This is a genomic window from Microbacterium sp. NPDC058345, from assembly GCF_042723855.1.
Lineage (GTDB): Bacteria > Actinomycetota > Actinomycetes > Actinomycetales > Microbacteriaceae > Microbacterium.
The window spans coordinates 257,668-483,071 of record NZ_JBHXIG010000002.1; the positions used below are offsets into that span (position 1 = coordinate 257,668).

The 225,404-nt window shown below is 69.7% G+C and carries 212 protein-coding genes, 9 tRNA genes, 1 other RNA gene and 1 pseudogene (2 of these 223 only partly in view); 92 read left to right on the forward strand and 131 right to left on the reverse strand.

All coding sequences use genetic code 11. The annotated features are described in order from the left end of the window. The 3 genes in view from mnmA to ACFWH5_RS08860 are tightly spaced (at most 47 nt apart) and all read left to right on the forward strand, a layout consistent with a single transcriptional unit that may run on beyond the window. On the forward strand, window positions 1–242 hold the end of the coding sequence (mnmA, locus tag ACFWH5_RS08850) for a tRNA 2-thiouridine(34) synthase MnmA (protein ID WP_378834065.1). It extends 856 nt beyond the left edge of the window; 242 of the gene's 1,098 nt are visible here — the last part of the coding sequence; its start codon lies beyond the left edge, outside the window; the stop codon is at window positions 240–242. Window positions 243–289: 47 nt separating this feature from the next. Beyond that, complete coding sequence (gene ligA / locus ACFWH5_RS08855) at window positions 290–2,605, forward strand: NAD-dependent DNA ligase LigA (RefSeq protein WP_378834066.1); 2,316 nt, start codon at window positions 290–292, stop codon at window positions 2,603–2,605. Beyond that, entirely contained in the window at window positions 2,602–3,078 is a 477-nt protein-coding gene (locus ACFWH5_RS08860) for a hypothetical protein (protein WP_378834067.1), read from the forward strand. The genes ligA and ACFWH5_RS08860 overlap by 4 nt, the downstream gene beginning before the upstream one ends. 231 nt (window positions 3,079–3,309) lie before the next feature. Here ACFWH5_RS08860 and ACFWH5_RS08865 read toward each other — a convergent pair whose 3' ends face one another. Continuing rightward, window positions 3,310–5,109, reverse strand: a complete 1,800-nt coding sequence (locus tag ACFWH5_RS08865; RefSeq protein WP_378834794.1) for a DEAD/DEAH box helicase — start codon at window positions 5,107–5,109, stop codon at window positions 3,310–3,312. 88 nt (window positions 5,110–5,197) lie between these two features. Beyond that, complete coding sequence (locus ACFWH5_RS08870) at window positions 5,198–6,898, reverse strand: long-chain-fatty-acid--CoA ligase (protein ID WP_378834068.1); 1,701 nt, start codon at window positions 6,896–6,898, stop codon at window positions 5,198–5,200. A gap of 90 nt (window positions 6,899–6,988) precedes the next feature. Here ACFWH5_RS08870 and gatC point away from each other — a divergent pair, with 90 nt between their 5' ends. From gatC to ACFWH5_RS08900, 6 genes are all read left to right on the forward strand, one after another. Then, on the forward strand, window positions 6,989–7,288 hold the full coding sequence (gene gatC / locus ACFWH5_RS08875) for an Asp-tRNA(Asn)/Glu-tRNA(Gln) amidotransferase subunit GatC (RefSeq protein ID WP_378834070.1): 300 nt from the start codon (window positions 6,989–6,991) through the stop codon (window positions 7,286–7,288). Then, complete coding sequence (gatA, locus tag ACFWH5_RS08880) at window positions 7,285–8,820, forward strand: Asp-tRNA(Asn)/Glu-tRNA(Gln) amidotransferase subunit GatA (protein ID WP_378834071.1); 1,536 nt, start codon at window positions 7,285–7,287, stop codon at window positions 8,818–8,820. Before gatC ends, gatA begins: the two co-directional genes overlap by 4 nt. Continuing rightward, window positions 8,820–10,337 carry an Asp-tRNA(Asn)/Glu-tRNA(Gln) amidotransferase subunit GatB gene (gene gatB, locus ACFWH5_RS08885; protein WP_378834072.1) on the forward strand — a complete coding sequence of 506 codons (1,518 nt, stop codon included), beginning with the start codon at window positions 8,820–8,822 and terminating at the stop codon, window positions 10,335–10,337. The genes gatA and gatB overlap by 1 nt, the downstream gene beginning before the upstream one ends. A 75-nt stretch (window positions 10,338–10,412) precedes the next feature. Next, on the forward strand, window positions 10,413–11,690 hold the full coding sequence (dinB, locus tag ACFWH5_RS08890; RefSeq protein ID WP_378834074.1) for a DNA polymerase IV: 1,278 nt from the start codon (window positions 10,413–10,415) through the stop codon (window positions 11,688–11,690). A 9-nt stretch (window positions 11,691–11,699) separates the two neighbouring features. Next, window positions 11,700–12,017: a hypothetical protein gene (locus ACFWH5_RS08895; RefSeq protein ID WP_378834075.1), complete on the forward strand. Its 318-nt coding sequence runs from the start codon at window positions 11,700–11,702 to the stop codon at window positions 12,015–12,017. After that, window positions 12,001–12,582 carry a hypothetical protein gene (locus ACFWH5_RS08900; protein WP_378834076.1) on the forward strand — a complete coding sequence of 194 codons (582 nt, stop codon included), beginning with the start codon at window positions 12,001–12,003 and terminating at the stop codon, window positions 12,580–12,582. Before ACFWH5_RS08895 ends, ACFWH5_RS08900 begins: the two co-directional genes overlap by 17 nt. On the opposite strand, the gene ACFWH5_RS08905 is transcribed toward ACFWH5_RS08900, so the two are convergent. The 6 genes and pseudogenes from ACFWH5_RS08905 to orn all read right to left on the reverse strand — a co-directional run bounded on the left by ACFWH5_RS08905 (window position 12,579) and on the right by orn (window position 15,069). Next, window positions 12,579–13,076, reverse strand: a complete 498-nt coding sequence (locus ACFWH5_RS08905; protein ID WP_378834077.1) for a DUF2017 family protein — start codon at window positions 13,074–13,076, stop codon at window positions 12,579–12,581. The genes ACFWH5_RS08900 and ACFWH5_RS08905 overlap by 4 nt on opposite strands. Next, entirely contained in the window at window positions 13,076–13,363 is a 288-nt protein-coding gene (gene clpS, locus ACFWH5_RS08910) for an ATP-dependent Clp protease adapter ClpS (RefSeq protein ID WP_378834078.1), read from the reverse strand. Before clpS ends, ACFWH5_RS08905 begins: the two co-directional genes overlap by 1 nt. Beyond that, window positions 13,360–13,704 carry a metallopeptidase family protein gene (locus ACFWH5_RS08915; RefSeq protein ID WP_378834795.1) on the reverse strand — a complete coding sequence of 115 codons (345 nt, stop codon included), beginning with the start codon at window positions 13,702–13,704 and terminating at the stop codon, window positions 13,360–13,362. Before ACFWH5_RS08915 ends, clpS begins: the two co-directional genes overlap by 4 nt. Window positions 13,705–13,818: 114 nt before the next feature. After that, window positions 13,819–14,217, reverse strand: a pseudogene (locus ACFWH5_RS08920) (GNAT family N-acetyltransferase); the annotation flags it as partial. A 113-nt stretch (window positions 14,218–14,330) separates the two neighbouring features. Beyond that, a tRNA-His gene (locus ACFWH5_RS08925) sits at window positions 14,331–14,406 on the reverse strand. 36 nt (window positions 14,407–14,442) lie between these two features. Continuing rightward, window positions 14,443–15,069 (reverse strand): oligoribonuclease, encoded by a 627-nt coding sequence (gene orn, locus ACFWH5_RS08930; RefSeq protein WP_378834080.1) that lies wholly within the window; start codon window positions 15,067–15,069, stop codon window positions 14,443–14,445. Window positions 15,070–15,116: 47 nt separating this feature from the next. Between orn and ACFWH5_RS08935 the strand changes: the two genes are divergently transcribed. Continuing rightward, window positions 15,117–15,191 (forward strand) — tRNA-Arg (locus tag ACFWH5_RS08935). 6 nt (window positions 15,192–15,197) lie between these two features. Here ACFWH5_RS08935 and ACFWH5_RS08940 read toward each other — a convergent pair. Next, window positions 15,198–15,461 (reverse strand): hypothetical protein, encoded by a 264-nt coding sequence (locus ACFWH5_RS08940; protein WP_378834081.1) that lies wholly within the window; start codon window positions 15,459–15,461, stop codon window positions 15,198–15,200. Window positions 15,462–15,537: 76 nt separating this feature from the next. On the opposite strand from ACFWH5_RS08940, the gene ACFWH5_RS08945 reads away from it, so the two are divergent. Then, window positions 15,538–16,440 carry an alpha/beta fold hydrolase gene (locus ACFWH5_RS08945; RefSeq protein ID WP_378834082.1) on the forward strand — a complete coding sequence of 301 codons (903 nt, stop codon included), beginning with the start codon at window positions 15,538–15,540 and terminating at the stop codon, window positions 16,438–16,440. On the opposite strand, the gene ACFWH5_RS08950 is transcribed toward ACFWH5_RS08945, so the two are convergent. Beyond that, a complete protein-coding gene (locus tag ACFWH5_RS08950; RefSeq protein ID WP_309129182.1) occupies window positions 16,412–16,885 on the reverse strand; it encodes an Lrp/AsnC family transcriptional regulator in 474 nt (157 codons plus the stop codon). The genes ACFWH5_RS08945 and ACFWH5_RS08950 overlap by 29 nt on opposite strands. A gap of 166 nt (window positions 16,886–17,051) precedes the next feature. Here ACFWH5_RS08950 and ACFWH5_RS08955 point away from each other — a divergent pair, with 166 nt between their 5' ends. From ACFWH5_RS08955 to ACFWH5_RS08965, 3 genes are read left to right on the forward strand one after another with little or no spacing between them, the layout of a single operon-like run. After that, complete coding sequence (locus ACFWH5_RS08955) at window positions 17,052–18,158, forward strand: thiamine pyrophosphate-dependent enzyme (protein WP_378834084.1); 1,107 nt, start codon at window positions 17,052–17,054, stop codon at window positions 18,156–18,158. Window position 18,159: 1 nt separating this feature from the next. Further along, on the forward strand, window positions 18,160–19,188 hold the full coding sequence (locus ACFWH5_RS08960; RefSeq protein ID WP_378834085.1) for an alpha-ketoacid dehydrogenase subunit beta: 1,029 nt from the start codon (window positions 18,160–18,162) through the stop codon (window positions 19,186–19,188). Then, a complete protein-coding gene (locus ACFWH5_RS08965; RefSeq protein ID WP_378834087.1) occupies window positions 19,185–20,561 on the forward strand; it encodes a dihydrolipoamide acetyltransferase family protein in 1,377 nt (458 codons plus the stop codon). The genes ACFWH5_RS08960 and ACFWH5_RS08965 overlap by 4 nt, the downstream gene beginning before the upstream one ends. A 59-nt stretch (window positions 20,562–20,620) precedes the next feature. Here ACFWH5_RS08965 and ACFWH5_RS08970 read toward each other — a convergent pair whose 3' ends face one another. Beyond that, entirely contained in the window at window positions 20,621–21,214 is a 594-nt protein-coding gene (locus tag ACFWH5_RS08970) for a TetR/AcrR family transcriptional regulator (RefSeq protein WP_378834088.1), read from the reverse strand. A 98-nt stretch (window positions 21,215–21,312) separates the two neighbouring features. Here ACFWH5_RS08970 and ACFWH5_RS08975 point away from each other — a divergent pair, with 98 nt between their 5' ends. From ACFWH5_RS08975 to ACFWH5_RS08995, 5 genes are read left to right on the forward strand one after another with little or no spacing between them, the layout of a single operon-like run. Continuing rightward, window positions 21,313–22,866, forward strand: a complete 1,554-nt coding sequence (locus ACFWH5_RS08975) for a carboxyl transferase domain-containing protein (RefSeq protein ID WP_378834090.1) — start codon at window positions 21,313–21,315, stop codon at window positions 22,864–22,866. Between the two features lie 3 nt (window positions 22,867–22,869). Continuing rightward, window positions 22,870–24,786, forward strand: a complete 1,917-nt coding sequence (locus tag ACFWH5_RS08980) for an acetyl/propionyl/methylcrotonyl-CoA carboxylase subunit alpha (protein ID WP_378834091.1) — start codon at window positions 22,870–22,872, stop codon at window positions 24,784–24,786. Then, window positions 24,783–25,934, forward strand: a complete 1,152-nt coding sequence (locus ACFWH5_RS08985; protein WP_378834093.1) for an acyl-CoA dehydrogenase family protein — start codon at window positions 24,783–24,785, stop codon at window positions 25,932–25,934. Before ACFWH5_RS08980 ends, ACFWH5_RS08985 begins: the two co-directional genes overlap by 4 nt. A gap of 9 nt (window positions 25,935–25,943) precedes the next feature. Further along, on the forward strand, window positions 25,944–26,420 hold the full coding sequence (locus tag ACFWH5_RS08990) for a MaoC family dehydratase (protein WP_378834094.1): 477 nt from the start codon (window positions 25,944–25,946) through the stop codon (window positions 26,418–26,420). Further along, complete coding sequence (locus ACFWH5_RS08995) at window positions 26,417–27,223, forward strand: HpcH/HpaI aldolase/citrate lyase family protein (protein WP_378834096.1); 807 nt, start codon at window positions 26,417–26,419, stop codon at window positions 27,221–27,223. Before ACFWH5_RS08990 ends, ACFWH5_RS08995 begins: the two co-directional genes overlap by 4 nt. Before the next feature lie 32 nt (window positions 27,224–27,255). Here ACFWH5_RS08995 and ACFWH5_RS09000 read toward each other — a convergent pair whose 3' ends face one another. Together ACFWH5_RS09000 and ACFWH5_RS09005 are read right to left on the reverse strand one after the other, a co-directional pair. Beyond that, a complete protein-coding gene (locus ACFWH5_RS09000; RefSeq protein ID WP_378834098.1) occupies window positions 27,256–27,903 on the reverse strand; it encodes a histidine phosphatase family protein in 648 nt (215 codons plus the stop codon). A gap of 16 nt (window positions 27,904–27,919) precedes the next feature. Then, window positions 27,920–28,786: a Sir2 family NAD-dependent protein deacetylase gene (locus ACFWH5_RS09005; protein ID WP_378834100.1), complete on the reverse strand. Its 867-nt coding sequence runs from the start codon at window positions 28,784–28,786 to the stop codon at window positions 27,920–27,922. A gap of 58 nt (window positions 28,787–28,844) precedes the next feature. Between ACFWH5_RS09005 and ACFWH5_RS09010 the strand changes: the two genes are divergently transcribed. Beyond that, window positions 28,845–29,648, forward strand: coding sequence for a TrmH family RNA methyltransferase (locus ACFWH5_RS09010; protein ID WP_378834101.1), 804 nt, complete (start codon window positions 28,845–28,847; stop codon window positions 29,646–29,648). A gap of 9 nt (window positions 29,649–29,657) precedes the next feature. Here the strand turns inward: ACFWH5_RS09010 and ACFWH5_RS09015 are convergent, their stop codons facing one another. Continuing rightward, window positions 29,658–30,488: an SGNH/GDSL hydrolase family protein gene (locus tag ACFWH5_RS09015; RefSeq protein ID WP_378834103.1), complete on the reverse strand. Its 831-nt coding sequence runs from the start codon at window positions 30,486–30,488 to the stop codon at window positions 29,658–29,660. Between the two features lie 115 nt (window positions 30,489–30,603). Here ACFWH5_RS09015 and ACFWH5_RS09020 point away from each other — a divergent pair, with 115 nt between their 5' ends. From ACFWH5_RS09020 to ACFWH5_RS09035, 4 genes are all read left to right on the forward strand, one after another. Next, entirely contained in the window at window positions 30,604–32,346 is a 1,743-nt protein-coding gene (locus ACFWH5_RS09020) for a DEAD/DEAH box helicase (RefSeq protein WP_378834104.1), read from the forward strand. A gap of 149 nt (window positions 32,347–32,495) precedes the next feature. Next, window positions 32,496–33,590, forward strand: a complete 1,095-nt coding sequence (locus ACFWH5_RS09025) for a VIT1/CCC1 family protein (RefSeq protein ID WP_378834105.1) — start codon at window positions 32,496–32,498, stop codon at window positions 33,588–33,590. A gap of 122 nt (window positions 33,591–33,712) precedes the next feature. After that, a complete protein-coding gene (locus tag ACFWH5_RS09030; protein WP_378834106.1) occupies window positions 33,713–34,165 on the forward strand; it encodes an SRPBCC family protein in 453 nt (150 codons plus the stop codon). Window positions 34,166–34,169: 4 nt separating this feature from the next. Next, entirely contained in the window at window positions 34,170–34,961 is a 792-nt protein-coding gene (locus tag ACFWH5_RS09035; RefSeq protein WP_378834108.1) for a glycosyltransferase family 2 protein, read from the forward strand. Between the two features lie 62 nt (window positions 34,962–35,023). Here ACFWH5_RS09035 and ACFWH5_RS09040 read toward each other — a convergent pair. Further along, window positions 35,024–35,108: transfer RNA gene (locus ACFWH5_RS09040), tRNA-Leu, on the reverse strand. Window positions 35,109–35,220: 112 nt separating this feature from the next. Here ACFWH5_RS09040 and ACFWH5_RS09045 point away from each other — a divergent pair. Both ACFWH5_RS09045 and ACFWH5_RS09050 read left to right on the forward strand, forming a co-directional pair. Next, the gene (locus ACFWH5_RS09045) at window positions 35,221–36,516 is read left to right on the forward strand and encodes a M20/M25/M40 family metallo-hydrolase (RefSeq protein WP_378834109.1); all 1,296 of its coding nucleotides are present in this window, start codon (window positions 35,221–35,223) and stop codon (window positions 36,514–36,516) included. Window positions 36,517–36,577: 61 nt separating this feature from the next. Then, window positions 36,578–37,408: an undecaprenyl-diphosphate phosphatase gene (locus ACFWH5_RS09050; protein WP_378834110.1), complete on the forward strand. Its 831-nt coding sequence runs from the start codon at window positions 36,578–36,580 to the stop codon at window positions 37,406–37,408. Window positions 37,409–37,433: 25 nt separating this feature from the next. Here ACFWH5_RS09050 and ACFWH5_RS09055 read toward each other — a convergent pair whose 3' ends face one another. Further along, on the reverse strand, window positions 37,434–38,276 hold the full coding sequence (locus tag ACFWH5_RS09055) for a PAC2 family protein (protein ID WP_378834111.1): 843 nt from the start codon (window positions 38,274–38,276) through the stop codon (window positions 37,434–37,436). 81 nt (window positions 38,277–38,357) lie between these two features. On the opposite strand from ACFWH5_RS09055, the gene ACFWH5_RS09060 reads away from it, so the two are divergent. From ACFWH5_RS09060 to lnt, 9 genes are read left to right on the forward strand one after another with little or no spacing between them, the layout of a single operon-like run. Beyond that, window positions 38,358–39,041: an HAD family hydrolase gene (locus ACFWH5_RS09060; protein WP_378834113.1), complete on the forward strand. Its 684-nt coding sequence runs from the start codon at window positions 38,358–38,360 to the stop codon at window positions 39,039–39,041. Then, the gene (locus tag ACFWH5_RS09065) at window positions 39,038–40,048 is read left to right on the forward strand and encodes a tRNA (adenine-N1)-methyltransferase (RefSeq protein WP_378834114.1); all 1,011 of its coding nucleotides are present in this window, start codon (window positions 39,038–39,040) and stop codon (window positions 40,046–40,048) included. Before ACFWH5_RS09060 ends, ACFWH5_RS09065 begins: the two co-directional genes overlap by 4 nt. Before the next feature lie 10 nt (window positions 40,049–40,058). Then, window positions 40,059–40,970, forward strand: a complete 912-nt coding sequence (locus tag ACFWH5_RS09070) for a hypothetical protein (protein WP_378834116.1) — start codon at window positions 40,059–40,061, stop codon at window positions 40,968–40,970. After that, entirely contained in the window at window positions 40,967–41,962 is a 996-nt protein-coding gene (locus tag ACFWH5_RS09075) for a helix-turn-helix transcriptional regulator (RefSeq protein ID WP_378834117.1), read from the forward strand. The genes ACFWH5_RS09070 and ACFWH5_RS09075 overlap by 4 nt, the downstream gene beginning before the upstream one ends. Next, window positions 41,959–42,942, forward strand: a complete 984-nt coding sequence (locus ACFWH5_RS09080; RefSeq protein WP_378834119.1) for a helix-turn-helix transcriptional regulator — start codon at window positions 41,959–41,961, stop codon at window positions 42,940–42,942. The genes ACFWH5_RS09075 and ACFWH5_RS09080 overlap by 4 nt, the downstream gene beginning before the upstream one ends. Window positions 42,943–42,982: 40 nt before the next feature. Then, window positions 42,983–43,258 carry a twin-arginine translocase TatA/TatE family subunit gene (locus tag ACFWH5_RS09085; RefSeq protein ID WP_378834120.1) on the forward strand — a complete coding sequence of 92 codons (276 nt, stop codon included), beginning with the start codon at window positions 42,983–42,985 and terminating at the stop codon, window positions 43,256–43,258. A gap of 54 nt (window positions 43,259–43,312) precedes the next feature. Continuing rightward, window positions 43,313–44,077: a twin-arginine translocase subunit TatC gene (gene tatC, locus ACFWH5_RS09090; protein WP_378834122.1), complete on the forward strand. Its 765-nt coding sequence runs from the start codon at window positions 43,313–43,315 to the stop codon at window positions 44,075–44,077. Beyond that, window positions 44,074–46,542 (forward strand): DEAD/DEAH box helicase, encoded by a 2,469-nt coding sequence (locus ACFWH5_RS09095; RefSeq protein ID WP_378834123.1) that lies wholly within the window; start codon window positions 44,074–44,076, stop codon window positions 46,540–46,542. The genes tatC and ACFWH5_RS09095 overlap by 4 nt, the downstream gene beginning before the upstream one ends. A gap of 3 nt (window positions 46,543–46,545) precedes the next feature. Next, window positions 46,546–48,102: an apolipoprotein N-acyltransferase gene (lnt, locus tag ACFWH5_RS09100; RefSeq protein ID WP_378834124.1), complete on the forward strand. Its 1,557-nt coding sequence runs from the start codon at window positions 46,546–46,548 to the stop codon at window positions 48,100–48,102. A 1-nt stretch (window position 48,103) separates the two neighbouring features. Here lnt and ACFWH5_RS09105 read toward each other — a convergent pair whose 3' ends face one another. The 4 genes from ACFWH5_RS09105 to ACFWH5_RS09120 form a co-directional block, all read right to left on the reverse strand. Beyond that, window positions 48,104–48,487, reverse strand: a complete 384-nt coding sequence (locus ACFWH5_RS09105) for an RNA polymerase-binding protein RbpA (protein WP_378834126.1) — start codon at window positions 48,485–48,487, stop codon at window positions 48,104–48,106. Between the two features lie 124 nt (window positions 48,488–48,611). Then, window positions 48,612–49,382, reverse strand: coding sequence for a glycerophosphodiester phosphodiesterase family protein (locus ACFWH5_RS09110; RefSeq protein ID WP_378834127.1), 771 nt, complete (start codon window positions 49,380–49,382; stop codon window positions 48,612–48,614). Then, entirely contained in the window at window positions 49,379–50,302 is a 924-nt protein-coding gene (locus ACFWH5_RS09115) for an SPFH domain-containing protein (RefSeq protein WP_378834128.1), read from the reverse strand. The genes ACFWH5_RS09110 and ACFWH5_RS09115 overlap by 4 nt, the downstream gene beginning before the upstream one ends. 9 nt (window positions 50,303–50,311) lie before the next feature. Next, on the reverse strand, window positions 50,312–50,785 hold the full coding sequence (locus tag ACFWH5_RS09120; RefSeq protein ID WP_378834129.1) for an NfeD family protein: 474 nt from the start codon (window positions 50,783–50,785) through the stop codon (window positions 50,312–50,314). A gap of 114 nt (window positions 50,786–50,899) precedes the next feature. On the opposite strand from ACFWH5_RS09120, the gene ACFWH5_RS09125 reads away from it, so the two are divergent. Then, window positions 50,900–51,664, forward strand: a complete 765-nt coding sequence (locus tag ACFWH5_RS09125) for an SDR family oxidoreductase (RefSeq protein WP_378834131.1) — start codon at window positions 50,900–50,902, stop codon at window positions 51,662–51,664. Window positions 51,665–51,722: 58 nt separating this feature from the next. Here ACFWH5_RS09125 and ACFWH5_RS09130 read toward each other — a convergent pair whose 3' ends face one another. Continuing rightward, entirely contained in the window at window positions 51,723–52,313 is a 591-nt protein-coding gene (locus tag ACFWH5_RS09130) for an HdeD family acid-resistance protein (protein ID WP_378834133.1), read from the reverse strand. A gap of 166 nt (window positions 52,314–52,479) precedes the next feature. Between ACFWH5_RS09130 and ACFWH5_RS09135 the strand changes: the two genes are divergently transcribed. From ACFWH5_RS09135 to ACFWH5_RS09150, 4 genes are all read left to right on the forward strand, one after another. Further along, window positions 52,480–54,834 carry an ATP-binding cassette domain-containing protein gene (locus ACFWH5_RS09135; protein ID WP_378834134.1) on the forward strand — a complete coding sequence of 785 codons (2,355 nt, stop codon included), beginning with the start codon at window positions 52,480–52,482 and terminating at the stop codon, window positions 54,832–54,834. Between the two features lie 169 nt (window positions 54,835–55,003). Further along, entirely contained in the window at window positions 55,004–55,297 is a 294-nt protein-coding gene (locus tag ACFWH5_RS09140) for a methyltransferase domain-containing protein (protein ID WP_378834135.1), read from the forward strand. A 42-nt stretch (window positions 55,298–55,339) separates the two neighbouring features. Further along, the gene (locus ACFWH5_RS09145; RefSeq protein WP_378834136.1) at window positions 55,340–55,642 is read left to right on the forward strand and encodes a hypothetical protein; all 303 of its coding nucleotides are present in this window, start codon (window positions 55,340–55,342) and stop codon (window positions 55,640–55,642) included. Window positions 55,643–55,723: 81 nt separating this feature from the next. Then, window positions 55,724–55,915, forward strand: a complete 192-nt coding sequence (locus tag ACFWH5_RS09150; protein WP_378834138.1) for a hypothetical protein — start codon at window positions 55,724–55,726, stop codon at window positions 55,913–55,915. Between the two features lie 246 nt (window positions 55,916–56,161). Here the strand turns inward: ACFWH5_RS09150 and ACFWH5_RS09155 are convergent, their stop codons facing one another. Next, a complete protein-coding gene (locus ACFWH5_RS09155; protein ID WP_378834139.1) occupies window positions 56,162–56,671 on the reverse strand; it encodes a hypothetical protein in 510 nt (169 codons plus the stop codon). Between the two features lie 465 nt (window positions 56,672–57,136). Between ACFWH5_RS09155 and ACFWH5_RS09160 the strand changes: the two genes are divergently transcribed. After that, a complete protein-coding gene (locus ACFWH5_RS09160; protein ID WP_378834140.1) occupies window positions 57,137–57,637 on the forward strand; it encodes an HIT family protein in 501 nt (166 codons plus the stop codon). A gap of 138 nt (window positions 57,638–57,775) precedes the next feature. After that, window positions 57,776–58,222, forward strand: coding sequence for a GNAT family N-acetyltransferase (locus ACFWH5_RS09165; RefSeq protein WP_378834141.1), 447 nt, complete (start codon window positions 57,776–57,778; stop codon window positions 58,220–58,222). A 9-nt stretch (window positions 58,223–58,231) separates the two neighbouring features. Here the strand turns inward: ACFWH5_RS09165 and ACFWH5_RS09170 are convergent, their stop codons facing one another. Beyond that, window positions 58,232–59,821: a bifunctional phosphatase PAP2/diacylglycerol kinase family protein gene (locus tag ACFWH5_RS09170; RefSeq protein ID WP_378834143.1), complete on the reverse strand. Its 1,590-nt coding sequence runs from the start codon at window positions 59,819–59,821 to the stop codon at window positions 58,232–58,234. A 97-nt stretch (window positions 59,822–59,918) separates the two neighbouring features. On the opposite strand from ACFWH5_RS09170, the gene ACFWH5_RS09175 reads away from it, so the two are divergent. After that, window positions 59,919–60,476, forward strand: a complete 558-nt coding sequence (locus tag ACFWH5_RS09175) for a GNAT family N-acetyltransferase (RefSeq protein ID WP_378834144.1) — start codon at window positions 59,919–59,921, stop codon at window positions 60,474–60,476. 9 nt (window positions 60,477–60,485) lie between these two features. On the opposite strand, the gene ACFWH5_RS09180 is transcribed toward ACFWH5_RS09175, so the two are convergent. Beyond that, complete coding sequence (locus tag ACFWH5_RS09180) at window positions 60,486–61,568, reverse strand: DNA polymerase IV (protein ID WP_378834146.1); 1,083 nt, start codon at window positions 61,566–61,568, stop codon at window positions 60,486–60,488. A gap of 96 nt (window positions 61,569–61,664) precedes the next feature. On the opposite strand from ACFWH5_RS09180, the gene ACFWH5_RS09185 reads away from it, so the two are divergent. Next, window positions 61,665–62,990: a nitrate/nitrite transporter gene (locus ACFWH5_RS09185; RefSeq protein WP_378834148.1), complete on the forward strand. Its 1,326-nt coding sequence runs from the start codon at window positions 61,665–61,667 to the stop codon at window positions 62,988–62,990. A 54-nt stretch (window positions 62,991–63,044) separates the two neighbouring features. Here ACFWH5_RS09185 and zapE (ACFWH5_RS09190) read toward each other — a convergent pair whose 3' ends face one another. Beyond that, window positions 63,045–64,040 (reverse strand): cell division protein ZapE, encoded by a 996-nt coding sequence (zapE, locus tag ACFWH5_RS09190; RefSeq protein ID WP_378834149.1) that lies wholly within the window; start codon window positions 64,038–64,040, stop codon window positions 63,045–63,047. 71 nt (window positions 64,041–64,111) lie between these two features. On the opposite strand from zapE (ACFWH5_RS09190), the gene ACFWH5_RS09195 reads away from it, so the two are divergent. Next, window positions 64,112–64,672: a TetR/AcrR family transcriptional regulator gene (locus ACFWH5_RS09195; protein ID WP_378834150.1), complete on the forward strand. Its 561-nt coding sequence runs from the start codon at window positions 64,112–64,114 to the stop codon at window positions 64,670–64,672. A gap of 42 nt (window positions 64,673–64,714) precedes the next feature. Here ACFWH5_RS09195 and ACFWH5_RS09200 read toward each other — a convergent pair whose 3' ends face one another. The 7 genes from ACFWH5_RS09200 to polA are packed head-to-tail and all read right to left on the reverse strand — an operon-like array spanning window position 64,715 to window position 73,495. Beyond that, on the reverse strand, window positions 64,715–65,545 hold the full coding sequence (locus ACFWH5_RS09200; protein ID WP_378834151.1) for an arginase family protein: 831 nt from the start codon (window positions 65,543–65,545) through the stop codon (window positions 64,715–64,717). A gap of 5 nt (window positions 65,546–65,550) precedes the next feature. After that, a complete protein-coding gene (locus tag ACFWH5_RS09205; protein WP_378834153.1) occupies window positions 65,551–66,294 on the reverse strand; it encodes a formylglycine-generating enzyme family protein in 744 nt (247 codons plus the stop codon). A gap of 4 nt (window positions 66,295–66,298) precedes the next feature. After that, window positions 66,299–66,949, reverse strand: a complete 651-nt coding sequence (locus ACFWH5_RS09210; protein ID WP_378834154.1) for a YitT family protein — start codon at window positions 66,947–66,949, stop codon at window positions 66,299–66,301. Continuing rightward, window positions 66,946–67,701: an SGNH/GDSL hydrolase family protein gene (locus ACFWH5_RS09215; RefSeq protein ID WP_378834155.1), complete on the reverse strand. Its 756-nt coding sequence runs from the start codon at window positions 67,699–67,701 to the stop codon at window positions 66,946–66,948. The genes ACFWH5_RS09210 and ACFWH5_RS09215 overlap by 4 nt, the downstream gene beginning before the upstream one ends. A 39-nt stretch (window positions 67,702–67,740) precedes the next feature. Continuing rightward, the gene (locus ACFWH5_RS09220; protein WP_378834157.1) at window positions 67,741–69,093 is read right to left on the reverse strand and encodes an MFS transporter; all 1,353 of its coding nucleotides are present in this window, start codon (window positions 69,091–69,093) and stop codon (window positions 67,741–67,743) included. Window positions 69,094–69,132: 39 nt separating this feature from the next. After that, window positions 69,133–70,806, reverse strand: a complete 1,674-nt coding sequence (locus tag ACFWH5_RS09225; RefSeq protein ID WP_378834158.1) for a DUF885 domain-containing protein — start codon at window positions 70,804–70,806, stop codon at window positions 69,133–69,135. Between the two features lie 55 nt (window positions 70,807–70,861). Next, window positions 70,862–73,495: a DNA polymerase I gene (gene polA, locus ACFWH5_RS09230; RefSeq protein WP_378834160.1), complete on the reverse strand. Its 2,634-nt coding sequence runs from the start codon at window positions 73,493–73,495 to the stop codon at window positions 70,862–70,864. 96 nt (window positions 73,496–73,591) lie between these two features. On the opposite strand from polA, the gene ACFWH5_RS09235 reads away from it, so the two are divergent. Continuing rightward, entirely contained in the window at window positions 73,592–73,969 is a 378-nt protein-coding gene (locus tag ACFWH5_RS09235; RefSeq protein WP_378834797.1) for a hotdog fold thioesterase, read from the forward strand. A 42-nt stretch (window positions 73,970–74,011) separates the two neighbouring features. Here the strand turns inward: ACFWH5_RS09235 and ACFWH5_RS09240 are convergent, their stop codons facing one another. Further along, window positions 74,012–74,629 carry a response regulator gene (locus ACFWH5_RS09240; RefSeq protein ID WP_309129233.1) on the reverse strand — a complete coding sequence of 206 codons (618 nt, stop codon included), beginning with the start codon at window positions 74,627–74,629 and terminating at the stop codon, window positions 74,012–74,014. Between the two features lie 101 nt (window positions 74,630–74,730). Here ACFWH5_RS09240 and ACFWH5_RS09245 point away from each other — a divergent pair. Then, a tRNA-Leu gene (locus tag ACFWH5_RS09245) sits at window positions 74,731–74,813 on the forward strand. A 34-nt stretch (window positions 74,814–74,847) separates the two neighbouring features. Here the strand turns inward: ACFWH5_RS09245 and ACFWH5_RS09250 are convergent. The 28 genes from ACFWH5_RS09250 to pyrR all read right to left on the reverse strand — a co-directional run bounded on the left by ACFWH5_RS09250 (window position 74,848) and on the right by pyrR (window position 108,068). Next, window positions 74,848–77,211 carry a glycoside hydrolase family 65 protein gene (locus ACFWH5_RS09250; protein ID WP_378834162.1) on the reverse strand — a complete coding sequence of 788 codons (2,364 nt, stop codon included), beginning with the start codon at window positions 77,209–77,211 and terminating at the stop codon, window positions 74,848–74,850. A gap of 71 nt (window positions 77,212–77,282) precedes the next feature. After that, window positions 77,283–78,731 (reverse strand): pyruvate kinase, encoded by a 1,449-nt coding sequence (pyk, locus tag ACFWH5_RS09255; RefSeq protein WP_378834163.1) that lies wholly within the window; start codon window positions 78,729–78,731, stop codon window positions 77,283–77,285. A gap of 56 nt (window positions 78,732–78,787) precedes the next feature. Continuing rightward, the gene (locus ACFWH5_RS09260) at window positions 78,788–80,254 is read right to left on the reverse strand and encodes a glutamate synthase subunit beta (protein WP_378834164.1); all 1,467 of its coding nucleotides are present in this window, start codon (window positions 80,252–80,254) and stop codon (window positions 78,788–78,790) included. After that, on the reverse strand, window positions 80,247–84,767 hold the full coding sequence (gene gltB / locus ACFWH5_RS09265) for a glutamate synthase large subunit (RefSeq protein ID WP_378834798.1): 4,521 nt from the start codon (window positions 84,765–84,767) through the stop codon (window positions 80,247–80,249). The genes ACFWH5_RS09260 and gltB overlap by 8 nt, the downstream gene beginning before the upstream one ends. A 141-nt stretch (window positions 84,768–84,908) precedes the next feature. Continuing rightward, entirely contained in the window at window positions 84,909–85,940 is a 1,032-nt protein-coding gene (gene lgt, locus ACFWH5_RS09270) for a prolipoprotein diacylglyceryl transferase (RefSeq protein WP_378834166.1), read from the reverse strand. A gap of 10 nt (window positions 85,941–85,950) precedes the next feature. Further along, entirely contained in the window at window positions 85,951–86,754 is an 804-nt protein-coding gene (trpA, locus tag ACFWH5_RS09275) for a tryptophan synthase subunit alpha (RefSeq protein ID WP_378834167.1), read from the reverse strand. After that, the gene (gene trpB / locus ACFWH5_RS09280; RefSeq protein WP_378834168.1) at window positions 86,751–87,959 is read right to left on the reverse strand and encodes a tryptophan synthase subunit beta; all 1,209 of its coding nucleotides are present in this window, start codon (window positions 87,957–87,959) and stop codon (window positions 86,751–86,753) included. Before trpB ends, trpA begins: the two co-directional genes overlap by 4 nt. Further along, window positions 87,956–88,765 carry an indole-3-glycerol phosphate synthase TrpC gene (gene trpC, locus ACFWH5_RS09285; RefSeq protein ID WP_378834169.1) on the reverse strand — a complete coding sequence of 270 codons (810 nt, stop codon included), beginning with the start codon at window positions 88,763–88,765 and terminating at the stop codon, window positions 87,956–87,958. Before trpC ends, trpB begins: the two co-directional genes overlap by 4 nt. Further along, window positions 88,765–88,995 (reverse strand): HGxxPAAW family protein, encoded by a 231-nt coding sequence (locus ACFWH5_RS09290; protein ID WP_378834799.1) that lies wholly within the window; start codon window positions 88,993–88,995, stop codon window positions 88,765–88,767. Before ACFWH5_RS09290 ends, trpC begins: the two co-directional genes overlap by 1 nt. Window positions 88,996–89,029: 34 nt before the next feature. Further along, complete coding sequence (locus ACFWH5_RS09295; RefSeq protein WP_378834170.1) at window positions 89,030–89,629, reverse strand: Trp biosynthesis-associated membrane protein; 600 nt, start codon at window positions 89,627–89,629, stop codon at window positions 89,030–89,032. Further along, window positions 89,626–89,982, reverse strand: a complete 357-nt coding sequence (gene hisI / locus ACFWH5_RS09300; RefSeq protein WP_378834172.1) for a phosphoribosyl-AMP cyclohydrolase — start codon at window positions 89,980–89,982, stop codon at window positions 89,626–89,628. The genes ACFWH5_RS09295 and hisI overlap by 4 nt, the downstream gene beginning before the upstream one ends. Beyond that, window positions 89,979–90,740 (reverse strand): imidazole glycerol phosphate synthase subunit HisF, encoded by a 762-nt coding sequence (gene hisF / locus ACFWH5_RS09305; RefSeq protein ID WP_378834173.1) that lies wholly within the window; start codon window positions 90,738–90,740, stop codon window positions 89,979–89,981. Before hisF ends, hisI begins: the two co-directional genes overlap by 4 nt. Further along, entirely contained in the window at window positions 90,740–91,582 is an 843-nt protein-coding gene (hisG, locus tag ACFWH5_RS09310; RefSeq protein WP_378834174.1) for an ATP phosphoribosyltransferase, read from the reverse strand. Before hisG ends, hisF begins: the two co-directional genes overlap by 1 nt. A gap of 38 nt (window positions 91,583–91,620) precedes the next feature. Beyond that, entirely contained in the window at window positions 91,621–91,884 is a 264-nt protein-coding gene (locus tag ACFWH5_RS09315) for a phosphoribosyl-ATP diphosphatase (RefSeq protein ID WP_378834175.1), read from the reverse strand. Continuing rightward, entirely contained in the window at window positions 91,881–92,585 is a 705-nt protein-coding gene (gene rpe, locus ACFWH5_RS09320) for a ribulose-phosphate 3-epimerase (protein WP_378834176.1), read from the reverse strand. Before rpe ends, ACFWH5_RS09315 begins: the two co-directional genes overlap by 4 nt. Window positions 92,586–92,589: 4 nt before the next feature. Continuing rightward, entirely contained in the window at window positions 92,590–94,011 is a 1,422-nt protein-coding gene (locus ACFWH5_RS09325) for an RsmB/NOP family class I SAM-dependent RNA methyltransferase (RefSeq protein WP_378834178.1), read from the reverse strand. Further along, on the reverse strand, window positions 94,008–94,940 hold the full coding sequence (gene fmt, locus ACFWH5_RS09330; RefSeq protein WP_378834180.1) for a methionyl-tRNA formyltransferase: 933 nt from the start codon (window positions 94,938–94,940) through the stop codon (window positions 94,008–94,010). The genes ACFWH5_RS09325 and fmt overlap by 4 nt, the downstream gene beginning before the upstream one ends. Window positions 94,941–94,964: 24 nt before the next feature. Next, window positions 94,965–96,908, reverse strand: a complete 1,944-nt coding sequence (locus tag ACFWH5_RS09335) for a primosomal protein N' (RefSeq protein WP_378834181.1) — start codon at window positions 96,906–96,908, stop codon at window positions 94,965–94,967. Between the two features lie 7 nt (window positions 96,909–96,915). Continuing rightward, the gene (gene metK, locus ACFWH5_RS09340; RefSeq protein WP_378834182.1) at window positions 96,916–98,112 is read right to left on the reverse strand and encodes a methionine adenosyltransferase; all 1,197 of its coding nucleotides are present in this window, start codon (window positions 98,110–98,112) and stop codon (window positions 96,916–96,918) included. Window positions 98,113–98,217: 105 nt separating this feature from the next. Next, entirely contained in the window at window positions 98,218–98,472 is a 255-nt protein-coding gene (rpoZ, locus tag ACFWH5_RS09345; protein WP_309129253.1) for a DNA-directed RNA polymerase subunit omega, read from the reverse strand. Window positions 98,473–98,536: 64 nt separating this feature from the next. Further along, entirely contained in the window at window positions 98,537–99,445 is a 909-nt protein-coding gene (gmk, locus tag ACFWH5_RS09350; protein WP_378834184.1) for a guanylate kinase, read from the reverse strand. Further along, a complete protein-coding gene (gene pyrF / locus ACFWH5_RS09355) occupies window positions 99,438–100,301 on the reverse strand; it encodes an orotidine-5'-phosphate decarboxylase (RefSeq protein WP_378834185.1) in 864 nt (287 codons plus the stop codon). The genes gmk and pyrF overlap by 8 nt, the downstream gene beginning before the upstream one ends. Continuing rightward, the gene (gene carB, locus ACFWH5_RS09360; RefSeq protein ID WP_378834186.1) at window positions 100,298–103,585 is read right to left on the reverse strand and encodes a carbamoyl-phosphate synthase large subunit; all 3,288 of its coding nucleotides are present in this window, start codon (window positions 103,583–103,585) and stop codon (window positions 100,298–100,300) included. The genes pyrF and carB overlap by 4 nt, the downstream gene beginning before the upstream one ends. Further along, complete coding sequence (gene carA / locus ACFWH5_RS09365; protein ID WP_378834188.1) at window positions 103,585–104,757, reverse strand: glutamine-hydrolyzing carbamoyl-phosphate synthase small subunit; 1,173 nt, start codon at window positions 104,755–104,757, stop codon at window positions 103,585–103,587. The genes carB and carA overlap by 1 nt, the downstream gene beginning before the upstream one ends. Next, the gene (locus tag ACFWH5_RS09370) at window positions 104,754–105,260 is read right to left on the reverse strand and encodes a hypothetical protein (RefSeq protein WP_378834189.1); all 507 of its coding nucleotides are present in this window, start codon (window positions 105,258–105,260) and stop codon (window positions 104,754–104,756) included. The genes carA and ACFWH5_RS09370 overlap by 4 nt, the downstream gene beginning before the upstream one ends. Beyond that, the gene (locus tag ACFWH5_RS09375) at window positions 105,257–106,579 is read right to left on the reverse strand and encodes a dihydroorotase (RefSeq protein WP_378834191.1); all 1,323 of its coding nucleotides are present in this window, start codon (window positions 106,577–106,579) and stop codon (window positions 105,257–105,259) included. Before ACFWH5_RS09375 ends, ACFWH5_RS09370 begins: the two co-directional genes overlap by 4 nt. Next, on the reverse strand, window positions 106,576–107,541 hold the full coding sequence (locus tag ACFWH5_RS09380; protein ID WP_378834192.1) for an aspartate carbamoyltransferase catalytic subunit: 966 nt from the start codon (window positions 107,539–107,541) through the stop codon (window positions 106,576–106,578). The genes ACFWH5_RS09375 and ACFWH5_RS09380 overlap by 4 nt, the downstream gene beginning before the upstream one ends. Then, the gene (gene pyrR / locus ACFWH5_RS09385; protein WP_378834194.1) at window positions 107,538–108,068 is read right to left on the reverse strand and encodes a bifunctional pyr operon transcriptional regulator/uracil phosphoribosyltransferase PyrR; all 531 of its coding nucleotides are present in this window, start codon (window positions 108,066–108,068) and stop codon (window positions 107,538–107,540) included. Before pyrR ends, ACFWH5_RS09380 begins: the two co-directional genes overlap by 4 nt. 126 nt (window positions 108,069–108,194) lie before the next feature. Between pyrR and ACFWH5_RS09390 the strand changes: the two genes are divergently transcribed. Next, window positions 108,195–108,788 carry a histidine phosphatase family protein gene (locus ACFWH5_RS09390; protein ID WP_378834196.1) on the forward strand — a complete coding sequence of 198 codons (594 nt, stop codon included), beginning with the start codon at window positions 108,195–108,197 and terminating at the stop codon, window positions 108,786–108,788. Between the two features lie 29 nt (window positions 108,789–108,817). Here ACFWH5_RS09390 and ACFWH5_RS09395 read toward each other — a convergent pair whose 3' ends face one another. The 15 genes from ACFWH5_RS09395 to ACFWH5_RS09465 form a co-directional block, all read right to left on the reverse strand. Beyond that, a complete protein-coding gene (locus tag ACFWH5_RS09395) occupies window positions 108,818–110,392 on the reverse strand; it encodes a Rieske 2Fe-2S domain-containing protein (RefSeq protein ID WP_378834197.1) in 1,575 nt (524 codons plus the stop codon). 92 nt (window positions 110,393–110,484) lie between these two features. Further along, complete coding sequence (locus tag ACFWH5_RS09400; protein ID WP_378834199.1) at window positions 110,485–113,748, reverse strand: SNF2-related protein; 3,264 nt, start codon at window positions 113,746–113,748, stop codon at window positions 110,485–110,487. Window positions 113,749–113,791: 43 nt separating this feature from the next. Next, window positions 113,792–114,202: a transcription antitermination factor NusB gene (gene nusB / locus ACFWH5_RS09405; protein WP_378834201.1), complete on the reverse strand. Its 411-nt coding sequence runs from the start codon at window positions 114,200–114,202 to the stop codon at window positions 113,792–113,794. A 2-nt stretch (window positions 114,203–114,204) separates the two neighbouring features. After that, window positions 114,205–114,768 carry an elongation factor P gene (efp, locus tag ACFWH5_RS09410; RefSeq protein ID WP_378834202.1) on the reverse strand — a complete coding sequence of 188 codons (564 nt, stop codon included), beginning with the start codon at window positions 114,766–114,768 and terminating at the stop codon, window positions 114,205–114,207. A gap of 101 nt (window positions 114,769–114,869) precedes the next feature. Further along, window positions 114,870–115,310, reverse strand: coding sequence for a type II 3-dehydroquinate dehydratase (locus tag ACFWH5_RS09415; protein ID WP_378834203.1), 441 nt, complete (start codon window positions 115,308–115,310; stop codon window positions 114,870–114,872). Continuing rightward, window positions 115,307–116,386, reverse strand: coding sequence for a 3-dehydroquinate synthase (gene aroB / locus ACFWH5_RS09420; protein WP_378834204.1), 1,080 nt, complete (start codon window positions 116,384–116,386; stop codon window positions 115,307–115,309). The genes ACFWH5_RS09415 and aroB overlap by 4 nt, the downstream gene beginning before the upstream one ends. Then, complete coding sequence (locus tag ACFWH5_RS09425) at window positions 116,383–116,910, reverse strand: shikimate kinase (RefSeq protein ID WP_378834206.1); 528 nt, start codon at window positions 116,908–116,910, stop codon at window positions 116,383–116,385. Before ACFWH5_RS09425 ends, aroB begins: the two co-directional genes overlap by 4 nt. After that, entirely contained in the window at window positions 116,897–118,126 is a 1,230-nt protein-coding gene (gene aroC / locus ACFWH5_RS09430; RefSeq protein ID WP_378834208.1) for a chorismate synthase, read from the reverse strand. Before aroC ends, ACFWH5_RS09425 begins: the two co-directional genes overlap by 14 nt. Window positions 118,127–118,130: 4 nt before the next feature. Beyond that, window positions 118,131–118,955 (reverse strand): shikimate dehydrogenase family protein, encoded by an 825-nt coding sequence (locus tag ACFWH5_RS09435; RefSeq protein WP_378834209.1) that lies wholly within the window; start codon window positions 118,953–118,955, stop codon window positions 118,131–118,133. Further along, entirely contained in the window at window positions 118,956–120,479 is a 1,524-nt protein-coding gene (mltG, locus tag ACFWH5_RS09440) for an endolytic transglycosylase MltG (RefSeq protein ID WP_378834211.1), read from the reverse strand. It lies immediately after the preceding gene. After that, complete coding sequence (ruvX, locus tag ACFWH5_RS09445; RefSeq protein ID WP_378834212.1) at window positions 120,472–120,954, reverse strand: Holliday junction resolvase RuvX; 483 nt, start codon at window positions 120,952–120,954, stop codon at window positions 120,472–120,474. The genes mltG and ruvX overlap by 8 nt, the downstream gene beginning before the upstream one ends. After that, window positions 120,951–123,611 (reverse strand): alanine--tRNA ligase, encoded by a 2,661-nt coding sequence (gene alaS / locus ACFWH5_RS09450; protein WP_378834213.1) that lies wholly within the window; start codon window positions 123,609–123,611, stop codon window positions 120,951–120,953. The genes ruvX and alaS overlap by 4 nt, the downstream gene beginning before the upstream one ends. A 67-nt stretch (window positions 123,612–123,678) precedes the next feature. Beyond that, window positions 123,679–123,867, reverse strand: a complete 189-nt coding sequence (locus tag ACFWH5_RS09455) for a hypothetical protein (protein WP_378834215.1) — start codon at window positions 123,865–123,867, stop codon at window positions 123,679–123,681. Window positions 123,868–123,999: 132 nt separating this feature from the next. Continuing rightward, entirely contained in the window at window positions 124,000–124,629 is a 630-nt protein-coding gene (gene rpsD / locus ACFWH5_RS09460; protein WP_378834217.1) for a 30S ribosomal protein S4, read from the reverse strand. 170 nt (window positions 124,630–124,799) lie between these two features. After that, window positions 124,800–126,122, reverse strand: a complete 1,323-nt coding sequence (locus tag ACFWH5_RS09465) for a replication-associated recombination protein A (RefSeq protein ID WP_378834218.1) — start codon at window positions 126,120–126,122, stop codon at window positions 124,800–124,802. A 120-nt stretch (window positions 126,123–126,242) separates the two neighbouring features. Here ACFWH5_RS09465 and ACFWH5_RS09470 point away from each other — a divergent pair, with 120 nt between their 5' ends. From ACFWH5_RS09470 to ACFWH5_RS09480, 3 genes are all read left to right on the forward strand, one after another. After that, entirely contained in the window at window positions 126,243–126,569 is a 327-nt protein-coding gene (locus ACFWH5_RS09470) for a hypothetical protein (protein WP_378834220.1), read from the forward strand. A gap of 156 nt (window positions 126,570–126,725) precedes the next feature. Then, window positions 126,726–128,018 carry a DUF349 domain-containing protein gene (locus tag ACFWH5_RS09475; RefSeq protein WP_378834801.1) on the forward strand — a complete coding sequence of 431 codons (1,293 nt, stop codon included), beginning with the start codon at window positions 126,726–126,728 and terminating at the stop codon, window positions 128,016–128,018. Window positions 128,019–128,083: 65 nt separating this feature from the next. Then, complete coding sequence (locus ACFWH5_RS09480; RefSeq protein WP_378834221.1) at window positions 128,084–128,656, forward strand: hypothetical protein; 573 nt, start codon at window positions 128,084–128,086, stop codon at window positions 128,654–128,656. Here the strand turns inward: ACFWH5_RS09480 and ACFWH5_RS09485 are convergent. The 8 genes from ACFWH5_RS09485 to ACFWH5_RS09520 form a co-directional block, all read right to left on the reverse strand. After that, the gene (locus ACFWH5_RS09485; RefSeq protein WP_378834222.1) at window positions 128,626–130,881 is read right to left on the reverse strand and encodes a RelA/SpoT family protein; all 2,256 of its coding nucleotides are present in this window, start codon (window positions 130,879–130,881) and stop codon (window positions 128,626–128,628) included. The two genes, ACFWH5_RS09480 and ACFWH5_RS09485, sit on opposite strands and share 31 nt — an antisense overlap. Before the next feature lie 62 nt (window positions 130,882–130,943). After that, a complete protein-coding gene (secF, locus tag ACFWH5_RS09490) occupies window positions 130,944–131,933 on the reverse strand; it encodes a protein translocase subunit SecF (RefSeq protein ID WP_378834223.1) in 990 nt (329 codons plus the stop codon). Beyond that, on the reverse strand, window positions 131,933–133,657 hold the full coding sequence (gene secD, locus ACFWH5_RS09495; RefSeq protein ID WP_378834224.1) for a protein translocase subunit SecD: 1,725 nt from the start codon (window positions 133,655–133,657) through the stop codon (window positions 131,933–131,935). The genes secF and secD overlap by 1 nt, the downstream gene beginning before the upstream one ends. Before the next feature lie 36 nt (window positions 133,658–133,693). Beyond that, window positions 133,694–134,131: a preprotein translocase subunit YajC gene (gene yajC / locus ACFWH5_RS09500; protein WP_378834226.1), complete on the reverse strand. Its 438-nt coding sequence runs from the start codon at window positions 134,129–134,131 to the stop codon at window positions 133,694–133,696. 76 nt (window positions 134,132–134,207) lie between these two features. Beyond that, a complete protein-coding gene (gene ruvB, locus ACFWH5_RS09505; protein WP_378834227.1) occupies window positions 134,208–135,239 on the reverse strand; it encodes a Holliday junction branch migration DNA helicase RuvB in 1,032 nt (343 codons plus the stop codon). After that, window positions 135,232–135,840 carry a Holliday junction branch migration protein RuvA gene (gene ruvA, locus ACFWH5_RS09510; protein ID WP_378834228.1) on the reverse strand — a complete coding sequence of 203 codons (609 nt, stop codon included), beginning with the start codon at window positions 135,838–135,840 and terminating at the stop codon, window positions 135,232–135,234. The genes ruvB and ruvA overlap by 8 nt, the downstream gene beginning before the upstream one ends. A 9-nt stretch (window positions 135,841–135,849) precedes the next feature. Next, a complete protein-coding gene (gene ruvC / locus ACFWH5_RS09515; protein WP_378834230.1) occupies window positions 135,850–136,431 on the reverse strand; it encodes a crossover junction endodeoxyribonuclease RuvC in 582 nt (193 codons plus the stop codon). Between the two features lie 208 nt (window positions 136,432–136,639). Continuing rightward, the gene (locus ACFWH5_RS09520; RefSeq protein WP_378834231.1) at window positions 136,640–137,401 is read right to left on the reverse strand and encodes a YebC/PmpR family DNA-binding transcriptional regulator; all 762 of its coding nucleotides are present in this window, start codon (window positions 137,399–137,401) and stop codon (window positions 136,640–136,642) included. 130 nt (window positions 137,402–137,531) lie between these two features. Here ACFWH5_RS09520 and ACFWH5_RS09525 point away from each other — a divergent pair, with 130 nt between their 5' ends. Both ACFWH5_RS09525 and ACFWH5_RS09530 read left to right on the forward strand, forming a co-directional pair. Continuing rightward, window positions 137,532–138,455, forward strand: a complete 924-nt coding sequence (locus ACFWH5_RS09525) for a phosphotransferase family protein (protein WP_378834233.1) — start codon at window positions 137,532–137,534, stop codon at window positions 138,453–138,455. Between the two features lie 63 nt (window positions 138,456–138,518). Next, entirely contained in the window at window positions 138,519–139,886 is a 1,368-nt protein-coding gene (locus ACFWH5_RS09530; RefSeq protein ID WP_378834234.1) for a pyridoxal phosphate-dependent decarboxylase family protein, read from the forward strand. On the opposite strand, the gene pdxT is transcribed toward ACFWH5_RS09530, so the two are convergent. Both pdxT and pdxS read right to left on the reverse strand, forming a co-directional pair. Beyond that, window positions 139,883–140,485 (reverse strand): pyridoxal 5'-phosphate synthase glutaminase subunit PdxT, encoded by a 603-nt coding sequence (pdxT, locus tag ACFWH5_RS09535; protein WP_378834235.1) that lies wholly within the window; start codon window positions 140,483–140,485, stop codon window positions 139,883–139,885. The two genes, ACFWH5_RS09530 and pdxT, sit on opposite strands and share 4 nt — an antisense overlap. After that, a complete protein-coding gene (gene pdxS, locus ACFWH5_RS09540) occupies window positions 140,475–141,374 on the reverse strand; it encodes a pyridoxal 5'-phosphate synthase lyase subunit PdxS (RefSeq protein ID WP_378834237.1) in 900 nt (299 codons plus the stop codon). The genes pdxT and pdxS overlap by 11 nt, the downstream gene beginning before the upstream one ends. Before the next feature lie 68 nt (window positions 141,375–141,442). On the opposite strand from pdxS, the gene ACFWH5_RS09545 reads away from it, so the two are divergent. Both ACFWH5_RS09545 and pdxY read left to right on the forward strand, forming a co-directional pair. Beyond that, on the forward strand, window positions 141,443–142,750 hold the full coding sequence (locus tag ACFWH5_RS09545; protein WP_378834238.1) for an aminotransferase class I/II-fold pyridoxal phosphate-dependent enzyme: 1,308 nt from the start codon (window positions 141,443–141,445) through the stop codon (window positions 142,748–142,750). Window positions 142,751–142,775: 25 nt separating this feature from the next. After that, on the forward strand, window positions 142,776–143,627 hold the full coding sequence (gene pdxY / locus ACFWH5_RS09550; protein WP_378834239.1) for a pyridoxal kinase PdxY: 852 nt from the start codon (window positions 142,776–142,778) through the stop codon (window positions 143,625–143,627). 43 nt (window positions 143,628–143,670) lie between these two features. Here pdxY and ACFWH5_RS09555 read toward each other — a convergent pair whose 3' ends face one another. The 6 genes from ACFWH5_RS09555 to ACFWH5_RS09580 form a co-directional block, all read right to left on the reverse strand. Beyond that, the gene (locus tag ACFWH5_RS09555; protein WP_378834241.1) at window positions 143,671–144,228 is read right to left on the reverse strand and encodes an HIT family protein; all 558 of its coding nucleotides are present in this window, start codon (window positions 144,226–144,228) and stop codon (window positions 143,671–143,673) included. Continuing rightward, window positions 144,225–146,228 carry a threonine--tRNA ligase gene (thrS, locus tag ACFWH5_RS09560; protein ID WP_378834242.1) on the reverse strand — a complete coding sequence of 668 codons (2,004 nt, stop codon included), beginning with the start codon at window positions 146,226–146,228 and terminating at the stop codon, window positions 144,225–144,227. The genes ACFWH5_RS09555 and thrS overlap by 4 nt, the downstream gene beginning before the upstream one ends. A 260-nt stretch (window positions 146,229–146,488) precedes the next feature. After that, on the reverse strand, window positions 146,489–146,656 hold the full coding sequence (locus tag ACFWH5_RS09565; RefSeq protein WP_378834244.1) for a hypothetical protein: 168 nt from the start codon (window positions 146,654–146,656) through the stop codon (window positions 146,489–146,491). Between the two features lie 154 nt (window positions 146,657–146,810). After that, window positions 146,811–146,885, reverse strand: a tRNA-Val gene (locus ACFWH5_RS09570). 26 nt (window positions 146,886–146,911) lie between these two features. Beyond that, window positions 146,912–146,982: transfer RNA gene (locus ACFWH5_RS09575), tRNA-Cys, on the reverse strand. A 56-nt stretch (window positions 146,983–147,038) separates the two neighbouring features. Next, window positions 147,039–147,111, reverse strand: a tRNA-Gly gene (locus tag ACFWH5_RS09580). Between the two features lie 203 nt (window positions 147,112–147,314). Between ACFWH5_RS09580 and ACFWH5_RS09585 the strand changes: the two genes are divergently transcribed. Continuing rightward, window positions 147,315–147,387, forward strand: a tRNA-Val gene (locus tag ACFWH5_RS09585). Window positions 147,388–147,416: 29 nt separating this feature from the next. Here ACFWH5_RS09585 and ACFWH5_RS09590 read toward each other — a convergent pair. The 4 genes from ACFWH5_RS09590 to ACFWH5_RS09605 form a co-directional block, all read right to left on the reverse strand. Next, window positions 147,417–147,590, reverse strand: a complete 174-nt coding sequence (locus ACFWH5_RS09590; protein WP_378834245.1) for a hypothetical protein — start codon at window positions 147,588–147,590, stop codon at window positions 147,417–147,419. 130 nt (window positions 147,591–147,720) lie between these two features. After that, window positions 147,721–148,449 carry a hypothetical protein gene (locus ACFWH5_RS09595; RefSeq protein WP_378834246.1) on the reverse strand — a complete coding sequence of 243 codons (729 nt, stop codon included), beginning with the start codon at window positions 148,447–148,449 and terminating at the stop codon, window positions 147,721–147,723. A gap of 9 nt (window positions 148,450–148,458) precedes the next feature. Further along, a complete protein-coding gene (locus ACFWH5_RS09600; protein WP_378834248.1) occupies window positions 148,459–149,271 on the reverse strand; it encodes a TrmH family RNA methyltransferase in 813 nt (270 codons plus the stop codon). Window positions 149,272–149,275: 4 nt separating this feature from the next. Beyond that, window positions 149,276–149,752 carry a GyrI-like domain-containing protein gene (locus ACFWH5_RS09605; RefSeq protein ID WP_378834249.1) on the reverse strand — a complete coding sequence of 159 codons (477 nt, stop codon included), beginning with the start codon at window positions 149,750–149,752 and terminating at the stop codon, window positions 149,276–149,278. Window positions 149,753–150,147: 395 nt separating this feature from the next. Here ACFWH5_RS09605 and ACFWH5_RS09610 point away from each other — a divergent pair, with 395 nt between their 5' ends. From ACFWH5_RS09610 to ACFWH5_RS09625, 4 genes are all read left to right on the forward strand, one after another. Beyond that, window positions 150,148–150,309, forward strand: a complete 162-nt coding sequence (locus ACFWH5_RS09610; protein ID WP_378834250.1) for a hypothetical protein — start codon at window positions 150,148–150,150, stop codon at window positions 150,307–150,309. 189 nt (window positions 150,310–150,498) lie between these two features. Further along, window positions 150,499–150,840 (forward strand): hypothetical protein, encoded by a 342-nt coding sequence (locus tag ACFWH5_RS09615; RefSeq protein WP_378834252.1) that lies wholly within the window; start codon window positions 150,499–150,501, stop codon window positions 150,838–150,840. Window positions 150,841–151,064: 224 nt separating this feature from the next. Then, the gene (locus tag ACFWH5_RS09620; protein WP_378834253.1) at window positions 151,065–152,381 is read left to right on the forward strand and encodes a cytochrome P450; all 1,317 of its coding nucleotides are present in this window, start codon (window positions 151,065–151,067) and stop codon (window positions 152,379–152,381) included. Next, window positions 152,378–153,577, forward strand: coding sequence for a zinc-dependent alcohol dehydrogenase (locus ACFWH5_RS09625; protein WP_378834255.1), 1,200 nt, complete (start codon window positions 152,378–152,380; stop codon window positions 153,575–153,577). The genes ACFWH5_RS09620 and ACFWH5_RS09625 overlap by 4 nt, the downstream gene beginning before the upstream one ends. A 25-nt stretch (window positions 153,578–153,602) precedes the next feature. On the opposite strand, the gene ACFWH5_RS09630 is transcribed toward ACFWH5_RS09625, so the two are convergent. From ACFWH5_RS09630 to zapE (ACFWH5_RS09650), 5 genes are all read right to left on the reverse strand, one after another. Next, window positions 153,603–153,986 (reverse strand): SPW repeat protein, encoded by a 384-nt coding sequence (locus ACFWH5_RS09630; RefSeq protein WP_378834256.1) that lies wholly within the window; start codon window positions 153,984–153,986, stop codon window positions 153,603–153,605. A 79-nt stretch (window positions 153,987–154,065) separates the two neighbouring features. Then, window positions 154,066–154,821: an MBL fold metallo-hydrolase gene (locus ACFWH5_RS09635; protein WP_378834257.1), complete on the reverse strand. Its 756-nt coding sequence runs from the start codon at window positions 154,819–154,821 to the stop codon at window positions 154,066–154,068. Between the two features lie 76 nt (window positions 154,822–154,897). Beyond that, window positions 154,898–155,461 carry a type II toxin-antitoxin system PemK/MazF family toxin gene (locus ACFWH5_RS09640; RefSeq protein WP_378834258.1) on the reverse strand — a complete coding sequence of 188 codons (564 nt, stop codon included), beginning with the start codon at window positions 155,459–155,461 and terminating at the stop codon, window positions 154,898–154,900. A 31-nt stretch (window positions 155,462–155,492) separates the two neighbouring features. After that, window positions 155,493–156,728 (reverse strand): ammonium transporter, encoded by a 1,236-nt coding sequence (locus ACFWH5_RS09645; RefSeq protein ID WP_378834259.1) that lies wholly within the window; start codon window positions 156,726–156,728, stop codon window positions 155,493–155,495. A 109-nt stretch (window positions 156,729–156,837) separates the two neighbouring features. Next, complete coding sequence (gene zapE / locus ACFWH5_RS09650) at window positions 156,838–157,884, reverse strand: cell division protein ZapE (RefSeq protein ID WP_378834261.1); 1,047 nt, start codon at window positions 157,882–157,884, stop codon at window positions 156,838–156,840. Window positions 157,885–158,025: 141 nt separating this feature from the next. Between zapE (ACFWH5_RS09650) and ACFWH5_RS09655 the strand changes: the two genes are divergently transcribed. Continuing rightward, on the forward strand, window positions 158,026–158,922 hold the full coding sequence (locus ACFWH5_RS09655; RefSeq protein WP_378834263.1) for a sulfurtransferase: 897 nt from the start codon (window positions 158,026–158,028) through the stop codon (window positions 158,920–158,922). 19 nt (window positions 158,923–158,941) lie between these two features. After that, entirely contained in the window at window positions 158,942–159,373 is a 432-nt protein-coding gene (locus ACFWH5_RS09660; RefSeq protein WP_378834264.1) for a SufE family protein, read from the forward strand. On the opposite strand, the gene ACFWH5_RS09665 is transcribed toward ACFWH5_RS09660, so the two are convergent. Beyond that, window positions 159,357–160,511 carry an alpha/beta hydrolase family protein gene (locus tag ACFWH5_RS09665; RefSeq protein WP_378834266.1) on the reverse strand — a complete coding sequence of 385 codons (1,155 nt, stop codon included), beginning with the start codon at window positions 160,509–160,511 and terminating at the stop codon, window positions 159,357–159,359. The two genes, ACFWH5_RS09660 and ACFWH5_RS09665, sit on opposite strands and share 17 nt — an antisense overlap. Before the next feature lie 25 nt (window positions 160,512–160,536). On the opposite strand from ACFWH5_RS09665, the gene ACFWH5_RS09670 reads away from it, so the two are divergent. The 5 genes from ACFWH5_RS09670 to ACFWH5_RS09690 all read left to right on the forward strand — a co-directional run bounded on the left by ACFWH5_RS09670 (window position 160,537) and on the right by ACFWH5_RS09690 (window position 166,599). Further along, a complete protein-coding gene (locus ACFWH5_RS09670) occupies window positions 160,537–161,118 on the forward strand; it encodes a DUF3000 domain-containing protein (protein ID WP_378834267.1) in 582 nt (193 codons plus the stop codon). Continuing rightward, a complete protein-coding gene (locus tag ACFWH5_RS09675) occupies window positions 161,111–162,304 on the forward strand; it encodes a ribonuclease D (protein WP_378834269.1) in 1,194 nt (397 codons plus the stop codon). Before ACFWH5_RS09670 ends, ACFWH5_RS09675 begins: the two co-directional genes overlap by 8 nt. A gap of 72 nt (window positions 162,305–162,376) precedes the next feature. Next, window positions 162,377–163,582: a thiolase family protein gene (locus ACFWH5_RS09680; RefSeq protein ID WP_378834270.1), complete on the forward strand. Its 1,206-nt coding sequence runs from the start codon at window positions 162,377–162,379 to the stop codon at window positions 163,580–163,582. An 11-nt stretch (window positions 163,583–163,593) separates the two neighbouring features. Continuing rightward, the gene (locus ACFWH5_RS09685) at window positions 163,594–165,753 is read left to right on the forward strand and encodes a 3-hydroxyacyl-CoA dehydrogenase NAD-binding domain-containing protein (protein ID WP_378834271.1); all 2,160 of its coding nucleotides are present in this window, start codon (window positions 163,594–163,596) and stop codon (window positions 165,751–165,753) included. Window positions 165,754–165,903: 150 nt separating this feature from the next. Next, window positions 165,904–166,599, forward strand: a complete 696-nt coding sequence (locus ACFWH5_RS09690) for an SPFH domain-containing protein (RefSeq protein WP_378834272.1) — start codon at window positions 165,904–165,906, stop codon at window positions 166,597–166,599. An 11-nt stretch (window positions 166,600–166,610) separates the two neighbouring features. On the opposite strand, the gene dxs is transcribed toward ACFWH5_RS09690, so the two are convergent. Then, the gene (gene dxs, locus ACFWH5_RS09695; RefSeq protein WP_378834273.1) at window positions 166,611–168,554 is read right to left on the reverse strand and encodes a 1-deoxy-D-xylulose-5-phosphate synthase; all 1,944 of its coding nucleotides are present in this window, start codon (window positions 168,552–168,554) and stop codon (window positions 166,611–166,613) included. A gap of 114 nt (window positions 168,555–168,668) precedes the next feature. On the opposite strand from dxs, the gene ACFWH5_RS09700 reads away from it, so the two are divergent. After that, window positions 168,669–168,980, forward strand: a complete 312-nt coding sequence (locus ACFWH5_RS09700; RefSeq protein WP_378834275.1) for a hypothetical protein — start codon at window positions 168,669–168,671, stop codon at window positions 168,978–168,980. A 75-nt stretch (window positions 168,981–169,055) separates the two neighbouring features. On the opposite strand, the gene acnA is transcribed toward ACFWH5_RS09700, so the two are convergent. The 4 genes from acnA to dut form a co-directional block, all read right to left on the reverse strand. Beyond that, a complete protein-coding gene (gene acnA, locus ACFWH5_RS09705) occupies window positions 169,056–171,977 on the reverse strand; it encodes an aconitate hydratase AcnA (protein WP_378834276.1) in 2,922 nt (973 codons plus the stop codon). A gap of 131 nt (window positions 171,978–172,108) precedes the next feature. Then, window positions 172,109–172,852: a DUF3159 domain-containing protein gene (locus tag ACFWH5_RS09710; RefSeq protein WP_378834277.1), complete on the reverse strand. Its 744-nt coding sequence runs from the start codon at window positions 172,850–172,852 to the stop codon at window positions 172,109–172,111. Beyond that, window positions 172,849–173,436, reverse strand: a complete 588-nt coding sequence (locus ACFWH5_RS09715; RefSeq protein WP_378834279.1) for a DUF3710 domain-containing protein — start codon at window positions 173,434–173,436, stop codon at window positions 172,849–172,851. The genes ACFWH5_RS09710 and ACFWH5_RS09715 overlap by 4 nt, the downstream gene beginning before the upstream one ends. Continuing rightward, window positions 173,433–173,882: a dUTP diphosphatase gene (gene dut, locus ACFWH5_RS09720; RefSeq protein WP_378834280.1), complete on the reverse strand. Its 450-nt coding sequence runs from the start codon at window positions 173,880–173,882 to the stop codon at window positions 173,433–173,435. The genes ACFWH5_RS09715 and dut overlap by 4 nt, the downstream gene beginning before the upstream one ends. Window positions 173,883–173,885: 3 nt before the next feature. On the opposite strand from dut, the gene ACFWH5_RS09725 reads away from it, so the two are divergent. After that, on the forward strand, window positions 173,886–174,368 hold the full coding sequence (locus ACFWH5_RS09725; protein WP_378834281.1) for a DUF3093 family protein: 483 nt from the start codon (window positions 173,886–173,888) through the stop codon (window positions 174,366–174,368). A 64-nt stretch (window positions 174,369–174,432) separates the two neighbouring features. Here the strand turns inward: ACFWH5_RS09725 and ACFWH5_RS09730 are convergent, their stop codons facing one another. Beyond that, complete coding sequence (locus tag ACFWH5_RS09730; RefSeq protein WP_378834282.1) at window positions 174,433–174,726, reverse strand: DUF4193 domain-containing protein; 294 nt, start codon at window positions 174,724–174,726, stop codon at window positions 174,433–174,435. Window positions 174,727–174,933: 207 nt separating this feature from the next. On the opposite strand from ACFWH5_RS09730, the gene sepH reads away from it, so the two are divergent. Further along, window positions 174,934–175,959: a septation protein SepH gene (gene sepH / locus ACFWH5_RS09735; protein ID WP_378834284.1), complete on the forward strand. Its 1,026-nt coding sequence runs from the start codon at window positions 174,934–174,936 to the stop codon at window positions 175,957–175,959. Window positions 175,960–175,980: 21 nt separating this feature from the next. On the opposite strand, the gene ACFWH5_RS09740 is transcribed toward sepH, so the two are convergent. Continuing rightward, on the reverse strand, window positions 175,981–177,102 hold the full coding sequence (locus tag ACFWH5_RS09740; protein WP_378834285.1) for an alkaline phosphatase family protein: 1,122 nt from the start codon (window positions 177,100–177,102) through the stop codon (window positions 175,981–175,983). Window positions 177,103–177,186: 84 nt separating this feature from the next. Here ACFWH5_RS09740 and ACFWH5_RS09745 point away from each other — a divergent pair, with 84 nt between their 5' ends. Beyond that, window positions 177,187–179,631 (forward strand): DNA topoisomerase (ATP-hydrolyzing) subunit A, encoded by a 2,445-nt coding sequence (locus ACFWH5_RS09745; RefSeq protein WP_378834286.1) that lies wholly within the window; start codon window positions 177,187–177,189, stop codon window positions 179,629–179,631. A gap of 45 nt (window positions 179,632–179,676) precedes the next feature. On the opposite strand, the gene ACFWH5_RS09750 is transcribed toward ACFWH5_RS09745, so the two are convergent. Then, window positions 179,677–181,755, reverse strand: coding sequence for a type IIA DNA topoisomerase subunit B (locus ACFWH5_RS09750; protein WP_378834287.1), 2,079 nt, complete (start codon window positions 181,753–181,755; stop codon window positions 179,677–179,679). A 181-nt stretch (window positions 181,756–181,936) separates the two neighbouring features. On the opposite strand from ACFWH5_RS09750, the gene ACFWH5_RS09755 reads away from it, so the two are divergent. Further along, the gene (locus tag ACFWH5_RS09755; RefSeq protein WP_378834289.1) at window positions 181,937–182,149 is read left to right on the forward strand and encodes a hypothetical protein; all 213 of its coding nucleotides are present in this window, start codon (window positions 181,937–181,939) and stop codon (window positions 182,147–182,149) included. A gap of 42 nt (window positions 182,150–182,191) precedes the next feature. Here ACFWH5_RS09755 and ACFWH5_RS09760 read toward each other — a convergent pair whose 3' ends face one another. Together ACFWH5_RS09760 and ACFWH5_RS09765 are read right to left on the reverse strand one after the other, a co-directional pair. Further along, complete coding sequence (locus ACFWH5_RS09760; RefSeq protein WP_378834290.1) at window positions 182,192–183,205, reverse strand: alanine racemase; 1,014 nt, start codon at window positions 183,203–183,205, stop codon at window positions 182,192–182,194. After that, window positions 183,205–183,921 carry an alanine racemase C-terminal domain-containing protein gene (locus tag ACFWH5_RS09765; protein ID WP_378834292.1) on the reverse strand — a complete coding sequence of 239 codons (717 nt, stop codon included), beginning with the start codon at window positions 183,919–183,921 and terminating at the stop codon, window positions 183,205–183,207. Before ACFWH5_RS09765 ends, ACFWH5_RS09760 begins: the two co-directional genes overlap by 1 nt. Window positions 183,922–184,021: 100 nt before the next feature. Between ACFWH5_RS09765 and ACFWH5_RS09770 the strand changes: the two genes are divergently transcribed. Beyond that, window positions 184,022–185,044 carry a sugar-transfer associated ATP-grasp domain-containing protein gene (locus ACFWH5_RS09770; RefSeq protein WP_378834293.1) on the forward strand — a complete coding sequence of 341 codons (1,023 nt, stop codon included), beginning with the start codon at window positions 184,022–184,024 and terminating at the stop codon, window positions 185,042–185,044. A 60-nt stretch (window positions 185,045–185,104) separates the two neighbouring features. Here ACFWH5_RS09770 and murJ read toward each other — a convergent pair whose 3' ends face one another. The 4 genes from murJ to ACFWH5_RS09790 all read right to left on the reverse strand — a co-directional run bounded on the left by murJ (window position 185,105) and on the right by ACFWH5_RS09790 (window position 189,794). After that, window positions 185,105–186,685, reverse strand: a complete 1,581-nt coding sequence (murJ, locus tag ACFWH5_RS09775; RefSeq protein WP_378834295.1) for a murein biosynthesis integral membrane protein MurJ — start codon at window positions 186,683–186,685, stop codon at window positions 185,105–185,107. Window positions 186,686–186,741: 56 nt separating this feature from the next. Beyond that, window positions 186,742–187,437 carry a coenzyme F420-0:L-glutamate ligase gene (locus ACFWH5_RS09780; RefSeq protein WP_378834296.1) on the reverse strand — a complete coding sequence of 232 codons (696 nt, stop codon included), beginning with the start codon at window positions 187,435–187,437 and terminating at the stop codon, window positions 186,742–186,744. Beyond that, window positions 187,437–188,705, reverse strand: a complete 1,269-nt coding sequence (locus ACFWH5_RS09785) for an RNA polymerase sigma factor (protein ID WP_378834297.1) — start codon at window positions 188,703–188,705, stop codon at window positions 187,437–187,439. The genes ACFWH5_RS09780 and ACFWH5_RS09785 overlap by 1 nt, the downstream gene beginning before the upstream one ends. A 165-nt stretch (window positions 188,706–188,870) precedes the next feature. Then, window positions 188,871–189,794, reverse strand: coding sequence for a proteasome assembly chaperone family protein (locus ACFWH5_RS09790; RefSeq protein ID WP_378834299.1), 924 nt, complete (start codon window positions 189,792–189,794; stop codon window positions 188,871–188,873). Window positions 189,795–189,907: 113 nt separating this feature from the next. Between ACFWH5_RS09790 and ACFWH5_RS09795 the strand changes: the two genes are divergently transcribed. From ACFWH5_RS09795 to sucB, 3 genes are all read left to right on the forward strand, one after another. After that, window positions 189,908–191,386: a leucyl aminopeptidase gene (locus ACFWH5_RS09795; protein WP_378834300.1), complete on the forward strand. Its 1,479-nt coding sequence runs from the start codon at window positions 189,908–189,910 to the stop codon at window positions 191,384–191,386. Beyond that, the gene (gene lpdA, locus ACFWH5_RS09800) at window positions 191,386–192,759 is read left to right on the forward strand and encodes a dihydrolipoyl dehydrogenase (RefSeq protein ID WP_378834301.1); all 1,374 of its coding nucleotides are present in this window, start codon (window positions 191,386–191,388) and stop codon (window positions 192,757–192,759) included. Before ACFWH5_RS09795 ends, lpdA begins: the two co-directional genes overlap by 1 nt. A 70-nt stretch (window positions 192,760–192,829) precedes the next feature. Beyond that, window positions 192,830–194,605: a 2-oxoglutarate dehydrogenase, E2 component, dihydrolipoamide succinyltransferase gene (gene sucB / locus ACFWH5_RS09805; protein WP_378834302.1), complete on the forward strand. Its 1,776-nt coding sequence runs from the start codon at window positions 192,830–192,832 to the stop codon at window positions 194,603–194,605. Between the two features lie 6 nt (window positions 194,606–194,611). Here the strand turns inward: sucB and ACFWH5_RS09810 are convergent, their stop codons facing one another. Further along, on the reverse strand, window positions 194,612–196,072 hold the full coding sequence (locus ACFWH5_RS09810; RefSeq protein WP_378834303.1) for a hypothetical protein: 1,461 nt from the start codon (window positions 196,070–196,072) through the stop codon (window positions 194,612–194,614). Window positions 196,073–196,194: 122 nt separating this feature from the next. On the opposite strand from ACFWH5_RS09810, the gene ACFWH5_RS09815 reads away from it, so the two are divergent. Further along, window positions 196,195–196,905, forward strand: a complete 711-nt coding sequence (locus tag ACFWH5_RS09815) for a DUF4191 family protein (protein WP_378834304.1) — start codon at window positions 196,195–196,197, stop codon at window positions 196,903–196,905. A 62-nt stretch (window positions 196,906–196,967) separates the two neighbouring features. Here the strand turns inward: ACFWH5_RS09815 and ACFWH5_RS09820 are convergent, their stop codons facing one another. Beyond that, complete coding sequence (locus ACFWH5_RS09820; protein ID WP_378834305.1) at window positions 196,968–198,155, reverse strand: RimK family alpha-L-glutamate ligase; 1,188 nt, start codon at window positions 198,153–198,155, stop codon at window positions 196,968–196,970. A gap of 52 nt (window positions 198,156–198,207) precedes the next feature. On the opposite strand from ACFWH5_RS09820, the gene ACFWH5_RS09825 reads away from it, so the two are divergent. After that, window positions 198,208–198,660, forward strand: coding sequence for an ATP-dependent zinc protease (locus ACFWH5_RS09825; protein ID WP_378834802.1), 453 nt, complete (start codon window positions 198,208–198,210; stop codon window positions 198,658–198,660). Between the two features lie 2 nt (window positions 198,661–198,662). Here the strand turns inward: ACFWH5_RS09825 and ACFWH5_RS09830 are convergent, their stop codons facing one another. Then, window positions 198,663–199,091: an RDD family protein gene (locus ACFWH5_RS09830; protein WP_378834306.1), complete on the reverse strand. Its 429-nt coding sequence runs from the start codon at window positions 199,089–199,091 to the stop codon at window positions 198,663–198,665. Window positions 199,092–199,210: 119 nt separating this feature from the next. On the opposite strand from ACFWH5_RS09830, the gene glnA reads away from it, so the two are divergent. After that, window positions 199,211–200,635 (forward strand): type I glutamate--ammonia ligase, encoded by a 1,425-nt coding sequence (gene glnA / locus ACFWH5_RS09835; RefSeq protein ID WP_378834308.1) that lies wholly within the window; start codon window positions 199,211–199,213, stop codon window positions 200,633–200,635. 197 nt (window positions 200,636–200,832) lie between these two features. Beyond that, window positions 200,833–201,126 carry a hypothetical protein gene (locus ACFWH5_RS09840; RefSeq protein ID WP_378834310.1) on the forward strand — a complete coding sequence of 98 codons (294 nt, stop codon included), beginning with the start codon at window positions 200,833–200,835 and terminating at the stop codon, window positions 201,124–201,126. A 41-nt stretch (window positions 201,127–201,167) separates the two neighbouring features. On the opposite strand, the gene ACFWH5_RS09845 is transcribed toward ACFWH5_RS09840, so the two are convergent. Genes ACFWH5_RS09845 through ACFWH5_RS09865 form a run of 5 tightly spaced genes read right to left on the reverse strand, consistent with a single transcriptional unit; the run spans window position 201,168 to window position 207,099 of the window. Further along, the gene (locus tag ACFWH5_RS09845) at window positions 201,168–201,605 is read right to left on the reverse strand and encodes a VOC family protein (RefSeq protein ID WP_378834311.1); all 438 of its coding nucleotides are present in this window, start codon (window positions 201,603–201,605) and stop codon (window positions 201,168–201,170) included. Next, window positions 201,605–202,534, reverse strand: a complete 930-nt coding sequence (locus ACFWH5_RS09850) for a diacylglycerol/lipid kinase family protein (protein WP_378834312.1) — start codon at window positions 202,532–202,534, stop codon at window positions 201,605–201,607. Before ACFWH5_RS09850 ends, ACFWH5_RS09845 begins: the two co-directional genes overlap by 1 nt. 9 nt (window positions 202,535–202,543) lie before the next feature. Further along, a complete protein-coding gene (locus tag ACFWH5_RS09855; RefSeq protein ID WP_378834313.1) occupies window positions 202,544–205,531 on the reverse strand; it encodes a bifunctional [glutamine synthetase] adenylyltransferase/[glutamine synthetase]-adenylyl-L-tyrosine phosphorylase in 2,988 nt (995 codons plus the stop codon). 9 nt (window positions 205,532–205,540) lie between these two features. Further along, window positions 205,541–206,878: a glutamine synthetase family protein gene (locus ACFWH5_RS09860; RefSeq protein ID WP_378834315.1), complete on the reverse strand. Its 1,338-nt coding sequence runs from the start codon at window positions 206,876–206,878 to the stop codon at window positions 205,541–205,543. Window positions 206,879–206,880: 2 nt separating this feature from the next. After that, entirely contained in the window at window positions 206,881–207,099 is a 219-nt protein-coding gene (locus ACFWH5_RS09865) for an SPOR domain-containing protein (protein ID WP_378834316.1), read from the reverse strand. A gap of 68 nt (window positions 207,100–207,167) precedes the next feature. On the opposite strand from ACFWH5_RS09865, the gene ppgK reads away from it, so the two are divergent. Further along, a complete protein-coding gene (gene ppgK, locus ACFWH5_RS09870; RefSeq protein WP_378834317.1) occupies window positions 207,168–207,911 on the forward strand; it encodes a polyphosphate--glucose phosphotransferase in 744 nt (247 codons plus the stop codon). Window positions 207,912–207,973: 62 nt separating this feature from the next. Here the strand turns inward: ppgK and rnpB are convergent. From rnpB to ACFWH5_RS09890, 4 genes are all read right to left on the reverse strand, one after another. Further along, window positions 207,974–208,333, reverse strand: an RNA gene (rnpB, locus tag ACFWH5_RS09875) — RNase P RNA component class A. Window positions 208,334–208,353: 20 nt separating this feature from the next. After that, window positions 208,354–210,072, reverse strand: a complete 1,719-nt coding sequence (locus ACFWH5_RS09880) for a bifunctional 3'-5' exonuclease/DNA polymerase (protein ID WP_378834319.1) — start codon at window positions 210,070–210,072, stop codon at window positions 208,354–208,356. A 36-nt stretch (window positions 210,073–210,108) separates the two neighbouring features. Next, entirely contained in the window at window positions 210,109–210,840 is a 732-nt protein-coding gene (locus ACFWH5_RS09885; RefSeq protein ID WP_378834320.1) for a zinc ribbon domain-containing protein, read from the reverse strand. A 10-nt stretch (window positions 210,841–210,850) separates the two neighbouring features. Beyond that, on the reverse strand, window positions 210,851–211,264 hold the full coding sequence (locus tag ACFWH5_RS09890; RefSeq protein ID WP_378834321.1) for a YchJ family protein: 414 nt from the start codon (window positions 211,262–211,264) through the stop codon (window positions 210,851–210,853). Window positions 211,265–211,341: 77 nt separating this feature from the next. On the opposite strand from ACFWH5_RS09890, the gene ACFWH5_RS09895 reads away from it, so the two are divergent. The 5 genes from ACFWH5_RS09895 to ACFWH5_RS09915 all read left to right on the forward strand — a co-directional run bounded on the left by ACFWH5_RS09895 (window position 211,342) and on the right by ACFWH5_RS09915 (window position 216,191). Beyond that, a complete protein-coding gene (locus tag ACFWH5_RS09895) occupies window positions 211,342–212,181 on the forward strand; it encodes an aldo/keto reductase (protein ID WP_378834323.1) in 840 nt (279 codons plus the stop codon). Then, entirely contained in the window at window positions 212,178–213,131 is a 954-nt protein-coding gene (locus tag ACFWH5_RS09900) for a methyltransferase family protein (protein WP_378834324.1), read from the forward strand. The genes ACFWH5_RS09895 and ACFWH5_RS09900 overlap by 4 nt, the downstream gene beginning before the upstream one ends. Before the next feature lie 5 nt (window positions 213,132–213,136). Then, window positions 213,137–214,315, forward strand: coding sequence for an acyltransferase family protein (locus ACFWH5_RS09905; RefSeq protein ID WP_378834326.1), 1,179 nt, complete (start codon window positions 213,137–213,139; stop codon window positions 214,313–214,315). A 158-nt stretch (window positions 214,316–214,473) separates the two neighbouring features. Beyond that, window positions 214,474–215,622: a zinc-dependent alcohol dehydrogenase gene (locus tag ACFWH5_RS09910; protein WP_378834327.1), complete on the forward strand. Its 1,149-nt coding sequence runs from the start codon at window positions 214,474–214,476 to the stop codon at window positions 215,620–215,622. A gap of 2 nt (window positions 215,623–215,624) precedes the next feature. Beyond that, entirely contained in the window at window positions 215,625–216,191 is a 567-nt protein-coding gene (locus ACFWH5_RS09915; protein ID WP_378834329.1) for a hypothetical protein, read from the forward strand. Between the two features lie 18 nt (window positions 216,192–216,209). On the opposite strand, the gene ACFWH5_RS09920 is transcribed toward ACFWH5_RS09915, so the two are convergent. After that, window positions 216,210–216,282: transfer RNA gene (locus ACFWH5_RS09920), tRNA-Val, on the reverse strand. 152 nt (window positions 216,283–216,434) lie between these two features. On the opposite strand from ACFWH5_RS09920, the gene aceE reads away from it, so the two are divergent. The 6 genes from aceE (at window position 216,435) to ACFWH5_RS09950 (ending at window position 224,026) form a co-directional block, all read left to right on the forward strand. Further along, window positions 216,435–219,161 (forward strand): pyruvate dehydrogenase (acetyl-transferring), homodimeric type, encoded by a 2,727-nt coding sequence (aceE, locus tag ACFWH5_RS09925; protein WP_378834331.1) that lies wholly within the window; start codon window positions 216,435–216,437, stop codon window positions 219,159–219,161. Between the two features lie 28 nt (window positions 219,162–219,189). Beyond that, the gene (locus ACFWH5_RS09930; protein WP_378834804.1) at window positions 219,190–220,380 is read left to right on the forward strand and encodes a PucR family transcriptional regulator; all 1,191 of its coding nucleotides are present in this window, start codon (window positions 219,190–219,192) and stop codon (window positions 220,378–220,380) included. Between the two features lie 95 nt (window positions 220,381–220,475). Further along, on the forward strand, window positions 220,476–221,396 hold the full coding sequence (locus ACFWH5_RS09935; RefSeq protein ID WP_378834332.1) for an ACP S-malonyltransferase: 921 nt from the start codon (window positions 220,476–220,478) through the stop codon (window positions 221,394–221,396). Then, window positions 221,393–222,391 carry a beta-ketoacyl-ACP synthase III gene (locus ACFWH5_RS09940; protein ID WP_378834334.1) on the forward strand — a complete coding sequence of 333 codons (999 nt, stop codon included), beginning with the start codon at window positions 221,393–221,395 and terminating at the stop codon, window positions 222,389–222,391. The genes ACFWH5_RS09935 and ACFWH5_RS09940 overlap by 4 nt, the downstream gene beginning before the upstream one ends. A gap of 65 nt (window positions 222,392–222,456) precedes the next feature. Then, window positions 222,457–222,705 carry an acyl carrier protein gene (locus ACFWH5_RS09945; protein ID WP_309128429.1) on the forward strand — a complete coding sequence of 83 codons (249 nt, stop codon included), beginning with the start codon at window positions 222,457–222,459 and terminating at the stop codon, window positions 222,703–222,705. Window positions 222,706–222,787: 82 nt separating this feature from the next. After that, window positions 222,788–224,026, forward strand: a complete 1,239-nt coding sequence (locus ACFWH5_RS09950; protein ID WP_378834335.1) for a beta-ketoacyl-[acyl-carrier-protein] synthase family protein — start codon at window positions 222,788–222,790, stop codon at window positions 224,024–224,026. Between the two features lie 138 nt (window positions 224,027–224,164). On the opposite strand, the gene ACFWH5_RS09955 is transcribed toward ACFWH5_RS09950, so the two are convergent. Next, window positions 224,165–224,668: a DUF3145 domain-containing protein gene (locus ACFWH5_RS09955; RefSeq protein ID WP_378834337.1), complete on the reverse strand. Its 504-nt coding sequence runs from the start codon at window positions 224,666–224,668 to the stop codon at window positions 224,165–224,167. Window positions 224,669–224,746: 78 nt separating this feature from the next. After that, window positions 224,747–225,404: the 3' portion of a substrate-binding domain-containing protein gene (locus tag ACFWH5_RS09960; protein ID WP_378834339.1), read on the reverse strand. It continues 467 nt past the right edge of the window; only the last 658 of its 1,125 coding nucleotides appear in the window; its start codon lies beyond the right edge, outside the window; the stop codon is at window positions 224,747–224,749.

A 225,404-nucleotide genomic window follows, 5' to 3' on the forward strand; every position in this document is an offset into this window, starting at 1 on the left:
GGTTCTCATGGGCCGGCGCGGCGCCCGCGGATGACGAGTTCGCCTGCGAGGTGCAGATCCGTGCCCACGCCGATCCCGTTCCGGCGCGGGCCTTCGTGTCGGAGGAGGCTGTGCGCGTCGTCCCGGCGTCGCCGCTGGACGGCGTGGCTCCCGGACAGAGCGCCGTGCTCTACGTGGGCACACGCGTGCTCGGGCAGTTCACGATCGACACGACGGTGTCGGCGGTGCCCGTCGGCGCGTGAACGCGATCGGCCGTGGGGATGTCGGCTCCCGCTCGTAGACTTGCGAGGTGCCGGAGAACATCTCACTGGAAGACGCCCGCGTCGAGGCCGACGACTTGACCACCCGCATCCTCGAGGCCAAGGACGCGTACTACGGGCGCGACACCTCGCTCGTCGACGACGCGACGTATGACGGGTGGATGCGGCGCCTCGAGGAGCTCGAGCGGCTGCACCCCGAGCTGCAGGGGCAGGATTCGCCGACGCAGATGGTCGGTGCGGCCGAGGCCACAGCGCTGGCGACGATCGAGCACGCCGAGCGGATGCTGAGTCTCGACAACGTCTTCTCCGTCGACGAGCTGCGCGAGTGGGCGGCGAAGACGCAGGCGGCCGCAGGACGGGAGGTCGCCTGGCTCACGGAGCTGAAGATCGACGGGCTCGCGATCAACCTGCGCTACGAGAACGGCGTGCTGACCTCGGCCGCCACGCGCGGCGACGGGAGGATCGGCGAGATCGTCACGGAGAACGCTCTGCGCCTGGCCGACATCCCGGAGCGACTGCGCGGCACCGGTCATCCGTCGATCGTCGAGGTGCGCGGTGAGGTGTTCATTCCCGTCGCGGCCTTCGAGCGACTGAACGCCGCGCAGGCGTCGTTTCGCGACCGTGCGTACGCCGACGCGCTGTCCCGCTGGGAGGCGCGCGCCGGAGCGAAGAAGCCCTTCGACGAGGAGAAGGCGAAGGCCGCGGCGGCGCGGCGCTTCCCGGCGTTCGCGAACCCTCGCAACGCCGCCAGCGGAGGGTTGCGGCAGCAGCTCGACAAGAAGGCCGGCCTCGAGCATGAGGCCGGCGAACTGCGCGTGAACTCGCTCTCGCTGTACGTGCACGGCATCGGCGCCTGGCAGGACCCGCCGGTCGGCGCGCAGAGCGAGGTGTACGACCTTCTGAGCGAATGGGGCCTGCCCACCAGCCCGCATACGAAGGTGTGCCACGGCATCGACGAGGTCGTCGCCTTCGTCGAGCACTTCGGCGAGCACCGCCACGACATCGAGCACGAGTTGGACGGCATCGTCGTCAAGGTCGACGAGCTCTTCCTGCACGACGAGCTCGGTGCGACCAGCCGTGCGCCGCGCTGGGCGATCGCCTACAAGTACCCGCCGGAGGAGGTGCAGACGACGCTCCTGGACATCGTCGTGTCGGTGGGGCGCACAGGACGCGCGACCCCGTATGCGGTGATGGCGCCCGCGCACGTCGCGGGCTCCGTGGTGCGTCAGGCGACGCTGCACAACAAGGACGTCGTCAAGGCCAAGGGCGTGCTCATCGGCGACACCGTCGTGCTCCGCAAGGCCGGAGACGTGATCCCCGAGGTGCTCGGTCCTGTGGTCGAACGGCGCGACGGCAGCGAACGCGAGTTCGTCATGCCCGAACGCTGCCCGGAGTGCGACACACCCCTGCGGCCCATGAAGGAGGGCGACATCGATCTGCGCTGCCCGAACGCACGCTCCTGCCCGGCGCAGGTGCGCGGCCGGGTGGAGCACATCGGCTCTCGTGGCGCGCTCGACGTCGAGGCACTCGGCGAGGTGACCGCCGCCGCGCTGACGCAACCCAGTCGCCCCGCCGAGCCTCCGCTCGACACGGAGGCCGGTCTTTTCACGCTCACGCTCGAGCAGATCGTGCCGATCGAGGTCGTCGTGCGCGATGCCGAGACGGGGCTGCCCAAGGAGGACGACGACGGCGTGGTCAAGACGCGCGCCCCGTTCCGTCGCAACCCCACCGCCGCAGAGAAGAAGGCGGGAAAGGACGGACCTCAGCCGTCGTCGCAGGCGGTGAAGCTGCTCGCCGAGCTCGACAGGGCCAAGACGAAGGAGCTCTGGCGGCTGCTGGTCGCGCTGAACATCCGGCACGTCGGTCCCGTGGCCGCCCGTGCGCTCGCCCAGTGGTTCGGGTCGCTGGACGCCATCCGCAGCGCCAGCCGTGAGGAGCTCGCCGGCGTCGAGGGCGTGGGTGGCATCATCGCGGACTCGCTGCTCGAGTGGTTCCAGGCCGATTGGCATCAGGAGATCGTGCGGCAGTGGGCGGACGCCGGCGTGCAGTGGGCGACACCGGGGCATCCGGGTCCCGGGGCCGCCGCGGTGCAGGGCGGAGTCCTCGAAGGGCTCACCGTCGTCGCCACAGGATCGCTCGAGGGCTACACCCGAGAGGGAGCGCAGGAGGCCATCATCAGGGCCGGCGGCAAGGCCGCGTCCAGCGTCTCGAAGAAGACCGATTTCGTCGCGGCGGGGCCCGGCGCGGGTTCCAAGCTGGCGAAGGCCGAGGACCTCGGCATCCGCATCCTGGACGCCGCACAGTTCCACGTGCTCGTGACCCAGGGGCCGGACGCGCTCTCATGAAGCGCTACGGACCACTCACGGCCGTCCCCGAGGCGCTGGCCGTGGGAGATCCCGGCAGGCACCACCTGCGCCTGACGATCGACGGGGTGATCGTCCGAGAGGGTGCCGAGCACCGCGGGATCCATCCCTGGGAGCGCATCGAGCGGATCAGACTCGACGTTCCCACGACGCGATTCCGTCTTCCCGGGGCACTGGGGACCATGATCCTCGGTGCGTTGACGGCGACCCTGCTCACCGACCCGGGGATCGATCCCGACGACGGCACGATCGACATCCGTCTGGCGGAAGGGTCGCAGACCCTGCCGCTCAGCAGGCATCACGTCGGCGGGTACTGGCGGCCGACGGTGACCGGCGCTCACCGCCTCCTCGACCACCTCGTCGGGCACGCCGAGCAGCGCGCTCTCCTCCGTCATCCCGAGCGTCTCATCGATCTGGCCGCCGTCCTCGCCCGCCGGGAGGGCTCCGGCGCCTGAGCCCCGATCGTCACCGTGGGGCGGCTAGTGAGGGCGCGGCGGGGCGTGCGCGAGTGCACCACGTGCCGGCGACTGCACCACGTGCCGACGTGGATAGCCGGTGCGTCACTGCACCACGTGCCGACGACTGCACCACGTGCCGACGACTGCACCACGTGTCGACGCGGATAACCGGTGCGCTCGGCGGCAAACGGTGCACTCGGCGAACCGGTGCCGGCGCGGCGGCGCCGCTCAGCCGCGGTGGCGGGGCTTGCGGAACGGCTTCTCGCCCTCCCGCGAGTACGCGCGGGAATCGCCGTCTCGACGGTCACCGCGACCTGCGCGGTCGCCGTCACGCGGCGAGCGGCGATTCGGCACGCCGCGGTCGGGCTTGATCTCGATCAGGCGACCGGAGATGCGCGTGTCCCGCAGCTTGTCGAGCACGGCGGGATCGAGGTTCACCGGCAGCTCGACGATCGAGAAGTCCGGCTTGATGGCGATGGCGCCGAAATCATCGCGCCCGAGCCCGCCCTCGTTCGCGAGGGCGCCGACGATCTGGCGCGGCTCGACGCGGTGGCGGCGCCCGACCTCGATCCGGTAGGCGGCATAGTCGCCGCGCCCGCGCCGCTCGGTCCGCGGTGCCCGGTCCGCACGGTCCGTACGCTCCCGCGGCGGGCGGTTGTCACGCTCGACCGCACGCGAGAGCTCATCGCGCTCCGGGTCGAGCAGCAGCGGAGCGTCACCCTGTGCGACCACGGCCAGCGCCGCCGCGACGTCGGCCTCGGGCACGTCGTGGTTGCGCACGTAATGCGCGATGATGTCGCGGAACCCCTCGATGCGGACGGTCTCCTGCAGGGCGCCCGTGATGGCGTCGTCGAAACGCGCCAGGCGCGTGGTGTTGACGTCCTCCGTCGTGGGCAGCTGCATCTGCGTCGGCTGCTGCCGGGTGGCCCTCTCGATGTGCTTGAGCAGGTAGCGTTCGCGCGGCGTGATGAAGCTGATCGCGTCACCCGTGCGGCCCGCGCGTCCGGTGCGGCCGATGCGGTGCACATACGATTCGGTGTCGGTGGGGATGTCGAAGTTGATCACGTGGCTGATCCGCTCGACGTCGAGACCACGGGCGGCGACGTCCGTGGCGACGAGGATGTCGAGCTTGCCGTCCTTCAGCTGGTTCACCGACCGCTCGCGCTGCACCTGCGGCACGTCACCGTTGATCGCGGCGGCCGAGTAGCCGCGCGCACGCAGCTTCTCCGCCAGGGCCTCGGTCTCGTTCTTCGTACGGACGAAGACGATCATCCCGTCGAAGTTCTCCACCTCGAGGATGCGGGTCAGCGCGTCGACCTTCTGCGCGTAGGACACGACGAGGTAGCGCTGGGTGATGTTGGTGTTGGTCGCGGTCTTCGACTTGACCGTGATCTCCTCGGGGTCGCGCAGGTATTGCTGCGCGAGGCGCCGGATCGTGGTGGGCATGGTGGCCGAGAACAGGGCGACCTGCTTCTCCTCCGGCGTCTGCGCGAGGATCTGCTCGACATCCTCCGCGAAGCCCATCTTCAGCATCTCGTCGGCCTCGTCGAGCACGAGGTACTGAAGTTCGGACAGGTCGAGAGTGCCCTTGGCCAGGTGGTCCATGATCCGGCCGGGAGTGCCGACCACGACGTGCACGCCGCGGCGCAGGGCGGACAGCTGCACGCCGTAGCCCTGTCCGCCGTAGACGGGAAGCACGTGCACGCCCTTCATCCGGGAGGCGTACGACTCGAACGCCTCGCAGACCTGCAGCGCGAGTTCCCTCGTCGGGGCGAGCACCAGCGCCTGCGGCGTCTTCTGCGTGACATCCAGGCGTTCGAGCACCGGCAGGGCGAACGCGGCGGTCTTGCCGGTTCCGGTCTGCGCCATGCCGACGACGTCACGACCCTGCAGCAGGGTGGGGATGGTCGCCGCCTGGATCGGCGAGGGGAACTCGTAGCCCAGATCCCGGATCGCCTTCAGCACCGGCCCGGTGATGCCGAGCTCCTCGAAACCCGGCTTCGCGGCCTCCTCGGCGGAGTCGGGCATGGTGGCGGGCTGGGCAGCGGCGGTATCGTCGGCGGTCACCCGCCCACGATAGTCCCTGCGCCTGGGCGCACGCAGGGGATAGCCGGGTTCAGGATCCGGATGTCAGGGGGAGCAGCTTCTCCTTCACCTGACGACGCAGCACCTTGCCGATCAGCGAGGTGGGCAGTTCGTCCACCACGAAGATGCGTCGCGGCACCTTGTACGGCGTCAGGATGCCGCGCGCGAACTCGCGGATCGCCTCGACGTCGACCTCCGCATCGTCGCCCACCACGATCGCCGCGACGACCTCCTCGCCGGAGTGATCGCTGGGCAGCCCGACCACCGCGGCGTCGACGACGTCCGGATGATGGCGCAACGCGCCCTCGACCTCTGTCGGGGCCACGTTGAAGCCGCCGGTGATGATGAGCTCCTTGATGCGGTCGACGATGCGCACGAATCCGGCGTCGTCGATGGTCACGATGTCACCGGTGCGGAACCAGCCGTCGGCGAAGACGGCCTCCGTCTCCTCGGGTTTTCCGTAGTAGCCGGAGAAGACCTGGGGCCCGCGCACGATCAGCTCGCCGGCCGTGCCGGCGGGCACGTCCTCGGTGGGGTTCTCCGGGTCGACGACGCGGCACTCCGTGCCCGGAAGAGGAAGCCCGACGGTGCCGGCGACGCGGTTTTCCGCGACCGGGTTCGCCATCAGCACGGGCGAGCACTCGCTCAGCCCGTATCCCTCCACGAGGAAGCCGCCCGAGGCCTCCTCGAACGGCACGACGAGCTCGTGCGAGAGCGCCATGGCTCCCGAGATCGCCACCTTCGTGCCGGTGATCGGCACGCCCTTCGCCTTCGACGCGGCCAGCAGCCGCTCCGCGATCGGCGGGACCAGAGGCAGGAACGTCGCCGGGTGCTTCTTCGTCACCTCGAGCACCAGGTCGGGATCGAACTTCGGGAAGAGCACCAGGCGCGCACCCATCGACATCGCGAAGGTGAGGCACAGCGTCAGCCCGTAGGCGTGGAACATCGGCAGCACGGCGTAGACGACGCATCCGTCGCCGCGCGTGATCGACGGCACCCAGGCCTGGGCCTGCGCCGCGTTGGCGAGCAGATTGCGGTGCGTGAGGGCGGCGCCCTTGGGCGTGCCGGTCGTGCCGGAGGTGTACTGGATGATCGCGAGGTCGTCGGTGCTCGGGCGGGGATGCGTCGCCGGCAGCGGGTCGGCGCCGGCCACCGTGCGCCACGCGATCGCTCCGCGGACCCGGGCGGTCAGCGCCTCGCGCGCCGCACGGGCCTTCGCGACCGGCAGCGCGAGGGCCGCGCGCGTGAGGAGGGGCATCGCCTGTGTGACGTCCACCGAGATGAGACTGGTCACGGCGAGGTCGTCGGGGAAGCCCTGCACCGTCTCGGCGACCTTGCTCCACACGATCGCGTGCTTCGCACCGTGATCCTCGAACTGCTTGCGCAGCTCTCGCGGGGTGTAGAGCGGGTTGTGCTCGACGACCACGGCGCCGAGACGCAGCACGGCGTAGAACGCGACGATGTGCTGCGGGCAGTTGGGCAGCACGATCGCGACCGGGTCGCCGGCCTTCACACCCAGGTCGCGCAGGCCGGCCGCCGCGCGGTCGATCGACTCCTGCAGCTGACGGTAGGTGGTCTCTCGCCCGAAGAACTGCAGCGCGGGAGCATCCGGGTAGTCCCGTGCGGACGCCGCGACGATGTCGACCAGGGAGCCCGAGACGGGGGAGACATCATCGGGGACCCCTTCCGCGTAGCTGGCGGTCCATGGGCGAGGAGGAACGAACTCGGTCACGGCTGTCAGCCTACGCGCGAATCGCTCGCGGACCCCGTCGGGGGACGAGCCGCGCTCTCGGAGGCTGCGCCCCTCTCCTAGACTGTGAGGGTGTCTGAAATCACCCCCGATCTCGTGCGCCATCTCGGCGTGCTCGCGCGCATCCAGCTCACCGACGACGAGGTGACCCAGCTGACGAGCCAGCTCGACGTCATCGTCGACAACATCGCGAAGGTGTCGGAGGTGGCCACCCCGGATGTCGCCGCCACCAGCCACCCCATCGCGATGAGCAACGTCTTCCGACCCGACGAGGTGGGACAGACGCTGACACTCGAGCAGACCCTGCAGAACGCGCCGGACGCCGCGGACGGCCGCTTCCGCGTCACCGCGATCCTGGGAGAAGAGCAGTGAGCGACATCATCCGCATGACCGCCGCAGAACTCGGCGAGAAGCTGCGTGCGGGAGACATCTCCAGCGTCGAGGCCACCCAGGCGCACCTCGACCGCATCGCCGCCGTGGACGCCGACGTGCACGCCTTCCTGCACGTCAACGAGCACGCCCTCGCCGCAGCCGCGCACATCGACGATCGTCGCGCCGCCGGCGAGGATCTCAGCCCGATCGCGGGCGTGCCGCTCGCCATCAAGGACGTGCTCGTCACCACCGATCAGCCTTCCACGAGTGGATCGAAGATCCTCGAGGGGTACCTGTCGCCGTTCGACGCCACTGTCGTCGCGCGTGCCCGCGCCGCGGGCCTCATCCCGCTCGGCAAGACCAACATGGACGAGTTCGCCATGGGGTCCTCCACCGAGCACTCGGCGTACGGTCCGACCCGCAACCCGTGGGACCTCGACCGCATTCCCGGCGGCTCCGGCGGCGGATCCGCCGCCGCCGTGGCCGCGTTCGAGGCCCCGCTCGCCCTGGGCTCCGACACCGGCGGATCGATCCGGCAGCCCGCCCACGTCACGGGCACGGTCGGCATCAAGCCCACCTACGGAGGCGTGAGCCGCTACGGCGCGATCGCGCTGGCATCCAGCCTCGATCAGGTCGGCCCGGTCACGCGCACCGTGCTCGACGCGGGCCTGCTGCATGACGTGATCGGCGGCTACGACCCGAAGGACTCCACGTCGCTCGACGAGCAGTGGCCGTCGTTCGCGGCCGCCGCGCGTGAGGGAGCGACCGGCCAGGTGCTGAAGGGTCTCAGGGTCGGCGTCATCAGGGAGCTTCCCGACTCCGGGTTCCAGCCGGGGGTCGCGGCGTCCTTCCACGCGTCGCTCGGACTGATGGAGGCGCAGGGCGCTGAGATCGTGGAGATCTCCGCCCCGCACTTCGAGTACGGCGTCGCGGCCTATTACCTCATCCTGCCCGCCGAGGCGTCCAGCAACCTGGCGAAGTTCGACTCCGTCCGCTTCGGGCTGCGCGTCACTCCCGACGGCAACCCGACGGTCGAGGACGTCATGTCGGCCACGCGCGAAGCCGGATTCGGTCCGGAGGTGAAGCGCCGCATCATCCTCGGCACGTACGCCCTCTCGGCCGGTTACTACGACGCCTACTACGGCAGCGCGCAGAAGGTGCGCACCCTCATCCAGCGCGACTTCGACGCGGCGTTCCAGCAGGTCGACGTCATCGCGACGCCGTCCGCGCCGACGACGGCGTTCCGCCTGGGCGAGAAGATCGACGACCCGCTGCAGATGTACCTGAACGACCTGACGACCATCCCCGCGAACCTCGCCGGCGTCCCCGGGATCTCGATCCCCTCCGGCCTGGCCGAGGACGACGGCCTGCCCGTCGGGATCCAGTTCCTCGCCCCCGCGCGGGAGGACGCGCGCCTGTACCGGGTCGGCGCTGCCCTCGAGGCCGCGCTGCTCGACACCTGGGACGGCCCGCTGCTCGACAAGGCACCGACGCTCGGTGATATCCGGAACCGGCAGGAAGGGATCCGCTGATGGCCACCGCCACGCTCATGGACTATGACAGGGCGCTCGAGCTGTTCGAGCCTGTCCTCGGCTTCGAGGTGCACGTCGAGCTCAACACGCGCACGAAGATGTTCTCCGACGCGCCGAACCCGGCCAACGACGAGTTCCACGGCGCCGAGCCGAACACCCTCATCGCACCCGTCGACCTCGGCCTGCCCGGCTCGCTGCCGGTGGTCAACGCCACGGCCGTGCGCTCGTCGATCAGTCTCGGCCTCGCGCTGGGCTGCTCGATCGCCGAGTCCAGCCGCTTCGCGCGCAAGAACTACTTCTATCCGGATCTCGGCAAGAACTACCAGATCTCGCAGTACGACGAGCCGATCGCCTTCGAGGGGTCCGTCGAGGTGGAGCTCGAGGACGGCACCCTCGTGACCATCCCGATCGAGCGCGCGCACATGGAGGAGGACGCCGGCAAGCTCACGCACATGGGTGGGGCGACCGGCCGCATCCAGGGCGCCGAGTACTCGCTGGTGGACTACAACCGGGCCGGCGTGCCGCTGGTCGAGATCGTCACCAAGCCGATCTTCGGCGCCGAGCACCGCGCCCCCGAGATCGCTAAGGCCTACGTCGCCGCGATCCGCGACATCGTGCGGGGCCTGGGCATCTCCGAGGCGCGCCTGGAGCGCGGCAACCTCCGCTGCGACGCGAACGTCTCGCTGCGTCCCCGCGGCGAGCAGAAGCTCGGCACCCGCACCGAGACGAAGAACGTCAACTCGATGCGCTCGGTCGAGCGCGCGGTGCGGTACGAGATCCAGCGTCAGGCACAGATCCTCGCCGACGGCGGGACGATCATCCAGGAGACCCGTCACTGGCATGAGGACACCGGCACCACGTCGCCGGGACGCCCGAAGTCGGATGCCGACGACTACCGCTACTTCCCGGAGCCTGATCTGCTGCCCGTGCAGCCGTCGCGCGACCTCGTGGAAGAGCTGCGCGCCGCCCTGCCCGAGCAGCCCGTCGCCCGTCGGCGCCGACTGAAGGCCGACTGGGGTTTCACCGACCTGGAGTACCAGGACGTGCGCAACAGCGGACTGGTCGACGTGGTCGAGGCGACGGTCGCCGCCGGCGCCACGCCCGCTGCCGCCCGCAAGTGGTGGACGGGCGAGATCGCCCGCATCGCGAACGCGCAGGAGCGGGAGATCACCGGTCTCGTGTCGCCCGCCGACGTGGCCGCTCTGCAGAGGCTCGTCGACGAGGGCACGCTCACCGACAAGCTCGCGCGACAGGTGCTCGAGGGCGTCATCGCCGGCGAGGGCACCCCGCAGCAGGTCGTCGACGGGCGCGGACTCGCCGTCGTCTCGGACGACGGGGCGCTGATCGCCGCCATCGACGACGCACTCACCGCGCAGCCCGACGTGCTCGCGAAGATCAAGGACGGCAAGGTGCAGGCCGCCGGCGCCGTGATCGGCGCCGTCATGAAGGCGATGAAGGGACAGGCGGATGCCGCGCGCGTGCGTGAGCTGATTCTGGAGCGCGCCGCGCAGTCGTGACACATCCGCTTCCGTCCGCTCCGACCCGTGCGGAGCGGGCGGAGCCGTGTCGGCGCCTGCAGGGAGAATGGATGCATGGGACGCGGTGACGGATCGGGAAGGATCGTCTCGCAGGCAGGCGCCGACGACACCGGCGCCGGCATCCTGCACGTGGACATGGATGCGTTCTACGCATCGGTCGAGGTGCTGCACGACCCGTCGCTGCGCGGGCTGCCGCTGATCATCGGGGCGCCGGACGGCAGGTCTGTCGTCTCCAGCGCGTCGTACGAAGCCCGCCGCTTCGGCGTGCGCAGCGCCATGCCCGTGTCGCAGGCGCTCCGGCTGTGCCCTACCGCCCGCGTCGTGCCGCCCGACTTCCGTCGCTATCAGGCGGTCTCGCAGCAGGTGATGACGATCTTCGAGAGCATCACGCCGATCGTCGAGCCGCTCTCGATCGACGAGGCCTTCCTCGACGTGCGCGGCGTGCGGCGCCTGTGGGGGAGTCCGGGCGAGATCGCGGTGCTGCTCCGTCGCCGGGTGCAGGACGAGGTGGGGATCACCTGCAGCGTCGGCGTCGCGGCGACGAAGCACGTCGCGAAGATGGCCTCCACCATCTCGAAGCCGGACGGAATGCTCATCGTCCCCGCCGCGCGAACCCAGGAGTTCCTCGATCCTCGTCCGGTGAGCGCCATGTGGGGGGTCGGACCGAAAGCGGCGGAGGCGCTGCAGCGGCGCGGCATCCGGCTCATCAGAGACGTGCGGCAATCGCCCCCGGACGCGCTGGAGCGCGCGGTGGGTCCGGCGCTCGGCGCCCGGCTTCAGCAGCTCGCGCGTGGTGAGGACGCCCGTGCCGTCGAGACCCATCGCGTCGAGAAGAGCGTCGGCCATGAGGAGACCTTCGACCGCGACATCGGCGACCTCGAGCTGCTGCGCTCGGAGCTGCTGCGACTCGCGGATCGGGTCGGCGCACGCCTGCGATCGGCCGGGTGGCAGGCAGGCACGGTGTCGATCAAGATCCGGTTCGCCGACTTCACCACGCTCAGCCGGAGCCTCTCGCTCGCCGAGCCCACCGATGTGGGGCAGCGAATCGGCGAGACGGCGCTGACGCTGTTCGACCAGATCGATCGGCGCGACGCGGTGCGGCTGGTCGGCGTGCGCGCCGAGAAGCTCCGCGAGGCGGGCAGCGGGGCGATGGCACTGTGGGACGACGACGCCGAGCGCCGCCGCCTGGAGGGCACTCTCGACGACGCGCGCGCCCGGTTCGGGGTCGGGATGGTGACCCGCGCCCGGCATATCGGCCGCGGCGACGGGCGAGGGGCGCCGCAGCGGCCGCTCCCGCACGGGGAGGAAGACCAGCGGCCCGCGGTCGAGTAGCGTGGTGCCATGCCGAACCTCGCACTCGAACTCGGAGAACAGTCCGTCGCTCTCGGCGTGAAGAGCGCCTACGGCGAGCCGTTGGATGTCGACGGGATCGCCGTCACACCCGTCGCCATCACCTGGTCGGGCTTCGGCGCCGGCAGCGACGGCGAGCGTGACGGCGGGGGAGGCGGCGGCGTGGCCATCCCCGTCGGCGTGTACGTGCGCCGTGAGGAGGGGCTGCGGTTCGAGCCGAACCTCGTCACGCTGCTCGCGGTCGCCGTGCCCTTCGTGTGGGTCACGGGACGCGCGCTCGTCCGCATCATCCGTGCACTCAAGAAGTAGCGATCCGTTCGACGAGCGGCTCTCCGCCGCCGTCGACCGCATCGTCGCGGCCGTCGTCGCCGTCTCGGCGTCCAACCCCGTCGTGCTGATCGACGGCCGAAGCGGTGCCGGCAAGAGCAGTCTCGCGGCCCGGCTGCGGCGCGACTGGCCGCTGCAGGGACGGGTGCAGCTCGTCGCCCTCGACTCCCTCTATCCCGGATGGGACGGCCTGGAGCGAGGTGCCGAGATCGCGCGGGAGAGCATCCTCATCCCGCACGGCCGCGGATCCCTCGGCACCTGGCACCGCTGGGATTGGCAGCGTGAGGCCGAGGCCGAGGCGCACGCGGTCGATCCTGCCCTCGGGGTCATCGTCGAGGGCTGCGGGATCCTGACTCCGTCCTCGGCCCGCCTCGCCGACGTCACGGTGTGGGTCGACGGCGCCGCGGAGACACGCCGACGTCGGGCGCTGGACCGCGACGGCGACACCTTCCGCGCTCACTGGGACAGGTGGGCGCGCCAGGAAGACGCTCATATCGAGAAGCACCGGCCCGTGCAGCTCGCCGACGTCCGCGTCGACGTGCCCTAACCGCGAGGGTCCTGCTCGTCCGCCGCCCGCACGAGCAGCTCCAGGCGGTAGCCGAGCCAGTCGTACACTCCGAACCGGGGGTCTTCCGGGTCGTGGTCGTCAGCGGTCTCGATCCCCAGGCGCGAGGCCACCACGAGTCGCAGCGCGGCGAGGGTTCGCATCCAGGCGTCGGCCTGCGCATCCGAGAGCGACAGGCGGTGCTCGCGGAATCCGCCACCCGGGTCGGCATCCTCCGCATCCGCGATCGACGCGAGACTGCGTCTCACGGTCGTCGCGTCGGCGTGGCGGCGATCGATCAGGGCGTCCCTGGTCGCCTCACGGAACTCCGTCGACGCCGCGTCGTCACCCGGATAGGCGTCGGGCGCGAGACGGGCGACCCCCGGATCGTCCATCGATCGGGGGTCGTCGATGACGGCGATCAGCTCGTCGATGAGCGCCACGAGATTCCGCGCCTCGATGACGGCGATACCGATCCTGACGACGGATGCGCTCATCAGCCGGCCTCCCGCACGGTCGCCCACAGACCGTAGTCGTGCATCGCCTGCGCGTGCACTTCCATCGTCTCGCGCGGGCCCGTGGCGACCACGGCGTGACCTTCGTGGTGCACCGACAGCATGAGCCGAGTGGCGTGCTCGTCGCTGTACCCGAAGTATCGGCGGAACACGCGGACGACGTAGCTCATCAGGTTCACCGGGTCGTCCCACACGACCAGCTCCCAGGGCCGCAGGGGAGCGGCTGTGAGCTGGTGGTCCACGACGGGAGCGGATGCGGGGGAGCTCATGCCCACCCCAGTTCGTGCAGCTGCTCGTCATCGATGCCGTAGAAGTGCGCGATCTCATGCACGAGCGTCGTGTGCACCTCGTCGCGCAGCTCATCCTCGTTTTCGCATGCGGCGAGGTGGGCGTGCCGGTAGAGGATGATGCGGTCGGGCAGCTCGCCCATGCCGTACTGGCCGCGCTCGGTGAGGGCGAGCCCCTCGTACAGACCGAAGAGCTCCTCGCCGTTCTCCGGGTGGTCTTCGACGACGAAGACCACGTTCTCGAGGCCCTCGACCATCTCGTCGGGCAGCCGGTCCAGTTCGTCGACCACGAGGGCTTCGAACGCCTCCGGATCCATCTGCATCCCGCGCGGCAGCCGGCGCTCCATGTGCACTCGCCGGCCGTGACGCGCCAGATCGAGACGCACCTCGGCGGCCACGAGCGCCCGGTGGAAATCGTCATCGGGATCGGGATGCTCGGTGAAGCCCGCTGACGCGTAGAACGGCGCGTTCCAGGGCACGTCCGCATACGTCCGCAGCGTCATCCGGGTGGCCCCTCGCTCCGCGGCCCGGTCGAGGGCGGCCTGCAGCAGGGCCCGACCATGCCCCCGGCCGCTGTGCTCGGGACGGACCGAAAGCTGCTCCAGATGCGCCACGCCGTCGTGCTCGAGCACGTGCGCGAACCCCAGCGCGGGACCGGTCTCGGATGCCGCGACGACGAGGATGAAGCCGGCATCGGCCCGTCGTTCCTGTCCCTCCGGCGGCGCGCCCCAGTCCACCGCGCCGAACAACGGCTCGAACACCGTGTCCGCGGCGGATTCGATGCCGGCGAGCAGGTGCAGGTCGGCGTCGGTCGCGAGGCGGACGTGCGAGGGCATATTTCGATGCTATCGACCCCCCACGCGCGGAGGCCGCCTGCGCCGACGAAGCGGACCACCGCACAGAAGAGGAGCCCGGCAGTCACGCGACCGCGTGCACCGGGCTCCTCGATTGGGGTGAGTAACGGGGCTTGAACCCGCGACCCCCGCGACCACAACGCGGTGCTCTACCAGCTGAGCTATACCCACCATGTGCCTGCCGGAGCAGGCGCCTCAGAAAGTCTATTACATGTTCACGGTGAATTCCGACACGACGCGATCGGCGACCGTGCGCGCCTCCTCGGAGGAGGGGCCGGGTCCTGGGACGAACACGGCGTCGCGGTAGTAGTGCAGTTCCCGGATCGACTCCAGGATGTCGGCCAGCGCGCGATGGCCGCCGTCCTTCGCCGGCGCCTGGAAGAACACCCGGGGGTACCAGCGGCGCGACAGCTCCTTGATGCTCGAGACATCGACGTTGCGATAGTGCAGATGCCGATCGACAGCCGGCATGTACTTCGCGAGGAACATGCGGTCGGTGCCGATCGTGTTGCCCGCGAGGGGCGCCTTGCGCTCCAGCGGCACGAAGCGCTTGATGTAGGCGAGGGTCTGCGCCTCCGCCTCCGCCAGGGAGACGCCGTGCGGGATCTCCTCGATCAGTCCGGACGTGCGATGCATCTGGGTGACGAACTCGCTCATGTTCGCCAGGGCTTCGGCACCCGGTGTGATGACGACCTGGAACCCCGGATCGAGCGGACGCAGTTCGAAGTCGGTGATCACGACGGCGATCTCGACGAGTTCGTCGACCGCGAGGTCGAGACCGGTCATCTCGCAGTCGATCCAGACGAGGCGGTCGTTCTCAGAGGCGGAAACCATGGGGTCGATCCTATCGGTGGGGCCGCTCGCGGTATTCTGGGGAGGTCGCCTCCTTAGCTCAGAGGAAGAGCATCGGCTTTCTAATCCGTTGGTCGCAGGTTCGAATCCTGCAGGGGGCACCACGGCGATCAGTGACGCAGCGCGGCCACGGCGTCATCGGCGTCCCAGAATTCGCCCACCAGGCGGAAGGCGCCGGAGGGCAGGTGCAGGCGCTCGGCGCGGTACCGGATGCCGAGGGGGTCGGCGATGACACGAAGATGTCCTCGGATGCTGCCGCGCGCGTCCACGACGCGCCAGAGATGGTCTCCGGCACGGTCGAGGTGCTCGGCGTCGGACCGCAGCACCGGCGTGCTCCACGGAATCGAGGGGAGTGACTCGGACAGGGTGCGCATGGTGTCTCCTTTCCTTCTTCGAAGATAAGGACGACCACCGACATCGCCTTCGCCGATCCCGCCGTAGACTCGGGTCATGCCCGCAGCCTCCCCGTATGCCGCCCGGCTGGGTGGGATCCCGGTCGTCCGCCGTGAAGCGCAGGTGGCGGGCGGCACGACCGCCTACTGGGTGTACGGGCCCGACGCCGATGGTGCGCCGACGATCCTGGCCGTGCACGGCTTCCGCGGCGAGCATCACGGTCTCGAGCCGGTGATCGCCTTCCTGCCGGGGGTGCGCGTCATCTCGCCCGACCTGCCCGGATTCGGTGAGACCGCACCGCTGCCCGGTCGGCAACACGACCTCGACCTGTACGCCGAGTGGCTCCGCGAGTTCGCGCGCACCGTCGCCCCCGGTGCGTTCGTGCTCGGCCACTCCTTCGGGTCGATCATCTCGTCCGCCGCCGTCGCGGGCGGCCTGCGGACGCCCCGCCTGATCCTGATCAACCCGATCGGCGCGCCCGCGCTGGAGGGCCCGAAGGGGCTGCTCACGCGCCTCGCCGTGCTCTACTACACCCTCGGCGCGCGGCTGCCGGAGAAGATCGGCACGGCGCTGCTGCGGCATCCGCTCATCGTGCGCGTGATGAGCATCGCCATGGCGAAGACGCGCGACCCCGCCCTGAGGCGCTTCATCCACGCTCAGCACGATGCGTACTTCTCCCGCTTCGCCGACCGCGACGTGCTGCACGACGCCTTCGTCGCGAGCGTGTCGCATGACGTGCGCGCCTTCGCCGGCGACATCGATGCGCCGACGCTGCTGGTGGCGGCGCAGCGCGACGACATCACTCCGATCGAGGCGGAGCGCCGGCTGGCGCGGATGTTCCCGGACGCCGAGCTCGTCGAGATCGCCGACGTCGGTCACCTGATCCACTACGAGACGCCCGCGGAGGCCGCGGGCGCAATCCGCCGTTTCCTCAGGCTTCCCGTCGCGCCAGCCCGATGAGCCCGGCGACCCGGAACGGGATCACCTCGCCCATCGCCAGCGAGGTCTCGGTCCGCTCGACCCCGTCGATCGAGAGGATGCGCGCGTCCGTGTCGAACAGATGTCGCGCGTCGCGGCACGCCACGCGTGCGAGCAGATCGATCGATCCGCTCAGCCCGTGCGCCTGCACGACCTCGGGAACCCGCGCCAGTTCGGCGATGATCCGCGGCAGCTCGGTCTGGCGCAGGCCGATGCTGATGAACGCCTGCAGCGGAAACCCGAGGACCTCGGTCGAGAACGCCCGCTCGTAGGACTGGAAGACGCCGGTCTGCTCCAGGCGCGACATCCTCGCCTGGATCGTGTTGCGCGACAGGCGCAGTCGCTCGGCGAGCGCGACGACCGTGGTGCGCGGGTCCTCGGAGAGTGCGGTGAGCAGTTCGAGATCGATCCGGTCCAGCGTGGGCATAGTGCCACACGTTAGCAGGGCTCGACCGGTGCGCTCTGCGCAACATGCTCAGCGACCGCGATGATGCTTGAGCGAGGTGTCAGCCCGACGTACCCTTCAGATAAGCCGACGCCGCCGTCGGAAGCCGTGTACGCCCCACGAAGGCCATCACGTCAGGAGGACGCAGATGTCACCGCACACCACCCCGATCGTCGACACCGAGAACGATCTCGAACTGACCGAGCGCATCATCGCGCCGGACGGCTCCCGTCAGCCGAATGCGCAGCTGGACCCCTACATCCAGGACCTCGACGCGGGGATGCTGCGCGATCTGCATCGCGACATGTGCGTGCTGCGTCGTATCGACAACGAGGGCGTCGCACTGCAGCGCCAGGGGCAGCTGGGCCTGTGGGCTCCGTGCAACGGCCAGGAGGCGTCGCAGATCGGCACCGCACGTGCTCTCGCTGCGCAGGACTTCGTGTTCCCCAGCTACCGCGAGACGGGGGTGATGCACGTCCGCGGCGCACAGCTGGGCGACTACGTGCGCATGTGGCGCGGTGAGGAGGGCGCTGCGTACGACCCCGCCGTCCTGCGCATGGCGCCGCTGCAGATCATCATCGGCGCGCAGACGCTGCACGCCGTCGGGTACGCGATGGGCATACGGCACGATGGGGCCGACGAGGTCGCCGTGACCTACTTCGGTGACGGAGCCACCAGCCAGGGGGACGTCAACGAGGCGATGGTGTTCGCATCGTCGTACCGCGCCCCGGTGGTCTTCGTGTGCCAGAACAACCACTGGGCCATCTCCGAGCCGGTCGGCCTGCAGTCGCAGTATCCGCTCGCCGGCAGGGCGCCGGGATTCGGCATCCCGAGCATGCGCGTCGACGGCAACGACGTCGTGGCGTGCCTCGCCGCCATGCGCTGGGCACTCGATCACGCCCGCTCGGGGAAGGGGCCCGCCTACCTCGAGCTGGTCACCTATCGCATGGGCCCGCACACCACGGCCGACGATCCCCGGCGCTACCGCGACGAGACGGAGCTCGAGCGTTGGCGCCGGCGCGATCCGATCGCGCGCCTCGAGGCGCTCCTCGGCGCCGAGCTCACCGAGGAGCACCGCGCGTCGGTGCAGGCGGAAGCCGATGCGGCGGCGCGCGACATGCGCGCCGCATGCCTGGGCATGACGACCCGGCCCGCCCTTGCCGTGTTCGACGGCGTCTACGCCGAACCGCACACGGGGCTCGAGCGCCAGCGCGACGAGTACGCGGCCTACCTGGCCTCGTTCGAGGAGGCCTGAGATGACCCAAATGACTCTCGGCAAGGCGCTGAACGCCGGCCTCCGCCAGGCGATGCGCGACGATGACCGGGTCGTGCTGCTCGGCGAGGACATCGGCGCGCTCGGCGGCGTGTTCCGCATCACCGACGGTCTGAAGGACGAGTTCGGGGCGCAGCGCGTGATCGACACTCCGCTCGCCGAGTCGGGCATCGTCGGCACCGCCGTCGGCCTGGCCTTCCGCGGCTACCGCCCGGTGATCGAGATCCAGTTCGACGGCTTCATCTACCCGGCGTTCGATCAGATCGTCTCCCAGGTGGCGAAGCTGCACTACCGCACCCAGGGCCGGGTGAAGATGCCCATCACCATCCGGGTGCCCTGGGCGGGCGGGATCGGCGCGGCCGAGCATCACTCCGAGTCGCCCGAAGCGTACTTCGTGCACACCGCCGGGCTGCGGGTGATCGCGGTGTCGAACCCCGACGACGCGTACCGGTGCCTCCGCCAGGCGATCGCGAGCGACGATCCGGTGATCTTCTTCGAGCCCAAGCGCCTGTACCACCACAGGGGCGAGGTCGATCTCGAGGCGCCGCTCGCGGATGCCGCCCCGATGGGGCTGGCGAGGGTGGTGCGCGAGGGCACGGATGCCACCCTGATCACGTACGGGGCGATGGTGAGCACGGCCCTCGACGCCGCGGATGCCGCCGCCGACGAGGGCGTGTCGCTCGAGGTCATCGACCTGCGTTCCCTGTCACCCGTCGACTACGACACCGTCGCCGCGGCGGTGCGTCGCACCGGCCGTGTGGTGGTGGCCCACGAGGCGTCGCGGGAGGCGGGTGTGGCCGCCGAGGTGATCGCCAGCATCACGGAGCACTGCTTCGAGTACCTCGAGTCCGCGCCGGTGAGGGTGACAGGGCACGACATCCCGTATCCGCCCGCGAAGCTCGAGAAGCATCACCTGCCCGACCTGGACCGCATCCTGGACGCGGTCGACCGCGTCATGGACAGGCCGCACAGCCTCAGTCCGGCATCCGACACGACGGGAGCGCAGCGATGATCGCGGAGTTCCGCCTGCCCGACCTCGGTGAGGGACTCACCGAGGCGGAGGTCGTGCAATGGCTGGTCGAGCCCGGCGACAGCGTCGCCCTGAACCAGACCCTCGCGGAGGTCGAGACCGCCAAGGCCGTCGTCGAGCTGCCGTCGCCGTACGAGGGGACAGTCGCGTCCCTGCACGCGGAAGCAGGCGAGACGATCGCGGTGGGCTCGCCCCTCATCGCCTTCGACGTCGTCGGCTCCGAGCCGGAGAGCGAGGCGACGGGTCAGCCCGGCGGCGAGGCGCCGTCCGAGGAGAAGGCGCAGCCGAACCTCGTCGGGTACGGCGCGGCGCCCGCGGCCGGCGGACGCCCTGTGCGTCGTGCGCGCCGAGGTGTGTCGAACGCGACGGTGCAGACCGACGCCGCGGTGCGGGAGGCGGCCCCTCATGATGCGCTGCCGCCCGCCGACGCGGAGCCGGCGGTGGGCGAGCGTCCTCGTTCGACCCCTCCGGTGCGCGCGCATGCGAAGCGACGCGGCGTGGATCTCGTTCTCGTCGCGGCGGAGGTCGGCGACCGGGTGATCACCCGGCAGGACGTCGATGCCTATGCCGAGCGCGTCGGGGGCGCGGTGCCGGATGCGGTCGGAACCGCGCCCGAGAAGCCGAAGACGGCAGCTTCTGCGACGGGGGACGGCGAACGGCGGCAGACCCGCATCCCGATCCGCGGTGTGCGCAAGCACACCGCGCAGGCGATGGTGCAGAGTGCTTTCACGGCGCCGCACGTCACCACGTTCCACACCGTCGATGTGACCGCCACCATGGAGCTGATCGAGCAGCTGCGCGCCGACAGGTCGCTCTCGGAGCATCGCATCGGACCGTTGGTGGTGATCGCCAGGGCGGTGTGTCTGGCGCTCGGCCGCAATCCCTCGCTGAACGCGCACTGGGACGAGTCGGCCGGCGAGATTGTGCAGAACCACTACGTCGATCTCGGCATCGCCGCGGCCACGGAGCGCGGCCTCATCGTGCCCAACATCCGCAGCGCCGAGACGCTGTCGCTCACCGGTCTCGCCGACGCACTGCAGGAGCTCACGGCGACGGCGCGCTCGGGCAGGACCAGCCCTGCGGATCTCGCGGCGGGTACGTTCTCGATCACGAACATCGGCGTGTTCGGCATCGATGCGGGCACCCCGATCCTTCCCCCCGGCCAGTCCGGCATCCTCGCCGTCGGCGCGGTGCGACGCCAGCCGTGGGAGCACCGCGGTGAGATCGCGCTGCGCCAGGTGATGACCCTGAGCCTGTCGTTCGACCACCGTCTGGTCGATGGGGCGGAGGGCGCCCGGTTCCTGAAGGACGTCGCCGACCTGCTGGAGCAGCCAGGACGGGCCCTGGTGTTCTGACCGACCCGGGGGCGGACGGGCGACGGCCCCCGCCCCACGTCGGCGCGGTCATGCACCGGTCAGGCGTCGGCGAGAAGTGCCGACATCGCCATTGCGCTCAGCAGCTGCGCCGTCTGCGCGCGGAAGCGCAGGACGGAGCGGGTGCTGTGCGGAGTGGAGTTGATCAGGCCGAAGCAGGCCTGCACGCGCAGCCGCAGCTCGTCGCGCTCAGCCGCGCGGAGGGCGCTGAGCGCGTCGATCCACAGTTCGATGTACGCGCGCTGCAGCCGCCGCACCTCGGTCTGCGCCTCGGGGGAGAGGTGGGCGAGATCACGGTCCTGCACCCTGATCACGTCGGCATTGCCCAGCGCGAAGTCCACATGGAAGCCCACCAGGGCCCGCATCCGCTGCAGCGGCGTCGTCACTGCGGCCGCCTCGGCCGCGCCGCCGTCGACAAGACGCTCGCTGACGCCGATGAGCAGCGCGTCCAGCAGTGCGTGCTTCCCGGCGAAATGCCGGTAGACCGCCGGACCCGAGACGCCGACCGCCGCACCGATGTCCTCGAGACTGACGCCGGAGTACCCGCGGCTGGCGAAGAGCTGCGCCGCGGACGACAGGATGGCGTCGGTGCGCTCCGCCTTGGCGCGATCACGAGCGGTGACGGGCGTTGTCATTTCGGTTAATCCTCGCTAACCTGAATCCTCGGGTTAATGAACCCTAACTGAGAGGGTGGTCACGCCACCAGCCCCGCGTGAGTCGAGGAGGACGCACGATGCCCGCAGATCAGCAGACGCTCGCCGAGGAACTGCGCGCACGGCTCGCCGAGACCGCGCTCGGGGGCCCGGAGCGCTCGCGTGATCGCCACGTCGCACGCGGCAAGCTGCTGCCGCGTGACCGCGTGGCACGCCTGCTCGACGAGGGCAGCCCGTTCATCGAGATCGCTCCGCTCGCCGCGCACGGGCTGTATGGCGGAGACGCACCGGGCGCCGGCGTCATCGCCGGCATCGGCCTGGTGCACGGGCGGCACGTGATGGTCGTCTGCAACGACCCCACCGTCAAAGGGGGAACCTACTTCCCCCTGACGGTCAAGAAGCATCTGCGGGCCCAGGAGATCGCCCTCGAGAACCGGCTGCCCTGCGTGTACCTGGTCGATTCCGGGGGCGCGTTCCTGCCGAAGCAGGACGAGGTGTTCCCCGACCGCGACCACTTCGGCCGGATCTTCTTCAACCAGGCGCGGATGTCCGCCGAGGGCATACCGCAACTGGCGGCCGTGCTCGGCTCCTGTACCGCGGGCGGCGCCTATGTTCCCGCGATGAGCGACGAGACGGTGATCGTGCGAAACCAGGGCACGATCTTCCTGGGCGGACCTCCTCTGGTGAAGGCCGCGATCGGCGAGGTCGTCACTGCCGAGGAGCTCGGCGGTGGTGAGCTGCACGCCCGCCGGTCGGGTGTGGTGGACCACCTCGCCGAGGACGACGAGCACGCTCTCGAGATCCTCCGCGACATCGTGGCCACGCTGCCCAGGCCCACCGCACCCGTATGGGACGTCATGGCCTCCCGCGAGCCGGCGGAGCAGGGAAGCCTGTACGACGTGGTTCCCGTCGACGTGAACGCGGCCTACGACGTGCACGAGGTCATCACCCGGCTGGTCGACGCGGGCGGCTTCTCGGAGTTCAAGCCGGACTACGGCACCACCCTGGTGACCGGCTTCGCCGTGCTGCACGGACATCCCATCGGGATCGTCGCCAACAACGGCGTGCTGTTCAGTGAGTCCGCCCTCAAGGGCGCGCACTTCATCGAGCTGTGCGATCAGCGCGGCATCCCGCTGTTGTTCCTGCAGAACATCACCGGCTTCATGGTGGGCAGCGACGCCGAGGCCGGAGGCATCGCGAAGGACGGCGCGAAGATGGTCACCGCGGTCGCCACCACCCGCGTGCCCAAGCTCACCGTGATCATCGGAGGATCGTTCGGCGCCGGCAACTATTCGATGTGCGGCCGGGCGTACTCGCCACGCTTCCTGTGGAGCTGGCCCGCCAGTCGCATCTCGGTCATGGGCGGCGCCCAGGCCGCATCCGTCCTCGCCACCGTCAAAGAGGACCAGCTCAGCGCCTCGGGCGAGTCCTGGTCGGCCGAGGAGCGGGCGCAGTTCGAGTCCCCGATCCGCGAGCAGTATGAAGCACAGGGCGAGCCCTACTACGCGACCGCCCGGCTCTGGGACGACGGCATCGTCGACCCCGACCAGACCCGCGACCTGCTGGGCCTCGCGCTCGACGTCGTCTCCCGCACCCCGCTGCCCGAACCCCGCTTCGGCCTCTTCCGGATGTGAGTCATGAACCACCGTGTCCCTGAGCCTGTCGACGCGTTCGACACCGTCCTCGTCGCCAACCGCGGTGAGATCGCCCGGCGCATCATCCGCACGCTGCGCGAGCTCGGCATCCGCAGCATCGCCGTCTACAGCGACGGGGATGCCGACGCACCGCACGTCCGCGAAGCCGACGAGTCCGTGTGGATCGGCGCAGCACCGGCCTCCGAGTCCTACCTGCGCGTGGACGCCATCATCGCCGCCGCGCAGCGGAGCGGGGCACAGGCGATCCACCCCGGATACGGCTTCCTGTCCGAGAGCGTCGCTCTGGCGCAGGCCTGCGAGAACGCCGGCATCGTGTTCATCGGACCGCGCGTGCCGGCGCTGGAGGTCATGGGCGACAAAGCCCGCGCCCGCGCGCACGTGTCGCAGCACGGCGTGCCCATCGTGCCCGGGTTCGACGCCGCGGGCATGGACGATCAGCAGATCCGCACGCGGGCGAGCGAGGTCGGCTATCCGCTGCTCGTCAAGCCCAGCGCCGGTGGCGGCGGCAAGGGCATGGAGGTGGTGCGCTCCGCCGAAGAGCTCGCTCCCGCCCTCGCGACCGCGCGCCGTGTCGCGACGGCGGCCTTCGGCGACGACGCCCTGGTGCTGGAGCGTCTCGTGCAGCGACCCCGGCACATCGAGGTGCAGGTGTTCGGCGACGCGAACGGCACGGTCATCGCGCTGGGCGAGCGTGAGTGCACCCTGCAGCGCCGCCACCAGAAGGTGATCGAGGAGGCGCCCGCCCCGCACCTTCCGGACGCCGTGCGGCAGCGCCTGCTCGCGGCGGCGGTCGCCGCGGCGCAGAGCGTGGACTACAGCGGCGCCGGTACGGTGGAGTTCCTCGTGGAGGCCGACTCCGTGGAGAACTTCTTCTTCATCGAGATGAACACCCGCCTGCAGGTCGAGCACCCGGTGACCGAGGAGGTCACCCGGCTGGACCTGGTCGCCCTGCAGCTGCACGTCGCCGCCGGCGGTGCGCTACCCGAGCCGCCGGAGGTGCGCGGCCACGCGGTGGAGGCCCGCGTGTACGCGGAGTCGCCGGAGCGCGGGTTCCTGCCGTCGACCGGCCGCGTGCTGCTGTTCGAGCCGCCCCGCGGCGTGCGCGTGGACGCGGCCGTCGAGACCGGATCCGAGGTCACGGGATTCTACGACCCGATGATCGCGAAGGTCATCGCGTTCGGTTCCGACCGCGCGAGCGCGCTCCGGCGATTGGATGCCGCGCTCTCGCGCACCGTGGTGCTGGGCGTGGAGACCAACGTCGCCTTCCTGCGGGCACTCTGCCGACAGGAGCGCGTCGTGGCCGGCGACCTCGACACCGGGCTCATCGAGACCATGCTGCCGTTCCCGGCAGCGCCCCCGACGATGCCGATGCTCGCCGCCGCCGCGCACGCCGTGCCGCGTCCACCCGCGGCAGGGGCCGCCGACCTCTGGCACCGGCTGGCCGGTTGGCGGATCGGCGCTCCCGAACCGCTGCCGCGCACGATCTTCCTCACCGATGACGACGCCGTCGTTGAGGCCCCGGCGGCATACACGCACGGCGTGCCTGCCGCATCCGACGGCGACGGCGCGGTCTGGGTCTTCGACGCCGGGACGACGATGCGACTGCGGCCGCTGTCGCGCAGAGCCGGACTGGAGCGCCGCCTCGCGGAGCGCACCCGCGCGGCGGGGCCGCGCGAACCTGAGGGCCGAGCGTCCATGCCGGGCGCTGTCGTGGCCGTGCACGTCGCCGACGGTGACACCGTGCGCGAAGGAGACCCCCTCGTCTCGATCGAGGCGATGAAGATGGAGCACCCGGTGCTCGCGCCCCACAGCGGCACGGTGCACCTGCTGGTCGCGGTCGGCGACCAGGTGCGGCGCGATCAGCCGGTCGCCCGCGTCAGCGAAGAGGAGACAGCATGACCTACGACCTGAACGACGAGGAGCGCGAGCTCGCCTCGATGGTGCGCGACTTCGCCGAGCAGGTGGTCGCGCCCCAGGCGTATGAGGCCGACCGCACGCACACCCTGAATCTCGACGTCGTCCGGCAGATGGGGGAGCTCGGGCTGTTCGGGCTGCCGTTCCCCGAGGGGCACGGCGGGCAGGGCGGCGATTACTTCGCCCTCGGGCTCGCGATCGAAGGGATCGCCCGTGTCGACCAGTCGCTCGCCATCACTCTGGAAGCAGGCGTCAGCCTGGGAGCCATGCCGGTGCACCGGTTCGGATCCGAGGAGCAGAAGGCGGAGTACCTGCCCGGCCTGCTCGCGGGCTCGCAGCTCGCCGGCTTCGGACTGACCGAACCCGAAGCGGGCAGCGACGCCGGAGCGACGCGCACGACGGCTCGCCTGGACGGCGACGAGTGGGTGATCGACGGCAGCAAACAGTTCATCACCAACTCCGGCACCGCGATCACGCGCTTCGTGACCGTGACGGCGGTGACGGGTGAGAACGACGGACGCAAGGAGATCTCCACGATCATCGTCCCCAACGGCACGCCCGGGTTCACGGTGGAGCCCGCGTACGACAAGGTCGGCTGGAACGCGTCGGACACGCACCCGCTGACGTTCCAGGGCGCCCGTGTGCCCGACTCCCATCTGCTCGGCGAGCGGGGCAGCGGGTTCAAGAACTTCCTCAGCATCCTCGATGAGGGCCGCATCGCGATCGCGGCGCTGGCGACCGGCGCCGCGGAAGGGTGCCTCGAGGCGGCGGTCGACTACGCGCAGAAGCGCACGGTCTTCGGCTCAGCGCTGAGCACGCGCCAGAACGCGCAGTTCACCCTCGCCCGCATGCGCGCGAGGGTCCACACGGCGCGACTGGCGTGGCATCACGCGGCACGGCTGCACGACGCGGGCAGACCGTTCGCCGAGGCGGCGGCGATCGCGAAGCTCGTCTCGGGCGAGGCGGCGATGGACAACGCCCGCGACGCGACGCAGATCTTCGGCGGCAACGGGTTCATGAACGAGTACCCGGTCGCGCGCCACTACCGCGACTCGAAGATCCTCGAGATCGGCGAGGGAACGACTGAGGTGCAGCTGCTGGTGATCGCCAGGGCGCTGGGCCTCGCGGGCTAGAGTGCGAGCATGACCGACATCCTCCAGCGCGGGCTGTACTACGAGGAGTTCGAGCGCGGCGCGCGCTACCTGCACCGACCCGGTCGCACCGCGACCGAGGCCGACAACGTGCTGTTCACGACCCTGACGATGAACGCGCAGGCGCTGCACCTCGACGCCGCGTTCTCTGCGACCCAGCAGCCCTTCGGGCAGCGCCTGATGAACTCCATGTGGACGCTGTCGACCATGGTCGGGGCATCCGTGGCGCAGCTCACCCAGGGAACGCTCGTCGCGCAGCTCGGCCTCGGCGACATCTCCTTCCCGCATCCGCTGTTCCCCGGCGACACGCTCTACACCGAGAGCGTCATCACCGACAAGCGGCTCTCCTCGTCACGGCCGGGCCAGGGCATCTGCACGATCGTGCACACCGGCCGCAACCAGCACGACACGGTCGTGGCCACCGCGACACGCACCGTGCTGGTGCACTGCCGGCCGGAGGCGAAATGAGGGACGTCGACTTCGGGCCGGCGCTGCTGTTCTGCCCCGCCGACCGGCCGGAGCGCTTCGCCGGGGCGCTCGCCAAGGCGGACGGTGTGATCCTCGACCTCGAGGACGCCGTGCTGCCGGAGGCGAAGGAGCAGGCCCGCGAGAACATCGTCGCCGCCACGCTCGATCCCTCCCGCGTCATCGTGCGGGTGAACGATCCGACATCCGCCGAGTTCGCCGCGGACATCGAGGCGCTCGCGCGGACGCCGTACCGCACCGTCATGATCGCCAAGGCCGAGGACCCGGCGGCGTTCGACGCCTTCGACGCGTCGCATCGGCTGATCGCGCTGTGCGAGACCGCGCGCGGGGTGCATCGTGCCGGCGAGATCGCCGCGCACCCCCGCGTCGCCGCGCTGATGTGGGGCGCGGAGGACCTGGTCGCGTCCCTCGGCGGCATGGCCAGCCGTACCGCGGACGGCCGCTACCGCGACGTCGCGCGCCACGCCCGATCGGCGGTGCTCATCGCCGCGTCCGCGCACGGCAAGGCCGCGGTGGACGCCGTGCACCTCGACATCGACGACGAGCCAGGGCTGGCCGAGGAAGCGGCGGATGCGGTGGCATCCGGCTTCCGAGCCACCGCCTGCATCCATCCGAAGCAGGTCGCGGTGATCCGCGCCGCGTATCGTCCCGACCCTGCGACGCAGGAATGGGCGCGTGCGGTGCTCGCCGCGGCGGAGGGGGAGCGGGGCGTGTTCCGCTTCGAGGGGCGGATGGTCGACGAGCCTGTGCTGCGGCATGCGCGTGCCGTGCTCGCCAGAGCCTGAGAGCTTCCGCCGCGCTGGGGCTCCGCAGGCGCTCAGGCCGGGGTCGCTCCCGCGGTACGGACGTCGTCCGCGCCGTCGACGCCGGCCGAGACGATCTGCAGCGGCACCTCGTCGAGCAGACGCAGTGTGCCGCGCTCGGCCACGAAACGGTGCACGGAGCCGTTGCGCAGCACGTCGCCTTCGCGCGGCAGCGTTCCGCCCGACACGTGCATGAGCAGGGCGCGGATCACCCCGCCGTGGCTGACCACGACGATCGACTCCGCGCGCGGTGCTGAGCGGCGTCGCGACGCGCGATCGATGCGCTCCAGGGAGTCCAGGGCGCGATCCCGCACCTGCGCGAGCGTCTCCGCGCCGGGAACGCCCGCGTTCCAGTCGCCGTACCGCGTCAGGTAGTCGGCCACCAGCATCCCCTCGCCGTCGCCGAACTCCCGCTCCCTCAGGCCGCGGGTGATCGCCGGTGCGGCGAGGCCGAGCTCTCCGGCGATGATGTGCGCCGTCTCCCGCGCGCGCACCAGCGGGCTGGCGTAGATCGCGTCGGGGCGCAGGCCGGTCAGCGCGGCGGCAGCGGCACGCGCGTCCGCGCGTCCGGTGTCGTTCAGCGGGATGTCGGTCGTTCCCTGGATGCGACGCTCGAGGTTCCAGTCGGTCTGGCCGTGGCGCACGAGGGTGAGGAGGGTCACCTCTCGACCCTAGCCGTCACCGGCTGATCAACTGCTGCGCGATCGCGCCCAGCACCGGGCTGGTGCCACCGGGGATGACGACGTCGGCCCACGCATCGGCGCGGGTGGGCTCGTGGTTCACGATCACGAGAGGGATGCCGCGGCGACGCGCCCGCTCGATGACGCGGATGCCGGAGTTCACCGCCAGGGACGTGCCGGCCACCAGCAGCGCGTCGGACGCGTGCATCACCGACTCCGCGGCGCGGAACCGCGCGGCGGGGACGAACTCGCCGAAGAACACCACCTCCGGTTTGAGCATCCCGCCGCAGACCGTGCACGACGGGATGACGAATCCCTCCGACGACTCGGGAGTCACATCTCCGTCGGGGTTCAGCTCGATCCGCTCCGGCGTCGTCACCCAGGGATTGAGCGTCTCGAGACGGTCGGCGACGGCGCGGCGGTCGAAGACCTGCCCGCAGCGCAGGCACAGCACGCGGTGCATCGTGCCGTGGATCTCGACCACCCGGGAGCTGCCCGCGCGCAGGTGCAGGCCGTCGACGTTCTGTGTGACGACGCCGGTCACGATCCCGGCGCGCTCCAGGCGCGCCAGCGCGATGTGCCCCTCGTTCGGATCGGGAGTCGTGAAGGTGCGCCAGCCCAGGTGCGCGCCCAGCCAGTATCTGCGGCGGGCCGCCTCATCGGCCAGATAGGTCTGGATGGTCATCGGGTTCGCCCTGGTCCGCGCGCCGGCACCGCGGTACGCGGGGATGCCGGAGTCGGTGGAGATGCCGGCGCCGGTGAGCACCGCGATGCGCCTCCCGTGCAGCAGCGCCGAGGCCCGATCGATCGCGTGCCGCACCTGTCCGGTCTCGATGCCGTCATCCGCGTGGTCGGTCGCCTGCACGGTCTCCACACTATGCCCGCGCGGCGGGGACCGGCGCGGCACCTGGGAGAGTGGAGGCATGGACCTCGTGCGCATCGACGACCCGGCCGACTCCCGCCTGGACGACTACCGCTCGCTGACCGACGTCGCGCTGCGGCGCGTCCACGAGCCCGAGGGTGGCCTCTACATGGCCGAGTCCGCCAAGGTCATCGCCAGGGCCGTCGCCGCCGGCCATCGTCCGCGATCGGTGCTCACGCAGGAGAAGTGGCTGAATGCGGTGTCCGAGGCGCTCGGAGACCAGGAGCCGGCGGTGTACGTCGTCCCGGCGGCTGTGGCTGAGCAGGTCACCGGCTTCGCGATCCATCGCGGTCCGATGGCGGCGATGCACCGGCCGCTCGAGCGCGCGCTGTCCGACGTCGTGGGCGACGCCCGTCTGGTCCTGGTGCTCGAGGACATCGTCGACCACACCAACGTGGGTGCGGCCTTCCGAGCCGCCGCCGGGCTGGGCGCGGACGCCGTGCTCGTGACGCCGCGCTGCGCGGATCCGCTCTATCGCCGCAGCGTCCGCGTCAGCATGGGCACGGTGTTCCAGGTGCCGTGGACGCGGATCGGCGAGTGGTCGGATGCCGCGCGCGAGCTGCGCGCGCTCGGCTTCCAGCTCGCCGCGCTCGCCCTGGAGGACCGCGCCGTTCCGCTCGACTGCTACGCCGCGACACGGCCGGAGCGCGTGGCGCTGATGATGGGCACCGAGGGCGACGGACTGTCTCGTGCGGCACTCGATGCGTCCGACAGCGTCGTGACGATCCCGATGTCCGGCGGAGTCGACTCGCTCAACGTCGCGTCGGCCGCGGCCGTCGCGCTGTGGGCGCTGACCCGCGCCTGATTCGGCCCCTCAGAGCTCGATGTCGCGCAGGCGCACCGGCGCCGCTTCCGGCCGCTTGGCCACGACGTTGTCACCCGAGGACTGATGCCGCAGCCGGCGCAGCACCCACGGCACCAGGTGCTCACGCGCCCAGCCGATGTCACCGGCGCGCGCCTCGCGCCAGCTGCGCACGGGGACCGGATCGGGCTGCATGGCCTGCAGGTCGTTGGGCACGTTCAGGGCACGCAGCGCCATCCGCGCGATCTCATGGTGACCGAGGGCGTTGTAGTGCAGCCGGTCATCATCGAAGAAGCGCGGATCCTGCACCACCTTCAGCGCCCACTGGTCGGCCACGATGCAGTCGTGCCGGTCGGCGATCGCGCGCACGTTCTCGTTGTAGATCGCGACCTTTCCGCGGAAGGGCCGGAAGACCGGAGTGAATCCGGTGTCGATGCCGGTGAACAGCAGCACCGCCGCGCCGGTCGAGGCGAGGCGTGCGACGGCGCCCTCCAGCTGTGCGGCGATGTCATCGGGGTCGGTGCCGGGACGGATCACGTCGTTCCCGCCCGCGCAGATCGAGATGAGATCGGGTGTCAGGGCGATCGCGGGCTCGATCTGCTCCCGCACGATCTGCGCGATCAGCTTCCCGCGCACCGCGAGGTTGGCGTACGCGAAGTCGTCGACGTCCTGCGCCAGCACCTCGGCGACCCGGTCCGCCCATCCGCGGTGTCCGCCGGGGACGCCGGGGTCCGGATCGCCGATGCCCTCGGTGAACGAGTCGCCGATGGCCACGAAGCGGCGCCACGGGTGCGGTCCCTCATTCGGCACGTAGGGGGTGCGGGATGTTTCCTGGTCGACCATCGGCTCTCCTTCGGCATCCGGCGCGCAATGCTGCCTGACGCGCCGGTGAGAGCCTACTCGGGTGCGCATCGCCGCGTGTAGGGCGGCGTCGGCGGCCTGGATTATCGTTGATGCGATGCTCTCTCCGTCCTTCCCTCAGCGCGCCCCGTGGGGTATCGCGAGCAAGCTGAGGGCGTGGCAGCAGGAGGCCCTCGACGAGTACTTCGCCGCCGACAAGCGGGACTTCCTCGTCGCCGCCACACCCGGGGCGGGCAAGACCACCTTCGCGCTCACCCTCGCGGTCGAGCTGCTGAAGGCCGGCGAGGTGAACCGGATCATCGTCGTCGCTCCGACCGAGCATCTGAAGACGCAGTGGGCGGACGCCGCGGCGCGCGTGCACATCCGGCTGGACCCGCGGTTCCGCAACAGCCACTGGGCTCCGGCGCGGCATTATCACGGCGTGGTCGTCACCTACGCGCAGGTCGCCGCGAAGTCCAGCGTGCATCGGCACCTCACCGAGGACGCCAGGACCCTCGTCATCCTCGACGAGGTGCACCACGGCGGTGACGCCCTGAGCTGGGGCGATGCGATCCGCGACGCGTACGCGCCCGCCCGACGGCGGCTGCTGCTGTCGGGAACGCCGTTCCGCAGCGACACGGCGCCCATCCCTTTCGTGGAGTACCTTCCTGACGAGTCGGGCGCCAGGATCTCGAGCACCGACTACCGGTACGGGTACGGCCGCGCTCTCGCCGACGGCGTCGTGCGACCCGTGCTGTTCCACATGTACGCCGGCAGGATGCGCTGGCGCACCAGCGCCGGTGACGAGCTCGAGGCTCATCTCGGGCAGGACAACACCAAGGACGTCACCTCGCAGGCCTGGCGGACGGCGCTGGACCCGGAGGGGGAGTGGATGCCGGCGGTGCTGTCGGCTGCCGACCGGCGCCTCACCGAGATCCGGCATCATGTGCCGGATGCCGGCGGCCTCGTGCTCGCCACCGATCAGACCGTCGCGCGGGCCTACGCGAAGATCCTGCACAGCCTGACGGGGGAGCAGCCCACCATCGTCCTGTCGGACGACGCGACCGCATCCGAGCGCATCGAGAAGTTCAGCGCGAACGACCGCCGCTGGATGGTCGCCGTGCGCATGGTGTCGGAGGGCGTGGATGTGCCCCGTCTGGCTGTCGGCGTGTACGCGACGTCGTCGTCCACTCCGCTGTTCTTCGCGCAGGCGATCGGCCGCTTCGTGCGCGCCCGTCGCCGTGGCGAGGCCGCCAGCGTGTTCCTGCCGAACGTGCCGGTGCTGATGACGCTCGCCAACGAGATGGAGCGCCAGCGCGACCATGCTCTCGACCGTCAGTCGAAGGACGAGGACGGCCTCGACGACGCGCTGCTGGAGAGCGCGAACCGCGAGGATGACGCCTCGGACGCGCTGACGCAGGAGTTCAGTTACCAGGCACTCTCGTCACTCGCGCACTTCGACCGCGTGGTCTTCGAAGGCAAGGAGTTCGGTCAGCTCGCCGAGCCCGGCACCCCCGAGGAGGAGGAGTTCATCGGCCTGCCAGGACTTCTGGAGCCCGAGCATGTGCACGAGCTGCTCATGCAGCGCCAGTCCCGCCAGTCGCGGCTCCGCGAGGCACGGGAGGCGGCGACCCCGCCGGAGGCAATCACCACGCTGCCCGCGCCGCTGCACCGCACCCTGCGCGAACAGCGGCAGCTGCTGAACAGTCTCGTCGGACTGTACGCCCGTCAGAGCGGCGAGCCGCACGGCGCCGTGCACGCCGAGCTGCGACGCGTCTGCGGGGGACCCGCGGTCGCGCAGGCGACCGTCACGCAGCTGCAGTCCCGCATCGATGTGCTCCGCAAGCGCGTGCGCTCCTGAGCCGGCCGTCCGTGCGCAGCGCGAACCGCGGACGCAGGTGACGCCCCGCGCCGTTCGGATTCCCGAAATCCTGTCAATACTCGTCTCGACGCCGGACGAGCAGCGCACGCTCGATAGCGTGAGATGTCCACGACGAGCACGGAGGCATCATGACCGCGCCCGACCAGCCCACCGCCGCCGACCGTCGGCGCTGGGCGCGCTACCTCGTCGAAGAACGGGCCGAAGGAGCCGTGTACTCCCGCCTGGCGGCCCGCCGTCAGGGCGAGGAGCGCGAGATCCTGATGTCGCTCGCGGAGGCGGAGAGCCGCCACGAACAGCATTGGCTCACACTTCTCGGCGGTGAGCCCGGCCGGCTGCCGCGCGCCGGGCTGCGATCGCGCATGCTGGGCTGGATGGCGGGGCGCTTCGGTTCGATCTTCGTACTCGCCCTCGCGCAGAGCGCCGAGGCGCGTTCTCCCTACGACGCCGAGCGGTACGCCACCCCCGCCATGCGGGCCGACGAGAAGGTGCACCACGAGGTCGTCCGGGGGCTCGCAGCGCGCGGGCGACGCCGGCTCTCCGGATCGTTCCGCGCCGCCGTGTTCGGAGCCAACGACGGGCTCGTCTCCAACCTCGCGCTCGTCCTCGGCATCGGCGCCACCGGGGTCGCACCCTCGTTCGTGCTGTTCAGCGGCGTCGCCGGGCTGCTCGCCGGGGCACTGTCGATGGGTGCGGGGGAGTTCGTGTCGGTGCGGTCCCAGCGCGAGCTGCTCACGGCGACCGAGGCGAACAACGCCGCCGACGCGACCGCGGGCGACCTCGACATCGATGCGAACGAGCTCGCGCTCGTCTACCGCGCGCGGGGCGTGGACGAGACAGAGGCGCTCGCCCGGGCCGAGCGCGTGCTCACCGCCGCGCATGCCGGGGTGCGCCGCACCGCGACCGGACCGATCGGCACCCACGCCGGTCACTCCGATCACGACATCGTGGGCAGCGACTGGACGGCCGCGGTGTCGAGCTTCCTGCTGTTCTCCTCGGGTGCGATCGTCCCTGTGCTGCCGTGGATCTTCGGGCTGAGCGGGCTCACAGCCGTCATCGTCGCCCTCGCGCTCGTGGGCGTCGCCCTGCTCAGCACCGGGGCGATGGTGGGCATCCTGTCGGGCGGACCGCCTCTGACGCGCGCGCTGCGGCAGCTCGCCATCGGCTTCGGCGCGGCGGCCGTCACGTACGCGCTCGGCCTCGTGTTCGGCGTGGGGGCCGTCTGACGCGCGATCGAAACGTACCGGTCCGTCGGTGGGGCGGCGAAGCCGCTGCCGTCAACCCCCCTGCCGCGATCCGGCCGGATGCGCATGAATGGAGACTCCATCCCGAAAGCGAGGAGTTCAGAATGCAGATCATCGAAACCGTCGATGTCGATGTGCCCGTCACGGTGGCATACAACCAGTGGACGCAGTTCGAGAGCTTCCCCCACTTCCTGGAAGAGGTCGTCTCGATCACCCAGGGCGACGACACCCACACGCACTGGGTCGTGAACATCGCCGGTGCGGAACGGGAGTTCGACGCCGAGATCACCGAGCAGCACCCCGATGAGCGGGTGGCGTGGAGAAGCACCGCGGGTGAGACGGCGCATGCCGGTGCCGTGACGTTCCACAAGCTCTCCGATGCGGCGACGCGCGTCACCGTGCAGATCGACTGGGATCCGGAGGGCCTGGCCGAGAAGCTCGGCGCCATGACCGGAGTGGCATCTCACGCCGTGCGGAAGGACCTGGACAACTTCAAGGAGTTCATCGAGGGCCGCGGATCGGCCACCGGTGCCTGGCGGGGCGACGTCGAGGCCTGAGCGCGTGCCGGCGGTGCGGCTCTCCGTCGTCATCCCCGTGCGGGACGACGCGGCCCTGCTCGGCAGGTGCCTGGAGGCGCTGCGCCGCCAGACCCGGCAGCCCGACGAGGTGATCGTCGTCGACAACGCGTCCTCCGACGCGTCGGCGGCGATCGCCCGCGCCGCCGGCGCCAGGGTCGTCCCCTGCGAGACGCCGGGCATCCCGGCCGCGAGTGCCGCAGGATACGACGCGGCCGCCGGTGATCTGATCCTTCGACTGGATGCCGACTGCCTCCCGCCCTCCTCGTGGACCGAGGACATCATGGCGGCCTTCCAGCGCGACCCACGGCTGGTGGCGGTCACCGGCGGTGCGCGATTCGTGGACGGCCCTCGGATGCTGCGGCGGCCCGCTGCGCACCTCTACCTGGGCGCCTACCGGCTCGTGACCGCACCGGCGCTCGGGCACCGCCCCCTGTTCGGATCGAACATGGCGCTGCGGGCGGATGCCTGGCGGCGCGTGCGCGGTGAGGTGCACCGGGGCGATGCCGAGACCCACGACGACCTCGACCTGTCGTTCCACCTCGGAACGCTGGGTCGGATCGGCGCGCTGCGGTCCGCGGCGATGGGCATCTCGAGCCGTCCGCTGTGGAGTTCCGCCGCCTTCGCGCGTCGCATCCGCCGGGGCTGGCGCACCGTCGTCCTGCATTGGCCGGCGGACTTCCCGCCGAGCCGGTGGCGACGACTCGCGGATCGGCGGAGGCGGGAAACGGTGCGCGGAAGTGTCGCCGTCGCGGGGACGCACGCCGGGAGCGGCTGAGCGGAACCGTCATGCAACGGCGAAGGCCCCCGGATCGAGATCCGGGGGCCTTCGCCGTTCTGTGCGCGAGGGGGGACTTGAACCCCCACGCCCTATGCGGGCACTAGCACCTCAAGCTAGCGCGTCTACCTATTCCGCCACCCGCGCAGGTGATGAAAATGGTCGTTGCCGACCGAAGAATGACTTTAGCACGGACCGGAGAGCGCCACGAAACGGCGGACCGCCCGGGCGTGGCATGGCGCTTCGATAGCCTGGACCCATGACCGAAACGCCGCTGCCCGAAGTCGTCGAGATCGCCCGCGACCTGATCCGCATCGACACCTCGAACTGGGGAGGCGGCAAGGCCAACGGAGAACGCGAGGCCGCAGAGTACGTCGGCGCGTACCTCGAGCGTCTCGGGCTCGAGCCGGAGTACTACGAGCCGATTCCGCGCCGCACCAACGTGATGGCTCGCGTGCGCGGGCGCCACCCCGAACGCCCCGCCCTGGTCGTGCACGGTCATCTCGACGTCGTCCCCGCCCTGGCGGAGGACTGGAGCGTGGACCCGTTCGCCGGTGTCGTGCGGGACGGACTCCTGTGGGGACGCGGGGCCGTCGACATGAAGAACATGGACGCCATGATCCTGACCGCCGTCGCCGACATGCTGCGCGCGGGCGATCAGCCCGACCGGGATCTCATCCTCGCGTTCTTCGCCGATGAGGAGAACGGCGGCGTGGAGGGCTCCGCCCTCGTCGTGCGCGACCGGCCGGAGTGGTTCGCCGGCGCGACCGAGGCGATCAGCGAGGTCGGTGGATACTCCATCACCGTCGACGAGCACCGCGCCTATCTGCTGCAGGTGGGGGAGAAGGCGCTGATGTGGCTGCGACTGGTCGCCAAGGGGCGCGCCGGCCACGGCAGCCGGTTCCACGAGGACAATGCCGTGACCAGGCTCGCGGAGGCCGTCGCCGCGATCGGCCGCACCCGGTGGCCTCTTCGGCTCACACCCACCACGCGTGCCCTGCTCGACGGGCTCAGCGCGCTCACCGGCCGGCCGGTCGACGACCCGGACGCACTCGCGGCGGCATCCGGCCCCGCCGAGGCGTTCCTGCGATCGACCTTCCGCACCACCGCGAACCCGACCGCGCTCACCGCCGGCTACAAGCACAACGTCATCCCCGAGACCGCAGAGGCACTCATCGATGTGCGCGTGATCCCCGGCACCGAGGACGACGTGCTCGCCGAGCTGCAGCGGATCGTCGGCGACGGCATCGAGATCCAGACCGTCGTGCGCGACATCGGCATGGAAACGCCGTTCGAAGGCGATCTCGTCGAACAGATGGTCGCCGCCCTCGGCCGGCACGATCCCGGCGTACCGGTCATTCCGTACCTTCTCGGGGCCGGGACCGACAACAAGGCGCTGGCATCCATCGGCATCACCGGCTACGGCTTCGCCCCCCTGAGGCTGCCCGCAGACCTCGACTTCACCGGGATGTTCCACGGAGTCGATGAGCGCGTACCCGTAGAATCGCTTGTCTTCGGCCAGCGTGTGCTGGCCGACCTGCTGCGGTCCTGCTGACAGGCATCCGCTCCATCCGCGCGACACGCCGCGCCGACGCGCCCACCCGAGAAAGCGACGCATGAACCTGCTCGAAGCACTCATCCTCGGCATCGTCCAGGGGCTCACCGAGTTCCTGCCGATCTCGTCCAGCGCGCACCTGCGGATCCTCGGCGCCTTCCTGCCGTCCGGTGAGGACCCCGGCGCGGCGTTCACGGCGATCACTCAGATCGGCACCGAGGCGGCCGTGGTCGTGTTCTTCTGGCGCGACATCGTGCGCATCATCGGTCGATGGTTCCGCTCGCTGGGCGGCTCCGTGCCCCGCAACGATCCGGACGCACGCATGGGATGGCTGATCATCCTGGGCAGCATCCCGATCGTCGTGCTCGGACTCGTCTTCCAGGACAAGATCGAGACCGTGCTCCGCTCGCTCTGGCTCGTCGCGATCATGCTGATCGGCTTCGGTCTGCTGCTCGGCATCGCCGACTACGTGGGGGCCAAACGCCGCAGGCTGAACGACCTCACCTATCCGCACGGCATCGCCTTCGGCTTCGCCCAGGCGCTCGCGCTCGTCCCCGGCGTCTCGCGCTCCGGCGGCACCATCACCATGGGGCTCTTCCTCGGCTACGAGCGTGCCGCCGCCGCACGGTACGCCTTCCTGCTGGCGATCCCGGCCGTGTTCGGCAGCGGCTTCTATCAGCTGGTCAAGCACTGGGACGACCCGCAGCAGCATTTCAGCCTCTTCGAGACGTTCGCCGCCACGGGCATCGCGTTCGTCGTGGCGCTGGGCGTGATCGCGTTCTTCATGAACTGGATCTCGAAGCGCAGCTTCCTGCCCTTCGTCGTCTACCGGGTGCTGCTGGGCGTGGTGATCATCGTCCTGCTCGCCACCGGCGTCATCCCGGCGTCTTGAGCGCCCAGCCGCGGGCGGGCGTCGCTCAGCGCTTGTCCGGCCCGTCGCCGCGGCGACGCAGGTAGCGCTCGAAGGCCTGGGCGATCGCATCCCCCGACGCATCGGGGGAGTCCCAGGTGTCGCGGGTGCGCTCGAGCTGGCGGATGTACTCGGTCATGTCCTCGTCCTCGGCCGCGGCGGCATCGATGGACGCCTCCCACGCGGCCGCCTCGGTGCGCATGTGCTCTCGCGCCGGACCGACGCCGGTGAGCTCCTCCAACCGATCCAGCAGCGCGAGCGTCGCCTTGGGCGACGGGGCAGCGGTCGCGACGTAGTGCGGCACGCTCGCCCACAGGCTCGCCGTCGGGATGTCGACGCGCTCGGCGAGATGGTCGAAGACGCTCAGGATGCCCACGGGCCCCTCGTACGTCGACTTCTCCAGGCCGTGCGCCTCGCGCATGGCCTCGTTCTGGCTCGATGCGAACACGGAGATCGGCCGCGTGTGCGGGACGTCCGACAGCATCGCCCCCAGGGTGATGAACCCGCTGACGTCGTCGCGCAGTGCGATGTCGATGAACTCGTTGGCGAAGGCCTGCCAGGCCCGTGCGGGTTCCGAACCCGTCAGCAGCCACAGCTCCGTCCCGCCGTCGGAGGAGGACGGGCGCCACAGGGTGGCCTCCGGCCAGTGCAGCTCGCGTCGTCCTGTCGCGTCCATCCGGCTCGCCGGGCGGGTGTACTGGTAGTCGAAGTACAGCTCGGGGTCCACGCTGTGCACGCGCGTGTAGTCGGTCGAGGCGCGCAGCGCGGCGATGGCACCGCTGGCCGCTTCGCCGGCGTCGTTCCAGCCGTCGAAGGCGGCGACGATGATGCGAGAGCCGAGAACGTCCACCGCTCTCCTTCCGATCGTGTGCGGAGGTATCCCTCCAGGCTAGTCCTCGCCGGCAGGCTGGGCACGGCCGCCCCGGCTAGCATGGGTACGGTGATCAGACCCAGCGCAGTCCTGTGGGACATGGACGGAACTCTCGTCGACACCGAACCGTATTGGATGCAGGCCGAGACCGAGCTGATCGCGTCCTACGGCGGCACCTGGTCGCACGACGACGCGCTGCAGCTGGTGGGCGAGGGCCTGATCGACAGCGCCAACATCATCCGTGCCCGCGGCGTCGACATGGATCCCGAGTCGATCGTGCAGCATCTGACGGATCGCGTCATCGCGCGGCTGCGCACCGAAGGTGTGCCCTTCCGCCCCGGCGCACGCGCCCTGCTCGCCGACCTGCGGGAGAACGGCGTGCCCACGGCCCTGGTGACCATGTCGATGCGCCGGATGGCGCTGGAGGTCGTCGACCTCATCGACTTCACCGCGTTCGACCTCGTGGTCGCCGGGGACGACGTGCGCCGTCCCAAGCCGTTCGCCGACCCGTATCTGCAGGCGGCGGAGCAGCTCGGCGTGCAGATCGGCGACGCGGTCGTCATCGAGGACTCGGTCACGGGTGTCACCGCAGGACTGGCCTCCGGCGCTGTCACCCTGGGGGTGCCGCACATCGTCTCGCTGGAGGCCTCCGGCGCGCACGAGCTGTGGCCGACGCTCGAAGGGCGCACGGCATCCGACATCCGCGACCTGCACGCACGCTGCACGATGGAGACCGCACGATGAGCGCGAACCGGCCCAGCGGCCCGTTCCGCGAAGGGGACCGTGTGCAGCTGACCGGCCCCAAGGGGCGGCTGCACACCATCACCCTCCGCGCGGACGGCGAGCTGCACACGCATCACGGTGTGCTCCGCCACCGCGACCTGATCGGCCAGCCCGACGGGTCGGTCGTCACCAACAGCTCCGGCCATGACTACCTCGCGCTGCGTCCGCTGCTGCGCGACTTCGCCATGTCGATGCCGCGGGGAGCCGCGATCGTCTACCCGAAGGATGCCGCACAGATCGTCATGCAGGCCGACATCTTCCCCGGGGCGACGGTCGTGGAGGCCGGTGTCGGCTCCGGCGCGCTGTCGCTCGCTCTGCTGCGCGCTGTCGGCGCCGACGGGCGGCTCGCATCGTTCGAGCGTCGTGAGGATTTCGCCGAGGTCGCCAGGGCGAACGTCGAGACCTTCTTCGGCGAGGCGCCCGCGACCTGGGATGTCATCGTCGGCGACCTGGCCGAGCAGCTGCCGGAGCAGTTCGAACCGGGGACGGTCGACCGCGTCGTGCTCGACATGCTCGCCCCCTGGGACTGCATGGACGCCGTGGCGGACGCGCTCACGCCCGGCGGCGTGGTGATCTGCTACATCGCGACCGCGACGCAGCTCTCCCGGGTCGCCGAGTACATCCGCGGCACCGGACTGTTCACCGACCCGGACGCGTCCGAGACCATGGTGCGCGGCTGGCACGTCGAAGGCCTCGCCGTGCGGCCCGACCACCGCATGGTCGCACACACCGGTTTCCTGCTCACCGCGCGTCGACTCGCGCCGGGCGCCGTGGCTCCGGAGGTTCGCCGACGTGCATCGAAGTCGAGCTATGGCGACGAGGACGTCGAGCTGTGGACGCCGGGGGCGGTCGGGGATCGTGAGATCACCGACAAGAATCTTCGCAAGCGGGTGCGCGAGGCGCAGAAGGCCGCATCCGGGGCGCGCATCGCCGCCGCGTCGCGCGAGGGGGAGCGGGCATCGGAATAGACTGGGGCGCGTGCGTAAAACGACCGCTGCTCTCTCTGCCATCGCCCTGGCCGCCTTCGCTCTGACCGGCTGCACCGCAGCGCCCGGGGCGGACGGCCCGGACTGCGCGCCGCGGGAGAGTTCGAGCACTCTCGAATCGTCGGCGACGGTGCGCGGTGACATCGGCTCGCCGACGCTCGACCTGACCAGGCCGGTGCGCACCGCGAAGCTCACGTACGACGACGCCATCCAGGGAGACGGCCGTGCGGTCGCGTCCGACACGCAGAGCGCGATCATCACCCTCGGCCTCTACAACGGCGCGACCGGCGACGTCGTGCAGCAGGGCGTCGGCCTGTGGAGCCCCGAGAGCCTCTCCGAGCAGCTGCCGGGAGTGGGGCAAGTCCTGGAGTGCGTGACCGCGGGAAGCCGCGTGGTCGCCTCGATCCCGGCGAAGAGTCTTCCCGAGGGCATGGCCGCGCAGGTGGGCCTGCAGCAGGGCGACAGCCTGCTGGGCGTGTTCGACGTGCACGAGGTGCTGCGCACCAGGGCGGAGGGACGTGACGTCTTCAACGACGCCGGCGGTCTGCCTACGGTCGTGCGCGCCGCCGACGGCCGTCCCGGCATCATCATCCCTGACGGGGCCGCCCCGAAGAAGGTGGTCGTCCAGACCCTGATCGAGGGCGACGGCGACGAGGTCGGCTCTGCGGTGCCGCTGTTCCACTTCACCGCCGTGGACTGGGCCGATCGCTCCGTGACGACGTCCACCTGGGGCCAGAACGTGTCGTCCAGCACGAGCGGCCTGCCGGAGCAGGTCGTCGAAGCCATGACGAAGGCGACGGTCGGCTCCCAGCTCCTCGTCGTCGTCCCCGGCGAGGACTCCGACGCCACGGCCTACGTCGTCGACATCCTCGGCGTGATCCCGGAAGAGCTGACCCAGGGATGACAGCGGTCCGGATCCCCGCGGAGGAGCGCCTGACGAATCTCGTCGTGGCGCTGATGGCCACGGAGATCGGCTTGACCAAGCAGCAGATCCTCGACAACGTCTCGGGCTACCGGCAGCGCGCGGAAGCGGGGGTCAAGTCGGATGCTCTGGAGAAGATGTTCGAGCGCGACAAGGATGAGCTGCGCGCGCTCGGCATCCCGGTCGAGACGATCGGCGATCCGACCGACCCCCAGGATCTGCGAGAGGCCCGCTACCGCATCCCGCTCGCCGAGTACGATCTGCCGGCCGACATCGAGTTCACGGCCGCGGAGCTCGCCGTGCTCCGTCTCGCGGGCAGTGTCTGGAGCACGGAGTCGGTGTCGACGGACGCGCAGTCCGGTGTGCGCAAGATCCGCGCGCTCGGAATCGACGGTGAAGAGCAGATCATCGGCTTCGCACCGCGGATCACCGCGCGGGATGCCGCGTTCCCCGCTCTGCAGGCGGGCATCGAGCGCTGCCGGGTCGTCGTGTTCGACTACCTCAAGCCCGGGGATGCCGCGCCCACCCGCCGCCGCATCCGCCCCCTCGCGCTGGTCGATTACGAGGCGCGCTGGCACGTGTACGGGTACGACCTGGATGCGGAGAGCGATCGCACCTTCCTGTTGAGCCGGATCGTCAGCGACGTGAAGGTCACCGGGCAGACCTTCGACTCCGCGCTGCGCGACGGCGCCGCGGAACGGGCCGTCGCGGGGCTGACCGCGGTGGCGGTGTCGCAGCGGGCGCTGCTCGAGGTGACACCGGGCACCGAGGCTGCGCTGCGACTGGGACGCAGGGCGACCCCCGCGAAGCAGGGCATCCATGTGCCCTACGTCGACCGGCACATCTTCGCCGATGAGCTCGCGTCGTACGGCCCGGAGGTGCGCGTGGTCGAACCGGAAGAGCTCAGAGCCGCCGTCGTGGAGCGCCTCCAGGCGATCCTCGACCGTCACACCGGCGAGGGAGGTGCCCCGTGAGACCGTCTCCGCAGCCCCTGCTCGCGGCCGACCGCGTGCGGCTCTACCTCACGCTGGTGCCGTATCTGATCGAACGCGGACAGGTGACGCTCGATGAGGCCGCGGCCGACTTCGACGTGACCCCGTCCGAGATGCGATCGATGGTCGAGAAGCTCACCGTCATCGGCCTGCCGGGGGATTCGGGCTACTGGCAGCTGCCGCAGGAGATGTTCGACATCGACTGGGATCTGCTCGACGAGCACGATGTGATCGAGATCACCAACGATGTCGCCCTTCGCCGCGTGCCGCGATTCACCGCCCGCGAGGCGGCGGCGCTCCTCGCCGGCCTGCAGATGGTCGCCTCGGTGCCGGCGGTCTCGGAGTCCGGTCTGGTCTCCGGTCTGATGGCGAAGCTGTCCCGGGGCTCGGCGGACGCTCCGCCGGATCTGGTCGTGGCGCCGGTCGCCGTGACCGAGGTGCAGACGGCGGTGTCCCGCGCGCTGCATGAAGGCGTGGCCGTGCGCTTCACGTATCAGGCGCCCGACGCGGAGCCCACGAAGCGCACCGTGGATCCGATGCAGATCCTCATCACCAACGGACAGTGGTATCTGCAGGGCTGGTGTCATCTCCGTCAGGCGATGCGCACGTTCCACCTCGATCGGGTGAGCGATCCCGAGCTGACCGACATCGCGATCACCCATCGTGACGTGCCGGTGCCGGAGGGGTTCGGGCAGGATGCGGAGACCGGTCGGGTGACGGTGCGCCTTCCGGAGCGGCTGGCGTCGCTGCTGGACGGCTTCACCCGCGAGGAGGTGTCACGATCCGACGGCTCGCTCACGGTGCGGCTGCGCATGGCGGATCCGCGCGCGATCAAGCGCATCGCCGGCCGTTTCGGAGGCGCTCTCGAAGTGCTCGACCCCGCCGTCGGGCGCGCCGCAACCCGTGAATGGGCCGAAGCCGGCCTCGCGCTCTACCGTGCGTCCGATGCATCCGATGTATAGGTAGACTGAACCGAATCCCACCCACCAGAGGAGACACTCCATGGGCAATCTCTTCGCAGGACCACACCTGTGGATCATCCTGATCATCATCCTGCTTCTCTTCGGCGCGGCGAAGCTGCCGGCGCTGGCGAAGAGCATCGGCCAGTCCGCTCGCGTGTTCAAGGGCGAGATGAAGGCCATGAAGGACGACGACGTCGATGCGCCGGCGAACGGCACTGAGGCGTCAGCGACGGGCACGGGCGCCTCGTCGACCGGTGCCGCAGCCCCCGCGGTCGATCGTCCTGCCGATCAGGACACGCCGCCGCGCGCCTCGTAGGCTGTGACGGAACTCAACGTCGGCGCGCCGCCCGAGGGGAGACACGAGCGACGCATGTCGCTCGGCGAGCACCTGAGGGAGGCGCGTCGTCGCCTGATCATCGCGGTGATCGGCCTGGTCATCGGCATGGTCATCGCGTTCATCGTGACCGACCCGGTGATCTGGTACATCACCGAGCCGATCCGGATCCTCGACGAGCAGCACGGCACCGACTACGCCAAGCTGGTGTTCACCGGCGTCTCGTCGGGCTTCGACCTGCGTCTGCGGATGGCGTTCTCGATCGGACTGCTGCTGTCGGCACCGGTGTGGATGTGGCAGATCTGGGCGTTCATCATGCCCGGACTCACCCGCAAGGAGATCAAGTACACGGTCGCGTTCGTGGGCGCCGCCATCCCGCTGTTCTTCGGCGGTGCATACGTCGCCGTGCTCGTCGCCCCGCACGTGATCGAGGTGATGTCGAACTTCGTGCCGGACGGCGGCGTGAACTACTTCGATTCGAAGCAGTACTACGACTTCATCCTGAAGTTCATCACCGTCATCGGCATCTCGTTCGTGCTGCCGGTCTTCATGGTCGCGCTGAACATGGCGGGTGTCATCACCGGGAAGGCGATGCTGAAGGGCTGGCGCATCGCGATCCTGGTCGCCGCGCTGTTCGCGGCCATCGCCACGCCGGCGGCTGACATCTTCTCGATGCTGATGCTCGGCGGCATCCTGATCGTGCTGTATTTCGCCGCCGCCTTCCTCTCGATCTTCTTCGACCGCCGTAAGCGCAAACGACAGATCGCCGCCGGACTCGATCCCGATCTCGCCACGGCATGAGTTCCCCGGCTGAGCGCTATGCCGCCGCGCGATCCGCGTCGCAGCATCCTCAGACGCGGACCTTCGCCGAAAGGCAGCGCTTCGAGCTCGACCCGTTCCAGGTCGACGCCTGTCAGGCACTGGAGCGCGGCCGCAGCGTGCTCGTCGCCGCGCCGACGGGCGCGGGCAAGACGATCGTCGGCGAGTTCGCGATCCACCTGGCCATGCAGACGCCGAACGACAAGGCGTTCTACACGACGCCGATGAAGGCGCTGTCGAACCAGAAGTTCCGTGAGCTCGTCGACGTGTACGGCCCAGGGCAGGTCGGGCTGCTCACCGGCGACACGAACATCAACGGCAACGCGCGCATCGTGGTGATGACCACCGAGGTGCTGCGCAACATGCTGTACGCCGGCTCCGATGCACTGCGCGGGCTGCGGTACGTCGTCATGGACGAGGTGCACTACCTCGCCGACCGGTTCCGCGGTCCGGTGTGGGAAGAGGTGATCCTGCACCTGGCGCACGACGTGCGGCTGATCTCCCTGAGTGCGACCGTGTCCAACGCCGAGGAGTTCGGCGACTGGCTCGACACCGTGCGCGGCGACACCGACGTCATCGTCTCGGAGACCCGGCCCGTTCCTCTCGAGCAGCACGTGCTGGTGCGCGATGACCTGCTGCCGCTGTTCGACGACCGCGCCGGTATCGCGACCGCCCAGGTGAACCAGGAGCTGTTCCGCATCCGCTCGTCGGGGTTCCGCCACGAGAGCAACAGCCGCGCGCAGGCGTACAACAGCGCCCGCCATGCCGGTCGGCAGGCGCAGCGCCCGCCCCGCGGCGGCAGGCGGCCCGTGCGGGCGGCGAACATGCGCCGCATCGAGCGGATGGACCGTCCCGACGTGGTGCAGCTGCTGGAGCGGTCGAACCTTCTGCCCGCCATCTTCTTCATCTTCAGCCGCGTGGGCTGTGATGCGGCAGTGCAGCAGGTGCGTCGCGCCGGCATCCGCCTGACGACGCACGAGGAGCGCGAGGAGATCCGCGCCGTCGTGTCCGAACGCACCTCGGCGCTGCAGGACGAGGACCTCGACGTGCTCGGCTTCTGGGAATGGCGCGACAACCTCGAGCGCGGTGTCGCCGCCCACCACGCCGGCATGCTGCCGGTGTTCAAGGAGGTCGTCGAGGAGCTCTTCCAGCGCAAGCTCGTCAAGGCCGTGTTCGCGACGGAGACGCTCGCGCTGGGGATCAACATGCCCGCGCGCACGGTCGTGCTGGAGAAGATGGAGAAGTTCAACGGCGAGGCGCGAGTCGCGATCACCTCGGGGGAGTACACCCAGCTCACCGGCCGCGCGGGCCGTCGTGGGATCGACGTCGAGGGTCACGCGGTGGTGCAATGGACGGAGGGCATGGACCCTCAGGCTGTGGCCGCGCTCGCGTCGCGGCGCACATACCCGCTGAACTCCAGTTTCCGCCCGACCTACAACATGGCCGTCAACCTCATCGACCGGTTCGGGCGCGCCAGGGCGCGCGAGATCCTCGAGTCGTCGTTCGCGCAGTTCCAGGCCGATCGCGCCGTGGTCGGCCTGGCCCGCAAGGTGCGCGACGCGGAGGAGTCGCTGAACGGCTATCTGAAGGCCATGCACTGCGATCACGGAGACTTCCTCGACTACGCCGCGATCCGCCGTGAGCTCAGCGATCTCGAGAAGAAGAACCGCCGCGACGCCGGACCGCGCGCCGCCCGCGACAAGAGGCTGAAGAAGATCCAGCAGCTGCGCACCCGGATGCAGCGGCACGCCTGTCACCGGTGTCCTGATCGCGAGGCCCATGCCCGCTGGGCCGAGCGCTACTTCAGTCTGAAGCGCGACACCGACCGCATCCGCAAGCAGATCGAGAAGCGCACCGGCACGGTGGCGCGCACCTTCGATCGTGTGATCGACGTGCTCCAGATCGTGGACTACGTCTCCGGCGCCGGCGACGGCCTGGAGCTGACGGATGCCGGGCGCACGATGCGGCGGATCTACGGCGAACGCGACCTGCTCGTGGCCGAGGCACTGCGCGGGGGCCTGTGGCGCACGCTGGATGCGCCGTCGCTGGCGGCGATGGCGTGCTGCCTGGTGTACGAGCCCCGCCGCGATGAGCAGAGCGCGGGGGAGCGGGGCCTGCCGCGCGGCGCGTTCCGCATCGCGTACGACGCGACCACCCGGCTGTGGGCGGAACTCGACGAGCTCGAAGACGCGCATTCGCTGCCGCGCACCGAGCCGCTGGCTCCCGGCCTCGCCGCCGCCATGCACTCCTGGGCGCGCGGCGGATCGCTCGACCGGGTGCTGATCGACGCCGACATGGCGGCCGGCGACTTCGTGCGCTGGGCGAAGCAGACCATCGACCTGCTGGATCAGCTGTCGATCGTGGCGGAGGACGACGCGCTGGCGCGCACGGCACGCCGCGCGCTCGACGGCGTGCGGCGCGGCATCGTCGCCTATTCGGGGGTGTGACGGATGCTGATCCGCCGCGCCGCGGCTGAGCCGCGCCCGCGGACCGCCGCGGTGCCCCTGCCGCCGCCGAGACTGCCGCTCTGGGCGGCGGTGCTGAGCGCTGCCCTGGCCGGTGTGCTGATGGATCTCGCGTTCCCGTCGGTCGGTCTCTGGCCGCTCGCCTTCGTGGCGGTGGGTCTGCTGCTGCTCGCACTCGACGGCCGGCGCGTGGGAGGCGCCATCCTCGTCTCGGCCGTCTATGGAGCGGTGTTCTATCCGCTGCTCGTCTTCTGGGCGACGCGTTACCTGGGTGCCGTGCCATGGCTGGGTCTGTCCGGTGCCGAGGCGGCACTGACCTCCGTCGCGCTCGTGCCGATCGCGCTCGCGTACCGCTGGATCCCCCGTGCCTGGCCCCGGGCGCGGAAGGTGCTGCTGCCCGTCGTCATCGGCGCGCTGTGGACGACCCACGAGCTGTTCCTCGGAAACTGGCCGTACGGCGGGTTTCCGTGGGCGCGCCTCGGCATGACCCAGTCGGAGAGCCCGGCGGCGCCGGTGGTTTCGTGGCTGGGGGTGAGCGGACTGAGCTTTCTCATGGTCGTCGCGGTGGCGATGATCATCGAGCTGGTGCGCGCCGCCGGGTGGCGACGCCCGGTCGCGCTCGTGGCACCGGGGGTGACGGTGCTCGTGCTGCTTCTCACACCCGCCTTCCCGACGGCGTCCGCCGGCAGCATGCGCATCGGTGCGGTGCAGGGCAACGGGACCACGGGCTTCTTCGACGAGCGGGAGCCCTACGGCGTGATCGACGCGCAGACGGAGGCCACTGCGCCGCTGGTGGGCGAGGACATCGACCTGCTGGTGTGGCCGGAGGGTGGCGTGGACTACGACCCGTTCCAGGATGCGGTGACCGCCCGCCGGCTGACGCGCGTTTCCGCTCGCGTGGACGCGCCGCTGCTGGCGAACACGGCGACCGAGCGCGGCGACGACATCTTCAACACCTCGTTCCTGTGGACGCAGGACGGGACGACGGGGCAGTCGCACGACAAGCGGCATCCGGTGCCGTTCGGCGAGTACGTGCCGGACCGCGCCTTCTTCCAGGCGCTCGCGCCGGATCTGGTGGGCCTGCTCACCCGGGAGTACACGCCAGGCAGCGATGCTCCCATGGTGACGGTGGACGGCGTCGGCGTCGGGCTGGCGATCTGCTTCGACGTGATCTACGACGAGGTGATCCGCGAGGGGGTCGGCGCAGGAGCTCAGGTGCTGGTGTTCCAGACCAACAACGCCGACTTCCGCGGCACCGACGAGAATCTGCAGCAGCTGGCGTTCGCGCGCATGCGCGCGATCGAGACGGGTCGCAGCGTCGTGAACGTGTCCACCGTGGGGACGAGCCAGATCATGCGTCCCGACGGGTCGACCGTCGCGAGCCTGGACGCGAATGAGGCCGGAGCTCTGCTCGAAGATGTCGAGCTTCGCTCCGGCCTCACGGCGGGCGTCCTGCTGGGGCCCTGGGTTCAGTCGGCGCTGATGCTCGGGGGACTCGTCACCCTCGCCGCCGCCGGGATGGCGGCGCGCCGACGACGGTGATTCAGGCGCCGATGCGCTCGCGGGTCGGGTCCTCGCCGGCGCCGCGACGTGCGCGGACGTAGGCGAGCCGCTCCTCGAGCAGCTCCTCGAGCTCGGCGCGGGTGCGGCGCTCGAGCAGCATGTCCCAGTGGGATCGGGCGGACTTCTCCTCGGTGTCGTCGAGGGTGACGGACTCGCCGTCGACCTGAAGCAGAGCCTCGCCGCCGCACGTGCGGCATTCCCAGGTCTGCGGAGGCTCAGCATCGGCGGCGAACATCAGGGTGGTGTCGTGTCCGCACGTCGCGCACTTGTACGTGGTGGCGCGTCGCTCCATGAACACGACGCCCTCTTCACTCTGAAGGCTCTGGGCACCCAGTCGGATGCCGCGAAGGCTGCGATCTGCCATTGTGTGGTCCTCTCGTCGCTGTCAGGTATAACGCCCGCGCCTGTGCGCTTCATCCACACAGAAGAGAACCACGCTCTTTTCACAGTGGAATCCCAGGGGCAACGCTTTCCTCGACGAGCTGCGCTCAGGTGAGCGTCTGGACGGCGACATCCGCACGGTCGGTGACGATGCCGTCGACGCCGGCACCGACGAGGCGGCGCATGTCGTCCGGTTCGTTCACCGTCCACACGTGCACCTCAACGCCGTGGACGTGCGCGACCCGCAGCAGGGCGGGAGTGAGCACTCGGATGCCCCGGTGGCGTTCCGGAATCTGCACGGCGTCGAGGCCGGCGAGCATCCGCGCGGGGGAGAGGCGCACGCCGGATGCGGCACGCAGCCGCATGATCGTCCCGCGACCGCCGGAGATCGCGGGTGGCAGAGCGGCGCCGGCGCGCAGGGCGGAGTCGACGGCACGGCGGCGACGGCGGTCCGAGAAGCTGGTGAGCAGCACCCGGTCGGTGTGCGCGGCGATGAGCGGTCCGATCGGCGCCGCGACCGCATCCGTCTTCACGTCGATGTTGAACCGGATGTCGGGGAAGAGATTCAGCGCCTCCGCGACCGTCAGCAGTCCACCGTGCTCTTCGAACAGTGTGCGCAGCTCGGTCGTGCGGACGGCGGACACCGACCGCGCCTCGCCGGTGAACCGCTCGAGCGTCTCGTCGTGGAACAGCACCACGTCTCCGTCGGCGGTGACCCGGCAGTCGGTCTCGATGTACTCGGCGCCGGCGGCGTGGGCCGCCGCGAACGCCGCGGCGCTGTTCTCCCAGACCGAGGAGTCCTCATCCGGCGCGGGGATCAGCCCGCGGTGGGCGAGGACTCGAGGGTGCCGTGTGCCGGCGAAGTACGGATGCGTCACTCGAGGTGCTGTGGATCCGTCGCCGCGCCAGGACGGGGCGTGAATGCGGTCCCGATGCCCTTCAGCGCCTCGGTGAGCTCACTGGGGATGATCCAGAGCTTGCTCGACTGGCTCTCGCTGATCTTCGGCAGCATCTGCAGGTACTGGTAGGCGAGCAGCTTGTCATCGGGCTGCCCCTGGTGGATTGCGGTGAACACGTTCTGGATCGCCTCGGCCTCACCCTGCGCACGCAGCACGGCGGCCTGCTTGTCGCCCTCGGCCTTGAGGATCGCAGCCTGGCGCTGGCCCTCCGCTTCGAGGATCTGCGACTGCTTGGACCCCTCGGCGGTCAGGATCGTCGCGCGACGCTCACGCTCGGCGCGCATCTGCTTCTCCATCGAGTCCTGGATGGACACGGGCGGATCGATGGCCTTCAGCTCCACTCGTGAGACGCGGATGCCCCACTTGCCGGTCGCCTCGTCGAGCACGACACGCAGCTGACCGTTGATGTTGTCGCGGCTGGTCAGGGCCTCTTCGAGGTTGAGCCCGCCGACGACGTTTCGCAGCGTCGTGGTGGTGAGCTGCTCGACGGCCCCGAGGTAATTCGCGATCTCGTAGGTCGCGGCGCGCGCATCCGTCACCTGGAAGTAGACCACCGTGTCGATGGAGACGACGAGGTTGTCCTCGGTGATGACAGGCTGCGGCGGGAAGGAGACCACCTGCTCCCGCATGTCGATCAACGGCCTGAGGCGGTCGATGAACGGCACCAGCAGATTCAGGCCCGGCGTGAGGGTCTTGTGGTACCGGCCCAGCCGCTCCACCACACCTGCCGTGGCCTGCGGGATGATCCGGATCGAGCGCGCAAGTGTCACCAGCACGAAGATGATGACGGCGATCGCGAGTATCCAGGCGATCGCGGCGGGAAGGAACGAGTCGTCCATCGGATGCTCCTATTCGGCGACGGGTCGGACGATGGCGGTGGCACCCTGGATCTCGGAGACCGCGATCCTGCTGCCCTGCGGGATCGGCACGCCGTCGAGGGCGCGTGCGGTCCAGGTGTCGCCGTTGCTGAGCTTCACCTGACCCGAGATCTGGGTGACGTCCTGCAACGTGGTGCCACGCAGATCGATCAGCGCATCGACGTTGGACTTGGTCGGATCCTCACCACGGCGAAGCCGCTGCAGGAGCGGGGGACGCAGGAACAAGATGAAGGCGGCGGCCGCGGCGGCGGCGATGATGACCTGCGCCCAGAGCGGAAGGCCGACGAGGTCGGTGATGAGGCCGGCCGCACTGCCCAGCGAGAGCATCAGAAAGGTGAAATCGAGCGTGAGCATCTCGATCACGAGGAAGACCGCGATCAGCACCAGCCAGCCGATCCAGGCCCACTGCTCGATGCCTTCGACGAATGTCGCGAAACCGTCCATGCGCCCTCCTGCGGTCAACCTACCACGGGCGTCCGCCGCCGGTCGCCGGGTGCCGGCGTTGTAGGGTGGGGTGTCGCCATCCGGGCGATGTCCGCGCATCACGAGGAGTCAGGAATGACCCAGGTTCTCCCGGCCGGAGCCCTCGACGGCAAGGTGGCGCTCGTCACCGGCTCGTCGCGTGGCATCGGCGCCGACACCGTCCGCTACTTCGCCGAGGCCGGCGCGGATGTCGTCATCAACTTCCGCAACAAGGCGCCGCGTGCCGAGAAGCTGGCGGCCCAGATCCGTGAGCTCGGCGTGCGCGCGCTCGTCGTCGGCGCGGACCTCACCGATTCCGCATCCGTGGCGGCGATGTTCGACGCCGTCCGGCAGGAGTTCGGGCGCCTCGACATCCTCGTGCTGAACGCGTCGGGGGGCATGGAGTCGGGAGTGGCCGAGGACTATGCGCTCACGCTCAACCGCGACGCGCAGGTCGGCGCGCTGAAGGCGGCGGAGCCGCTGCTCGGCGACGGTTCGCGCGTCGTGTTCGTGACCAGCCACCAGGCGCACTTCATCCGCACCACCCCGACCATGCCCGAGTACGAGCCGGTCGCGAAGTCCAAGCGCGCGGGCGAGGATGCTCTGCGCGAGCTGGTGCCCGAGCTCGCCGAGAAGGGCATCGGCTTCACCGTGGTGTCGGGCGACATGATCGAGGGCACCATCACCGCCACACTGCTCGAGCGCGCGAACCCGGGAGCGATCGCCGGCCGCCGCGAATCCGCCGGCAAGCTCTACAACGTCGCCGAGTTCGCCGCCGAGGTCGCGAAGGCCGCCGTCGACCCGGTGCCGGCCGACAACACCCGCCTGATCGGAGACACCTCGGACTTCGTCACCGAGTGATCCCTGCGAAGAGCCGGCCCCGTCGCGATCGACGGGGCCGGCTCTTCGCATGAGTGGATCAGACGATCTCGCCCGCAAGTGGATCGATCTGCTCGGTATCGCGCTTCATCGTCAGGGCGCGCACCAGCTGCAGAGCACCCAGCACCACGAGCGACGCCCCCAGCAGGATCCAGAGCACGGTGGCCGCGTACAGAGGCGAGAAGAGCACGATCACGCCGGCCACGATTCCCAGCACGGCGTAGAGCAGCGTCCACGCCTTGGAGGCGTCGGCACCGAGCAGGCTGAGAGCGACGAAGCCGTCGACGATCCAGCTGACGCCGATGAAGACGGCCACGACCAGGGCGAACGTGACGGTCGCCGCCGGTAGGTTGGCGAACGCGATGATTCCCGTCGCCATGTAGAGCAGCCCCAGCAGTATGTGGCCTGCGCGCGCCCAGCCGCCCCCGTTGCCGGAGAAGATGCCGAGGCCGATGTACACCAACCCGCCGACGATCAGGTACGAGGCGAAGATGCCCGTGACGATGACCGCGGATTTCGCCGGCCAGATGAGCAGCACGAGCCCGGCTGTCAATGCCAGTGCGCCCGACACCGCCAGGAAGATCCTGACGGGGCGGACGAAGCCCTTCGCCTCAGCGAGCACATCGGTCATGATCAGCCCTTCTCTCGATCGAGTTCGCGCTCAGGATAGCGCTGTGCCACCGTGACTGCCACGATCGAGGGACAGACGCATTGCGTCGGCGCGTGCGCTCCTCACGGGCGCGTGTGACGCTAACCTCTCATCTGCATCCATCGTCAACGACCAGGAGTGACCCGCCATGCCTGCACCGCATCCGGCCGACGGCCACGACGCCATCCGCGTCGAAGGCGCCAGGGAGAACAACCTGAAGAACGTGAGCGTGGAGCTGCCCAAACGGCGCCTCACCGTGTTCACCGGAGTGTCGGGATCGGGCAAGAGCTCGCTCGTCTTCGACACCATCGCGGCCGAGTCCCGCCGCATGATCGACGAGACGTACAGCGCCTTCGTGCAGGGGTTCATGCCGTCCGTCCCGCGGCCGGATGTCGACGTGCTCGAGGGCCTCACCACCGCCATCATCGTCGACCAGGAGCGCCTCGGCGCGAACCCTCGCTCGACCGTCGGCACCGTCACAGACGCGAACGCGATGCTGCGCATCCTCTTCTCCAAGCTGGGTAAGCCCTACATCGGCGGCCCCACCGCGTTCTCGTTCAACATCCCGACGCAGAAGGCCAGCGGCGTGATGACCGGCCCCGGCGGCGAGAAGAAGATCGTCAAGGATGCGATCTATCTGGGCGGGATGTGCCCGAGGTGCGAGGGCAGGGGAGCGGTGTCGGACATCGACCTCACGCAGGTCGTCGACGAGACCAAGTCCCTCGACGAGGGCGCGATCATGGTGCCCGGTTACACGGCCGACGGCTGGATGGTGAAGGGGTTCTCGCAGTCCGGCTTCTACCCGGCCGACAAGCCGATCGCGCAGTTCACCGAGAAGCAGCGGCACCTCTTCCTCTACGGCGAAGTGACGAAGGTCAAGATCTCGGGCATCAACATGACCTACGAGGGCCTGATCCCGAAGATCACCAAGGCGATGCTGTCGAAGGACCTCGACGCCCTGCAGCCGCACATCCGGCGCTTCGTCGAGCGCGTCGCGACCTTCGCCACCTGCCCGGAGTGCGAGGGGACCCGGCTGACCGAGGGCGCGCGGTCATCGAAGATCGCCGGGATCAGCATCGCCGACGCGTGCCGGATGCAGGTCACCGACCTGGCCGCGTGGGTACGCGGACTGGATCTGGCCGAAGCCGGACCGCTGCTGAAGGCGCTCAGCGCCAATCTCGACGCGTTCGTGACGCTCGGTCTGGGGTATCTGAGCCTCGACAGGCCGTCGGGAACGCTGAGCGGGGGAGAGGCGCAGCGCATCAAGCTGCTCCGCCATCTCGGGTCCTCGCTCACCGACGTCACCTACGTCTTCGACGAGCCGACCATCGGGCTGCATCCGCACGACATCCAGCGGATGAACGGACTGCTGCGCGAACTGCGAGACAAGGGCAACACGGTGCTCGTCGTCGAGCACAAACCCGAGGCGATCGCGATCGCCGATCATGTCGTCGACCTCGGTCCCGCCGCCGGCAGCAAAGGTGGCGAGATCTGCTACGAGGGGCCGCTCGACGGTCTGCGTGCCAGCGGCACGCTCACCGGCCGGCACCTCGATGACCGTGCGGCGTTGAAGCCCACGGTGCGCGACGCGACCGGCGCGATCGAGGTGCGCGGGGCAAACGCCAACAACCTGCAGGACGTGGACATCGACATCCCCACCGGCGTGCTCACCGTGGTGACCGGAGTCGCGGGTTCCGGCAAGAGCTCGCTGATCCATGGCTCGGTGGCCCCACGCGAGGGCGTCGTCTCGATCGATCAGAGCGCGATCAAGGGATCAAGACGCAGCAACCCTGCCACGTATACGGGACTGCTCGAGCCGATCCGCAAGGCCTTCGCCAAGGCGAACGGCGTGAAGCCGGCGCTGTTCAGCGCCAACTCCGAGGGCGCCTGCCCGACATGCAAGGGCGCCGGCGTGATCATCACCGAGCTCGGATTCATGGACTCGATCGAGACGCCGTGCGAGGACTGCGGGGGTAAGCGTTTCCAGGCCGCGGTGCTCGACTACAAGCTCGGCGGGCTCGACATCACCGAGGTGCTGGATCTGCCGGTCGCGCAGGCACGGGAGTTCTTCTCGTCAGGGGAGGCGAAGATCCCCGCGGCGGCGGCGATCCTCGGGCGGCTGGAGGACGTCGGTCTCGGTTACCTCTCCCTGGGTCAGCCGCTGTCGACCCTGTCCGGCGGTGAACGGCAGCGCGTCAAGCTCGCCATCCAGATGGGGGAGAAGGGCGACGTCTACGTGTTGGACGAGCCGACCACCGGTCTGCACCTGGCGGACGTCCGACAGATCCTCGGACTGCTCGACCGGCTGGTCGATGACGGCAAGACCGTGATCGTCATCGAGCATCACCAGGCGGTGATGGCTCACGCCGACTGGATCATCGACATCGGCCCCGGGGCAGGTCATGACGGCGGACGTGTCGTGTTCGAGGGCACGCCTGCCGATCTCGTGGATGCGGCATCGACGTTGACGGGTCAGCATCTGGCCGAGTACGTGGCCGGCTGAACGGGGGAGAGCTAACGATGGGCACCGATCAACCCGAGATCGATGAGCGGATCCAGACCTACTACGGCGAGATCTTCGACGAGGAGTTCAGGCTGACCAGCCGCTCCGCGCAGGGACCGCTCGAGTTCGCCCGCACGCAGGAGATCATCCGCAGACATGTGCCCGAGGGATGCATCCTCGACATCGGCGGAGGAGCCGGCGTGCACGCGCTCGCACTGCGGGATGGCGGATACGATGTCGCCCTGATCGACCCGGTTCCGCGGCACGTGGAGCAGGCGCAGGCGCCGGGGTGCGCGCATCCGTCGCCGACGCCCGTGAGCTGCCGTTCGCGGACGCCGCCTTCGACGCCGCGCTGTTGCTGGGGCCGCTCTATCACCTCGCGTCGAGCACGGATCGGCGCGCTGCGCTGCGTGAAGCCCATCGCGTCGTTCGAACCGGTGGACACGTGCTCGCCGCCGGCTAGTCGCGATATATCGCGTTCGGAAAGGTCGCGCTCGTCCGAGAGATGCCGCAGGAGCTGCCGGGGGAATGGGCGGCGCTCATCACCGAAGGGAGGCCCGTCTCGGGCATGCGATTCCCGGCGGGGCATTATCACACGGCCGAAGAGCTCCATGCCGAGCTCGAGGAAGCCGGGCTTTCCGACGTGTCCGTCGTCGGCCTGGAGGGTCCGGCGGGCCTGTACCTGGAAGGCATCGCCGAAGCGGATGCCGGAGTGACGGAAGCGGCGCTGGAGTTGGCGCGCGCCGCCGAGGCTGTGCCCGGCATCCGTGACTTCAGTGCGCACTTGATCGGAGTCGGCAGAGTCTGACGTCGCCTGCGGTTGGGATCGGAGTGCCGCCGAAGGGATCCCGATCTACGCTGTGAATGTCTCTGACGGAAGGAGCCGGCCATGGATGTCCCGAACAACCAGCCCACCGAGCATCACGTACCCGAGCCCGGTGAGAGCAGCGTTCCAGAGCTCGAGGAAGATGAGACGGTGGCGCCGAGGCCCGAGGAGGCGATCGCCGACGTGCTGCGGGCGCAGCCCGACGTCACCGATCACCGTCGCGGGGCGGTCAGCCGCGGAGAGCACGATCGGTAGGTCGCGTCGAGGCGCTGTCCGGCGAACACGCTGCGTCGAGGACTACGCGTGAGTAATCCGATAATGCACATTATGTCAGATTGAAGTCTGACAACTCGCATGTTCTGCAGGTTGTGCACATGTGGTGACTGGCGGGTCCTCTCCCCGGTTACCTGGCGCGACCTGCGATCTTGAGTGGGGAGACACACGACAGCCAGCGGCAGCTGGTCGGTGTGAACTGCCTCTAAATCTCGTAGGGGCTGGCCTTCACCTGCCTCGTGACCATTGGACCGGCCACACGAAATGCGCGACGGAGAGGGCAAACACGCCCCAAGCAATGGCCAAAAGTCCCCAAAGTACCGCGGCTGCGGACGCGCCGCCCTCCCCCGCGCTCACGGCCAGCGCTGCGGTGATTCCGATTAGAGCGATGAATCCAACGACCGCGCCGGCCACCGTGATCGCGCCGTTCGCGAGCCACCGAGACCGAAGCGCCGGAACGAGTCGAATCGGCAATCCGATGACTATTGCGAGGACCATCGATGGTACCGCGACCAACACGCCACTGATGGCGATTCCGATGAGCGACATGGCTCCGTCATACTTGTTGCCGCCGACCCCTGAGGCGATCATGCCGGTCCCCACGATCACGGCCGCTACGAACAATACGAACCCACCCACAAAGAACTGAGCGATCGTCAATGTCCGAAGGTCGACCGCTGGCCGCGAGGTGCCCCCATCGACAGCGGTTGACACGTTCGCGGCGCCGTTTGTGCTCACGTCTCGATCATACGAGTTCGCCCCGCGGAGGCGAGGAAGCCGCGCATCACCTGCGCGCTCCCCATCGCACCGCGTTGCTGTGGGGGCTGCGGACCGTCCCGATCCCCACGACTGGGGCGCCCACCGGGCCGCCTCCGGGTTGAACGACGTCATCGAAACGCCACCAAGTGACTACGAGCTGTTGGAAAGCGGCGACACAGGATCACCAGCAGAAGACCAGCACCTCCACGAACCAGTTGAGTCGCGGAGTCGGGTCGGTCCTCTCTCACGCGAGTGCAGGGACCAAGCCGACCGCGATGAGCGCGAGCAGTATCATGATCAGAATCCCGACCAGCATGGCCGCAGTCGGCCGGACTGAGGAGCCTCTTCCCTCGAGGGCCGTCATTTCCTCATCATAAGAGGGCGGCCGTCTCCCCCGCATTCGCCGGTCCACCGGGACAGCACACGCGAGAATCCCCTCCTCGCGTGGGACAATCTTCTGTGCTTCCGACCACGCATGAACCAGAGGGCTACTCCTGCCCGTTCTGCAGGCTTCAGCAGGGACTGTTCGACGAGCGGAACGCGGCATCCGACATCATCGCTGTCACGGAACGTGCTTATGCGCGCGTCGCCCCTAAGTGGTGGCCGGGCAATCACGGCGCGGTTCTCGTGATCCCCCGCGTGCACGTGGAGAACATCTATGGCATCTCGGCGGCAGACGGGTTCGCTGTGTGGGACCTCGTGCAGCGCGTCGCCACGAGCATGCGTTCCGCCTACGGATGCGACGGTACTTCGATCCGGCAGCACAACGAACCGGGTGGCGATCAGGACGTCTGGCATCTCCATGTGCACGTCTTTCCCCGCCACGAGAACGATCGTCTCTATCTTCGGCACGACGAGTCCGGGTGGTTCTCTCCTGCCGATCGTGAGCCGTACGCACTGAAGCTGCGCCGTGCACTACGGCTGCCGTACACGTTCGACAACTGACTCGCGCGCGAGAGACCACACCACTCCCCTGCGCCGGCGCTCAAACCGCGGTCACCGCCGCCCATGGTCTGCTTGATGAGACGTCGGTCCTTCCTCGGACGTAACAACGCCGCTCCCCCGTCGCCTAGGCTCTCGAATGTGAAGGCCGCCATACAGATCACGATCGCGGAGAGCCTGGCAGCCGGCGACCTCGCCCGGATCGAGGCACTCCTCGCGCAGTTGTCATCGACGGCCACCTTCGAGCCGTCTCGCGTGCAGATGATGCTCGCGACACCGGGAGTGGACCTCTTCGTCGCCCGCGACGCGGAGCGCGTCATCGGGATGGCGACGCTTGTGATCTTCCCCCTCGTCACCGGCTGGCGCGGGATCGTCGAGGACGTCGTCGTGGATCATCAGGTCCGCGGACGAGGCGTTGCGCGATTGCTACTCGAAGCGATCATCGACGAATCCGACCGGCGCCGTCTGCGCACGCTCGATCTCACCTCTCGCCCGTCACGCGAGTCAGCGCTTCGCCTCTACGAATCGATCGGGTTCCAGCCTCGCGACACGAACGTCCTGCGATACACCCCGACGTCGGACCGCTGACGAGCGCGATCAGGCGGGTCTGCTCGGCACCGGCAGGCCATAGACGTCCAGACCGCCCGGCAGGATGGTGACGATCGCCGACGCCGCGCGGTCGTCGGATGCGGTCGGTGTGACCTCCCCGTCGTGCGCGAAAGCGATGGGTTCGGACGCCCTGGTCCGTGCCTGGATGCGCACCTGTCTCGCGGTGAAGGCTTCGATCGTGGCCAGACGGGCGCGCCCGGGAACGCGATCCAGCATGGCCGAGGCCCGCATGCCGAAAGCCAGGGCGACCAGTCCACGCAGTCGCGGCATGCGGCCTCGAGCATGCAGCACTCGCACGTCCAACACGCCGTCGTCGAGGCGTCGACGCTGCAGCGGCACCATGGAGGTCGAGGAGTTCTCCCCGGTCGCGACCGCCACCGACCAGACTCTGGCGGGGCGCCCGTCGACGCGGACATCGATCGCCACGGCGCGTGCGAGCACTCTCGCGGCCGCGACGAACGCCGCAATCGGTTTGCCGAGACGCTTCTCCATCGACTCGCGCTCCGCGACGAAGTCCGGGTAGACCCCGACGGATGCCGCATTGAGCACGGTGAAGGGCTCGCCCTCGCCGATCGTCAGCTCGGCGATGTCGACGCGACGGCCGGCACCCGAGCGCAGCGCGTCGACGGCATCGTCGATCGTCGGCGCGCCAGCTGTGCGGGCGAAGTGGTTGAAGGTCCCTCCGGGAAAGATCAGCAGCGGAAGACCGGCACGCCGAGCCGCGTCCGCGGCGGCTGCGACCGAGCCATCGCCTCCCCAAACGCCGAGCACGCGAGGGGGCATCGCCGACGCGAGCGCGGCGCGAATCACCTCAGCAATTTCATCACCCTCCTCGAGGAGGCGGATCACGGCGCCCGGCAGTGCCTCCGAGAGGAAGGTCCAAGGCTCCGGACGCAACGGATCGATACCCGATGAGGTGTTGACCAGGATGAACGCTCCCGTACCCTCGGGCAGCGCCGGCAGGTCGACCGCGGGTGCGGAACGCTGCGGTTCCCTTCTGCTGGGCGCGGGCAACAGCATCCGGCCGACGATAGCGATGGCCGATCCGAGCGCCACTCCCCCGACGACGTCGGAGAGCCAATGGGCTCCGGTGTGCAGACGCGAGTACGCCACGGTCGCACCGAGCGGTGCGAGGATCGCGCCGCTGCGGCGGGACTCGAGGGCGACTCCCGTGACGAAAGCGGCCGCAGAGGCGGAGTGCCCTGACGGAAAGGACGCCGACGTCGGCGTCTTCTTGAGCCGTCGTGGCACCGGCACGTCCTTGAGCACCGGCCGATCGCCGCCGAAGATCCGCTTTCCGACGAGATTGGCCAGGGCGCTGCCGACGACGAGCGACGCGACCCCACGCACCGCACCGCGCCGCGCCGCTCCTCCGATCGCGTAGAGAGCGAGGGCGATGCCGATCCACAGTCGGCTGCGGTCCGCCAGGTGTGAGAGTCGAGCAAGCGCCCGGTCGAGGCTCGGAAGATGTCGGTGACCATTGATCGCCGTGGACGCCCGGGCGTCCGCCCGCCGCACCCACCGCGGCAGGATGCGCACGCGGCGTAAGGCGATGAACGGATGCGCGGTCAGCCCCATCTTCCGAGCGTAGCCCTGTGGACTGATGAGGGAGGAGCCGACCCGGCTCCGACGTGCGCGACGACTCCGCCCGTCATGGCTGGTGCAGGATGGAACCGTGCCCAGCTTTCCCGATGCGACGCTCAAGACCCCCACGGGTCTGACGCTGTCAGCGCTCACGGTCTCAGACGCACCGGCACTCGTCAACGCCTTCGCGGATGCTGAACTGCGCCGCTGGCTGCCGTTGCCCTCGCCGTACACGATGGATCTGGCCGAGTCCTGGTGCACGACCACCTCCAGGGAACTGCGCGAGTCGGGCCGGGGTTTCGTTCTCGGAGTACGCGATCGTGACGCGCTGGTCGCGAGCATCGACGCGAAACGGGTCGACTGGCGTGCACGCACCCTGGAGCTGAGCTACTGGACCGCCACGGCCCATCGCGGGCGCGGCGTCATGTCGACCGCGGTGCGGCGCGTCGCCGACTGGGTCATCAGCGAGCTGGGCTTCGAGCGTGTCGAACTGCGCATCGCAACCGAGAACGTCGGCTCCCTGCGAACGGCCGCTCGCGCGGGTTTCGTGCCTGAGGGAGTCGCTCGCAGTGCGGGATTCACGGATGCCGGGCGCGTGGACCTCGCCGTCTTCTCCCTCATCCATTCAGATCGACCGACCAGCAGCTGACCTCGCCGGTCAGATCCTGCCGCGCATCGGGGTGCGCTCGACTGGGTCGGCTGCTGCGGGCATCGTCATCTCGGCACGCACACCCAGCAGGCGGACCTCGCGCGTACGGTCGAGCATCTGCCCGAGCGCGAGCGCCGCATCCACGAACTCGCCGCGATCCATGGTCGGCCGCGGCAGCTTCCGCCCGATCGTCTTCGTCTCGAACGGGGCGTATCGCACCTTGAGATGCGCCCGGGTCACCGGTCGTCCTTCGGCCGCGCAGTCGGCGAAGGCCTGTTCGGCCAGGTCACGAATCGCCGCCTCCGCTTCGGCCTGCGTGGTCAGGTTCTGCTGAAAGGTCGTCTCGCGGCTGTGGCTGCGTGCGACCCAGGGTGTGTCGTCGACCACCGCGGGGCCGATCCCTGAGCCCAGTCCGTGATACCAGGCACCCATTTTGGGCCCGAACTCGCGCTGCATCTCGCCGCGGTCGGCATCCGCGAGTTCGCGCACCGTCGTGATGCCGCGCGCCGAGAGCCGCTTCTCGATCTTCGCGCCGACGCCCCACAGCTCCCGGGTGGAGCGTTCGCCCATCACGTCGAACCAATTGTGCTCGGTCAGCCGGAACACTCCCCCGGGCTTGCCGAACCCGGTGGCGATCTTCGCGCGCACCTTATTGTCACCGATGCCGACGGAGCACCGCAGACCGGTCGCGTCGAACACCGAGCGCTGCGCTTCCCGGGCGGCCACCTCCGGCTGGTCGGTCGTGACACCCAGAAAGCACTCGTCCCAGCCGATCACCTCGAGCACCACACCCGGAATGACGCGCAAGGCGCTCATCACGTCGTCGGATGCCGCCTCATACGCCTCATGGTCGACCGGAAGGAACACGGCGTCTTCGGGCGCCTTTCGCGCGGCGATCTTCAGCGGCATCCCCGATCCGATGCCGTACTGACGCGCTTCGTACGATGCCGTGGACACCACCGCGCGCTCGGTCGGATCGCCGCGACCACCCACGATGATCGGGCGTCCGGCCAGCTCGGGGCGGCGCAGCACCTCGACCGCCGCGATGAACTGATCCATGTCGACGTGCAACACCCAGGAGGCGGAGCTCATCCTTCGAGTGTGCCGTGGGGCAGCCGCGTCCGGAAGCCCCGCCGACTCACGAGGCTCATCGCGTGTGCACGTCGCGTCCAGGACTACCGTGGGACCGTGACACTCTCCCCGCCGCTGCGCTCGACGCCGGGCTGGCGCGCGTGGCTGATCTGGTCCGTCGCCGTCGCCGCCTACATCCTAGCGATCGCGAACCGAGCGTCGCTCAGCGCTGTCGGGGTGGATGCGGCCGAGCGCTTCCAGGCCGATGCCGCCACTCTGTCGCTGTTCGCCGTGGTACAGCTCGCCGTTTACGGCGGAATGCAGATCCCCATCGGGGTGCTGCTCGACCGCCACGGCTCACGGCCGATCATGGCCATCGGCATGGTCCTGATGGCGTTGGGGCAGCTCGTCATGGCCCTCTCCCCCAGCATCGGCATCGCCCTCATGGCGCGCGTGTTCCTCGGCGCCGGGGACGCGGCCGTCTTCCCTGCGGCGCTGCGGCTGGTCGCGACCTGGTTCCCCGCGCAGCGGGGGCCCATGATGATGCAGCTCACCGGTCAGCTGGGTCAGCTGGGCCAGCTCGTGGCGCTCGTCCCGGTCGCCGCCCTCTTGCATGCGACGACGTGGACCATCACATTCGGCAGCATCGCCGGCCTGGGTGTGCTCTTCGCGATCCTCGTGTGGGCGCTGATCCGCAACCGCCCGCCCGAGCGGGCCGCCGACGTCACCGTGAACACCGAGACGGGCGTGGTCAAGGTGGTCACCTCGGCGATCGACACCGGCGTCGGCATCCGAGCCGCGTGGGCGCACCCTGGTACGCGGCTCGCGTTCTGGTCGCACTTCACGACCCCGTTCGCCGGCACGGCGTTCGTGCTGCTCTGGGGCATGCCGTTCCTCACCGCTGCGGAAGGGCTCTCGACGGCAGCGGCCGCCGGAGTGCTCTCGCTCTTCGTCGTCGCCGGCATGGGCTTCGGCCCGCTGCTCGGCGAGCTGTCCCGACGCATCCCGACCCGCCGCTCGCTCGGCCTGGTGCTGCCCACCGTCGCCATCCAGCTCGTCGCATGGATCATCGTGATCGCCTGGCCGGGACCCGCTCCCTCGTGGCTGCTGATCCTGCTGGTGGTCGCGCTGGCCGCCGGCGGCCCCGCATCCATGATCGCGTTCGACCACGCCCGGACGCACAATCCCGCCCACCGGCTGAGCACGGCCACAGGGCTCACCAATGCGGGCGGATTCCTCGCCGCCCTCATCGCGATCTTCCTCATCGGGCTCACTCTCGACCTGCAGGGTGCGGGAACGCCGGACACGTATTCTCTCGACGCGTTCCGGCTCGCCTTCCTCACCCAGGTGCCGCTGTGGCTGCTGGGAGCCGTGTTCATCATCGTCGAGCGCAAACGCACACGCATCCGGATGGGGCTCGATCCGGAGCGGCGGCCGCGCTGAGCGGTCACTTCGGAGATGCGCGAGCCGCGCATCTCCGAACGCTGCGTATCGCGCCTACTCTCGGCGTAGGCTCGCGAGCCGGCTGACGATGCGCCTCGCATCGCGCGGTGGCTTGTACGCTTCGAGCAGGCGGTCGGGCTCGCTGGCGGCCCGGACGTGCAACGGGACTTCCCGATCGCAGAGCACATCCACGAGGTGGGCGAACCGCGCGAGAGGGTCACGGTCGACCATGGCGAGATCGGGCACGTCGGTCAGTATGACCGCGTGGAACCGCTCCGCCAACCACAGGTACTGCACGACTCCGAGAGGCTGTGCGCAGAGATCGCTGAACGTGAAGACCATGCCGTCACCGAGCGTGCGCGCCCTGAGCGTCTGGCCGGCCGCGTCGAGTGTACGAGCGGGACCACTCGCCTCGACAGGCGCCCGCACGCGCCAGGTCCCCGCCGCGAACCCGGTCGCCGACGTCGCCCGCCCGATGCGGTAGTCGCGGCCGTCGCCGAGATGCACCACGTCGAGTTCGGTGCGGAGGAGGTGGATCGCCGGCAAGAAACGCTCATGGAAAAGCGGGTTGGGCATGAGGTCTTCGGGCCGGTAGTTGGATGTCGCCAGGATGAGCACGCCGTCATCCATAAGGCTTCGGAGGGCGGCGGACAAGTAGACGCCATCCGCGACATCATGCACGTGGAACTCGTCGAACAGGACGGCCCGGCTGCCTCCGATGAGTCGCTGCAGCGAACGAGCCAGCGGCTCACGCTCGTGGGCGATCAGGCTCTGCAGATCGTGGAAGAACCCGTGGAAGTGGAATCGCTGTTTCTGCGCCGTGGGAATGGAGGCGAAGTACATGTCGCTGATCAGCGTCTTACCTCGGCCCACATCTCCCCAGAGGTAGCAGCCACGGCGCAAGGGCCGGCTGAGGGCGTCGACGGCCGCGGTCTGTGCATCGTCGAGGACCAGCTCCGAGCGTGTAACAGCGGCGCGGAACGGGGCGACGGCCGCAATCGCGAGAGGATGCGGTTCGCTCGCGGTGCGGCGGCGGTGACGCCATCTCATGATCCATTACTCTATATCTCTAGAGTAATGGGAGGTGAAGCCAAATGGCCAGACCCGGAGACCGTCGACCGGTGATCACGGACCACGCGATCGCCGTGCTCGCCGCCGGAGGAGCGCGTGCGCTGTCGCATCAGGCGGTCGACAGAGCAGCCGGTCTCGCCACGGGCTCCACGTCCTACTATTTCCGCAGTCGCCGTGATCTCGTCGCCGCAACGATCCGGCGCATCCGCGAGCACTCTCGCGCCGCGTTCGACGCCTCGCCGGTGCCCGAGAAGATCACCCCCGCTGGCGCCGCGACATTCATGGAGAGCCAGCTGCACCGTCTCGCTGGCCATCGACGCGAGCATGCACTCGCCGTATTCTCTCTGCTTCCCGAGGTCGAGGACGACCCCGAGCTTCGCAAGCAACTGTCTTCCTGCCTCTTCTCGCGGGACCGGGCCGCGACGCTCATCGACGCGCTCGGCGGGCGCGACCCGGGGGGAACGGCGATGGATCTGGTCGATCTCCTCACCGGCGTCCTCTTCGGGCTGCTGTTCGGAGAGCGACGAGACGAAGGCGTCGGGGCTGCACCGATCGCCGAGACGCTGCGTCGGTTCCTCACCGTCGCAATCGCCGACGTCACGGTGGGGTGACGGGGCGCTTCGTCCGCGGCCCGCGGCGGCCGGGTCCTGGGCTCAGAGGCCGAGGGCCTGGAACGTCTCGACGATCAGTTCGACGCTGACATGCGCGGGCACGTCGAGGTCGCCGTCCTCAAACTCGGCGAACTCGACGCCGTGCACCCGGCCGGCAGGAAGAGCGGCGAAGATCGCGGCGATCTGATGCGGCAGCATCCCCTCCCCCACGCGGTAGGCCGCGGGGATGTATCCCGGCTCGAGCACGTCCCAGTCCACGTGGATCCAGATCTCACGGCCCGCCACGAGCTCCGCCACGCGCCGCGGGGTGCTCTCCACCGGGCTGAGGACGGTGACCCCGTGCGCGTCGAGCAGTTCTTCCTCGGCCGGGTCGATGTCGCGCCCGCCGACGATGATCACCTGTTCGGGATTCAGGCCGGCTCCATGTCCGCTGTCCCACAGTCCGCAGGCGGCCGCCAACGCCATGCCCCCGAGATAGCCCGATTCCGTGGTGCGGGGGGTGTGGAAGTCGCCGTGCGCGTCGATCCACAGCACGACCGCATCGGGGAACCGCTGCGCGACCGTCGGCAGAGTGCCGATGCTCGCGCCGCACGTGTTGGTCGCGAGCACGGGCACCCGACCCGCATCGAGAGCGTCGCACAGCGCATCGCGCAGGCCGTCGAGCGTCGCGGATGCGGCCGGCAGACACTCCGACCAGTCATCCGTCGCGGCCGCCGTCGGCGTGCCGACGAGACGTGGCGAAACGTCGAGCAGCGCCGACAGGGCCCGTCCCGTCTTCAGCGCACCGGGCAGTGCGCCCGATGTCCGGTCGCCGACCCGGCCCTGCGAGACGATGACCTCGATCTGCTGCGGCATCTGCGTGTTCTCCCTCATTCTCGTCATCGTCGTGGCGTCCAGCCGAGCGGATGCGCGCCGTCGCGGCCGCCGCGTTCCACATCCGACCGCGCCGACCATCCCTGAGCGGCGTCCCGGCCGTCGAACCCACCGCGTGCGAGCCGCATCCCCACGTCGTCGTGATGCATCCGCGGTCCACCGCCGCGACGCACCGAAGCGCGCACGCTCCACGCGTCGTCGGCGAAGCCGCCTCCGCGGAACACCCGGTAGTCGTCATAGCGCTCCGGATCGAGCAGGTCCCAGCACCACTCCCAGACGTTGCCGAGCATATCGAACAGCCCGTTCAGATTCGGCAGACGCCCGCCGACCTCCTGCGGGGTGCTGGTGCCGTCGAGCGCGGTCCACGCGATCTCCTCCAGCGGTCCATAGTGCGGCCCGGTGGATCCTGCACGGCAGGCGTATTCCCATTCCGCTTCGGTCGGCAGGCGATAGCCGTCGCTGTCGATGTGCCAGGTGACGTCCTCGCCGTCGAACGAATACGCCGGGTCGAAGCCCTCCCACTCGGATGCCGCATTGCAGAAACGGATCGCCCGCAGCCAGCTGAGGTCCCGGGCAGGCCGGCGCGCATGCTGCGCGGGAATGCCGAGCACCTCGGCGAACTGCTCCTCGGTGACCGGGAACACCCCGATCTCGAAGGGCTCGAGACGCACCGCGCGATGCTCTCGGCGACGCGCATCGTGCAGCGTCACAGTGCCGGCCGGCAGCGGCCGCATCTCCCATGGATCCATCGACTCAGCCCGCCACCGCATCGGCGCGGTGACCGCCGGCGTGCTGTTCGCCGCCGGTCAGACGCACGGCGAAGATCCGCATGAAGAACTGGCACATCGGTCCGACGAGCAGCGCGAAGGCGACGGTCCCCACGCCGACGTTGCCGCCCAGCGCCCACCCGACGGCGACGACCGTCACCTCGAGCGCGGTGCGCACCACCCAGATCGGCCACCCCAGCCGTACGTGCAACCCGGTCATCAGCCCGTCCCGCGGACCGGGGCCGAAGTGCGCGCCGATGTACATGCCGGTCGCGGCGGCGAGCACGGTGAGGCCCACGAGGAAGAACAGCACCTGCAGCCACAGCACGTCGGGCCGCGGGAGCACGAGGAAGCCGACGTCGGCCGAGGGGCCGACGAAGAGAGCGTTCACGACGGTGCCGGCCCCGGGTTTCTGCCTGATCGGAATCCACAGCAGCAGCACCACGATACTCACCAGCACGGTGATGACGCCGAAGCTCAGCGGCACGTGGAAGGAGATGCCCTGCGTCAGCACGTCCCAGGGCGCCGCGCCGATCGCGCCACGGACGATGAACGCGATCCCGATGCCGTACAGGAACACCCCGATGCACAGCTGCAGGATGCGCCGGGGAAGCCGCATCCCGGTGACCCGGCTCATCGCGGCGCCCGCTCGACCAAGACGGGGTGCTTCGCGAGGCGACCGTCTCCGGACGACGTGCGGGTCACGCGTCGCCGAACCCAGGGGCCGACGAACTGGCGGTAATAGGCGAGCCCCGCAGGTCCCGCGGACGGATGCTGCGCCGGCGACCACCACTCGGCCGGCGGCTCCATGCCCAGCGCATCCAGCACGCGGGCGGCGACGCGATGGTGGCCGTAGGCGTTCATGTGCAGCCGATCCGCCGACCAGTACTGCGGCGACGAGAGCTCCCGGTCGGGCCAGTTCAGCGCGCGGACGACGTCGGGGCGATCCTCGATGCGACGCAGCACGGCGGCCGACAGCGCATCACCGCGACGCTGCACCAGGCGTCCCATCGGCAGACGCGCGCTCGGGTTCGCCCCGGACAGCACGATCAGGCGTACGCCCTCCTCGTCGCAACGACGCAGCACCCGGCTGAACGCGTCGGCGATGTGCTCGATGTCGGTGTTCGGGCGCAGCATGTCGTTGCCGCCGCCGTTGAACGACAGGTGGGTCGGTCGCAGTGCGAGTGCCGGTTCGAGCTGCTGCTCGACGATGGGCCACGCCAGCCGACCGCGGATCGCGAGGTTGGCGTACTCGATCGGATGTCCCACGGCATCCGCCCAGCCCTGCGCGGCGATGTCGGCCCAGCCGCGCACCCGGCCGTCCGGCAGCTCATCGCCCACGCCCTCCGTGAAGGAGTCGCCGATCGCCACGAAACGCACTGCTGCCATGCCTTCCAGCCTAGAGCCGCGCGGTACTGCGGCGGTCCGTCAGCGATCGTCGAGCGCCGCTCCTCGGCGGTCGACGAGGCCCCAGGCCGCGACGGCGGCGATCACGAAGAACGCCGCGAACACGGTGAAGGCGAGCGACGCTCCCCCGGCTCCCAGCAGCATCGGCACGACGAGGGGTGCGATGATCGAGGCGATCCGCCCCACGCCCGCCGCCCAGCCGGCGCCGGTGGCGCGCACGGACGTCGGATAGATCTCCGGCGTGACGGCGTACAGCGCGCCCCACGCCCCCAGGTTGAAGAACGACAGCGCCATGCCCGCCGCGATGATCCCGAACGGGTCGCCCGCGGTGCCGAAGAGCATCGCCGAGACGACCGAACCCGTCAGGAAGAGGGAGAGGGTGAGGCGCCGGCCCCACACCTCGATCAGCCAGGCGGCGACGGCGTAGCCGGGCAGCTGGGCCAGCGTGATCAGCAGCGTGAAGCCGAAGGAACGCACGAGGTCGTATCCGGCGGTGAAGAGGATCGTCGGGATCCAGATGAATGCGCCGTAGTACGCGAAGTTGACGCAGAACCACACCAGCCAGAGGCTGGCCGTGCGCAACCGCAGTTCCGGCGACCACAGCATCCGCACCCGCGCGGCCGACGAATCCGCGAGCACGCGCCCCGCGGGCTCCGGCTGCGGGGCGACCCGGTTGCGCAGGGCGGCGGCGGTCTCCAGCGTGGCGACGACGCGCTCCGCTTCGGCGAGCCTTCCGCGTGATGCGAGCCATCGAGGTGACTCGGGCAGCGCCCAGCGCACGAACAGCGCGTATGCAGCGGGCACGGCGCCGAGGGCGAACGCCCACCGCCATCCCGCGTCGGATGCCGGGATGACGAAGTAGCCGATCAGCGCGGACGCCGTCCAGCCCACCGCCCAGAAGGCTTCGAGGATCACGATGAGGCGGCCGCGGATGGCTGCGGGGGCGAACTCGCTGACGTAGGTGGACGCGACGGGGAGCTCGGCGCCCAGCCCGAGACCGACGAAGAAGCGCAGCACCATGAGGAGGGCGATCCCGCCCACCAGGGCGCTCGCGCCGGTGGCGAGGCCGTAGACGAGCAGGGTGATCGCGAACACCTGCCGTCGCCCGAGGCGATCGGCGAGCAGGCCGCCCAGCCCCGCGCCCACCGCCATCCCCATGAAGCCGACCGAGGCGATCCAGCCGGTCTCGGCCGGGGTCAGCGCCCACTGCTGTGCGAGGGCGGCGATGATGAACGAGATGAGACCGACGTCCATCGCGTCGAGCGCCCATCCGATCCCCGAGCCGGTGAGCACCCGAAGATGCGGTCGGGAGAACGGCAGGGCGTCGAGGCGGGCGGCGAGCGATGATCGGCTCGGCAGCGCGGGATCCGGCATCCTCTCATCGTAGAGGCGCGACAGCGACGCCCGCGCCGCTCACACGGCGAAGACCGAGCGCAGCGTGTCGAGTCCGACGCCGCCCAGGTCGAGGGCGCGCTTGTGGAAGTCCTTGAACGAGAACTCGTCGCCCTGCCGCTCGCGCGCGGCGTCGCGCACCTGCTCCCAGATGCGCTGCCCGACCTTGTACGACGGCGCCTGCCCGGGCCATCCGAGGTAGCGGTTGACCTCGAACTGACGGAACTCGTCGGGCATGTTCACGTTGCGTCGCATCATCTCGAGCGCGTAGTCGTGATCCCAGATGCCCTCGCCGTCGAGGCGGGGCTTGCCCAGATGCACCCCGATGTCGAGCACCACGCGCAGCGCCCGCATCCGCTGTCCGTCGAGCATGCCGAGCCGGTCGGCGGGGTCGTCGAGGTAGCCCAGCTCCTGCATGAGACGCTCGGCGTAGAGCGCCCAGCCCTCCGCGTGACCCGAGGTGCCGGCCAGCACGCGCCGCCAGGTGTTCAGCTCCGCGCGGTTGTAGGTGGCCTGCGCGATCTGCAGGTGATGACCCGGAACGCCTTCGTGGTAGACGGTGGTCAGCTCGCGCCAGGTGTCGAATTCGGTGACGCCTTCCGGCACCGACCACCACATGCGCCCAGGGCGGGAGAAATCATCCGTCGGGCCGGTGTAGTAGATGCCGCCCTCCTGGGTGGGTGCGATCATGCACTCCAGCGCGCGGATCTGCTCGGGGATGTCGAAATGGCTGGCGCCCAGTTCGGCGATCGCCCGGTCGCTGGTCTCCTGCATCCAGCGCTGCAGCGCCTCGGTGCCGTGCAGCTTGCGCGCCGGGTCGGCCTCGAGATGGGCGACGGCCTCGTCGACGGTCGCGCCGGGGAGGATCTCGTGCGCGATCGACTCCTGCTCGGCGATCATGCGGGAAAGCTCCTCGCGCCCCCACTCGTAGGTCTCGTCGAGGTCGATCGACGCTCCCAGGAATCGGCGAGAGTTCAGCGCGTACAGCTCACGGCCGACCGCATCCTGCTCGCCGGCGACGGGCGCGAGTTCCGCGGCGAGGAACGCGCGCAGCTCGTGGTACGCCACGCGGGCGGCATTGGCGTGGTCGGCGAGGTCTCGGGCGAGGGATGCCGGAAGCTGGCCGTCGGCGGGCGCCGCTGATGCGACGAAGGAGGCGAAGAACCCGTCGTCGGCGCTGTACCGCGCCACCTGCGTGGCGACCTCGGCGACCTGACGGCGTGCGGGGACGACCCCCTGCCGAATGCCCTCGCGAAGGGTCTCGGTATAGCCCTTCAGCGCTTCCGGCACGACCGAGAGCCGCTCGGAGATCACGGCCCAGTCGTCGATGTTGGCGGTGGGCATGAGGTCGAAGGCCTGCCGGAAATCCTGCGGGGCCGAGGCGATGACGTTGAGATCGCGCAGATGCCACCGCGCGTCGTGCAACTCGATCTGCAGGCGCAGCTCGGCCGACAGGTCGGTCTTGGTGACCGCGTCGATCGGGTCGACCGGGTCGAGGGCGTCCAGCTCGGCGAGTGTGGAGCGCGCGGCCGACACCGCCCGCTCGTGCCCCTCGGGACTGACGTCGTCGAGACGTCCGTTCGCTTCGTTGCGCCCGATGTACGTGGCCAGGACCGGCGACAGCTCGACAAGGGTGTCCACCCAGCGCTCGGCGACCTGGTCGATCGCGGACGGGGTGCGAGGTTCAGCAGTCATGCCGTCGAGCCTAGCCGTGAGACGGCTTCGGCGAACCGGGTAGTCGTATCGCGGCCTAGTGTGCGGCCTCGTTCCAGTTGCGACCTCGGCCGACCTGCACATCGAGCGGCACGGACAGGTCGGCCGCACCGGCCATCCGATCCCGCACGACACGGTCCACGGCATCCCACTCCCCCGCCGCCACCTCCACCACGAGCTCGTCGTGGATCTGCAGCAGCACGCGCGAGGCGAGCCCTCGCGAGGTGAGGTCGTCGTGGATGCGGAACAGCGCGATCTTCATGATGTCGGCGGCACTGCCCTGGATCGGGGCGTTCAGCGCCGCGCGTTCGGCGTTCTCGCGCAGCACCCGGTTGGGGCTGGACAGGTCGGGGAACGGGCGGCGGCGGCCGAAGATCGTCTCGGTGTAGCCGTCCTCCTTGGCTTTCATCACCGAGGCGCGCAGATAGTCGCGCACCGCGCCGAACCGGGCGAAGTACTCCAGCATGAGCTGCTTGGCCTCGGACTGCTCGATGCGCAGCTGCTTCGACAGCCCGAAGGCGCTGAGCCCGTACACCAGGCCGTACGACATCGCCTTCACCTTGGTGCGCATCGCCGGCGTGACGTCCTCCGGTTCGACGCCGAAGACCCGCGCGCCCACGAAGCGGTGCAGGTCCTCACCGGAGTTGAACGCCTCGATGAGACCCGCATCGCCGGACAGGTGGGCCATGATGCGCATCTCGATCTGCGAGTAGTCGGCCGTGAGCAGCGTCTCGTGCCCCTCGCCGACCTGGAACGCGCTGCGGATCCGGCGGGATTCCTCGGTGCGCACGGGGATGTTCTGCAGATTCGGATCCGTGCTCGACAGCCGGCCCGTCTGGCTGCCGGTCTGCACATAGGTGGTGTGGACGCGCCCGTCGGCACGGATGGCGGTGTCGAGCGATTCGATGATCTGGCGCAGCTTCGTCGCCTCACGGTGCTGCGAGAGCTGTTCGAGGAAAGGATGCGGCGCCTTCTCCTGGATGTCGGCGAGCGACGCGGCATCCGTCGAGTATCCGGTCTTCGTCTTGCGGGTCTTGGGCAGCTGGAGCTCTTCGAACAGCACCTCCTGCAGCTGCTTCGGCGATCCGAGATTCACCTCATGCCCGATCGTCGCGTAGGCGTCCTGCGCGATCGCATCGGCGCGGGTGGCGAGCTCGGCCGAGAACTCCGCCAGCACGGAGTGCGACACGGCGACCCCCGCGAGCTCCATGTCGGCGAGAGTCATCAGCGACGGCAGCTCGATGTCGGTGAGCACGGATGCGACGCTCTCGGGCATGGCCGCGCGGATCGCCGTCGAGGCGCGCAGCGTGAACCACGCCTCCTGTGCGGGAGTGGCGCCCTCCTGCTCCGGCACCAGCTGGCTCGGGTCGGCCTCGGGCAGCTTCTCACCGAGATAGCGTTCGATGAGGTTGCCCAGGGTCTTGTCGGGGAAGCTCGGCCGCATCAGCCAGCCGCCCAGGAGCGTGTCGTCGCCCAGCCCGCCCAGACGCACCCCGGCGGACAGCAGCGCCTTGACCTGAGGCTTGGCGTCGTGCATCGCCTTCGGAGCATCGGATTCCAGCCAGCCGCGCAGGTCGGTCGCCGCCTCGTCCGACCAGTCGCACTCGTAGAGCTCGCTCTCATCGGCCACGCCGATGCGCACCGGCGCACCGCCCGCCGTGACCACGGTGACGCCGAGAGGCCCGTCCTGCGCGGACGCCCAGGACGCCAGTGACGCGGCATCCGCCTGCACCGGCTCAGGCATCTCGACGGCGACCTCGGTCGAAGCGCCGTCATCCTCGGCGCCGACGGCCTCGAACACCCGCGGCAGAAGAGTACGGAACTCGAGGCGGGCGAAGATGTCGCGCACGGCCTGCGCGTCCATCGGCGAGACAGCGATCTCGCCCGGTCCCACCGGCAGCTCCACATCCCGCAGCAGCCGGTTGAGCTGCCGATTGCGCCGCACGTCCTCGATGTGCTCGCGCAGGTTGCCGCCGACGACGCCCTTGATCTCGTCGGCCCGCGCGAGCAGTTCGTCGAGCGAGCCGAACTGGGTCAGCCACTTCACGGCGGTCTTCTCCCCCACCTTCGGGACGCCGGGGAGGTTGTCGCTCGTCTCACCGACCAGCGCGGCGATGTCGGGATACTGCTCGGGACGCACCCCGTAGCGATCGACCACGGCGGCGGGGTCGTAGCGCTTGAGCTGCGAGACGCCCTGCACCGACGGATACAGCAGCGTGATCTCGTCGTTCACCAGCTGGATCGTGTCGCGATCCCCCGAGACGACGAGCACGTCGAAACCCTGCTCGGCACCCTGGGTCGCCAGCGTGGCGAGGATGTCGTCCGCCTCAACGCCCTCCTTGGTGAGCACCGGGACCGACATCGCCGCCAGGCAGTCCTGCAGCAGCGGGATCTGTCCGCGGAACTCCTGCGGCGTCTCGGAGCGCGTCGCCTTGTACTCGGCGTACACGTCGGTGCGGAACGAGTGCCGGGAGGTGTCGAACGCGACGGCGAGGTGCGTCGGCTTCTCAGCCTTGATGAGGTTCACGAACATCGACAGGAAGCCGTAGATGGCGTTCGTGTGCTGATTGTCCCTGGTGGTGAAGTTGTCGACCGGCAGGGCGAAGAACGCCCGGTACGCGAGCGAATGGCCGTCGACGACCATGAGGGTAGGCTTTGCGGAGTCCGTCACTCTGCAAGCCTAACGAGCACGACGGACACTCGCTGAGGAGGATGCGTGACCGAGCCCACCCCGACCCCCGGACTCGAATGGGCCGCTGAGCGCGGCATGGGTGCCCTGGCCGAGAAGATGGGCTTGCGGTGGGTGGAGTTCTCGGTGGAGCGATGTGTGGCGACCATGCCGGTCGAGGGGAACACCCAGCCGGTCGGGCTGCTTCATGGCGGCGCGTACGTCGTGCTCGGCGAATCGCTCGGGTCCATGGCCGCCAACCTGCACGCCGGCCCCGGCCGCCTCGCGGTGGGGATCGACATCAATGCGACCCACACGCGCTCGGCCACCCGCGGCATCGTCACCGGCGTCTGCACGCCGATCCACCTCGGACGCAGCATGACGGTGCACGAGATCGTCGTCTCCGACGATCAGGGGCGCCGCTGCTCGACCATCCGCATCACCAACATGATCAAGGACCTGCCGGCCGGAGGCTGACAGGTCCTCGAGAACCTTCGCGGGTGCGGCGTCGCCGCCCGATCAGGACTTCTTGGGCGCGAGCTGCTCGATGATCGCCTTGGCGACGTCCTGCATCGTGAGACGGCGGTCCATCGACGCCTTCTGGATCCATCGGAACGCCTCGGGCTCCGACAGACCCATCTTCTCGTTGAGCAGGCCCTTGGCCCGGTCGACGAGCTTGCGGGTCTCGAAGCGCTCGACCATGTCGGCGACCTCGGCCTCGAGCGTGATGATCTGCTCGTGACGGGCCAGCGCGATCTCGATCGCCGGGAGCAGATCATTGGGCGTGAACGGCTTGACGACGTACGCCAGGGCGCCGGCCTCGCTGGCGCGCTCGACGAGCTCCTTCTGGCTGAACGCGGTGAGCAGCACGACCGGGGCGATGTTGTTCTTGTGCAGCTTCTCGGCCGCGCTGATGCCATCGAGCTGGGGCATCTTCACGTCCATGATGACGAGGTCGGGACGCAGCTCGGTGGCGAGCTGGACAGCCGTCTCGCCGTCTCCGGCCTCTCCCACGACGTCGAAGCCGTTGTCGCGGAGGATCTCGACGATGTCGAGGCGGATCAGCGACTCGTCCTCGGCGACGACGACGCGTCGGGGTGCGGATGCCGTGGGCTGCTCAGGCTGTTCTTCGGTCACCCGTCCATCCTACGGGAGACTCGCCCCTGCCCGGAGGAAGCGCGTGCGCATGGGCCGGCGGATGCGCATGGCTGCGCTACAGTCGAAGACGCAACACACGAGCCGGCGTGGCGGAATGGCAGACGCGGAGCACTCAAAATGCTTTGTCCGAGAGGACGTGTGGGTTCGAGTCCCACCGCCGGCACCGAGAAACGACGCCCTTTCGTCGCGACCGGCCGTCACTCGACAGGGCCGCTGCGCAGGATCTCGCGCGGCGCCCGGCCACGCGGCTGGGTCGGCGCCGGTCCGGGATCGGCCAGCGGCGGAGTCGTCAGGCGCACGGGATCGCCCGGCTGCAACACCACCTCGCGGCCGAAGTGGCGGATCGTCAGCGGCACCTCCCCCTCGAGTGAGTACAGGGTCGCGTCCGCAGACACCTCGACTCGAAGGATGTCGCCGTCCACCCGGATGCCGAACGCCAGCCCGGTCATGGGCGCCGCGAGGCGAGGGGTGAACGACAGGCCGTCCGCGTCCTCGCGCATTCCCCCGAATCCACGGATGAGGGCCGTCCACACTCCGCCGAGTGCGGCGATGTGCAGACCGTCATCGATGTCGTCGCGCAGATCGTCGAGATCGATCGTCGCCGCCTCGGTGAGGTAATCCATCGCGAGGTCGAGATGACCCACCCACGCCGCGATGACCGCCTGCGCCGAGGCCGACAGCGACGAGTCCCGCACGGTCAGCTGCTCGTAGTAGGCGAACGCGCGTGCCGTCTGCTCCGGCGTGAAGCACTCGTGCGCGAACTGCAGTGCGAGGACGAGGTCCGCCTGCTTCACGACCTGCTTGCGGTACAGATCGAAGTAGGGGAAATGCGCCTGCAGGGGGTACTGCCCCGGCTCCGTTCCCTCGAAATCCCAGCGCGCGTGCTCCGTGAACCCCGCGGACTGCTGATGCACCCCGCGGCGGGCGTCGAACGGGATCACCACGGCGTCCGCCGCGCCTTGCCAGCTCTCGACCTCCGCGTCATCCACTGCGAACGCGCGCGCCCGGTCCGGATGGCGACGCGCGGCGTCCGCAGCGCCGCGCAGATTCTGCTGCGCCATCAGGTTCGTGAAGGCGTTGTCGTCGACGATCGCGGTGTACTCGTCGGGCCCCGTGACACCGTCGATGTGGAAGCCGCCGTCGAGGTCCCACCGCCCGAGCGCCATCCACAGTCGCGCGGTCTCCACCAGCAGCTCCACGCCGATCTCCCGCTCGAGGTGGGTGTCACCGGTCACGCGGACGTGCGCGACGAGCGCGGCCGCGACGTCGGCGTTGATGTGGAAGGCGGCGGTGCTCGCCGGCCAGTACCCTGACGCCTCCTTGCCGTCGATGGTGCGCCAGGCGAACGCCGCTCCTCCCAGGTGCAGGTGCTCGGCGCGGGCGCGCGCGTCATCAAGTGTGGCGTGCCGCCATCGCAGCGCCTCGCGCGCGGCATCCGGTGCGACGTGGCTGAGGACGGGCACCACGAACGAGTCCGCATCCCAGAAGATGTGCCCCTGATAGCCGGGGCCGGTCAGTCCTTTGCCGGGGATGGAACGCCCCTCGAGCCGGGCGGCGGACTGCAGCACCTGGAACAGGGCGAATCGCGCCGCCTGCTGCAGTCGCGGAGCGCCCTCGATCCGCACGTCGGCGATCGACCAGAACGCGGTGAGGTAGGCCTCCTGCTCGGCGAGAAGACCGTTCCATCCGAGTTCGCCCCCGGCCGCGACCGCCGCCTCGACCCGATCACGCAGAGCCGCGTCAGTCAGCGACGCGGACCACTCGTGCCCCACGATCTTGGTGAAGCGCAGACTCTCGCCCTTCGCGAGGTGGGCGCCGATGGTGGTGCGAGCGAGGTCCTCGGACGTTTCCACGACGACCGTCGCGTCGCCGTCGCCGAGGTCGTGCGTCATCGACACGGCCACGCCGATCCCGCTGCCCTTGGTCCGGTGCAGCAGCGTCGCTCCCCGATCCGTCGCGAAGCGATCGACCGCTTCGAGCGGGTGCCGCAGCGGGCCCTGGACACGCTCGTCGGGGTGGACTTCCGGCAGGGGCTCGTTGGCGACGATGTCCGACAGCGCGGTGACCGCGATCGGGCCACCGAGCGCGGTCACCTCGTACTGCACGGCAGCCACGGCGCGGTGCGTCAGCGAGACCAGGCGCTCGGACACGAGATGGAGGGAACGGCCGCTCGGAGCGGTCCACTCGACCTCTCGGCGCAGCGTCCCCGTGCGGAAGTCGAGGATCTGCTCATGACGCTCGAGCCGCCCCGTGCGGATGTCGAACGGCTCGTCATCCACGAGCAGGCGGATGATGCTGCCGTCGGGGACGTTGATGACGCTCTGCCCGCTGTCGGGATAGCCGTACCCGTCCTCGGCGTACGGCATCGGGTGCACCTCGAAGACGCCGTTGAGGTACGTCCCCGGCACGGCGCAGGGATCACCCTCATCCAGAGTGCCACGCCACCCCAGGTGGCCGTTCGACAGCGCGAAGACGGATTCCCGGCGCGCCTGTGCCTCGTCGGTCCATGCCGACCAGCCGACGCTCCACGGTGCGAGGTCGAAGCTGCGGTGCGGGTCCATTCTCTGCTCCTCCCGTGCCTTGGGTGTGGCGAAGGGGCGAGGTGGTCACCTCGCCCCTTCGTGGAACGCGATCAGGCGCGCGATTTGTACACGGGCGCCGCTCCGCCGACGGCGTCGCCGACCTTGTGCACGCGGATGTCGTTCGTGGAGCCGATGATCCCGGGAGGCGAACCGGAGATCACCACGACCTTGTCGCCTTCCTCGGCCAGTCCTTCACCGAGCAGATAGTCGTCCACCTGGTGGTACATCGCATCGGTGTGCTCGACCAGGTCGACGAGCCGCGACTGCAGACCCCAGGTCAGCGCCATGCGGCGGCGAATGGCGGGCTCGGGCGTGAAGGCCAGCATCGGGATGCGGGAGCGCAGCCGCGACAGGCGGCGCGCCGAGTCACCCGACTGCGTGAACACGCAGAGGAACTTCGCCTCCACGAACTCGGCGACCTCGAGAGCGGCGAGCGTGATCGCGCCACCCTGGGTGCGCGGCTTGTTCGTCAGCGGCTGGATTCGCTCCAGACCGTGCTCCTCGGTCGACTCGATGATGCGCGCCATCGTCTCGACGACGACGACCGGGTAGTCGCCCACGCTCGTCTCGCCCGAGAGCATCACGGCGTCCGCACCGTCGAGGACGGCGTTGGCGACATCCGAGGTCTCGGCGCGCGTCGGCACCGGGCTCGAGATCATCGATTCGAGCATCTGGGTCGCCACGATGACCGGCTTGGCGTTGCGGCGTGCGAGCTCCACCGCGCGCTTCTGCACGATCGGCACGGCCTCGAGCGGCAGCTCGACGCCCAGGTCGCCACGGGCGACCATGATGCCGTCGAAGGCGTCGACGATCTCCTCGAGAGCGTCCACCGCCTGCGGCTTCTCGACCTTGGCGATGACAGGGACGCGCACGCCCTCCTCGGCCATGATCTCGTGCACGCGCTCGACATCGCTCGCGTTGCGGACGAAGGACAGCGCGATGATGTCCGCACCCGTGCGCAGGCCCCAGCGCAGGTCGTCCTCGTCCTTCTCGCTGAGCGCCGGCACGTTCACGGCGACGCCCGGGAGGTTGATGCCCTTGTTGTTGGACACCGCACCGGCGACGACCACCCGCGTGGTGACGACGGTTCCGTCGGTCGAGATCACCTCGACGCGCACCTTGCCGTCGTCGATCAGCAGGAAGTCGCCCGGCTTCACGTCCTGCGGCAGGCCCTTGAAGGTCGTGCCGCAGATCTCGCGGTTGCCGGTGATCTCCTCGGTGGTGATCTTGAACACATTGCCGACGGCGAGCTCGTACGGACCGTCCTCGAACCGACCGAGACGGATCTTCGGACCCTGCAGGTCGACGAGCACCGCGACCGCCCGGCCCGCGTCCTCGGCGGCGCGGCGGACGTTGGCGTAGTTCGCCTCGTGCACCGAGTAGTCGCCGTGGCTGAGGTTGAGCCGTGCGACGTCCACTCCCGCCTCGATCAGGGCACGGACCGTTTCATAGGTCGAGGTTGCAGGCCCGAGCGTGGCCACGATTTTCGCGCGTCTCAACGGCTTCTCCAGGGTGAGAGGGGGAAAGGGGACTTGGCGACGCTGCCGCGCTCAGCCTACGCGGGCTGGACGCTGAGCGCGACATCCGTGGGCGTCACGGGAGCGGGCAGCACCGTGGAGCCCATCAGGTGCCTGTCGATGGCGGATGCCGCGGCGCGGCCTTCGGCGATGGCCCACACGATCAGCGACTGACCGCGTCCGGCATCCCCCGCGACGAACACGCCCTGCTCGGACGTGGTGTAGTCACCGTCGCGGACGAAGGCGCCACGGTCGGAGGTCGCAGGCCGGGTGTCGCCGCCGAACGTCGACGTCTCGGGACCGGTGAAGCCCATCGCGATCAGCACGAGATCCGCTGGGATCTCACGCTCGGTGCCGCTCTTGGGCACGCGCCGGCCATCGATGAACTCGGTCTCGGCGACGCGCACCGCCCGCACTGCTCCGGCAGCGTCGGCGAGGAACTCGACGGTGGACGCCAGGTAATGACGCTCTCCGCCCTCCTCGTGCGCCGACTGCACCTCGAAGAGGGTCGGCATGGTCGGCCAGGGCTGGTGGTCGGCACGCTCGGCGCCGGGCTGACGCCCGATCGCGAGGTTCGTGACGCTCAGCGCGCCCTGACGGTGAGCCGTGCCGATGCAGTCGGCGCCGGTGTCGCCGCCGCCGATGACGACGACGTGCTTGCCCTCGGCCGTGATCTGGTTCGGGACGTCATCGCCCGCGACGGCCTTGTTCGATTCGACGAGGTACTCCATCGCGAAGTGCACGCCGGGCAGGTCGCGCCCCGGGATCGGCAGGTCGCGGGGAACGGTCGATCCTGTCGCCAGGAGGACGGCGTCGTAACGCGCGCGCAGGTCGTCCCAGCTGATGTCGACGCCGATCTCCACGCCGGCACGGAACCGCGTTCCCTCGGCCTGCATCTGACGCAGACGCTCCTCGAGATGGCGCTTCTCCATCTTGAAGTCGGGGATGCCGTACCGCAGCAGCCCGCCGATGCGGTCGTCGCGTTCGTAGACGACCACGGTGTGGCCGGCCCGGGTGAGCTGCTGTGCGGCGGCGAGCCCCGCCGGACCCGACCCGACGACGGCGACCGTCTTGCCGCTCAGCCGCTGCGGCGGCTGCGGCTCGACCCATCCCCGTGCGAAGGCCTCGTCGATGATCGAGACCTCGACCTGCTTGATGGTCACGGCAGGCTGGTTGATGCCGAGAACGCAGGCGCTCTCACACGGTGCCGGGCAGAGCCGGCCGGTGAACTCGGGGAAGTTGTTCGTCGCGTGCAGACGATCGATCGCGGCGCGGCCCTCACCGCGCCACGTCAGATCGTTCCACTCGGGGATGAGGTTGCCCAGCGGGCATCCGGAATGGCAGAACGGCACACCGCAGTCCATACAGCGACCGGCCTGGCGCTTCAGCACCGCACGATCGCCCGGCTCATAGACCTCTTTCCAGTCCATGATGCGCACCGGAACGGGGCGGCGTGCGGGGAGCTCGCGTTCGGTCGTCTTCAGAAAGCCCTTGGGGTCAGCCACCGGTCACCTCCAGGATCCGGTTCCAGACGGCTTCGCCGTCGGGGTCGATGCCCGCCGCCTCCGCCTCCTGGCGCATGGTGCGCACAGCGGCGAAGTCGCGCGGCAGCACCTTGGTGAATTCGTTCTGAGCGGCGTCGAAGTCCTCGAGGATCGCGGACGCCAGTGGCGAAGCGGTGCGCTCGACGTGCTCGATGAGCAGGCTGCGGAGCACCTCGACGTCGGCGCGATCCAGCGGCCCGAGCACCAGCTCGCCGCTCGACAGCGCTTCGGCGTTCACCCGCGCGGAGCTGAGGCCGCGGATGTAGGCGACGCCTCCCGACATGCCGGCACCGAGGTTCCGGCCGGTGTCGCCGAGGATCACCGCCGTGCCGCCGGTCATGTACTCCAGCGCGTGGTCGCCCACGCCCTCGACGACCGCGGTCGCTCCCGAGTTGCGCACCAGGAACCGCTCACCGACGACGCCGGAGATGAACATGGTGCCCGCGGTCGCACCGTAGCCGATGACGTTGCCGGCGATCACGTTGCGGTGCGGCTCGAAGACGGATGCGCGCGACGGACGGATGGTGATGTCACCGCCCGACAGTCCCTTGCCGACGTAGTCGTTCGCATCGCCCTCCAGCCGCAGGGCGATGCCGGACGGCAGGAAGGCGCCCAGCGACTGCCCGGCCGTGCCGTGCAGTGTGACGTCGATCGTCTCCCTGGCCAGTCCCTGCGCGCCGTACCTCGTCGTGACGTGGTGGCCGAGCATCGTGCCCACGGCCCGTTCGGTGTTGCGGATCGGCAGCTCGATGACCACGGGTGATCCGCTGTCCAGCGCCTCGGCGGACATCTCGATGAGCGTCGTGTCGAAGTGCCTGCCGAGCTCGTGGTCCTGTTCCCGCCCGCTGCGACGCGGCTCGCCGGCCGGGAAGACGGGTCCCTCGAGGATCGGCGTCAGATCGAGCCCGTCGGCCTTCCAGTGCCGGATGGCCGCATCCGTGCGCAGCAGCTCGGCGCGGCCGATGATCTCGTCGAGCGAGCGGTAGCCGAGTTCGGCGAGGATCTCCCGCACCTCCTCGGCGATGAACTCCATGAAGTTCACCACGAACTCCGGCTTGCCGGTGAAACGCTCGCGCAGCAGAGGGTTCTGCGTGGCGACGCCGACCGGGCAGGTGTCCAGGTGGCACACGCGCATCATGATGCAGCCGCTCACCACCAGCGGTGCGGTGGCGAATCCGAACTCCTCAGCGCCCAGAAGCGCGCCGATGATGACGTCTCGGCCGGTCTTGAGCTGACCGTCCACCTGCACGACCACCCGGTCGCGCATCCCGTTGAGCATGAGCGTCTGCTGCGTCTCGGCGAGCCCGAGCTCCCACGGCGTACCGGCGTGCTTCAGCGAGTTCATCGGGCTCGCCCCGGTGCCGCCGTCGTGACCCGACACGAGCACCACGTCGCTGAGCGCCTTCGCCACGCCTGCGGCGACCGCGCCGATGCCGGACTGGCTGACCAGCTTGGTGTGGATCCGCGCCTTCGGGTTGGCCCGCTTGAGGTCGAAGATCAGCTGCTTGAGATCCTCGATCGAGTAGATGTCGTGGTGCGGCGGCGGAGAGATCAGCCCGACGCCCGGGGTCGCGTGGCGCGTGCGCGCGACCCACGGATACACCTTCTGCGGCGGCAGCTGACCGCCCTCACCGGGCTTGGCACCCTGGGCGAGCTTGATCTGCAGATCGTCGGCCTCGGTGAGGTACTGACTGGTCACGCCGAACCGCCCGGAGGCGACCTGCTTGATCGCGCTGCGGCGCTCAGGATCGACCAGGCGCTCGGGGTCCTCTCCTCCTTCGCCGGTGTTCGACTTCGCGCCGAGCCGGTTCATCGCGATCGCCAGCGTCTCGTGCGCCTCCTGCGAGATCGAGCCATAGCTCATCGCACCGGTCGAGAATCGCTTCACGATCGCGCTGACCGGTTCCACCTCGTCGAGCGGCACGGGCGGCCGCTCCCCGGTGCGCAGCTCGAGCAGACCGCGCAGCGTCTTCAGTTCGCGTGCTTGGTCGTCGACGAGCGCGGTGTACTCGCGGAAGATGTCGTAGCGGCGGGTGCGCGTCGAGTGCTGGAGGCGGAACACGGTCTCCGGGTTGAACAGGTGCGGCGATCCGTCGCGGCGCCACTGGTACTCGCCGCCGGTCCAGAGCCGCTCGTGGGCTCGTGCCGCGGAGTCCTCCGGGTAGGCGAAGTCGTGACGCGCCTGGTTCTCGGCGAACACGTCCTGGATGCCGATGCCGCCGAGCTTGGTCTCGGTGCCGGTGAAGTACGCGTCGACGAACTCCTGGCTGAGACCGACGGCCTCGAACACCTGGGCGCCGGCGTACGACGACACCGTCGAGATGCCCATCTTCGACATGATCTTCAGCACGCCCTTGCCGAGAGCGTAGATGAGGTTGCGCACCGCCTTCTCCGGGTTCACACCGGTGATGTATCCGGTGCGCACCAGGTGCTCGACGGTCTCCATCGCCAGGTACGGGTTCACGGCGGAGGCGCCGTAGCCGATCAGCGTCGCCACGTGGTGCACCTCGCGCACATCGCCCGCCTCGACGATCAGGCCGACCTTCATGCGGTTCTCGTTGCGGATGAGGTGATGGTGGACGGCTGCGACCATGAGCAGCGACGGGATGGGCACGAGGTCCTTGTTCGAGTCGCGGTCGGAGAGGATGATCAGCTCCGCGCCGCGTTCGATCGCCGCATCCACCTCGGCGCACATCTCCTCGAGGCGCTCCTGCATCGTGTGCGCGCCCGCGTCGAAGTGGTAGAGCCCGCGGATGGTCGCGCTGGACCGCCCGGGCAGGGCACGGTCGATGTGCCGGATCTTGGCGAGCTCGTCGTTGTCGATCACGGGGAAGTCGAGCGTGACGGTGCGCGCGTGCTCCGGCCCCCAGTCGAGCAGATTGCGCTCCGGTCCGAGGCCGAGTCGCAGGCTGGTGACGACCTCTTCGCGGATGGCGTCGAGCGGCGGGTTGGTCACCTGCGCGAACTGCTGCACGAAGTAGTCGAAGAGCAGGCGGGGGCGCTCGCTGAGCACCGCGATCGGTGTGTCGCTGCCCATGGCGCCGAGCGGCTCGGCCCCGTTCTGCCCCATCGGGGTGAGCAGGATGCGCACCTCCTCCTCGGTGTAGCCGAAGGTGCGCTGCCGGCGGGTGATCGACGCGGCGGGGTGCACGATGTGCTCGCGCTCCGGCAGGTCCGCCAGCCGGACGGCGCCGCCGTCGAGCCATTCCCGCCACGGGTGCATGGTCGCGAGTTCGCGCTTGATCTCGTCGTCCTCCACGATGCGGCCCTGTGCGGTGTCGACGAGAAACATCCGGCCCGGCTGCAGACGGCCACGGCGCTTGATGCGCTCCGGCGCGAACTCCAGCACGCCGGTCTCACTGCCGATGACGACGAGGCCGTCGGTGGTCTCGGTCCAGCGCCCCGGGCGCAGACCGTTGCGATCGAGGGTGGCGCCCACCTGAGTGCCGTCGGTGAAGATGAGCGCGGCCGGCCCGTCCCACGGCTCCATCTGGTTCGCGTGGTACTCGTAGAACGCGCGCAGATCGGGGTCGATGTCGGCCTGCTTCTCCCATGCCTCGGGCACCATCATCATCACGGCGTGGGGCAGGCTGCGCCCGGTGAGCGTCAGCAGCTCGAGCACCTCGTCGAACGAGGCCGAGTCACTGGCGCCCGGCGTGCAGATCGGCAGCAGCGGGCGGATATCGCCGAGCAGCTCGGACGCGAGCTGCGACTGACGGGCACGCATCCAGTTGCGGTTGCCGCCGACGGTGTTGATCTCACCGTTGTGCGCGAGCATCCGCAGCGGCTGCGCGAGCGGCCATGACGGGAACGTGTTCGTCGAGTACCGGGAGTGCACCACCGCGAGCTCGGACGCGAAGCGCTCGTCCTGCAGGTCGGGATAGAACGGCTCCAGCTGCAGGGTGGTCACCATGCCCTTGTAGCCGAGCGTGCGGGCCGACAGCGAGACGAAGTAAGCGCCCAGCTCGTGACCCGCGCGCTTGCGGAGGCGGTAGGCGATGCGGTCGAGGACCAGTGGCGACGAGGCGTCGCGTGCGCCGCTGCCCGGACGCGTGAGGAAGAGCTGCTCGAACGCAGGGCGCGCCTCGTCGGCGAGCTTGCCCAGGTTCTCGTTCGCGGTGGGGACGACGCGCCAGCCGAGGACGACGAGGCCCTCTTCGGCGGCGATGCGCTCGATGCCGGCCTTCTGCTCGCGGCGGGCGCTCGACTCCCGGGGGAGGAACGCGAGGCCTGCGGCGTACTCACCGAGGGGCGGGAGGTCGAAGTCCGTCACCGCCCGGAGGAAGGCGTCCGGCATCTGCGTGAGGATGCCTGCGCCGTCACCGGTGCCGGCGTCAGAGCCGATCGCACCGCGGTGTTCCAGGTTGCGCAGCGCTTCGAGCGCCAGCGCGATGATGTCGTGGCCGGGTTCCCCGCGGAGCGTTGCGACCATGGCCAGGCCGCAGGCGTCCTTCTCGTGGGCGGGGTTGTACATCCCCTGCTTCGGGGGGTAGGCGCCGGAGGCGCCGTAGGGAGGCTGGAAGTACACCAGTCACCGTCCTCAGATCTCGATGAACCCGGGGGACGACGTTGGCCCGCTCGTTCAGTGTGATGGTTCTCTCGCGACGCGAGACGGCTATCGGGCGCCGTCCCCGCTCGAGGGAGCGGTGCTTGTGGCGGATGCTCCTGCGGCGACTTCGTCGATCGGAGGCTCGCTCACGTCGACGTACTCGCTGGGATTGTCCTGCGATTGTACATCGTCGCCGGCGGGCACTCGCCCCGGCACGTAGGGCGACGGCTCGACGCCGGTGTGGCGGCGGGTCTGCACGATGACGATCACGATGCCGACGATCACGCCGATGATCGCGGCCCAGACGTTGCTGCGCAGGCCGAGGATGACCTCGCTGGGGTCGATGCGGATGGACTCCCAGAGGATGCGGCCGGCGCTGTACCAGATCAGGTAGACGGCGAACAGTCGGCCCCACTGGAAGTACAGCTTGCGGCTCAGCCAGAGGAGCACGAGCACGCCGAGACCGTTCCAGACGACCTCGTACAGGAACGTCGGGTGGAACAGTGTGCCCTCCTCGAGCCCGGCGGGGAAGGCGGGGTTGGTGGACTCGATCTCGAGGCCCCACGGCAGGTCGGTGGGCAGGCCGAACAGCTCGTGGTTGAACCAGTTGCCGAAGCGGCCCATGGCCTGCGCGAGCAGCAGTCCGGGTGCGAGGGCGTCGGCGAACGTCCAGAACCGGATGCCGGTCCAGCGGCATCCCAGCCATGCGCCCACCGCGCCGCCGAGCAGCGCACCGAAGATGGCGATGCCGCCCTCCCAGATCGCCCAGACCGAGCCCGGCTCGAACGGGTTCCAGGTGTTCTTGCCCGGGCCGAAGTAGAAGTTCGGGTGGGTGAGCACGTGGAAGATGCGCGCACCGATGATCGCGATCGGCACGGCGAGGATCGCGATGTCGATCACGACCCACTTCTCGGCGCCACGCCGGGTGAGGCGGTGGTTCGTGAGCAGCACCGCCGCGATGATGCCCGCGATGATGCACAGCGCGTAGAAGTGAATCCGCAGGTTCCAGGAGAACAGCGGGATGTCGATGTAGCTGACCGGCGGGCTCGGGATGCTGGTGAGCACGCCCGAGAAGGTGCTGTGAAGCGCGAGGGACATGAGAGTGAGTCTAGTTTCCTGTGTCGAATCGCGCCGACGGCGTGCCGCCGGCGAGTGCTCGGGTGGTTTCGGCGAGGCGATCCAGGCCGCCGTCGCGGAGCGCCCGGACGAGCGCGGTGCCGACGATCGCACCGTCGGCGTAGTCGATGACTCCGGCGATCTGCTCGGCGGTCGAGATGCCGATGCCGACGCAGGCGCGAGCCGCTCCCCTGGCGCGAAGGCGGTCGACCAGTGTGCGCGCCGCCTGATCGAGCGCGGTCCGCTCGCCGGTGATGCCCATCGTCGAGACCGTGTAGACGAACCCGGTCGACGAGGAGATCACCAGGTCGAGGCGCTCATCGGTCGAGGTCGGTGCGGCCAGGAAGATGCGGTCGAGTCCGGTGCGCTCGCTGGCGGCGACCCACTCCCCCGCGGCTTCGGGCGTGATGTCGGGCGTGATCAGGCCGGCGCCGCCCGCGGCGAGCAGGTCGTCCGCGTAGCGGTCGACGCCGTACTGCAGCACGGGGTTCCAGTAGGTCATCACCACGACGGGCACGTCGACCTGGTCGCTGATCGCCTTCACCGCGGTGAAGAGGTCGCGCATCCGGAAGCCGTTCGCGAGGGCCTGCTGGGTGGCCTCCTGGATGATCGCGCCGTCCATCACCGGGTCGGAGTACGGCGGGCCGAGCTCGATGATGTCCACGCCGTTGCGCGCGAGGGTGACGGCGGCCTGGATGCTCGTCTCGAGGTCCGGGAAGCCGACCGGCAGGTAGCCGATGAACGCGCCGCGACCCTCGGACTGCGCGCGAGCGATCGCGGCCTCGACGCGCGTCATCCGGCGTTCTCCTCGTCGTACAGGTGGAAGTAGCGCGCCGCGGTGTCCATGTCCTTGTCTCCACGGCCCGAGAGGCACACGGCGATGATGCCGTCGGGGCCGAGCTCGCGGCCCAGGCGCACGGCACCGGCGAGGGCGTGCGCCGATTCGATCGCCGGGATGATGCCCTCGGTGCGGCTGAGCAGGCGCAGCGCCTGCATGGCCTCGTCGTCGGTGGCCGGGACGTACTCGGCGCGACCGATGTCGGCCAGCCAGGAGTGCTCAGGGCCGACCCCGGGATAGTCCAGGCCCGCGGAGATCGAGTGCGACTCGGTGGTCTGACCGTCTTCGTCCTGCAGCACGTAGGTCCGTGCTCCGTGCAGCACGCCGGGCCGACCGCGCTCGATCGACGCCGCGTGCCTCGGAGTGTCGACACCGTCGCCGGCGGCCTCGACGCCGTATAGCTTCACCGCGTCGTCGTCGAGGAAGGCGTCGAACATGCCGATGGCGTTGGACCCTCCGCCGACGCAGGCCACGACTGCATCCGGGAGGCGCCCGGCCTCGGCGAGCAGCTGCTCGCGGGCCTCCTCTCCGATGATCTTCTGGAAGTCGCGCACCATGGCGGGGAACGGATGCGGACCCGCCGCGGTGCCGAAGATGTAGTTGGTGGTCTCGACGGTCGCGACCCAGTCGCGGTAGGCGTCGTTGATGGCGTCCTTCAGGGTGCGCGACCCCGTCGTCACCGCGACGACCTCAGCACCCAGCAGTCGCATGCGCGCGACATTCAGCGCCTGCCGCTCGGTGTCCACCTCGCCCATGTAGATCGTGCAGTCCAGGCCGAACAGCGCGGCGGCGGTGGCGGTGGCGACGCCGTGCTGGCCGGCGCCCGTCTCGGCGATCACGCGGGTCTTGCCGAGGCGCTTGGTGAGCAGCGCCTGGCCGAGCACGTTGTTGATCTTGTGCGACCCGGTGTGGTTGAGGTCCTCGCGCTTGAGGAACACGCGCGCGCCACCGGCGTGCTCGGCGAAGCGGGGCACCTCGGTGATCGGCGAAGGGCGCCCTGCGTAGGAGTGCAGCAGCTCGGCGAGCTCATCGCGGAACACCGGGTCGGCGATGACATCCTCGTAGGCGGCCGTCAGCTCATCGATCGCGGCGATCAGCGATTCGGGCATGTAGCGGCCGCCGAAATCACCGAAGAACGGCCCGTGCTGGTCGCGAAGACTCACGTCGATTCCTTCCGTGCTCGAACCGGGGTCGAGCCTGCCTCGAGAAAGCCGTGCAGAGTGGTCACCGGGTCTCCGGTGACCAGCGCCTCGCCGATGAGCACCACGTCAGCTCCTGCTTCGCGGTAGCGACGAACGTCGTCGGGTGCGAGCACGGCGGACTCCGCCACCCGGATCGCCGTGTCGGGGATGCGCTCGGACAGTCGGGCGAACAGGTCACGATCGAGTTCGAGCGTCTTCAGGTCGCGGGCGTTCACGCCGATCAGCGTGGCGCCCAGATCGATCGCCACCTCCAGCTCCTCGGCGGAGTGGGTCTCGATCAGCGGCGTCATTCCCAGCTGCAGGATCAGCGCATGCAGGTCCGCCAGCACGCGCGGCTGCAGGCCGGCGACGATCAGCAGGGCGAGATCGGCGCCCGCGGCACGCGCCTCGAACACCTGGTACGGCGTGGCGATGAAGTCCTTGCGCAGCACCGGCACGTCGACCCGGGCAGTGACGGCTTCGAGATCGCTCAGGCTGCCGCCGAAGCGCCGCCCCTCGGTCAGCACGCTGATGGCGGACGCTCCGCCCTGCTCGTACAGCGACGCCTGCAGCGCGGGATCGGGGATCTCGGCCAGCGCGCCGCGGGACGGGCTCGCGCGCTTGACCTCGGCGATGATCTTGACCCGGTCGGCGGGCGCCAGCGCCGCGAGGGCGTCGCGTGCCGCGGGGCGGGCCAGCGCATCGCGCTCCACCTCGGCGAGCGGACGCGAGACCGCTCGCCGTTCGGCGTCTTCGACCGCGCCGGCCGTCAGGTCGGCGAGGACCATCAGTGCGCCTTCGGCGCGTACTTCGGGCCCTTCACTCCGTAACCGGCCTTCGCGAGCGCCCAGCCCACGATCGCGCCGATCACGATGACCGCCGCCGAGATCCATACGCCGACGGGCTGGTTGATGCAGAAGAACACGGTGCCGGCGGTGAAGCCGACGAGCATGATGATCACGGCCGTCCAGGCAGCAGGCGAGTGTCCGTGTCCGGGGTCGGTGATCGGGTTGGCCATGTTCTCCTCCAGGAAGCTCAGCGTCGGGTTCAGTCTATCGGGGTCGGTCCGTCGGATCGTCGCCATGGGACAGCTCGTCCCAGGAGTCGACGGGATCCAGCGGGCCGGCGGTGTGCACATGCGACGCGGAAGCCGTGCGGTAGCGCCGTCCCCCCGTCTTCCACCGCCGCGCGGAGACGACGGTGAGCACGGATGCCGCGAGCAGCACGATCCAGCACACCAGTGCCACGGACGGCCACGGGGATGGTTCGATGCGAGCGACGATCTCACCGATCGCCTGCTCCCCCGCCAGACCGGTGGCGTCGGTGACGGCCGCCGTCACGGCGGACTGCGGCGGCGCGGCGATCAGCGGGACGGTGCCGAGGATGAGAACGACCGCGGCACCGGCCCCCAGTGCGGCGAACACGTGACGCAGCACCAGCCCGGTCATCGCCAGCACGGCGCCGAGAGCGAGCACGGCGAGCGACAGCGGGGCGAGCAGCGGCACGATGTCGGCGCCGGCGACGGCCAGCGGCTCACCGGCATCCGCGCGCTGCACGGTGAGCCAGGTCTGCGTCGAGGAGATGATGCCGACACCGCCCGCGAGAAGGAAGCCGAGCACGCAGATGCTCCGGCCGCGACGGAGGATGCTCATCGGTCGTCCGCCGACGGCACGGTGAGCTCGCGTCCGTCGAAGCAGGTTCGGGTGCCGGTGTGGCAGGCGGGACCGTGCTGGTCGACGGCGAGGAGGATGGTGTCGCCGTCGCAGTCGACAGAGACGCCGTGCACACGCTGCGTGTTGCCGGAGGTGTCGCCCTTGCGCCAGTACTCCTGCCGTGACCGCGACCAGTAGACGGCGCGCCCTCCGCTGAGCGTGCGACGCAGCGCTTCGGCATCCATCCACGCGAGCATGAGCACCTCTCGCGTGTCGAACTGCTGCACCACCACGGGCGCCAGTCCGTCGGCGTTCCAGGCGACGCGGGCGACGTCGTCGTCGAGCGTGCTCATCGCACCACCACCCTCGCAGCGCGCAGGGCGTCCTTGACGTCGCCGACGGTGAGCTGTCCGCTGTGGAACACGCTGGCGGCGAGCACCGCATCCGCACCCGCCGCGATCGCCGGTGCGAAATGCTCCGCAGCTCCCGCGCCACCGGACGCGATCACCGGCACCGACGACAATTCCCTCATGAGTCCGACCAGCTCGAGGTCGAAGCCGTCCTTGGTGCCGTCGGCGTCGATCGAGTTGACCAGCAGCTCGCCCGCGCCGCGCTCGATGGCCTCGCGCGCCCAGTCCAGCGCGTCCAGGGTCGTCCGGGTGCGTCCGCCGTGGGTGGTCACGACGAAGCCGGAGCGGGTGCTGCTCGCGCGCGTGACGTCGAGCGACAGGACGAGCACCTGGGCGCCGAAGCGGTCGGCGATCTCCTCGATCAGCGCCGGCCGCGCGATCGCCGCGGAGTTGACGCCGACCTTGTCGGCGCCGACCGACAGCAGCCGGGCGACGTCGTCGACGCCGCGCACTCCCCCGCCGACCGTCAGCGGGACGAAGACCTTCTCGGCGGTGCGCTGCACGACGTCGTAGGTGGTGGCGCGGGCGTCGACCGTGGCGGTGACATCGAGGAACGTGATCTCGTCGGCGCCCTGCGCGGCGTAGTGCGCGGCGAGCTCGACCGGATCTCCCATGTCGCGCAGATCCTTGAAGTTCACGCCCTTCACGACGCGCCCGGCGGCGACGTCCAGACAGGGGATGACGCGTGCGGCGAGCGTCATCAGAGCCTCGCCGCGTGGATCGCGGTGACCAGGATCGCACGGGCGCCGAGGGCGTACAGGTCGTCCATCACCCGGTTCATCCCGCGTCGGGGGATCATCACCCGCACGGCCACCCAGCCGGCGTCGCGCAGCGGCGAGATCGTCGCGGATTCGCGGCCCGGCGAGATCTTGACCGCCTCGTCGACGAGTTCCGCGGGCAGGTCGTAGTCCAGCAGCACGTACTGGCGGGCCACCATCACGCCGCGCAGCCGGCGCAGCAGCGTGTCGGTGCCCTCCGGCTCGCCGGGGCGGCTGATCAGCACGGCCTCCGACTCGATGATCACGGGCCCGAAGATCTCCAGGCCCGCCTGACGCAGCGTCGTTCCCGTCTCCACGACGTCGGCGATCACGTCGGCGACGCCCAGGCGCACGGCCGACTCCACCGCGCCGTCCAGCGAGACCAGCTCGGCCTCGACGCCGTGCTCGCGCAGGAAGTCGTCGACCAGTCCGGGATAGGCGGACGCCACGCGAACGCCGTGCAGCTCGTCGATCGTGCTGAACCGTCCGGGAGGGCCGGCGAAGCGGAACGTCGAGCGCGCGAACCCGAGCTGCTCGATCTCGCGGGCGTCGTCCTGGCGCACGTCGCGCAGCAGGTCCCGGCCGGTGATGCCGACGTCGAGGGCGCCGGACGCCACGTAGGTGGCGATGTCCCGGGGGCGGAGGTAGAAGAACTCGACGCCGTTGTCGGCGTCGACGACGTGCAGGGTCTTGGCATCGCGTCGGCCGGTGTAGCCGGCCTCCGCGAGCATCTCGGCAGCGGTCTCGGAGAGCGAGCCCTTGTTCGGAACGGCGATGCGCAGCATGAGGGTCTTTCGGATCGAACGGTCTGGGACGGGATGCGTCACAGATGTCGGTAGACGTCCTCCAGGCTCAGACCCTTGGCGAGCATCATCACCTGCAGGTGGTACAACAGCTGCGAGATCTCCTCGGCGGCGTTCTCACTCGACTCGTACTCGGCGGCCATCCACACTTCGGCGGCCTCTTCGACGATCTTCTTGCCGATCGCGTGCACACCACGGTCCAGCTGCGCCACCGTGCCCGAGCCCTCGGGCCGGGTCTGCGCGGTGCTCTGGAGCTCGGCGAACAGCTCGTCGAATGTCTTCACGATTCCAGGCTAGCCGCTCTGGCGCGCTCCCGGAGACGGGTGACGGCGGCCGCGACGTCGTCGGCGCCGTAGACGGCGGAACCGGCGACGAAGGTGTCCGCCCCGGCCTCGGCGGCCTGGGCGATGGTGTCCTCGGAGACGCCGCCGTCGACCTGCAGCCAGACGTCGGATCCCCGTCGGCGGGCCTCGTCTCGCAGGGCACGCAGCTTGGGCATGGTCTCAGCCATGAAGCCCTGTCCCCCGAACCCGGGCTCGACGGTCATCACCAGGATCTGGTCGAACTCGTCGAGGATGTCGTACAGTGCCTCCCCCGCCGTTCCCGGCTTGACGGCCACGCCCGCCCGCGCGCCGATGCCGCGCAGTCGCCGGGCGAGCGTCACCGGATCCGTCGCGGCCTCGAGGTGGAAGGTGACGCTGGCCGCACCCAGCTCGGCGTACCCGGGTGCCCACCGGTCGGGGTCTGTGATCATCAGGTGCACGTCGAGCGGGATGGGGCTGGTCGCCTGGATCCGTTCCACCATCTGCGGTCCGAAGGTGAGGTTCGGCACGAAGTGGTTGTCCATCACGTCGACGTGGACGAAGTCCGCCGTGGCGATGCGCGCCAGATCGGCCTGCATGTTCACGAAGTCGGCAGCGAGGATGCTCGGGTTGATGCGCGGAGCCTCGGGGAGGCCTGCGGTGTGGTCGACGGAACCGCTCACGGTGTCATCCTTCCTTCGGGATGCGCTGCAGCAGCGCGAGGAACATAGCGTCGGTGCCGTGCCGGTGCGGCCAGAGCTGTACGCGGTCGCCGTCGCCGGCCAGGTCGATGGGCGAGACGGCGAGCTCGGTCACGACGGCCTTGGCGTCGAGCTCGGAGACGTCGTCGCGCCGGCGCAGCACGTCGTCGACCACCCCGCCGGTCTCGGCGAGATGCGGGGAGCACGTGACGTAGGCGACGATCCCGCCGGGCGCGAGGGCGTCGACCGCGGCATCCAGCAGCTGCGTCTGCAGGGGCACGAGCTCGGCGACGTCGGCGGGCGACTTGCGCCAGCGCGCCTCGGGGCGGCGGCGCAGGGCGCCGAGACCGGTGCACGGGGCGTCGACGAGGATGCGGTCGAACGCCCCCGGATGCTGCGCGGCGAGCTCCCGGCCGTCCCGTTCGTGGACGGGGACGTCGATCGGCAGCGGCCGCACCGCGTTGCGCACCAGCCCTGCGCGTGCGGGCACGACCTCGTTGGCTTCGAGGCGGGCTCCGTCGCGGTGCGCCAGCGCGCCGAGCAGCGCCGTCTTTCCGCCGGGTCCGGCGCACAGATCGAGCCACCGCTCCCCTGCTCGCACGGGCAGCGCGGCTGCGAGAGCGAGTGCCACCAGCTGCGAGCCCTCGTCCTGCACGCGGACGAGGCCGCCGGCACGCTCGATCGCCTGACGCGGATCGCCACCGGGTGAGCCGAAGGCGGTGGGAGCGTAGAGTCGGGCGGGCGCGCCGCGCTCGGCGAGGCCCGGCAGGGCTGCGAGCGTGACCTCGGGTGAGGCGTTGTCCGCCTCGAGGAGGGCATCGAGCTCGTCGGCGCGGCCCTCCGCCGCGAGGGAGCGTCGCAGGGCTCGGATCACCCACACGGGGTGTGCGGTGCGCAGTGCCAAGCGCTCATCATCGGACCGGGCGGTGTCTTCGATGCGCTGCTGCCAGGTCTGCGCATCATCGCGGCCGATGCGGCGAAGCACGGCGTTGGCGAAGCCGGATGCCCCGCGCCCCACCTCCGCGGCGACGAGGTTGACCGATTCGTTCACGGCGGCGTGCGGCGCCACGCGCGTGGCGAGCAGCTGGTGCGTCCCCAGACGCAGGGCGTCGAGCACAGCGGGATCGATCTGGTCGACCGGCCGACCCGCGGCGAGACCGATCACCGCGTCGTAGCTGCCGCGGCGGCGAAGAGTTCCGTATGCCAGCTCTGTGGCCAGCGCGGCGTCCTGCGCATCCAGCCGCGCCTCGCCGATGAGCGTCGGAAGCAGCAGGTTGGCGTAGGCGTCCGAGGCGGACACGGCCCTGATCACGTCGTACGCCACCCAGCGCGCCGGCTGCACCGTGCGCGAGCGCGGGCTACCGCCACCGCGAACGCCGCGAGCCGGCTGCCTCGGGTCACGGCTCATGCGCCGCTCCCACCGCTGCCGAGCACGGTCGTCTCGTCGGCGCGCAGCCCGCGCCACCAGTCGGTGGCCGCCATCGCGCCCTTGCCGGCGGGCTGCACTCGGGTCACGGCGAGAGGTGCCGTCGCCGTCCCGACCAGCAGCGCCGTCTTCGTGGCGCGCAGGTGGCCGGGCTCGAGCGGAGCGTCGTTCGACGGTGCTGCGGCGAGCACCTTGAGCCGATCGCCGGCGATCGTGGTGTGGGCGCCGGGTTCGGGGGTGACGCCGCGGAAGCGGGCGAACACCTCGGCGAGCGGCGCGGTCCAGTCGAGCAGGCCGTCCTGCAGCGTGAGCTTGGGGGCGAGCGTCGGGACACCGTGCTGCGGCACCGCGACCGCCGACCCGTCCGCTATTCCGCTGACCACGTCGCGGGTGAGCGATGCACCCTCCTCGGCGAAGATGCCGAGCACGTCGTCCGCCGTCGCCGCGGACGGCACGGAGACCGGCGTGGAGGCGAACAGGTCTCCGGCGTCGAGGGCGGGTACCAGCTGGAACACGCTGACCCCCATCTCGGTGTCACCGGCGATCAGCGCGTGCTGGACGGGTGCGGCGCCCCGCCATCGTGGCAGCAGCGAGAAGTGCAGGTTGATCCAGCCGTGCGACGGTGCCGACAGCAGCGGCTCCCGCACCAGGCCGCCGTAGGCGACGATCACCCCCAGATCCGCGTGCAGTGCGGTGATGCGCGCCGTCACGTCGCCGTCGAGACGAGCGGTCTTGATCACCGGCATCCCGAGCTCCTCGGCGGCGACGGCCACCGGTGACGGCGTGAGGACCCGCTTGCGGCCGAGGGGCGCGTCGGGACGGGTGACGACCGCGACGATCTCGTGCTCGGTGGCGAGTTCGCGCAGGGCGGGCACCGCGACGGCGGGGGTGCCGGCGAAGACGAGGCGCATGAAGGTACTCCGGAGGGTCGAGTGTCAGAGCTCTGGTTCGAGGATATCGAGGTGCACCGAGAGCGAGGCCCGCACGCGGCCCCGGCCGCGGCGGTTCTGCGCGGCATCCGCGACGACCACGGCGCGCAGGGCCGAAGCGACGGCGCTGCCGTGCGCGTAGCCGAAGCGCACCAGCGCACGTACCCGACCGTCGTCGTCGAGCGGTACAGGGCCGAGCACGGCCGGTCCGGTCACCCCGAGCGGCTTCAGCGCGTCCAGAGCGCGCTGCACGGATGCCGGCTGACCGTCGATCTGCGCGACGCGGGCGGTCGGCGGCATGTGCAGTGGGGCGCGCGCCTCGAGCTCACTGCGCGCGTAGCCGGAGTGGCTCCAGGTCGCCAGCGCCTTGGCGACCGGCCCGTTCACGCCGACGAGGTGGACGGGCGCGCCCTGCGCCGCGAGGGCGGCGGCGTTCGACCACCAGCGCAGGCATGACTCGCCGATGCGCAGCTCCGGTGCCTGCAGCATGCGTGCACCGTCGAGCAGGATCACCGCTCGATAGCCGGCCGGTGCGAGCGGTTCCGCACCGCGGGTGGCGACGACGAGGGCCGGCTTGTCGTCGACGCTCGTCACCGGGTGAGAGCCGTCTGAGACGATGACCCGCACCCCGGGGAACGCTCTGCCCAGTTCGTCGGCGGTGCGCTCCGTGCCCGACGACGCCAGTCGCACCTGCGTGGATGAGCATTCGCCGCAGTGCCACGCGTTCGCCCCGCGGCCGCACCATCCGCATACCGGGACGGCGCCTCGGCGACGGGCTCCGAGTGGTCCGCCGCAGTGCGCGCAGCGCGCGGGGTTACGGCACTGCGCACAGACCAGCGACGGTGCGAAACCGGGTCGGGCGACCTGCACGAGCACGGGCCCGTCCTCGGCGGCGGCGCGCGCCGCGGCGAAGGCGCTGGACGGCACCCGCTGGGTGGTGTGCTCCAGCTCCTGGGGCGTGCTCAGCACCACGCGGGGCGAGGTGCGTCGGGTGGCCGTCACCTCGGTGAGCCAGCCGTGCTGCACGAGTCGCTCGGTCTCGCTGGTGCGGGTGTGCCCCGCCAGCAGCAGAGCGCTGCCCTCCTGCTCCCGGCGCACCAGCGCGGCATCGCGGGCGTGCACATACGGAGACAGCGGCTCGGCGAGCAGAGGGTCGCCGTCGTCCCACAGCGCCACCAGCCCGGCGCGCACCGGCGAGTACACCGCCGAGCGGTTGCCGACGACGACGCACGGCGCCGCGTCCAGGGTGCGCAGAAAAGCACGGTAGCGGTCGGGATTGGGCTGGCGCGCGTCGAGGCGGATCAGCGCGTCGGCGGGAAGCAGTCGCTGCAGGGCGGTGAGCAGCAGCTCCTGGTCGCGGTGATCGGGCACCACGAGCACGCTCGAGGCGCCGTCGGCGAGGGTGACGGCGGCCGCCGATGCCAGCAGGTGCGCCCACCGCGGCAGGCCGGCGTCGAGGCCGGGAACGGCCTCCACCGCGGCGCGCCCCCGGTCATCGAGAAGCTGCTGCAGGCCACCGTACTGCGCGATGACCTCGCGCGCGGCGCTGACCGCCGCGGCCTCGGGCCGCGTCGCCTCTTCGACCGGTCGCCACGCCTTCTCGACACGCACCTGTCGCTTGGGGATCACGAGTCGGAGCACGTCGGATGCGGCGCCCGCGGCGCGGTCGGCCACCCGGCGCGCGAGCCGGTACAGCCGCTCCGGAAGCACCGGGACGGGTGACACGACCGCCTCGACATCGGACAGCGGGCGCGTGGCATCCTGCTCGTCGTCGATCTCGACGATGTAGCCGTCGATCACGCGCCCTGCGGTGCGCAGCGGCGCCTTGATGCGCACTCCGAGGGGAACGTCGCCGAACGCGTCGGGAAGGGCATAGTCGAACAGCCGATCCAGCTGCGGCAGCGGCGAGTCGATGAGCACGCGGGCGATGCGCCGGCCCCCGTCGGTCATCCGGGCCTCAGACTCCGGCGGCGCGGCGCAGGTCCTCGGCCCGGTCGGTGCGCTCCCAGGTGAAGTCGGGCAGCTCGCGACCGAAGTGGCCGTACGCCGCGGTCTGAGCGTAGATCGGACGCAGCAGGTCGAGCTCCTCGATGATCGCCTGCGGTCGCAGGTCGAACACCTCCGTGATGGCCCCGGTGATCGTCTCGTCCGACACGCGGCCGGTGCCGAAGGTCTCGACGTACAGTCCGACCGGGCGCGCCACGCCGATCGCGTAGGCGACCTGCACCTCGGCGCGCTCGGCCAGGCCGGCGGCCACCACGTTCTTGGCGACCCATCGCATCGCGTACGCACCGGAGCGGTCCACCTTCGACGGGTCCTTGCCGCTGAACGCGCCGCCGCCGTGCCGGGCGGCTCCGCCGTACGTGTCGATGATGATCTTGCGCCCGGTCAGCCCGGCGTCGCCCTTCGGACCGCCGGTGACGAAGGGCCCCGCGGGATTGATGTAGTACTTCAGGTCATCGGCGAGGTCGAGTCCGGTCTGCGCCAGCACGGGATCGATGACCGTCTCGCGCACCAGTGCCTGCAGCTCGTCCTGCGAGACGTCCGGGTGGTGCTGGGTCGAGAGCACGACGGCGTCCACGGTCTTCGGGGTGAAGCCGTCGTAACCGAGGGTCACCTGGGTCTTGCCGTCCGGGCGCAGGAAGTCGAGCTCGCCCGAGCGGCGCACCTCGGTGAGGCGCTCGGCGATGCGGTGCGCGGTCCACGCGGCCATCGGCATGAGCTGCGGGGTCTCGCTCGTAGCGAAGCCGAACATGATGCCCTGGTCGCCGGCGCCGAGTTCGTCGCGCGGGTCGGTGGAACCCCCGTCGCGCCGCTCCTGGGCCCGGTCGACGCCGTGCGCGATGTCCGAGGACTGCTCCCCCACCGACACGCTCACGCCGCAGGACGAGCCGTCGAAGCCGGTGTCGCTCGAGGTGTACCCGATGCCGTTGACGACGTCGCGCACGATGGTGGGGATGTCGACGTACCCTTCGGTGCGGATCTCGCCCGCCACGTGCACGAGACCGGTGGTGACGAGCGTCTCGACGGCGACCCGCGAACCTCGATCGACGGCGAGCAGGCCATCGAGGATGCTGTCCGAGATCTGATCGCAGATCTTGTCGGGGTGGCCTTCGGTGACGGACTCGGACGTGAACAGGCGCAGGGCGCTCATCGGTGCTCCAACGGTCGGGGTCGGGCGGAGCCGGCGGGCTCGACGCCAGTGTGCAGGAAGCCGCCGACATCCGATACCGGACGTCGGCGGCTCACAGGGCGGATGTCACTCGGCGTGACGGATGCGAAGCTTGTCTTCGTTGATCTCGTGCAGCGCGATGGTGAGCGGCTTGTCCTCGACGGACGAGTCGACCAGCGGTCCGACGTTGTCGAAGAGGTTCCCCTCGTGCAGGTCCGAGTAGTAGTCGTTGATCTGACGGGCGCGCTTCGACGCGTAGATCACGAGCTCGTACTTCGACTCGACGCGGTCGAGCAGGTTGTCGATCGGCGGATCGATGATGCCCTGGTTGGTTCCGGCCATGGTGGACCTCCTGATCAGGCGACGGGATCGTCGCGAAGTCGGTGCGTTCGCGCGCGCGAGCGGCTCAGCGCGCGGCGACAGAAGACAATTCTACGACCTCGCGGGCGGCGGTGGCGACGTCGGCGTTCACCACGCGGTAATCGAACTCGTTCTGCGCGGCCAGTTCGACCCGCGCAGTACGCAGTCTGCGCGACCTCTCCTCGGCATCCTCCGTGCCCCGCCCGACGAGCCGCTGCACGAGTTCGTCCCATGAGGGCGGCAGCAGGAAGATCAGGGTCGCCGAGGGTTCGGCGGCGCGCACCTGCCGCGCGCCCTGCAGGTCGATCTCGAGCAGGACGGTGCGGCCCTCGGCCAGCGCCGCGTCGACCGGTCCACGCGGGGTGCCGTAACGGTGCCTGTTGTGCACGACCGCGTACTCGAGCAGCTCGCCTGCGGCGACGAGCCGATCGAACTCGGCATCGTCGAGGAAGTAGTAGTGCACCCCGTCGACCTCGCCCGGTCGCGGCGCGCGCGTCGTCGCCGACACCGACAGGTGGATCTCGGGATGATGGGCGCGGATGTGCGCGGCGACGGTTCCCTTGCCCACGGCGGTGGGACCGGCGAGCACGAGCAGCCGGCTGCGGCCGGCGCGGGGCACCGCCGCCGGAAAACGGCGATCGAGCCAGGTCGACAGCGCGGCCAGCTGGCGCACGCCGAGCCCGCCGAGCCGCTTCACCGGCGAGATGCCGAGCTCGTCGAGGATGCGGTCGCGCTTGCCGGAGCCGATCGCGGGCAGCGCCATCAGGAAGTCCGTGACGCGCATCGTGGCGGCATCCGAGTCGTGGTCGGCGGTCGCGCGGCGCAGCACCTCCTGCGGCGTGACGACACGCGTGGTCAGATCGCGCTTGAGCGAGGCCCGCGCGCGACGCCTCTGCAGTGCGCGCTGAGCGGCAGCCACCCGATCGACTTCTGGGACAACGCGTGATTCAGCCACCCAGCACCTCCCGATAGCGTGCGGCCCGTTCGTCGATCGTATCCGCGATCCCGTCCGGTCCGGCGCTGAGGATGCTGCGGCTCTCGCTGGCGAGCACATTGCCCGCGACGGCGCCGAAGCGCGCCACGAGGTCTTCGGGAGTCGCGCCCTGCGCGCCGAATCCGGGAGCCAGGAGCGGTGTGCCGGTGAGCAGGCCGTCGTGCAGGCCCATCTCGGCGCGGTCGACAGTGGCGCCGATCACCAGACCGACCGGCCCGAGATCGCCGTCGAAGGCGGCAGAGCCGTTCACCCAGGTCACATCGCGCGCGACACGCTGCGCGACCGTCTGTTCGTCGGTGGCGGCCACGTCGACCGTCCGCGCGGTCTGCAGCGCCGCGGCCTCGGGGTTGCTGGTCGCCGCGAGCACGAACACGCCCTTCTGCTCCCGCACAGCGGAGGTCAGGGTGTCGCGCAGCGACTCCGGTCCCAGGTACGGACTCACCGTGACGGCATCCGCCTCCAGGGGCGACCCTGAGCCGAGCCAGGCGGCCGCATAACCCGCCATGGTCGACCCGATGTCGCCGCGCTTCGCGTCGGCGATCACGATCAGTCCTGCCTCGCGCGCCGCCGACAGCACGTCCTCCAGCGCCGCGAACCCGCGCGAGCCGAATCGCTCGAAGAACGACACCTGAGGCTTCACGATCCCGGCACGTCCTGCCGCCGCCTCGACCACCGCCAGTCCGAAGGCGCGCACGCCGTCGGCATCCTGATCGAGACCCCACTGCTCGAGCAGCGCGGCATGCGGGTCGATGCCCACGCACAGCGGACCGTGCGCGTTCATGGCGGCCCGCAGCCGCGCGCCGAACGACGTCGTCACACCGCGGCCTTCCGGTCGAGCTCGTACTCCTGCAGGCTGCGCACCGCGAAACCGGTGCCGGCGGCGTCCATCCCGCTGACCGCCGCGCCGAGGGTCGCGATGGTCGTGAACAGCGCCTTGTCCGCGGCGACCGCGGCCGCACGGATCTCGTAGCCGTCGGCGCGGGCCGCGCCGCCACTGGGCGTGTTCACGATCATGTCGATCTCGCCGTCGTTGATCAGGTCGACGATGTTGCGCTGCCCCGACTCGCGGGTCTCGCTGAACTTCGACACCACCGCGGCGTCGATGCCGTTGCGGCGCAGGATCTCGGCGGTCCCCTCGGTCGCCACGAGGGTGAAGCCGAGCTGCTGCAGACGGTGCGCCGGCAGGATCACGGCGCGCTTGTCGGCATCCGCCACCGAGATGAACACCGTCCCCGAGGTGGGCATCCCGCCGTAGGCGGCCGCCTGGCTCTTCGCGAACGCGGTCGGGAAGTCGCGGTCGATGCCCATGACCTCGCCCGTCGAGCGCATCTCGGGCCCCAGCACGGAGTCGACGGTCTTGCCGTCGGCGGTGCGGAACCGCTTGAACGGCAGCACCGCCTCCTTCACGGCGACCGGTGCGTCCAGCGGGACCCGGGAGCCGTCCTGCTCGGGCAGCATCCCCTCTGCGCGGAGCTCGGCGATCGTGGCTCCCGCCATGATGCGGCTGGCGGCCTTCGCCATCGGGATGCCGAGCGCCTTCGACACGAACGGCACCGTGCGGCTGGCGCGCGGGTTCGCCTCGATGACGTAGAGCACGCCGGCGCTGATGGCGAACTGCACGTTCAGCAGTCCGCGCACACCCACGCCCTGCGCGATGGCGAGCGTCGCTTCGCGGACCCGGTCGACGTCGGTGCGACCGAGCGAGACCGGCGGCAGGGTGCAGCTCGAGTCGCCGGAGTGGATGCCGGCCTCCTCGAGGTGCTCCATGACCCCGCCGATGAACAGGTCCGTGCCGTCGTACAGTGCGTCGACGTCGAGCTCGATCGCGTCGTCCAGGAACCGGTCCACCAGCAGCGGCTTGCCCTGTTCGATGATCACCTCGCCGGCGGTGCGCACGAAGTAGTCGCGCAGCGCCGGGGTGCTGTAGACGATCTCCATGCCGCGGCCGCCGAGCACGAAGCTGGGACGGACGAGAACCGGGTAGCCGATCTCCTCGGCGATGCGCACCGCGCCCTCGACGTCGATCGCTGTGCCGTTGCGCGGGGCGACGAGACCGGCGTCATCGAGCAGGCGCGAGAACAGCTCGCGCTCCTCGGCCAGATCGATCGCGGCGGGGCTGGTGCCGAGCACCGTGTAGCCGGCGGACTCGATCCCCTTGGCGAGGCCGAGCGGGGTCTGCCCGCCGAGCTGGCATACGACGCCGAGGATGGTGCCGCTCTGGGCCTCGGCGTGCAGCACCTCGAGCACGTCCTCCAGGGTGAGCGGCTCGAAGTACAGCCGGTCCGAGGTGTCGTAGTCGGTCGAGACCGTCTCCGGGTTGCAGTTGACCATGACGGTCTCGTACCCGGCATCCGACAGCGCGAACGACGCGTGCACGCATGAGTAGTCGAACTCGACGCCCTGGCCGATGCGGTTCGGCCCCGAGCCGATGATGACCACCTTGGTCCGCTCGGACGGGGCGACCTCGGTCTCGCTGTCGTAGCTCGAGTAGTGGTACGGGGTGAGCGCCGGGAACTCCCCCGCGCAGGTGTCGACGGTCTTGTACACGGGGCGCACGTCGAGCTCACGACGGATCGCGCTCGCCTCGGCCTCGGAGATGCCGCGCAGCTGCCCGATCTGCGCGTCCGAGAAGCCGTGCTCCTTGGCGTAGCGGATGACGTCGGCGTCGAGCTCCGGCGCGGTGCGCACGATCTCGGCCACCTCATTGATCAGCACGATCTGGTCGAGGAACCACGGGTCGATGGCGGTCGCCTCGAACGCCTGCTCGATCGTCGCGCCCTTGCGCAGCGCCTGCTGCAGCGTGACGATGCGGCCGTCGGTGGGCGTCTTCGAGATCTCGAGCAGCTCGCCGACCGTGCGCGTCTCCTCGCCCCAGTGGAAGCTCGAACCGCGCTTCTCGAGCGAGCGCAGCGCCTTCTGCAGCGCCGTCGCGTAATTGCGTCCGATGGCCATCGCCTCACCGACGGACTTCATGGTGGTCGTCAGTGTCGCATCGGCGGCCGGGAACTTCTCGAACGCGAACCGCGGCACCTTGACGACGACGTAGTCGAGGGTCGGCTCGAAGCTCGCCGGGGTGACACCCGTGATGTCATTGGGGATCTCGTCGAGCCGGTAGCCGAGTGCGAGCTTGGCCGCCAGCTTGGCGATCGGGAAGCCGGTCGCCTTCGAGGCCAGCGCCGATGACCGCGAGACGCGCGGGTTCATCTCGATGACGATGATGCGGCCGTTCTCGGGGTTCACCGCGAACTGGATGTTGCAGCCGCCGGTGTCGACGCCCACGGCGCGGATGATGTCGATGCCGATGTCGCGCAGCTTCTGGTACTCACGGTCGGTGAGCGTCAGGGCGGGTGCGACGGTGATGGAGTCGCCGGTGTGCACGCCCACGGGGTCGACGTTCTCGATCGAGCAGACCACGACGGTGTTGTCGGCCGTGTCGCGCATGAGCTCGAGCTCGTACTCCTTCCAGCCGAGGATCGACTCCTCGAGCAGCACCTCGCTGGTCGGCGAGTCGTGCAGGCCGGCGCCGCCGATGCGGCGGAGATCGTTCTCGTCGTACGCGAAGCCGGAGCCGAGTCCGCCCATGGTGAAGCTGGGGCGCACGACGAGCGGGTAGCCGAGCTTCTCGGCGCCGGCGAGCAGCTCGTCCATGCTGTGGCAGATCACGGATGCGGCGACATCCGCGCCCGCCTCGATCACCAGCTCCTTGAAGATCTGGCGATCCTCGCCCTTCTGGATCGCCTCGACCTTGGCGCCGATGAGCTCGACGCCGTACCTGTCGAGAATGCCCTGCGCGTGCAGCGCCATGGCGGCGTTGAGAGCGGTCTGGCCGCCGAGGGTGGGCAGGATGGCATCCGGCTTCTCCTTGGCGATGATCGTCTCGATGACCTCGGGGGTGATCGGCTCGATGTAGGTGGCGTCGGCGAAGTCGGGATCGGTCATGATCGTCGCCGGGTTCGAGTTGACGAGGATGACGCGCACGCCCTCCTCGCGCAGCACGCGGCAGGCCTGAGTTCCGGAGTAGTCGAACTCACAGGCCTGGCCGATGACGATCGGGCCGGAGCCGATGACGAGAACGGAGTTGATGTCGTCGCGCTTGGGCATTACTTGGCGTCCTTCTGTGCGAGGTGGGCGGCGACGACGTCGCGGAACCGGTCGAAGAGGTAGTTGGCGTCGTGCGGGCCTGCGGCGGCCTCGGGGTGGTACTGCACCGAGAACGCCGGGATGTCGAGGGCGCGCAGGCCCTCGACGACGCGATCGTTCAGCCCGATGTGGCTGACCTCGATGCGGCCGTAGCCGGCCGGACTGTCGAAGGGCTCGTCCAGCGGGGCGTCGACGGCGAAGCCGTGGTTGTGCGCGGTGATCTCGACCCGGCCGGTGGACTTGTCCAGCACCGGCTGGTTGATGCCGCGGTGTCCGAACGGCAGCTTGTAGGTGCCCAGCCCCAGCGCGCGGCCGAGCAGCTGGTTGCCGAAGCAGATGCCGAAGAAGGGCAGCTTCTCGTCGAGCACCTCGCGCAGCAGCGCGACGTGGCCGTCTGAGGCTGCGGGGTCCCCGGGGCCGTTGGAGTAGAACACGGCGACCGGGTCGATCGCCTTGATCTCCTCGATGGTCGCCGTCTGCGGCAGCACATGCACCTCGAAGCCGCGGCGGGCGAGATTGTCGACGGTCGCCTGCTTGACGCCGAGGTCGAGCACCGCAAGGTTGCCCAGCCGGTCTCCGACGGCCGGCGTGACGGCCGCGACCTCCACAGACACCTGCGCCGACAGGTTCTGGCCGGCCATCTCCGGTGCGTCGGTGACGATCCGCAGCTGCTCCTCGGGGTCGAGTGCGGCATCCGGGCCGGAGAAGATCCCGCCGCGCATGGAGCCGGCGGAACGGATGTGCCTCGTCACGGCACGCGTGTCGATGCCGCTGATGCCGACGATGCCGTCGCGGGCCAGCGTCTCGTCGAGCGAGCTGTTGGCGCGCCAGTTCGACACGACGCGCGAGGGGTCACGGACGATGTAGCCGGCGACCCAGATGCGGCGGGACTCGGTGTCCTCGTCGTTCATCCCGGTGTTTCCGATGTGCGGTGCGGTCTGGAGCACGATCTGACCGGCGTACGACGGGTCGGTCAGCGTCTCCTGGTAGCCGGACATCCCGGTCGCGAAGACGACCTCGCCGAGTGTCGTGCCGACGGCGCCGTAGGCGCGTCCGCGGTGGCGGGTGCCGTCCTCGAGAACGAGCACTGCCGGCTGAGGCAGGGAGGGGGCGGTGGTCGATGTGTTGTTCATGCGGAGGGTCCGTTCTCAGGTGCGGAGCAGAGTCGCTCGAGCTCCGGGAGTATCTGGTGCGGTTCGCCCGAGGTGAGCCGCAGGAAGGAGTCGACGAGGATGCCGGACGGCTCGCGCCAGACGAGGCGGATGAGACCGTTCGGTTCGACGACGCGGTTCATGGCAACGGTGGCCGTGTCGGCCGCGACGAGGCGCGACGAGGCGAGGAACACCGTCGGCGCACCGTCGAGGCTGAGAGCGACGCCGCGGTCGGTGAGCGCGAGCTCGCCGCGGGCGCGGTACGCCAGCGGGCGGATCGCGAGTCTCTCCAGCGGCTGGTCGTGCCGGGTGGTGGCGACGTACAGCACCTCGTGGCGCGAGGTGACGTCGGCGTGTTCCGGCACGCCGAGTGGTGCGCTGAGGCCGGCATCGCGGCGCAGCCGCGCTCTCCAGGCGAAGAGCATCGCGAGCAGGATCAGCAGCGCCACGGCGCCGATGATCAGGGCGGCAGTCTCGCGGGTCACCGTTGTGCCCCCCTCAGGTCGTCGCTCGGGAGCTCCGTCAGCGCGCCGCCCTCCACCGTGATGACGCCGCCGTGGATGGTCCACTCGACCCGGCCGGGCAGCTCGCGGCCCAGGTAGGGCGAATTCGCGCTGCGGCCGTGCAGGTCGGCTTCGGTGAAGACGCCCTGCGCACTCGGGTCGTACAGCGTGACGTGAGCGGGTGCGCCCGCTTCGAGGGTGCCGAAGCCCTCGAGACGGCCGATGCGGGCGGGCGCGGCGCTCATCACCCTGGCGACGTCCTCCCAGCCGAGCAGCCCCGTGGCGACCATCGACTGATGCACCACGCGCAGGGCGCTCTCCAGCCCCACCATGCCGTTCGCCGCCGCCTGCCACTCGCATGCCTTGTTCTCGGACGGATGCGGCGCGTGGTCGGTGGCGACGATGTCGATCGTGCCGTCCGCGAGGCCTTCGCGCACCGCGAGGACGTCCTCCTCGCGGCGCAGCGGCGGGTTCACCTTGTAGCGCGCGTCGTAGCCGCGGACGAGCTCGTCGGTCAACAGCAGGTGGTGCGGCGTGACCTCGGCCGTCACGGCGATGCCGCGCTTCTTCGCCCAGCGGATGATGTCGACCGAGCCCGCGGTCGACAGGTGGCACACGTGCAGACGCGAGCCGACGTGCTCGGCGAGCAGCACGTCGCGGGCGATGATCGACTCCTCGGCGACGGCCGGCCAGCCGGCGAGTCCGAGTTCGGCCGACACGGCCCCCTCGTTCATCTGCGCGCCTTCGGTCAGACGCGGATCCTGCGCGTGCTGTGCGATGACGCCGTCGAAGGACTTCACGTACTCGAGGGCGCGTCGCATGATCAGCGGGTCCCACACGCAGAAGCCGTCGTCGCTGAACACGCGCACCCGGGCCCGGGAGGCGGCCATGGCACCCAGCTCGGCGAGGCGCTCCCCCTTCTGGCCGACGGTGACCGCGCCGATCGGCTGCACGGTCGCATAGCCCGATGCGTCGCCGAGGGCGAGTTCCTGCTCGACGACACCGGCGGTGTCGGCGACCGGCGACGTGTTCGGCATGGCGAAGACCGCCGTGTAGCCGCCCGCTGCGGCGGCGCGGGTGCCGGTGAGCACCGTCTCGGAGGCTTCGAAGCCCGGTTCGCGCAGATGCGTGTGCAGATCGACGAGCCCCGGCAGGGCGAGCAGGCCGCCGGCATCGACGACGCGCGCTCCGGCCCGGCTGAGCCCGGTGCCGATCTCGGCGATCACGCCGTTCTCGATGACGAGGTCGATGGTCTCGCCTGCGGCTGATCGCGCGCCGGCGATCACCAGATTCTCGCTCACTGCACTCCCTCTTGTTCGTCGTTGCGCTCTCCCGCCAGCAGCAGGTAGAGCACGGCCATGCGCACGGAGACGCCGTTGGCGACCTGCTCGAGCACCGTCGAGCGCGGCGAGTCGGCGGCCTCCGTCGAGATCTCCAGTCCCCGGTTCATCGGGCCGGGATGCATCACGATGGTCTGCTCGGGCAGACGCGCCACCCGCAACGCGTCGAGCCCCCACAGCCGGGTGTACTCCCGCTCGTTGGGGAAGTACGCCGCGTGCATGCGCTCGCCCTGGATGCGCAGCATCATCACCGCGTCGGGCTCGCCGTCGAGGGCGCGGTCGAGGTCGTACAGCACCCGCACCGGCCACTGCGAGACGTTCTGCGGAATGAGCGTGGGCGGGGTGACCAGCGTCACCTCCGCGCCCAGCGTGGTCAGCAGCCACACATTCGAGCGCGCCACGCGCGAGTGCAGCACGTCGCCGACGACGACAACGCGCAGACCGCTCAGATCGCGTCCGCGGCTGTCGGCGCCGTAGCGGCGCTTGCGGATGGTGAACGCGTCGAGCAGGGCCTGCGTGGGGTGCTCGTGCGTGCCGTCGCCGGCGTTCACGACACCGGCCGAGATCCAGCCGCTGGTCGCGAGCGTCTGCGGTGCTCCCGATGCCGAGTGACGCACGACGACGGCGTCCGCCCCCATCGCTTGCAGCGTCTGAGCGGTGTCCTTCAGGCTCTCGCCCTTCGAGACGCTGGAGCCCTTGGCCGCGAAGTTGATCACGTCCGCCGACAGCCGCTTCGCGGCGGCTTCGAAGGAGATCCGGGTGCGGGTGGAGTCCTCGAAGAAGAGGTTGACGACGGTCTTGCCCAGCAGTGTCGGCAGCTTCTTGACCTGACGCGACTGGGTGTCGGCCATGTCCTCGGCGACATCGAGGATCCGCAGCGCGGTGGAACGGTCGAGGGTGCGGGTGTCGAGGAGGTGCCTCATGCTTCGATCGTCACCTCATCGATGCCGTCGAGCTCGCGCAGATGCACGTTGACCCGCTCGGTGCGGGCGGACGGGATGTTCTTGCCGACGAAGTCGGGGCGGATGGGCAGTTCGCGGTGACCCCGGTCGACGAGGATCGCGAGCCGCACCGCCGACGGACGCCCGATCGATCCGATCGCATCGAGCGCCGCGCGGATGCTGCGTCCCGAGAAGAGCACGTCGTCGACGAGCACGACGGTCCTGCCGTCGATGCCGCCGTCGGGGATGTCGGTGCGCTTGGGGGCACGGGTCGGATGCTTCGCAAGGTCATCGCGGAACAGCGTGACGTCGAGCGAGCCCACCGGGATCGGCTGTCCGGCGATGCCGGCGATGATCGGCCCGAGCCGATCCGCGAGCGTGACGCCTCGCGTCGGTATGCCGAGCAGCACCAGATCTTCGGCGCCGCGGTTGGATTCGAGGATCTCATGAGCGATGCGCGTGAGAGCACGCGCGATATCGGCTTCCTGCAGCACAGTTCGCGCAGACAAAGGCCACGTCCCTTCTCCGCCTCTCCGGACGGTGTTAAAGGTGGTGATGGGTACCAGTCTAGCGAGTCGGCGGGCACCCTCCGTTCAGGGGACGCGATCGGTCGGCGTCTCGGCTAGCCTGACCGGATGCTGTCGCCTTCTCGCCGCATCACCTTCGTGCGGCACGCCATGCCGGTGGTGGACGACGGGCTCGCGCCTGCGGCATGGTCGCTGAGCGCGGAGGGTGCCGTCGCGGCATCCGCTCTGGACCTGCCGACGGATGCGGTCGCCGTGGCCAGTCCCGAACGGAAGGCCGTGCAGACGATCGCGCTTGCGCGGCGCGTCGCGACCGAGGACATCGCGACGGAAGCGCGGTTCCGCGAGGTCGACCGCGTGGAGGCGGTGCACGACGACTTCCGCGACGCACGCCGGGCGTGGGTAGCGGGGGCGCTCGACGCCCGTCATACGGGGTGGGAGCATCCGCATGCGGCGGCGCACCGCTTTCATGAGGGGCTGCTCGCCCACCCGGCCGACCATCTGATCGTCGGGACCCACGGGATGGTGCTGACGGCCTGGATGGTCGCCCAGGGGCTGATCCCGCCCGGCGAGGCGGCCACCGCGTTCTGGGAGGCGCTGCCGCTGCCGGCGGTCGTCGAGCTCGCCACAGGGGGTGCGGTGACCGTCATGGGCACGCCGCCGGACGCGGCACTGCGCGGCGCACGAGGGCAGCAGATTCGCTGAGAACGGGCCGGACCGCGGGGTGCTGTTGCTCAGACGGCGGGCCGAAGCGCCTCGTCGGTGAGCTCGTCGGCCTTCTTCGCCCGGATCGGGTGGCCGCTGGTCGACAGGCATCGCCCGGTCTTCAGGTCCCACTTCCAGTCGTGCATGCTGCACGTCAGAACGCCGTCCTCGATCCTGCCGGTGCGGGTGAGATCCGCGCGCAGGTGCGGGCATCGGCGCTGCACGACCCAGTCGCCGATCTCGGCGTCCTCGGTCTGGTCGGTCTGCTCCTGGTACCAGTTCTCCACGTACTCGATGCGGTCGACCGAGAGGCACTTGAAGAACGTGTAGATGAACTCGTTGAACTTGCCCTTGCGGCCCGCGGTGAACTGCATCGACAGGAAGATCGAGTTCGACCAGTCGATCTCGTGATCGCGGATGTTCGTCGAGACGAGGTCGGCGGGGATCGTGTACCAGAACTCCACGTCCTCCCCCGCGAACTCGCGAACCTTCGCCTTGGGGAAGTCGACGACGAGATCGAGCTCGCCGATCGTCATGCGCACAGGGCCGCCGACGCCGAGGCGGATGGTGCGCGACTTCTTCAGCAGCGGCTCCCACCACGTCTTCAGCGCCTCGAGCATCTCGGCCGGCGGCAGCACTTCGGCACGCGTGGCCTCCTCGTCGCGCAGCTCCTGCTGACGCGAGGCGCGCTGCTCCTCGAGGTAGTCCCACTTCTCGTCGAAGATGTGGTCGATCTCGGCCTGGGTGTAGAGAGACTGCGTCACCGACAGCTCGCCGTGGTTCATCTCCACGACCGTTCCGGGCACGAAGAGCTGCCCGTCGTACTGCGGCGCCTGCTCCTTCAGATGCGCGAGGAACTCCTTCTGATCGGTGAAGATCGAGTCGCCGTCGCGGCCGGTCCCGTTGAACTCGAAGAGGTCGTCGCGCAGGAACATCGGCGGCCCCGCCATCGGGAAGACGTGCGGCGCGTCGACCTTCTCGATGTAATACATCGCGCGCTTGTTCTGCGCATCGCGCTTGAGGCGTGCGAAGTTCTGCTTGGCGTCCTGCGGCAGGTCGTAGACCATCGGCCACCAGATCGCCCCCGACACCTGGGTGAAGTACGCCTCGGGCTTGCCGAAGGCGAGGAGCTTCTCCAGATCCAGAGGGTGGGAGTCGTTCTGGTTCAGGATCGACGCGGTGCCGTCGTCGACGCTGAGCGACGAGTCGCCGATCGGGCCGTCGCTGGGCGCGCGCAACGGCGTGATCATGATCTTGAGCTCGCCGCGCTCGATGACCTCGCCGGCGGGGGCGTACGTGATGTTGGCGTACCCGAGGGCGCGGATGTCCTGCTCGAGGTCGTCGATCGGGTACTCGGGAAGCAGCACCTCGATGTCCTTGGAGATGTACTTCTCGAGCAGACGAGGGTCGAAGTGGTCGCGGTGACGGTGCGAGATGTACAGGAAGTCGGCCTCGCGCCCGAGGCGCTCCCAGTCGAGTCCTCGGTTGTCGGGGAACGGGAACCACGAGCCGTAGAACGACGGGCCGAGCACGGGGTCGCAGATGATGTTGCCGCCGCGCGTCTCGATGAACATCCCCGCGTGGCCGAGTCCCGTGATCCGCATGTCTCTCCTCCTGCTGTGAGCAGCCTCGATTCTACCGAGCGGATGCTGTGCACCACGGGTGAACCGTGGTGGGAGGCGGACACGGCGACACCTCAGGTTTCCAGCAGTCCCCGGATGTCGTCGGCCGTGAGCGCCTGCGAGAACAGCGCCTCGTCGTCCATCACGGCGGTGAACAGTCGTGCCTTCCGCTGCTGCAGCGCCAGGACTTTCTCCTCGATCGTTCCGGACGCGATGAGGCGATAGACGAAGACCCGGCTGGTCTGCCCGATCCGGTGGGTGCGGTCGATCGCCTGCGCCTCAGCGGCCGGATTCCACCACGGGTCCAGCAGGAAGACGTAGTCGGCCTCGGTGAGCGTGAGTCCGAAGCCGCCCGCCTTCAGGCTGATCAGGAACACCGGCTGGTCGCCACCGCGGAACCCGTCGATCACCTCGGCGCGCCGGCGGGTCGAGCCGTCGAGGTGGGCGTGCTCGATCCCTGCGGCGTCGAGCCGGGCCGCCGCGAGGTCGAGGAAAGAGGTGAACTGGCTGAACACGAGAGCGCGGTGGCCTTCCGCGCGCAGCTCCTCGATGTGCTCGATGAGCACGTCCAGCTTCGTGGACGGGATCGACCGGTCGGCTTCGTCGATGAGCTGGGGCGCCAGGGCCAGCATCCGCAACATCGTGAGCGATCGGAAGACGGTGAACCGATTGCGATCCAGGTCGGCGAGCAGGCCGAGAAGCTTCTGCCGCTCGCGCTGCAGCACGGCGTCGTATCGGGCGCGGTGCGCCGACGACAGCTCGACGAAGACCTCCTGCACCTGCTTCTCGGGCAGTTCGGCCGCCACCAGCTCCTTGGTGCGGCGCAGCATGAGAGGCCGGATGCGGCGGCGCAGACGCTCCAGTCGCCGCTGCCGGTACTCCCCGCCCTCTTCGTTCTCGGGGACCTTGCCCTGTTCGATCGGCTGCACGTACTCCTCGCGGAACCGCCGCGCCGAGGGGAACAGCCCTGGGGCGGTGAGCGACAGCAGCGCCCACAGGTCGGTGAGGCTGTTCTCCAGGGGCGTACCGGTGACGGCGATGGTGACCCGCGCCCGCAGCGCGGCGATCGCCTTGTGCAGCTTCGTCGCGGGGTTCTTGGCGAACTGCGCCTCGTCGAGCACGACCGCCGCCCATTCCCCAGCGGTGTACTCGTCCTCGTCGAGCCGCAGCAGCGTGTAGGAGGTCACGACGATGTCGGCGCCCGCCGCGGCATCCGCGACGCTGCGCTCCCTTCGCGCCGAGGTGCCCTCGATCACCGTCACCCGCAGATCGGGAGCGAACCGCGCCGCCTCGCTGCGCCAGGTGCCGAGCACGGATGTCGGGGCGACGACGAGGAACGGACTGCCCTCACCCTGCTCGCGGGCGTGCACCATCAGCGACAGCAGCTGCAGCGTCTTGCCGAGCCCCATGTCGTCGGCGAGGACGCCGCCCAGCCCATGTCGCCACAGGAACGCGAGCCAGTCGAAGCCCTGCTTCTGGTACGGACGCAGCTCGGCGTTCAGGCCTGCGGGCACCGGTGTGGTCGGCACGGAGTGCACGTCGCGCAGCCCGTCGGCCAGCGCCCGCCAGGCCACGGCGGGCTCGGCGTGATCCGCGAGATCTTCGAAATCGGCCCACAGCGCGGTCTGGTGCCGGCTGATGCGCGGGCCGGTCTCCCATTCCGCGAGCTGGGCGGCCTCGTCGATGAGCTCACGCAGCGACTGCAGGGCCGGATGCGCGAGCGAGAGATAGCTGCCGTCGACGAGAAGCAGCTTCGTGCGGCGCATGCTGAGCGCCGTGAACAGCGGGGTGAACGGAATCGATGTGCCGTCGATCTTCACGATGACGCCGAGATCGAACCAGTCGGGGTCGGTGGATTCCACGGTCGAGACGGTGATCTCGGGAGTGCCGCTGAGCTCGCGATACTGCTTGCGGCGGCCGGTGATGACGACGTCGACGTCATCACCCTCGAACACCGGCAGCACCTGCGCCGCCCATTCGGCGGCCTCCACTCCGTCGAGGATCGCGCGCTCGCGGAACGGATCCGCCGTCGCCGAGGCCCAGATCGCCTCCAGCCCGCGACGTTCGCGCGCCTCGGCATCCGGATCGCGGAACGGCTGGTCACTCGACCCGCGATCGACCGGCTCGAAGCCGACGGTGCCGTGACCCTCGTAGCGCCACTCGAAGCGGTACTCGACGCGGTCGGAGCGGCCGAAGATCACCCTCAGCACGGGTGAGGGCGCGGCCGGTTCGGGCAGCTCGAGCCCGCCGGCGGCCGAGACCGTGGCCTGCCGCGCGATGAGCGGGTACGCCTCGGCGAGGAACGTCGCCCGCTCGGCGGCCGGCACGTCGATCGGCTCGCCCGCCGTGACAGCGGCGTGCACGGCGGTCGCGAGCGGCACGGCGGCGAGGGTGATGTCGATCTCCGCCCCCACGACGTCCCAGCGGTACAGGCCGGTGCGGCCGATCGCGCGCAGCGATTCGACCGGTGCCGGCTCCCCCTCGATGCGCACGTCGGCCGTGATGGCCAGTCCGCCGTCGTCGTCGGGCTCGACGCGCAGACCGGCGGTCGCGGCGCCGGCGAGCCGCACCCGGGTGTGCTTCTGCGCGGCGATGAGCGGCACGCCGACCGCGGTGAGCGACCTGAGGTGCTGCCAGAGCAGCGGGGATTCCACGCGGTCGAGCACGATCCAGTCGCTCGCCGTGCCCGAGAGCAGCGAGTCGCGCGCGATCGCGAGGAAGTCGACGAACCAGCGCGCCTGCTCGGGTGCGAATCGGTCTCCGGCGCGGCGCAGAGCGTCCCAGTGCGCGTCGCCCTGCACCCACCGTCCCGTCGACTCGCTGCGCATGAACGGTCGCACGGCGAGCAGCACCTCGCCCTGCTCGCGCACGAGCTCACGCGGGGTGGCGGTGTGCGCCAGGGCGGCGCCCCAGCGGTCGACGGTGCGTGCCGGCTTGACGCGCAGCTCGACGCCGAGCGCGAGCGGGACGACGGGCTGCCGGCGTGGCGCGGCGGACGGCACGAGCTTGTGCCACGCGGGGACACGAGCCCGTGCCGATGCCGCCGATCCCGGCGTGCGCGGATCGTGGGCGGCGAGCATCGTCGCGACCACGTGCTTGCAGGCGCGCTGCATCGGGCAGGTGCACGCGCTGCTGAGAATCGCGCCGCCGCGGAACTGCACCCGGCACCGGTAGGGGGCGTGTGCAGTGCCGAACACCTCGCCGGTCAGCGTCTCTGTCGCCGGATCCCAGGCGGTGCGCAGCACCTGCCCGCGCCGGGCGTAGTCGAGGCCGCGCTGGTACCCGCTGTCTCCGGCCAGCATGCGCAGCTGCTGCGGACTGGGGCGCGGAGCGGTCATCCCGGCATCCTGCCGTCAGCGACGGACATCCGTCCGTCGCCCCTCACCGGGCGCGGTCGATGCGCGCGAGCACGCCGTGCACGAACGCGCCGGAGTCCTCGGTGGAGAGCTCCTTGGCGAGCTCGACCGCCTCGTCGATCGCGACGGCGGTCGGCACCTCGTCGTTGAAGAGGATCTCCCAGGTGCCGATCCGCAGCAGGGCGCGGTCGACCGCGGGCATCCGCTCGATCCTCCAGTCACGGCTGTGCGTGGTGATCTGCTCGTCGATCTCGTCGCTGTGGTCGATGATGCCGTCGACGATGTCGCGGGCATACAGCCAGGAGGCCTCGCGTGACGGCTCGCCGGCGGCGCGCTGAGCCGCCGCGGCGAGCACGACCGAGACCTCGTCTCCGCGCACGTCGGCGGAGAAGAGGATGTCGAGGGCGCGCTTGCGCGCCTTTGTGCGGGCGCTCAAGGTCAGTCGTTGACGCGGCCGAGGTAGTCGCCCGTGCGGGTGTCGACCTTGACCTTGGTGCCCTGCTCGAGGAACAGCGGAACCTGGATCTCATAGCCGGTCTCGAGCGTGGCGGGCTTGGTGCCGGCCGAGGAGCGGTCGCCCTGCAGACCCGGCTCGGTGTAGGTCACCTCGAGCACGACGGAGGCGGGAAGCTCGATGTACAGCGGGTTGCCGTTGTTCAGGGCGATCTGCACCTGCTGGTTCTCGAGCATGAAGTGCGCGGCGTCGCCGACCGTGGCGGACGGGACGTTGATCTGGTCGTAGTCCTCCTGGTCCATGAACACGAAGCTGTCGCCATCGGTGTACAGGTAGGTGAAGTCGCGGCGATCGACGTTCTCGATCTCGATCTTGGTGCCGGCGTTGTAGGTCTTGTCGACGGTCTTGCCCGTGACGACGTTCTTGAGCTTGGTGCGCACGAAGGCACCGCCCTTGCCCGGCTTGACGTGCTGGAACTCCACGACGCTCCAGAGCTGTCCGTCGATCTTGATGACGACGCCGTTCTTGATGTCTGCGGTGGATGCCATGCTCAGAGAGGTCCGTTCGTGTCGGGATGATGGAGCCGGTCGCAGCGCTCAGCGCACGGGGCCGACAGTCGATTCTACGGGATGCCGCGGAGGCGGACGGTTCAGAGCTGCGCGACCAGCGCGCGAACCGCCTCGGCGTAGCCGTCGACTCCCCTGCCTATGACTCGCACGGCCGCGACGTCGTGCAGGTAGGAGAAGTGCCGGAACTCCTCGCGGGCGTACACGTCGGAGATGTGCACCTCGGCGAATGGCAGCGACACTCCTGTGAGGGCATCGCGCAGCACGACGGACGTGTGGGTGAGGCCGCCGGGGTTGATGACGATCCCCGCGCAGTCCTCGCGCGCCGCGTGAATCGCGTCGATGAGCACACCCTCGTGGTTGCTCTGCTCCGCGCGGAGTTCGTAGCCGAGCGTCTCGGCCGCCTCTGCCGTCACCTTCACGACGTCGGCGAGCGTGGCGGTGCCGTACACCTCGGGCTCCCTGGTGCCGAGCAGATTCAGGTTCGGACCGTTCACGAGCAGCAGGCGGCGGGAAGCAGTCACGCTGCGACCTCCTGGTACGCCGCGAACATCAGCGACTCGTCGGGCGCCTGCAGCACGGTGGGCTTGGCGATGTCGTCGAGCAGGATGAAGCGCAGCATCCCGCCGCGCGCTTTCTTGTCGCGCTGCATGGTCGCCAGCAGCTGCGGCCACGCGCCCGCGCGATACGTGATGGGCAGGCCGAGCGATTCGAGCACGCTGCGGTGCCGCTCCGCACCCTCGTCGGACAGTCGCCCGGCGAGGCGGGAGAGCTCGGCGGCGTACATCATGCCGATGGAGATCGCCGCGCCGTGTCGCCACTGATACCGCTCGGCATGCTCGATCGCGTGGCCGAGCGTGTGCCCGTAGTTGAGGATCTCGCGCAGCCCCGCCTCGCGGAAGTCGTCCGAGACGACCTTCGCCTTCATATCGATGGCGAGCTCGACGGTGCGGCGGAACTCGTCCGTCGTCGTGTCGATCGCGCGCTGCGGGTCGGCCTCGATGATGTCGAGGATCTCGGGCGCCCAGATGAAGCCTGCCTTGACGACCTCCGCGTAACCGGCGGTCGCCTCGTTCGCACTCAGGCTGCCGAGCTCGTCGAGATCGCCGATCACGGCGCGCGGCGCCCAGAAGGCGCCCACCATGTTCTTGCCCTCGGCGGTGTTCACGCCGGTCTTGCCGCCCACCGCTGCATCCACCAGTCCGAGCACCGTGGTCGGCACCTGCACCACCTGCACGCCGCGCAGCCAGGTCGCCGCGACGAATCCGGCGACGTCGGTCACCGCCCCTCCGCCGTAGCCGATCACGGCGTCGGTGCGGGTGAAATCGGCCTGGCCCATGATCTGCCAGCAGAACGCCGCGACCTCGATGCGCTTGCCGGCCTCGGCATCCGGGATCTCGGCCAGCAGCACCTCGCGCGTGCCATCGGCCATCAGCCGCTCGCGCAGTTCCGCCGCGCGGATCGCGAGGGTCGGCGGGTGCACCACGAGCACCTTGCGCACCGCCGGATCGAGGGCCGCTGAGACGCGGTCGAGGATGGCGCGACCCACGATGATGTCATAGGCGCTCTGTCCCGTCACGCTGATGGTCGTCGTGGTCATGCCTGTTCCTTCCTCCATGCGGCGATCTCCTCTGCGAGCGTGCGCATCGGCCGGCGCGAGGTGTCGACCGTCAGATCCGCCACCTGTTCGTACCAGCCGCGGCGCTGCTCGAAGATCGCCCGCCATCGCTCCACCGGATCCTCCTCGCCGGCGAGCAGAGGGCGCCCTGCTCCGCGGATGCGGTTCGCGACGGCTTCCGCGCTGACGGTCAGGTACGCCACCGGATGCTCGTGCAGCAGTGCTCGCGTATCGGCATCCGTCACCGCTCCCCCGCCCAGCGACACGACGCCGCCGTCGGCGATGGCCTCGGCGACCGCGGTGCGTTCCAGCTCGCGGAAATGCCCCTCGCCGTGGGCGGCGAAGATCTCGGGAATGGGGCCGTGCGCGGCGGCGATCCGCTTGTCGGTGTCGACGAAGGTCACGCCGAGCAGCCGCGCGACCTTGCGCCCCACACTCGTCTTGCCCGCCGCCATCGGACCGACGAGCACGAGTGTCAGCGGCCGATCCGGATCAGGCGAGCTCATCATGGGCGAGCAGCGCCGCCTCCGAGGCGGGTGCCGTGCGCAGCGCCTCGGGGATCGCGGCCAGGTACGCGTCGAGGTTGCGTCGCGTCTCGCGGATGCTGTCACCGCCGAACTTCTCGAGCACGGAGTTGGCCAGTTCGATCGCGACCATCGCCTCGGCAACGACGCCGGCGGCCGGGACGGCGCACACGTCCGAGCGCTGGTGGTGGGCGGTGGCCGCCTCGCCGGAGGCGACGTCGATGGTGCGCAGCGCGTGGGGCACCGTGGCGATGGGCTTCATCCCGGCGCGCACCCGCAGCACGGTGCCCGTGGTCATGCCGCCCTCGGTGCCGCCGGCCCGGTCGGAGGCGCGGGTGATGCCGTCCTCGGCGACGAAGAGCTCGTCGTGGGCGGCGGACCCGCGACGACGGGTCGTGTCGAAGCCGTCACCGACCTCGACACCCTTGATCGCCTGAATGCTCATCAGCGCCTGCGCGAGGCGCCCGTCGATCCGGCGGTCCCAGTGCACGTGAGACCCGACCCCGGGCGGAAGCCCGTACGCGAGCACCTCGACGATCCCGCCGAGCGTGTCGCCGTCCTTGCGCGCCGCGTCGACCTCGGCCACCATCAGCGCCGACGTCGCTGCGTCGAAACAGCGCAACGGATCGGCATCCAGCGCCGCGACGTCGTCGGGGCCGGGCAGCGGCGAACCGTCCGGCACCTGAACGGGGCCGATCGACAGCGTGTGGCTGACGAGGCGGATGCCGAGCTCCGAGAGGAACGCGCGCGCGACCGCGCCGAGCGCCACTCGGGCGGCGGTCTCTCGGGCGCTGGCGCGCTCGAGGATCGGGCGCGCCTCGTCGAAGTCGTACTTCTGCATGCCCACGAGATCGGCGTGGCCAGGGCGCGGCCTGGTCAGCGGGGCGCCGCGGCCGCGGGACTTCTCGGTGAGCTCGGTGGGTGCGGGGTTCATCACCTCGGTCCACTTCGGCCACTCCGTGTTGCCGATGCGCAGCGCGATCGGGCTGCCCAGGCTCCTGCCGTGGCGCACGCCGCCCGAGATGGTGAGCTCGTCCTGCTCGAACTTCATTCGCGATCCGCGGCCGTAGCCCAGCTTGCGGCGCTGCAGATCCGCCTGGATCGCCTCGGCGGTGACGGTGACGCCGGAGGGCAGGCCCTCCATGACGGCGATGAGTTCGGGGCCGTGCGATTCGCCGGCCGTGAGCACGCGGAGCATTGCTCTAGTCTCCCATGGCGGCCGACCGCATGACGGACACGATGACGCCCTCGTCCGGGAGCGACTCGTCCTGCGTGCCGTGCAGGAAGATCCTGATCTGACGGACGGCCTGGTGCAGCAGCATCTCGAAGCCGGAGATCACCCTCTCCCCGTTCCAGCCGGCGGCCAGCGCGGAGGGCCACGGTGCGTAGGCGGCCTCGAAGAGCACGCCGCCCGAAGCCGTCAGCGGTACGGCGACCGGTGCGTCCAGCACCGTTCCGCTGGGCAGCGTCGCGACCGTGGCGTCGACGTCCTCGGCAGGTTCGCCGAACGGCAGCACGCGCAGGTCGACGCCGAGCTCCTCGGCGATCCTGACCAGCCGCTCCGCCGCCTCCGGACGTCGCGCGCGCACCTCGACCCGCTCCACGCCCAGCTCGCGCACGGCGACGAGCGCGGACGACGCCGTGGCGCCGGCGCCGACGATGCGGACGCTCCTCAATCCGGTCGTCCCTGCGGACGAGAACGCGTCGACGATCCCGCCGACATCGGTGTTGAAGCCGTGCCGCGTTTCGCCGAGCAGAAGCGTGTTCACCGCTCCGGTGAGCCGCGCGTGCGCGTCCAGCGTCTCGGCCGCGGCGTGCGCGACCTCCTTGAGCGGCATCGTCAGCGACAGGCCCCGCCACGTGTCATCCAGGGACGCGAGCTCCGTGGCGAATCCCGCGGCGTCGACCCGCCTGCGGTCGTACTGCCAATCGAGGCCGAGTCGCCGGTAGGCGGCGGCGTGCAGGGCGGGCGACCGGCTGTGCCCGATCGGATCGCCCCACACCGCCAGCCGCGTGCGGGCGCCCATTCAGCAGCCCTTGTAGTCGGGGTTGGATCGGCACCACGCGCGCATCTTCTCGATGCCCTGCTGGTGCTGAGCGTAGGTCTCGGAGAACTGCGTCTCGCCCGTGCTGAAGTCGATCGTCACGAAGTACAGCCACGGCCCGTCGGCCGGGTGCATCGCCGCGTCGATGGCCGCATCGCTGGAGTTGGCGATCGGCGTCTTCGGAAGCCCGGTGATGTGGTACGTGTTCCAGTCGTTGGGATCGTTCTGGGCCTCGCTCGAGGTGCTGGCCTTGCCCGCATGCAGTTCGCCGTAGCCGTACTGGGCGGTCGAGTCCATCTGCAGCTTCATGCCCTGGTCGATCCGGTTCTGGATCACCCGCGACACCTTGGCGAAGTCGGGGGTGCGCGCTTCGCGCTCGATGATCGACGCGATGGTCAGCACCCGCTGCGCGTCGGCATCCGGCACGCCCGCGTTCTCCAGCGACTCGCGGGTGCGCTCGACCATGCGGGCGATGATGTCCTTCGCGCTGGAGCCGGGGTCGAAGGTGTACACCGCGGGGAACAGCCAGCCGTCCAGTCGCTCGGCCGGCACGTCGTACGCCGACGGGTCCTTTACGGCGGCCTGCAGCTCCTCCAGGGGCACGCCGACGCCCTCTGCGATGCGGGGCAGCGACGATTCCACCGTGCTCCCCTCGGCGATGCGCACGGTATTCTCCATGCGGTTGGCCGGATCCTCGAGCGCCTCCAATGCGGCCGCGGCCGTCATCTTCTTCTGCAGCTTGTACACGCCCGGGTAGAACGTGACCGCAGGGTTCTCCTCGATCAGATAGTCGTAGAACACCCGGTCGGTCTTGGTCACGCCGGCCTTGAAGAGAGCCGTCGAGACCGGTGAGCCCGTGTCGCCGGACGCGATGGTGACGAGCGCCTCTCCCGAGGCCTGTCCCGGCTCGTAGTCCTTGGGCTCGCCCCAGCCCATGATCTCGTTGATCTTGTCGCCGTAGGTGTTCATCGCCCAGACGCCGCCGGCCGCGATGCCGCCGAGGATCGCCAGCACGACGACCAGTCCGATCAGGCAGCCGCGGCCGCGTTTCTTCTTCGGTACATCGCGATGCCGTTCGGGGGCGAAGAGGTCGTCCATCGACGGCGCTTCGCGCTCGTCGTCGGGCCGGGCGGCCGCGGCCGCCGCTGATGCGGCCGTGAAGGCGGGGGTGGGGGGCGCGGAGTCGGGACCGGGAACCGGCCGGTCGGTGGCGCTGACCGGTGCGGCCGACGGCGCGGTGGCATCCCCGTTCGCCGGGGTCCCCGACGCGACGTCCCCCGAAGCGTCACCGCTCGGGTCGCGGCGGACGGCGGCGTCCGCCCGGCTGGGCGCGGGCGCTGCCGCGGGATCACCGGCGTTCTGCTGCGCCTGGCGCCTGGCGCGGCGCGAACCCGGCGCCGGCTGCTCGCGGGGCTCGCGGGCCGGCAGGGGCGACGACGCCGTGGGGAGGTTGTCGAACAGGTCGCCCAGGCCCTGCCGCTTCGGGGAGTCGTCCGGGTCAGACATCGGGAGTGGGCTCCTCATCGAGGTCGATCAACGCACCGGCGGGTGTTCCGGTGCTCTTCTCGGTGTCGACGGCATGCTGCAGCAGCACCACCGCGGCCACCTGGTCGACTATGCTACGAGACTTCTTCTGGGATCTGCCCGAGGAGCGCAGCGCCGCGTGCGCGGTCACCGTGCTCAGCCTCTCGTCCACGAGCCGCACATCGATGCCGGTGCGCACGCCCAGCGCGGCGGCGAAGGCCCTGGCATCCGTCGTCGAGAGCGTCTCCTCGCCGCGCATGTTGACCGGCAGGCCGACCACGAACTCGATCGGCTCCCACTCGGCCGCGAGCTGCGCGATCCGATCGACGGAGTCGTCCGAGCGCGGCACGGTCTCGACCGGCACGGCCAGCATCCCGTCCGGATCGCAGCGCGCCACCCCGACGCGCGCTTTGCCGACGTCGATGCCCAGCCGGACGCCGCGGCGGAACCCGGTCACGCGGCCGAGAGCTCCGAGACGATCGCCGCCAAGGCGGTGTCCAGCGCCGAGGCATCCGATCCGCCGCCCTGGGCGACGTCGTCCTTGCCACCGCCGCCGCCGCCGAGGACTCCGGCTGCGACGCGCACCAGCGCACCGGCCTTGGCGCCCGCGGCGCGGGCGGCCTCGTTGGTCGCGACCACGACGATCGGACGGCCGCCGGTGATACCGCCGAAGGCGACCACCGCCGCATCCGAACCCAGACGCTCACGCACGCTCAGCGCGAGCGTGCGCACGTCGTCGGCGGATGCGATCTCGCCGAGCGACGATGCCGCGACGCGGTAGGAGCCGACCGGCTGCGCCGCTGCCGCCAATGCGGGCACCCGGCCTTCACGCTCCTTCGCCTCGAACTGCGAGATGCGCTTCTCCGCGGCCTTCAGGTTCGCCTGCAGCTCTTCGACACGGGCCGAGAGCTGGTCCCGCGGTGCCTTGAGCGCTGCGGTCAGCTGCGACACCACGGTGCGCTCGGCAGCCAGCTCGCGGAACGCGTCCTGGCCCACCAGTGCCTCGATGCGGCGGTTCGACGCGCCGACGGACGATTCGCCGACGAGGCTGACCAGGCCGATCTCGGAGCTCGACGAGACGTGCGTCCCGGCGCACAGCTCCCGCGACCAGGGTCCGCCGATGTCGACCATGCGCACCACGTCGCCGTACTTCTCGCCGAACAGCGCCATGGCGCCGGCCTCCTTGGCCTCGTCGAGTGAGAGGATGCGGGTGGTGACCTCGAGCGCGTCATGCACGGCGCGGTTCGTGATGTCCTCGATCTCGGACCGGGTGTCTGCGGACAGCGGCTGCGACCACGAGAAGTCGAAGCGCATGTAGCCGGCGCGGTTCAGCGAACCGGACTGCGTGGCCGTCGGGCCGAGGGTGTCGCGCAGCGCAGCGTGCACGAGGTGCGTGGCGGAGTGCGCCTGACGTGCGGCACGGCGGTTCGCAGCATCCACCACGGTCGTGGCGCGGTCGTCGACGGCGACGCTGCCCGAAGCGACCAGCACGGTGTGGCTGATCAGCCCCGGTACCGGCCGCTGCACGTCGAGCACATCCAGCTCGAAACCCGTGCCGATGATGGTGCCCTTGTCGGCGACCTGGCCGCCCGACTCCGCGTACAGCGTCGTCTCGGCGAGGATGACCTCGGCGATCTGCCCCTCCGATGCGGTCTGCGCCGGCGCGCCGTCGACGATCAGGCCGAGCACGCGCGACTCGGTCTGCAGGTCGGTGTATCCGCCGAAGCCCGTCTCTCCGAGGGCGCGGAACTGCCGGTACACCGACACGTCGGCCAGCTGACGCTTGCGGTTGCGGGCGTCGGCCTTGGCGCGGTCGCGCTGCCCCTGCATGAGCGAGTCGAACGCCGCACGATCGACGTCGAGCCCGGCCTCCTCCGCGACCTCGAGCGTGAGGTCGATCGGGAATCCGTAGGTGTCGTGCAGCAGGAACGCCTCCGAACCGCTCAGCGTCGATCCGCCGCTCTTCTTCGTCTCGTCCAGAGCGAGGTCGAGGATCGTCGATCCCTGCGCGAGCGTGCGGCGGAACGTCTCCTCCTCGGCGAAGGCGGCGCCGGAGAGGGTCGCCCAGTCCTTCTCGAGCACCGGGTAGGCCGACTTCATGGCGTCCTTCGACGCCTCGAACAGCTCGGGGAAGGCGGGCGCGTCCACGCCGAGCAGACGCATGGCGCGCACCGTGCGGCGCATGAGGCGGCGCAGGATGTACCCGCGGCCCTCGTTGGACGGGCGGACGCCGTCGGAGAGCAGCATCAGCGAGGAGCGCACGTGGTCGGCGATGACGCGGAAGCGGACGTCGTCCTCGTGCGCGGCACCGTACTTCTTGCCGGACAGCTCGACGGCCCGGTCGAGCACGGGGCGCACCTGGTCGGTCTCGTACATGTTCTCGACGCCCTGCTTGAGGAAGGCGACGCGTTCGAGGCCCATGCCGGTATCGATGTTCTTCTGCGGCAGCTCGCCGACGATGTCGAACTCGGTCTTGCCGCGGATGTTCTCGATGAAGTCCTGCATGAACACGAGGTTCCAGATCTCCAGGAATCGATTGTCGTCGGCCGCCGGTCCGCCGTCCTGGCCGTAGGCGGGACCGCGGTCGAAGAAGATCTCGGAGTCGGGCCCGCCGGGGCCGGGCTGACCGGTGTTCCAGTAGTTGTCGGCGCGGCCGAGTCGCTGGATGCGCTCGGGCTTCAGGCCGATGATGTCGCGCCAGATCGCCTCGGCCTCGTCGTCGGTCTCGTAGACCGTGACCCAGAGGTCCTTCTCGTCGAAGCCGAGCCCACCGTCGGTCTCGGAGGAGGTGAGCAGCTCCCACGCGTAGCGGATGGCGCCTTCCTTGAAGTAGTCGCCGAACGACCAGTTGCCGAGCATCTGGAAGAACGTGCCGTGACGGGCGGTGCGTCCGACCTCTTCGATGTCGTTGGTGCGGATGCACTTCTGCAGGTCGGCGATGCGGGGATGCGGCGCGGGCACGACTCCGGTCAGGTACGGGATCATCGGCACCATGCCCGCGACGGTGAACAGCAGCGACGGGTCGTCGCTGACGAGCGATGCCGAAGGGACGATGAGGTGGTCGTTCTTCTCGAAGTAGTCGAGGTAGCGCTGCGCGATCTCCGCAGTTCTCATAGTGCTCGTGGGTGTCCTTGCGTAAGCGGCCGCCCTCGGGTGAGCGGGCGGTGAGGTGAGGGCTGGGTCAGTCGTCCGCGGAATCGGTCAGGCGGGCTTCCTGCTGCCGGTACGCGTCGCCGAGGATGGACGTGAACTCCGAGATGCGGGCGTCGACGTCGGCGAGGAGCTCCTGACCACGCGGATCCTTGTTCATGAAGTGCGCGGCGACGAACCCGCCGATCACACCGATCAGGAACCACAGCACGTTCTTCATGTCGTCATCCTCGTCTTCCCGCGGGGCGCGGTCTCTCCATCGTAGGCGGAATCGGGGGCCGAGACGACGAGAGGCGCCGGGTGTTCTCCCGACGCCTCCCGCCTGAGCTCCTGCGAGCCCGGGATGCTGATATCAGCGAGCCGCGTAGTACTCGACGACCAGCTGCACCTCGCAGGTCACGGGGACCTCGGCGCGCTTGGGACGACGGACCAGACGGGCCTGCAGCTTGTCGAGCTCGACCTCGAGGTAGCCCGGAACCGGCGGCAGCACCTCGGCGTGACCGCCGGCGGCTGCGACCTGGAAGGGCTCGGTGCCCTCGCTCTTGGCCTTGACGTGGATGAGCTGACCCGGCTTCACGCGGAAGGACGGGCGGTCGACGAGCTGACCGTCGACGAGGATGTGACGGTGCACGACCAGCTGACGGGCCTGTGCGGTGGTGCGGGCGAAACCGGCGCGCAGCACGAGCGCGTCGAGACGCATCTCGAGCAGCTCGACGAGGTTCTCACCGGTCAGGCCGTCCTTGCGGCGGGCCTCGTTGAACGCGATGCGCAGCTGCTTCTCGCGGATGCCGTACTGCTCGCGCAGACGCTGCTTCTCGCGCAGACGGACGGCGTAGTCGCTGTCGGCCTTGCGCTTGGTGCGGCCGTGCTCCCCCGGAGCGTACGGACGCTTCTCGAGGTAGCGGGCGGCCTTCGGGGTGAGCGGGATGCCCAGCGCGCGGCTGAGACGGACCTTGCGGCGGTCCTGGGACTTCGTGACCACGAAGCATTCCTTCCATGACGCGGCCGTGTCTTTCACGGCTCGCGGGCGTATCGTCTCCGTCCCGCCCGTCCGCAGCGCACGCCGGGGCGCCGTGGACGATGGTGCAGGGATGGAGAGATGCCCGAAAACACGGTTTCGAGCCGATCCATCGTATCAGACCGCGGATCCGCTCACCGGTCGCCCAGGATGCGGCGGATGCGCTCCAGCCGCGCGGCCACATCGCGTTCGGCGCCCAGCGTCTTCGGCTCGTAATAGCGGCGCCCGTCCAGCTCGTCGGGAAGGTACTGCTGCGGAAGGATGCCGGCGTCGCTGTCATGCGGATAGCGGTAGCCCTTGCCGTGACCGAGACGCTTGGCGCCGGCGTAGTGCGCATCGCGCAGGTGGAGCGGCACGCGCCCGAAGCCGCCGGAGCGGACATCGGAGATCGCCTGGTTGATCGCCGAGTACGCGGCGTTCGACTTCGCCGTGGTCGCCAGGTAGATCGTCGCCTCCGCGAGCGGGATGCGTCCCTCGGGCATGCCGATGAACGCGACGGCGTCCGCGGCGGCGGTCGCGATCACCAGCGCCTGCGGATCGGCGAGGCCGATGTCCTCCGCGGCCGAGATCACCAGACGGCGAGCGATGAACCGGGGGTCCTCGCCGGCCTCGATCATGCGCGCGAGATAGTGCACCGCCGCGTCGGGATCGGAGCCGCGGATCGATTTGATGAACGCGCTGATGACGTCGTAGTGCTCGTCGCCCTGCCGGTCGTAGCGCAGCAGGGCCCGGTCGACGGCCTGCGCGACGTCGTCGGGGGTGACCTGCGCAGCGTCCTCGCGGGACAGCGCGACCGCGGCCGCCGCCTCGAGGCCGGTGAGCGCGCGGCGCGCGTCACCGGATGCCAGGCGGATGAGTGCGGCGCGCGCCTCGGCACTCAGCGTGACGGCACCGGCGAGACCGCGGGCGTCGACCACGGCGCGGTCGACGAGCACGCCGACATCCTCGTCGGTGAGGGGCTGCAGCGTCAGCAGCAGCGACCGCGAGAGCAGCGGGGAGATCACGGAGAACGACGGGTTCTCGGTGGTGGCCGCGATCAGGATCACCCAGCCGTTCTCGACACCGGGAAGCAGCGCGTCCTGCTGCGCCTTCGTGAAGCGATGGATCTCGTCGAGGAACAGGATGGTGGTCTGGCCGTACAGATCGCGCTGGGTGATCGCCTCCTGCATCACCTCGCGGACGTCCTTCACCCCCGCGGTGATCGCGGACAGCTCGACGAAGCGTCTGCCCGATGATCGGGCGATCGCCTGAGCGAGCGTCGTCTTGCCAGTGCCCGGGGGACCCCAGAGGATGATGGACACGGCGCCGGGGGCGGCGGCATCGGGATCCGCCAGTGCGACGATGGGCGACCCTGCGCGCAGCAGATGGCGCTGCCCGGCGACCTCATCGAGCGACACCGGCCGCATGCGCACCGCCAGCGGAGTCTGTCCCGACATGAGCGAGGCGGCGGAGGTCATGCGTCCAGGCTAATGCGGTCCGGCGACACTGCCACCGGCCGGGCCCGCCGCGGTGGCGACGGTAGGCTCGCAGATGGCTCGCGGGCGACCCGCGGCCCACGACGGCGGAGAGGACGGACGATGGCGGCACGCGGTTCCCGGCAGCGCGCGAGGACGGAGGCCGAGCGCGCTCGGCTGTACGCAGCACGCACCGAGTGGCATGACAGGCAGAGGCGTCGCCGCCGCCGCGACACTCTGATCGCGGTCGTCGCGGGCGCCGTGATCGTGATCGGCGCGATCGTCAGCCAGACCCTGCACGCTCAGGTCACCGCGCCGACGCCCACCCCGTCGCCGTCCGCTCCGGCATCCGACATCTCGCCGTCCGGGAGCCCGTCACCGACGCCCACGCTGACGAACCCTTCTCTGGAATCGCCGGCGCCGGTGCCCACGCAGACACCCGACGAGTGACCCGGACGATCCCGTCTCCCCCACACATCGCCCCGTCGATTGACTAGGCTGGTCGACGTCCTTTCCCCCTCCCGCGGGCTGCCGCGCAAGGAGCACACCGTGTCTGCTGATGACAACGCCCCCAAGCCCACCCCTCCCGTGCCGATGCCGCCGCGCATGCCGCTGACGCGCAAGGCGGCCACTCCGGCGGCGCCGATCGTTCCCGCCGCGCCGGCCGTCTCGGACGCGGCCGAATGGGGTCGCGTCGCCGAGGACGGCACGGTCGAGGTCCGCGAGGGCGACAGCTGGCGGTCGGTCGGTCAGTACCCTGACGGCACGCACGAGGAGGCGCTGGCGTACTTCGCTCGCAAGTACGACGACCTCGCCCTCAAGCTCGGCACGCTGGAGACCCGTGCCCAGGGCGGCGGCGCGTCGGCATCCGATCTCACCAAGCAGGCGACGCACCTTCTCGCCGAGGTGACGGATGCTGCAGCTGTCGGCGACCTCGCCGGTCTCCGCGCGCGCGTCGAGGCACTGATCGCGTCGCTCTCCGAGGCGACCGCGAAGGAGGCCGAGGCCGCCAAGGAGGCGCTGGACGCCGCCATCGCCGAACGCACTGCGATCGTCGAGAAGGCCGAGGCGATCGCCGGGCGCGATCTGGCGAAGGTGCAGTGGAAACAGGTCACCGCCGAGATGACGGAGCTGTTCGAGGCCTGGCAGGCGCACCAGCAGAACGGTCCTCGCCTGCCGAAGGGCGTCGCCCAGCAGCTGTGGAAGCGGTTCCGTGACGCCCGCTCGACGGTCGACAAGGCGCGTCGCGCCTTCTTCTCCGAGCTCGACGACGTGCACCGCGCCGCGCGCGACGTGAAGTCGCGACTGGTCGAGCGCGCCGAGGCTCTCGCGTCCCGGGGCATCGACGGCATCCCGGCCTATCGCGGTCTCCTCGACGAGTGGAAGGCCGCCGGCCGTGCCGGACGCAAGGCCGATGACGCTCTGTGGGCGAAGTTCAAGGCCGCGGGCGACGCGCTCTACGCCGCGCGCGCCGAGCAGTCCGCCGCAGAAGAGGCCGAGTCCGCGCCGAAGATCGAAGCCCGCGAAGCACTGCTGGTCGAGGCGAAGGCGGTCGCAGACGAGCGCGACCTCAAGCGCGCCCGTGCACTGCTCACCCGCATCCAGCGTCAGTGGGACGAGCTGGGCCGCATCTTCCCGCGCGAGAAGGAGCGCGCCCTCGACGACCGGCTGCGCACCATCGAGCAGGCGCTCAAGTCCCGCGAGGAAGTGGACTGGAAGAAGAACAACCCCGAGACCAAGGCTCGCGCCAACGACATGAGCTCACAGCTGACCGAGGCGATCGAGAAGCTCGAGGCCGAACTGGCCGCGGCCGAGCAGGCCGGCGATGCCAAGGCCGTGAAGCAGGCCACCGAGGCGCTCGCGGCACGGCGCGCCTGGTTGAGCGCCCTGGGCGGCTGATCCGCGTTATCCACAGTGTGAGCCGTGCCGCCCGTCGTGGGGCGACACGGCTCACACTGTTAAGCGTGCATCCCGCCCTCGTCTTCGTCCCCGGTGAACGGCTCACGCTGGCGGAGCTCGGAGCCGCGCGGCTCGACGGCCATGTCGTCGAGGTCGGCGAGGGCTTCATACCGGCCGACATCGTCGAGGGACCGGAGGCCAGAGCAGCCGGTCTCCGCGCGATCGTGCCGGAGCGCACCGCCGCCTGCGGACCCACGGCGGCATGGGTGCACGGTGCCGGCGATCGTGCGCCGGGGGTGCATCACGTGCGACGGCGCAGCGACCGGCGATTCCGGCCGTCGTTGCCGCGACACGTCGTCTACCACGACCGCAGGGCTGCCGAGGAGGACGTGCGGATCATCGCCGGCGTCGGCGTGGTCGCCGAGCTTCCGACGGCTCTGGAGCTGCTGTTCCAAGTGGCGAGCGATCCGACGGCCGAGCGGTGGCTGCGCGCTCTGCTCAGCGTGTGCGATGGTCTCGCCGAGCGCACGCGCGACCGGCTCGACGAGTTGTCGCGCCGACCGGGTCGACGGCTCGCGGTGCGGACGCTGGAGCGGATCGCCGCCGATCAGGACGTCGTGACGCGGTACACGTCGTAGACCGCGTCGATGCGGCGCACGGCGTTCAGCACTCGGTCGAGGTGAACGGCGTCGCCCATCTCGAACACGAAACGACTCAGGGCGAGGCGCTCGTTGGTCGTGGACACCGTCGCGGACAGGATGTTCACGTGGTGCTCGCTGAGCACCCGCGTCACATCCGACAGCAGCCCCGACCTGTCGAGGGCCTCCACCTGGATCTGCACCCGGAACACGCTCTTGGTCGTCGGCGCCCACTCCACGTCGACGAACCGCTCGGGATTGTCGCCGAGCGCCGTCACGTTCACGCAGTCCGTGCGGTGCACGGAGACGCCGCTGCCGCGCGTGACGAACCCGACGATCGGGTCACCGGGCACCGGCGTGCAGCAGCGTGCGAGCTTGACGAGGATGTCGGCGGCGCCGCGCACGAGGATGCCCGAGTCCCCGGTCCGCGACTCCCGCACAGGGGAACGGCCGGGCAGCTCGATGGCGCCCGTGCTGGTGTCCTCCTCGACCGAGACGAGCGCGGTCACCTTCTCGAGAACCGACTGCGTGGAGACGTGCCCCTCACCCACCGCGGCATACAGCGCCGAGACGTCCTCGTAACGGAGCTGCTGGGCGACCTCGGCGAAGGACTCCTGGCTCATCAGGCGCTGCAAGGGCAGGTTCTGCTTGCGCATCGCCCGCGCGATCGACTCCTTGCCCTGCTCGATCGCCTCCTCGCGGCGCTCCTTCGTGAACCACCCGCGGATCTTGTTGCGCGCGCGGGTGCTCCGCACGAAGCTCAACCAGTCCTGGCTGGGCCCGGCATCCGGGTTCTTCGAGGTGAACACCTCGACGACGTCGCCGCTCTTGAGCTCGGTCTCGAGGGGCACGAGACGGCCGTTCACCTTCGCACCCATCGTGCGGTGGCCGATCTCGGTGTGCACGGCGTACGCGAAGTCCACCGGCGTCGCTCCGGAGGGCAGACCGACCACACGCCCCTTCGGGGTGAAGACGTACACCTCCTTGGCGCCGATCTCGAAGCGCAGCGAATCGAGGAACTCGCTCGGGTCGGCCGTTTCGGCCTGCCAGTCCGAGATGTGCGCGAGCCACGCCATGTCGGTGTCGCTGGCGGAGCGGGCGTCGACCTTGCCGCCGTTCATCCGCTCCTTGTACATCCAGTGCGCCGCCACACCGAACTCCGCCTGCTGGTGCATCTCGTTCGTGCGGATCTGGATCTCGACCGTGCGGCCGCCCGGACCGATCACCGTGGTGTGCAACGACTGGTAGAGGTTGAACTTCGGAGTGGCGATGTAGTCCTTGAAACGCCCGGGCAGCGGCGTCCAGCGGGCGTGGATCGCCCCCAGCACGGCGTAGCAGTCGCGCACCGAGCCGACCAGCACGCGGATGCCGATGAGATCGTAGATGTCGTCGAACTCACGACCGCGCACGACCATCTTCTGATAGACCGAGTACAGCTGCTTGGGACGGCCGACGACCTTGCCGCGGATGCGCAGCTCGCGCAGGTCGACGTCGATCGCCTCGATCACCTGCTGCAGGTACTTCTCGCGCTGCGGGGTTCGCTGGGCGATGAGGCTGTTGATCTCGGCGTAGATCTTCGGATGCAGCACCGCGAAGGACAGGTCCTCGAGCTCGGACTTGATGGTCTGGATGCCGAGCCGGTGCGCGAGCGGAGCGTAGATCTCCAGCGTCTCCTTGGCCTTCTTCGTCGCCTTCTCGGGCGGGACGAAGCCCCAGGTGCGCGCGTTGTGCAGCCGGTCGGCCAGCTTGATGAGCAGCACGCGGATGTCCTTCGACATCGCGACGATCATCTTGCGCACCGTCTCGGCCTGCGCGCTCTCGCCGTACTTCACCTTGTCGAGCTTGGTGACGCCGTCGACGAGCATCGCGACCTCGTCGCCGAACTCGGCGGCCAGCTCGGAGAGCGCGTAACCGGTGTCCTCGACCGTGTCGTGCAGCAGTGCCGCTGCGATGGCGCGCGGGCCGAGTCCGAGCTCAGCGAGGATCTGCGCCACGGCGAGCGGGTGCGTGATGTACGGCTCACCGCTCTGCCGGAGCTGACCGGAGTGCTTCTCCCGCGCGACCGTGTAGGCGCGCTCGATGATCGGCAGATCGCCGCGCGGGTGATTCGCCCGCACCGTGCGGATCAGACTGTCGAGATCGTTGACGCGGGGCGCGCGCGAGAAGATGCGCGGCACCAGGCGTCGCAGGCTCGAACCCTGCGACGTGGTCTGCGAATCCGCCATCTGTGCTCCCGTCCCGATCAGATCATCCTACGCGGGGCCGGGTGCTCCCGACCCTCGCGGAGTCAGGCGTCGACGGTGGCGCGCTGTCGCGCCTCGAGCACCTTCGCGTCGCGCTCGGCGATCGCCGGCTCCTTCTCGCGGAACAGCGAGTACAGCGGCGCGGCGACGAACAACGTCGAGTAGGTGGCGACGATGATGCCGACGAAGATCGACAGCGAGATGTCGGTCAGCGTCTCGGCGCCGAGCCAGAACGCGCCGATGAACAGGATCGCGCCGACCGGCAGCGCCGCGACGATGGACGTGTTGATCGACCGCACCAGCGTCTGGTTCACGGCGAGGTTGACGGACTCGCCGAACGTGCGCGTGGTCTGTTCGCCGTCCTCGGTGGTGTTCTCGCGGATCTTGTCGAACACGACGGTCGTGTCGTACAGCGAGTACGCGAGGATCGTCAGGAAGCCGATCACGGCTGCCGGCGAGATCTCGAAGCCGGCGAGGCCGTACACGCCGATCGTGATGACGAGCACGTCGAGCAGGCCGAGGATCGCGGCGGCCGACATCTTCCAGGTGCGGAAGTAGATCGCCAGGATGAGGAAGGTCAGGGCGAGGAAGATCGCGAGACCCCACAGCGACTGGCGGGTGACGTTCTCGCCCCAGGCGGGTCCGATGAACGAGTTGGTGACCTCGTCCGCGTCCACGCCGTACGCCTCGGCGAGGGCGGCCGTGGCGTCCTGCGTCTCGGCGGCGGTCATCTGGTCTGTCTGCACGCGCACGTCCTGGCCGCCGACGACGACGACCTTCGTGGCGGCATCCGGCGCGACCGAACGCACCGCGTCCGTCGCGAGAGCCTGGTCGGTCGACTCCGGTGCCTGCACGGTGAACTGCGATCCGCCGGTGAACTCGATCGAGAACTGGATCGGCCGGATCAGCGGCACCAGCACCGATCCGACCACGAGCGCGATCGCGATGATGAACCACAGCCGGCGCCGAGCGACGAACGGGAAGGAGAGCTTCCCGGAGTAGAGCTTGTTGCCGAACTCGTTGAAGGAGAACATCAGGCGTCGGAGTCCTTCCCGGCATCCTTGGATCCGTGAGTGGCGAGTGCCTCGGCGCGCTTGCGCTCGGCGATGGTCTGACGCTTCTCGGCCTCACCGCGTGCGCCACGGTTGCGGGCGACGCGGCCGGAGGAACCGATCTGCGCCTCGCGATACTGGGAGCGTCCGCGGTACACCGCGCCCAGCGCCTCCGGATCGAGGCCGGACAGCCTGTGCCCGCCGCCGAAGAAGCGCGTGCGCACGAGAAGCTGCATCACGGGGTGGGTGAAGATGACGAAGATGAACACGTCGATGAGCGTGGTCAGGCCCAGCGTGAACGCGAAGCCCTTCACCGTCGCGTCGGCGAGGATGTAGAGCACCACCGCGGCGAGCACGTTGATCGACTTGGAGATGTAGATCGTGCGCTTCGCGCGACCCCAGCCGTCTTCGACGGCCGCGGTGATCGCCTTGCCGTCGCGCAGCTCGTCGCGGATGCGCTCGAAGTACACGATGAACGAGTCGGCGGTGAAGCCGATCGACACGATCAGACCCGCGACGCTGGCGAGGGACAGGCGGAGGCCCATGCGCCACGCCAGGATGCAGACGATGATGTAGGTCAGCACGCCCATCACGCCGATCGAGGCGATGATCACCCAGCCGAGCGCGCGATAGCTGAGCAGCGAGTACACGGCGACGAGGCCGAGTCCGATCAGCCCGGCGATCAGGCCGATCTGCAGCTGCTGAGAGCCGAGAGTCGCGGAGATGGTGTCGGAGCTCTCGACGTTGAAGCTCAGCGGCAGTGCGCCGTAGCGCAGCTGGTCCGCCAGGGCCTTCGAGGTCTCCTGGTCGAACGTGCCCGAGATGCTGGGCTTGCCGTTCAGGATCGCCGCCTGCATGATCGGCGCGGAGATCACCGTGCCGTCGAGCACGAACGCGAACTGGTCGCGCGGGCTGAGCCCGGCGAGGCGATTGGCGTTGAGCCGCTGGCTGATCTCGCCGAAGACCTCGGTGCCGTGGCCGTCGAGCTCGAGGTTGACCGTCCAGGCGCCCGACGTCTGGTCGCGGCCGGCGGTCGCGTCGTCGATCACGGTGCCGTCCAGCTCCATCGGGCCGAGCAGGTACTTCGCCGTTCCGTCCTGGTCGCACGCGATCAGAGGCTCGTCGGTCGGCGCATTGGAATCGTGCTCGGCGGAGCAGTCGTAGGCGAGGAGCTCCGCCTGCCGCTTCTCGGTGACCCAGCTCGGGTCGGAACCGTCGGTCGGCTCGGCGGTGGGAGTGGCGTTCAGCGTCTCGGCCGGTGTCGGGTACGGGGTGCTCTTGCCGTCCTCGCCGATCACCGAGTTCGACGGCGCGGTCGCGAGCAGCACGGCGCGGAACTCCAGCTTGGCGCTGGCGTTGATGCGGTCGCGGGTCTCCTGGTCGACAGCGCCCGGCATCTGCACGACGATGTTGCTGCCGCCCTCGGTGGTGATGTCGGCCTCGGCGACGCCGGACGCGTCCACGCGCTGGCGGATGATGGCGGCGGCCTGATCGAGCTGCTCCTGCGACGGGTCGGCGCCGTCCTCGGTCTGCGCGCTGAGGATGATCTGCGTGCCGCCCTGCAGGTCCAGGGCGAGCTCAGGAGTCCACGAGCTCTTCTGGAAGCCGTACACGCCGACGGCGTTGATGCCGAACAGCACGGCCGTCACGATGAGCAGCCCGAGAAGGACCCGCCGGGCATGGCGGGCCGGAGTTGATGAAGCCACGAAGTTCCGCTTTCCGCGTGAGAAGAAGGTCGAGCGTCAGTTGTCGCCGTTGCGCTCGAGGCGCGCGCGAGTCTCTTCCGGAGTCTCGATGTGGTCCGGGTCGGGCATCTCGTCGACGCTGACCTCGCCGGCCCGGGCGGCCGGCGCCGTCTCATCGGCGACACCCTCCTCTGCGTCGAGTTCGTCAGCCTCGTCGACGGCCTCGGTGGGCTCAACGATGCGCAGAACCGCCTGGCTGTGCACCTCGATGACCACGCCCGGGGCGATCTCGACGCGCGCCGGACGGTCGAGGTCCTGGGCGTCGTACTCGACGATGGTGCCGTACAGGCCGCCCTGGAGCAGCACCTTCACGCCGGGAAGGGTCTTGGACGCCTTCTCCTCCTGCTCGGCCTTCATCTGCCTCTGACGCTTGCGCGTGTTCACGAACATGAAGACGAGCATCACGGCGAGCAGACCGAAGAGCATGAGGGACATGGGGTCCATGGGATGAGACCTTTCGCAGGTGCGCACGCCGATGAGCGCGCGAAGAGTTCAGGGGAGCTTTCAGCGATTATAGGTCATCGAACAATGCCGCCCCGTCCGGGTGCGGCACGCCGAGGTGCGCGTACGCCTCGGGCATCGCGACACGGCCGCGGGGCGTACGGCCGAGGAAGCCGATGCGGACCAGGAACGGCTCGACGACGCTCTCGACGGTCTCGGCCTCCTCTCCGACGGCGACCGCCAGGGTACTGAGGCCCACCGGCCCACCCCGGAACCGGCGCACCAGTGCGTCGAGTACGGCACGATCGAGCCGGTCGAGGCCGATCGCATCGACGTCGTAGAGCTCGAGGGCGGCGCGCACGTCGTCGACGGTGGCCGCTCCCCCGCCGCCGTGCACCAGGGCGTAGTCCCGCACGCGGCGCAGCAGTCGGTTGGCGATGCGGGGGGTGCCGCGGGAGCGGCGGGCGATCTCGGACAGCGAATCCGCCGGCAGCTCCACACCGAGCACGTTCGCCGAGCGGGCTATCACCCGCTCGAGATCGCTTTCGTCGTAGAACTCGAGGTGTCCGGTGAAGCCGAACCGATCGCGCAGCGGGTTCGGCAGCAGGCCGGAGCGCGTCGTCGCGCCGACGAGGGTGAACGGCGCGAGGTCCAGCGGGATGCTGGTGGCGCCGGCGCCCTTGCCGACCATGATGTCGATGCGGAAGTCCTCCATCGCGAGGTACAGCATCTCCTCGGCGGAGCGGGCCATGCGGTGGATCTCGTCGATGAAGAGCACCTCGCCGGGGGTGAGGCTCGACAGCAGCGCCGCCAGATCGCCGGCGTGCTGAATCGCGGGGCCGCTGGACAGGCGCAGCGGCCGGCTGCTCTCATGCGCGACGATCATCGCGAGCGTGGTCTTGCCGAGTCCGGGTGGGCCCGCGAGCAGGATGTGGTCGGCGGGGCGCTCCTGGATGCGGGCGGCGTCGAGCAGCAGCTGCAGCTGACCGCGCACCTTGGGCTGCCCGACGAACTCCCCAAGGCTCGTCGGTCGCAGCGCGCCCTCGATGGCGAGCTCGGTCTCGTCGAGCGGCTCCGCGGCGTCCCGCGCGTCGTCAGCCACGTTTTCCTCCCGGGCCCATCGCGGCCAGGGCGCGCCTGAGCAGCGCCGGCACCGACTCGCGCTCGGCGTCGGTGGCGTCCTCGGCGGTCTGCACGGCCGCATCCGTCGCGATCTTCTCGGACCATCCCAGTCCGATGAGGGCTGCGGCGACCTGGTCCGTCACAGCCGACACCGGAGCGCCCGCCGGGGCGCTGGCGACCCGCGGCTGCACCTTGCCGGCCAGCTGCACGACGATCAGCTTCGCCGTCTTCGGTCCGATGCCCGAGACGCGCCGGAACGGCGCGTCGTCCTCCCCCGTGACCGCCTCCGCGATCTGGTCGACAGTCAGGTGCGACAGCACGCCGAGCGCCGACTTGGGCCCGACGCCGGTGACGCTGAGCAGCTGTCCGAAGATCTCGAGCTCGTCTCGATCGCCGAAGCCGTACAGCGTCAGCGCATCCTCGCGCACGATCAGGCTGGTGTGCAGCTGCAGGGGCTCGCCGACGCGTGCGGTGTGCGCGACGTCGGCGGGGACGAACACCGAGAATCCGACGCCACCCGTCTCGATGACGACATGGTCGGATGCCGCATGCAGCACCGTGCCGCGCAGAGAGGAGATCATCCTGCCAGCCTACCGGGTGGGTCGTACATACGTTCGAGCGACACGCTCCGCGTTCGCCCAGGCACGCTGCGCGGGGGTGAGCTCTCCGGCGGCGCCGCCGGAGGTGCCGCCCCGGCGCCAGGCGTGACACAGCGCGATCGCCAGGGCGTCCGCGGCGTCAGCGGGCTGCGGCGGAGCATCCAGGCGCAGGATGCGGGCGATCATGGACTGCACCTGGCGCTTGTCGGCGGAGCCGTACCCGGTGACGGCGGCCTTGACCTCGCTGGGCGTGTGCGTGGCGGCCGGCAGCCCCGCCTCGGCGGCGATGAGCAGCGCCACACCCGAGGCCTGAGCGGTGCCCATGACGGTCTGCACGTTGTGCTGCGCGAAGACGCGCTCGACGGCGACGGCATCCGGTCGGTGCTCCGCTATGACCGCGCGGATGCCGGCGGCGACGGCGGCGAGCCGCTCGTGCAGCTCAGCGTCCGCGGGGGTTCGCACCACGCCGACGTGCACCAGGCTGGCGCGCCGCGACCGATCGACATCGACGATGCCGATGCCGCAGCGGGTCAGGCCCGGATCGATGCCCAGGATGCGCAGAGAGGAGCTCACTCCCCCAGGCTACGAGGCGACGAGAGCCCCGGACGCAGGCGCGCCCGGGGCTCTGAGGACCCGCGGTGACCCGCCGTCCGGTATGCAGCGGGGGCCCCGCGCCCCGAGGCTCGCGTCAGCGCGAAGCGATGACGTGAGGGGGCGTGGCGGGGCCCCGCGCCCCGAGGCTCGCGTCAGCGCGAAGCGATGAGGTGAGGGGGGGTGGGGACTAGTCGTCGTCGCTCTCGAGTTCCGCCTGCACCTCGGGGGTGAGATCGAAGTTGCTGAAGACGTTCTGCACGTCGTCGCTGTCCTCGAGCGCATCGATGAGGCGGAAGATCTTGCGCGCCGTGTCGACGTCGATCTCGACCTTGAGGTTCGGCACGAACTCGACGTCCGCCGACTCGTAGTCGATGCCCGCCTCCTGCAGCGCCGTGCGCACCGAGACCAGGTCGGTCGCCTCGGTGATGACCTCGAACCCCTCGGCGTGCGGCTCGATCTCCTCGGCGCCCGCCTCTAGGGCGGCCATCATGACGTCATCCTCGGTGGTGCCCTCGGCGCCGACCACGATGACGCCCTTGCGGGTGAAGTTGTACGCCACCGAGCCGGGGTCTGCCAGCGTCCCGCCGTTGCGGGTCAGTGCGGTGCGCACCTCGGCCGCCGCGCGGTTCTTGTTGTCGGTGAGGCACTCGATCATCAGCGCGACGCCGTTGGGGCCATAGCCCTCGTACATGATCGACGAGTACTCGACAGCCTCGCCGCCGATGCCCGCGCCGCGCTTCACTGCGCGGTCGATGTTGTCCTTGGGGACCGAGGTCTTCTTCGCTTTCTGCACGGCATCGAACAACGTCGGGTTGCCGGCCAGGTCGGGACCGCCCAGCTTCGCGGCGACCTCGATGTTCTTGATGAGCTTGGCCCACGACTTCGCGCGGCGCGCATCGATGACGGCCTTCTTGTGTTTGGTCGTCGCCCACTTGGAGTGCCCGGACATATATCTCCGCTCGTGTGTCGCGCCCTCTCGGGGAGGAGGGCGTCGTCCATTCTATGCACGGCGTGTCTTGTCCGGCGTGGCGGCGGTTGGCGGCTGATAGCTTCGACGCATCGATGCCGGAGGAGCGAGCATGAGAGCAGGCGCCGACCGGCTCCGGCCGGAATGGCGGTCACTGCCGCCCCGACTGCGCGAGCGCGTGCGGTCGGCGATCGGTGGCGACGTCGTCGCCGACGTCCCCGCGCACGGCGGATTCAGCGCCTGCTACGCCGGCACGGTGCAGACGACCTCCGGACGCGCGTTCGTCAAGGCGATCGGCCCCGACGGGCACAACGACTCGCGCACCTTCCTGCGGCGCGAGATCGGCGTGCTGAGAACCGTGCCCGCTGCTCACGCTCCTGCGGTGCTGGCGAGCGTCGACGACGAGGACGGCAGCGCTCTCGTGCTCGAGGTGATCGACGGAGAGCATCCGGGTGCGCCGTGGAGCGAGGCGCAGCTCCACGCCGTCGCCTCCGAGCTGAGCAGCCTCGCCCACACGACAGCCGCCGAGGGAGTGCCGGCCGCCGAGCAGTCGATGCTCCCCGATTTCGCACGCTGGGCGGGGATCGACCGTGATCACGGCCTGCGTTCCGGCCTTCCCACTGGTCTGCGGGAGCGGATGCCGGCGTTGCAGGATCTCGACACGCAGCTGCCGCACACGCTCGCCGGCTCGACCCTGGTGCACGGTGACCTGCGTGCTGACAACATCCTGATCGATGACGGTCGCGCCCGGCTTCTCGATTGGCCGCATGCTCTGCGCGGGGCCGCCTGGCTGGACCTGCCGCTGCTGCTGCCGTCGGTCGAAGCGTCCGGCGGCCCGCGATGCGAGGACGCCTGGGAGCTCTTCCGCACGCACGGCGCGCCGCCGATGGCGTCTCTGCTGCCGGTGATCTCGGCGTTCGCCTCCTTCCTGTGGTGGGGTCAGGCCCAGCCCGAGATCCCCGAGCTGCCGGGGTTGCGAGCCTTTCAACGCGCACAGAGCGTCGCTGCGCTGCGCTGGCTCGACGCCGTGCTCTGACCGTTCCCTGCGCCGGTCGCCGAATGTCTTGTCCGGCGTGGCGGGTGGTGGGAGACTTCGCTCATGGATGATCGAGAGCGTGCTCTCGACGCCGCTCACCGCCGCGCCCGGGAGTTCCTGCAGACCCTCGACGATCGTCCGGTGTGGCCGCGCGCGAGCCTGGACGACATGCTGGAGGTGTTCGGAGGGCCGCTTCCCGAGGGCTCCCAGGATGCCGCGGATGTGATCGACGAGATGGCGGGCGGCGCCGACCCCGGTCTCGTCGCGATACCGGGTGGACGGTTCTTCGGCTTCGTGATCGGCGGGACGCAGCCGGCCGCTTTGGCCGCCGATTGGCTCGTCTCCGCCTGGGATCAGAACTCGGGCTCGTCGCGTCTGACACCCGCCACGGTGGCTCTGGAGCGCGCCGCCGGGCAGTGGATGCTGGAGCTGCTGGGTCTGCCCGCGTCCGCCAGCGTCGGATTCGTCACCGGCGGTCAGGTCGCCAACTTCACCTGTCTCGCCGCCGCGCGCAACGCCGTGCTCGCGAAGGCCGGGTGGGATCTCGCCACCCGGGGTCTGCGAGGCGCTCCGCCGCTGCGTTTCGTGGTCGGCGCCGACCGGCACGGTTCGATCGATCGGGCCGCGCGCTTTCTCGGCATCGGCAGCGACGAGGTCACGATCGTGGACGCCGACGATCAGGGCCGGATGCGCCCCGATGCGCTGGAAGCCGCGGTGGCCGACGACAAGACTCCGCTGATCGTGTGCCTTCAGGCCGGAGAGGTGCACACCGGCGCCTTCGACGACTTCGCGACGCTCATCCCGATCGTCAGGCGCTGCGGCGGATGGGTGCACGTGGACGGCGCCTTCGGCCTCTGGGCCGCGGCATCTCCGGCGCTTGGCGCCCTGACCGCCGGGATGGATGAGGCCGACTCGTGGGCGACCGACGCCCACAAGACCCTGAACGTGCCGTACGACTGCGGCATGGCGATCGTCCGCGACCCCGCCGATTCGATCTCCGTCTTCCGCACCGGCGGCGACTATCTCATCTACTCGGGGCTCGATCCGTGGGACGTCACGCCGGAGCTCTCCCGGCGGGCGCGAGGCGTGCCCGCCTGGGCCGCTCTGCGCAGCATGGGCCGTCGCGGCGTCGCCGGTCTCATCGACCGACTGCATGAGAACGCGCGGGCGATGGCCGAGGGATTGGCGTCGATCGACGGGCTGGAGGTGCTCAACGACGTCGTCTACACCCAGGTGATGATCCGACTCGGGTCGGACGCGGCGACGCGGGCGCTCGGCGAGGCGATCCTCGAAGACGGCACGGCGGCCCTCACCGGAGCCGAGTGGCGCGGACGGGCGGCGCTGCGCTGCTCGATGTCTTCCTGGGCGACCACGCCGGCCGACATCGACCGCACGGTCGAAGCGATCCGCACGCTGGCCGCGACGACCTAGACGCCTGCGGTCCGCGCCGCCGCCGCGAGCAGACGCCGGTGGAACCGCGCCTCCCCGCTGATCTCCGGATGAAAGCTCAGGCCGATCAGGTTGCCCTGCTCGACGGCGACGACCCGTCCGTCGTCGAGCGCGGCGAGGGTCGTGGCCGACGGGCCGACCGACTCGACCACCGGGCCGCGGATGAAGGCGGCCCGCACCGGCTCATCGCCGAGTGCGGCGATGTGCAGCTCGGCCTCGAACGACTCCGTCTGCCGTCCGAACGCGTTGCGGCGCACGACGACATCCAGTCCGCCGAAGGTCTGCTGCCCGTCGATCGCGTCGAGCACCGAGTCCGCGAGCATGATCAGTCCGGCGCAGGTGCCGAGCACCGGCATCCCTCCCCGGATGGCGTCGCGGATCGGCTGCGCCAGCCCGAAGGCGCGCGAGAGCTTGTCGATGACCGTGGACTCGCCGCCGGGGATGACGAGCCCGGAGACGCTCGCGAGCTCCTCGGGACGGCGCACCGCCACGACCTCGGCGCCGAGATCCGCGAGCAGGGCGGCGTGCTCGCGCACGTCGCCCTGCAGCGCGAGGACGCCGACCTTCGGCTTACCAGCCACGCTCGGCGAGGCGGTGCGGGGCGGGCAGGTCCGACACGTTGATGCCGACCATCGCCTCGCCGAGCCCGCGGGAGACCTCGGCGATGACCTTGGGGTCGTCGTAGAACGTAGTGGCCTTGACGATCGCCTTCGCCCGGGCCGCCGGGTCGCCGGACTTGAAGATGCCCGAGCCGACGAACACGCCGTCGGCGCCCAGCTGCATCATCATCGCCGCATCCGCCGGGGTGGCGACACCGCCGGCGACGAACAGCACCACCGGCAGCGTGCCGGTCTCGGCGATCTCGGCGACCAGCTCGTACGGCGCCTGCAGCTCCTTGGCGGCGACGTACAGCTCGTCCTTCGACAGCGCGCCGAGCGCGGCGATCTCGCCGCGGATCTTGCGGATGTGCTTCATCGCCTCCGAGACGTCGCCGGTGCCGGCCTCGCCCTTCGATCGGATCATGGCCGCGCCCTCGGTGATGCGCCGCAGCGCCTCCCCGAGATGAGTGGCGCCGCAGACGAACGGCACGGTGAACGGCCACTTGTCGATGTGGTTCACGTAGTCGGCGGGCGAGAGCACCTCGGACTCATCGATGTAGTCGACGCCCAGCTCCTGCAGCACCTGCGCCTCGACGAAGTGGCCGATGCGCGCCTTCGCCATGACGGGGATCGACACGGACGAGATGATGCTGTCGATCATGTCGGGGTCGCTCATGCGCGAGACGCCGCCCTGGGCGCGGATGTCGGCCGGCACGCGCTCGAGAGCCATCACGGCGACCGCGCCGGCGTCCTCGGCGATCTTGGCCTGCTCCGCCGTGACGACGTCCATGATGACGCCGCCCTTCAGCATCTCGGCCAGGCCGCGCTTCACGCGCTGCGATCCGGTGGTGGGGTTCTCGGTGGATGCCATGGGTCACTCCTCTTGTGACAAAAAACGGTTTGGCCTATGTCAAAAGATAGCACCCTAGAATCGACACGATGGACGTCGATATCTCGGGAAGCACGGCAGCGGAGATCGCCGACAGCGTGCGATCGCTGCGCGAGCGAGGGATGCTGCGCGCCGGTGACGCTCTTCCGCCGGTGCGGGAGCTCGCCGGCATCCTCGGCGTGAACCGCAACACCGCCGTCGCCGCCTACCGCCAGCTCGCCCAGGCCGGTCTCGTGATCTCCCGCGGCCGCGGAGGAACCCTGATCGCCGGCGCCGGCAGCGTCGCGCAGGAGGGTGTGGCCGCCGACACCGTGCTGCAGGACATCGGCTCGGGCAATCCCGATCCTCAGCTCATCCCCGATCCGACGGCGGCGCTCGGCCGCATCGTCGGCCGCCCGGTGCTCTACGGCGAACCGGTGATCGACCGCGGGCTCGAGGAGTGGGCGAGGGAGTGGATGATCACCGACCTTCCCCGGGAGGACCTGCGCATCTCGGTCACCAGCGGAGCGGTCGACGCCGTGGAGCGCCTGCTGGCTCAGGCGCTGACACGCGACGACGCCGTCGCGCTCGAGGACCCGTGCTTCCTGGCCAGCATCCACACCGTCCGGCTCGGCGGCTACCGCGCTGTGCCCGTGCCGGTCGACGACGAGGGCATGACGGTCGACGGCCTGCAGGCGGCTCTCGATGCCGGCGTGCGCGCGATCATCAGCACGCCGCGCGCACAGAACCCCACCGGGGTGAGCCTCTCCCCCGCCCGTGCCGCCGCCCTGCGCGAGGTGCTGGCGCCGCATCCGTACGTGCTCATCATCGAGGACGACCACTTCTCGCTGCTGTCGACGCACCCCTACGCCTCTCTCATCGGCGCCGAGCATCGCCGATACGCGCTGGTGCGCTCGGTGTCGAAGTTCCTCGGGCCCGACATGTGCCTCGCGCTCGCCGCGACGGACGCCACCACCGCCGAGCGCCTCGCGATGCGGCTGAGCCCCGGAACCACCTGGGTGAGTCACCTGCTGCAGCGTCTCGCGCATGCGCAGCTGACCGATCCCGGCGCGCGGGCGCAGATCGAGAGAGCCGCCGCGCACTACGCGCAGCGCAACGCCGCGTTCGCGTCCGAGCTCACCGCGCGCGGCATCGACACCGTCTCCTCCGACGGACTCAGCCTGTGGGTGCGTCTCGACGTGCCGGCGAGGGTCGCCGCCGAACGGCTGATGCGCCGCGGCTGGCTGGCGCGCACCGGCGACGAGTTCCGGCTGGATGACACCTCAGCGGCATCCCCTCATCTGCGCCTGACCGTGCACGACCTCTCGGATGCGGATGCCACGCGCCTGCTCGCCGATCTGACGGCGTCCGCGCGATAGCGGGCGCGGGTGAGAGGATGTCAGGATGAAGATCCTCTCGATCCAGTCGGCCGTCGCGTATGGTCACGTGGGCAACTCGGCCGCCGTCTTCCCGCTGCAGCGCATCGGCGTCGAGGTGCTGCCGGTGTACACCGTGAACTTCTCGAATCACACGGGATACGGTGCGTGGCGCGGCCCGATGATCGATCCGAGCGACGTTCGCGAGGTGATCACCGGCATCGAGGAGCGCGGTGTCTTCCCGCAGATCGACGCCGTGCTGAGCGGCTATCAGGGCGGCGAGGGCATCGGAGACGTCATCATCGACGCCGTGACGCGGGTCAAGCGGGCGAATCCGGATGCCGTGTACGCCTGCGACCCGGTGATGGGCAACGCGAAGTCGGGATGCTTCGTGGCACCCGCGATCCCCGACCTGCTGCGCGATCGCGTGGTGCCGGTGGCCGACATCATCACGCCCAACCAGTTCGAGCTGGGGTACCTGACGAACACCTCCCCTGACACCCTCGAGTCCACGCTGGCCTCGGTGGATGCGGCGAGGGCGATGGGTCCCTCGACGGTGCTGGTGACCTCGGTGGAACGCCCCGACCGCGACGAGGGCACGATCGAGATGATGGCCGTCGACGAGAAGGGCGCCTGGCTGGTCTCCACTCCGCACCTTCCGATGAAGGCGAACGGGTCGGGCGATGTGACGGCGGCGCTGTTCACCGCGCACTACGTCTCGACGGGTGATGCGAAGCTCGCGCTGGAGCGGACCGTGTCGAGTGTGTTCGACCTGCTGCAGCGGACGCTGGACTCCGGCGAGCGGGAGCTGCAGCTCATCGAAGCGCAGGAGTGCTACGCGAACCCGCGCCTGCAGTTCACCGCGCGACAGGTGCGCTGAGCTCCAGCGGCCGCCGGCAGGCGACGCCCGGGAGCGGGTCGGTCTAGCGCGGCCAGGCGTGCGCGACGGCTTCGCGCACCTCGCCGAGCAGCTGCGGCAGCGCCTTGGTCTTCGCGATGATCGGGAAGAAGTTCGCGTCCGACGACCAGCGCGGCACGATGTGCTGATGCAGGTGCGCGTCGACACCCGCGCCGGCGACCGCGCCCTGATTCATGCCGAGGTTGAAGCCGTCGCAGCGCGACACCTCGCGCAGCACCCGCATGCCGGTCTGCGTAAGCGCGCCGATCTCGGCGACCTCGTCGGGCGTGGCCTGATCGTAGGTCGCGATGTGCCGGTACGGGCAGACCAGCAGGTGCCCGGAGTTGTACGGGAACAGGTTGAGCAGCACGAACGCCGTCTCGCCGCGCGCGACGATGAGCCGCTCGGGATCCGGATGCTTCGGCGCCTCGCAGAACGGGCACTGCTCGCGCATGGACTCCCGACCGGCGTTGATGTACGCCATGCGGTGCGGCGTCCACAGCCGCTGGAACTCGTCCGGCACACCGGCGAGGCGGTCGCCGTCTTCGGCGGCGACCGCCTCGTCGGCGTGCGCGTCGGTCACGCGAGGTCCTCCGACGTCATCACACGCGCGTGCGACGCCACGGCCGAGCCTATGCGATCGATCGCGGCAGCGATCGGCACGCCGTTCTCCTGCGAGCCGTCGCGGAAGCGGAACGACACGGTGCCCGCAGCGCGGTCCTGCTCGCCGGCGATGAGCAGCAGAGGCACCTTGGCGGTGGTGTGGTTGCGGATCTTCTTCTGCATCCGGTCGTCGGAGTGGTCGACCTCGGCCCGGATGCCGGCGGAGCGCAGCTGGGCGACGACCTCATCGAGGTACGGCGCATACTCCTCGGCGACGGGGATGCCGACGACCTGTGCGGGGGCGAGCCAGAGCGGGAAGTCACCGGCGTAGTGCTCGAGCAGGATCGCGAAGAACCGCTCCACCGATCCGAGCAGCGCGCGGTGGATCATCACCGGACGGTGCTTGTTGCCGTCCGGGCCGGTGTACTCGAGTTCGAAGCGCTCGGGCTGGTTGAAGTCCAGCTGGATGGTCGACATCTGCCAGGTGCGCCCGATCGCGTCCCGCGCCTGTACCGAGATCTTCGGGCCGTAGAACGCCGCGCCACCCGGGTCGGCGACGAGCTCGAGGCCCGATTCCAGGGCGACCTCGCGCAGCGTCTCGATCGCGGTGGACCACTGCTCGGGCTCGCCGAGGAACTTCGGGTTGCCCTCCTCGTTGGTGGACAGCTCGAGATAGAAGTCGTTCAGGCCGTAGTCGCGCAGAAGTTCGAGCACGAGGTTGAGGTTGGTGGTGAGCTCCTCGCGCACCTGATCCTGTGCGACGTAGATGTGCGCGTCGTCCTGGGTCAGCCCACGCACGCGGGTGAGGCCCGAGAGGGTGCCGCTCTTCTCGTAGCGGTACACCGTGCCGAACTCCGCCAGGCGCAGGGGCAGCTCGCGGTAGCTGCGTCCGCGCGAGCGGAAGATCAGGTTGTGGAACGGACAGTTCATCGGCTTCAGGTAGTAGTCCTGCCCCTGCCGGGTGACGTTCCCGTCTTCGTCGACGACCTCATCGAGATGCATCGGGGGGAACATGCCGTCGGCGTAGGTCTGCAGGTGGCCCGAAGTCTGGAACAGGTCCTTCTTGGTGATGTGCGGGCTGTTCACCACGTCGTACCCGTTGCGCAGCAGATGACGGCGCAGGTTCTCCTCGATCTCGTAGCGGATGATGCCGCCCTTCGGGTGGAACACCGCCAGACCGGAGCCGATCTCGTCCGGGAACGAGAAGAGGTCCATCTCCACGCCGAGCTTGCGATGGTCGCGCCGCTCGGCCTCGGCGAGGCGCTCCTGATGGGCGCGCAGCTCGTCCTTGGTCGGCCACGCGGTGCCGTAGATGCGCTGCAGCTGCGGGTTCTTCTCACTGCCCCGCCAGTACGCGGCGGCGACGCGGGTCAGATCCCATCCGTTGCCCAGCATCCGGGTGTTCGGCACGTGCGGCCCGCGGCACAGGTCCTTCCACGCCACCTCGCCGTCCTTGGTCACGTTGTCGTAGATGGTGAGCTCACCCTCGCCGACCTCGACCGATGCGCCTTCGGCAGCCTCGGAGGATCCGCCCTTGAGGCCGATGAGCTCGAGCTTGAACGGCTCATCCGCCAGCTCCGCACGAGCCTCCTCGTCGGTCACCACGCGGCGCACGAAGCGCTGACCCTCGCGGATGATGCGCTGCATCTCCTTCGAGATGGCCTTGAGGTCCTCGGGAGTGAACGGCTCGTCGACGCCGAAGTCGTAGTAGAAGCCGTCGGTGATGGGCGGACCGATGCCGAGGTTCGACTGCGGGCGGATGCGCTGCACGGCCTGCGCGAGCACATGGGCGGTCGAATGGCGCAGGATGTCGAGTCCGAGCGGGCTGTCGACGGTCACCGGCTCGACCACATCGGTCTCGGTGACCGTCGCGGCGAGGTCCTTGAGGGCGCCGTTCACCTGCATGGCGATGACGGAACGATCGGTGAACAGGGCGAAGCCGTCGCGCTTCTCGGGGCTCGGCTGGGCGATGTCTGACACGGGAATTCTCCAGATAGCGATGGAATGGGTCGGCTCAGCTTCGGGCGCGATGCGCCCTGCCCGCTCAGGCGCCCGGCGTTCGCGTGACGGCGCCGGTGACGACGGTCACGTGAAAGGTCGACACGGATTCCATGCTTCGAGTCTACTCACCGCAGTGCATCCCCGTCTGCGTCATCATGGCGCAGACGAGACCTCGATCGGCTCCCGTGGAGCCCATCGAGGTCTCGAGCCTGCGACGGCTGACCGTTGCCCTCAGGCGGTCAGACGCTCGTGTTGCGTCCGCTCACCGCGCGGATGATCCATCCGATGACGGCGATGGCGAGGACGATCAGTCCCACCCACAGCAGGAAGTTCAGCGACTGCACCAGCCCGCCGGTGATGGCCAGGATGATCGCGATGACAGCGACGATGATGAGGACGATGTTCATGACCGTTCCTTTCGTTCGCGGACCGTGGGGCCCGTAGAACACCGAACGTAGGGCGTGCCGGATGCTGCGCGGGAGGGGGTTGACGCGAGCCGTTCCGGCGGGGACGGAACCGCCCTGAACGACGAAAACCCCCGGCTGAGCCGGGGGTTCTCCGTGGTGCGCGATACTGGGATCGAACCAGTGACCTCTTCCGTGTCAGGGAAGCGCGCTACCGCTGCGCCAATCGCGCCTAGAAGGCTATTCAGTTGTGCAGAGAGGTGGCGACGGGATTCGAACCCGTGTAAACGGCTTTGCAGGCCGGTGCCTAGCCTCTCGGCCACGCCACCGCGAGGTGGATTCGAACCCACATGCGGAAACCCCCCGGAGGGGGCTCCTGCACTCGAGCGGATGACGAGACTCGAACTCGCGACCCTCACCTTGGCAAGGTGATGCGCTACCAACTGCGCTACATCCGCATTCTTTTGTTGTCTCCCGGCGTCCCGGGCACTTCAAATACATTAGCCCAGGTTGGGCGCATCGCAAAACCGCGTCGCGCGGTCGGGCGTGTCCGGCGCGGCCGCTCACAGCGCCACGCCCGGACGACTGCACGGTGTCGGCGCAGGTGCCGCGATCGGGTATGCTCTTGATCTGTGCCCGCGTGCACGACACAACTTCACAGGGGCGATTGGCGCAGTTGGTAGCGCGCTTCCTTCACACGGAAGAGGTCGTCGGTTCGAGTCCGGCATCGCCCACCCAAGATCGAATGTTCAAACCCACGACGTCAGCGGATTGACGTCCTCCCCGGCACGCAGCTGGCCTCGTAGGCCAGCGCTGCGGCGTGGAGCGACGGATAGGGCAACGTGTCGCATAGCAGCATCCCGCTCGGCGTCTCGTCGATGTTCTCCGTCGCAGAGACGAACATGACGCCGGCCTCGTTGTAGGCAACCGGTTCCATGTGGGCGTGAACGGTCGACGTTCGAGCGAGGATCGGAGAGAACGCGGTCGCAGGTGCGGCGCCTGGTTTACGGGTTGGCCGTGACATGCGCCCGACCTGGGTTGGGAAGGTCGCACGGCCGATCCGAGTGTCAGTGTGCGACACGACAGAAGACCACTGCTCTGGTGCCGAGCTTGAACGATGCGATGGGCCGAGGAGTCTCGTCCAGGTTCGGCTTGCGGCCGCGAGTCGCGACCGCGATCACGGCGCCATCGTCGAGTACCTCCTCCAGTGCCCTCAGCATGCCGTTGATCCCTGCCGCCCTATCGGGTCCGTCCCACGACGTCTGCTCGCCGTATGGGATGTCGGTGATGACGAGATTCGGGCGCTGGCCGTTCAGAGCGCGTCTCAGCTGATCGGAGTTGAAGACGTCTGCCTGTGCGACCCCATGCGCCAGTGCTCCGCCGCGCTCTGCGAGTCCGCGCGCGAGTCGCTGAGCCGCCGCGGCGGCATCGAGGTATGCGGGTTTGCCCAGTCGTTCGGCTCGTGCGCGCAGTTCATCTGAGCGGGCGTCCATGCCGTGTTCGCTCAGCAGGTCGAGGTTCTTCCGGGCCAGGATCAATGCTGCTGGGTCCACGTCGGTGCCGAGAACGCTGGTGATGTCGCGGCGATGCAGGAACGCAAGTGCCGTGAGGAGGTGACCACTGCCGCAGCAGGGGTCCCAGACCTGTGCTGTAGAGCTTGGCACGAGTGCAAGGGCGCGTTGAAACATCTCGCTCGCGAGGCGGACAGGGAACTGTGGGAATCCTGGTGCGGAGTGCAGCACCCCGCCCGAGAAGTCGGAGTAGTTTTCGCGCGTGAGGGCGTACCGATAGGCCATTCGTGCTCCCTACGATCGGCCGCGCTGGCGGATGGCCTCGTAGAGCGTGACCGTGGCGGCGCTTGCGGCGTTCAACGAGCTGGCAGCACCCCCGATGGGAATCCGTGCCATGACATCGCAGGCCTCCCGCCATCCGGCGCTCAGCCCGGCGGTCTCATTGCCGATCACGAGCACGGTGGGGCCGGTCAGGTCGAGGTCCGCGATGTCGTCGGCCCCGTTCTCGTCGGTCCCGACGATGGTGAGGGAGACGCCCGCCGCGCGCTGCTCTCTTGCCCAGGCGAGTACGGGCTGATGCGACGGCGATCGGACGATCGGCACCGCGAACAGGGACCCGGTGGAGGCGCGGACGGACTTGGGGTCGTACGGGTCAGCGCCATGTCCGGTGACGATGAGTCCAGAGCCGCCGAACGCGTCCAGCGACCGGACGATGGTGCCGATGTTGCCGGGCATGGCAGGACGGTCGAAGACCATCCCGAGGAATGACGGCTCCACGGTGATGCGGGACAGGTGATCGTCCGGCATCTCCACCACTGCCACCAACTCGGGCGCATCCTGGTCTTTGTCGCTCAATCGGTGCAGGAGCTCGGGCGCCATTGCCACGCGTTCGCCCACTGTCTGCTCGAGCATCTGTGTGCCCCATCGCGACAACGGCCGGTCCCCGTCATAGAGCACGGCGCGGATCGACCACCCTCTCTCGATAGCGAGGCTGATCGGACGCACTCCCTGCACGAGGAACTCGCCGGCTCGTTGTCGCTTATTCCTGTTGCGTAGCAACGCCTCCCATTGCTGGAATCGCGCATTCGGGCGTGAGATGCGCAGCATGGGCCTAGGCGCGTTCAACGGGGATCCAGACTTCGGCGGGCGCCTCGCGGTGCTCATCTCCGCGGTCAGTGAGGATCGATGGCCCCGGGCGTAAACGCCAAGGATTCGAGGGAAACCACTCGCGGACGATGGTCATCCATGCGGACTGAAATGACGCGGTCGTGCGAAACACGGCCCACGTGCCCGTAGGCACCTCGATCAGATCGAGTCCGTCGGGAACAGGCGACGGCGTATCGAGGGCGACACCGAACAAGAACGTGAACTGGCTGCCCTCCGCATAGTCGGGGTCAACGTCTGCGCTGACCTGGAGCAGGCCAGCCGGTTCGGTGTCACCGAGTGCCTTGAGGCGCCCACGCTCCTCAGCCGGCAGCGACGCGATGTGCGCCTCGATGTGAGGATTCCGCCCCTGATGGACGAGCGGAACGCGGGCCGCGTAGCCGACGAGGCGGAAGGCGGGGCCGTCGATGATGCGAGTTTCCACAGTGCTTCCCTTCGAGTGCCGGGCGCGCCGGGGCGCCCTTCGAGGAGGCATCCACCCCGTCTCTGAACGGAGCTGCCCCTTGGCTTCCAGCGTGTGCGTCGTCTGTCGTCGGCACCCGATAATCCGTGCCCGATTTCGTCGCGCAGAGCTCGTGGGCCTTCGAGCTGGGATGCCGGTCGAGCACGTCTCGCTGCGCTGCGGTCGCGGCCACAGAACGCGGACAAGAACCCGCGGAATTCCGCGGCCTCTCTGTTTTCCGGCCGGTCGGCGTCCTCGGCGGAACATGCGCGGATCGGGGCACCGCTGTCAAGGGACAGCACAGATCGTTCCTGACGTCGTATCTTCTCAGGAACGCGAAGCGCACGACTTCGCGTCGCATCACGTGAGGAGTTGCCATGGGCATCAGAAGCGATCGCAACGACATCAGCACCGAGCCGTCGCCGGACGCCTCCGAGCACGACAACCTCGGCGCACGGGACGGCAAGGGCACGCCGGCCACCGTCCCGCCGAACGAGGACGAGGGCGACGTCGTGGCGGAGGAGCCCTCCGAGGAATGATCGATGCCGCGGGGCGGGCGAGGCCTGTCCCCCGCGCGGCGTCAGGCCCACGGCCTGCCGTCCGCGAGCCCCGTCGGGACGAGACCCTGACGGGGCTTCTTCGTCCTGACCGGTGACGTAGTCTGAAGGTGGCGCGTCGGGGAATCTGTCGACACCTCGTCAGCGGAATCGCATGGCACACTCGAAGCCATGAGACCCCGACCGACGAAAGTCGCGCCCATCGAAAGCGCACCCGGCTCGCCCTGGAGGCCGGCGCTCAAGTCGGCGGGCATCGCCGCGGGCCTGTGGGCGACCTACCCCGTCGGAATCGTTCTCGGAATGGTGGCCGCCTTCCTCCCCTTGCTGACCATCGTCCCCTTTCTCGCTCCGTTCGCCCTTGTCGCCTACACCTCCGTGCTGGCGGTACGAACCGTTGAGCACCGCCGGCTGTGGCCGATCGTCACCGGCTTCCTCGGCGCGCTCGCGACGTCGGGGTTCGCCATCTTCTACGCCGTCACGCTCGGCGAATCCGTAGCCAACCTCGGCGGGTGAGGCTGCTCGCAGAGAGCTCATGCAGCACAAGGTCAACCGCGCCTGGGACGTCCCTCGTATGCTGTCGCGTCGCTCAGCATCTCGATGGAATCCCGATATCCACCAGGACACTCCGTCGACGAAGCGAGTTGGGTCGCGGCCGCGCTGCGCGGAACGCTTAGCACAGACTTCGTTCCGATGCTCCCCCCGTTCCCGGCAGGGAGCTCCTGCGTCACGCTGGGGTCATGTTCGACCGGCTTCGCGACGATTCTCCACTCCTGCTGATCCGCGGATACGACTTCGCGTCGCACATCTGGTCGCGCGTGCAGGAGGGCGCCCGTTCGGCGCCGATGCGACTGCTCGGTCGAGACGCGATCCTGGTGCGGGGCAGCGAGGCGGTGCGCCTGTTCTACGATGAGCGGCTGATCGCCAGGCACGGTGCGATGCCGGCATTCGTGCAGGAGGTGCTGTTCGGTCACGGCTCCGTGCACAGCCTGGACGGCGCCGAGCATCGGCACCGCAAGGCCACCTTCGTCGACGTGGCCTATGACGACGACCACGCCGCACGGCTGCTGCCCGAGCTGGAGCGGGAATGGCGCGCCGAGCGGGACGCCTGGCTCGAGGGCGGCCGGCGCAGCGCGTATACCGCCGCGGTGGGCGCCTTCGGGCGCGCCGTGATGCGCTGGGCGGGTCTGCCGGGCACACCGGCGGCCAAGACGCGCTGGTCACGGCGTCTCGCGCAGATTGTCGACGGCTTCGGCGCGCCGTACTCCCCCGCGTTCCTGCTCGCGCTTTTCCATCGCTCGTGGTCCGACCGCCACGCAGGCCGCCTCGTCCGGGCCGTCCGCGACGGGCGACTGGCCGCTGCCGAGGGCACAGCGCTGCACGAGTGGGCGTGGCACCGCGACCGACAGGGGCACCTTCTCGACGAACGACTCGCAGGCATCGAGCTGCAGAACGTCATCCGCCCGACGATCGCCGTGGCCCGCTTCGTCGCCTTCGCCGCCAAGGAGCTGCATGACCGGCCGGCGTGGCGCGAGCGGATCGCCGCGGAGACGAGCGAGCGCGGCACCCTGACCGGCGGCGCCCTGGCTGTCGCCTTCGCCCAGGAGATCCGGCGGACAGCACCCTTCGTGCCGATGCTGCCGGGTTGGGCGCTCGCCGACGTGGAGTTCGACGGGCAGCGCGTTCCCTCCGGCGGAAGAGTCGTCATCGACATCCAGGGCACCGATCTCGACGCCGGCTCCTGGGCGCGACCGCGTGAGTTCCGCCCCGAGCGCTTCATCGGCCGCACCGATTACGAGGAGCTGACCGCCTTCATCCCGCACGGCGGCGGTGACGTCGCCGGCGGACATCGCTGCCCTGGCGAGAAGCTCGCGATCGCCGGTCTCGCGACCGCGATCGCCGCACTCAGCGATCCGCGCGTCACCATCCTCGACGACGGCCTCGACGTGAATCGGCGGCGGTTGCCCACGAAACCGTCCTCCGGAGGAGGCGTGCGGGCCGGTGGCTCCGCGCCGGGATGCCCCATGCACACCGAAACGAAGGGAGATGCGTCATGAAGGCGCTCACATGGCAGGGAAAGCGCGACGTGCAGGTCGAGGAAGTGCCGGATCCGCGCATTGAAGAGGCGACGGACGCCATCATCCGCGTGACCTCGACCGCCATCTGCGGTTCCGACCTGCACCTGTACGAACTGCTCGGGCCGTTCCTCGACAAGGGCGACATCCTCGGGCACGAGCCCATGGGCGAGGTCGTGGAAGTAGGCTCCGCGGTGCGGGACCTGCGTGTCGGCGACCGGGTCGTCGTCCCGTTCAACATCTCGTGCGGCGAATGCTGGTTCTGCCGCAGGGGCCTGCAGACGCAGTGCGCCACGACCCAGGTACGCGAGTACGGCAGCGGCGCGGCGCTGTTCGGCTACACCAAGCTCTACGGACAGGTTCCCGGCGGGCAGGCCGAGTACCTGCGGGTGCCGCTCGCCGACCAGAACCACATCCCGGCGGGTTCCGATCTGCCCGACGAGCGCTACCTGTTCCTCAGCGACGTGCTCGCCACCGCCTGGCAGGGCGTCGAGTACGCGCATGTGCCGCAGGACGGCGTCGTCGCCGTGCTCGGTCTCGGTCCCGTCGGACAGTTCGCAACCCGTGTCGCCCGGTTCCTCGGGCACCGCGTGCTCGCGATCGACCCGGTGCCCGAGCGCCGGGCGATGGCGCGGCGCCACGGCATCGAGGTCTTCGATCTCGGCGACGACACCGTCGCCGAGCTGCGCGACCTCACCGAGGGGCGCGGGCCGGACTCGGTCATCGATGCGGTGGGGCTGGAGGCGCACGGCAGTCCGGCGATCTCCGTCATGCAGCAGGCGGTGGGACTGCTGCCCGACCCGCTGTCGCGCACGGTGATGGAGCACGCCGGCGTGGATCGTCTCGCCGCGCTGCACACGGCGATCGACCTCGTGCGGCGTGGTGGCACGATCTCGCTGTCCGGTGTGTATGCGGGCGATGCCGACATCATGCCCATGAAGACGATGTTCGACAAGCAAATCTCGCTGCGCATGGGCCAGTGCAACGTGAAGCGGTGGACGAACGACCTGCTTCCCCTCGTCGAGGCCCCCGACGATCCGCTCGGGGTGATGGATCTCGTGACGCATCACGTTCCGCTGGAGCGCGCACCGGAGATGTATCGCACCTTCCAGCGCAAGGAGGACGGATGCATCAAGGTGGTCCTGCACCCCGACCGCACCGGCACAGCGGCGAACTGAGCCGGCCCGGCCGGGATGCGGTCGCTCAGCGGCCGGCGTCGCTGCGGACGTTCCCGGGCGTGGGCTTCGACAGCAGCACCACGATCACCACGGTGATGCCGACGACGAGGTGGGGCAGCCACACGTTCGGCGCCTCGTCGGAGAATCCGAACAGCCACGGCGAGACGGCCAGGAACACGCTCGCGACGACGTCGAACACGAGGTGCACGGGCATCGGGATGACACCGAAAGGACCCCACTCGTAGCGGGTGAACAGGCTGTACACGATGAGCCCGACACCGAGCACGATGGGGATGATCACGGCGGGACCGCCGAGCTGGGCGAAGCCGAACAGCCAGGGCGCCGCGATGAGCGCGATGCCGACCAGGTAGTCGAGAACGCCATGGACCTTGGTGGGGATGAAGCGCATGATTCCTCCTTCTGATGCCGCCGCGTTATGCGGCTCGAAGGTGGTTCGCAGCGCCACCCGGATCGGATTGGAGCCGTTCTCAGTGGCTGCCCGTCCTGCGGGCGGTGTCGATCGCCCGCCCGACGCCGCCCGTCCACGGTTCCCCGTGCCCGGGCAGCAGCAGCCCGACGTCCGCGCCGCGCAGTGCCTCCACCGATTCCAGCGCCCTGGCACTGTCGGCGGTCGCCGCGCCTGCGACGATCTGCGGCCCCCGCGCCCCGGTGTAGGGGTCGAACGTCACGATCGCATCCCCGCTCATGACGACGCCGAGATGCTCGAACACGAAACTGCAGTGCCCGCCGGTGTGCCCCGGCGTCCAGACCACTCGTGGTCGCCCCGGCACATCGAGCGTCCGTCCGTCGGTCAGCCCGGGTGCCGCGGCGGTGCCCTTGACCGTCATCGCCCCACGCCAGGCCATCGCCGCCAGCCCCGGGATCGTCCGCGGATATCGCAGCGGGTAGATCCACCGCGCGCGTTCATGCGCGTAGCGATACGGATGCCGCACCAGCTCGGCGTCGTCGGGATGCACGAGCAGGCCGATGCCTTCATCACCCAGCCGGCGCGCCATGCCGACATGATCGAAATGTCCGTGGGTCAGAATCACCGCATCGATGTCGCCTCGCCGCGCGCCGAGGCGCTTCAGCAGCGAATCGAGCAGCGGCTGAGTGCCGGGCAGGCCGGCATCGACGAGCGTCATGCCGCCCTCGGCGACGACGAGGTAGCAGTTGACGTGTGCGACGTCGAGACGGTTCACACCGGGGGCGACCTCTGTCCACCCGGTCGGTCGTGTATTCATCCTTCCACGGTGCGCCGCCCGACGGGTTCGAGCAGGTGCCTTGCCGCCCCTGGGCGCGCGTGCTAACGGGCGCGGCTCACGCTCGCGCCCAGCCGTACCTGCGGATCAGCGCCTCGGCGACCAGCCCGTAGCGGTCCCGGTCGAGCACCGCAGCCTCGCGCCGCATGCCCTCGTGGTGCACGCTGTAGAGCCGTTCGATGTCGACCCACGACTCCCGTCCGCGGGAGTCCCATGCCCCTGCCCCGATGGGCAGATAGTCCCCGTCCCCGTCGTGCGGCTTGCTGGTCATGCGGACGGCGTACACGCGTTCGGCGGACTGGCGTCCGATCACCAGCACGGGACGGTCCTTGCCGCGGCCGTCGTTCTCCTCGTAGGGAACCCAGGTCCAGATCACCTCACCCGAATCCGGCAGGCTGTTGCGCGACGGCGAGTATCCGACGCCGACATCTTGCACCCGTTCCGGGTCGACGTGCGTCGTCTCGGTTCCCGGCATCCGTCCCGACGCGCTGTGCTCGCGTCCCTCGGGACGCAGCACGGCATCCGGATGCCGGGGGCGGGAGGGCCGCTTCGGGTCCTCCTTCGCCAGCATCCGGCCGAGGATGCCACTGAGGGTGGACAGGATGCTCTTCGTCGAACTCACCTGCCCACCCTAACCGCGCGGCCGTGCGCCCTCACTCCACGAGCGCGTAGCCCGCCTCTCCGTGCACGACCTGGTCCACGCCGGCGATCTCCTCCTCGCTGTTCACCCGGAAGCCGATCGTCTTCTCGATGAGCAGTCCGATCGCAAGCGATGCTACGAAGGAGTACACCATGACGCCGACCGAGGCGATGAGCTGCACGGCCAGCAGTCGCAGATCCCCGCCGACCAGCACGCCCTGCCCCGTGGCGAAGAAGCCGAGGTACACGGTGCCGAGCAGACCGCCGACCAGGTGCAGGCCGACGACGTCGAGCGAGTCGTCGAAGCCGAGCCGGAACTTCAGCTCGACGGCGAGGGCGCACGCGACACCGGCGAGAGCGCCGAGCAGCACCGACCATCCGGGAGTGAGGTTGGCGCAGGCCGGTGTGATGGCGACGAGACCGGCGACCAGACCCGACACGGCGCCGATCGAGGTCGGCTTGCCGTCTTTGAGCTTCTCGACGAGGATCCAGCCGAGGATGCCCGCCGCCGCCGCGCCCAGAGTGTTGACCGCGATGAGCCCCGCCCCGGCCATGTCCTCGGACAGCCACACGGCGCCCACGTTGAATCCGAACCAACCGAACCACAGCAGCGCGGCCCCCAGCAGCGTCAACGGCACGTTGTGCGGCTTCTGGATGCCCTTCTGGAACCCGATGCGCTTGCCCAGCACGATGGCCAGCGCGAGGGCGGCGGCGCCGGCGTTGATGTGCACCGCGGTTCCGCCGGCGAAGTCGATCACCGCGATCCCGCTGTCGGCCCCGAACAGCCAGGTGCCGAGGTTCATGATCCAGCCGCCTCCCCAGACCCAGGCGGCGATCGGGAAGTAGCCCAGCGTGCCGAAGATGCCGACATAGATCAACCAGGGACCGAACTTGGCGCGATCGGCGATCGCACCCGAGATGAGCGCCACGGTGATGATCGCGAACGTCGCACCGTAGGCGACCGACAGCAGCGCGACGTTGGCGCCCGGCTCGGTGGCGGACTCCGCGAGTCCGAAGTCCGAGAAGGGGTTGCCGGCGAACTGGGTGGGCGAGTCGACGGCACTCATCGCGAATCCGTACAGGATCCAGAGCACGGCGATCAGGCCGATCGCCCCGAAGCTCATCATCATCATGCTGATGACGCTCTTCGCCTTCACCAGCCCGCCGTAGAAGAAGGCCACGCCCGGCGTCATCAGAAGCACGAGTGCAGTGGCGGTGATCACCCAGGAGATGTTTCCTGCAGCATCCATGTGTGGAACCTCACTTTCGGGAGATCCCAGTGTGAAGTCCGTGCGTTTCCGCGGATCGCGCCGAGTGTTGCGCGGCGGTTACGAGAGCGCCCCCGATGTGAACAGCGTGTTACGCGCGTGAGGAGGCGGAGTGCGTCAATGCGTTCAGACGCGAGATCGCCCGCAGGTACTTCTTGCGGTACCCGCCCGCGAGCATCTCGTCGGCGAAGACGGAGTCCAGACCCGTGCCGGTCGCCACGATCGGGATCTGCGCGTCGTACACCCGGTCCACGAAGGCGACGAAGCGCAACGCCTCGGACTGATCCGTCAGCACACGCACCTCGCGCAGACCGACCAGGTCGAGCTCGTCGATGAGGCGGATGTAGCGTGACGGATGCACCTGGGCGAGGTGACGGATGACGGTGGAGAACTCATCATCGGAGGCGCTCCCCGCGGCGGCGGCGGCGTCCACCGCCTGCGCATAGGAGGCATCGTCGAGCACGATGGCGTGCCCGTCGATCGCCCGCTGCCGATAGTCCACGCCGTCGATGCGCAGCGTCTGGAAGCTGTCCGACATGGCGTGGATCTCACGGAGGAAGTCCTGTGCGGCGAACCGCCCCTCACCCAGCGCGTTCGGCGGTGTGTTCGAGGTGGCGGCGAGCTTCGTTCCCGACGACACCAGCTCACCGAGTAGTCGCGTCATCACCATGGTGTCGCCCGGGTCGTCGAGCTCGAACTCGTCGATGCACAGCAGATCCGCGCCGCGCAAAAGGTCGACGGTGTTCTTGTACCCCAGGGCGCCGACCAGAGCGGTGTACTCGATGAACGACCCGAAGTACTTCCGTCTCGCGGGCAGCGCGTGGTAGACGGATGCCAGCAGGTGCGTCTTGCCGACGCCGAACCCGCCGTCGAGGTACACACCCGGCTTCACGGGCGTCTCCTTGGGGGCGCGACGGAAGAACCCCCCGCGCTTGGGCGCCTCGCCGCGGCCGCTGAAGCGCTGCAGCGTGGTCTTGGCCTCCTCCTGGGAGGGATATGCCGGGTCGGCACGGTAGCTCTCGAAGGTCGCGTCCTCGAACTGCGGCGGCGGGACGAGACTCGCCAGCATCTCGTTTCCGGTCACGGCGGGCGTGCGGTCGGTGAGGTGCACGATTCCGGTGCTGGTCTGCGGGGTCATCCGATTCCTGTGTCGAAGTCTTACTCTTCGGATGCAGGGGCATCCGCGGCGTTCTATGGTCATAGTGACGGATCAACATTACGCCGTCGTGCCCTCACACTCTGCGTCCGGCAGAGCGCGACCTGAACCATAAGGAGCACTGTGACCGTCGATCTCGACACCTCTTCCGCCAAGTTCGCCGAGTATGCCGAGCCTGGTCGCCTGGTGACCACGGAATGGCTCGCGGCCAACCTCGACACCCCGGGTGTCGTGGTGGTCGAGTCCGACGAGGATGTGCTGCTGTACGAGACGGGTCACATCCCCGGTGCGGTGAAGGTCGACTGGCACACCGAACTGAACGACCCGGTAGTGCGTGACTACGTCGACGGTGAGGGGTTCGCGGAACTGCTCAGCCGCAAGGGCATCGCCCGTGACGACACCGTGATCATCTACGGCGACAAGAACAACTGGTGGGCCGCGTACGCACTGTGGGTGTTCTCGCTCTTCGGGCACGAGGACGTGCGGCTGCTCGACGGCGGTCGCGACCGCTGGATCGCCGAGGGCCGCGAGCTCACCACCGAGCCGGCCGCGCGGCCCGCGACCGCGTATCCGGTCGTCGAGCGCGACGACAGCGTGCTGCGCGCCTACAAGGACGACGTGCTGGCGTTCATCGGCAAGGGTCCGCTGATCGACGTCCGCTCCCCCGAGGAGTACAGCGGTGAGCGCACCTCAGCGCCCGCGTACCCCGAGGAGGGCGCTCTGCGCGCCGGTCACATCCCGACGGCACAGAGCGTGCCGTGGGGCAGGGCCGTCGCGGAGGACGGCGGCTTCAGAACGCGTGCCGAACTCGAGGAGATCTACCTCGACGGCGCCGGGATCTCCCACGACGACCCGGTCATCGCGTACTGCCGCATCGGGGAGCGCTCCAGCCACACCTGGTTCGTGCTCAAGCATCTTCTCGGCCTCGGTGACGTGCGCAACTACGACGGCTCGTGGACGGAATGGGGCAGCGCGGTGCGCGTGCCCATCGTGAGCGGAACCGAGCCGGGGGCCGTCTGATCGTGTGACAATGGCACGGATGACTCCGACCCGCGTCCCCGACACTCTCGCGCAGATCCGCGACGACTTCCTCGAGCTTCCTGAAGCCGAGCGTCTGCAGCTGCTGCTGGAGTTCTCGAACGAGCTCCCGGCCGTGCCTGACGAGATCGCGAGCCACCCGGAGATGACCGAGCGGGTCGCAGAGTGCCAGTCACCCGTGTACATCCACGTCGATGTCGTGGACGGCGTCGTCACGATGCACGCGACAGCACCCCCGGAGGCCCCCACCACCCGCGGCTTCGCGAGCATTCTGGCGCAGGGGATCACCGGCCTGAGCCCCGATGAGGTGATCGCGATCCCCGACGACTATCCGCAGAGCATCGGACTCACGCGGGCCGTTTCGCCGCTGCGCATCGCGGGCATGACCGGGATGCTGATGAGGGCGAAGCGGCAGGTCACGCAGAAGCGCTGAGGCCGCGCGCGCTCATCCACTCGGTGATCGCCGCCGTCCAGCCGCTCTGATCGTAGTTCCACAGCTTCGTGTGGCGCGCGCCGCTGAAGTGCGGCATCGTCACGATGTCGGGGCGCGCCTCGGCCAGTGCATGCGAGGCATCGGCGGGCACGAAGCCGTCGTCGTCGCTGTGCAGGATGAGGATGGGCGCCTCGAGCTCGGTCGCGCGAGCCACCATGTCGAGGCTGTCGAAGGAGATCGCCTCCTCCGCACCGCTCAGGCGCGCGGTGAACGGCGAGGACAGCGCGCTCATCGCGAGGCCCGGGATCGGCTCGCGCAGTCCCGCCTCCCGCGCCTGGAACCGCAGCACCGTGCGCCAGTCGACCACAGGCGACTCCAGCACGATCGCCGCGATGCGATCGCGATGCTCCGAAGCGACGGCCGTCTGCAGCGCGAGCGCACCACCCATCGACCAGCCCATCAGCACGATGCGCTCGGCGCCGTGACGCAGCGCGTACGCGATCGCCGCATCCACGTCGCGCCACTCGGATGCGCCGAGGGCGTACCTGCCGCTGCGCGTGCGCGGCGCCTCGCCGTCGTTGCGATACGACACGACCAGCGATGGCAGCCCGAGGGAATGGAAGACCGGCACCGCACGCAGGCACTCGGATCGTGTCGCTCCCCTGCCGTGCACCTGGATCACCCAGGTCGACGACGCGCCGGGAAAGTACCACGCCGGGCAGGGCCCTTCCGGCGAACCGATCAGTACGCTTTCCCACGGCAGGTGCAGCTCACTGGGCGTGATGTGGTACCAGCCGCTGAAGGCCGCGTCCCGGTCGACCTGCGCGCCCGGCTCGATCTGGGTGAGCAGCTTGCGGCGCACCTTTCTCGCGTCGGCGCTGAGAACCGCACCGAGCTTCACGTAGCCGTACGTGCCGGAGGTGAAGAGCCCGTAGCGTCCCGGCAGCTCGGTGTCGAGCGTGCGGGAGAGCTCGATGGTCTGTGCCCCGGTGTCGACCTTGAGGATCTGCGTGTCGTTGCGCCGCACAGCGGGAGTGACCACGCGCCGGGCGGTGGCGAACACGGTGAAAGCCGCTGCAGCGCCGGCGGCGAGCAGTGCGGGGACGGCGAAGGCTACGGCGTGCCTGAGACTCTTCATCGCCTCCTGACTCTAGCCTGTCCACGTGACCGCACACCCGGACGCCGTTGCCCTCTTCGAGAAGGTCGCCGCAGAGCTGCGAGAGACTCCGTTCCGAAGCGACATCGTGGTGCGCGAGATACCATCCCCGTCCGGCCTCGCGCCGTTCTCGCTGGCACTCGCCGCCGACGTGCGGCCCGACGATCACGGCGAATCCGTGTACGGCACAGGGCGTTTCGTCCTGCTGCACGATCCCGAGGAGCCGAGCGCGTGGGACGGCGCCTGGCGCATCGTCGCCTTCGCGCAGGCGCCGCTGGAACCCGAGATCGGCACGGACCCGCTACTCGCCGATGTCGCGTGGTCATGGCTGGTCGACGCGCTCGAATCCCGCGGCGCCGTCTACCACTCGGCATCCGGCACCTCGACCAAGATGCTCTCGAAGGGGTTCGGAGGCCTCGCCGCCGAAGGAGACGGAGCGCAGATCGAGCTGCGCGCCTCCTGGACTCCGGAAGGTCCCGTTCAGCCGCATGTGGAAGCATGGGCTGAGTTGGTCGGGATGCTGGCAGGACTGCCGCCCGGTTCGGAGGACGTCGCCGTGTTCGGCGCGAGAAGGGGCGCACGTGACTGAATACTCCGTGATCGATGACCGCACGGAGTTCGAGAACGCCTGCCGCGCTCTCGCCGCGGGGCACGGACCGGTCGCCGTCGACGTGGAGCGCGCTTCGGGCTTCCGCTATTCTCAGCGCGCCTACCTCGTGCAGGTGTTCCGCCGCGGCGCGGGGGTCTTCCTGTTCGACCCGCCGGCGATCGGCGACTTCTCGGCGCTGCAACAGGCCATCGGCGGCCTGGAATGGGTGCTCCACGCGGCGAGCCAGGACCTTCCCTCGCTGCGCGATCTCGGGCTGGAGCCGCAGACGATCTTCGACACCGAACTCGGATCCCGCCTGCTCGGTCAGGATCGCGTCGGCCTCGCCGCGGTGGTCGAGCGCACGCTGGGCATCGCGCTCGCCAAGGAGCATTCGGCCGCCGACTGGTCCACCCGCCCGCTGCCCACCGCCTGGCTGGAGTACGCCGCACTGGACGTGCTGCATCTCGTCGACGTCCGCGACGTGCTCGTGGACGAGCTGGGCGCGGCAGGAAAGACCGAGATCGCCGCCGAGGAGTTCGCGACGACGCTGACCCGGCCGCCCAAGCCTCCCCGTGAGGAGCCGTGGCGTCGGCTGAGCGGCCTGCACCGCGTGCGCGGCGCCCGCAATCTCGCCGTCGCACGGGAGCTGTGGAACGCTCGCGAGGAGTACGCGCAGGAGATCGACGTCTCACCCGGGCGTCTGGTTCCTGATCGCGCGCTCGTGGCCGCGCTCATCGCGGCACCGCAGAGCAAGCAGGCTCTCGCCGGTCTCAAGGAGTTCACCGGTCGCGCCAGCCGCACCCAGCTCGACCGCTGGTGGCAGGCGATCGTGCGCGGTCGCGAGACGGCGCAACTGCCCCGCGAGCGCGTGCCGAGCGACGCCCTCCCGCCGCCGCGCGCATGGGTCGACCGCAACCCCGAGGCGGATCTGCGTCTCAAGGCCGCCCGCCCCGTGGTCGAGGCGATCGCCGAGGATCTGCACATGCCGACCGAGAACCTGCTCACGCCGGATCACCTGCGTCGGCTGGCGTGGGAGCCACCGGCGCTCACCGTCGAGGCCGTGTCGGCAGCTCTGAAGTCCTTCGGCGCCCGCTCGTGGCAGATTGCGCAGACCGCACAGAAGATCACGGATGCCTTTGTAGAGGCGCCGCAAACGGCGTCGGACGGCTCGGAGAGCGCTTCGTAGGTTCGATCCAACCGATTCCAGGCCGTGTGATCGCGCTCCTAGGCTGAGGTCATCCCAACCTTTGGAGGCAGAGTGGCCGAGATCTCGGACGTCTTCTTCGTCGATGGAGTGCGCACCCCGTTCGGGCGCGCCGGCGAGAAGGGCATGTACTGGAACACCCGCGCGGATGACCTTGCCGTGAAGGCGACGATCGGCCTGATGGAGCGCAACGCGTCCGTCCCGGCCGACCGCATCGACGACGTCGCGATCGCGGCGACCTCGCAGACCGGAGACCAGGGCCTCACCCTCGGTCGATCGGTCGCGATCCTCGCCGGTCTGCCGCAGACCGTGCCCGGCCTGGCGATCGACCGCATGTGCGCCGGGGCGATGACGGCCGTGACCACCATGGCCGGCTCCATCGGTGTCGGGATGTACGACGTCGCGATCGCGGGGGGCGTCGAGCACATGGGCCACCACCCCATCGGCGGCAACGCCGATCCGAATCCCCGTTTCGTTGCGGAGAAGATGGTCGATCCCGGCGCGCTGAACATGGGCGTCACCGCGGAGCGCATCTTCGACCGCTTCCCGCACCTGACCAAGGAGCGCTCCGACCGCTTCGGCATGCTGAGCCAGCACAAGGTGCAGGCCGCGTACGACGCAGGGAAGATCCAGCCCGATCTGGTGCCGGTCGCCGTCAAGGATGCCGACGGCGCCTGGGGCCTCGCCGCCGAGGACGAGGGTCGCCGGCCGCAGACCACCATGGAGGATCTCGCCGGGCTGAAGACCCCGTTCCGCCCGCACGGACGTGTCACCGCCGGCACGTCCTCGCCGCTGACCGACGGCGCCACGATGTCGCTGCTCGCCGGCGGTGGCGCGGTGAAGGAGTTCGGCCTCACCCCGAAGATGCGGATGGTGTCGTTCGCCTTCGCCGGCGTCCAGCCCGAGATCATGGGCATCGGCCCGATCCCGTCGACCGAAAAGGCGCTGAAGAAGGCCGGTCTGCAAATCTCCGACATCGGCCTCTTCGAGCTCAACGAGGCCTTCGCCATCCAGGTCATCTCGCTGCTCGACCACTTCGGCATCGCCGACGACGATCCTCGCGTCAACCAGTGGGGCGGCGCGATCGCGCTCGGGCACCCGCTGGCGGCATCCGGTGTGCGCCTGATGATCCAGCTCGCCGCGCAGTTCGCCGAGCGACCCGACGTCCGTTACGGCCTCACCGCGATGTGCGTCGGCCTGGGACAGGGCGGATCGGTCATCTGGGAGAACCCGTTCTACGACGGCAAGAAGCGCAAGTGAGGGACACAGGAATGACCGACATTGTTTCCGAGCAGTACGCGAAGATCGACTTCTCCCCCATCAAGGCGCTCACCGACGGCGAGGTCGTCACGCACTCCCCCGTGCGTGACATCCGTCTGGCCTCCGGCAAGGTGCTGGCGCTGATCACCCTCGACAACGGCCGCGATCACACCCGTCCGAACACCCTGGGGCCCGCGACGCTGACCGAGCTGGGTGAGACGCTCGACGTGCTCAAGACCCGCGCGAGGTCCGGCGAGATCGACGCCGTCGGCATCACCGGCAAGCAGTACATCCTCGCCGCCGGTGCCGACCTCTCCGACATCAGCAGGGTCGGTTCCAAGGACAACGCCCGCCTGATCGCGCAGCTCGGTCACAAGGTGCTCGGCTCCCTGTCGGAGCTGGGGGTCCCGTCGTTCGCCTTCGTGAACGGACTCGCGCTCGGCGGCGGCATGGAGATCGCGCTGAACTCGACCTATCGCACCGTCGACGCCTCGGCGGCCGCCCTCGCACTGCCCGAGGTCTTCCTCGGCATCATCCCCGGGTGGGGAGGCGCCTATCTCGTCCCCAACCTCATCGGCATCGAGAACGCACTGGAAGTGGTCATCTCCAACCCGCTCAAGCAGAATCGGATGCTGAAGCCGCAGCAGGCGTTCGAGCTCGGCCTCATGGACGCGATCTTCCCCTCATCGAACTTCCTCGAGAACTCGCTCGCCTGGGCGGATGCGGTGCTCGGTGGCAAGAAGGTGGAGCGCAAGAACGAGCCAGGCAGGATCGAACGGACCGTCAAGTGGCCGATCGCGATCAAGATGGCCCGGGGCATGCTCGAATCGAAGATCGGCACGGTGCCGCGGTCGCCCTACGCCGCGCTCGACCTGCTCGACAAGGCACGGAGCGGCACGAGAGCCGAGGCCTTCGCCCGTGAGGACGAGGCACTCGCCGAGCTTGTGACCGGCGACCAGTTCGCCGCGTCGATGTACGCCTTCGACCTCGTGCAGAAGCGCGCCAAGCGTCCGGTGGGAGCGCCAGACAAGGCGCTGGCGAAGAAGGTCACCAAGGTGGGCATCATCGGTGCAGGGCTCATGGCGAGCCAGTTCGCGCTGCTGTTCGTGCGCAAGCTGCAGGTGCCGGTGCTCATCACCGATCTGGATCAGGACCGCGTCGACAAGGGCGTGGCGTACATCCACGACGAGATCGGCAAGCTCGAGGCCAAGGGGCGCATCGACGGCGACACGGCGAACAAGCTGCGCTCGCTCGTCACAGGCACCACCGACAAGAGTCTGTACGCGGACTGCGACTTCGTGATCGAGGCCGTGTTCGAGGAGGTCGCGGTCAAGCAGCAGGTGTTCGGCGAGATCGAGGGCATCGTCGCCGAGGACGCGATCCTCGCGACCAACACCTCGTCGCTGTCGGTGGAGGAGATCGGCGCCCGGCTGGCCCATCCGGAGCGTCTCGTCGGCTTCCACTTCTTCAACCCCGTCGCCGTGATGCCGCTGATCGAGATCGTGAAGACCCCGCAGACGACCGATGCGGCCCTGTCCACCGCATTCGTGGTCGCCAAGGGGCTCGGCAAGAACGCGGTGCTCACGGCCGACGCGCCGGGGTTCGTGGTGAACCGTCTGCTGGCGAAGGTCATGGGCGAGGCCGCGCGCGCCGTCTACGAGGGAACGCCCGTGACCGACGTCGAGAAGGCGTTCGCGCCGCTCGGACTGCCGATGGGGCCGTTCCAGCTCATCGACCTGGTCGGCTGGAAGGTCGCGGCGCACGTGCAGGACACGATGGTCGGCGCGTTCCCCGATCGCTTCTACGCCAACGAGAACTTCCACGCGCTGGCCGAACTCGAGAACGTCGTCGCGAAGGACAAGGGCGGACGCGTGACCGGTTGGACGAAGGACGCCGAGAAGGCGCTCAAGGGCGCCGTCGGCTCTTCGCCCGCCGACGCCGCGACCATCCTGCGCCGGGTGCAGGACGGCCTCGCGCAGGAGATCCGTCTGATGCTCGACGAGGGAGTGGTGCCCGAGGTCGAAGACATCGACCTGTGCCTCATCCTCGGCGCAGGGTGGCCGTTCATCGACGGCGGCGCCGCCCCGTACCTCGACCGTGAGGGCGCATCGGAGCGGGTGTTCCAGGGCACCTTCCACAACCCGCCGATCCGGGGCATCGCGCACAGCTGACGACGCGAAGCGGGCGGGAGGGCCACGGCTCCTCCCGCCCGCTGCCCTGCCAGGGCGCGGCGCCGAACGCGGAGCGAACAGCGTGTGAACAGCAGCCGCGACGGCCTGGATATGCGATCAGCGGGCTGCGCGACCAGGCACAGTGGTGGCATGGACATGCTCCTGACGATGATGAGCACGAAGGGGATATCGAGCCTGCTGAAGACCGGGACCGCCATCCTCACGATCCTGCTCGTCGTGCCTGCGCTGCTGAAGCTGTTCGTCGTCACGGTCGACGAGGGCTGGGCCGCGATTCGCACCCGCAACGGCAAGCCCATCATCCGCAACCGCCCACCCCGCCGCAGCAACGCGCTGAGCGGCGCTGTCGGCGAGGTCGTCGTGCTCCATCCCGGTTCTCACGGCGCGTTCCCGCTCTTCTACTGGTACCGACTCGTCGATGTGAGGTGCCGTGCCACCGACCTGCCCGCACGCGAGATGACCGGGCTCAGTGGTCATCAGCATCGCGTGCACGCCTCCTTCGAGTGGCGCCCGATACCCACCGGACGAGACCTGCGCGTGTTCGAGCTGGACGTCGTGAACGTCAAGGAGCGCGCCTCGAACATCGTCGGCGCGGCGCTGCGCGACACGATCAGGACGCTCGACGGGGATGAGCTCCCCCACAACGACGAGATCAACACCTCCGTCCTGGCCGCTTGTGCTGACGAAGTGCGCTCGACATGCGGCGTCGAGCTCGTGCGCGTCATGATCACCGGAGATGCGCTCACCGACGGCTACCTCCTCGCCGGTGCCCTGCGCGACAACGATCGCGCACCGGCGGCGGTCGCCGCGCTGCATGCCCTGAAGTGACCGTCCGACGCTCAGCGACGCTCGTGCACGGGCAGCTCTATCGCGCCGGTCTCACCGCTCTGCCGCGCGACCGGCACTCGCTTACCGAGTACCTGCGCCACGATGTCGTGTGCAATCTTGGCGGCCGTGAGTCCGGCATCGGCCAGGATCTCCTCACGACTCGCGTGATCGATGAACTCGTCGGGCAGACCGAGTTCGTCGACGGCGGTGTCGATGCCCGCCTCGCGGAGCACCTGACGCACACGCGTGCCGATGCCGCCGACCCGGATGCCGTCCTCGAGGGTGATCACCAGGCGGTGACGGGCTGCCAGCTGCACGACCGACGCCTGCACGGGGATCGCCCAGCGGGGGTCGATGACCGTCGCGCCGATGCCCTGCGCGCGCAGCCGCCCGGCCACGTCGAGAGCGAGCGAGGCGAACGGGCCGATGCCGACCAGCAGCACATCCTCCGTGTCATCGCGGGCGAGCACATCGACGCCGTCCGGCATCCGCTCGATCGCGGGGATCTCGTCGGCGACCGCCCCCTTCGGATACCGGATCACCGTCGGAGCGTCTTCGATCTGCACCGCCTCGTCGAGCACCTCTTCGAGCCGCACCGCGTCCCGGGGCGCGGCGATGCGGATGCCGGGCACCAGCTGCAGCATCGCGAGATCCCAGATGCCGTGATGACTGGGCCCGTCCGGTCCGGTGACCCCGGCCCGGTCGAGCACGAACGTCACGCCTGCCCTGTGCAGCGCCACGTCCATGAGCACCTGGTCGAAGGCGCGGTTCATGAAGGTGGCGTAGATGGCTACCACGGGGTGCAGGCCGCCGAACGCGAGCCCCGCGGCCGAGGCGACCGCATGCTGCTCGGCGATGCCGACGTCGTACACGCGGTCAGGGTAGCGTTCGGCGAACGGGGCCAGGCCGGTCGGTCGCAACATCGCCGCCGTCATGGCGATCACGTGCTCGTGGCGGGCCCCGATGTCGACCAGGGCGTCGGCGAAGACGTCGGTCCAGGCGCGCCCGGATGACGTCGACAGCGCGCCGCCGGTCTTCGGATCTATGCGTCCGACCGCATGGAACTGGTCTGCCTCGTCGTCACGGGCGGGCTGGTAGCCCCGGCCCTTCTCGGTGATCGCATGCACGATGACCGGCGCGCCGTAATCCTTGGCCAGCTGCAGGGTCTCCAGAAGCGCGGAGATGTCGTGGCCGTCGACCGGGCCGAGGTATTTGATGTCGAGATTGGAATACAGAGCGGCGTTGTTCGTGAAGCGGGACAGGAAGCCGTGCGTCCCGCCCCTGACACCTCGGAACAGCGCCCTCCCGAACGGCCCGAAGGTGCGGAACAGCCGATCCGACTTGCGGTGCATCTCGCGATAGGCGCCCGCGGTGCGCACGCGGTTCAGGTAGCGCGACATGCCGCCGATGGTCGGCGCATAGGAGCGGCCGTTGTCGTTCACGACGATCACGAGGTTGCGGTCGTTGTCGTCGGTGATGTTGTTCAGCGCCTCCCATGTCATGCCGCCCGTGAGCGCGCCGTCTCCGACGACGGCGATGACGTGCCGGTCGGACCGGCCGGTGGCCGTGAGCGCGCGAGAGACGCCGTCGGCCCAGCTCAAGGAGCTCGAGGCATGCGACGACTCGACCACGTCATGCGGGCTCTCGGAGCGCTGCGGGTAGCCGGCGAGACCGCCGCGGGAGCGCAGCTGCGAGAAGTCCTGGCGGCCGGTGAGCAGCTTGTGCACGTACGACTGGTGCCCGGTGTCGAAGATGAAGGGGTCGTCGGGTGAGGAGAAGACGCGGTGCAGTGCGATCGTCAGTTCGACGACGCCGAGGTTCGGCCCCAGGTGCCCGCCCGTCCGGGCGACGTTCTCGACGAGGAACGATCGGATCTCGTCGGCGAGCTCGTTCAGCTGAGCGGGCGAGAGCCGGTCGAGATCTCGAGGGCCGGTGATGCTCGGCAGGATCGGCATGGACGCTCCTCCGCGACTCGATGACGTGCGCGGCATGATGCCGTGCGGACCTGCACCAGTCTACCGTCGGGCGACTGGGAGCCGGCCTGCAGGCATACGCGGGAATCCCCGTGCGTGTGGCAGGAGGACAGCCGTGAAGCCTCGCACGCTCGCTGCAGCATCCACCGCGGCACGCGCGGTTCTGCGGACCTGCCGGAGGTGCTGTACTTCGCCCCTCAGGACGCACCGGCAGGCTTCGCGCAGATCCCGTACCAGCGAACGCTCGAGGCCATGGGAGCGGCGGCGGATGCGGGCGACATCGCCGCCGTGCGCCGGATGTGGAACGACACACTCTCCGGCATGTTCTACAACGAAAAACTCGTCGCCAGGATTCAGAAGGAGGTCGACGTCGGAGACCCGGAGGTGCTGCGACAGCTGTTCTCGTGACCGCTGCCCACTCGCCGTGACGGGCAGGCGAAGGGCCCGGATGCGCGCAGCATCCGGGCCCTTCGCGAACCGATCTCAGACGAGCGAGCGCAGCACGTACTGCAGGATGCCGCCGTTGCGGTAGTAGTCGGCCTCACCGGGGGTGTCGATGCGCACCACGGCGTCGAACTCGATGACCTGCTTGCCCTCGGCCGAGAACTCACTGGGGCTCGCGGTGACCTTCACCGTCTTGGGAGTGACACCCTCGTTGAGCTGCTCGAGGCCCTCGATCGAGACGATCTCGGTGCCGTCGAGGCCGAGCGACTCCCACGACTCGCCGGCAGGGAACTGCAGCGGGACGACGCCCATGCCGATCAGGTTCGAGCGGTGGATGCGCTCGAAGCTCTCGGTGATGACGGCCTTGACGCCGAGCAGGTTCGTGCCCTTCGCCGCCCAGTCGCGCGACGAGCCCGAGCCGTACTCCTTGCCGCCGAAGATCACCAGCGGGATGCCCTGGTCCTGGTAGTTCTGCGAGGCGTCGTAGATGTACGCCTGCGGACCGCCGTCCTGGGTGAAGTCGCGGGTGAAGCCGCCCTCGATCTGCTGACCGTCGTTGACGGCCTTCACGAGCGCGTTCTTCAGGCGGATGTTCGCGAAGGTGCCGCGGATCATCACCTCGTGGTTTCCACGGCGCGAGCCGTACGAGTTGAAGTCCTTCTGCGTCACCCCGTGCTCGGTGAGGTACTGCGCAGCGGGGGTGCCGGCCTTGATGTTGCCTGCGGGCGAAATGTGGTCGGTGGTGACCGAGTCGCCCAGCGTGGCCAGGACCCGCGCACCGGTGATGTCGGTGACCGGGGCCGGGGTCAGGCCCATCCCGTCGAAGTACGGAGCCTTGCGCACGTACGTGGAGTCTTCGTCCCACTCGAAGATCGGCCCGGTCGGCGTCGGCAGGTTCTTCCAGCGCTCGTCGCCGTCGAACACCGTCGCGTACTGCTTGATGAACTGGTCGCGCGAGATCGACGAGTCGATGATCTCCTGCACCTCCTCGGGTGCGGGCCAGATGTCCTTCAGGAACACGTCGTTGCCATCCGCGTCGCGTCCCAGAGCGTCGTTCTCGAAGTCGAAGTGCATCGAGCCGGCGAGGGCGTACGCCACCACCAGCGGCGGGCTGGCGAGGTAGTTCATCTTCACGTCGGGGCTGATCCGGCCCTCGAAGTTGCGGTTGCCCGAGAGCACCGCGGTGACGGCGAGGTCGTGCTCGTTGATCGCCTCGGAGACCTCTTCGATGAGCGGACCGGAGTTGCCGATGCAGATCGTGCAGCCGTATCCCACCGTGTAGAAGCCGAGACCCTCGAGATCCTTGTCGAGGCCGGACTTCTCGTAGTAGTCGGTGACGACCTTGGAGCCGGGGCCCAGCGTGGTCTTCACCCACGGCTTCTGCTTCAGGCCCTTCTCGCGCGCCTTGCGGGCCACCAGGCCGGCGGCGATCATCACCGAGGGGTTGGACGTGTTGGTGCACGAGGTGATCGCGGCGAGGGTGACCGCGCCGTTGTCGAGGATGTACCGCTGCCCCTCGGGCGTGGTCACCTCGACGGGGTTGGATGCCGCGTGATCCCCGCTGGAGACGAGCATGGACTCCGCGTGAGCGGTCTCGTGCTGGTACGAGACCCCCTCCTCGGCCACATGCTCTCGCTCGACGCCGGGGGCGTTGCCGGGGTCGGATGCCGGGAAGGTGCCCTCCACCTCGACCGAGCCCTCGTTGGCGCTGGCATAGCTCAGGATGTCGGTTTCGAACTGCGTCTTCGCCTCGGACAGCAGGATGCGGTCCTGCGGGCGCTTGGGACCGGCGATCGAGGGAACGACGGTCGACAGATCGAGCTCCATGTACTCGGAGTACGAGGGCTCCTTGTCGGCGTCGTGCCACAGGCCCTGTGCCTTGGCGTACTGCTCGACCAGCGAGACGGCCTGCTCCTCGCGGCCGGTGAGCCGCAGGTACTCCAGGGTGACGTCGTCGATCGGGAAGATCGCGGCGGTCGAGCCGAACTCCGGCGACATGTTGCCGATGGTCGCGCGGTTGGCCAGCGGCACCGATGCCACGCCGGCGCCGTAGAACTCGACGAACTTTCCGACCACGCCGTGCTGGCGCAGCATGTCGGTGATCGTCAGCACGACGTCGGTGGCAGTCACGCCGGCGGGGATCTCACCCGTCAGCTTGAAGCCGACCACCCGCGGGATGAGCATCGAGACGGGCTGACCGAGCATGGCCGCCTCGGCCTCGATGCCGCCGACGCCCCAGCCGAGCACGCCGAGGCCGTTGACCATCGTGGTGTGCGAGTCGGTGCCGACACAGGTGTCGGGGTACGCGCGCAGCACGCCCTCGCCACCATCCACGGACACCGTGCGGTCGTAGATCACCTTGGCGAGGTGCTCGATGTTCACCTGGTGCACGATGCCGGTCCCCGGGGGAACGACCTTGAAGTCGTCGAACGCGGTCTGGCCCCAGCGCAGGAACTGGTAGCGCTCGCCGTTGCGCTGGTATTCGATCTCGACGTTGCGCTCGATGGCGTCGGGGCGCCCGAAGAGGTCCGCGATGACGGAGTGGTCGATGACCATCTCGGCGGGCGAGAGCGGGTTGATCTTGTTCGGGTCACCGCCGAGATCTGTCACCGCCTCGCGCATGGTGGCGAGGTCGACGATGCAGGGCACACCGGTGAAGTCCTGCATGACCACGCGCGCGGGCGTGAACTGGATCTCCGTGTCGGGCTCGGCGGCAGGGTTCCAGGAGCCCAGCGCCTCGATCTGCTCCTTGGTCACGTTCGCACCGTCCTCGGTGCGCAGCAGGTTCTCGAGCAGCACCTTCAGGCTGAAGGGAAGCTTCTCGTGGCCGGCGACCGTGTCGACGCGGAAGATCTCGTAGTCGGTGCTGCCGACCGTCAGGGTGCTCTTGGCACCGAAGCTGTTCACCGTGGACACGAATCCGTCTCCTTCTGCTCGGATGGAAGCGACAGGCGATTCCATCTTGCTCGCCGACGAAGCCCTGCGGCTAGCAAGGTTCGCCTTACCAGTCTGCGCCGCGGGCCGTGTCGGCGAAAGCGTGCAATTTATCTTGATGTCAAGATAAATCTAGCAGATGTCAGGCGTCGTCGGGATCATTTCGAGCGCGGGCGCAGCGCGCGCACCACGAGCCAGGTGACGGCGACCATCGGCGCGAACAGCGGCAGGCCCATGACCAGCTTCAGGGTGCCGAGCAGCGTCACCTGTTCGGTGAGGTACAGCGGCAGCTGCACGGCCAGCCGCGCGAGGAACAGCACACCCCAGGCGATACCCAGCCAGAAGAACGCGCGCCGCTGGCGGCGGTCGGAGCGCCATGCGGTGCCCTCCCCCAGCAGGAACCCGGCGGCGAGGCCGATCAGCGACCAGCCCACCAGGGCCGACACGATCATGGCCGTGCCGTACACCGCGTTGGTGATCAGACCGGGGACGAAGTTGTCAGCCCCTCGTCCCGTCCACAGGGCGAGTGCCGCGGCGGCGCCCGCGGCGACGAGTCCGCCGAGGGCCGCCGACGGCGGCGACTTCTGCGCCAGCCGCACGACGGTGAACACCGCAGCCAGCCCCACGGACACCCCGAGGGAGAGGACCAGCGGATCGGGCCGGAGTGTGAACAGGACCACGAACGCCAGGCTGGGAAGCACGGATTCCAGGATGCCGCGCCAGCCGCCCATCGCCGTCCAGACGACCTTCTGCGTGCTCTCGCCGCCGTCCGGGGCGAGTCCGGCGCGGCGCGCCGCGCCGCCGAGCGCCGCGCCGATCAGATCGGCCGCGGAAGGTTCGGTGGCCGCATCGGAGTCTTCGGACCGCTCGACGCGGTCGTGGTCAGCGGGCTGGTCGATCACGCCGTGCCCGGAGTCGAGGGCATCTTCAGCGGGATGAGATCGCGCGGGGGCATCGGCGCTCCGCCGCGCACAACGACGATGGAGCGGAACAGGTCTTCGACCTGCTCGGCCGCAGCCGGGTCGGATGCCGCATCGCCGCCGATGACGCCGCGCAGGAACCAACGGGGTCCGTCCACGCCGATGAAACGGGCGAGCCGCATGCCGGAGCCCTCGGCCGCGGTGGCCGGGACCTCGGCGAGGAGCTCCTTGCCCAGCGGACCCTCGCGCTCTTCGACGCGGCCGCCCTGCGCGCGGATCTGGTCGCGCAGCTGCACCCGGGTCTCATCCCACAGACCGCGCGAGCGCGGCGCGGCGAACGGCTGCACCTGCAGCGACGACGAGGCGTAATCGAGCCCGACAGCGACGATGCGCTTGGTCTGCTCCTCGACCTCGAGGCGCAGATTGAGTCCCTCCCGCGGCAGCACCTTGATGCCGCCGAGGTCGATGTAGGGACGCACCGGGTTCGCCTCAGCGTCGTCGAACGGTCCCGCCGTGGCGCGGTCGGCCGGTGCCGACTTCAGCGTGGGTTCGATCTCTTCAGTCATTCGCTCTTTCCCTGGGTGTATCCGGTCGACCCGAATCCGCCGTCCCCCCGGACGCTGTCCGGCAGTTCGGCCACCGGCTCGAATCGCGCCTGGAGCACCGGCATCAGGATCAGCTGGGCGATCCGGTCGCCGACCGCCACATCGTACGCGTCCTTGCTGTCGGTGTTCAGCAGGCACACCTTGATCTCACCGCGGTAGCCCGCGTCGACGGTGCCCGGCGCGTTCACCACGGTGATGCCGTGCTTGGCCGCCAGGCCGCTGCGCGGCACCACGAACGCGGCGTACCCCTCCGGCAGCGCGATCCGCACGCCGGTGCCGACGAGAGCCCGCTGACCCGGTTCGAGCCGCACGGCCTCGGCGGCCACCAGATCGGCTCCGGCATCTCCCGGGTGCGCATAGGCTGGCACGGTGGCGGCGATGATCGGAACGGCAACGGAATGAGTCACCCCATGAGGCTAGTGCAGAACGATGACCACGACGCGCGGGAGATCTACCGGGAACGGCTGACGCCGAGCCTGTGGATGCTGGTGACCATCGCCCTCGCCGGGCCGATGGCCGCGCTGGCCTTCATCCCGGTGGGTGCCACCGCCGCGCTGGTCATCGGCGCGCTGCTCTCGCTGCTGCTCGTGACGCTGAGCATCCTCGCGTCACCCACGGTCCGCGTGGCGGGAACCACCCTGCACGCCGGTCGCGCGCACATCGACGCCGCATGGCTCGGCGAGCCGCAGCCGTTCAGCGGCGAGGCCGCGAGAGCGAAACGCACTCGTGAGATCGCCCGCGACGGGTGGCATCTGATCCGCGGCGGGATCGATGGCCTCGTGATCGTGCCGATCATCGATCCGGACGACCCCGTGAACAGCTGGACCGTCTCGACGCGGACACCGGATCGGCTCGTGGCCGCCATCCGATCCGCCCGCACGGTGGCGCGCTGACCCGCCCCTGAACGCAGTGCGCGCCCCGGCCTCGGGCCGGGGCGCGGACGTCTCAGGTGCGTCGTCAGGCGGCGCACTCCTTGCAGATGGGACCCTCAGGGCCCTCGTGGTCGAGCTGCGAGCGGTGCTTCACGAGGAAGCAGCTCATGCAGGTGAACTCGTCCTGCTGGGCCGGGAGCACGACGACGTCGAGCTCCACATCGGACAGGTCCGCACCGGGGAGCTCGAAGCCCGTGGGGTTGTCGGAGTCCTCGACGTCGCCGGAGCCGGACTGGGTGTTCGGCACACGCTCCTTGAGGGCTTCGATCGACTCGGAGTCGTCTTCGCTCTTGCGGGGGGCGTCGTAGTCGGTTGCCATGCGGTAAGTCTCCACTTCCGTGGTGCGAGTGGTGTCTGGGAAGCGCCGTTATCGGGTGAGCGGCGGCCATAGTTTGCATGACCCGTGCGCTTTTCGCAAATGCCCGGGGATGCGCTCTGGGAAACTCGCGGCGCGCCCAGGGTATTCCCGGTCCCTTCGGGATGCTCGTGACACCATGAACGCACACCCATCCAGAGGGGCATTCGCATGGAAGACGTCACCATCGTCGGAACAGAAGCGGGGGTTCTCGTCCTCGCCACGGAGTCCGGACAGCGCTTCGCGCTTCCCATCGACGACGTGCTGCACCGCGAGATCCGTCGAGCGAGCCGTGACGCCGAGCCGGCGGCGACGCGCCTGGCGGCCAGCCCGCGCGACATCCAGGCGCAGATCCGCGCCGGCCTGTCCGCCCCGGAGGTCGCCGCCCTGCTCGGGGTGAGCGAGGCCGACGTCGCCCGTTTCGAGGGACCGGTGCTCGCCGAGCGCGAGCACATCGTGGGGCAGGCGCTCGCCGTTCCCGTGCTCATCGGCAGCGAGGTCGAACCCGACGCACAGCCCACGTTCGGCACCGCGATCAGGGCGAAGCTCGCCGATCTGGAGGCGACGGATGAGCGATGGGTGAGCTGGAAGGACGAAGCCGGCTGGACGGTCAAGCTCGAGTTCACCGCGAACGAGGTGGCGCACGACGCGCGCTGGAGCTTCGATCCCCGGCGCAGCACGCTGACGCCCGCGAACGCCGACGCCACCCAGCTCTCCCGCCAGGGCTCGCTGCCTGACGGCCTCATCCCCCGCCTGCGGGCGGTGGAGGCGGAGCGGGTCTCACCGTACAAGGACGACAGCCGCTTCGACTCCGGAGCGTTCGGACCGCGTCTGCTGCCACAGCCGGATGCTCAGGAGGACGAGCAGCCGGTGCCCGAGCGGGCCAGCGCGGCCGTGCAGAATGCCGCGGCACGACGCGCACCGGAGGAGAACCACACGAGCGCGGAGACGGCGGACCTGCTGGAGGCGCTGCGCCGCCGCCGCGGACAGCGCGAGTCAGCCCCGCTGTTCGAGGACGACCGCGACGCCGGTTCGCCGATCGCGCTGTTCGAGCCCGAGGACGACGACGAACCGGCCGCGGAGACGGAGCCGGAACCCCGATCGGAGCCCGCCGAGGTCGGCGGCGGTCGGCGCAAGCGCCGCAACGCCATGCCGTCGTGGGACGAGATCGTCTTCGGCGCCCGTACCGACGAGTGACATCGCGGATGCGGTACCGGCTCAGCGCCGGAACGCACCGAGACGGATGAACGGCACCCGCCACTCCTCCGGGGTGAGCGCACCGTGCTGGCCGACCATGTCGCGTCCGCGCGGATCCTCCGCGTCGTACAGCGCCGCATTCGCACGGGCGATCCCGAGCACATCGCCGATGCGCTCCCGCGCGGCATCCGTCACGCCGTGCCCGAACAGTCCCGCGTCGATCGCCTCGGTGCGACTGACCACGTCGGCGAAGCCCTCGAGATCCCGCCGCCAGCGGGTCAGGACGGCGACGGGGTCAGCATCCGGCTCGAGGTAGACGTGCAGCATCCGCGGCTCGCCGCCGATGTGGCGGACGCCGTCATGCCAGCCGCCTGCGGCGTCGAGCAGCAGCTGTCGGTGCGGCGGCACGTCGACCATGCCGTGATCGGCGGTGACGAGCACGCCCACACCGTCGGGAATCCGGCGTGAGAGTGCCGCGTCGACGTCTTCCAGCGCCGCCACCCAGTCCGCCGAGTCGACGCCGTGCTTGTGCCCGGCCTTGTCGACCTCGGGCAGATAGCAGTACACCAGCGCACCGTCCTGTGCGTCGGCGAGCTCCCAGGCCAGCTCGACGCGCTCGGACGGCGATCGCGCAGACCGGAAGTCGGCGCCACGCAGCGTGGCGCGGCTGAACCCGCTGCCCTCGTAGGCGGGGATGCCGACGGCGAAGGCCGGTCGTCCCGACGCCGCCGTCTGCTCGAACACCGTCGGGGCCGCCTGCCAGACCCCCGGGTCGATGCCGAACCTGTCCCATTCCGTCAGCTGGTTCACGAGCACGTCGCGCTGCGGATCACGCACCCGGTAGCCGACCAGCCCGTGTACGCCGGGCGCGACACCGGTGAGCAGCGTGGTGAGTGCGGAGGCGGTCGTCGTGGGAAACGCCGAGCCGATCGTGTCCTTCCGCGCCATCGCGGATGCGAGCGTGCGCGCATGTCCGGCGTGCGCGCGGAGCGGGATGGCACCCAGCCCGTCGACGACGACGAGCACGACGGACCGCGCGGCCGGAAGCATCTCGGATCCGCCCTGCACGGCCGCGAGCAGCTGTGGCGCCACCCCGGCGATGCTCCGCGTCGTGTCCGGGCTGGACGGTAGCATGAGTGACATCCGGGTCAGTCTTTCACAGGCACCCCGACGCGCGGCGCCCGAGCGCCGATGCGAGTCAGCCCCCGAACGCCCTGCAGGAAGTCCATGCCGCGTACCGATTCGTCCGAGCCCGTCCGGGAGAACATCCAGGACATCGATCTCTCCGAGGAGATGCAAGGGTCCTTCCTCGAGTATGCGTACTCGGTGATCTACTCGCGCGCTCTGCCGGACGCACGTGACGGGCTGAAGCCGGTGCAGCGACGCATCCTGTATCAGATGGCCGAGATGGGCCTGCGCCCCGAGCGGGGCCACGTGAAGAGCGCCCGCGTGGTCGGCGAGGTGATGGGCAAGCTGCATCCGCACGGCGATTCCGCCATCTACGACGCGCTGGTACGCCTCGCCCAGGACTTCTCGCTGCGCGTGCCGCTCGTCGACGGGCATGGCAACTTCGGCTCGCTGGACGACGGACCGGCGGCGTCCCGCTACACCGAGGCGCGGCTTGCGCCGCCGTCGATCGCCATGACGGAGGGGCTCGACGAGGACGTCGTCGACTTCATCCCGAACTATGACGGGCAGTTCCAGCAGCCGTCCGTGCTGCCGGCCGCCTTCCCGAACCTGCTCGTCAACGGTGCCAGCGGCATCGCGGTCGGCATGGCCACGAGCATGGCGCCGCACAACCTCATCGAGGTCGTCGCCGCCGCGTCCCACCTTCTCGAGAACCCGGATGCGACGACCGAGGAGCTGATGGAGTTCGTGCCCGGTCCGGACTTCCCCTCCGGCGGCATCCTGATGGGACTCGACGGCGTGAAGGACGCCTACGCCAACGGGCGGGGCGCCCTGAAGGTGCGCGGCAAGGTGTCGATCGAGCCGCTCGGCCCGCGCCGCACCGGCATCGTCGTCACCGAGCTGCCGTACACGATCGGCCCTGAGCGGCTGATCGAGAAGATCCGCGACGCCGTGCAGGCCAAGAAGCTGCAGGGCATCAGCGACGTCACCGATCTCACCGACCGCAATCACGGTCTGCGCATCCAGATCGGCATCAAGACCGGCTTCGACCCCAACGCCGTGCTCGAGCAGCTGTACCGTCTCACCCCGCTCGAGGACTCGTTCAACATCAACAACGTCGCCCTCGTCGACGGCCAGCCGCGCACGCTCGGGTTGAAAGAGCTGCTGTCGGTCTACGTGAAGCATCGCCTCGAGGTGATCACGCGCCGCAGCCGCTACCGACTCGCCCGGCGAGAGGAGCGCCTGCACCTGGTGGAGGGTCTGCTCATCGCGATCCTCGACATCGACGAGGTCATCCAGGTGATCCGCTCGTCCGACGATGCCGAGGCGGCGCGCACCCGGTTGCGATCGGTGTTCGACCTGTCCGAACCGCAGGCGGAGTACATCCTCGAGCTGCGGCTGCGCCGCCTGACGAAGTTCTCGCGGATCGAACTCGAGGCGGAGCGCGACAAGCTGCTCGCCGAGATCGCCGAGCTGAGAGAGCTGCTCGACAGCGACGCCCTGCTGCGGGGCCAGGTCATCCGCGAGCTGGATGCCGCCGCCGAGGCCCACGGCACACCGCGACGCACCATGCTGCTCAACGCCGCGCCGCCGAAGCCCCGCTCGGCGAAGGGCGCGGCCGACCTGCAGATCGCCGACTCCCCCACGCTCGTCGTGCTCTCGACCACGGGCCGCGCCGTGCGGGTGGATCTCGCCGACGGGCAGGAGATCCCGGTGGCGTCGCGTCGGAGCAAGCATGATGCGATCATCTCCACGCTGTCGACGACCGCACGGGCCGAGATCGGCGCGGTCACCTCGGCAGGACGGGTGCTGCGCTTCTCCCCCGTGGATCTGCCGTCGATGCCTCCGGCCTCCGTGCACCTGGCCGCCGGCGTTGCGCTTCGCGACTACGTCGGTCTGCTCGACAAGAGCGAGCGCATCCTGGGTCTGATCCGCTTCGATGACGAGACGCCGCTTGCTCTCGGCACGCGCAGCGGCGTCGTCAAGCGCATCGTGCCATCGGCTCTGCCGGTGCGGCCGGAGGTTGAGATCATCGGTCTGAAGACCGGCGACACGCTCGTGGGTGCGGCGCCCGCGCCGGACACCGCTGAGCTGGTGTTCGTCGCGTCCGATGCGCAGCTGCTGCACTTCCCCGCCGCGGCGGTGCGCCCGCAGGGTGCACCGGCCGGCGGGATGGCCGGCATGAAGCTCGGCGCCGGCGCCGAGGTGATCTCGTTCACGGCGGTGCACGATACGGCGGATGCCGTGGTCGTGACCGTGTCCGGTGCGGAGGGGATGATCGCCGGTACGGACGCGGGTCGCGCGAAAGTGTCGTCGTTCCGCGAGTTCCCGGGCAAGGGCCGGGCGACGGGCGGGGTGCGCGCGCATTCGCTGTTGAAGGGCGAGGACCGGCTTCGCCTGGCCTGGGCCGGCCCGGCCGAGCTGAGGGCCGTCGGTCCCGACGGCGCGGCACGGAACCTGCCTGCGGCCGGCGCCAAGCGGGATGCGTCCGGACAGCCGCTGGATGCCGTGGTCGGCTCGGTGGGAACCGCCCTCGGCGCCTGACCGGCAGCGCCCGACACGGCAGCGGCCGGCGGATGGCGCCCGTCGTCAGGCGTCGATCGACTCGCGCGAGAGGCGGTCGGCGGAGTCCACGATGAACTCACGACGCGGAGCCACCTCATTGCCCATCAGCAGCTCGAACACACGACCCGCCGCCTCGGCGTCCTCCATGCGCACCCGACGCAGCAGACGCCCGGAGCGATCCATCGTCGTGGTGGCGAGCTGCTCGGCATCCATCTCTCCGAGACCCTTGTACCGCTGGATCGGCTCGCGCCAGCTCTTGTTCTGCTTGCGCAGCTTGGCCAGCAGGGCGTGCAGTTCCTGCTCGCTGTACGTGTAGACGGTCTCGTTGGGCTTCGAGCCGGGGTTGACGACGATCACCCGGTGCAGCGGCGGCACCGCGGCGAACACCCTGCCGTCCTCGATCAGAGGCCGCATGTACCGGTAGAACAGCGTCAGCAGCAGGGTGCGGATGTGCGCGCCGTCGACATCAGCGTCACTCATCAGGATCACCTTGCCGTAGCGGGCCGCGGAGAGATCGAACGACCGGCCGGAGCCGGCGCCGATGACCTGGATGATCGAGGCGCACTCGGTGTTCGAGAGCATGTCGCTCACCGACGCCTTCTGCACGTTGAGGATCTTGCCGCGAATCGGCAGCAGCGCCTGATACTCGCTGTTGCGCGCGTTCTTCGCGGTGCCGAGCGCCGAGTCGCCCTCGACGATGAACAGCTCGCTGTGCGAGACGTCGTTGGAGCGGCAGTCGACGAGCTTGGCCGGCAGCGACGAGGACTCCAGGGCGTTCTTGCGCCGCTGGGTCTCCTTGTGGGCGCGCGCCGACACGCGCGCCTTCATCTCCGAGACGACCTTGTCGAGCAGCATCGACGCCTGGTTCTTGTCGTCGCGTCTGGTGGAGGTGAAGCGCTGCGCGAGCTCCTGACGCACGACCTTCGCGACGATCGCGCGCACCGCGGGGGTGCCGAGCACCTCCTTGGTCTGTCCCTCGAACTGCGGCTCCGGCACGGTGACGTTCAGCACGGCGGTGAGGCCGGCGAGGACGTCATCCTTCTCGAGCTTGTCACCGCCGACCTTCAGCCGGCGCGCATTCTGTTCGACCTGGCTGCGCAGTGTCTTCAGCAGCTCCTGCTCGAAACCCTGCTGGTGCGTACCGCCCTTGGGCGTGGCGATGATGTTCACGAACGAGCGCGTGGTCGTGTCGTAGCCGGTGCCCCAGCGCAGCGCGATGTCGACGGTGCACTCGCGCTCGACCTCGGTGGCCTTCATGTGGCCGTCGGGCTGCAGCACCGGGACCGTCTCGGTGAAGGACCCGCTGCCCTGCAGCCGCCAGGTGTCGGTCACCGGCGCGTCCGTGGCGAGATAGTCCACGAACGCGGAGATGCCGCCCTCATAGTGGAAGGAGGTCTCGTTGTGCTCCTCGTGGCGCTCGTCGCGGATGACGAGTTCCAGCCCGGGAACGAGGAAGGCCGTCTGCCGCGCGCGCGTCTCGAGGTCGGGCAGCTGGAACGCGGCGTCCCTGGTGAAGATCTGGCGGTCGGCCCAATAGCGCACCCGCGTTCCGGTGACCCCCTTGGCGACCTTGCCGACCACACGCAGCTCGCTGCGCTGCTCGAACGGGGTGAACGGGGCATCGGGGCGCGGCTCGCCCTTGTCGGCGAAGACGCCGGGCTCGCCGCGGTGGAACGACATGGCATAGGTCTTGCCGCCGCGGTCGACCTCGACGTCGAGGCGTTCGGAGAGCGCGTTGACCACCGACGCGCCCACGCCGTGCAGACCGCCGGATGCCGCGTAGGAGCCGCCGCCGAACTTCCCTCCGGCGTGCAGCTTGGTGTAGACGACCTCGACACCCGTCAGACCGGTGCGCGGCTCGACGTCGACGGGCACGCCACGGCCCCGGTCGCGGACCTCGACGCTGCCGTCCTCGTGCAGGATGATGTCGATCCGCGCGCCGTTGCCGGCGACCGCCTCGTCGACGGAGTTGTCGATGATCTCCCAGAGGCAGTGCATGAGCCCCGGCGAGCCGTTCGACCCGATGTACATGCCGGGGCGCTTACGGACCGCTTCGAGCCCTTCGAGCACCTGGAGATGATGGGCGGAATACTCGGCGGTCACAATCCCCCATCCTATTCCGCCCGGCGACACGGACCCTCGCGACACTCCCCGGTGCTCGCCCGTCGGCGGCGCTGCCGTACGCGCACAGCGAAACACGCCGCACACCGGGCATGCATACAGACGCGTCGTGGTTGTATTGAGCAACGATCTCAACGATCCGACCACCCGAGGAGGCACCGAGATGAACGCTACGACCGAACGCGAGACCGTCGAGTACCGCCTCACCGCGATGGACCGGTGCGACTCCTGTGGGGCGCAGGCCTACATCGCCGCGGAGGTGAACGGGTCGGAGCTGCTGTTCTGCGCCCACCACGGACGCAAGTACGAAGAGAAGCTGCGCGCGGTCGCCACCAGCTGGCACGACGAGACCGCCCGTCTCATCGACACGGTCTGACAATCGCGATTCGCGCAGACGCCCGGGGCGACGCCCTGGGCGTCACGTGTATCGGCGCGGCACCAGGGGCGACACCCGGGTGAGGATCTCCTCGCCGACCGTGTCGATGCGCTCGGCCAGGTCGGTGGCGCTGACCGTCCCCGCGCCGAAGACCTCGACGGTCTCTCCGCGCCGCGCTCCGCGCCACGGTTCCAGCTCGGTCCAGGTGCCGTCCACCCGGCGGATGCGCGCGCCGTTGCCGATCGCGGCTCCCGTGAGAGTGGACGGCAGTCCGTCCAGGGCGCCGATGCCGATCCGCACGTGGTCATCGCGGAGATCGATCACGTCGGCCGTCAGTGATGCCACGGGCAGTATCCCCTCGAGGTCCGGACCGTCGGCCGAGCGGATGCCGTAGCAGAACGCCCCGATGCGGCACAGCGACCCGCGCAGCTCGGGTCGCCACCACGATGCCGCCGAGGCGGTGAGATGCAGCTGCCGGGGTGTGCCGCCCGCAGCCCGCAGCGCCGCCACGGCGGTCAGGAACTCCCGCTGGGCGTCGTCGTCCTCGGCGTCGCTCGCCTCGGCGAGGTGGCTCCACACCCCGGTGACCCGGAGTATGCCGGCCTCTTCGGCGCGCCGCGCCGCGGCCACCGCGTCCGCCCACTCCTCGGGACGCAGCCCGTTGCGGTGCAGCCCGGTGTCGATCTTGAGATGAACGCGGACTCGGCGCGTGCGCCTCTCGGCGCCGGCGATCACGCGGTGCAGGTACTCGGTGCTGCCGACGCCGAGATCCACCTCCGCGTCAATCGCCTCGCGGATCTCCTCGCCCGTGGAGGTCGCCCAGGCGAACACGCGTGCGGTCGGGGCGAGTTCCCGCACGCGCAGCGCGGACGCAACGTCGTACGATCCGAACCACTCCAGTCCCGCCGAGAGCGCGGCCGGCACCGCCCAGTCGAGACCGTGGCCGTAGGCGTCGTCCTTGGTGACGAGCATCAGCTCCGCGGGGGCGGTGCGCTCGGCGACGGCGCGGATGTTGTCGAGGAAGGCCTCGGTCGAGATGTCCAGCTGTGCGGCCATCAATCCTCCTCCCCCCGGCTCGCGCGAAGTCCGGCGGCGCACACCAGCTCGGTCGTCGTCAGTCCTGTGGCTGTCGACCACTCCCTCAGGGCACGCCGCGCGGGGCCGGTGCCGCCGAAGAACGTCACCTCGGCGCCGGGCTTGATGTCGCTCGACGTCGCATGCCCGGGATCCTGCAGGTCGACGACGCAGACGTCCATCGCCACCCGACCGACGATGGGGCGCAGCGTGCCGAGCACCTCGACGTCCGCGCGATTGCCCAAAGCCCGCACGATCGCCTGCGCGTAGCCGCCGGTCACCAGCGCCACAGTGGTGTCGGACGGCGCGCGGTGCGTGTAGCCGTACGAGACGGCCTCCCCGCGACGCAGCGGCTTGAGCGACATGACGCGACCGGCGAGCCGCATCACCGGCCGGCGTTCCGGGGCGGCGTCGTCGGGCAGGCCGTACAGCAGCGCGGGATCGATGTCGGGCTCATCGCGCGTGGTCGCGTTCAGGCCATGCCCGCGAAGCATCCGCTCCTGGTCGTCGTCGTCGACGCGCACCCGCTCCACCCCCGCGCCGAGCACCGCGCGGGCCACAGGAAGAAGGCCGTGCCCGAACGCGTCCCGACGCAGATCCGCGACGCGTCCGCCGCTCGCGACCGCATCATCCGCCGCCGCCGACAGGGCCGAGCGGGAGATCACGGCCCGGGTCGCCGTGCTGCGATGAATTGCCACCCGTCGAGTCTATGTGCGGGTCTCTGACTGCCCGGTGAGCACCGGCTGCTCAGCGGGCGCCGTTTAGAATGGGGGTTTCGCCTGACGATCTGGAGAACGAATGCCTGCCAACGGCCTTGGCGTCATGCCCCGCCTGCGCTATCTCGTCGGCCGTGCCCGCCGCATCGACGTGGGTTCGGTGCTCACCCGGGCCAGGGAGGTGCACGAACAGCACGGCAAGGCGGTCCCCGCGGTCGTCGCGGACATGCTGTGGAGTGCGGCGTTCAAGAACGTGGGCTTCCAGGACTACGTCGACTACGACTTCGCGATGCTCACCGCGGCGGAACGCGCCACCTACATGACCCACCCGGTCTCGAACCAGCTCTCGCAGAAGTACGACGCCGAGGCCTACCGCCACCTGTTCCAGGACAAGCTCGCGTTCAACCGCACGTTCGACGCGTTCCTGCGCCGCGAATGGATGCAGGTCGAAGACGGCAACGCGGCCGAGCTCGAGGCGTTCGCCCGTCGTCACGGCACGCTCATCACGAAGACGCCGATGGGACAGGCCGGCACGGGCGTCAAGCGCTATCACGCCGCGGACGTCACTGATTGGCAAGGGTTCCACCGCGAGCTGCTGCAGCGGGGTGAGCTGCTCGTCGAGCAGGTCATCGTGCAGCATGACGACCTGTCGGCGGTCTGCCCCGGCACGGTCAACACCACCCGCGTGACCGCGTTCTTCGACGGAGAGCGCGCGCACGTGCTCGCCGTGGCGCAGAAGTTCGGGCGCGGCGCGGTCAGCGACCAGATGACATACGGCGGCTTCTACACGATGCTGGATGAGAAGGGCCACGCCCGCTCCGCCGGCTACGACTCGCACGGGCACGTGCACCAGCACCACCCGGACTCGGGCTTTCCGATCGCCGACTTCCAGCTGCCGATGTTCGACGAGCTCGTCGCGTTCATCGACCAGGTGGCGCGCGTCGTGCCGCAGATCCAGTACGTCGGTTGGGACATCGTGATCACCCCCGAGGGGCCGGTGCTCGTCGAGGGCAACTGGGGCGCGGGCGTCTACGAGAACAAGCCGTCGGTGTCGGGCATCCGCACCGGGCACAAGCCGCGCTATCGCGCCGCGATCGGATTCTGACGCGGCCGGTTCGCTCCGGCACCTCCAGGGGGATCGACCGCGGCGACCGCCTCGACTCGCTCAGCGCCGCCGGAGCATCCGCAGCGCAGCCCCGAGTTCAGGCACGCGGAACGCCGCCAGCAGCGCGCCGTAGACTCCGCCGGTCACGACGGCGATGAGCGCTGCCCCCAGAGCACCCCAGAGCTTGTCCTGCAGCATCCAGCCGTCCGCGGCCCCGGTCAGCAGGAAGACGCCCCAGCCCGCCGCGGCGGCGGGGATCGCCATGAGCACGAAGCGGCACAGCGCGAGCCAGGTCGGACCGAGGCCGAACGAGCCGAACTTCCTGCGCAGCAGGATCGCGGCGATCACGGTTTGCACGGTGCTCGCGAACGACTGCGCGAGGGCCACCGCGGCGGCGCGCTGCTCGAGCGGCGTCGTCAGCGCCACGGCAAGGGTCAGCACGAGCACCAGGCCCGCCTGGACGAGCGTGTAGATGAACGGCGTGCGTGCGTCGCCGTAGGCGTAGAAGGTGCGCTGCACGATGTAGAGCACCGCCAGCGGCAGCAGGCTGACCAGGTATGCCAGCAGCAGCGGCGCGATCGCGACGGCATCGGCCGCGCTGTTGCTGAAGATGCGCGACGCGGGCAGAGCGGCCACGGCGATGGCCGCAGTGGCGATCACGATGAGCAGACCGAGGATGCGGATCGACTGCCGCACCGTCTCGCGCAACTCGACATGCTCTTCGGCGGCGGCGTGCTCGCTGATGCGGGTGAAGTACGGCGTGCCGACGGCGATGACCACCAGCGAGTAGGCGACCATGAACACCAGCCAGGCGTACTGCGAGGCCGCGACCGCGGCGTTCTCACCTGACGCCGGGGTGACCGTCTGCGACTGCACGATGCCGACGATCTGACCGGCGAGCGTCGTGAGGAAGGTCCAGAAGGCCAGCCGCCCCATGTGGCCGAGCCCCATGCCGCGCCAACGGAAGTCCAGACGCAGCGGGATGCCGACGCGCCGCCAGAACAGCACGAGCACGATGGTCTGCGCGATGACGCCGGCCGTCGCGGTGCCGGAGAGCATCAGCACCATCGCGGGTGACCAGCCCTCGAGCGTGCTGCGGTCCTGTCCGAACAGCACCATGAACAGCGCGAAACCCGCGATCGACACGACGTTGTTGATGATGGGCGCCCACGCGTACGGACCGAACACCCGGCGGGCGTTGAGGATCTCGCCGAGCAGCGCGAACATCCCGTAGAAGAACAGCTGCGGCACGCACCAGTACGCGAACTGCGTGGCCAGCGCGTGCTGCGCCGTGCCGAAATCGGCGTACAGGTCGATCAGCAGGGGCGCGCCGACCGTCGCGACCACCGTGATGGCACCGACGATCAGGGTGCCCAGGGTCAGCAGCTTGGCGAGGAAGGCGTGCCCGCCGTCCTTCTGTGCGCTCGCGCGCACCACCTGCGGCACGATCACGCCGGTGAGCACACCCGCCGAGATCACCTGGTAGATGCTGTTCGGCAGCTGATTGGCGACGGCGAACGCATCGGAGGCCTTGCCGACCGAGCCGATCGCGGCGACCAGCACCACCGCGCGCAGCAGTCCGCTGAGTCGCGACGCGAGGGTTCCCGCAGCGATCGTGGCGCTGGCGCGGCCGTGACTCATGGGTCGCCTTCCTGGGTCAGGGCGGCCCGGCGCGTGCACCGCACCGGGCCGCGCTCTCAGACGGTGCGGATGACGCCCATCGGCGTCGACTCGTGCCCCTGACCGAGCGGGTTGTCCTTGAGGATGCGCACGAGACGCTGCTCTCCCGCGCGGTCGAGCGTGGACCCCAGGATGTTGCCGCCGATGTCGTTGATGTCGACGACCGCCACCTCGACCCGCGCATCGAGCAGCGTCTGCACATGACGGGCGACCTCCCTGGGTCGCTCGGGCCCGAGCACGACGGCGGTGTTGTACGGCGGAATGGTGTGCGACGTCGGCCCGTCGATCGACCGCGCCTTGTATCCGGCGACGCGATAGAAATCCCCGCGGCGGCCGAACAGCTTGGTCACGGCGGAGACCGCCGCGGCGAGCAGGATGCGGGGCGTGCCGCACTCGCGCAGGGCCATCTCCATGGTCTCGGGCATCCCGAGACCGATGCCGTAGCTGGTGCGGGTGACGTACTTCGACAGGAAGCGCGCCAGCTTCCGCGGCGTGATCTCGTCGATCTGGTACGAGCGGCCCTGCGTGATCGCGACGATCTTCTCCGTCACGAACAGCAGGTCGCCGGGCTGCACCTGACCCGCGGTGTACTCCCGCACGATCTGGTCGAGGTCGTCGCCGGGCATGACGACGCGCGTGCGGATCGGGATGCGCTGGTATGAGACGCCGTCGATCTCGACGCTGAGGGCCTTCCCCTGGTTCGCCTCGGCCATCACTCGAGGTAGTCCCGCAGCGACTGCGAACGGCTCGGGTGACGCAGCTTGGCCATCGTCTTCGACTCGATCTGGCGGATCCGCTCGCGCGTCACGCCGAATGTGTCGCCGATCTGGTCGAGGGTCTTGGGCTGCCCGTCTCCCAGGCCGAAGCGCATCCGGATCACGCCGGCCTCGCGCTCGGAGAGCGAGTCCAGCAGCTGCTCGAGCTGACGCTGCAGCATGGTGAAGCCCACGGCGTCGGCCGGCACGACGGCCTCGGTGTCCTCGATGAGGTCGCCGAATTCGCTGTCGCCGTCTTCGCCGAGCGGCGTGTGCAGCGAGATCGGCTCGCGGCCGTACTTCTGCACCTCGACGACCTTCTCGGGGGTCATGTCGAGTTCGCGCGACAGCTCTTCGGGAGTGGGTTCGCGACCCAGGTCCTGCAGCATCTGCCGCTGCACGCGGGCGAGCTTGTTGATGACCTCGACCATGTGCACCGGGATGCGGATCGTGCGCGCCTGGTCCGCCATGGCGCGGGTGATCGCCTGACGGATCCACCACGTGGCGTAGGTCGAGAACTTGAAGCCCTTGGTGTAGTCGAACTTCTCGACAGCGCGGATGAGGCCCAGGTTGCCCTCCTGGATCAGATCCAGGAACTGCATGCCGCGACCGGTGTAGCGCTTGGCGAGCGAGACGACCAGACGCAGGTTGGCACCGAGCAGGTGGCTCTTCGCGCGCTGGCCGTCGCGGGCGACCCACTGCAGGTCGAGGCCGAGCTGGCTGGACTTCTCGGCCGCCGACATGACCGACAGCTTCTCCTCGGCGAACAGGCCGGCCTCGATGCGCATCGCCAGTTCGACCTCTTCGGCCGCGTTCAGCAGCGCGACCTTTCCGATCTGCTTCAGGTAGTCCTTGACCGGGTCGGCGGTGGCACCGGTGATCTGCGTCGAGTACACCGGCACGTCGTCCTCGTCGCTCGACGAGATGACGATGGCGCCGGTGGGCAGCGGCTCGGTGAAGGCGGGCTTCTTGTCGCCCTCCTCCTCTTCATGGTCGGATGCCGCCTCGGCGGCCTCCTCGTCGACCTCGGGCTCGTCGTCCTTCTTGGCCCGCTTGGTCGCGGTCTTCTTCGCGGCGGGCTTGTCGGCGCCCTTCGCCGCGGTCTTGCGGGCGGGCGCCTTCTTCGCGGGCGCCTCGGCGGCGGGCGCCTCGACCTCAGGGGTCTCCGCGTCAGCGGCCGTCTTCTTCGTGGTCGTCCGGGTCTTCTTGGTCGTGGCAGGAGTCACGTTTCGCCTTTCACGGGGCGGTGCACACACCCCGGGCCATTTCGGACACTAGTAAGACCCTTGTCAAGCTCAGCGCTCGAAAGCGATGGTTGACAATGGGTCGGACGTCCATTATCACACACCCGGCAGGGTGAGGTGTCATCGTCCGCAGATCCGCCCGGCTGATCAGCCGAGCTTGTCCTCATCCCCCGGGCGTCGCGTCGCCAGATAGCGCTCCAGTTCGGCGGCGAGTTCATCTGCGCTGGGCAGATCGCGCTCGTCGATGCGCTCCTCACCGTCCACAGTCGTCCCCGCCATGTACGCGTCGTACCGGCGTTCGAGGGTGTGCACCATCTGCGTCAGCTCGTCGTTGCCCTGCACCTGCTCCTCGACGCGGGCGACGTAGTCCTCTCTGCGCGACTGCACCTCATCCATGCGCAGCACCAGACCGGTGGCGATCATCAGCTTGTCCGCCGCGGCGAGCACCGTGTCGGGATACTCGGTGTCGGCGAGGTAGTGGGGCACGAGCAGCACGAAGCCGGCGACGCGCACGTCGTGCTCGACCAGGCGGTACTCCAGCAGGTGACCCGCCGTGGACGGCACCTGGGTGCGTGGCCGCCACACCGAGTGCGCGGCGACAAGGTCACGCCGGTTGCCGCTCACCGTCGTCCCGAGAGGGCGGGTGTGCGGCACCGGCATGGCGATGGAATGCACCCACGCCACGCCGGAGACCTGGAACGCGTCGACGAAGTCGACCACCACGCGGCCGAAGGCGTTCCAGGCGAAGTCCGGCTCGTAGCCCGACAGCAGCAGGAACTGCTGCCCGAGCGCATCGTGCGCGAGCGAGAGCTCGAGTCGGGCGGGTCGGTACTCGGTCAGGTGGTCCTGGTCGAAGACGATCACCGGACGGCGCGCCCGGTAGTCGAGCAGCACGTCGTTGTCGAAGACGGCCAGCGGCTGAGGGTCGGTCGTCTCGTGCAGGTGGTCGATCAGGCCGGAGACGGCACTCCCGGCATCCGTGAAACCGGTGAGAAGCACGATCAGAGGCAGTCCGGTCGGCACGTCGGGTGCGCCGGCGACCGGTTCGTACAGCTCTGCGGAGAAGGGCATGCCTCCATGCTACGAGCCGCCGCACCGCATCGGCATGCCACTCTCATGCTGACAGCGAACACCCGAAGCGCTCCGCGCGGCGCCCGCCCGAGCGCGCTCCCTAGGATGGAGGTATGACGCTTCCCGTGATCTCGCACACGACCGATCCGTTCCCAGGAAGCGCTGCGGACGCCGCAGTGCTCGTCATCCCCGATCCGGACACCTCTCCCGACGCGCTGTCGGAGTACGAGGGTCTGGCCGACGCCCTCTCGGCCGTCGGCTACAAGGGCACCGCCTCCGCGTACACGCGAGTGCACCTCCCCGCCGTCACCGCGCTGCCGCTGGCCGTGGTGAGCGCGGGCAAGTCCCCCGACGCATCCTCGGTGCGCGACGCAGCGGCCACGGCCGCACGCAGCCTCACCGGGTTCGCCCGCGTGTCGATCGGGTTCGCTCCCGGTCTGGAACGCTTCGCGGACGCGGCGGCCGAGGGCGCCCTTCTCGGCGGCTACCGGTTCGACGACTACCGCTCGGAGAAGAAACCGGCCCGCGCGGAGTCCCTCGTGCTGCACGCCGCCGGACTCGGTGACGACGCCCTCGAGCACGCCCGCGCGATCGCCGACGCCGTCGCGCTCGTGAAGGACCTCGTCAACACCCCCGCCGAATGGCAGAGCCCCGCGCAGCTGGCCGACTCGGCCGCCGAGGCCGTCGCCGCCCTGCCGGTCGAGGTGCAGATCCTCGACGAGCAGCAGCTCGAGGAGCAGGGGTACGGCGGCATCCTGGGCGTCGCCCGCGGCTCGGACCGCCCCGCACGACTCGTGCGGCTGGACTACGCCCCTGCCGGCGCCACGCGTCACATCGCGCTGGTCGGCAAGGGCATCACCTTCGACACCGGCGGTCTGTCGCTCAAGCCCGCGGCCAGCATGGTCGGCATGAAGTTCGACATGGCGGGGGCGGCGACCATCCTCGCGGCCACCCGCGCCATCGCCGCCCTGCAGCTGCCGGTGCGCGTCACCGCCTGGATGTGCATCACCGACAACATGCCCTCGGGACGCGCGACCCGGCCCGGCGACGTGCTGCGCATGCTCGACGGCCAGACGGTCGAGGTGCTCAACACCGATGCCGAGGGCCGCCTCGTCCTGGCCGACGGACTCGTCGCCGCCAGCCGCGAGAATCCGGACGTGATCATCGACGTGGCCACGCTCACCGGCGCCATCATCGTCGGTCTCGGGATGCGCCACACCGGCGTCATGGGGAACGACGACGCGGTCGCCGAGTACCTCGCCGCCGCAGACGCCGTGGGCGAGCTCGCGTGGCGCCTGCCTCTGCCGGAGTACATGGAGGAGTCGCTGGAGTCGCAGATCGCCGACATGGTCAACGCGAACATGGGCGACCGCTCCGGCGGCTCACTGTTCGCCGGGCTCTTCCTGCAGCGCTTCGTCGGCCGCACCGGCGACGCCGACGACGCTCCCCGCATCCCCTGGGTGCACCTCGACATCGCCGGCTCCGCCGAGCACAAGGGCTCGGCGTACGGCTTCACCGAGAAGGGGCCCACCGGCGCGACGGTCCGCTCTCTCGTCGCGTTCGCCCGCGCGTCCGCCGGTCAGGAGGCATGATGTCCATCCACGAGTTCGACCTCGTCATCCTCGGTGGCGGCAGCGGCGGCTACGCCGCCGCACTGCGCGCCAGCGAACTCGGCAAGAAGGTCGTCCTGATCGAGAAGGACAAGGTCGGCGGCACCTGCCTGCACCGCGGCTGCATCCCGACGAAGGCCCTTCTGCACGCCGCGGAGGTCGCCGACCACGTGCGCAGCGCGGCATCCGTCGGCGTGGCCGCGAGCCTCACCGGGATCGACGCGAGCGGCGTGCGCACCTACCGTGAGGGCATCGTCGCCAAGAAGTACAAGGGTCTCGAGGGCCTCATCAAGGCCCGCGGCATCACCGTCGTGCATGGCGAGGGCCGGCTCGAGGCCGATCGCTCCGTGTCCGTCGGCGACGACCGCTACGTCGGGGCCGACGTCGTGCTGGCCACCGGATCGTACAGCCGGTCCCTGCCAGGACTCGAGATCGGCGGGCGCATCCTCACCAGCGAGCAGGCACTCGACCTCGACGAGGTGCCCGGCTCGGTGATCGTCCTCGGCGGCGGTGTCATTGGCGTCGAGTTCGCCAGCGTCTGGCACTCCTTCGGCGCCGAGGTCACCATCGTCGAGGCGCTGCCGCATCTCGTGCCGAACGAGGACGTCGCGCTCAGCAAGGGCCTCGAGCGCGCCTTCCGCCGCAAGGGCATCGCGTACCACCTGGGTACGCGCTTCCAGAAGGCCGAGCAGGACGACACCCAGGTGACGGTGACCCTCGAGGACGGCACGTCCTTCAGGGCCGACTATCTCTTGGTGGCCGTCGGCCGTGGCCCGGCGACCGCCGGTCTCGGCTTCGAGGAGGCCGGCGTCACCCTCGACCGCGGGTTCGTGACGGTCGACGAACAGCTGCGCACCGGCGTGGATCGCCTGTGGGCGGTCGGCGACATCGTCCCCGGGCTGCAGCTCGCGCACCGTGGCTTCCTGCAGGGCGTCGCGGTCGCCGAGCGCATCGCGGGCATGCAGGTCGCCGCACTGCCGGAGGCGCACATCCCGCGGGTCACCTACTGCAGCCCCGAGGTCGCATCCGTCGGGATCACCGAGGAGGCCGCGATCTCGGCGCACGGCGCCGACGCGGTCGTCTCGTACGAGTACAACCTTGCCGGGAACGGCAAGAGCGAGATCATCGGCACCGGCGGCACCGTGAAGGTCGTCCGCCAGAAGGACGGCCCCGTGCTGGGCGTGCATCTGCTCGGCGATCGGGTCGGCGAACTGATCACCGAGGGCCAGCTGGCCGTCGCGTGGGAGGCGCACCCGGAGGACATCGCCCCGCTCATCCACGCGCACCCGACGCAGAGCGAGGCGCTCGGCGAGGCCTTCCTCGCGCTCGCCGGAAAACCGCTCCACGCACTCTGAACCCCACCAACCCTGCTCCCAGGTCACTAAGCTGGGGGCGTCACAAAGAATTTCTGAAGGAGACTCCGTCATGAGCACACCCGTGGTCCTTCCCGCACTCGGGGAGAGCGTCACCGAGGGTACGGTCACCCGCTGGCTCAAGCAGGTCGGCGACACCGTGCAGGCGGATGAGGGCCTGCTCGAGATCTCGACCGACAAGGTCGACACCGAGATCCCCTCTCCCGTCAGCGGCGTCATCGAGGAGATCCTCGTGGCGGAGGATGAGACCGTCGAGGTGGGTGCTCTGCTCGCACGCATCGGCGACGGCAGCGGCGCCGGCTCGACCGGATCCGCACCCGAGGCCGCTGCCCCCGCCGCGGAGCAGCAGCCCGCACAGGAGGCGGCTCCCGCCCAGGACGCTGCGCCCGCCGAGGCCGCACCCGCTCAGGAGGCCGCCGCTCCCGCCGCGGAGCAGCAGCCCGCCGCCGCGCCGTCCGGTGACGCGACCGATGTCGTGCTCCCCGAACTCGGCGAGAGCGTCACCGAGGGCACCGTCACCCGCTGGCTGAAGCAGGTGGGCGATGACGTGGCCGTCGACGAGGCGCTGCTGGAGATCTCGACCGACAAGGTCGACACCGAGATCCCGTCGCCGGTCGCCGGAAAGCTTCAGAAGATCGTCGCCGCCGAGGACGAGACCGTCGCCGTCGGCGCCGTACTCGCCCGGATCGGATCCGGCGCCGCTCCCACAGCCGCTGCTCCGGCCGCGCCCGCACCCGCCGCCGAGTCTGCACCCGCTGCCGAGCCCGCAGCGGCCCCGGCAGAAGCGGCTCCCGCCGCCGCGCCGGCACCCGCCGCGGAACCCGCGCCGGCCCCGGCCACCCCCGCGGCACCCGCACCGTCGGCGGCCGCCCCCGCTGCACCGGTTCCCGCTGAGGCGACCCCGGCAGAGCCGACGTCGGATTCCGACACGCTCTACGTCACTCCCCTGGTGCGCCGTCTGGCCAGCCAGCAGGGCGTCGACCTCACGTCTGTGAAGGGCACCGGCGTGGGTGGCCGCATCCGCAAGGAGGACGTGCTCAAGGCGGCCGAGGCCAAGACCCAGGCGCCCGCCACCCCCGCCGCTCCGGCGCCGGCCCCGCTGGAGGTGTCGCCGCTGCGCGGCACCACGCAGCCGATGTCGCGCCTGCGCAAGGTCGTCGCCGAGCGTGCTGTCGCCTCCATGCAGCAGACCGCCCAGCTGACGACCTTCGTCGAGGTCGATGTCACCAAGCTCGCGGCCTACCGCAACGCGGTGAAGGACGACTTCCAGAAGAAGACGGGTGACAAGCTCTCGTTCCTGCCGTTCTTCACGCTGGCCGCCGCCGAGGCGCTGCAGGCGTTCCCGATCATCAACTCGACCGTCGACGGCGACAAGATCGTCTACCCGCCGACCGAGAACGTCTCGATCGCGGTCGACACCGAGCGTGGTCTGCTGACCCCTGTGGTGCGCGACGCGGCGACGAAGAACCTCGCGCAGCTCGCGCACGAGATCGCCGATCTCGCCGCCCGCACGCGCGACAACAAGCTGAAGCCCGACGAGCTGGCCGGCGGCACCTTCACCGTGACCAACACCGGCTCGCGCGGTGCGCTCTTCGACACGCCGCTGGTGTTCCTGCCGCAGTCGGCGATCCTGGGCACCGGCACGGTGTTCAAGCGCCCCGGTGTGGTGACGGTCGACGGCGTCGACGCGATCGCGGTGCGCTCGTACGTGTACCTCGCGATCTCGTACGACCACCGCACGATCGACGGCGCCGACGCGGCGCGCTTCCTCGGTGCGATCAAGAACCGCCTCGAGGCGGCCGACTTTGCCGCGAACCTCGGGGCCTGACACCGCTCACCCCTCGCCCGATGGCTGGTCGGCGACGTCATACACGTCGCGGACCAGCCATCGGTCCTTCTGCCGCACCAGCACGAGCATTTGCTCGCCGTGCGTGTGTCCCGCGGAGAGTCGGATCACCGCGACGTCACCGTAGTCTTCGACGAGCGAGGGCGCACGGTCACGCACATCGTCGCCGATCCTCGCGAGCACCGCCTCGCCCGCACCGTCCACGACGGCCGCCGCACAGGTCCCCTCACCCTCCTCCGCACACGTCCCGATCGCCGCCAGCAGCCCCGCGACCGCCCCTTCCGCCGTCACCGGCGATCCGCCCGTCGACGGCGGGCTCGCCGGCCCGGTCGCGGGATCCGGAGCCTCGGCCGGCTTCTCGCCCTCTGCGGGGTGCGCGGTCGACGCGGCCGCGCCCGGCGACGCCTCACCCACCGGGCGCTGCGCGGCTGCCGTCGGTGACGGGCGCTCCTGTGCTGAGGACGCATCGTCCCCGTCCCCCGGCCACAGCAGCCCGCCGGCGAGGACGACAGCGGCGACGCCGGCTCCGACGAACAGCATCCGCCCGCGGCCGGCACCGCCGCCCGGTCGTCGGACGGCGGCGACACGCGGCATGCCGGCGCGGACCGTCTCACGGACGCGGAGAAGAACCGCGCTGGCTGCGGCGACCAGCCTCGCGAGACCACCGATCTGCGGCTCACGGGCCTCGCGTGCCGCACGCAGCGCACCCCGGCGCGGCTGGTCCTCGCGGCGCGCATCCCCGCCGCGGCGACGCGTTCCGCGCTGCGCACCGGCCTGCTGTGCGGCGACCGGAAGCAGCGCCCGATGCACCGGGATGGTGCTCACCCGTGCCGGAGCCAGATCCTCGCGACGCAGAGCCCTCGGCGCGGCGAGCTCGGTCAGCTCTCGCTCCCACCGCTCCAGATGCCGGATCACCGCACGGCTGTCCTCCGGCGTCTGCGCGATCTCGGCCAGCAGCCGCTCCATCGCCCGATCCGCACAGGTGGCGCGCACGCGCTCGACGATCCCGATGCTCGCGGCGAGGCACGTCGTGCCTTCGCCGGGAACGAACAGCGGACGAAGGTCATCGGTCAACCACCACCGGCCGTGCACCGCCGCATCGGCGACCTCGCCGATCCCGCGCAGCAGGCTTCCGATCAGGGTGACGATCTCGCCCGGTGCGAGCGGCCGCTCGGCGGCCGCTCTGCGGCCGAGGAACGAGTCGACCCGGTCGCTGCACCACGGCAGCAGCGCATCCTGTCCGTCGACCCTGCGCAGCACATCCCGCACGCCGGCGACGTGCTCTGCATCCGCGAACACCCACAGCGCCTCGATCGCGGCCTCCGCATCGACCCGCACGCGCACGCGGTCGCCGTCCGTCACCAGCTCCCCGGCGAAGGCGGAATCCGTCGTGCCCACCCGGCGCAGCGCCCGGTGCGCGGCGGGAACCAGCTCCTGCGTGTGATCCATGCCTTCATGACAGCCGATGCGGGCCGCCCACGCGGTCCGCAGGCCCGGATTGTGAAAAGAACACGGGCCCCCAGCGGATGTGCAGAGCGAACGCGCTGCCCGGACTCGGTAGGCTGGTGGTCATGGCAAAACGTGCTCCCGAACCCGAGAAGCGTCCGGGCTTCTTCTCTCAGATCCGCTCGCTGTTCCGGTTCACTCGCGAGGTCTACGGCTGGCTGCCGTGGGCCCAGATCGCGATCCTCGTCGCGGGCGTGCTCGTCGGGCTCATCCTCGGTCTGCTGATCGGCGGCCCGAACGTCCTGTCGCTCGTGCTGTGGGGCATCACCGGTGTCATGATCGGCGTCCTCGGTGCCATGTTCCTCATGACGCGCCTGTCGACGAAGGCGATGTACGCGAAGATCGACGGCATGCCCGGCGCCAGCGGTCACGTGTTGAGCACCAGCCTCGGCCGCAGCTGGCAGGCTTCGGACACCCCCGTCGGCATCAACCCGAAGACGCAGGAGGCCGTGTACCGCGCCGTGGGTCGCGGCGGCATCGTCGTCGTGGGTGAGGGCACCCGCGGCCGGCTGACCCGACTGGTCAACGAGGAGCGCGTCAAGGCGCAGCGGGTCGCGCACGGCGTCCCCGTCACGGTGCTCTACGTCGGGCACGGCGAGGACGAGGTCACCATCGCCGATCTCGCGAAGACCATCAAGAAGCTTCCGAAGGCGATCGACAAGGCGACCATGGCGGCTGTGATCCGCCGCATCGAGTCCGTGTCGCAGTCGCTGTCGTCGCTGCCGATCCCCAAGGGCATCGACCCCACGAAGGTGCGCGCCCAGCGTCCCCGCTGAGCACCCACCGCCTCGCACGTGCGCGATGGCCTCTCACCGATCCGGTGAGAGGCCATCGTCGTTCACTCGCCCAGCGGCTCCTTCGGCAGCCGGCGCACCTTGGCGCGCCGGCGGCGCTTCTCCGGGATCATCGAGCGCATCTCCTCCAGCTTGCCGAAGCACAGCAGCCGGTCCTCCGCCTCGAGCACCACGTGCTTGCGAGGGTTCGGGATGACGCTCACACCGCGGTGCAGCGTGAGAACGGTGATGTCGCGATCCCACAGCCCCAGGTCGCCCAGCTGCTTTCCGACCTGCTCGGCGCCGGAGTGCATCATCAGCTCGGCGACGCCGTAGCCGGTCGACACGCTGAGGCGCTGACGGATGTCGATGTCGGGAAAGGCGACCTGATTCGCGATGTAGTCGATGATCGCGCCGGCCACGTCCAGGTTCGTCGCCGCCTCGATGCCCTGCAGGCCAGGTGACGAGTTGACCTCCATGACGAGCGGTCCCTCATCGCCTTCGAGCATGTCGACGCCGGCCACCCGCAGCCCCATGATCTGGGCGGAGCGGACGGCGGTCTGCTCGTACACGGGATCGAGGGTGACCGGTTCGACCCGTCCGCCCCGGTGCACATTGGAACGGAACTCGTCACCGTCGGCCACGCGGCGCATCGCGGCGACGACCCGGTCGCCGACGACGAGGGCGCGGATGTCGCGGCCCCGGCTCTCGGCGATGAACTTCTGGATCAGCACGTTCTGCTTGGTGGAGTGCAGTGTCTCGATGATCGCCTCGGCGACCTTCACCTGCGGGGCGAGGATGACCCCGATGCCCTGGGTCCCCTCCAGCAGCTTGATGACGACCGGTGCCCCGCCCACGCGTTCGATCGCGGGACGGACGTCGGCGCGATTGCGCACGAACGCGGTCGCCGGCATGGCGATGTTGTGCCGCGAAAGTATCTGGTTCGCCCGCAGCTTGTCCCTGGCGCTGGAGATGCCGTTCGCGGTGTTCGGGGTGTACACGTCCATCTGCTCGAACTGGCGCACGACGGCCGTGCCGAAGTAGGTGATCGAGTTGCCGATGCGCGGAAGGATCGCGTCGTACTCGCTGAGCTGCTTGCCGCGGTAGAACAGATCCGGCGCGTCAGCGGTGAGGTCGATCGCGAAGCGCAGCGTGTTGAGCACCTTCACGTTGTGACCGCGCTGCTGCGCGGCCGCCCTGAGGCGCTGCGTGGAGTATGACTGCGGTGCCCGCGAGAGGACGGCGATCTTCACAGATGTTTCCTGCCAGGATGTAGGGGTGAGTCGGTCTTCTCATTCAAACACGATGACGGGGTGGCGGGAGTGGGTGGGCCTGCCCGACCTGGGCGTGGAGTGGATCAAGGCGAAGATCGACACCGGGGCGCGCACCTCGTCACTGCACGCGTTCGACGTCCGCGAGTTCGATCGCGACGGTCAGGACTGGGTGCGGTTCAAGGTGAAGCCCTGGCAGGACAGCCAGGACGACGCGGCGGTCGTGGAGCGTCCCGTGCACGACCGGCGCGCGGTGCGCAGTTCGTCGGGGCACGCGCAGGAGCGCATCGTCGTCAAGCTGCGGGTGCGCCTCGTCGACCGTGAGGTGGTCGCGGAGGTCACGCTGAGCAACCGCGACGAGATGGGTTTCCGGATGCTGATCGGGCGTGAGGCGCTGCGCCGCGGGTTCACGGTCGATCCGGCCCGGTCGTTCCTCGGTGAGCGGGCGCCGCGCGAGGCCAGGCGACGCAATCGCGGCAGGGTCTGACGTCAGACCCGGATGAGCACGGTGCCGGCCGCCTTGTCGTGCAGGCCGCGCTGATCCGCATCCCAGATCACCGCGGGGATCACGACGACCAGCAGCAGCGTGCGCACGATCGGCCGCCACAGCCCGACCCAGCCGCCGCCCATGCGCACCACCCGCATGCCGAGGATGAGGTGTCCAGGGCTGCCGCCGGCCGTCGGGATGAACAGGATCTGCAGCGCCGCGAACACCATCATCGGAGCGAACTGCCGCCAGCCCGCCTCAGCGGGCAGCGCGAACTGGTCGTAGCCGAGGAAGCCGATCGCGATCACCGTCGCCGCGACGTAGTCGATGACCAGAGCGCCGATCCGCCGGCCGATACGGGCGATGCTGCGCGGCCCCGTCTCGGGAAGTCCGAGGCGTTCACCGGGGTGGTTCTGGGCGGCATCCGTCACCCTCCAACCCTACCGGCGCCGCGTAACATGCCCGAAACACGACGGACACCGCCGGGAAACGCCGCCGCCATAACCTGCGTAAGGTTGCATTCGGACCGAAACCCGATCAGGAGTCGTACATGTTCACAGATCCCTCCGAGGTACTGAGCTACATCAAGGACGAGGACGTCAAGTTCCTCGACATCCGGTTCACGGATCTCCCCGGTGTCCAGCAGCACTTCAACATCCCGGCCGCATCCGTCGACGAGGACTTCTTCCGGGACGGGCAGCTGTTCGACGGCTCCTCGATCCGCGGATTCGCCAGCATCCACGAATCCGACCTGCAGCTGATCCCCGACGTCACCACCGCCTACCTCGACCCGTTCCGCGCCGAGAAGACGCTGATCATGGTGTTCGACATCTACAACCCGCGCACGGGCGACATCTACTCGAAGGACCCGCGCCAGGTCGCCAAGAAGGCCGAGAAGTACCTCGCCTCGACCGGCATCGCCGACACCGCCTTCTTCGCCCCCGAGGCCGAGTTCTACATCTTCGACGACGTGCGCTACGAGGTCAGCGCCGGCAAGAGCTTCTACGCGGTCGACTCCGACGAGGCGGCCTGGAACTCCGGCCGTAAGGAGGAGGGCGGCAACCTGGGCAACAAGACGCCGTTCAAGGGCGGCTACTTCCCCGTCGCGCCGGTCGACAAGCAGGCCGATCTCCGCGACGACATCTGCCTGAAGCTGGCCGACGCGGGTCTGGTCGTCGAGCGGTCGCACCACGAGGTGGGCACCGCAGGTCAGGCCGAGATCAACTACCGCTTCGACACGATGGTGCGCGCGGCGGACGACGTGCTGAAGTTCAAGTACATCGTCAAGAACACCGCCGAGGAGTGGGGCAAGACCGCCACGTTCATGCCGAAGCCGCTCTTCGGCGACAACGGCTCCGGCATGCACACGCACCAGTCGCTGTGGCTCGACGGCACGCCGCTGTTCTTCGACGAGACCGGCTACGCGCAGCTCAGCGACACCGCGCGCTGGTACATCGGCGGCCTGCTCAAGCACGCGGATGCCGTGCTCGCCTTCACCAACCCGACGCTGAACAGCTACCACCGGCTGGTCAAGCACTTCGAAGCGCCGGTCAACCTGGCCTACTCGGCAGGAAACCGCTCGGCCGCCGTCCGCATCCCGCTGACCGGCTCGAACCCGAAGGCCAAGCGCATCGAGTTCCGTGTGCCGGATGCCTCGGGCAACCCGTACCTGGCGTTCGCCGTGCAGCTGATGGCGGGCCTCGACGGCATCAAGAACCGCATCGAGCCGATGGAGCCGATCGACAAGGACCTGTACGAGCTTCCCCCCGAGGAGGCGAAGAACATCCCGCAGGTGCCGAACTCGCTGCTCGACTCGCTCGAGGCGCTCCGCAACGACCACGACTTCCTGCTCGAGGGGGGCGTGTTCACCGAGGAGCTCATCGAGACCTGGATCGCGTACAAGTACGAGAAGGAGATCCTGCCGATGTCGCAGCGTCCCCACCCGTACGAGTACGAGCTCTACTACGGCGTCTGACGAGATGCCGCGGGGATGCCGGCCTGACCCGCGGAGAGTACGCCAGACATCGCGAAGAGCCCGCCCACTGCGGCGGGCTCTTCTCGCGTCGTGAACGATCCCGGCGCACCGCCCCCGCTCGCGCGTCTCATTTTGCACATGGGCGCGATCGGCGCAACCCGGGCAGATGCCGCGATCGCGAGCATTATCGTGTCGGCATGGATGCGATGCAGACGATGGAGAGGGTCGAGATCCTGATCGACGGCGTCAGCGCCATGCTGGCCCAGGATCAGGACCTCGAGGCGTTGATGCAGAGACTCGCCGCGGCGTCCAACGGACCCGCGCAGTTCGTGGAGTTCGTGGTGGTGGGCAACCGCCGCGTCCGTGTGCTCGTCACCGAGCACACGCGCATCAGGATCTCGTCGGCGCGGGTGCAGTTCGATCCGCGCGACACCGGCGACGAGGAAGCGCCCTGGGGTGGCCTGTACGACATGGAGGTCCCGATGCTGTAGAGAGGCTGCACCGACGGATGCGATGCCGCCGGCCGCCGGGTTCAGCCCCGGTTCAGATCCTCCGCGAGCATCACCAGGATCCCGCTGGGCCCGCGCAGGTACGTGAGCTTGTACACGCCCTGGTAGTTCGCGACGCCGCGCAGCGGGTGGCAGCCGTGACGAGCCGCGATCTCGAGCGCGGCGTCGATGTCGTCGACCGAGAACGCGACGCGGTGCATGCCGATCTCGTTGGGGAGGGTGGGCTCGGTCTCGATCGCGTCGGGATGGATGTATTCGAACAGCTCGAGCTGCCCGTGCCCGTCCGGGGTCTGCAGCATCGCGATCCTGGCGTGGTTGCCGTCGAGGCCCACCGCCGTGTCGGTCCACTCGCCGCTGACCGTGTCGCGCCCGATCACCGTGAGACCGAGGTCGGTGAAGAACGAGACCGCCTCGTCGAGGCTCCGCACCGCGATGCCGACGTTCTCCAGCTTGATGGGCATCAGCGCACCCTCACGGCGCCGGGCTGCACGCGAACGGTGAACGACGAGACCTCGCCCGCCTCCTCGCCGTCGATCTCGAACGCCTGCGGTTCATGCAGCGTCACGCGGATCCGCTCGGCCGAGGCGTGTCTGGCCGACTCGGTGCTCACGGCGCCGTCCGCCCCGCCGAGCACCCGCCGCAGCCCGTTGTCCCACAGCAGCGATCGAGCCGTGTCCAGCCAGCCGGCGACGCCTTCCGCGCTCACCAGCAGCACATCGAGTCTGCCGTCATCGGGCACCGCGTCCGGCAGAAGCATGATGCCGCCCTGGATCGTGCCGCAGTTGCCGATCAGCATGGTGTGCACGCGCACCGACTCGGCGTCCTCATCGTCGAGGGCGATCTCGGCATCCACCAGCTCGGTGGCCGCCGCCGCCCGCCCGAGCGCCTGCACGTAGGCCAGCCAGCCCGCCTTCGCCTTCAGCTCGTCGTCGGTCTCGGCGAGCATCTGCGCGTCGATCCCGAAGCCGATCATCACGGTGAACGCCTGCTCGTCGGCATCCGGATCATCTCCCAGGCAGACCCACCCCAGATCCAGCGGCCGCTCCTCGCCGTCGCGGATGCGCTGCAGCGCGGCGGGGATGTCGGCGAGCGGGACGGCCAGGTTGCGGGCAAGCAGGTTGCCCGTGCCGCAGGGCACGATGCCCAGTGCGGCATCCGTGCCGGCCACGGCCTCGGCGACCGTGCGCACCGTCCCGTCTCCGCCGACCGCGATGACCACCTCGCAGCCCGACTGCACCGCCTCCGCGGCCATGACCACTCCGGGATCGTGCTCGGTCGTCTCCCACCAGCTCACGTCAGCCGCGGAGCCGAACACGAGATCGACCGCGTCACGCAGCTCCTCCTCGCCCACCTTCACCGGATTCCAGATGATGCCGATGCGCTCGGACATGCGCTCCCCCTAGCCGTAGAACTGCTTCTCGAAGACGCGCCGTGCGCGTCGCGTCACCCGCAGGTACTCCTCGTCCAGCGCGGTCGCCGCGCGGTCAGGGTATCCCAGCAGTCTGCCGACGCCGTCCAGATCACGCACATCGGTGGGCAGCACGTCCTTGGTCTGACCGGTCAGCAGCGTCATCGCCGAGCGCAGCCGGCTCGCGAGGATCCATGCCTCGCGCAGCCGTTCGGCCGCCGGCCCGGGGATGAGATCGGCGAGCACTGCCGCATCCAGGGCCTGCAGCGTCGACGTGGTGCGCAGATCGGGAACGCGGTGCGCATGCTGCAGCTGCAGCACCTGCACCATCCACTCCACATCGCTGAGCGTGCCGGGGCCCAGCTTGACGTGCCGGCGCGGGTCGGCTCCCTGCGGCAGCCGCTCCCCCTCGACACGTGCCTTGATGCGCTTGATCTCGCGCACGTCCTGCGGAGAGATCCGCTCGGGATATCGGATGCTGTCGGCCAGCTCGGTGAACGTCGCGATCAGCTTGGCGCTGCCGGCGATGCCTCGCGCGCGCAGCAGCGCCTGGGCCTCCCAGGAGAGCGACCAGCGGCGGTAGTACTGCGTGTACGCGTCGATCGTGCGCACGATCGCGCCGTTGCGGCCCTCAGGACGAAGATCGGCGTCGAGCTCGAGCGGCACCCGGTGGTCGGTGAGGTGCTCGCGCAACCCGGCGACGATCTTCGCGGCATGCTGCTGCGCGCGCTGCGGGTCGACGCCGTTCGGGTCGTACACGTACAGCACGTCGGCATCCGATCCGAAACCGAGCTCCGCGCCGCCGAAACGACCCATGGCGATGATCGAGAAGTCGAGGGCGTCGTCCTCGGGCGGCACCACCTCGCGGCGCACCGCGCGCAGCGCCGCCTGGATGGCCGCCTCCGTGATCTCGGTGAGCGCCCTGGCCATCTCGTCGACGCCGATGTGATCGAGCACGGCCCCCATGGCGGTGCGCAGCAGCTCGCGCCGGCGCAGGGCGCGCACCGCGCGCAGGGCGTCCTTGATGGTGGTGTGCCGGGTCTGGATCGCCCTGGCCTCCTCGTCGAGCGCGGCGCCACCGCGTGGTCGCAGCGCGTCCGGGCTGTCCAGCCAGGCGACGGACTCGGGGATCCACTCCATCAGCTCGCCGACGTAGCGCGAGCTCGACAGCACCCGGGTGAGTCGTTCGGCGGCGCCCGACGAGTCGCGCAGCATCCGCAGGAACCAGTGGGTGTCGCCGAGGCGCTCACTGATGCGCCGGAACGCGATCAGCCCGTAATCGGGATCCGTCCCTTCGGCGAACCATCGCAGCATGACGGGCATCAGGTGCCGCTGGATCGTCGCCTTGCGGCTCAGCCCCGACGTGAGCGCGGCGATGTGCCGCAGGGCGCCCGCGGCGTCGCGGAATCCGATCGCGGCCAGGCGATCGGATGCCTGCTGCGCGGAGAGGCCGCCGGCCAGTTCCCGCTCATCGGCAGGCAGCGATGCCACCGCCTCCAGCAGCGGGCGGTAGAACAGCCGGGTGTGCAGGTCGCGCACGTCGCGCCGCACACCGTCCCATACGGCGCGCAGCCCGGCGGCGCTGTCGGCGAGCCCGGTGGCCCGCGCGATGATGCGCAGACCCTCGTCGTCACGGGGCAGCAGGTGCGTGCGGTGCAGGTCGCGCAGCTGCAGCCGGTGCTCGAGCAGCCGCAGCACGCGGTACTGGTCGGCGAACGTGGCTGCCTCGAGCCTGCCGATGTACCCGCCCTCGGCCAGCGCGTCGAGCGACTCCAGTGTGCCGCGGGTGCGCAGCGATGAGTCGGTGAGCCCGTGCACGAGCTGGAGCAGCTGCACGGTGAACTCGATGTCGCGCAGCCCGCCGGGACCGAGCTTCAGCTGATACGCCAGCTGCTCGGCCGGGATGTGCTCGGTCACGCGCTCGCGCATGCGCTGCACGCTGCCGACGAAGTCCTCTCGCGCGGCGCTCGACCACACCTTGGGCTGCACGGCGTCGATGTACTCGGCCCCGAGCGCGCGGTCGCCGGCGATCTCCCTGGCTTTGAGCAGCGCCTGGAACTCCCAGCTCTTCGCCCAGCGGTCGTAGTACGCCACGTGCGAGCTCAGCGAGCGCACGAGAGCCCCCTGCTTCCCCTCCGGGCGCAACGCCGCGTCGACCTCCCACAGCGCGGGCTCCGCCTCGATGCCGGACAGCGCGCGCATGGTCTCGCGGGCGAGTCGGGTGGCGATGTCGACCGCACGCGCCTCCGTGACAGCATCCTCGTCGGCGGTGCCTGCCACGAAGATCACGTCGACATCGCTGACGTAGTTCAGCTCACGCGCCCCGGCCTTTCCCATCCCGATGATGGCGAGGCGCGTGGCCGCCACCTCGGTGCGCGTCGCGGTGCTCGCGGCCACCTCCGAGCGGGCGATGGCGAGTGCGCCTTCCAGCGCCGCGCCGGCCGCATCCGCGAGGGAGGCCGACACGGCGGCGACCGCGTCGGCGGGAGTGCCTGCGGCCAGATCCGCGGCCGTGATCTCCGCCAGGCAGCGCCGGTACGCCACGCGCAACGCGACGCGTGCGTCGTCCCCGATGTCGCCGAAACCGTCCTCGGCGTTCACCGCGGCCAGCATCCGCTCGTACAGCTCGTGCTCGCCGGGCAGCTCGGTGCGGGTGAGGGCGTCCGCGTCGAGCTGTTCCGGATGCCGCTCGAAGAACGCGGCCAACCCTCCGGAGACGCCGAGCAGGCGCCAGCCGCACGCCCGCACCGCGGGAACGCGCAGCACCTCGGCGACTCGGGCGCGGTCGCGGCGTGCGATGCGGACCATGCCGGTGACGGCCGCGTCGGGGTCGGCCGCCGTCAGCCCCTCGACGAGCTCGGCGCGATCGAGTCCGGTCAGCTCGGAGAGCTCGGTGAGCGCCGCCGACGCCGCCGACAGGTCGACGAAGCCGAGCCGGGCCAGTGCCGACAGCGACACGGACGCATCAGGACGCGCCATGACGGCCGATCAGAGCAGACCCAGGTTGCTGTCGAGCTCGAACGGGGTGACCTGACCGCGGTAGGCCTCCCATTCCTTGCGCTTGTTCAGCAGCACGTAGTTGAAGACCTGCTCGCCGAGGGTCTCGGCGACCAGCTCCGACTCCTCCATCAGCTCGAGTGCGTGGTCGAGACTCGCCGGCAGCGAGGCGTAGCCCAGCGCGCGGCGCTCCGCGTCGCTGAGCGACCACACGTTGTCCTCCGCCTCCGGCGGCAGGTCGTACTCCTCCTCGATGCCCTTCAGCCCTGCGGCGAGCATCAGCGCATACGCCAGGTACGGGTTCGCCGCGGAGTCCAGCGCGCGGTACTCCACCCGTGTGGACTGGCCCTTGTTCGGCTTGTACATCGGCACGCGCACCAGCGCGGAGCGGTTGTTGTGCCCCCAGGTGATGAAGCTCGGCGCCTCTCCCCCGCTCCACACCCGCTTGTACGAGTTCACGAACTGGTTGGTGACGGCGGCGATCTCGTTGGCATGACGGAGCAGACCGGCGATGAAGCGACGCCCGGTGAGCGACAGCTGATACTCGGCGCCCGGCTCGTAGAACGCGTTGGTGTCGCCTTCGAACAGCGACATGTGCGTGTGCATGCCACTGCCGGGGTGGTCGCTGAGCGGCTTGGGCATGAAGGTCGCATAGACGCCCTCCTCGATCGCCACCTCCTTGACCACGGTGCGGAAGGTCATGATGTTGTCGGCGGTGCTGAGGGCGTCCGCGTACCGCAGATCGATCTCGTTCTGCCCCGGTCCCGCCTCGTGGTGGCTGTACTCCACCGAGATGCCCAGGTCCTCGAGCATCCGCACCGAACTGCGCCGGAAGTCGTGCGCCGTGCCGCCGGGCACGTTATCGAAGTATCCGGCATTGTCGACCGGCACCGGGCCCTCCGGTCCGAACTGCGAGGACTTCAGCAGATAGAACTCGATCTCGGGGTGCGTGTAGAACGTGAACCCCGCATCCGCGGCCTTCGCCAGCGCACGGCGCAGCACATGGCGCGGGTCCGAGACGGCGGGACGCCCGTCGGGGGTGGTCAGGTCGCAGAACATGCGCGCGGTCGGATCGACGTCGCCACGCCACGGCAGGATCTGGAAGGTCGACGGGTCCGGCTGCGCCAGCAGATCGGATTCGAAGGAGCGGGTGAGGCCCTCGATCGCCGAGCCGTCGAAGCCGATGCCCTCGGCGAAGGCGCCCTCCACCTCGGCGGGGGCGATCGCGACGGATTTCAGGGTGCCGATGACGTCGGTGAACCACAGGCGGACGAACTTCACGCCGCGCTCCTCGATGGTTCGCAGCACGAAGTCCCGCTGCTTGTCCACGCTCACTCCTCGTTCTCGGCGGGGCGACCCGAGCCCCAGGCGTCCTCCGCCGCCTCCTCCTCGGCCCAGGCCCGCGAGCGTTCGCGCAGCGTCGCCGGTGCCTGCGCCGCCGCCTCTGCCGAGTCGAACGGACCCACGCGATCGACCGCAGCCGACAGCATGCCGAACTCGACCTCGCCGGTGCTGAGGTTGTACCAGTACTTCTCGTCGCCGTCGGACATGCCAGCTCCTTCGTCGGGGTCTCGTCACGATCCTAATCGTGCGCGTGGACGTCGCTAGGCTATTCCGCATGGCACAGGCAATCGGCGTCGACATCGGCGGAACCGGTATCAAGGCAGGAATCGTCAACCTCGCGCACGGAACGCTCGACTCCGACCGCGTGCGCGTGAACACTCCGTCGGGCGCCCGCCCCGCGGATGTGCTCGACACGGTGCGCGAGGTGCTGCAGACGCTGGGCGTCGCGGACTCGACGCTGCCGCTGGGTGTCGCCTTCCCGGCCATCGTGAAGCGCGGCCGCACCCTGTCGGCCGCGAACATCGCCAAGGACTGGATCGGCTTCGAGGCCGAGAAGTTCTTCGAGGACGGCCTCGGTCGCCATATCAGCTTCGTCAACGACGCGGATGCCGCCGGCGTCGCCGAGGCCCGTCACGGCGCCGCCCGCGACGCGATGGGTCTGACCATCATGACCACCCTCGGCACCGGGATCGGCTCGGCCTTCCTCTACGACGGCGTGCTCGTGCCGAACACCGAGCTCGGCCACCTGCACCGCGACGGCGAGTCGATCGAGCGGTGGACGGCGTACTCCGCCATGGAGCGGGAGAGCCTCTCCTGGGAGGCCTGGTCGGCACGCCTGCAGGAGTTCTACAGCCACGTCGAGTTCCTCTTCAGCCCCGACCTGTTCGTCGTGGGCGGCGGCGTCTCCAAGCACCCCGAGAAGTTCCTGCCGCTGCTCGAGCTGAGCACCCCGATCGTCGCCGCCGTGCACCGCAACGCCTCTGGCATCATCGGCGCCGCCTCGCTGGCCGCGGACTGATCCCCACGCCCCTCGAACGCAGAAGGACCCGGCACGGTGGCCGGGTCCTTCTGCGTTCGAGGCGAGCGGGCCGGCCTGTACGCCGGGTTCTGTTCCGGAGCTCACGCTCCTTCGACGGCCATCTCTCTCGGCGACGCGTTGCCGCGCCGCTCCAGCGACCTACCCGAGGACTCGGCGGGCCGCGTCATCATCCTCTGTCTGGTCTTGCTCCGGGCGAGGTTTACCTGGCGGATCGTGTCACCACGACCCCCGGTGGTCTCTTACACCACCCTTTCACCCTTACCGGGCCGGAGCCCGGCGGTCTTCTCTCTGTGGCACTGTCTCGCGGATCGCTCCGGGTGGGTGTTACCCACCGCCCTGCCCTGCGGAGCCCGGACGTTCCTCGGTGCGGTTGCCCGCCACGCGACCGTCCGGCCGACCCGCTCGCCCTCCGATTCTACGGTCACTTGCCCGCATCCTGCCCGATGCGCAGGTCGAGCGGCACATCGACCGCGAATCCGGGGAACAGCCGAGCGGTGGCGGCGTCGGCGGCGGCGAGGATCACCTCGGCCGCGGCGTCGGCCTGATCGGCGGGACAGTGCACGATCACCTCGTCATGCAGGAAGAACGCGAGATGCGCCCTTCCGGCGAAGACCGGTCCCGAGGCGGGTGCCGGAACGGAGGCGGCCGGCAGCGCCATCAGCCGGTGCCTGATCTCGGCCAGCCACAGCAGCGCCCATTCCGCCGCCGTGCCCTGCACGACGAAGTTGCGGGTGAAGCGTCCCCGGTCCCGTGCGCTGCTGCGCGCGTGGGATTCGTCGGCGCCGGCGGCATCCGGTCCGCTCGCCTGGGACTGCGTCCTGAGCCAGTGCACGTCGGGGCGAGGCGAGCTGCGACCGAGCAGGGTGCTCACCACGCCGCCCTGTTCGCCGGTGCGGGCGGCGGCGTCGACCAGACCCATCGCACGGGGGAAGACCGAGCGCAGCCGCGGCACGAGCCGGCCGCTCTTGCCCGTCGTCGCGCCGTACATCGCGCCGAGCACGGCGTACTTGGCCTCTTCGCGCGATCCGACCGCACCCGAGCGCACGATCCCCTCGTACAGGTCGGCGCCGCGTGCGGCACCCGCCATCGCGGTGTCCTTCGACATCGCAGCGAGCACCCGCGGCTCCAGCTGGGCCACGTCGGCCGCCACGAGCGTCCACCCCTCATCGGCGCGCACCGCGCGACGCAGCTGCCGCGGGATCTGCAGCGCCCCGCCGCCGGATGACGCCCAGCGGCCGGTGACCACGCCCCCGGTGAGGTAGACCGGCCGGAACCGGTCGTCGTGCACCCATTCGTCCAGCCACGTCCAGCCGTTCGCCGTGAACAGGCGGGAGAGCTTCTTGTACTGCAGCAGCGGCGCGACGACCGGATGCTCCACACGGGACAGTTCCCACCGTGACGTCGACTCGACGAAGACGCCGGCTCGATGCAGCGCGCGCAGCAGCCGCGGCGGGCTGTCGAGATTCACGCCCTCGTCTCCCAGCGCTTGGGCGATCTGCGCCGCGAGCACGGCCATCTTCGCCGGACGCCCGCCGCGCAGCGGCCTGGCGCCCAGTTGCTCCTGCAGGATCTCGCGATGCACCGCGCTGCTCCAGGGCACACCCGCTGCCGCCATCTCCTCGGCCACCAGCGCCCCCGTCGACTCCGCCGCGCACAGCAGCGCCAGCCGACCGTCCTCCGCCCTGCCGAGCGCCTCGGTCTGGCGCCGCCATTCGGCGAGCACCTCGCCGAAGCGGTCGCCGTGCGCTTCGGCGCCGGCCTCGACGTCGAACAGGCCGGGCTGCACCGGGCCGGCATCGACGTCGTCGTGCCTGACCCACAGCGGCGACGGCGTGAGCGCCGGGTGCAGCGCGTCCGTGTCGCGCAGGATCGCATGGCACAGCATGAGATCGTGCGCTCGCCGCAGGCGCACCCCGGCGGCGAGCAGCGGCGGATAGAAGCTGCGCAGCGCGCGCACCGTCCAGCGCGGTGCGCAGGCCTCCTCCAGCGCACGGACCCGGTCGACGAGGCCCTGCTCGGGCACCCGCTCCGCCGCGACGTCGCCGCCGCCCGCGGAGGGGTCGGTGACCGCGAGCATCCAGCCGTCACCGTCATCGGCCCGCGCCGCGACCGCGACCGGCGGGGCGGAGGACGAGCTCACGATCCCCGCTGCATCACCGCTGGGGAGGCCGGTTGCTCACAGTCCGGACTCGTCGGTGCGCACCAGGATCGCGCCGCACTCGGGGCACGAGACGACGTCGTCATCGGCGGCACGGCGGATCGCGGTGAGATCGGTGCCGGAGAGCACCATGCGGCATCCCTCGCACACCCCGCGCCGCAGCAGACCGACGCCGATGCCGCGGGAGGCGCGACGCTCGTAGTCGGCGAGCAGGTCCGCGGCGACCCCCGAGGCCAACGCCGCTCGATCGCGGCCCAGCTGCTCGCCCTCGACGGCGGCCGCCGCCACGGCCGCCTTCGCCTCGGCGGTGAGCTTCGCGCCCTCGGCGTTGGTCTGATCGATCAGCGCCTGCTGCGCGTCGACTGCGGCCTGGGCCTCTTCGACGCGTGCCATCACCTCGAGCTCGGAGTCCTCGAGCGTGCTCAGCCGGCGGCCGAGGCTCGCGATCTCGTTCTCCAGAGCCTGCGCCTGCTTGGAGTCGGTGGCCGCCGCCAGTCGCTCTGCATCGCGGTCTCGCCGCTGCTCGGCCAGCTTCACATCTGATTCGAGCCGGCTCAGTTCCGTACGTGCGTCCTCGAGGACGCCGGCGAGCGTGGTCAGTTCGCGCAGCTGCCCCTGCCGGACGCCGGCCAGCTCGTTGATCCTCGCTCCCTGAACCGGCTGCGTGCGCGCGCGCTCGGCCTGCTGGATGCGACGGTCGAGGTCGGCGATGTCGAGCAGGGTGCGCTGGTTCTCGGGAGTGGCTCTCACGCCTCCGACTTTATCGGTTCGACGGCAGCACGTCGCCGTCGACATAGAGCCAGACGCGACTCTCGCGCTCGAACCGGCTGCGCTCGCGGAGTGCACCCGGTCCGTCGACGTCGCGGTAGAACGCGGCGAACTCGACCACGCCGTGCGATGCGAACGGACCCCCGGCCTCGTGAGCGAGGATGTCGAGTCTCAGCCAGCGCGTGGCGGCGTCGAGGTCCAGCCGATCCGGCCGGGTGGCCGGATGCCACGTACGAAGCAGATGCCCGGCGTCGCCCACCGCGAAGGCGGTGAAGCGGGAGCGCATCAGACGCACCGCGGTGGGCGCGACACCCGACGTGATGATCGGCGCGCAGCAGGCACCGAACGCGTCCCCGCTCGTGCAGGGGCAGCGATCGGATGCGGCAGGCGACACGAACGCAGACATGCCTCCATGGTGACAGTCGCGCCGCCGTCACCCGCCCGTAGGCTGGCGGGACGACCACGACGCACGAAGGAGAACCGATGTCTGCCATCCCCGAGTTCACCGCTCACAACGGCTTCCCGCTTCCCGCGGTCGGCCTCGGCACCTACGGCCTGCGCGGCGACGACGGCGCGGCTGCGGTGGCCGCGGGCGTGGACGCCGGCTATCGCCTGATCGACACCGCGTTCAACTACGAGAACGAGGGTGCCGTGGGCGCCGGCATCGCCGCAACCGGGGTGGACCGCGAGCAGCTGATCGTCACGACGAAGCTGCCCGGGCGCCACCATGCGGCGCCGAAGGCGCGCACGAGCATCGAGGAGAGCCGACGCCGTCTCGGGATCGACGCGATCGATCTGCACCTCATCCACTGGCCGAACCCGCGCATCGACCTATACGCCGAGGCGTGGCAGGCCCTGGTCGACGCGCAGCAGCGCGGCACCGTACGCCAGATCGGCGTGTCGAACTTCCTCGAGACCCACCTCGACCGCATCGAAGCCGAGACCGGCGTGCGCCCCGTCGTGAACCAGATCGAGGTGCACCCCTATTTCCCGCAGGAGGAGGCGCTGGCGCTGCATGCCGAGCGCGGCATCCTCACCGTCGCCTGGAGCCCGCTGGGACGCGCGGACGAGCTGCTGCAGGAGCCGGTGATCACTGAGGTCGCCGCGGCGCACGACATCACGCCGGCGCAGGTGGTGATCGCGTGGCACGTCGCGCGCGGCACCGTGTCCATCCCGAAGGCTGCGTCCGCCGAGCACCAGCGTCTGAACATCGCCGCTGCCTCGGTGAAGCTCGACGCCGCCGAGGTCGCCGCGATCACCGCGCTCGGCCGCCCGGACGGGCGTCTCTTCGACGCCGACCCGGCGACGCACGAGGAGATGTGAACCTCGTCGCGACGCTCGACGCGCGCTGGGGACGCGGCTACTTCGCGGCGCAGGCGGCGGCCGGTGCCGCCTGGTGGGTGATCGTGCCGCTGTCCCCGGCGGTGCGCCATGCGACGCTGGGCGATCTGCCGGCCGGCATGGTCGCGGCGTTCGACGTGCCGCTGTTCGTAATCGGATCGGCGCTCGCCGCACTGGGCTGGCGATGGGCCGTCTGGACGGTCGGGTGCTGGACCGTCCTCGTCGCCGCCGGGATGGCCCTTTACGCGACGGCCACCGGGCTCGGCGGCTGGGGTGCGCTCCTGATGATCGGCTGCGCTGTGTGTGCCGTCGGGGCCGGACTGCTGGTGCTCCTCGGGCGCGTGCCGGCGGAGTGGCTGCTGGTCGGGCCCTTCGCCGCCCGGGAGGCGCCTCCGGCGCCCCGCCCCGTGCACCTGCTGCGCACGGGCGGTCAGATCGTCGTCTTCTGGGGTCTGTTCCTGCTGATCCTTCCGACGCTCATCGCGCTGGTCGAGCGACGCTGGGGTCTGCACGTCGATCCGCCGCTCGTCGTGCCGTCGCTGGGTGCCGTCGCCTTCGCCGCGGCCACCGCGCTGGGACTGTGGTCGGCGACGACGATGGCCTCACGAGGCGACGGAACTCCGCTGCCCCGGGCGACGGCGAGGACGCTGGTGATGTCCGGTCCGTACCGCATCGTGCGCAATCCGATGGCGGTCGCCGGCATCGCTCAGGGCGTCGCGGTCGGGATGATGCTCGGATCGTGGCTGGTGGTCGGCTACGCACTGTGCGGCTCGCTGGTCTGGAACCACCTGATCCGGCCCGGGGAGGAAGCCGACCTGCTGTCGCGGTTCGGCGCGTCGTACGAGCAGTACCGGCAGCGCGTCTCGGTCTGGGTGCCGCGACGGCCCCGCCCGCGTCCGTCAGGGACTCAGCGGCCCCCGCTCGTATACTGACCGGGATGTCCGAACACCGCGAAACCGTCCCCTCCGACGCGCCCATCTCCCGCGCCGAGGCACGCCGTGTCGCCGAAGCACGGCGCAGTTCCGAGTCGAAGACCGGTGCCACCGCGCCGGTCGCCGACGAGACGACCGCTCGGCGGGGTGCGGACATCAGCCGCGCGCTGGAGCGTCATGACCGGCGCATCGGCTGGATGGATCTGCTGCGCGGACTGTCGATCCTGCTGGTGGTCCTGCATCACAGCACGCAGATCGTCGCCTACCGCATCGACGAAGTACCGGCGTTCTTCGAGTTCCTCAGCGCCTTCTTCGCGCCGTTCCGCATGCCGATGCTGATGTTCCTGTCCGGACTGCTGGTGGCGGGATCCTTGAAGGCACCGACCGGCCCCTACATCTGGGGCAAGGTGCGGCGCATCGTCTGGCCGATCATCGTCTGGACCCTGGTGTACGCCATCTCGGAAAGGATCGTCGGCCAGGGCGACTACATGCCCTGGGAGCTGGGCTTCTGGAACACCTACCTGTGGTTCATGCAGTTCATCTTCGCCTACTACATCATCGCCCTGCTGATCCGATGGGTACCGGTGTGGGCGATGGTGGCGGTGCCGTTCGTCGCGATGTTCCTCATCCCGACTGAGCTCGATCTGCTGCAGCGGTTCTTCTACCTCATGCCGTTCTTCTTCCTCGGCGCCTTCATCGAGAAGCACTGGGACCAGTACGCCAGGGTGCTCGATGTCAGGCTCGCGTGGAGTCTGCTCGTGATCCCGGTGGCGATCGCGGTGTACTCCGGTCTCGACGACCGCTGGGCCCGTGACTCCGGCGCAGACGGCGGCGGGCTCTGGTACCACCCGGCGTGGGCAGCGCCGGCGATGCTCGGCATCCTGATCCTGGTGCGGCTCACGGCATCCGCAGCCGACGTCCGCTGGCTGGCGCCGGTGCGCTTCGTGGGCCGGTACTCGCTGATCTACTACGTGTCGCACTATCCGGTGTTCGCGGCTCTGGGATGGCTGGCGATGAAGGCCGGGATCTCGAACCCCGGCGTCGGTCTGGTGGCGGTCTTCACCGTCACGGTCGCGATCTCGACGGCGTTCGCGCTGCTCGGCCGTCGGATGCCGGCGAGTCTGCTCTTCGAGCTGCCCAAGCGCATCTGGCCCAGGAGAACGGCCAGGGCGACGACCGCCTGAGTTCGTCAGTGAAGCGTTCGCCCGGCTCGCTCACCGTCCTCTGTGATCGGCCGGTCACGATAGGTCCTGCCCTTGCGCTCGTCAATACCCTGCGACGACCTCCTGGACGCGCATAACTTCGGAGAACAGCCTGACCGCCGAAGCCGGAGGAAGCGCGAATGCGAGCGATGACCTATCGGGGTCCGTACAAGATCCAGGTGACCGACAAGCCGGTGCCGCGCATCGAGCACCCGGACGACGCGATCGTCCGGGTGACGCATGCCGGGGTGTGCGGTTCCGACCTGCACCTGTACCACGGGATGATCCCCGACACCCGCATCGGACACACGTTCGGTCACGAGATCGTCGGGGTGGTGCACGAGGTCGGCTCTGCGGTGCGCGGCCTGTCGGTCGGCGACCGAGTGATGGTGCCGTTCAACATCTCCTGCGGCTCCTGCTACTTCTGCTCGAGAGGCCTGTTCTCCAATTGCCACAACGTGAACGCGAACGCGACCGCGGTCGGCGGCATCTACGGCTACTCGCACAGCGCCGGCGGATACGACGGAGGCCAGGCCGAGTTCGTCCGTGTGCCGTTCGCCGACGTGGGGCCGATGGTGATCCCGGAGTGGCTGACGGCCGAGGACGCGCTCATGCTGACAGATGCGTTCTCGACCGGATACTTCGGCGCGCAACTCGGTGACATCGCGGAGCGGGACACCGTCGTCGTCTTCGGAGCGGGTCCTGTCGGACTGGCCGCCGCGCGGTCGGCGTGGTTCCTGGGCGCCGGCCGAGTCATCGTCGTGGATCACATCGACTACCGGCTCGAGAAGGCGCGGACCTTCGCGTACGCCGAGACCATGCACCTCGCCGAGCACGCCGACATCGTCCTCTCCCTCAAGAAGGACACGAACGGTCTGGGCGCGGACGTGGTCATAGACGCCGTCGGCGCCGAGGCCGACGGGAGCGTCCTGCAGCATGTCACGGGCGCCAAGCTCAAGCTGCAGGGGGGCTCTCCGGTGGCGGTGAACTGGGCGATCGACTCCGCCCGCAAGGGCGGCACCGTATCGGTGATCGGCGCGTACGGTCCCCTGGGCTCCGCCGTGCGTCTCGGCGACGTGGTGAACAAGGGACTCACACTCCGCGCGAATCAAGCGCCCGTCGTTCGGCAGTGGCCACGTCTGCTGGAACACATCCAGGCGGGGCATCTGCGCCCCGGCGACCTGCTGACCCACCGCTTCCCGCTCGAGGACATCGCCGAGGCGTACCACGTCTTCTCGGCCAAGCTGGACGGATGCATCAAGCCGATCATCACCGTCGGAGAGGAGTGACCGTGCCGTACGAGTCCACCAAGCCGACCCGCAGCCCGAGTGCTGAGGAACTGCGGGCAAGAATCCCCGGGTGGGGCGACGACCTCGACCCCGCCCATCGGCGCACCTGGCAGGAGCGCTCGGACATCGGCGACACGGGAGCGCACTGGACGTTCCCCGAGCGCCAGCCCGGCGGTGCGACGCGCGAACGCTCCGTGGAGCATCTCATGCTGCCCCCGGTGTTCGGCACGGCCCAACCCCTGCACGGGTTCTCCGGCGCGATCCGCCGGTTCGCCTACGACCGGCTGGGTGAGACGAAGAACACGCGCTGGCTGCTGCTGGTTCTCGGCGATCGGGTCGAGGCGTGGGGTGCACACGCGCGGTCCCTGTTCACGCGGCATCCGGACAACCCTATGACCCAGACCGGCGTGCTCGCCGAGTTCGAGCACCGTCCGCTGCGATCGCGGTTCGGAAGAGGACGTCGCGACCTCAAGCACTCATGGATGGACCCGATCGTCGTCGCCGGACCTTGGGTCGCGGCGGTGTTCGTCACCGCATCGCTGCTGCGCCGCATCGCCCGCCGGGACTGATCCGGCGTCGGCATCCGGTGGGCCCTGCCGGGATCGAACCGACGACATCCACGGTGTAAACGTGGCGCTCTACCAGCTGAGCTAAAGGCCCTGACCGGTTCAGTCTACCCACTGCCGAATGCGCTCCACCCGCCCGGAGAGGGATAGGCTGAGCACAGCGCGCGTTGTGCTGAGTCGACAAGGCTCCCCGCGCCGCATCCCGTTTCCTTGGCACGACCTGCCAGCATGACGAAAGGCTCCACCGTGACCGTGCACGACCAGGATCCGTACTCCCAGGGCCCCCTCGACAGCGATCCGGAGGAGACCGGCGAGTGGCAGCAGTCGCTCGATGAGCTGGTGGACGCCAAGGGCCACGGGCGCGGCCGCGAGATCATGCTCAGCCTGCTCAAGCGCTCCAAGGAGCTGCACCTGGGCGTGCCCATGGTCCCGACCACCGACTACATCAACACGATCGCTCCCGAGAACGAGCCGGACTTCCCCGGCGAGGAGGACGTCGAGCGCCGTTACCGTCACTGGATCCGGTGGAACGCCGCGGTCACGGTGCACCGCGCCCAGCGTCCCGGCATCGGCGTCGGCGGTCACATCTCGACGTACGCCTCGTCGGCGTCGCTGTACGAGGTCGGCTTCAACCACTTCTTCCGCGGTGCGGACCACCCCGGCGGCGGTGACCAGATCTTCATCCAGGGGCACGCCTCCCCCGGCATCTACGCGCGCTCCTTCCTCGAAGGGCGCCTCGGCGAGCAGGACCTCGACGGCTTCCGTCAGGAGAAGTCCGCGGCGCCGCACGCGCTGTCGTCCTATCCGCATCCGCGCCTGATGCCGGAGTACTGGCAGTTCCCGACCGTTTCGATGGGCCTGGGCCCGATCAACGCGATCTATCAGGCGATGTCGAACAAGTACCTCGAGAACCGAGGCATCAAGGAGACGGCCGACTCGCACGTCTGGGCCTTCCTCGGCGACGGCGAGATGGACGAGATCGAGAGCCGCGGACAGCTGCAGGTGGCGGCCAACGAGGGCCTCGATAACCTGACCTTCGTCATCAACTGCAACCTGCAGCGGCTCGACGGACCGGTGCGCGGCAACGGCAAGATCGTGCAGGAGCTGGAGTCGTTCTTCCGCGGCGCCGGCTGGAACGTCATCAAGGTGGTCTGGGGCCGCGAGTGGGATGACCTGCTCGCCCGCGACACCGAGGGCGCGCTGCTGAACATCATGAACTCGACGCCGGACGGCGACTACCAGACCTACAAGGCCGAATCCGGCGCGTACATCCGCGAGCACTTCTTCGGCAAGGACGAGCGCGCCGCCGCCCTGGTCAAGGACCTCAGCGACGACGACATCTGGCACCTGCGCCGCGGCGGTCACGACTACCGCAAGGTCTTCGCCGCGTACAAGGCCGCCATGGAGCACAAGGGTCAGCCGACCGTCATCCTCGCGAAGACGGTCAAGGGCTACGGCCTCGGCCCGCACTTCGAGGGCCGCAACGCGACCCACCAGATGAAGAAGATGACGCTGGAGAACCTCAAGACCTTCCGCGACACCATGCAGATCCCGATCACGGACGCGCAGCTCGAGGAGAACCCCTACCTGCCGCCGTACTACCACCCCGGTGCGCAGGACGAGACGATCCAGTACATGCTCGAGCGCCGCAAGGGCCTGGGCGGCTTCCTTCCCGAGCGCCGCTCGAAGCACGTGCCGGTGAGCCTTCCGGACGACTCCGCGTACGCGCTGCCCAAGAAGGGCTCCGGCACCCAGGAGATCGCCACGACCATGGCGTTCGTGCGTCTGCTGAAGGACCTGCTGCGCTCGAAGGACTTCGGGCACCGCATCGTGCCGATCATCCCCGACGAGGCGCGCACCTTCGGCATGGACGCGTACTTCCCGACCGCGAAGATCTACAACCCGAACGGCCAGCACTACACGTCGGTCGACCGGGAGCTGCTGCTCGCCTACAAGGAGAGCCCGCAGGGCCAGATCGTGCACGTGGGCATCAACGAGGCCGGCGCCGCCGCAGCGTTCACGGCGCTCGGCACCAGCTACGCCACGCACGGCGAGCCGCTGATCCCGATCTACATCTTCTACTCGATGTTCGGCTACCAGCGCACCGGCGACGCCTTCTGGGCCGCCGCCGACCAGATGACGCGCGGCTTCGTGATCGGCGCGACCGCCGGCCGCACCACGCTCACCGGTGAGGGCCTGCAGCACGCCGACGGACACTCGCCGCTGCTCGCATCGACGAACCCGGCCACGGTCAGCTACGACCCCGCGTACGGCTACGAGATCGCGCACATCATGCGCTCCGGTCTCGAGCGCATGTACGGCGGCACGCACGACGACCCGAACGTGATGTACTACCTCACCGTCTACAACGAGCCGCTCGTGCAGCCCGCCGAGCCGGCCGACGTCGACGTGGACGGGATCGTCCGCGGCATCCACCGCGTCGCACAGGGCGAGGGCGAAGGCCCCCGCACCCAGCTCTTCGCGTCGGGCGTCGGACTTCCGTGGGCGCTCGAGGCGCAGCAGCTGCTGAAGAGCGACTGGGGTGTCGTGTCTGATGTGTGGTCGGTGACCTCGTGGAACGAGCTGCGCCGCGACGGCCTCGCCGCGGACGAGCACAACTTCCTGCACCCGGAAGAGGAGCCGCGCACCGCCTACCTGACGCAGAAGCTGCAGGGCGCAGAGGGTCCGGTCGTCGCCGTCAGCGACTACATGCACGCCGTGCAGGACCAGATCCGCCCCTGGGTGCCGCAGCCGTTCTACACGCTGGGCGCCGACAGCTACGGCTTCTCGGACACCCGCGCCGCCGCGCGTCGTTTCTTCAAGATCGACGGACCGTCGATCGTCGTGCGCGCGCTGCAGGCGCTCGCCGACGAGGGCACGGTGGATCGCGCACTCGTGGGGCAGGCCATCCAGAAGTACAGCCTGTTCGACGTGAACGCGGGCACCAGCGGGAACGCGGGCGGCGAGAGCTGACTCGGTGACCGGTTCCTCACAGCCGGCCATGGAGAAGGCCGCCACCCTCGCCTGGCTCCGCCGGATCTCCGGCGACATCGCCACGGTGACGATCAAGCGGCTCGAGGACACCCTCCCCTGGTACGCCGACATGCCGCCGGCCCGACGCTCCGCCGTCGGGCTGGTGGCGCAGGCCGGCATCACCTCGTTCATCCAGTGGTACGACGACCCCACCTCGACCCCGTGGATCGCGGCGGACATCTTCGCCGCCGCCCCGCGCGAGCTGCTGCGCAGCGTGAGCCTGCAGCAGACGCTGCAGCTCATCCGCGTCACCGTGGCGGTCACCGAGGAGCGGGTCGCGGGCAGGGGCGACGATCTGCGCGAGGCCATCCTGCTGTACTCCCGCGACGTCGCCTTCGCCGCGGCGGACGTCTACGCCCGCGCCGCCGAGGCGCGCGGTCTGTGGGACGCACGGCTCGAGGCGCTCGTCGTCGACTCCATTCTCACCGGTGAAGCCGATGAGGAGCTGCCCAGCCGCATCGCCGCGCTCGGCTGGCACGGTCACGGCGAGGTGAGCGTCATCGTCGGCACGACGCCCCCGCAGTTCGACGTCGACCAGGTGCGCCGCGCGGCACGCAAGATGTCGGTCGACGTGCTGATCGGCGTGCAGGGCTCACGGCTCGTGCTCGTCATCGGCCGGGCGCGGGTTCCCGGCAAGGAGAACGAGACGGAGGATCTTCCGTTCGAGGAGATCGCCGGACGACTGGAACCGTCCTTCGGACCCGGCTACGTGGTGCTGGGTCCGCCCGTCGCGGCACTGGTCGACGCCGGCCAGAGCGCCCGCGCCGCGCTGGCGGGCTTCGCGGTGGCCCGCGCGTGGCGCAGCGCGCCCCGCCCTGTCGAGGCCGACGACCTGCTGCCGGAGCGTGCGCTCGCGGGCGACGTGCTCGCCAAGCAGACGCTCATCGAGCGCATCTTCCGCCCTCTGCAGGCGCACTCCCCCGATCTGGTGACCACGCTGTGGAGCTACCTCGACAACGGACGCTCGCTGGAGGCGACAGCCCGCGAGCTGTTCGTCCACCCGAACACCGTGCGGTACCGGCTCAAGCGCGTCAGTGAGGTCATCGGCTGGGACGCCACCGGCCCACGCGAGGCGCTCATCCTGCAGACGGCACTGATCCTCGGCTCGATCGGCTCCACCGAGCCCGGTCGCCGTCGTCCCGTGTCGCGCCGGCGCTGACCGCGTGCGCGCGCTGTGCGCCACGCACAAGCGAAGTCGCGATTCTTGTAATGGATCATCCACCGCGTCCGCCGAAACGTTGGCAGACTGGATGGGTGATCGTCGCCGCCTGCCCTGGACAGGGCTCACAGACCCCCGGATTCCTCGCACCCTGGCTCGAGCTCGACGGCGTCTCGGAGCAGCTCGCGTCGTACTCCGAGGCCGCGGAAGTCGACCTCATCGCGCACGGGACCGAGTCGGATGCCGACACGATCCGCGACACGCGCATCGCGCAGCCGCTCATCGTCGCCGCCTCCCTGATCGCCGCGCAGCAGATCGAGAAGAAGGCGGGGCGGCGCCCCGACGGCGTCGCCGGTCATTCCGTGGGTGAGCTCGCCGCCGTCGTCGCCGCCCGGGGGCTGCCGGCGGCGGACGCGATGCGGCTGGTCGGCATCCGCGGGCGCGCCATGGCGGATGCCGCGGCCCAGACGCCCACCGGCATGAGCGCCGTACTGGGCGGTGACGCCGACGACGTGCTGGCACTGCTGAGCGAGATCGGCCTCACCCCGGCGAACTACAACGTCGCCGGGCAGATCGTCGCGGCCGGCGAACTGCCGGCGCTGGCGCAGCTGAGCGAGCGTGCGCCACGTGGTGTGCGCGTGATGCCGCTGCAGGTCGCCGGAGCCTTTCACACATCGCACATGACTCCCGCTGTCGAGACGCTGCGCTCCGCCGTGTCCGAGGTGGCGGCGTCCGATCCGGACATCACGCTGTGGTCGAACCGTGACGGCGCGGTCGTCACCGACGGCCAGGACGCCCTGGACCGGATCGTCACGCAGGTGTCGTCCCCGGTGCGCTGGGATCTGTGCATGGAGTCGTTCACCGAGGCGGGAATCACCGGGTTCATCGAGGTGGCGCCGGCGGGCGCTCTCGTCGGAATGGCCAAACGCGGCCTCCGCGGCGTACCCACCGTCGCCGTCAAGACTCCTGAAGACATCGATGCGGCGGTCGCGCTGCTGAACGGAGAAGCCGCATGACCACGCTCACGCAGGCCGCGGGCCCCGCCTTCACCCGCATCTACTCGGTCGGCGCCGCCCGCGGCGAGAACGCCGTGCCCAACGACGACCTCGTCGGGCCGATCGACTCCAGCGACGAGTGGATCCGCCAGCGCACCGGCATCATCACCCGGGCTCGCGCCGTCGCCGAGACGACCGCCATCGAGCTCTCCGCCGACGCCGCCGCCGAGGCCGTGCAGCGGTCGGGCGTCGACCCCGCCGAGATCGACCTCGTGATCGTGGCGACGATCAGCAACCCGAAGCAGACGCCCTCGGTCGCCGCGATCGTCGCGGACCGCATCGGGGCGAACCCCGCCGCGGCCTACGACATGAATGCGGCCTGCGCCGGGTACGCGTACGCGGTCACTCAGGCCGACGCCCTGATCCGTGCCGGCGCCGCGACGTACGCCGTCGTGATCGGCGCCGAGAAGCTCTCGGACGTGGTCGATCCCACCGACCGCAGCATCTCGTTCCTGCTCGGAGACGGGGCGGGGGCCGTGGTGATCGGTCCCAGCGAGACACCCGGCATCTCCGCCACCGTATGGGGCTCGGACGGCTCGAAGGCCGACCTGGTGGGCATGAACCACACGCTCACCGACTTCCGCGACGGCGCCGCACCGTGGCCCACGCTGCGTCAGGAAGGCCCGCGGGTTTTCCGCTGGGCCGTCTGGGAGATGGCCAAGGTCGCCCGGGAGGCGCTCGACAAGGCCGGCATCGAGGCATCCGACCTCGCCGCCTTCATCCCCCACCAGGCGAACCTGCGCATCGTCGAGGAGTTCGCCAAGCAGCTGGCGCTGCCCGAGACCTGCGTGATCGCGCGCGACATCGAGACGACGGGCAACACCTCCGCGGCGTCGATCCCCCTCGCGACGCACCGCATCCTCGAGGAGCACCCGGAGCTCAGCGGCGGACTCGCGCTGCAGATCGGCTTCGGCGCCGGCCTCGTGTTCGGCGCGCAGGTGGTCGTGCTCCCCTGAGCGCGCGCGGACGTTCCCTAGACTGTTCACGGTTCCGAACCCATCCCCGAGAAAGAGGAAACACCATGGCTCTCACCAACGACGAGGTCCTCGCCGGCCTTGCTGAGCTGGTCACCGACGAGACCGGCATCGACGCATCCGAGGTTCAGATGGAGAAGTCGTTCACCGACGACCTCGACATCGACTCGATCTCGATGATGACGATCGTCGTCAACGCCGAGGAGAAGTTCGGCGTCACCATCCCGGACGACGAGGTCAAGAACCTCAAGACGGTCGCCGACGCCGTCAACTTCATCGTCGCCGGCCAGGAGTAAGACTCTGCGGATGCCACCCCCGCGGACCGCGGGGCGTGGCATCCTCCTTTGACTGATCCCTCACCACCCCGAAGGACCATCCATGACCAAGCGCATCGTCGTCACCGGCATCGGAGCCACCTCCGCCCTGGGCGGCACGGCTCCGGAGAACTGGGCGAACCTCCTGGCGGGAACGCCCGGGGCGCACACCCTCGCCCACGAGTGGATCGAGAAGTACCAGATCCCGGTGACGTTCGCCGCTGAGGCATCCGTACGTCCCGAGGAGGTGCTGCCTCGGCACGAGGCCAAGCGTCTCGATCCGTCGACGCAGTTCGCCCTCATCGCCGCGCGCGAAGCGTGGGAGGATGCCGGCTCGCCCGAGGTCGCACCGGAGCGTCTCGGCGTCGACTGGGCCACCGGCATCGGCGGCGTGTGGACACTGCTGGACGCCTGGGACACGCTGCGTGAGAAGGGCCCTCGCCGGGTGATGCCGCTCACCGTGCCGATGCTGATGCCGAACGCGGGTGCGGGCAACCTCTCCCTGCACTTCAACGCCAAGGCCTTCGCGCGCACCGTGGTGAGCGCGTGCGCGTCGAGCACGGAATCGATCGCGAACGCCTACGAGCACCTGCAGGACGGCCTGGCCGACGTGGTGATCGCCGGAGGCGCCGAGTCGGCGATCCACCCGATCACGATGGCGTCCTTCGCCTCCGCCCAGGCGCTGTCGCGGCGCAACGACGACCCCGAGGGAGCGTCGCGCCCGGGTGCGATCGACCGCGACGGCTTCGTGATGGGTGAGGGCGGTGCCGCCCTCGTGCTCGAGACCGAGGAGCATGCCAAGGCCCGCGGTGCGAAGATCTACGCCTACCTCGTGGGCGGCGGCGTGACCGCCGACTCGTACCACATCACCGGCAACGACCCGGAGGGCGCCGGCGCGGCGCGCGCGGTCGAGCAGGCGCTCGCCCAGGCCGGGGCGACACCGGACGAGGTCGCGCACATCAACGCGCACGCCACCTCGACGCCCGTCGGCGATCCCAACGAGTACGAGGCGCTGAAGCGCGTCTTCGGCGACCGCATCGACGAGATCCCCGTCTCGGCGACCAAGGCGTCGACCGGTCACCTGCTCGGCGGCACCGGGGCGCTCGAGGCCGTCTTCACGGTGCTCGCCCTGCGCGACCGCGTGGCGCCGCCGACCATCAACATGACCGAGCCCGACCCGGCCGTGCCGTTCAAGCTGTCGGGAGAGGCGCAGCCGCTCGGCGACGGCGACCTGCTGGCGATCAGCAACTCGTTCGGCTTCGGTGGGCACAACGCCGTCGTCGCCTTCCGCAGCGCCGACTGAGAGCTGACCGCACACGACGAAGCCCCCTGCTTCCCCGCAGGGGGCTTCGGTCGTATGCGGAGGATTCGCCTTCTCGGGATCCGGGAGCGTGTCACCGGCTTCCGTTACTCGCGCCTCCTCCGCAGGTCTCTGCGCGGGTCACCCCACCTTGTGCAGCCAGACGACGCGCGCGTCGTCGCCGGCGTGCCGGAACGGCTCCAGTTCTTCATCCCACGCCGATCCGAGCGCGACGTCGAGCTCGCGCTGCAGTTCGGCGGCGCTTCCGGCGGCGATCTCCATCGCGTAGCGGATGCGGTCCTCGCCGATGACGATGTTGCCGGCGGCATCCGTCTGGGCGTAATGGATGCCGAGGTCGGGCGTGTGCAGCCACCGCCCGCCGTCACTGCGGGGTGTCGGGTCCTCGGTCACCTCGAAGCGCAGGTGCTCCCAGCCGCGGATCGCCGTCGCCAGAGCGGCGCCGGTGCCCACCGGGCCGTCCCAGTAGAACTCCGCGCGCCGGGTGCCCTGCTGCACCGGCTGATCGTCCCAGTCGAAACTGACGGCACGACCGATAGCGCGTCCGACCGCCCATTCGAGGTGCGGGCAGAGCGCGCGTGGCGCCGAGTGGATGAACACCACTCCGCGTGCGTATCCCGTCGCCATGATCTCTCCGTTTCATCAGGTACGTCTTCCCCTACGACCTGATCCGAAGATGCGGCGAACTATGTGGTTGTACGGCGATTATCGCCCAGATCCCGGGGAATCACAAGCGTGTGATTCCGCGCGTTCCGCCGCTCGGACGGGACCGGTCGACTCCCGCACGACGAGCGCGGGCGGAAGGCTCGTGCGGGGCATCGCGCGCGCCTGGTCGGACGTGAGCTGTTCGTGGCAGGCGCGGACGCTTCGGTAGCCGACATCGGCCTTCGGCGGAGCGATGGCTGTCAGCGGCACAGGCGCGAGCGACGCGGTCTCGTCATCGTATGCGACGACGGAGAGCTGGGAGGGAACATCGATCCCGCGGTCATGCGCGAGTTCGATGAGCGTGACTGCGGCGTCGTCGGGAAGCATGACGACGGCGGTCATCCTCGTCGCGACACAGCGATCGAGGAACGCACCGAGGGCGCGTTGCGTCAACTGGGTCTCGCTGCCGCGCGGGGGAATCCTGACCTGGAAGCTGAGGCCGTCCGCTGCCAGTGCATCCATCGCATGGTCGAAACCCGCCCGCACCGGTCCCGCGGTCGGGCTCGGGCGCCAGGCCAGCGCGATGCGACGATGACCCAGGTCCGTCAGGTGGCGGATTGCCAGCTGTGCGCCGAGGTGATGATCGCTGCTGATGGCAGCGCCGCTGAATTCCTCCTGGACTCCTGGCGCCGAGCGCTCGGCGAGCACGGCCGGGATC

Excerpts from the sequence above, each read along its gene's own strand:
- ACFWH5_RS09760 (WP_378834290.1), bottom strand. The coding sequence starts at position 183,205 with ATGGCCGCACAGCTGGACATCTCGACCGAGGCCTTCCTCGACAACATC.
- ACFWH5_RS09840 (WP_378834310.1), top strand. The coding sequence starts at position 200,833 with ATGGATGCGATGCAGACGATGGAGAGGGTCGAGATCCTGATCGACGGC.
- tatC (WP_378834122.1), top strand. The coding sequence starts at position 43,313 with ATGTCGCTCGGCGAGCACCTGAGGGAGGCGCGTCGTCGCCTGATCATC.
- ACFWH5_RS09135 (WP_378834134.1), top strand. The coding sequence starts at position 52,480 with ATGCCTGCACCGCATCCGGCCGACGGCCACGACGCCATCCGCGTCGAA.
- ACFWH5_RS09010 (WP_378834101.1), top strand. The coding sequence starts at position 28,845 with ATGGACCTCGTGCGCATCGACGACCCGGCCGACTCCCGCCTGGACGAC.
- ACFWH5_RS09850 (WP_378834312.1), bottom strand. The coding sequence starts at position 202,534 with ATGTCCGAGCGCATCGGCATCATCTGGAATCCGGTGAAGGTGGGCGAG.
- ACFWH5_RS09615 (WP_378834252.1), top strand. The coding sequence starts at position 150,499 with ATGAGACCCCGACCGACGAAAGTCGCGCCCATCGAAAGCGCACCCGGC.
- ACFWH5_RS09325 (WP_378834178.1), bottom strand. The coding sequence starts at position 94,011 with ATGAGCCGTGACCCGAGGCAGCCGGCTCGCGGCGTTCGCGGTGGCGGT.
- ACFWH5_RS09470 (WP_378834220.1), top strand. The coding sequence starts at position 126,243 with ATGGCGGCACGCGGTTCCCGGCAGCGCGCGAGGACGGAGGCCGAGCGC.
- ACFWH5_RS09610 (WP_378834250.1), top strand. The coding sequence starts at position 150,148 with ATGGGCATCAGAAGCGATCGCAACGACATCAGCACCGAGCCGTCGCCG.
- ACFWH5_RS09740 (WP_378834285.1), bottom strand. The coding sequence starts at position 177,102 with ATGTCACTCATGCTACCGTCCAGCCCGGACACGACGCGGAGCATCGCC.
- ACFWH5_RS08995 (WP_378834096.1), top strand. The coding sequence starts at position 26,417 with ATGAGGGACGTCGACTTCGGGCCGGCGCTGCTGTTCTGCCCCGCCGAC.
- ACFWH5_RS09630 (WP_378834256.1), bottom strand. The coding sequence starts at position 153,986 with ATGCGCTTCATCCCCACCAAGGTCCATGGCGTTCTCGACTACCTGGTC.
- ACFWH5_RS09065 (WP_378834114.1), top strand. The coding sequence starts at position 39,038 with ATGAGCGCGAACCGGCCCAGCGGCCCGTTCCGCGAAGGGGACCGTGTG.
- ACFWH5_RS09025 (WP_378834105.1), top strand. The coding sequence starts at position 32,496 with ATGACCGCGCCCGACCAGCCCACCGCCGCCGACCGTCGGCGCTGGGCG.
- ACFWH5_RS09050 (WP_378834110.1), top strand. The coding sequence starts at position 36,578 with ATGAACCTGCTCGAAGCACTCATCCTCGGCATCGTCCAGGGGCTCACC.
- ACFWH5_RS09930 (WP_378834804.1), top strand. The coding sequence starts at position 219,190 with ATGGAGAAGGCCGCCACCCTCGCCTGGCTCCGCCGGATCTCCGGCGAC.
- ACFWH5_RS08980 (WP_378834091.1), top strand. The coding sequence starts at position 22,870 with ATGAACCACCGTGTCCCTGAGCCTGTCGACGCGTTCGACACCGTCCTC.
- murJ (WP_378834295.1), bottom strand. The coding sequence starts at position 186,685 with ATGAGTCACGGCCGCGCCAGCGCCACGATCGCTGCGGGAACCCTCGCG.
- ACFWH5_RS09825 (WP_378834802.1), top strand. The coding sequence starts at position 198,208 with ATGACGGGGTGGCGGGAGTGGGTGGGCCTGCCCGACCTGGGCGTGGAG.
- ACFWH5_RS09145 (WP_378834136.1), top strand. The coding sequence starts at position 55,340 with ATGCCGCAGGAGCTGCCGGGGGAATGGGCGGCGCTCATCACCGAAGGG.
- ACFWH5_RS09120 (WP_378834129.1), bottom strand. The coding sequence starts at position 50,785 with ATGGACGGTTTCGCGACATTCGTCGAAGGCATCGAGCAGTGGGCCTGG.
- pdxY (WP_378834239.1), top strand. The coding sequence starts at position 142,776 with ATGAAGATCCTCTCGATCCAGTCGGCCGTCGCGTATGGTCACGTGGGC.
- ACFWH5_RS09895 (WP_378834323.1), top strand. The coding sequence starts at position 211,342 with ATGTCTGCCATCCCCGAGTTCACCGCTCACAACGGCTTCCCGCTTCCC.
- ACFWH5_RS09955 (WP_378834337.1), bottom strand. The coding sequence starts at position 224,668 with ATGGCGACGGGATACGCACGCGGAGTGGTGTTCATCCACTCGGCGCCA.
- ACFWH5_RS08960 (WP_378834085.1), top strand. The coding sequence starts at position 18,160 with ATGACCCAAATGACTCTCGGCAAGGCGCTGAACGCCGGCCTCCGCCAG.
- ACFWH5_RS08990 (WP_378834094.1), top strand. The coding sequence starts at position 25,944 with ATGACCGACATCCTCCAGCGCGGGCTGTACTACGAGGAGTTCGAGCGC.
- ACFWH5_RS08945 (WP_378834082.1), top strand. The coding sequence starts at position 15,538 with ATGCCCGCAGCCTCCCCGTATGCCGCCCGGCTGGGTGGGATCCCGGTC.
- ACFWH5_RS09660 (WP_378834264.1), top strand. The coding sequence starts at position 158,942 with ATGACTCCGACCCGCGTCCCCGACACTCTCGCGCAGATCCGCGACGAC.
- ACFWH5_RS09810 (WP_378834303.1), bottom strand. The coding sequence starts at position 196,072 with ATGGATCACACGCAGGAGCTGGTTCCCGCCGCGCACCGGGCGCTGCGC.
- carA (WP_378834188.1), bottom strand. The coding sequence starts at position 104,757 with ATGAACAACACATCGACCACCGCCCCCTCCCTGCCTCAGCCGGCAGTG.
- ACFWH5_RS09565 (WP_378834244.1), bottom strand. The coding sequence starts at position 146,656 with ATGAACATCGTCCTCATCATCGTCGCTGTCATCGCGATCATCCTGGCC.
- ACFWH5_RS09685 (WP_378834271.1), top strand. The coding sequence starts at position 163,594 with ATGACCGACATTGTTTCCGAGCAGTACGCGAAGATCGACTTCTCCCCC.
- ACFWH5_RS09690 (WP_378834272.1), top strand. The coding sequence starts at position 165,904 with ATGGACATGCTCCTGACGATGATGAGCACGAAGGGGATATCGAGCCTG.
- ACFWH5_RS09715 (WP_378834279.1), bottom strand. The coding sequence starts at position 173,436 with ATGACTGAAGAGATCGAACCCACGCTGAAGTCGGCACCGGCCGACCGC.
- ACFWH5_RS08915 (WP_378834795.1), bottom strand. The coding sequence starts at position 13,704 with ATGCAGATGGATCCGGAGGCGTTCGAAGCCCTCGTGGTCGACGAACTG.
- carB (WP_378834186.1), bottom strand. The coding sequence starts at position 103,585 with ATGCCCAAGCGCGACGACATCAACTCCGTTCTCGTCATCGGCTCCGGC.
- ACFWH5_RS08895 (WP_378834075.1), top strand. The coding sequence starts at position 11,700 with ATGCCGAACCTCGCACTCGAACTCGGAGAACAGTCCGTCGCTCTCGGC.
- sucB (WP_378834302.1), top strand. The coding sequence starts at position 192,830 with ATGAGCACACCCGTGGTCCTTCCCGCACTCGGGGAGAGCGTCACCGAG.
- ACFWH5_RS09945 (WP_309128429.1), top strand. The coding sequence starts at position 222,457 with ATGGCTCTCACCAACGACGAGGTCCTCGCCGGCCTTGCTGAGCTGGTC.
- orn (WP_378834080.1), bottom strand. The coding sequence starts at position 15,069 with ATGGTTTCCGCCTCTGAGAACGACCGCCTCGTCTGGATCGACTGCGAG.
- lgt (WP_378834166.1), bottom strand. The coding sequence starts at position 85,940 with ATGTCCCTCGCGCTTCACAGCACCTTCTCGGGCGTGCTCACCAGCATC.
- fmt (WP_378834180.1), bottom strand. The coding sequence starts at position 94,940 with ATGCGCCTCGTCTTCGCCGGCACCCCCGCCGTCGCGGTGCCCGCCCTG.
- efp (WP_378834202.1), bottom strand. The coding sequence starts at position 114,768 with ATGGCATCCACCGCAGACATCAAGAACGGCGTCGTCATCAAGATCGAC.
- ACFWH5_RS08905 (WP_378834077.1), bottom strand. The coding sequence starts at position 13,076 with ATGAGCGCATCCGTCGTCAGGATCGGTATCGCCGTCATCGAGGCGCGG.
- glnA (WP_378834308.1), top strand. The coding sequence starts at position 199,211 with ATGTTCACAGATCCCTCCGAGGTACTGAGCTACATCAAGGACGAGGAC.
- alaS (WP_378834213.1), bottom strand. The coding sequence starts at position 123,611 with ATGAGAACTGCGGAGATCGCGCAGCGCTACCTCGACTACTTCGAGAAG.
- ACFWH5_RS09865 (WP_378834316.1), bottom strand. The coding sequence starts at position 207,099 with ATGTCCGACGGCGACGAGAAGTACTGGTACAACCTCAGCACCGGCGAG.
- aroC (WP_378834208.1), bottom strand. The coding sequence starts at position 118,126 with ATGCTCCGCGTGCTCACGGCCGGCGAATCGCACGGCCCCGAACTCATC.
- dinB (WP_378834074.1), top strand. The coding sequence starts at position 10,413 with ATGGGACGCGGTGACGGATCGGGAAGGATCGTCTCGCAGGCAGGCGCC.
- ACFWH5_RS09390 (WP_378834196.1), top strand. The coding sequence starts at position 108,195 with ATGCTGTCGCCTTCTCGCCGCATCACCTTCGTGCGGCACGCCATGCCG.
- hisG (WP_378834174.1), bottom strand. The coding sequence starts at position 91,582 with ATGCTGCGCATCGCCGTTCCGAACAAGGGCTCGCTCTCCGAGACCGCT.
- zapE (WP_378834149.1), bottom strand. The coding sequence starts at position 64,040 with ATGAGATGGCGTCACCGCCGCCGCACCGCGAGCGAACCGCATCCTCTC.
- ACFWH5_RS09115 (WP_378834128.1), bottom strand. The coding sequence starts at position 50,302 with ATGGACGACTCGTTCCTTCCCGCCGCGATCGCCTGGATACTCGCGATC.
- ACFWH5_RS09425 (WP_378834206.1), bottom strand. The coding sequence starts at position 116,910 with ATGAGCTCGCCTGATCCGGATCGGCCGCTGACACTCGTGCTCGTCGGT.
- ACFWH5_RS09455 (WP_378834215.1), bottom strand. The coding sequence starts at position 123,867 with ATGAAGAACGTGCTGTGGTTCCTGATCGGTGTGATCGGCGGGTTCGTC.
- ACFWH5_RS08975 (WP_378834090.1), top strand. The coding sequence starts at position 21,313 with ATGCCCGCAGATCAGCAGACGCTCGCCGAGGAACTGCGCGCACGGCTC.
- dxs (WP_378834273.1), bottom strand. The coding sequence starts at position 168,554 with ATGCCGATCCTGCCGAGCATCACCGGCCCTCGAGATCTCGACCGGCTC.
- ACFWH5_RS09545 (WP_378834238.1), top strand. The coding sequence starts at position 141,443 with ATGGACGTCGATATCTCGGGAAGCACGGCAGCGGAGATCGCCGACAGC.
- gltB (WP_378834798.1), bottom strand. The coding sequence starts at position 84,767 with ATGTACAACCCCGCCCACGAGAAGGACGCCTGCGGCCTGGCCATGGTC.
- rpoZ (WP_309129253.1), bottom strand. The coding sequence starts at position 98,472 with ATGGCCGGAACCAACCAGGGCATCATCGATCCGCCGATCGACAACCTG.
- acnA (WP_378834276.1), bottom strand. The coding sequence starts at position 171,977 with ATGGAATCGCCTGTCGCTTCCATCCGAGCAGAAGGAGACGGATTCGTG.
- hisI (WP_378834172.1), bottom strand. The coding sequence starts at position 89,982 with ATGAGCACGCTCGACGACGACGTCGCCCGCGTCGCCTGGAACGCCGAC.
- trpC (WP_378834169.1), bottom strand. The coding sequence starts at position 88,765 with ATGGTCCTCGCCGACCTGACGGCCGGCGCGGTCGAAGACGCCGAACGG.
- zapE (WP_378834261.1), bottom strand. The coding sequence starts at position 157,884 with ATGACCCCGCAGACCAGCACCGGAATCGTGCACCTCACCGACCGCACG.
- ACFWH5_RS09465 (WP_378834218.1), bottom strand. The coding sequence starts at position 126,122 with ATGACCTCCGCCGCCTCGCTCATGTCGGGACAGACTCCGCTGGCGGTG.
- ACFWH5_RS09030 (WP_378834106.1), top strand. The coding sequence starts at position 33,713 with ATGCAGATCATCGAAACCGTCGATGTCGATGTGCCCGTCACGGTGGCA.
- ACFWH5_RS09600 (WP_378834248.1), bottom strand. The coding sequence starts at position 149,271 with ATGCTGCGCATCTCACGCCCGAATGCGCGATTCCAGCAATGGGAGGCG.
- ACFWH5_RS09645 (WP_378834259.1), bottom strand. The coding sequence starts at position 156,728 with ATGGATGCTGCAGGAAACATCTCCTGGGTGATCACCGCCACTGCACTC.
- ACFWH5_RS09590 (WP_378834245.1), bottom strand. The coding sequence starts at position 147,590 with ATGGAACCGGTTGCCTACAACGAGGCCGGCGTCATGTTCGTCTCTGCG.
- clpS (WP_378834078.1), bottom strand. The coding sequence starts at position 13,363 with ATGAGCTCCCCCGCATCCGCTCCCGTCGTGGACCACCAGCTCACAGCC.
- ACFWH5_RS09795 (WP_378834300.1), top strand. The coding sequence starts at position 189,908 with ATGACGCTTCCCGTGATCTCGCACACGACCGATCCGTTCCCAGGAAGC.
- ACFWH5_RS09095 (WP_378834123.1), top strand. The coding sequence starts at position 44,074 with ATGAGTTCCCCGGCTGAGCGCTATGCCGCCGCGCGATCCGCGTCGCAG.
- ACFWH5_RS09170 (WP_378834143.1), bottom strand. The coding sequence starts at position 59,821 with ATGGGGCTGACCGCGCATCCGTTCATCGCCTTACGCCGCGTGCGCATC.
- ruvA (WP_378834228.1), bottom strand. The coding sequence starts at position 135,840 with ATGATCTCCTCTCTGCGCGGCACGGTGCTGCATGCGGCATCCGACCAT.
- ACFWH5_RS09220 (WP_378834157.1), bottom strand. The coding sequence starts at position 69,093 with ATGCCGGATCCCGCGCTGCCGAGCCGATCATCGCTCGCCGCCCGCCTC.
- ACFWH5_RS09225 (WP_378834158.1), bottom strand. The coding sequence starts at position 70,806 with ATGACTGCTGAACCTCGCACCCCGTCCGCGATCGACCAGGTCGCCGAG.
- ACFWH5_RS08965 (WP_378834087.1), top strand. The coding sequence starts at position 19,185 with ATGATCGCGGAGTTCCGCCTGCCCGACCTCGGTGAGGGACTCACCGAG.
- ACFWH5_RS09400 (WP_378834199.1), bottom strand. The coding sequence starts at position 113,748 with ATGACCGCTCCGCGCCCCAGTCCGCAGCAGCTGCGCATGCTGGCCGGA.
- ACFWH5_RS09045 (WP_378834109.1), top strand. The coding sequence starts at position 35,221 with ATGACCGAAACGCCGCTGCCCGAAGTCGTCGAGATCGCCCGCGACCTG.
- secF (WP_378834223.1), bottom strand. The coding sequence starts at position 131,933 with ATGTTCTCCTTCAACGAGTTCGGCAACAAGCTCTACTCCGGGAAGCTC.
- ACFWH5_RS09485 (WP_378834222.1), bottom strand. The coding sequence starts at position 130,881 with ATGGCGGATTCGCAGACCACGTCGCAGGGTTCGAGCCTGCGACGCCTG.
- ACFWH5_RS09020 (WP_378834104.1), top strand. The coding sequence starts at position 30,604 with ATGCTCTCTCCGTCCTTCCCTCAGCGCGCCCCGTGGGGTATCGCGAGC.
- ACFWH5_RS09085 (WP_378834120.1), top strand. The coding sequence starts at position 42,983 with ATGGGCAATCTCTTCGCAGGACCACACCTGTGGATCATCCTGATCATC.
- ACFWH5_RS09790 (WP_378834299.1), bottom strand. The coding sequence starts at position 189,794 with ATGCCCTTCTCCGCAGAGCTGTACGAACCGGTCGCCGGCGCACCCGAC.
- ACFWH5_RS09130 (WP_378834133.1), bottom strand. The coding sequence starts at position 52,313 with ATGACCGATGTGCTCGCTGAGGCGAAGGGCTTCGTCCGCCCCGTCAGG.
- ACFWH5_RS09855 (WP_378834313.1), bottom strand. The coding sequence starts at position 205,531 with ATGGCGCGTCCTGATGCGTCCGTGTCGCTGTCGGCACTGGCCCGGCTC.
- aroB (WP_378834204.1), bottom strand. The coding sequence starts at position 116,386 with ATGACCACGACGACCATCAGCGTGACGGGACAGAGCGCCTATGACATC.
- ACFWH5_RS08860 (WP_378834067.1), top strand. The coding sequence starts at position 2,602 with ATGAAGCGCTACGGACCACTCACGGCCGTCCCCGAGGCGCTGGCCGTG.
- ACFWH5_RS09015 (WP_378834103.1), bottom strand. The coding sequence starts at position 30,488 with ATGGTCGACCAGGAAACATCCCGCACCCCCTACGTGCCGAATGAGGGA.
- sepH (WP_378834284.1), top strand. The coding sequence starts at position 174,934 with ATGGAAGACGTCACCATCGTCGGAACAGAAGCGGGGGTTCTCGTCCTC.
- pdxS (WP_378834237.1), bottom strand. The coding sequence starts at position 141,374 with ATGGCATCCACCGAGAACCCCACCACCGGATCGCAGCGCGTGAAGCGC.
- ACFWH5_RS09335 (WP_378834181.1), bottom strand. The coding sequence starts at position 96,908 with ATGACCGACGGGGGCCGGCGCATCGCCCGCGTGCTCATCGACTCGCCG.
- ppgK (WP_378834317.1), top strand. The coding sequence starts at position 207,168 with ATGGCACAGGCAATCGGCGTCGACATCGGCGGAACCGGTATCAAGGCA.
- trpA (WP_378834167.1), bottom strand. The coding sequence starts at position 86,754 with ATGACGCGCGTCGAGGCCGCGATCGCTCGCGCGCAGTCCGAGGGTCGC.
- ACFWH5_RS09770 (WP_378834293.1), top strand. The coding sequence starts at position 184,022 with ATGCCTGCCAACGGCCTTGGCGTCATGCCCCGCCTGCGCTATCTCGTC.
- ACFWH5_RS08950 (WP_309129182.1), bottom strand. The coding sequence starts at position 16,885 with ATGCCCACGCTGGACCGGATCGATCTCGAACTGCTCACCGCACTCTCC.
- lnt (WP_378834124.1), top strand. The coding sequence starts at position 46,546 with ATGCTGATCCGCCGCGCCGCGGCTGAGCCGCGCCCGCGGACCGCCGCG.
- ACFWH5_RS09845 (WP_378834311.1), bottom strand. The coding sequence starts at position 201,605 with ATGCCCATCAAGCTGGAGAACGTCGGCATCGCGGTGCGGAGCCTCGAC.
- lpdA (WP_378834301.1), top strand. The coding sequence starts at position 191,386 with ATGTCCATCCACGAGTTCGACCTCGTCATCCTCGGTGGCGGCAGCGGC.
- ACFWH5_RS08865 (WP_378834794.1), bottom strand. The coding sequence starts at position 5,109 with ATGCCCGACTCCGCCGAGGAGGCCGCGAAGCCGGGTTTCGAGGAGCTC.
- ACFWH5_RS09520 (WP_378834231.1), bottom strand. The coding sequence starts at position 137,401 with ATGTCCGGGCACTCCAAGTGGGCGACGACCAAACACAAGAAGGCCGTC.
- ACFWH5_RS09290 (WP_378834799.1), bottom strand. The coding sequence starts at position 88,995 with ATGGCCAACCCGATCACCGACCCCGGACACGGACACTCGCCTGCTGCC.
- ACFWH5_RS09180 (WP_378834146.1), bottom strand. The coding sequence starts at position 61,568 with ATGAGCTCCGCCTCCTGGGTGTTGCACGTCGACATGGATCAGTTCATC.
- ACFWH5_RS09200 (WP_378834151.1), bottom strand. The coding sequence starts at position 65,545 with ATGAGGGAGAACACGCAGATGCCGCAGCAGATCGAGGTCATCGTCTCG.
- ACFWH5_RS09725 (WP_378834281.1), top strand. The coding sequence starts at position 173,886 with ATGAGGCTAGTGCAGAACGATGACCACGACGCGCGGGAGATCTACCGG.
- ACFWH5_RS09815 (WP_378834304.1), top strand. The coding sequence starts at position 196,195 with ATGGCAAAACGTGCTCCCGAACCCGAGAAGCGTCCGGGCTTCTTCTCT.
- ACFWH5_RS09215 (WP_378834155.1), bottom strand. The coding sequence starts at position 67,701 with ATGGCAGCAGTGCGTTTCGTGGCGATCGGCGACTCCTTCACGGAGGGC.
- ACFWH5_RS09890 (WP_378834321.1), bottom strand. The coding sequence starts at position 211,264 with ATGTCTGCGTTCGTGTCGCCTGCCGCATCCGATCGCTGCCCCTGCACG.
- ACFWH5_RS09755 (WP_378834289.1), top strand. The coding sequence starts at position 181,937 with ATGAACGCTACGACCGAACGCGAGACCGTCGAGTACCGCCTCACCGCG.
- gatB (WP_378834072.1), top strand. The coding sequence starts at position 8,820 with ATGGCCACCGCCACGCTCATGGACTATGACAGGGCGCTCGAGCTGTTC.
- hisF (WP_378834173.1), bottom strand. The coding sequence starts at position 90,740 with ATGACGCTCGCCGCACGCGTCATCCCCTGTCTGGACGTCGCCGCCGGG.
- ACFWH5_RS08970 (WP_378834088.1), bottom strand. The coding sequence starts at position 21,214 with ATGACAACGCCCGTCACCGCTCGTGATCGCGCCAAGGCGGAGCGCACC.
- ACFWH5_RS09060 (WP_378834113.1), top strand. The coding sequence starts at position 38,358 with ATGGGTACGGTGATCAGACCCAGCGCAGTCCTGTGGGACATGGACGGA.
- ACFWH5_RS09595 (WP_378834246.1), bottom strand. The coding sequence starts at position 148,449 with ATGGCCTATCGGTACGCCCTCACGCGCGAAAACTACTCCGACTTCTCG.
- ACFWH5_RS09910 (WP_378834327.1), top strand. The coding sequence starts at position 214,474 with ATGCGAGCGATGACCTATCGGGGTCCGTACAAGATCCAGGTGACCGAC.
- ACFWH5_RS09780 (WP_378834296.1), bottom strand. The coding sequence starts at position 187,437 with ATGGCCGAGGCGAACCAGGGGAAGGCCCTCAGCGTCGAGATCGACGGC.
- ACFWH5_RS09905 (WP_378834326.1), top strand. The coding sequence starts at position 213,137 with ATGTCCGAACACCGCGAAACCGTCCCCTCCGACGCGCCCATCTCCCGC.
- ACFWH5_RS09625 (WP_378834255.1), top strand. The coding sequence starts at position 152,378 with ATGAAGGCGCTCACATGGCAGGGAAAGCGCGACGTGCAGGTCGAGGAA.
- ACFWH5_RS09635 (WP_378834257.1), bottom strand. The coding sequence starts at position 154,821 with ATGAATACACGACCGACCGGGTGGACAGAGGTCGCCCCCGGTGTGAAC.
- ACFWH5_RS09105 (WP_378834126.1), bottom strand. The coding sequence starts at position 48,487 with ATGGCAGATCGCAGCCTTCGCGGCATCCGACTGGGTGCCCAGAGCCTT.
- ACFWH5_RS09150 (WP_378834138.1), top strand. The coding sequence starts at position 55,724 with ATGGATGTCCCGAACAACCAGCCCACCGAGCATCACGTACCCGAGCCC.
- ACFWH5_RS09075 (WP_378834117.1), top strand. The coding sequence starts at position 40,967 with ATGACAGCGGTCCGGATCCCCGCGGAGGAGCGCCTGACGAATCTCGTC.
- ACFWH5_RS09125 (WP_378834131.1), top strand. The coding sequence starts at position 50,900 with ATGACCCAGGTTCTCCCGGCCGGAGCCCTCGACGGCAAGGTGGCGCTC.
- ACFWH5_RS08985 (WP_378834093.1), top strand. The coding sequence starts at position 24,783 with ATGACCTACGACCTGAACGACGAGGAGCGCGAGCTCGCCTCGATGGTG.
- ACFWH5_RS09940 (WP_378834334.1), top strand. The coding sequence starts at position 221,393 with ATGACCACGCTCACGCAGGCCGCGGGCCCCGCCTTCACCCGCATCTAC.
- ACFWH5_RS09140 (WP_378834135.1), top strand. The coding sequence starts at position 55,004 with ATGCATCCTCGACATCGGCGGAGGAGCCGGCGTGCACGCGCTCGCACT.
- ACFWH5_RS09475 (WP_378834801.1), top strand. The coding sequence starts at position 126,726 with ATGCCGCTGACGCGCAAGGCGGCCACTCCGGCGGCGCCGATCGTTCCC.
- ACFWH5_RS09295 (WP_378834170.1), bottom strand. The coding sequence starts at position 89,629 with ATGAGCATCCTCCGTCGCGGCCGGAGCATCTGCGTGCTCGGCTTCCTT.
- yajC (WP_378834226.1), bottom strand. The coding sequence starts at position 134,131 with ATGTCCCTCATGCTCTTCGGTCTGCTCGCCGTGATGCTCGTCTTCATG.
- ACFWH5_RS09435 (WP_378834209.1), bottom strand. The coding sequence starts at position 118,955 with ATGGGCGCCCGCACGCGGCTGGCGGTGTGGGGCGATCCGATCGGGCAC.
- metK (WP_378834182.1), bottom strand. The coding sequence starts at position 98,112 with ATGAGCGCCCTGCGCCTGTTCACGTCCGAGTCCGTCACCGAAGGCCAC.
- ACFWH5_RS09950 (WP_378834335.1), top strand. The coding sequence starts at position 222,788 with ATGACCAAGCGCATCGTCGTCACCGGCATCGGAGCCACCTCCGCCCTG.
- ACFWH5_RS09380 (WP_378834192.1), bottom strand. The coding sequence starts at position 107,541 with ATGAGGCACCTCCTCGACACCCGCACCCTCGACCGTTCCACCGCGCTG.
- ACFWH5_RS09395 (WP_378834197.1), bottom strand. The coding sequence starts at position 110,392 with ATGCGGATCACGGGACTCGGCCACGCGGGGATGTTCATCGAGACGCGC.
- ACFWH5_RS09210 (WP_378834154.1), bottom strand. The coding sequence starts at position 66,949 with ATGAGCCGGGTCACCGGGATGCGGCTTCCCCGGCGCATCCTGCAGCTG.
- ACFWH5_RS08955 (WP_378834084.1), top strand. The coding sequence starts at position 17,052 with ATGTCACCGCACACCACCCCGATCGTCGACACCGAGAACGATCTCGAA.
- ACFWH5_RS09530 (WP_378834234.1), top strand. The coding sequence starts at position 138,519 with ATGGATGATCGAGAGCGTGCTCTCGACGCCGCTCACCGCCGCGCCCGG.
- ACFWH5_RS09745 (WP_378834286.1), top strand. The coding sequence starts at position 177,187 with ATGCCGCGTACCGATTCGTCCGAGCCCGTCCGGGAGAACATCCAGGAC.
- ACFWH5_RS09250 (WP_378834162.1), bottom strand. The coding sequence starts at position 77,211 with ATGGACCCGCACCGCAGCTTCGACCTCGCACCGTGGAGCGTCGGCTGG.
- mltG (WP_378834211.1), bottom strand. The coding sequence starts at position 120,479 with ATGTCTGACCCGGACGACTCCCCGAAGCGGCAGGGCCTGGGCGACCTG.
- ACFWH5_RS09665 (WP_378834266.1), bottom strand. The coding sequence starts at position 160,511 with ATGAAGAGTCTCAGGCACGCCGTAGCCTTCGCCGTCCCCGCACTGCTC.
- ACFWH5_RS09730 (WP_378834282.1), bottom strand. The coding sequence starts at position 174,726 with ATGGCAACCGACTACGACGCCCCCCGCAAGAGCGAAGACGACTCCGAG.
- ACFWH5_RS09205 (WP_378834153.1), bottom strand. The coding sequence starts at position 66,294 with ATGGATCCATGGGAGATGCGGCCGCTGCCGGCCGGCACTGTGACGCTG.
- ACFWH5_RS09620 (WP_378834253.1), top strand. The coding sequence starts at position 151,065 with ATGTTCGACCGGCTTCGCGACGATTCTCCACTCCTGCTGATCCGCGGA.
- ACFWH5_RS08940 (WP_378834081.1), bottom strand. The coding sequence starts at position 15,461 with ATGCGCACCCTGTCCGAGTCACTCCCCTCGATTCCGTGGAGCACGCCG.
- ACFWH5_RS09235 (WP_378834797.1), top strand. The coding sequence starts at position 73,592 with ATGGGTGCCCTGGCCGAGAAGATGGGCTTGCGGTGGGTGGAGTTCTCG.
- ACFWH5_RS09525 (WP_378834233.1), top strand. The coding sequence starts at position 137,532 with ATGAGAGCAGGCGCCGACCGGCTCCGGCCGGAATGGCGGTCACTGCCG.